Consider the following 230,686-nt stretch of genomic DNA (forward strand, 5'->3'; position numbering starts at 1 on the left):
AGGATATTGCCGACTATGTGCTCGATTATCAGATCGATTCCGAGGAGGCGTGGAATACGGCGCGCAACTGTCTGATGGACACCCTCGGTTGCGGCCTGCTGGCGCTGCGTTTTCCTGAGTGCACCAAGCACCTGGGGCCTGTCGTCGAGGGGACATGGGTGCCGAACGGCGCGCGGGTACCGGGGACCCAGTTTCGCCTGGATCCGGTCAAGGCGGCCTGGGATATCGGCTGCATCGTGCGCTGGCTGGATTACAACGACACCTGGCTGGCGGCGGAGTGGGGGCATCCGTCTGACAACCTGGGCGCTATTCTCGCGGTGTGCGATTTCCTGTCGCAAAAGCGTGTGTCCCAGGGCAAAGAACCCCTGCGGATGGGGGATGTACTGGAGGCCATGATCAAGGCGCACGAGATCCAGGGCGTGCTGGCACTGGAAAACAGTTTCAACCGCGTGGGTCTCGATCACGTACTGCTGGTGCGCGTGGCGTCCACGGCGGTGGCCACCAGGTTGAAAGGCGGTAACCGTGAGCAGTTGATGGCCGCATTATCACAGGCCTGGGTGGATGGCAGTGCGCTGCGCACTTATCGCCACGCGCCCAATGCCGGCTCCCGCAAATCCTGGGCGGCCGGCGACGCGACATCGCGCGGCGTGCGTCTGGCGGATATCACGATGCGCGGAGAAATGGGGATTCCCGGTGCACTGACGGCCAAACAGTGGGGCTTTTTTGATGTGTCTTTCAGTAAGACCAATGCCGACCAGCAGTTAAAGCCGGAGGAGGAGCGACAGTTTAGGTTTCCGCAGGGTGTTACACCGCAGTATGGCAGCTACGTGATGGAGAATGTGCTGTTCAAGATCTCCTTCCCGGCGGAGTTCCACAGCCAGACAGCCTGCGAGGCTGCCGTTCGACTACATCCACAGATAAAAAACCGCATCGAAGAGATCGACAGGATCGTAATCACCACCCACGAGTCCGCTATCCGCATCATCTCAAAAGAGGGTCCATTGGCCAACGCCGCTGACCGCGATCACTGTCTGCAGTACATGACGGCGGTGCCATTGCTATTCGGCGATCTGGTGGCGGAATATTATGAGGACAGTTTCCACGCATCCCATTCTGAGATCGATGTGCTGCGCGGCAAGATGGAAATTGTCGAGGACAGGCGCTATTCGAAAGAATACCTGGATCCGGACAAACGTTCGATCGCGAATGCAGTGCAGGTATTTTTCAGTGATGGCACTGCTACAGAAAAAGTAGAGGTAGAGTATCCGATAGGCCATCGCCGGCGGCGGAAAGAGGGCATTCCGCTGCTGGAAGAAAAATTCAAGCGGAATCTCGCTACGCGCTTGCCGGCAACGCGCTGTCGAGAAATATTTGCGCTGTGCAAGGATCAGTCGCGGCTAGAGGAAACACCGGTCAATGAATTTGTCGACCTGTTTGTAATTTGAAAAAATAGGGCAAACAAAAAAGGCGGCCAGAGGCCGCCTTCTTTCTATTAGCAAATGTCCCGTCCTGAAATAGGTTGATAGTCTGAGGACCTATTGATGGATAACTCTACACCACCCCGCCGTAAGCGCACTCAGCGCGATTACACCCTAGGCTTTAAATTGGCCGTCGTCGAAGAGGTGGAAAAAGGCGATCTTACCTACAAACAGGCTCAAGCCAGGTATGGCATCCAGGGGCGAAGCACCGTGCTGGCTTGGCTGCGAAAGCATGGTAAGTTGGACTGGTCTTCCACCAGGAGCAGCTCCATGTCAAAGAAGCCAGAAACACCTGCCCAAACCATCAAGCGGCTGGAGCGACAGCTCAAAGACGCCGAGGATCGCCAGTATCTGATGGAGAAGATGATGGAAATCATCGACAAGGAATACGGAGGCTCACTGCGAAAAAAGTATTTAGCCGAGTTGCCCGACAGGCTCAAGCCGAAAAAATAGTCCCGTTGACGCGTAGCTGCCGCCTGTATGGCATCAGTCCCCAGGCGATCTATCAGCGCCTGCAGCGCCATGCCAAGAGGCAGAAGGCGCAGGCTCCGGTGGAGCATTGGGTGAGAGAAGTACGGCGGCGCCTTCCCCGATTAGGCACCCGCAAGCTTTACCACTTGCTGCAACCGCGCCTGCAGGCTTCCGGTATCAAGCTTGGCCGCGACGGGCTGTTCGACTTCCTGAGAGAGTGCCGGCTGCTGATCCAGCCGAAACGCCGCTATACGAAGACGACGCATAGTCGGCACTGGCTGAGGAAGCATCCCAATCTGCTGGCGGGGCTGTCGGTAGAACAGCCGGAACAGGTGTTTGTCAGTGATATCACCTATGTCGAGAGCTGTGAGGGTGTTCACTACCTATCGTTGGTTACGGACGCCGCCTCGCGGAAGATTATGGGGTACGAGCTGAGTCAGCAGATGCGGGCTGAAGACACGGTAAAGGCCCTGCGGCGGGCAGTGAAAGCACGTTGCACGACCAAGCCACTGATCCACCACTCAGATCGAGGTGTGCAGTATTGCTCGGACCTGTACCAACGGGAGCTCGACAAGAGCGGCATTCAACCATCCATGACCGATGGGTACGATTGCTATCAGAATGCGCTGGCAGAGCGCGTCAACGGCATCCTGAAGCAGGAATTCTTGACCGTCAGATGTCGCACCTTCGCGGAACTGCAGAAGCTACTGGCTGAGTCGGTCTACGCGTATAACCACTTAAGGCCGCACTTGAGCCTAGGCATGGAAACGCCGGAATCTGTGCACAAAAAAGCCAGCTCGATAAGCGAGCTGGCCTAGTTGAAAACCGTAAACCTATTTCAGGACGGGACAAAATTCCAATATCAGAATTTGAGTTCGGTGCCGATACCGAAGTAGCTGCGGTCGTAGTCGTCCGCTGCGGTTTCGTCGGTGTAAAAGCCGAATACCTTGGCCGCGCTGGACAGCTTGTAGTCCAGGCCGAGGCTGTAGGTTTCACCGTCGGTCTTGACGATATCGGACTGGCCGTACTGGGCTTTCGCGGTCCACTGGTTGATCTTGTAGGCTACGGAAGTCATCCAGCCGTCCTGGGTGCTGCCGTCCGCTTTTTCCTGCTCCTCGAACAGAGCGCCGACCTGAACCGGGCCGATGCTGTACTGGGTGACAACCCGCTGTACATCCCACTCGTTGGCCTCTACGTCCTGGTCGTAGGCGTAGGCCAGGTAGAAGCCATTGTTGTCGTATGCGAGGGACACGGAAGTACCGTTGTCGCGCGTGTCGATCAGGTTGCCATCAGCGTCGAGGATCTCTTCATCCTTGTGGCTGATATACGCCGCAGACACCTTGAAGCCGCCGAAAGAGGGCGTGGTGTACTGCAGGTTGTTGGATTCGCGGTTGTCGCTCTTGGTGATGAGGCTCTTGATATCACCTTCCAGATCGTTGAACAGGTCAACCTTCTTCTGGGCGACTTTCAGCGGAGTGTCGAACTTACCGCCGATCACCTGGCCGAAACCGCCTTCCAGGCCGGCGTAAATGTTGCGCTGCTCGAAAGTGTCTTCGGCTTCGCCGTCGATATCCACCTGGTATTCCATCTGGTAGATACCCTTGATGCTGTCGTTCAAGGGCAGCTCACCCTTGACGCCGAGGCGGGAAGCGTTGCTCTTGATATCGGTGTTCGCGCCATCGCCTTCATCTGCGAATTGGAAAGCGACGTTAGCCTTGCCGTAGAAGTCGATTACTTTGGACTCGTCCTGGGCATTGGCCAGCGCAGGAACCATCGCAGCGATGGCCAGGGAAATTGCAGTCTTGTTCATGGTCGTCTCGCACAGTTTATGGTTGTCACGTGGGAGGCCGCGCTTATGGTCCGAATCGTCGCTGCCTCTCGAGTTGGTGCGGATTCTGCGACTCAAATATTACAAACGTGTTAAAGATGTCGGATTTCTTAAATTTTGATGACTGCGCGGTGCCAGGTCGTACAGGAAAAACAGCTCCAGGTGTCCGTGGCACGTGAATCTACACCGCTGGCCACTTTGCAGTGCACCGGTAAATCTGGCGATACTGCGGTTTGAGCACAGGAAGTGGAGTGGGGGAGCTATGGCTGGTTTTCGCGCGGGACACGTTTCCCTGACGGCGATTTTGTGGGCTTATTCCCTGGCGATTATCACGATCGGCACATTGCCGAGAATGCCTACTTTTCAAACGTTGCTGTTGACTGCAGCCGCGCTGCTGGCGAGTGTCCTGCTGTTACCCGCGCGATCGCGACTGCTCCCGCTACTATTGGCAGCGCTGGCGGGCGGTAGCTGGAGCCTTTGGCACAATCAACAGGGGATTTCCCAGCGCCTGCCGCTCAGTGCCCACGGGGCTGATTTCCTGCTCGAGGTCGAGGTCGTCTCGCTGCCGGAGTTGCGCAGGCTCGACAATGTTTTCGGCGGTACCGGCGCCAGCGACAGCCTGCGGTTCAGCGCTCGGGTCATCACAGCCATCCAGCCGGTGGACTCCGGCCAAATCACCGCCGGCCGTCTGCTGGATCTCACCTGGTACCGCATCGACGACGATATGCGCAAGCAATTGCGGGCGGGGAGTCGCTGGATTCTGCCGGTGCGGCTCAAACGCCCGCGCGGCAGTGTCAATCCCCACGGCTTTGACTATGAGGGGTGGTTGTTGCGGCGCGGTGTCTTCGCCACCGGTTATGTGCGGCCGGGGGATTGGCAACCGCGATGGTTGGCCCAGGGCCAGGGGCTGGCAGCGCTGCGACACCGGCTCCGCGATCGGCTGCTGGCCCTGGCGCCGGATCGCGGCGCGTTGCTGTCCGCACTGCTGCTCGGCGACCGGGGTGGACTGAGCGAGGGTGAGCGACTGTTGCTGCGGCAGACGGGTACCTCACATCTGCTGGCCATCTCCGGGCTTCACGTGGGCCTGGTCGCGGGACTCTTTCTACTGCTGGGAAGGCTGTGCGGGCGTACAATCGGCTTGTATTCCGGTGTCACTCCCAGGCTGTTGGCCGTTGTGGTCGCGCTGGTCGCCTCCCTCGCCTACACATTGCTGGCCGGCGCCCCTTTGTCTGCGCAGAGGGCACTGGTAATGACCTGGGTATTGCTGATCGCATGGCAGTGGCGGCGTCGAATTCACGCGGGCTTCGCTTTTAGCCTGTCTTTGGCGCTGGTGCTGACCCTGCAGCCGCTGGCGTTTTTCGGCGCCGGTTTCTGGTTGTCGTTTATTGCCGTTGGTGCGCTATTGCTGGGATTCAGCGGTCGCCAGCGCCTGGGGTGGGCCAGCGATGTACGGGGCGCGAGCTGGGTCGGACACAGTCTGCAGAGTATGAGCGGCCTGTTCCGCGGCCAGTGGTTCATCGCCCTGGCACTTTTCCTGCCCTCGCTGTTGTATTTTTCCGGTGCCAGTCCCGCCGGAGTACTACTGAATCTGGTCGCGATTCCCTGGCTCGGGTGTCTGGTATTGCCCCCTCTGCTATTCGGGGCGCTGATGATTGCCACTCCGATCGGCGTGGGGATGATCGATTTTGCCGCCTGGCAGCTGAACCTGATGATGCGCTTCCTGGAGGTGGGCCAGTCGGTACTACCTTCCTGGCAGACGCTGGGAGCGCCCTCGAGCTGGCTGCTTCTCGCATCGGCAGGTGTCGGCGTTGTACTGCTGTTGCTGCCGGCCGGATTACCCGGGCGCCGCTTGGGGTGGCTTTTCCTGCTGCCGCCGCTGTTGCCGTTTCTGCCCCAGGCAAATCCCGAAGAGGCCGGTTTTCGGGTCACTGCGCTCGATGTGGGTCAGGGGCTGGCCGTGGTACTGCGGACTCCACAGCAGACCCTCGTCTACGACGCCGGCCCTGTGTCCGGTTCCGGCTGGAGTGCCGGCAGCCAGATTGTCGCCCCCTATCTCCTTGGGGAGGGGGTTGCGGAGCTGGATGTGGTGGTTATCAGCCATGGCGACAGCGACCATGCCGGTGGCTTTGCGGGCCTGATGGCAGCCGAACCGCCGGCGCGGGTCATTGCGCCTGGCCTGCTGGCCGACAGACTTGGCCGTGGCTCGTTGCCAGGCGTATCCAGCTGCAGGTCGGGGCGTCGGGAAACTTTCGATGATGTCGAATTGCTGTGGCTCTGGCCGGAGGATGAACAGGTCTCCGGGGAGGAAAATGACCACAGTTGCGTGGCCTTGGTGCAATGGCAGGGTGTGAGAGTCCTGTTGACGGGGGATATTTCCCGGCGGGTCGAGCGGCAGCTCGTGCGGCGATATCCGGGCTTTGCGCCGGTGGATCTGCTGATTGTCCCCCATCACGGTTCCCGCTCTTCTTCCTCTGCGGAGTTTATCCGCTGGGCGCAGCCGGCGAACGTGGTCTTCAGTGCCGGGTTTCGCCATCATTTCGGTCACCCGCATCCTCAGGTTGTCAGTCGCTACCGGGAGGTGGGGGCGAGCCTGTGGAGTACCGCGGCGAGTGGTGCCATTACCTGGCGCTGGCGGGAAGGGCATACGCCGAGTGTCACCGAGGCGCGCACCGCGGGCCCATTCTGGTATCGCTCCTCAGATAATAATGTTCTGGTTAAATTTTGATCGCTCTGTGTGCGGTCAGCGTGGGCCGCGAAACTGGTACTGAGAAGCCGTTCAAGCTTCTGAGTTATTGTCGGTTATCGGAACCAATGATTGCGATTCGTGTCGCAATGTGGGGTCGGGGCTGTGCTAAGGTCTCCGAGAAATCGAAATACAAGAAGTACCAGGTATTTTCTGCATGAATAAAAAAGTACTTTGCAGCGTGATGCTGACAATGGCGGGGGTGATCGCCAGTCCGATGTCGAGCGCGTCGGAGTGGAAGTACACTCTGGGAACTGATATCAGCAGCGGCGACTACGGTGGCAGCGCCGATACCGATATCGTCAGCAACCCCTTTACCGTGAGCTACTCGCCGTCAGCGAGCTGGACTTTCAAGGCTTCCCTGCCGTGGACTCAGATCGAAGGGCCGGGCGATGTCATTCCCAGTGGCGATGGCGGTTTTGTTGTCGGCAATGGCAATGGCCGCGTTAACGGGAACGGCCAGAACGGCGGCGGCTCTACTGAGACTGAGACGTTCAAAGAGTCCGGTATCGGTGATCTGTGGCTTTCCGGTACCTACAGCCTGGAGCCGGTGGCGGAGCGGTGGTTTTTTGATCTGACTGCCAAGTACAAGGTTCCGACTGCGGATGAAGACAAGGGCCTGGGAACCGGCGAGCCGGACTACACGCTGCAGGCGGAAGTCTTTACTGCGGTGGGGGATTTCACTCCGTTCGCGACTGTGGCGCGCAAATTCAAGGGCGACCTGCCGGAAGCGGAAATCAAGGATGTCTGGTACACGTCTGTTGGCAGTGGCTATCGACTGAACGAGCAGAGCAGTGTCGGTGCTTCGCTGGATTACCAGCAGGCGACCACCGACAGCAGTGATCCTTCCACCGAGCTCTTCGGTTATTTCAATCACAGGCTGAATGCCCAGTGGAGCGGCATGGTCTACGCCTACGTGGGGCTCTCGGATGGCAGCCCGGACCAAGGGTTTGGTTTCCAGGTCAGTTACCGGCCCGGCGAATAAGTAGCGGTGAATTTTACAGGAGACAACAGTCATGAATATTCCTTTTAAGAAGCGCTTGGTACCGGCAATGCTCGCCGGTGTACTGGCGGGCACTCTGGCCTGGGCCGACGATGATTTGCCGGATAACGACGCCACAGACACCGAGGTGGTCGAATCGGTCGAAGACATCACCTCTGGAAAATTCGCCGGTTACTTCGGTGATTTTCTCGGGGACGATGCGGAAGCGACCATTGCGGGCCTGCGTGACGGTTCGATCCGCTACCAGGCTCCGGAAGACGCCGAGACCGACGCTGAGGCTGACGCCGCTGAAGATGTGGTCGAGTCCGGGGAACATGCCGAGATCGAGGGTGAGAACGGCGAAGTGACTTCAGGTGTCGGCTACGGCGCCGCGTTTATCACGGTGGCACTGGCAGAACAGATGGCCTTGTCGTCGCCTGTTATCGCGACTGCGGAAGACGGGACCGAGACTGAAATGGATGCCAGCTATTACCTGAACGAAGTGCTCTACAGGCGCGAAGTCCTGGGAATGGGCTATGGCCAGATCGCCAAAGATCTGGGCTTTAAGCTCGGTGAAGTGATCAGTGGTTATCGCTCCAATCGCCCGGATAAAGTGGAAAGTCTGAAAGCAGAGAAAATGGCCAAGACCACTGGTGCTGACATGCGCGCGGAAAAGGCGCAAAAAGTCGACAAGGTAGAGAAAATGGCCAAGCTCGACCGTCCGGAACGCCCGGTGAAGGTTGAGCGCGCTGAAAAACCTGAGCGCCCGGAGAAGCCGGCGCGTCCGGAGCGCCCCGGCCGCTGAGCCTCGCAAGGGTTCCGTGGAAAGCCGCCGCACATATGTGCGGCGGCTTTTTTTTGATGTGGCAAAAATCGCAATTTGTAATGCACTTCACACAGGCGAAAAAGACGCCCCACTTGGTCTTAGCTGGCGACGCCACCTGTGGTAGAGTCACATACCGATTTTCCGCAGTCTGGGAACCAGAAGAGTGTTAGAAATAATAAAATCCGGCGGCTGGCTGATGCTGCCAATTCTGCTTTGTTCCGTCGCCGTTATCGCCATCTGCATTGAGCGTCTCTGGACGCTGAATTCGCGCCGCATTGCGCCGCGCACCCTGCTGGGACAAGTCTGGAGCTGGTTAAAAAACAACCAAATTGATGCTGAAAAGCTGAAAGAGCTGCGCGATTCCAGCCCCCTGGGGCGGATCTTCGCCGCGGGCCTGTCCAATTCCCGCCACGGTCGCGATGTGATGAAGGACAGCATTGAAGAGACCGCCAGTCAGGTAGTTCACGATCTGGAGCGTTTTCTCGGCGCGCTCGGCACCATTGCTGCGGTGGCCCCGCTGATCGGCTTGCTGGGCACCGTGCTGGGCATGATTCAGGTATTTACCGCCATCATGCTCGAAGGCACCGGCAATGCCGGGGTGCTGGCGGGTGGTATCAGCCAGGCGCTGATCACGACCGCTGCCGGCCTGACGGTCGCCATTCCGGCACTGATGGCGCACCGCTATTTCCAGCGCCGCGTGGACAGCATCGTTGTCACCATGGAGCAGGAGGCGGTTAAACTGGTAGACGCACTGCACAGCGATCGCCGTATCGAAGCGGCCTGAGCGGAGTAGCGAACCATGCAATTTCGCCGCCAGGCCAAAGAGCAGGATGGGGTTAACCTGACGCCGCTGATCGACGTCGTCTTCCTGCTGCTGATTTTCTTTATGGTGTCCACCACCTTCACCAAAGAGAGCCACCTTAAACTGAACCTGCCCGAAGCGGCGGGAACCCAGCCAGAGAATCCGCCACGTGCCGTGGAGGTGCTGATCAATGCGGATGGCTCCTATTCGGTGGATGGTCGCCCGCTAATCAATAAAAAACTGACTACCCTGAAATCGGCGCTGTCGGAAGTTTCCGCGGGCGAGTACAATCGCCCCCTCGTGATTACCGCCGACGCCACCGCCCAGCACCAGGCCGTGGTGCGGGCCATGGATGCCGCGGGACAGTTGGGGTTCGTGAATCTCAGTATTACCACGCGGCAGCCGGAAGATAACTAACTCCTCGCGAAGCGCGCCGCGCCTGGATGTCTACAGTGAAATGGCGCCGACAGATGGCAGTTTCACTGCCGTGCTGCCGGCGTTTGTCGACTCTATGGTTTTTGCTCACGGTAGTGTGAGCGCCGGGCTTGCGAGGGGCTCAGTCGATAGTTTGTATGGATAGAGTCAAGACGCCCCCGAGCAGGCCGCAGCGCGGGGCGGAAACCTACCGCCGCCTGCTTTCCTATGCACTGCCTCACTGGCCGATCTTCGCCCTCTCTGTGGCGGGGTTTCTGCTGTTCTCCACCATGGGAGTCAGCCTGATCGCGGTTACCGAGCTGCTGCTCGATGCGGTCGGTGCCGGTATCCAGGAGAGCCGTGGCTTTCTGGCCAAAATAGTCGCCTCTCATTTCCCCGGTGGCGTCATGCCACAGGAGACGGCGCGCTGGCTGATACCGCTGGCGATGCTGCTGATCATCGTGTTGCGTGCCTGCGGTAATTTTATCGGGAGTTACGGCCTGGCCTATGTGGCGCGCTCGGTGATCCACCGACTGCGTACGGAGTTGTTCGAGAAAATCGGCCAGCTGCCCAGTGCCTATTTCGACCGCTATACCAGCGCCTATCTGATCTCCAAGGTTTCCTACAACGTCGAGCAGGTAACGAACTCCATCACCAAGGCGGTGAAGGTGCTGCTGCGTGAATCCTTTACCACCATCGGGCTGCTGATTTACCTGCTGCTGGTGAACTGGAAACTGACACTGACCTTTTTCCTGTTCGCGCCACTGATCGCCTTTATCGTACGCAGTGTCGGCAAACGCTTCCGCAAGCTGAGCCACCGCATCCAGAACACCATGGGTGATGTCACCCACGTTACCCAGGAGGCAATTAACGGCTATCACGTCGTGCGGATGTACGGCGGCCAGGGTTATGAAAACCAGCGATTCGAGACCGCCAGCGACAACAACCGTCAGCAGTTTATGAAACTGGTGGTGGCGGATAATGCCAGCGTATCGGTGATCCAGATCCTCGTCGGCCTCTCCACGGCGACGATTGTCTGGCTGGCGCTGGCGCCCGGCATGGTCGAGTCGATGACTGCGGGGGTCTTCGCGGCTTACATTGGCGCTGCCGCGTCCCTGGCCAAACCGGTGCGCAGCCTGTCGGAGGTGTTCGCGGATATTCAGAAAGGTATCGCCGCCGCCGAGAGTATTTTCGAAGTCATCGATGCACCCAAAGAGCCGCAGGGCGGGGCGTCTCGCTTGCCGGAGCCTGTGCGGGGTGCAGTCACCTTTGAGAATCTCGGGTTCCGTTACGACCAGGCGGCACCGGCAGTGCTAACTGACATAAGCTTTGCGGTGGAGCCGGGGCAAACGGTGGCGCTGGTTGGGGCCTCCGGTTCGGGCAAGAGCACCCTGGTGAGCCTGCTGGCTCGATTCTATGAACCTTCCAATGGCCGTATTCTGATCGATGGGGTGGATATCAGTGGGGTGCCGCTGACAGACCTGCGCCACCACATCAGCATGGTGTCGCAAAATATCGTGCTGTTTAACGATAGCGTGTACCGCAATATCGCCTACGGCGAACTGCAAAATGCCACACCGGAACAGGTGCGACACGCCGTTGAGCTGGCGCACGCCAGCGAATTCGTCAATGAGTTGCCGCAGGGGTTGGATACGGTACTGGGGGATAACGCGCAGATGTTGTCCGGCGGCCAGCGCCAGCGCCTCGCCATTGCCCGTGCCCTGCTGAAAGACGCGCCGATCCTGATTCTCGATGAAGCCACTTCGGCCCTGGATAACGAATCCGAGCGCGCTATCCAATTGGCCCTGGCCGAGGTGATGAAAAATCGCACTACCTTTGTCATAGCCCACCGCCTGAGTACCATCGAGAATGCCGAGCGCATTTTGGTGATGGAGCAGGGGCGAATCGTCGAGAGTGGTAACCACGCCGAGCTGCTCGCCGAGGGCGGTCGCTACGCGACCCTGTTACAACAGCAAACCGCTGGATAAGGCATCACACGCAATGTCACTGGAAGACTGGTTCAACAAGCGCTGGTATCCGGAGGAGCGGCAGGAAAGTACCCTGCCGCTGCTGGCTCCGCTGGAGTCACTGTACGGATTTGTCAGCGGGAACCGCCGTAATGCGAGTCTCAATAATCCGCCGGCAGCGCTGCCGGTACCGGTCATTGTGGTGGGCAATATCACCGTTGGCGGCGCGGGCAAAACGCCGCTGGTGGCCGAGCTGGCACGCTGGCTGCGGGAGCGGGGCAGAAACCCGGGTATCGTCAGCCGCGGCTATGGCGGTCGGGCCAGGCAGTATCCTTACCAGGTGACCGCGCAATCGCATCCCCTGGAGTCCGGTGACGAGCCGTTGATGCTGCATCTGGTAACCGGCCTGCCGGTGATGGTGTCGCCGAACCGGGCCGAGGCGGCGCGGGCCCTGGTGGACTATCACCAGTGCGATGTGATTCTGTCTGACGACGGCCTGCAGCACTATTCGTTGTGGCGCAGCTTCGAAATCTGTGTCGTCGACGGGCACCGCGGGCTCGGCAATGGCCGCCTGTTGCCGCGCGGACCGCTGCGCGAGCCCACCGAGCGGCTTCGCACTGTGGACCTGGTGGTGGTCAACGGTGAGCCCGAGGGCAGGGTAAAACAGCAGTGTGGCGATTTCCTCGAATTCCAGATGACGCTGGAGCCCGCCAGTTGGCACCAGTTCAACCTTGACCAGACTTCGACGCTGAAATTGACCTCGGGCCCCGAGCCGGGTCCCTGTCACGGGGTTGCCGCTATCGGCAATCCGGGTCGCTTTTTCCGCGAGCTGCGGCAACTGGGATTCCGGGTCACGGAACAGGCGTTTGCCGACCACCACCAGTTCACGCAGCAGGAACTTCAGTTCGACGGTGAGACACCGGTGATCATGACGATGAAAGACGCGGTCAAATGCCGTGATTTCTGGCAGAGTCACTGGTGGGCACTGGAAGTGCGGGCCCGTTTACCGGATGTCTTCTACCAGAGAATTCATCATCATCTGCAACAGTTTTCCGACAATGAATAACAGTCCTTCTTTCGATGTGATCATCCCGGCGCGGTTCGGTTCGAGTCGCCTGCCGGGCAAGCCGCTGGCAGATATCGGCGGCAAGCCAATGGTGCAGCACGTCTACCTGCGCGCGCGAGAGAGCAGCGCGGAGCGGGTAATCGTTGCCACCGACGATATGCGTGTGGCGGAGGCCGTGCGCGCATTCGGTGGTGAGGTCTGCATGACATCGGCGGATCACGCCTCTGGCACCGATCGTTTGCAGGAGGTCGCGACCAACCTGGGGCTCTCCGGCGATCGTATTCTGGTAAATGTACAGGGGGACGAGCCACTGATCCCGCCGCAAGTCATCGACCAGGTGGCTGCCAACCTGGCGGCCAATACAAGCGCTGGCGTTGCGACGCTGGCGGAGCCGATTCGCAGCCTGGGAGATTTTCGCAACCCGAATATCGTCAAGGTCGTTGCGGCGGAATCCGGTCTGGCACGTTATTTTTCCCGCGCTCCAGTGCCCTGGCCGCGCGATGCGTTTGCGGTGGATGCCGCCGAGTTGCCAGCCGGCCTGGAGCCGCGTAGGCACATTGGAATCTATGCTTATCGGGTTGCCTTGCTCAATCGCTTTGTATCCTGGCCGGTGGCGCCCCTTGAGCACTTCGAGGCGCTGGAGCAGCTGCGCTTCCTGTATCACGACGAAAATATCCACGTGGCGGATGCTTGTCAGGAAGTTCCCGGCGGTGTAGATACCGAGCAGGACCTGCAGCGTATGCGGGCGTTATTGGGCTAGAGCCGTTCCGTCGATGATTGAGACCGATGTAGATTTACAGCCACTAAACACCCTGGCCATTGCCGCTCGAACGGCATACTTTGCCCGGGTCGAGAATATCGAGGAGCTGCGAGAAGCACTCGCCTTCGCTCGCGCAAAAAAACTATCGATACTTCCCCTGGGCGGTGGCAGCAATATAGTGCTGACCGGGGATTTCCCGGGCCTGGTGATTTTGATTGAAATGGCCGGCCTGACGCTGGAAAAAAATTTGCGTGGCACCAGAGTGAGTGCGGCGGCCGGGGAAAACTGGCATCGGCTCGTCATGCAGACGACGGAGCAGGGGCTGGGCGGCCTGGAGAATCTCGCATTGATTCCCGGGAAAATAGGGGCCGCGCCAATCCAGAATATCGGTGCCTACGGCGTGGAGCTGCGGGATACGTTTACGGATTTGCTGGCTGTGCATATTCCCACTGGTGAGTTGCACGTCTTTTCCAATAAAGACTGCCAGTTCGGCTACCGCGACAGCGCTTTCAAAGGCGCCGCCCGGGATCAGTACATCATCACGCAGGTGAGCCTGCAGCTGCCGGCAGACTGGCAAGCGCGGCTGGACTATCCCGCCCTGCGGCAATTTTTCACCGAGCGTGGGCAGGACACCGCGTCACTTACGCCGGCGGCAGTGGCGGCGGCAGTGATCGATATTCGCAACAGCAAATTGCCTTCTCCGGATGACATTCCCAACGCCGGGAGTTTCTTCAAAAACCCTTTGGTTGACGCGGACTGTTACCGTAGCCTCAAGGCGGCACACCCCGATCTGGTGGCCTTTGCGGCCGGCGACCAATGGAAGCTGGCAGCTGGTTGGCTGATAGACCGGGCAGGGTGGCGCGGGAAGCGGCGCAACTCGGTGGGTGTGCACGATCGCCAGGCGTTGGTGCTGGTGAATCCCGGTCGCGGTAGCGGTGCCGAGGTGACCTGTCTTGCGGAAGAGATCGCGGAGGATATTCGGGCCAAGTTCGGCGTCAACCTGGAGCCGGAGCCCCGTTACTACCCCTGATCGACGGTGGGGACGGCGTGTTTTCGGGTGCGAGGGTAAGGCTTGGTTGTTCGACCGTTGCGCTGTAGATGTCTGGGCCTTCTTTGCTGAGCGGTGTGGTAACACTTGGACGAGCATAGTTTCATCGCTGCCGCCGAGGCGCTGGCAAGTGCGAGTGCGGATTGCGAGTGGCCGGATCTGGCTCCCGGCAGTGCATTGTTGATCCGGAGGTGGCTGTCCCCCGCCGAGTGCGCAGCGTTTTACGAGGCGTGTCTGCAGCGCCTGCAATGGGAACAGCCGCAGGTACGCCTGTTCGGCAAGTCCCACCCTGTACCGCGCCGCCACGCCTTTGTCGGCGACCCTGGTGTGATCTATCGCTGGTCGGGTCTGGAACAGCGACCGCAGTCCTGGATAGAACCGCTGGATATAATCAGGTCGCGACTGGCGGATGCGGGTTTCCGGTTCAATTCGGTACTCGCCAACCATTACCGTGGCGGTGCGGACAGCATGGGTTGGCATGCGGACAACGAAAAAGAGCTGGGGCACTGGCCGGTTGTTGCGACTGTCAGCCTCGGCGAGGAGCGCCGGCTGGCTTTCAAGCGGCGCGACGGGGCGGCGCGCCTGTCGTTGGATCTGCCCGATGGCTCACTGCTGTTGACGTCCGGCAAGGTGCAGCACTACTGGCTGCATGGTGTCACCAAAAGCCGACGTCAGTTGCGGGGGAGAGTCAGCCTGACGTTCCGCCATATAAATGGCCGTTATATGGATAGTAAAAATTGAACGGTTAAAGTCTATTCTGCAGCATTTGAAACGCTAGTCTCGCTTTCCAGCAGCGTATTTGTCTGGTATGTTGCGAGAAGGCTCTGTGGATGGATCTATGCGAGGTGTTGGGCCTCGTGGGCAATAACAAGAACGCAGTTAAAAGAGCGCGTGCGACCGAGGAATTTGCGCAACGCAGCCACTGCATTTATCCGTAGTTGGGGCTAAATTGATCAAAGTCTTAGTGGTGGACGATCACGACCTGGTGCGCATGGGAATATCGCGCATGCTGGGTGATGTCAGTGGCGTACAGGTTGTTGGCGAAGCGAATAGCGGCGAAGAGGCGCTGGCGTTTGTGCGCCAGTCCGAAGTCGATGTCATCCTGATGGACGTCAAGATGCCTGGCATGGGCGGTCTTGAGGCCACTCGCAAGCTACTTTCCCGCTGCCCTGAAGCCAAGGTCATCGCCGTGAGTGCACTGGATGACGACCTGTTTCCGGGGCGGTTGATGCAGGCCGGCGCGATGGGCTATGTGACCAAGGGGGCCGACCTGGAGGAAATGGTCAGAGCTATCCGGACGGTCGTATCCGGTGATGTGTTTATCAGCAGCTCCATGGCCACCAAGATGGCCATGCGCAATGTCAGTGGTAAGTCGGATAAAAATTCGCCATTTGACGATCTGTCCAAGCGCGAGCTGCAAATTGCCGATATGATCGTCAACGGTACCAAGGTGGCGGAAATCGCCGAAAGCCTGTCGGTCAGCCCCAAAACGGTAAACAGCTACCGCTATCGCATATTCGAAAAGATGGGTATTCACAGTGATGTGGAGCTGACGCTGCTGGCGGTGAAATACCAGATGCTGGATCCTGAGGCCGCCGTTTAATCCCGGAATATTTTGCGGGGCGTGGCCCGGCCGGGAGGGCGAATAGATCGCCCTCCATTTCCATTTGACTGCCAGATGTTCGACAGCAAACGTTTCCTATCGACCGTTACCCGCAAGCCCGGCGTTTACCAGATGTTCGACGCCGAAGGCAAAATCCTCTATGTGGGTAAGGCCAAAAACCTGCGCAACCGCCTGGCCAGTTATTTTCGCGCGTCTGGCCTTACCGCCAAGACCATGGCGCTGGTGCAGCGCATCGACAGTATCGAAGTTACTGTCACCCGCAGTGAAACAGAGGCGCTGGTACTCGAGCAGAGCCTGATCAAGTCCCAGCGGCCGCCCTACAACGTCATGCTGAAGGATGACAAGGGCTACCCTTACATTTTCCTGTCGAGCAAAGACACCTTTCCGCGTATCGCCTTTCATCGCGGCGCCAAGCGAAAGAAGGGTCAGTATTTCGGTCCTTTTCCCAACGCATCCTCCGTGCGCGACAGCCTGAACTTCCTGCAGAAGACTTTTCGTATTCGCTCCTGTGAGGACAGTGTGTTCCGCAATCGCTCGCGCCCATGCCTGCAATACCAGATCCAGCGATGTACGGCTCCCTGTGTCGACTTTATCAGCGAAGCGGACTACCGGCAGGACGTCCGTCACGCAGAAATGTTCCTCAGCGGAAAGAGCGACAATATTGTCCGCGAGCTTGCCGACGAAATGGACCAGGCCTCACGGAAATTGGAATTCGAGAGAGCGGCACACCTGCGCGATCAGATTTCCGCCCTGCGGCGACTGCAGGCGGACCAGGTGGCCGAGCGTTCTCACGGCGATGTTGATGTGCTGGGTGTTGCCAGCCAGGGCGGCACTTGTTGTGTGCACATCCTGTTTATCCGCCAGGGTCGCATACTTGGTAGTCGCAGCTATTTCCCGGATGAGCGGCTGGGGCTTTCCAGCGCCGAGTTGTTGTCCGCTTTTATCCCTCAGTTCTATCTCGGCAGCCAGCGCGAAGTGCCCAGGGAAATTTTGATTTCCGAGCCGATTGACGACCTGGAGGCGTTGCAGCAGGTCCTGGGCGAACAGAGCGGTCGCGAGATTTCGATAGTGCACCGCTTAAGGGGCAGTCGTGCCACCTGGGTAACCATGGCACAGCAGGCCGCGGAGCAAAATCTCAACAGTCGCACTGCAGCGCAGCAAAAGCTACAGGATCGTTTCGAGGCTCTGCAGGAAACGCTGCAGCTGGAGCAATTGCCGGAGCGGCTCGAGTGTTTCGATATCAGCCACTCCAGCGGCGAGGCAACGGTCGCATCGTGCGTGGTGTTCGATACCGGTGGGCCGGTCAAATCTGACTACCGGCGTTTCAACATTGAAAACATCCAGGCCGGTGACGACTATGCGGCCATGGCGCAGGCGCTCAAGCGCCGCTATACGCGCCTGTCGAGCGGGGAGGGTAAGTTCCCGAATATCCTGTTGATCGATGGCGGCAAGGGGCAGGTAAGCCAGGCGGTGGAAGCCCTCAACGAACTTGGCGTGGTCGGCGTGCAGATCATTGGCGTCGCCAAAGGCACAACCCGCAAGGCGGGCTTCGAAACTCTGCATGTGGTGGCCAGCGGCAAAGAGCTGGTGCTGGCTGCGGATTCGCCGGCGCTGCACTTAATCCAGCAAGTGCGCGATGAGGCCCACCGATTCGCGATTACCGGTCACCGCCAGCGGCGCGATAAAAAGCGGCGCGAATCACCGTTGGAGGGTATTGCCGGTGTGGGGCCGACGCGACGCCGCGCACTACTGCGCCATTTTGGAGGACTGCAGGAGATACGGCGGGCGTCGGTGGATGAAATCGCCGGGGTGGAGGGAGTCAGTCGCAAGCTGGCTCAAGATATATACTCTGTCCTGCACAATGAATAACCACTCGCGGGTGTTCAAAAAAATTTAACGGAAGGCGTCCTGATGGGCGTTTCAATTTGTGCGATGGCTTGATAAGTTACGCCCACCGTAAGTACAGGGAAAACCATGACACTCGCCAACCAATTGACACTGCTTCGCGTCGCACTGATACCCGTATTCGTGGTGGTTTTCTACCTTCCCTACAAATGGAGCTATATCGCCTCCGCGGTTATTTTTGCCGCTGCCGCTGCAACAGACTGGTTGGATGGCTATATTGCCCGCAAACTCAATCAGAGCACGCCGTTTGGCGCCTTTCTCGATCCTGTTGCCGACAAACTGATGGTGGCCACTGCTCTGGTGCTGCTGGTCGGCCTGCATAAGAATCCCTGGTTTACGATCACCGCCGCGGTGATCATCGGCCGTGAAATCGCTGTTTCCGGGTTGCGAGAATGGATGGCGGAACTCGGCCAGCGCAGTAGCGTTGCGGTCAACTACGTCGGCAAGATAAAGACCACGGCACAGATGGCAGCGATCATTGTGCTGTTGGCATTCGATGTGCGTGATTATCCGATTATGGAAAAGATTGGCTACGTTCTGCTTTACGTGGCCGCGGCGCTGACCTTGTGGACAATGGTGATTTACCTTCGCGCGGCCTGGCCGACGCTTACCAGCGACGAACATAGCGGCGAAAGTTAAGTTGCAATTGTCGAAGAGAGGAAACTCTTCGATGCGTGGTGGCTAGTCGAAGCTCGGCCTGGATGCAGGCGCTGCGTCTTTTCTTGCCTCAACCCGTCGCGCTCAGCTGGAGTCGGTGTCTCCTGGGGGCTATAAGGTCGGGGGGGTGCAGTATTGATTTGGTGCCCGGGGCCGGACTTGAACCGGCACGAACTAACGTTCGGGAGATTTTAAGTCTCCTGTGTCTACCGATTCCACCACCCGGGCAGGGAGGTGTGCGAGAGGGGCATCGATGCCCGCTTGTGGGCATGGGCTTCTCGCAGGTCGCCGTTCTTTACAGGTGAAAGCCGGCGATGGGGAAAATGGAGGCTAGGGTCGGAATCGAACCGGCGTACACGGAGTTGCAGTCCGCTGCATGACCACTCTGCCACCTAGCCATATTTGACTCTGTAGAGGTTCAGTTCGCCGGTTCGAGTCTCACCGGCCCTCTTTATTTCGCCGCTGGCGCGTGGAGTTGCAGTCCGCTGCATGACCACTCTGCCACCTAGCCTTTGGTTTCCGCTGTTTGCGGAAGTGAAAACGCGGCGGATTCTATCGGATTGAAACGAAAAATCCCAGCGTTTTCTTATACTTACGCGCCACCGGGCGAGTAAGAAGGCGCTATTCTAGGGACTGCTCCGGATTAGTCAAGCGCTGTAAGCGCGCTTGGTGATTTGTGCGGCGGAAAAGTCGGATAGTCCGTTTTGTACAGAAGGGCAGGGCGTCTAATAACTTTTTGCACTGCTCTAGCGGAAACTATTTCCTTTTGATCTAAATTTCCCCTGTGGCTCGGCTGGCAATCTGATGCGGTTGTTCAATACTTCTTTTAACTGGCTAACACAACCTCCCCCAAACGTGTTTAGTAATGCCGGTAGGGCGTCCCACTAGGTACTCGCCCGCTGTGTAGTAAGGATGAAATCCTCCAAGTTTCACTCCTAATGGTCTTGGCCCTGACGCTCTCCCCCCCCCCCGTCGTCAGGGCTTTTTTTTGTCTGCAATTTGGCGGCTCAGGGTGATTCGTCACGCAGCTTGTCAGTGGTCAGGGCTTCAACCGGCCTTCCCGCCGCCGCTTCTGCGAGTGCATTAAACCTCTCCAGTGTGACCTCGCCGCGTTTCTCCGCCAGGCCGCGGGCAACATCGTCGATGCTGGCTTTGCCGCCACTGGCTTGTCGTATTTCCTGGTCCAGTGCGCGCATGACGCCCACGGCGCGAGCGGTGACAGGCCCGGAGGAGCGTTTAACCAGTAGGCTGGGCGCCTCCTTTCCCCAATCGGCCAACTTGTCCATAGCCTCTTCATAGCGGCGTTGGCTGATGCCGCCCGAGCGCCGCAATATCTCCAGGGAGTAGAATTCGGCCAGGCCCTCGACAATCCAGTCGCTCTGTTTGTCGCCGCGAATGCCGGTGGCCACGTGCACCAGCTCGTGGATCATGCTGCTGGTGCGGTTGCCGCTGATCAGCGGGCGATCGGCGTGCATGAACAGGGAGCGGGTGCCGGACAGTCCGCCGCGCCACATGGGGTCACCGGCGGTGACGACAAGGAGGTAGTTGGGGAACTTGGGGAATACTTTTTTGATTTCGGGCAGGTTCCAGTTAAGGAAGGCCAGGGTGTCCTGCCGATGGATGTCTTCGCCAAGCGGCCCCGCAATCTTGGTGTCTACACCGGTGATAATGTCCTGGCGGGCGCCGATGCGGCCGACGATCATCCAGCCCTTCGGGCGCACAAAGCGGCGACCGGAATCCTTTAGTCGGTAGTGATTCTCGCCAGTTTCGGGGTAGGGCAGGGCCGACGACCAGCCCTCTGGCAATTCCAGTTGTAATTCGGCCTTGGAGTGTCCCTTGCCGGTAACGGACATTGACGGGATTAACTTGTCGCTGCGCAGTATGGCCCAGTCGTCAGTGATGCGGGAATCGTAACTGCCGCTGCCTTTTCGGTTATTGATGGCGAACTTGTAGCTCAAACTGGAGCTGCTGCCCTCGGGTCGCCAGATTGCCTTGTCTTTGGAGAGTTCCACAAGGTGATCACTCGTGACCTCGGAATAGCGACCGGAGCCCAAATTGAGTGCCAACTGCTTGGGTATGCTCTGGCCGTTCAGCTGGATTTCGACCGCGGCCATACCCGATGCCGGGTCAATCGTGGCTTTGTAGAGCAGGTCGTATGTCTTGCCGAGGGCCGCCGGTGAGGTAACCGCAAGGCACAGGTAGACGAGCGTCGGGAGAATAAATGGGGACAGCCGCTTGAGCATCTTGACCTACTAGTGTTGCCGCGTGAGGGACTTTTGACAGCGAAAGAGGGTACTCGTGCCGTGGATTCCTGATCAAGTCTGGCAGCTTTGATGCTTGAGCTGGGATAAGTCTGGGGGACTTTGGCGGAAGGGGTGGGAGTTTGAGTCCGTGACGGCGTCGGTGGAACTTGTCGGTTATAAACTCTTGTTCCACGTGGATCAGTACGAAATTGCGCCGTCTGGCAAAGGAATCCGGTGGTGTAGAAGTGTGGCTGCTGGTCGGGTCGTGTGCGGTGTAGCCAAAGAATACGTACTGCGAGTTGATCGCCTGCTTGAATGAGTGGCGGCGTCTGCTCTGATTGCTTGATTCTGGCTTGATGCCAAACCCTTTGAGGACCAAAAGGTTAGGAAAATGGTCGGTGAGAGAGGATTCGAACCTCCGACCCCTTCGTCCCGAACGAAGTGCGCTACCAGGCTGCGCTACTCACCGACGTTTGAAGTGCTTCATCAGCGAAGCGGGGCGCATTATAACAGCCAATTCCCCGCTGTAAACCATTGATTTAACTTTTAATTTGCCGAATCAGCCCCTCCTGTGACGTAGACGCGACCAACACGCCCTCGCGGGTGAAAATCTGGCCGCGGCAGAAGCCGCGCGCGCCGCTGGCTGAGGGGCTGTCGGTGACGTACAGCAGCCAGTCATCGGCGCGGAATTCGCGGTGGAACCACATGGCGTGGTCCAGGCTGGCGGGCATCATGTGCGGATCGAACAGTGAAATTGGGTGTGGTTGCAGACTGGTGCCGAGCAGGGCCAGGTCCGATGCGTAACAGAGGGCGCTGCGGTGCTCCAGTGGGTTGTCAGACATCTCCCCTTCGGCGCGCAACCAGAACATGCCGCGTGCTTCGTGCACCTCGGCGCCGAAGTAGCTGTGCGGGTCCACCGGGCGGAAGTCGATCATGTAGCGGCGCTGGTCGTGCTGGGGGCTGACCAGTCCCGCTTCCTGGGCCAGTTGCTGGGTGCTCTTCAGCGTCTCCGGGTCCGGGATGCCGCTGGTGGGCATATCGGCCTGGTGATTGAAACCCGGCTCCTGGATCTGGAAGGAGGCAGACATATTGAAGATGGCGCGGCCCTTCTGCTTGGCCACGACGCGGCGGGTGGTAAAGCTGCCGCCGTCGCGAATCGGGTCCACATCGTAAATTACAGGCAGCTCACTGCTGCCCGGGCGTAAAAAATAGGCGTGCAGGGAGTGCGGCAAGCGGTCTTCAACCGTGCGGCTGGCGGCCATCAGGGCCTGGCCCAGGACCTGTCCACCGAAAAGTACCTTGCGGTAGTTTTCCACGTGATGGCGGCTGCGGAACAGGTTCCGGTCCAGCTCTTCAACATCGAGTAGCTTGCTCAGCTTTTCCAACATGGGCGATACTGCCTGTCATTTCAAAAATTAGATTTCGTTAGGATGGATAAGCGCGGATAGCTTGTCCAGCGGCGGAGATAATAGCAATAGTTGGTGCTATGACCATTACCGAATTTATCAAGTCCGATGTCAAAGCTGTCCTGATGGCGCAGGGCGAATTGCCGTACAAGCTGACGCTGGGCGCGATGTCGGAGCATTATAAAGTCAGCCTGACACCGGTGCGCCACGCCATCGACGAGCTGGTGGACGAGGGCGTGATCAGGCGCAAGGACAACGGCCGTCTGGAGCTGGTGCCTGACGCACTCAAGGGCTGCGAAGTTCAGGCCCCGGCGCCGGCAGCCTACGAGCAGAACCTCGAGGAGCAGGTTCGCAAGGATGTCATTGCGCGCAGCCTGCAGCAGGATACGGAATACCTGCGAGAGCAGGTTACTGCGGAAAAATATGGTGCGGGTCGCACGGTGGTGCGGCAGATTTTTTCCCGCTTGGCGGGGGCCGGGTTGATTGAACATGTGCCGCGTTGTGGCTGGCGGGTGCGCGCATTTAGTGAGCAGGATATGCACGATTATCTTGATATCCGCGAAATGCTCGAGCTGAAGGCGCTGGAACTGGCGCGCAGCAAATTCGATGAAGATGAGCTGCGCGAATTACTCAGGGCCAACCGCCCCGCACGGGGTAGCGACAGATCCCGTCTGGATTTGGATTTGCACGATTACTGGATCGAGCGCTGTGGTAATCGTTATATCCGCGAATTTTTCGCCCGTTACAGCCCTTTCTACAACGCCCTGTTTAACTACGCGGTGATCGATGAAAAGGTAAAAAAGGCAATGGCCAGCGAGCACTGCGAGATCATCGAGCGCCTGCTGGAAAAAGACTGGAAGGGCGCTCGGCAGGCGCTGTCTCACCATATCCGCGAGCAGCGCGAGGCGGTATCGCGCATGATCGACTACCTGAACAGCAAACGATTGGCATCTTAGCCGGGCAACTGCGGTGCCGCCGTGCCGAGCGGCAATTCAACCGTTGATGCCGTGCACAAACGGGTCTTCGGGCTCCAGTACCAGCCTGGTTTCAGCGCTGATATAGGCGCTGCCAGTGATGGTGGGAATGAGCTTGTCGCCATCCACGCGTATCCGCCCTTCAAACACGCTGCCGATGATACTTTCCTGCCGCCACAGCTGGCCCTCCTCGAGGAGGCGGTCGGCATACAGGCAGGCGAGCTTGGCACTGGTGCCGGTGCCGCAGGGGGAGCGGTCGTAGGCCTTGCCGGGACAGAGGACAAAGTTACGGCTGTCTGCTTTGGCAGGATCTGAAGGCGGGCCGAAAAGCTCAATGTGATCAATTTCTCCGCCGTTCTCTCCGCAAACGCCCTCCCTTTCCAGGGCCTGGCGAATACGCCAGCAATAGTCGGTCAATGTGTCGCTGTTGTCCGCATCCAGTACCTGCCTGTGTTCGGACACGAGGAAGAACCAGTTACCACCCCAGGCGATGTCGCCGCGCACTTCTCCGATACCTTCCACATCCACGGCTACTTGTTTGCGGTAGCGGTAGCTGGGCACATTGTCGATGCTTACCCGGTGGTTGTTGTGCAATACAAAAGAGACATCCCCCACCGGCGTTTCCAGCAGGTGCTGACCGGGCGATATCAGCCCGCGGCGGGCCAGGGTGACCGCTAGGCCGATGGTGCCGTGGCCGCACATCCCCAGGTAGCCGACATTATTGAAAAAAATGACACCGGCCGCGGCCGCCGGGTTCACCGGTTCGCAGAGCAGGGCGCCGACCCAGACATCTGAGCCGCGCGGTTCGCGCACCATGGCGGCGCGCAGGTAGTCGTAGTTGTGCCGGAAGTTTTCCAGCCGCTCTGCCATGCTGCCGCTGCCCAGATCCGGGAAGCCGCTGACTATTACCCGCGTAGGTTCGCCGCCAGTGTGTGAATCAATAACCTCAATGCTGTGCACGGTGAATGCCTCCAGTTGATCTTTTTATTGTTCCGTCAATTCACTGTTTTGTCAGCCGCTATTGTCGGCGACTGATCTCGCTAGAGAATACTGCGTTGGCTCCAGCTCCCGTCGATCAGCCGCCAGCCATCGTCGGGATTCTGGTTGCGCAGCAGCGGCGGCAGCCGTTGTTCGCGCACGTTGTCATAGCACTCGAGTTTGGCGAAGCGCCGCAGCGACGCGGGAATGCCCACCGCAGTAAAGCCCGCATGACCGCTGGCCGGATAGGGGCCGCCGTGGTTCATGGCCGGCGAGACCGCCACACCGGTGGGCATCTTGTCGTTCAGCAATCTGCCGACCCTGTCACGCAGAATCGGTTCCAATAGGGAGTACTCGGCTTCATCATCGCGCCGGCTGTGGGAATAGATAGTGCCGGTGAGGTTGCCTTCCAGGCATTCAATGATTGCGCGAGTTTGTTCACTGTCCGCGCTGACGACCACCAGTGCCGCGTTACCGAAAGCCTCGGTTTGCAGTCGTCGACTGTGCTGAAGGAACTGTTCGCCGCTGGTACGCAGCAACGCGTTGGGCAGGGAATAGCGACTGTCGTCAGCCATTCCTGTACCAGTCACCCGTTTGGCGCCGGCGCCACACAAGGTGGCTATAGCCGCGGCCAGGCCGGATTCCACCCCCGCGCCGAGCAGGGTGCCGGCCGGTGCCCGGGAAAACAGTTCCGCAACTCGCGCGATGAACCACTCCGCCTCCTCTCCCGCCGGCAAGATGACGAGTCCCGGATTGGTGCAGAACTGTCCGGTGCCCATCAAGCAGCTGTCGGCAAATTCCCTGGCGATTTCCTTGCCGCGCTCTGCCAGTGCGCCGGGCAGAATCACCACGGGGTTTACGCTGGAGAGTTCCAGGTAAATGGGCTTGCCGGCCTCGTCGGCGGCCTGCTTCAGCGCCAGCCCGGCAGAGCGGGACCCGGTAAACGCACTGGCACCAACGCGTATATCGCTGACCAGGCGCAGCCCATTCTCCCTGGCGGTGGCGTAAATCAACTGGACCGTAGCGGCGGGCAGACCTGTCTCGATCTGCGCAGCGAGGGCGAGTTCGGCCAGGCGTTGGCAAGTCCCGGGATGGGCCGGATGGCCTTTGGCGATCACAGGGTTGCCGGCGGCGATGGCCGCTGCAAAGTCGCCGCCGGCGATACCGTTAAATGCCAGCGGGAAATTATTTGGCCCGAACACGACCACCGGCCCCACGGGCGCCAGTTGCGATCGGATATTGAGCGCCGTGTCGATCGTCGGCTGCGCCCAGGAGCCAGTCCGTGCAGCGGCAGCCGCCTGGCGCAGTTGGCCGGTGGTGCGGGGCAGCTCTACCTCGGCCAGGCGCGGGGTCTTCGGCAGTGCGGTTTCGCGGTTGGCGAGTTCGGCTAGTTCGACCTTGGCGGCATCGATCTTGTCGGCGAAACGCTCGAGGAAGCGAGCTCGCTGTTCCGCGGGCAACTGGCGCAGCTGTCTCGCCGCGATGACGGCGGCGTCGAGCGCTTCGTCGCAGTCACTCCAGTCGGAGATCGGATAATGTTGATCGATCCTGCTGCGCGTGGCGGGATTATCCGGCGAGAAGCGGCCGCTTGCGGCGGCCTCGCGCCAGCGGCCTGCGATCAGTACGGGATGAGTTGTCATCAATCTTCCTGTTATTCGGCTACCAGGTTGGACGTCGCGTTGCGGAAGCCGCTATGCAGGCATTCCGCAGCGCGTGGCCGGACGGATCGCGTCAAGCGATCGCGGGGCGCGTGGCAATCGCCTTGCGAATAATCGCCAGCACTTCCTCGCGCTCTTCGCCAGTTACTGGCAGGCGCGGGTTGCGGCACAGCTCACTGCCATAGCCGCACTCCTGTACCGTCAGTTTGATGTATTGCACCAGCTTGGGTCTGGTATCCAGGTGCAGCAGTGGGGTGTACCAGCGGTAGATCTTGCGCGCTTCTTCGTAATTGCCGCTCGTGGCCAGATCCCACAACAGGCGATTTTCCTGCGGGAAGGCGTTGACTAGTCCGGAGATCCAGCCGTGCGCACCGAGGGCGACACTCTCCAGGGCCAGGTCATCGACACCGCAGAACAGGACGAAGCTTTCGTCGACGAGGTTGGCGATATCGGTCAGGCGCCGCGGGTCATCGGACGATTCCTTTACTGCGACGATATTTGGTACCTGGGCCAGTTCGGCCACGGTTTCCGCCGAAATATCGACGCCGTAACAGGCGGGATTGTTGTAGATCATCACCGGCAGATCCGTCGCGCCGGCAACTGCGCGGATATGGGTCACCACTTCGGCACTGTCTGCCTTGTAGGACATGGGCGGCAGTACCATCAGGCCGTCAACACCGGCTTCCTTGGCGGCGCGGGCGAAGTGACAGGCCTGTGTGGTCGTGTACTCGGCCACTCCGGTGAGCACCGGCACCCGGCCGGCCACCTGCTTAACGCTCGCGCGCAGTACCTCGATCTTCTCTTCAATGCTCAGCGAACAGTTTTCCCCGACGGTTCCCAACATGACCAGGCCGTTGATGCCGGCGTTGAGCATGACTTCCAGATGCTCCATGGTCGCGGGGATGTTCAGGCTCTCGTCGGCGTTGAATTGGGTGGTCGCTGCGGGGAAGACTCCGCTCCAGTCGATTTGCATATCACTTCCTCATCAATGGTATTGCCCGAAATTGTTTGTTCCGGGCGGGGTGCAGAAACTGCTTTATGGTGAATTGTTATTGTGTACAATAAATAACGTTTGCAGAGACTGTCAACAGAAAACTGGTTACGCCACCAAGTGGTGATAGGGAGGGGAAATGAATCTGGACCTGCTTTACCGCGAACATATCGCCGAGCTGTGTGTACGACATGCGCGAGCCCTGGATAACAGTGGCTACGATCAACTGCTGATCCACGCCGGCGCGCCCGGCACCGCATTTATGGACGACAACGACTATCCCTTCCGGGTAAATCCGCATTTCAAACACTGGCTGCCGCTACTGGAGCACCCCTATTCGGTACTGGTAGTGGCTGCCGGCGAGCGACCGCGGCTGATTTACTTTCAGCCAGAGGACTACTGGCACAAGCCGCCGGAGGATCCCGAGGGATCTTGGGTGGAGCACTTCGATGTGGTGCTGGCGAAATCGAAACAAGATATTGTCGCCGCGCTGCCATCCCGCCTGGAACGCACCGCCTATATCGGTGAGCAACCGCAGTTGCTGGGCGATTTCGCCGCCGCGCAGGTTAATCCCCCGCGGCTGATCGCCGAGCTGCACTTCCAGCGTGCCTATAAGACCGAGTACGAGATTGCCTGTCTCGGCTGTGCGAACGTGATTGCCGCCCGGGGTCATAAGGCCGCGCGCGCGGCGTTTTTGGCGGGTGGAACTGAGCTGGATATTCACCACGCCTACCTGCGTGGCGCCGGTGTACTTGAGAGCGAGTTGCCCTATGCGAATATCGTCGCGGTCAATAACCACAGCTCGATACTGCATTACCACGGCGCCGACCGCAGCCCGATGCTGCCGCAGGATATCCACTCGCTGGTAATCGACGCAGGTGCGCAATTCCGCGGTTATGCCAGTGATATCACCCGCAGTTACGCGTTCCACAAGGGCGAATACGCAGAACTGGTGCAGGCCGTGGATCAAGAGCAGCTGGCGCTGGTGGACGAAATCCAAATCGGTATGGACTTTGCCGAGCTGCACTGGCGCGGCCACCTGCGAATGGCACACCTGTTGTCCCGCTTTGAACTGGTGCGCCTCGAGGCCGCAGATATTGTCGAGCTGGGTATCAGTCGTGCATTCTTCCCCTGCGGACTCGGCCACTTTATTGGTTTGCAAGTACACGATGTTGGTGGTTACCTGAAGGCGCCGGACGGCGAGGAATTTGCGCGCGATCCCAAGGCCCCGTTCCTGCGCCTGGTACGCAAAGTGGAACCGCGCCAGGCCTTTACGGTGGAGCCGGGTATCTATTTTTCCGATATGCTGCTGGAGGAGCTGGCGCGCAGCGACAACAGCCGCCATATCAATTGGCAAAAGGTGAACGAGTTCCGTGGCTACGGAGGGGTAAGGGTGGAGGACTGTGTCGTGGTCCACGATAGCGGTGTGGAAAACCAGAGTCGCGATGCCTTCCGCGCGCTGGCCGGGGACGGTGCGCGATGAGCAAGAAAATCGATACGCTGGTGGTCGGTGCCGGCATCGTCGGTACTGCCATCGCCGAGCGACTGCAGAGCCGCGGCCATCAAACCGTGCTGGTCGATCGCGACGCGCCGGGTGACGGGTGTTCGTCCGGCAATGCCGGCCATTTTGCCACCGATGTCGTACTGCCGCTGGCCAATCCCAGCACAATTCTCTCCATTCCCAAATTGCTGTCGGACCCGCTCGGGCCCCTGACGATCCGCTGGTCGTATTTGCCGCGCATGTTGCCCTGGCTGTTGCGCTTTGCCAGGGCCGCGCTGCCATCCAATGCGCGGGCGTCAGCGCAAATGCTGCGCGAACTGAACAGCCGGTCCATCGCTAGTTTCGATCGGCTGCTCGGTCGTACCGGGCTGCAGGCGCTGATGGTGAAACGCGGGGCGCTGACTCTGTATGAAACTGAGAGCGGACGCCAGCGTAACAGAGCCACTGTGGCGTTACTGCGCGAATTCGGCGTGCAGGTCGAGGAGCTGGATTCCGGCCCTTTACGTGAACTGGAGCCGGCAGTCATCAAAGACGTTGCCGGCGGCCTGTATTTTCCCAAGACTGCGCACACGGTAAATCCCCTCAGGCTGGTCCAGGAGTTGGCGAAGTCATTTTGCTCGGGTGGCGGTGAAGTCCAGCGCGCAGAGGTGCATCGTTTGCAGCCGCAGCCAGGTGGCCGCGTGGAGGTCGGCCTGGACAGTGGCAACATTGATGCGCGCAGGGTGGTGGTGGCCGCAGGAGCCTGGTCCGGAACGCTGGTTCAACAGCTGGGCTATCGGGTGCCGCTGGATACTGAGCGCGGCTACCATCTGATGTTGCCGCAGCCGGGCGTGGAGTTGACCCGTCCAATGGTCTCATTCGAACGGTCATTTGTGATGACGCCGATGGAGGAGGGCATGCGTCTCGCCGGCACAGTGGAGCTGGCAGGCCTGCGTGCTGCGCCTAATTACCGCCGTGCGGATATTCTGTTCGACCATGCGCAAAAGATACTGCCGGGACTGCAGCGCGGAGAGGCGACGCGCTGGATGGGTTTCCGCCCGTCGCTGCCAGACTCGCTGCCGGTGATTGGACGAGCGCCGCGGGAGGAAAATATCTATTTTGCGTTTGGCCACCAGCACCTGGGCCTGACGCAAGCGGCGGTAACCGCAGAGATAATCGACGACCTTGTCGCCGGGCGTGAACCGGCAGTGGATGTGCGGCCCTTGGCGGTGGACCGTTTTTGAAATGCGGAATAGCCGGGCTGCGCGTCAGAAAGCGGGCGCCTGCCGGATATGACCGGCGCCCGCACTCTGCCGCGTTCGGAACGCCAGGGAACCAGCTCCCACGACTCGAGTCTTTGGGGGGTTGCGAGTTCGGACGTTTTGCGGTTAGCCGCTGACGCCGGTCACTGTGAGGATTTTTGGCGGCTGGGCACGCCGACTGAGCAAACATCCACATAGTTCGGGCGCGCCACGAACCAGTCTTCCGGGCGGTTGCGCCGCGCGGCGATCAGCTCGGCAAAGCTGGGCGAATCGGTACTGAGCACTTCGATCTGCTGCCGCTCTTTTTGCGGTACGTCCGCGGCCACACGCATGCGCAGTATGCGATTGTTTTGCGGGTTCTCGAGAATTCCGCCGGCTTTGTCACCGCGTTCCAGCTGCTGCAGGACTTCAATTCCCTCGAGGACGCGGCCAAATACCGTCGTGTTGCGGTCGAGGTAGCGCTGGGCTGGGCCGATAACGGCATAGAATTCAGTACCACCGCTATCGATGTCCTGTTCGCGCGCCATGGCAAAGGCGCCGTTACAGTGCACCAGCCAGCTTTCGCCGGTAGCGGGATCGCGCGCCGCGGGAAATCCATCGATAAACCCGCTCTGCGGCGCATAGCCATCCGGGCCGGGAAGGGGAGTAAAGTGCTCTGCCGGAACATTTTTACGCGAAAATTCCGCGGGAATTGTCCGTTTCCCATGCTTAACCGGCTTCGCGCCACTCTGGTCGCCGCCCTGAGCGACAAATCCCTCGATCACCCGGTACACATTGAGTCCATCGTAAAACTGCTCGCGGGCCAGTGCCCTGATATTGGCGGCGTGCGCCGGTGCCATGGCGTCGGCCAATTCGATGACGACACGGCCTCGTTCCAAATCGAGATACAGCATGTTTTCGGTGTCGACGGTCCGCCAGTGTTCCGCGGGTGCCTTGGCAATAATCTGCGACGGGGGGCGGGGATCCGCTGCCTGGGCAAAGGGAACCAACAGCAGGGTGAAGAGGGCGATTGTTCTTTTCATTGTTTCACCTGAATTTTCATCTGCCGCTATGATAGCGGCACTTGCGCGTCGCGGCGATTCTTCGGAATCTGTGCCCCGGGCTTGAGTGCAACCACAGTGAGAGGCTGTGGTCTGATGACGTTTACAGTTCTATCAGCTCACGGCTGAAGTTGTTGAGAAGTTCCGGGCCAGACCCGGTAAGCCGCACATCGTCCTCAATACGCACGCCGCCCCAGCCGGGAATGTAGATACCCGGTTCTACGGTGACCACGTGATCTTCTTCCAGCAGTTCTTCAAAACCTGTGGAGAGATAGGGTTGCTCGTGGGTGTCGAGGCCCAGGCCATGGCCGAGGCTGTCGCCAGCGTACTCCGCGTAAGGACAAGCGGCGAGAAACCGGTTTACCGTTGCGTTCGGTTGGCTGTATGGAATGCCGGTGCGCAGTGATTCCACACCCAGGGCCTGCGCACGACGGACCAGCTCGTAGATTTCCCGCTGTTTGCTGTCGGCTTTGCCGAGGACAAAGGTACGGGTCATATCTGAGCGGTAGCCATCGACTATTGCCCCGAAATCGATGGTGATCAGGTCTCCGCGGCTCAATACTCGATCGCTCGGCATGCCGTGGGGGCGCGACGTCCGCGCACCCGAGGTGAAAATGGTGGGAAAGGCCAGCCCCTCGGACCCGGCGCGTTTCAGGAGGCACTCCAGTTCAACTGCCGCCTCTCTCTCTGTGATTCCCGGTTGCAGCAGACCCAGCAACTGCTCGAGCGCGCGATCACCGATAGCCGCGGCGCGGCGCATGCTCTCCAGCTCGGCGGGCTCTTTGCGCCGGCGCAGCTTTTCCACCAGGCCGCGCAGCGGCTTCACCGCAATCGTATCCAGATCGGCGGCCAGATTCAGCCAGCGGCCGTGGAGAAAGTGGTCGCGCTCGTAGCCGAGCTGTCGAATGTCGCATTGAGCGGCCAGCTCCCGCACTAGCTGGCCCAGTGTCTGGCGGGCCCGGTCGCGCACGATGATCTGTACCTCGCCGCACTGCTCCCGCGCCTGCTCTCCGAAACGGTAATCGGTTAGCAGGAAAGCTTCCGTTGCACCGATCAATACTGTTGCCACATCGCGCTCATCACTGGCGAAACCCGTGAGGTAGCGGATATTGGACATGCTCGATACCAGTAGCCCGTCGATACCTGCGGTGGAAAACTGCTCGCGCAAATTGCGGATACGATGGAGTGTCATGGAAGTACCTCTTCTCGGGCGGCGAGTTGCCGCGCCATTTTTTTGTCGAACCAGTAAAGCCCGGCGGCAGCTACGACACCGGCCAGGGCGAAGCCGCCCCACATCAGGTCTGGCCGGCCCCAGTCTTTGGCCAGGGTGCCGTAGCCCCAGCCGGACAGAAAGCCGGCCAGCAGGAAGCCAAGTGCCATGGAGAGAAAGTAATAGCCCATGAACATTGCCGCCCTATCGCGCGGCATGACTTCTGCCACATATTCCTGACTCTTGGGGGAGGCGATCATCTCGCCGAGTGAGAACAGCAGCACCGCAACGATGACACCGGCCCCGCCAAGCACTGGGCCAAATCCAATCCAGAGAAAACTAACCGAAAGCAGCAGGCTGCCGCCGATCAGCAGCGGCAGCACCGGTCTCCCCTGGCAGCGCTTGCTGATCACTATTTGCAATATCAGGATACTGGCGAAGTTGAACGCAGTGATAAATTCCGGTCCCACCTGACCAGGACTCGCCGAGGACACGGCATCGGCAATAGCCGGCGACCAGCTCTGCAGCCAGCTCAACAGGGGAGCCGTATCGACAAAGTCGCGGATATACAGCGGGAGCGTGATAAAAATTTGGTTGTAGCAGGCCCAGAATCCGGACATCAGCAACAGGTAGATCACAAAGGGGCGGTTGCGCAGTACCGTCGCAATTTCCCGCAGTGGCGAATGACGGCGTGCAGGTGCGGCAGCGTTGTGCCGCGGTTCCCGATAAAAGAGCAGCAGCACGAAGTTGATCCCGACCCAAAGCGCCGCCATCGTGAACACGCGATCCCAGCTGACCCCTCGTACGACACCGGCCACGAGCGGGCCGACAAAGCCGCCAATGTTCACCATCGTATAGAAAATGCCGAAGCCGAGACCGCGGTTCTGGTCGTTGGTGGTTCGACTGACGGTAGCTACTACTAGTGGTTTAAAGATCGCCGCACCCACGGCCACCGCGAGCAGCACGGCGAAGAAGCTCCAGAAGTCGCGCACTTGGCCGAGGAGGTAATAGCCCGGTGTCATGATGATAAAAGCCAGCAGGAACATGCGCCGGTAGCCGACTTTGTCCCCCAGTGCGCCGGTGAACACCGGCAGTAGATAGAGCAGGAAGGGTATGGCGCCCTGCAGGAAGCCGCGCTGGCCCTCGGAAAAACCGAGGCCGCCCTCCGCCAGTGGGGTGCTCATGTAAAGGGATGACAGGGTAAAGAAGCCGTACCACGCCAGGCGCTCGAAGATTTCCATGGCGTTGGCCAGGTAGAAGCTTGGGCTGAAGCCATCCGCATCCGGTCTGCCAGTTGTGCCGAGGCGGCTCGTGGCTGCGCTATTCACCTGTGACATGTCGCGCTCTCTCTGTTTATGCTTATTGATGTTATTGTACGCAATATATTAATCGGTGTCGCGATTCAGGAAATCTTCGAGTGCCGCATTTGAGGTTCTTGTGGCGCCAAAAGCAACGTTTTGGGGTGGTAATGCCGAAGGGAAGGGGCCGGAAATTGGCGTATTAGAGAAGGTTTTTCTCTATTTGCTTTTCCAAGTTGACCGAATTGCCTATCATTCATGAATGGATAGTCAATTTCAGTCTCCAAATTTACGGACGGATAAGGTCGGAAGTATGGACAAGGCAAAAGAGAAGGTGCAGCGGTTTCGCGCGCGTGAACAGCGCATTCTGGACGCGGCTCTGGAGCTTCTGCTTGAGCACGGTGAAGAAAAAGTCACCGTGGAGCAGATTGCCGAACGCGTAGATATCGGTAAGGGCACCATCTACAAGCATTTCATCTCCAAGACAGAGATTTACATGCGCCTGTTGATGGACTATGAGAAATCCCTGACCGAGCGCCTGAAGACGGCGCTGGCCGCGGCTGAACAGGGCGATATTACTGCTCCGGCGCGGGCTTATTTCGAGTCGCGCATGGCCGATCCATCCAAGGATCGCCTGTTCCAGCGCCTGGAAGAGAAAATCATTGCGCTGAATCTGGCGCCGGAAATGATTGCTGAGCTCCACGCCATCCGCAATTCCAACGCGTCGGCCCTGAATCGCGTATTCGAGCGCCGTATGGAGCAGGGCGTACTGAAGAAGGTGCCCGCCTACTACTACTACTCCACCTATTGGGCGCTGGTGCAGGGAGCCGTGGAGCTGTATCACTCCAAGTCCTTCGCCGATGTCATCGAGGATCGCGAGGGCCTTATGGAGTTCATCATGGATGTCGGTGTCCATATCGGTGACATCTCCGGCCGTCGCTCTCTGGAAGAGGGGCGCCCCGGCGGCGAGGCAGCGGGATCATCCATTGGCTGAACCGTTGTTCCAGCAGCTGCAGCAACTGCAGCGGGAGTTTCGGGGGCACCCACCGGTCCACAAATGGAATCCGGACCTGTGTGGCGATATGGAGATGGTGATTCGCCGGGATGGCCGCTGGATACATGAAGGGACCGAGATTCAGCGCCAGCCATTGGTCAACCTGTTCGCCAGTATCCTGAAGCGTGAAGGTGACGAGTACTTTCTCGTCACCCCGGTAGAGAAGATGCGCATCCGCGTCGAGGATGCCCCCTTTATTGCGACCCAGGTTGCGAAGGGGGCAAAGGACGGGCGCGAATGCCTGCTGTTTACCACTAACACCGGTGACGTGGTGTCCCTGGACCGGAACAGCGATTGGCAGCTCAAGCCGTTTGGCGATCCTCCCCAGCCAGTTCCCTACCTCGAAGTTCGCGATGGTCTGCAGGCTCGCGTTTCCCGTGAGGTTTTCTACCAGTTGGTGGATTGGGCGGAAGAGGGCGGACAGGGCGAATCAGCTGGAAAACTCTGGCTGCGCAGTGACGGCAAAGAGTTTTTGCTGGGTTCCTATTAGTTCCCCATTTAATTCCGCATTCCGTTTTAACTAATTCTCCATTTCATTGCCCCGAGCGATTTTGTATCGGGGCCTGCGATTTATTGGTCTGCACTTTTTCTCTTCTAATTGACTGCAATTCGTTCTCTGGGTGAAACCTGTTTGCAATAAAAATGTAATTTACGCGCTGGCGCGAAAAATTATTTCAAATATTCCCGAAAAAGCCCCCTAAAGTAACATTTCCGCAATATTCGCTTCCTACACTCCCTCGCGTCCGAATCGCTAAGGCGAACAAAACAAACACGGTTTCAGGGCATCCTGAAAATCGGTTTTTAAGAAATTCAGGACGCACAGCTGAAGCATAAAAACAGATTTTTAGCTGCCCACAATTACACCTATTTGGCAAAACTTCCGTTAGGGGGAACTATGAAGCAAGTAAACAACAAGCTGCTGCTGGCAGCGGCGATCTCCGCTCTGCTGGCCGGTTGTGACAGCGGCGGTATCAACGTTGAGCCGAAAACTGTCGACAATTCTGTCGACAACTCCACCAGCACACCTGCTCCGGTTGAGACCGAAAACCCCTGTGCTTTCTACGAGAAGGCCGGCAAGACCGTGCAGGGTGAATTCGTTGCTCCGAACTGCCTCTACTCTCCGAGCTTCGTAGACTCCGGCAACAACCTGACGGTTGATCTGTACATTCCGGCTCTGGAAGAAGGCGGCGCTCACGTGTTTGAAGGCAGCCTGTTCGTCGGTGAGAACTTCGATAATGACGCCGATATGGCTGCTGCCGGCATCAGCAAAGGTGGTGACGGCGCTAAGCTGACCGTCGAGGCCGGCGCTACCATTGCGTTCCCGGACAAAACCAAGTTCATGGTTATCAACCGTGGCTCCCAGCTGATCGCCCGCGGCAGCCAGACTGCCCCGATCACCTTCACTTCCCTGACCGATGTAGAAGGCACCGTTGGTCCGGAAGACGTTTCCCAGTGGGGCGGCCTGGTTATCAATGGTTTCGGCGTAACCAACAAGTGTGTGTACACCGGCTCTGTTGCCGGCGGTGACCTGGCTACTGCTGACTGTCACGTTGACGCGGAAGGTTCCGAGGGTGCCGACCAGTCCAACTACGGTGGCGCCAACAATGCGGACAGCTCCGGTGAGCTGCAGTACGTTGTGGTTAAGCACACCGGTGCAGCTGTGGCCAACGGCGACGAGCTGAACGGCATTTCCTGGGGCGCTGTAGGTAGCGGCACCATCGTCAAGAACATCGAAACCTACTCCACTTACGATGATGGTATTGAGTTCTTCGGCGGTGCGGTAAACGTTGAGAACTTCGTTGCCGTATACGTGCGCGACGACTCCATCGATATGGACGAAGGTTACTCCGGCACCATCACCAATGCGCTGGTCGTTCAGAGCGCGACCGACGGCGCCAACTGTATCGAGTCTGACGGTATCGGCAGCTACAGTGCCGGCACTGACTACTCCGGCATCATCGCGGCGGGTATCAACAGCCGCCCGAAAATCGACGGTCTGACCTGCATCATTTCCCCGACCGACAAGGCCGCTGCAACTCACGACTTCGGCGCCGGCTGGCGTTTCCGTGAAGGCATCATGCCGCAAGTGACCAACTCCATGGTTGTGGCTTCCTACAGCGCGGATGCCACTCCTGGAGATAGCAGCAACTACTGTCTGCGTATCGACGATGCGGAGACCCTGCAGGGTGCAGAAGACGGTGACATGGTGCTGAAATCCAACCTCTTTATCTGTGAAGAGCTGGTGAAAGGTAACAATCTGCCCGGCGGGCAGACCATTCAGCAGTGGGCCGAAGCCAACGGCAACCAGTTTGCCACCATCACCGGTGCAACCGATCCGACTGCGACTGCCGATACCGGCCTGCAGGTACTGGAAGGTACTCCGTCTATCTTCTCCATCGCTGCTGCCAGCATGATGGTTGATGGCGCCGCTACTACCGTCGTACCGGATCCGGCTACTCGTGCTTACATCGGTGCGCTGAGCCAGGGCGGTACTGACTGGACACTGGGCTGGACTTACGGCCTGCACGACGGCGCTCGCGGTCAGGCACTGTGGTTCGAAAACTAAGTGTAACGCTTAGTCCCAGGGATTAGATCCCGGTCTGGGGGCGCCGCTTTCGCTACGGGAGTCGGCGCCCTCTTCGATTCCACCGTGTCAATCAGAAACGATAAGAGGCCATGGTTATGGTTAAGAAAGAAAAATTTCAAAGAGCGCCGTTGGTATTGGCTGTGGCCGCGGCCTCGACTCTCGGAACTGGCGCTTTTGCACAGGACGCTGAGCTGATCGAAAATTCTGCAGGCCCAGCGCCTCAGGTGAGCGCTCCCGCGATCGAAGAAGTCATGGTGCAAGGGCGCCTGCGCGATTCTGCCGAGATGCTGATCAATGAGCGTCTCGATGAAGAGGTAGTTACCGACGTTCTCGGTTCAGAAATGATCGGGCGCGTGGGGGACTCCACCGTCGCTGCGGCATTGCGTCGCGTGTCCGGCCTGACATTGGTGAGCGAGAAGTTCGTCTATGTACGCGGCCTGGGTGAGCGCTATTCCAACACCACCCTAAATGGTGCGACGGTTCCCTCGCCGGACCTGACTCGCAATGTGATCCCGCTGGATATCTTTCCCACTTCGGTAGTCGAGTCCCTGGCGGTGCAGAAGACCTATTCCGCTGATCAGGCGGCCACTTTCGGTGGCGGCAATGTCGATATCCGCACCAAAGGCATTCCGGAACAGCTGACTTACTCGCTGGAAATCGGTAGTGGTTTTAACAGTGAAACCAAAGGGGATGTACTGAGTTACAACGGCGGTTCCGATGACGATTTCGGTACCGACGATGGCACTCGCGCAATGTCGCGCGAAATCGATCGCGCTCTCGAGCGCTTCAACGGTAGTCTCGGTGTGCAGAATATCCGCGCTACCCTGATCAAAGAGGGTAACGTATATGGTAGCGCGCATGAAGCTACTGCTGCGGCGGCCGCCCTCAACCGCGAGTTGGCTCTGAACCTCAATCGCGATATCGCGATCGAGGAGGATTCGAGCCAGCCTGACTATGATGTCAAAGGCAGCGTAGGTAATCAGTTTTACTTTGGGGACAATTGGCAGGTTGGCTTCCTCGCCGGTGCCTCCTATAAAAATCAGTTGCGCGAAGAGAACAAGCTGAAGCGCAGCTATGGTTTCCCGGATGAGCGTATTGACACTGAGAATAAGTCCATCTATTCGGTGGATTTGACGGGGAACTTGAACGTCGGTGTGAATTTTGCCGACGAACACGATGTTTCTGCGACAAGTTTGTATCTGCGCAATACCGACGATTCCACTGCTGTTCGCGATTACTTCAACGAGAATGGAGAGGTGTCGAGCGGACATGGATTCCGCGAGTACTCGCTCAAATATGAAGAACGCGACATGGTGGTCAACCAGGTTAAGGGCAGTCACTCCATCGGCCCGGAAAGCAAGCGTCTGCTGCCGCTTGTTGGCTGGGTGCCGGAAGATATCCGCGTAGATTGGTTCTACACCGATGCGCGTGCGGCAACCGATATTCCTAACGAGGTGAATATCTCGGCGATAACCGATGCCGATCCGGTCACCGGTGAAGTGCTGGACTCGCAGGTTTCCGGCGCAGCCGGTCCGTCTGCCAGCTATCGCTTTACCAAGCTTGAAGATGAGGTCATCAACTACGGTTGGTCCGCGACCCTCCCGCTCGAGTTTTCCTCTTCCAGTCTGGAACTGAGCGGCGGCGTGGCGCGCACAGAAAAAGGTCGCAGCTACAAGGAAACGAACCTCGTGCTGGAACAGGATGCCGACAGTTCCATTCTGCAGGGTGCTCTGGACGACGTGTTTTCTGACGAGCACATCAGCGATGCAGAAAACGATTTTGTGCTCGGTGTTGCTGGTAACAACCGTAGCTATCTTGCGGCCACGCTGACCGATGCGGTTTTCGGTAAAGTAGACTGGACACTGAATGAAACCTGGCGTGTTTCCGCGGGTGCCCGTTGGGAAGACTATAACCAGGTTGCAATCAAGTGGAATCCTTACGGAAATACCGTCGACAACCCCCAGGTAAACGTGAACGATCCCGATGCGATTCGCTCGTTCAGTGAGGATAAAATTTATCCGTCACTTTCGCTGACGTATATGGGCAACCTTTGGGCTGAGACGTTCCAGTTGCGTTTGGGTGCCAGTAAGACTGCTGTGCGGCCGGACCTGCGGGAAATTACCGACGCGATCTACATTGACCCGATTACCGGTGAGCGCATCAGCGGAAACCCGAATACTCGCCCGTCGGAAATTACCAACCTGGATGTGCGTGCGGAATGGTTCTTCGATAGCGGGGATAACCTGACCGTATCCCTGTTCAACAAGGATATCCAGGATCCGATCGAGTTCTTCGAAAGGGCGTCCAGTGACACCAACATTTCCCGTGAAATTGTCAATGCCGAGTCCGGTGTGATCCGCGGTATTGAATTTGAGGGATTGAAGTCACTGGGCTTCATGGGTGAAACCATGGATGCTTTCTTCGTACAGGGTAACGTTACCTTGCAGGATTCTGAACTCATTGCCGGTGACGAAGCTGATGCTCCGACCAACCCAGAGCGGGAAATGACCGAAGCCTCTGAATATGTTGTCAACATGCTGGTCGGCTTCGATTCGCCGGACGGCGACCACTCAGCGACGCTGGGTTACAACGTATTTGGGGAGCGTTTGTACATTGCCGGTCGTAATGGTGCGCCCGATGGTTTCGAGCAGCCGTTCCACTCTCTGGACCTGACTTACTCCTGGTATCCGACTCAGGAGATTACTCTCAAGGCGAAAGTCCAGAACCTGCTCGACGAAACCATTGAGATCGAGCGTGCGGGTGTCATCGTCTTCGAAGAGAAGCCGGGGCAGACGTTCGCTTTGAGTGCACAATACAAATTCTAATTGGAATCCCTCAGGATCATTAAGATTTAAACAACAGGGACTCATTGAGGCCGGGCACTGATAGCAGCGTCCGGCTTTTTTCGTTGAGAGCTGCTCAGCTGACGGAGCGCAGGTGTTGCTGCAAATCTTCCACCAGTCCCTTGGTGTCGGCCACCTCACAGAAGCGGCCGTTTAGCCGCTCGATACATTCCAGCTGCAACTGTTCGCTGGCTGTCGCAGTGGCGTCCGCAATCAGAATTGGGCAGTAGCCGTAGTCCGCGGCGGCGCGAATGGTGGATTCCACGGATTCATCGGTGAACACCCCGCAACAATACAGCTGGGAAATACCCAACTGGTGCAGGTGCGCCTGCAGGACGCTGTTGCCGAAAGGGCCCGAGCCGGTCTTGTTGACAATGACTTCATCGCCGTGCGGTGCCACGGAGTCGATAAATTCCGCCTCCTGTGAGCCCGGCGTCGAGTGTAGGTCGCGCTTCTTGTGCCAGTAGGTACGGTCGCGACCGTCGCGGGTTTTGCTGCGCGTACGAATGTGGATGACCTCGATACCCTTGTCGCGGAAAACCGCCTGCAGGCGCTGGATATTCGGCAGCACCGACTGCTCCAGTGTGGTGAAGTAGTAGGTCTGCTCTGACTCATCGAAGGAGCCCAGGCCACCCCCGGTAAAGAAACCACCATCCGGGGAGGCAAACAGGTGCTGGAGGTCGATGCAGAGTAGGGCGGGTTTCATATCCGGTCTTCCGTTGTACTGACCGGAGGAAGCTTAGTCTGCTAAGTCGCTGGCGGCCAAAACAATGGCGCAGCCCTGCGGCACAGACATAAAAAAGGCGCCCGGAGGGCGCCTAAAAAACAAACCGGTTACATATTCGGGTAGTTCGGGCCGCCGCCACCTTCCGGTGCCACCCAGACGATGTTCTGGGTAGGGTCCTTGATATCGCAGGTCTTGCAGTGCACACAGTTCTGCGCGTTGATCTGGAAGCGCAGCTTGCCCGCTTCCTCAACAACCTCGTACACCGCCGCCGGGCAGTAGCGCTGCGCCGGTTCGTCGTAGATCGGCAGGTTGTGATTCAGGGGGATCTCGTCGTCCTTCAGTGTCAGGTGGCAAGGCTGGTCTTCCTCGTGGTTGGTGTTGGAGATGAACACCGAGGAAAGCTTGTCGAAGCTGAGCACGCCATCCGGTTTCGGATAGTCGATCTTCTTGCAGTCCGCTGCGGGTTTCAGCTGGGCGTGATCCGCCTTGGAGTCCCGCAGGGTCCATGGCAGTTTGCCCTGGAAGATGTTGATATCGATAAACGCATAGGCGGAGCCGACAATGTTGCCCCACTTGTGCTGTGCCGGGCCGAAATTGCGCTGCTTGTGCAGCTCTTTCCATGCCCAGCTGTCGCGGTACTTGCTGCTGTAATCGGTCAGCTCGTCATTGGCGCGCTCGGCGGCCAGGGCTTCCGCGACGCTCTCGGCGGCGACCATGCCGGACTTCATCGCGGTGTGATTGCCCTTGATCTTGGCGAAGTTCAATGTGCCGGCGTTGTCGCCGATCAGCAGGCCGCCGGGGAAGGTCATCTTCGGCTGGGACTGCAGGCCGCCCTTGGTGATGGCGCGGGCGCCGTAGGCCACGCGCTGGCCGCCTTCCAGGTACTGCTTGATCACCGGGTGGTGCTTGTAGCGCTGGAACTCGTCGAACGGGCTGACATGCGGGTTGCTGTAGGCCAGATCGGTGATCAGGCCGACGACCACCTGGTTGTCCTCCAGGTGATAGAGGAAGCCGCCGCCGTGGGAGCCGCTCTCGTCCAGCGGCCAGCCGGCGGTGTGTACCACCAGGCCCTGCTGGTGCTTGTCGTCGGCGATCTTCCAGATTTCCTTGATGCCGATGCCGTAATGCTGCGGATCGACGCCTTCGTCCAGCTTGAAGCGCTCGATCAGCTGCTTGCCCAGATGGCCGCGACAGCCTTCTGCAAACAGGGTGTACTTGGCGTGCAGCTCCATGCCGGGCATATAGGAGTCTTTGTGTTCGCCGTTCATGCCCACGCCCATATCGCCGGTGGCGATACCCTTGACGGAGCCGTCCTCGCCGTAGAGCACTTCCGCCGCAGCGAAGCCGGGGAAGATCTCCACGCCGAGATTCTCAGCCTGTTCCGCCAGCCAGCGGCACAGGTTGCCGAGGCTGATGATGTAGTTGCCTTCGTTGTGCATGGTGCTGGGCACAAAGAAGTTGGGGACTTTGCTGGCCTTTTCGGCGCTGCCCATCACGTAGATGTCGTCGCCCTTCACCTCGGTATTCAGTGGCGCACCGCGGTCTTTCCAGTCGGGGAAGAGCTCGTTCAGGGCCGTGGGTTCAAATACCGCGCCGGAGAGGATATGGGCCCCGACTTCGGAACCTTTTTCCACGACACAGACGGAGATGTCTTCATTGAGCTGGCGAATACGGCAGGCCGCTGCCAGACCGGCGGGACCGGCACCAACGATCACTACATCGTATTCCATTGATTCGCGTTCCACGGCGCTCTCCTCAGCTGGTTGCAATCGATTATTGTTGGCCGCAAATGGCCTTATACATTTATATTGGTCGCGGATTATATAGGTGTTTGAGCAACCCTACCAATTGCAGGACTATTCATTTGTCATGGCAAAAGTGCCGTATTTCAAGTACTTAGCCTAGAGATATAGTCAGCTTATATGCCGGGAAATAGATTTGCTGAATGGCAGTTGGCTCGTCTATTTGGCTATTGATTTTGCTCTATAGAAGGGCCACCATACACGCCGTTCAAACACTTGTTTGACTAGAATACCGTACTGGTTCGCGATATGAACTGTCAGTCGCGGCTCCCAAATGGCTTATTTAAGACGGGATTTCCATGAAAGTTCTTGTAGCTGTGAAACGCGTTGTGGATTACAACGTCAAGGTCCGCCCGAAGGCGGATGGTTCTGACGTCGATACTGCCAACGTAAAAATGTCTATCAACCCCTTCTGCGAAATTGCGGTGGAAGAGGCGGTACGCTTGAAGGAGAAAGGCGTTGTCAGCGAGATAGTCGCCGTTTCCATGGGTCCCAAGCAGTGCCAGGAGCAGATCCGCACCGCGCTGGCGCTGGGCGCCGACCGCGGCATCCTGGTAGAGACCGATGCCGATCTGCAGCCGCTGGCGGTGGCCAAGTGCCTGAAGGCGATCGTCGACAAGGAAGAGCCGCAACTGGTGATTATGGGCAAACAGTCCATCGATGGCGATAACAACCAGACTGGTCAGATGCTGGGTGCACTGACTGGCTTGGGGCAGGGCACCTTCGCTTCTGAAGTGACTGTTGAGGGTGAGTCCGTCAAGGTGACCCGCGAGGTAGATGGCGGTCTGCAAACCGTTGAGCTGAAGCTGCCGGCTATCGTTACCACCGACCTGCGCCTGAATGAGCCGCGTTATGCTTCGCTGCCGAACATCATGAAGGCGAAGAAGAAGCCGCTCGATACCACCAACCCGGAAGAGCTGGGTGTGGACATCACTCCGCGTACCAAGACCCTGAAGGTCGAGCCGCCGGCCGAGCGCCAGGCTGGCGTCAAGGTTGCCGATGTGGCGGAACTGGTAGAGAAACTGAAGAATGAGGCGAAGGTAATCTGATGAGCATTCTGGTTATTGCTGAACACGACAACGCCGAACTGAAAGGCGCTACGCTCAATACCGTCGCCGCGGCCAAAGCCATCGGCGGTGATGTTCACGTCCTGGTTGCCGGCGCCGGTTGTGGCCCGGTGGGAGAGGCCGCTGCAAAAATCGACGGTGCGAGCAAAGTGCTGGTGGCCGACAACGCCGCCTATGAGCATCAACTGGCCGAGAATGTGGCCAAGCTGGTTGCGGACCTGGGCAAGGACTACAGCCATATCCTGGCTCCGGCCACGACTACCGGCAAGAACATGCTGCCGCGCGCCGCGGCTCTGCTGGACGTGCAGCCGATCTCCGACATCATTGGTGTTGAGGGTGCGGACACCTTCAAGCGCCCGATTTACGCCGGTAACGTGATCGCGACCGTGCAAAGCAGTGATGCGATCAAGGTCATCACCGTGCGCACCACGGCCTTTGATGCGGTAGCCGCCGAGGGCGGTAGCGCGGCCGTTGAGTCCGTGAGCATCGCGGACGACGCCGGCATTTCCACTTTTGTTGGTGAGGAGCTGGCCGTTTCTGACCGCCCGGAACTGACTGCCGCCCGCGTGGTGATTTCCGGTGGTCGCGGTATGCAGAACGGCGAAAACTTCGAGATGCTGTACAAGCTGGCGGACAAGCTGGGTGCTGCCGTGGGCGCCTCCCGCGCGGCGGTCGACGCCGGTTTCGTGCCCAACGATATGCAGGTTGGCCAGACCGGCAAGATCGTTGCCCCGGATCTGTACATTGCCGTCGGTATCTCCGGTGCGATTCAGCACCTGGCCGGTATGAAGGATTCGAAAGTCATCGTGGCGATCAACAAGGATGAGGAGGCGCCAATCTTCTCTGTTGCTGACTATGGCCTGGTGGCGGATCTTTTTGACGCGATCCCAGAGCTTGAAACAAAGTTGTAATTTTTGATTAATATACTAATCAATATTGGAAAGGGCGGCATTGAGTCGCCCTTTCTTTTATTGGGTTGGTACTGTTTGCCCAACTTGGCGCGTTTTGCGAAGTGTGATTGAAAAGTGTCCACTATACTGCGCCAAGCCCGGAACATTGCCTTTCCCCGGCTGACGAAAGAGAATAGGCGTCAATAATTGATAAATTCAGTCAATTCTTGAACTGATACGCAGGTTTGTACATGTCCCCAGTAAAGCGAGCCGTTGGGTCCATCGGTGCCAGATTCGCACCGCGCGAGGCGCGCAGGTCACTGTCGCGCGGCGCCACGGCCTCTGTTGCGGTAGTCTCGGGGTGGCTGTTTTTTAACCTGCTGGCATATGGGTCGCTGCTGATTCCCGCTGGAGAAGAGGAATCCCTGCTGGCAAAACGCAGCAGTAGCGCACCCCGCGATCAGCGTATCGCCTCCCTGCCCAATACCCCCTTCTTTGGCCGCGCGCCCGTCAAGACCGAAAAGCAGCCAGAGGTGGACCTGACCAATATCCCGATCACCCAGCTTAATCTGGTGCTTTCGGGTGTGCTGGATAACAGCTCCAAGGACAAGGCGAGCGCCTTGGTGGCCGAGAAAGGCAAACCGGCGCAGCGCCTCTACGTTGGCGATACCCTGCCGGGTGGTGCCGAGCTTTACTCTGTCGCGGTCGACCATATTATCCTGCGACGTAACGGCAGGATGGAAAAACTGACCTACCCGGATGAAGATGGCCGCCCGAGCGTGCCGCTACGAAATTTCACCAATTACGCCAGCCAGGCAGCGGCAATCAGTGAGGCCAGCGAGGCGGGCAGGGGAGAGAAGCAGCAATCCATTCGCGAGCGGCTGGAGGAGTTGCGCAAGCTGGCCCGGGAGCGGCGGGCAGAGCATCAAACTAATTAATAAAAATCTGCAAAGACCAATTTTCCATTTTTCTACAAAATTAAAAGAGCCAGACAAATAATGATGAGGATGTTTTATCGGCGGCTGCTGGCCGCCGGGCTGGGATTGCTGTTGTCTACTGCGGTACTGGCTCAGGCTCCGGAAAGAGTCACTCTGTCTCTCGACAACGCCGATATCCGCGATCTGATCAACTGGGCGGCGGATTTCACCGGCAAGAACATCATTGTGCACCCGAATGTGAAAGGTAAGGTCACAGTGGTCGCCGGCGATCCGATGAGCCACGAAGAGGCCTTCGACGTCTTTATGTCGGTGCTGCAGGTCAACGGTTTCAGTTTGGTGGAGCAGGGCGGCACCTGGAAGGTGGTGCCGGATGCGCTCGCCAAACAGCAGGCGATTCCGGTCGTGGGCGATCAAACCCGCGCTCCGGCGGAATCTCTGGTGGTGCGAACGGTACGCGTGGAGAATATTTCTGCGGCTCAGCTGATCGCGATGCTGCGGCCACTTATCCCGCAGACCGGTCACCTGGCGGCCTACGCCGATACCAACACCCTGATCATCGCCGATCGTGCGGCCAATATCGATCAGATTGTCCGTCTGGTGAAGCAGCTGGACCGCGCCGGGGCTATCGATATCGAACTGGTGCCGCTGCAGTTCGCCTCCGCCAAGGACGTCAAGCAGGTCCTGGGTGAGTTGTTGCAGTCCGGCGGCAACAAGGGTGCGGCTGGTAGCGAAGTCCAGCCATTGCGCATCGCCGTGGATGAGCGCTCGAACAGCGTGCTGCTGACCGGCGATCCCGTGACCCGCCAGCAACTCAAGAATGTCATTCGCCGCCTCGACCAGCCGCTATCCGGTGAGGGAAACACCGCGGTGGTGTATGTGCAGTACGCCAACGCCGCCGACCTGAAGCCGATCCTGGAGGGAATGAGCGGCAGCATTCAGAAGACCGAGAAGGACCAGCAGGCCGCCGATGTCGAGGTGAGCATCCAGGTTAACGAGGCTCTCAACTCCCTGGTGTTGACGGCGCCGCCTGCGTTGCTGGAGACCATGAAGGGGGTGATTGCCAAGCTCGATGTGCGCCGCGCGCAGGTATTGATCGAGGCGATTATCGTCGAAGTTACCGAGGGTACCGGTAACGAACTGGGTATCAGCTGGATTGCCGGTGCCAACGAGGAGATAGTCGCGGGCTGGGATAACCGGCCGGCTACCACCGGCATCGATGAAGACGGCAACATCATCGATACCCTGAACCCTTTCTCGCTGCCGCTGACCAGCCTGACGGGACCGGGTGCCCTGCATTTGGGCTACCTGAGTGGCACCGATATTCGCGCGGCAATCAATGCCGTAGCCTCCGAGAGCAACGCCAACATCCTCTCCACGCCGACCATCATGGCACTGGACAACGAAGAGGCGGAAATCCTGGTCGGCCAGAACGTGCCCTTTATCACGGGCGAGCAGTTGCTGTCGGGCAGTAGTCGCGATCCCTTCACGACCATCCAGCGTGAGGACGTGGGCACCACGCTCAAAGTCACTCCGCGCGTGAACAACAACAACTCGGTAACCCTGGAGATCGAGCAGAAGGTCGAGAACGTACTGCCGTTTGCCGAAACTGCGACGGGCGCTTCAGATATCGTCACCAGCAAGCGCGAGATCCGCACCAAGGTGCTGATCGATGACGGTGCCATCCTGGTGCTCGGCGGATTGATCGAGGACAAGGTGACAGAGTCAATATCCAAGGTGCCGCTGCTCGGTGATATTCCGGGGATCGGTCGCCTGTTCCGCAATACCAACAAGGATGTCGACAAGACCAACCTGATGGTCTTCCTGCGCCCGAAGATCCTGAGTACCCAGGTGGCGGGCTACGAGGAGACGCGCAAGCGCTACCTCGATCTACAGGAGAAGCAGATTTATCTGAAAGACCGGACCAGCCTGATCTGGGACTGGCACCGCGGCGACGTGTTGCCGGACCTGCTGCCGCCTACTGGCAGCTATGACGATGGCGGTGTGCCGGTTGAGGTACTCGAGGCAGAAATAACAAAATGACGTCTGAAGCGGTAGAGACAGCTCCGATGACAAGGCGCCTCCCTTACGCCTTTGCCAAGCGCCACCGGGTGTTGCTGGTCGAACTGGACGGTCAGCCGCGCTGCCAGTTTGTGGCGCCGCTGAATCCGACCGTGTTGGCCGAAGTGCAGCGTCTCAGTGGCTGCGTGGTGGATATCGAAGAGGTCGGAGACGAATCCTTCCAGGCTGCCCTGCAGCGCCTTTATGAAAACCGCGAAGGCGGTAACCTGTCCGACGTCGAGGGCCTCGGTGACGAGCTCGACCTGGCCGCGATTGTCGATTCCCTGCCGGAAACCGAAGACCTGCTCGAACAGGAAGACGACGCACCCATCGTCAAGCTGATCAACGCGATTTTTGCCGAGTCGCTGAAGCAGGGTGCCTCGGATATTCATATCGAAACGTTTGAGAAGCGCCTGGTGGTCCGCTTCCGTGTGGACGGCGTGCTGCGCGAAGTTCTGCAGCCGCGCCGCGCCCTGGCGCCGCTGCTCGTGTCCCGTATCAAGGTAATGGCCAAGCTGGACATCGCCGAGAAGAGGGTGCCCCAGGACGGCCGTATCTCCCTGTTGATGGCCGGGCGCGAGGTGGATGTCCGTGTTTCCACCATGCCTTCGTCCGCAGGAGAGCGGGTGGTGATGCGACTGCTGGACAAGCAGGCGGGCAAAATGGACCTGGGCAAGCTCGGTATGTCCGATCGCGACCTGAGGGTGATGAGCGACCTGCTGTCGCGGCCCCACGGCATTCTGCTGGTGACGGGCCCCACGGGTTCCGGTAAGACGACCACTCTCTACGCCGGCCTCGGCAGCATCAACAACCGCGAGAAGAATATCCTCACCGTCGAGGACCCGGTGGAGTACAACCTGGAGGGGATCGGCCAGACCCAGGTCAATACCAAGGCCGATATGACCTTCGCCCGCGGCCTGCGCGCCATTCTGCGCCAGGACCCGGATGTGGTGATGGTCGGTGAGATCCGCGACCTGGAGACCATGCAGATTGCCATCCAGGCCAGTCTGACCGGCCACCTGGTGTTGTCGACACTGCACACCAATACCGCCCTCGGCGCCGTGACGCGACTGGTGGATATGGGCATCGAGCCTTTCCTGCTGTCGTCCAGCCTGATCGGGGTACTGGCCCAGCGCCTGGTGCGCGTACTCTGCTCTGAATGCAAGCAGCCCCACACGGCCGACGCCGGCGAATGTCGCATGCTCGGTATCGACGGGGACCGGGAATCGATCATCTTCCGCCCGAACGGCTGTGAACACTGCAATCACAGTGGCTACGTCGGCCGCGTGGGCATCTACGAACTGGTGCCGGTCAACGAGACGATGCGCCAGCTGATTCACGACCGCGCCTCGGAGAGCAAGCTGGTGGCGGAGGCGCGCAAGGTGGCACCGAGTATCCGCGACGATGGAGTCGCCAAGGTGCTTGCTGGAACGACTTCACTGGAAGAAGTACTGCGCGTCACGCAGGAGTCGTAGGCAATGCGGAATGATGAATTCGGAATGGTGAAAGCGCGTAGGATGGGCAAAGGAGCGCAGCGACGTGCCCATCATCTTAGTACCGATGGGCGCGCTGCGCTTTGCCCATCCTACGGCCCGTGCGTGAAGCGGAAGTCCTGACGTGGCGGCCTTCGAATATACAGCCCTCAACCACGCTGGCCGCAAGAGTCGCGGCACGCTCGAGGCCGACAGCGCCCGCGCTGCGCGCCAACAGCTGCGCGCCAAGGGTATGGTACCCCTGGAGGTGGCCCAGACTACCGAGACTGCCGCCGAGGGCGGTGTGCAGCTGTTTGGCGGTAGCCCGGGCCTCAGTATCAAGCACCTGGCCCTCTTGACCCGCCAGATAGCGACCCTGCTGCGCGCCGGTATTCCGCTGGAAGAAACGCTCGGCGCCATCGCCAACCAGAGCCGCAACCACAAGATACGCCGCATCGTGCTCGCGGTGCGCGGCAAGGTCCTGGAGGGGCACAGCTTCGCCCAGGCGCTGGGCAGTTTCCCGCGCGCCTTTCCGAAACTCTATCGTGCGACGGTGGAAGCCGGCGAACACTCCGGTCACCTGGATGCGGTATTGGAGCGCCTCGGCGACTACACCGAGAACCAGCAGAAATTCCGCCAGAAGGTACAGCTGGCGCTGATCTACCCGATGGTATTGGTGTTTATCTGCATCCTGGTCGTGACTGGGCTGATGGTTTACGTAGTGCCGGATGTGATCGAGGTGTTTACCGGCACCGGCCAGGTGCTGCCGCTGCCGACGCGTATCCTGGTCGCGTTGAGCGACTTTATTTCCGCCTGGGGCTGGCTGGTTCCGCCGGCCCTGGCGGCGTTGATCGCCGGAGCCATCTTCATGCTGCGCCGGCCGGCGATTCGCTATCGCTTCCACCACCGGTTGCTGGAGCTGCCCCTGATCGGCTGGCTGGTGCGCGGTAGCCAGAGCGCCCGCTATGTCGGTACGCTGGCGATCCTGACCGGCAGCAGTGTGCCGCTGGTACAGGCGATGGGTATCGCCAGTGGCGTAATGAGCAATGAATTTCTGAAGGAGCGACTCCTGGCCGCACAAAAATCGGTGCGCGAAGGGGGGAGTCTGCGCCGCGCCCTCGAAGACGTGGAATATTTTCCTCCGATGATGATCTACATGATTGCCAGCGGGGAATCCTCCGGCACATTGGATGAGATGCTTGGTCGCGCGGCCGAGTCCCAGGAGCAGGATCTGCAGGGGGCCGTGACTGCCTTCGTCAGCCTGTTTGAGCCGGCCATGCTGTTGCTGATGGCCAGTATTGTCTTGTTTATCGTGATGGCAATCATGATGCCGATCATGAGCATGAACCAACTCGTGGTATAAGAGCCTGTACGCAGGTGATTGGGAGAGAAACAATGAAAAATCTACGCAAGAGCGGCGGCTTTACGTTGATCGAGATCATGGTGGTTATCGTGATTCTCGGCGTGCTCGGTGCCCTGGTAGTGCCGAATGTGCTCGGCCGTACCGGTGAGGCGCGCATGAAGGCGGCGCAGGTGGATCTGCGCGCAATCGAGACGGCGCTGGACATGTATCGCATGGACAATTTCGTTTACCCGAGCTCGGATCAGGGGTTGCAGGCACTGGTGGCCAAGCCCTCCGGCTTTCCGGAGGCGAAGAACTGGGCCGAGCCCTACCTGAAGAAAGCGCCCAAGGATCCCTGGGGCAATGAGTACCAGTACATCAGCCCCGGCAGTGTCGGTCCCTACGACCTGTTCAGTCTCGGCGCCGATGGCAAGCCGGGCGGTGAGGGCGAAGCGGCCGATATCTTTGTCGCCGAACTCTAATTAATAGTCGTACGGTTATTGCAGATGCGTGCCGCCCTCCGCCAAAGCCGCGGCTTTACCCTGATCGAGGTGCTGGTGGTGATCGTCATCATCGCCACGCTGGCGGGCATGGCGGTACTGTCGCTCGGCAATTCCGGCGCCCGGGCCTGGAGCGGCGAAGTGCAACGACTCGCGGCGCTGTTGCAGCTGGTCGCGGATCGGGCACTGATAGACAAGGCCCACTATGGCGTCGTATTCGAGTCCGACAGATATAGTGTGGTGCGTTTCGATCCAACGGTGATGAAGTGGCAGGCGCTCGACGCTGCCGCAGCCAAGTCGCCGGCAGCGCGTTTCGTCACCCATCAGTTGCCCGGCAATGTGCGCCTGGAAGTCATTGCCGAGGCGCAGTTGCCGGCGTCGGCGCCCGCCGAATTTGCGGCCGAAGCCGATGAGGCTGAGCAGCCGATTCCACAATTCGTTGCGCTTTCCAGCGGCGAGATATTGCCGGTAGAACTGGCCATGTTCCTGCTTCAAGACGGCGACGCCGGTCGCGGTGCGACTATTTCCTATAACAGCCTGCACGGCCTGCAGCTCGAGTGGCAGGCCGATGACTATTGATCTTGTGATCAAATATGTTCCATACATATTTGATCGTCGCCCGCAAAAAGCTGGCGGATGGCCGCCCCGCGCAGCTGCGCGGAGCTGCTGGCATTTTACGGGCTCGCGCCGGCCTTTGCCGGCGGCGGCACATCCCTGTGCCGCATTCTCCCGTTGTTCCCAGCGCGGATTTACTCTGGTCGAAGTACTGGTGGCACTGGTGATTTTCGGTGTCGTGGCGGCCAGTGTGCTGAAGACGATGCAGGACAGCGTCCGCCAGCAGGCGGCCATGGAAGAGCGGTTGGCGGCCAACTGGGTGGCGCAGCAGGTGCTCGCCGAAGTGCGCCTGCGCAGCCCCTGGCCGCCACTGGGCGAGAAGAGCGAGCGCGTGCCCTTCGCCGAGCGCGAATGGCAGGTGACCGCCCGCGTCGAGGCCACCCGCGAAGAGCGCATGCGCCATATCATCATCGAAGTTGCGCGTCCGGATGCGGAAAACCCGACCCTGACCCTCGATGCCTGGGCGGCAAAGGAGTGACGGGAGTGGTGGAAGTGCGGAATGCGGACCAATTGGCAGGACTGCCGATTTGCATCGCCGAAGGCGACCCCGAAGGGGTGAAGTGCAGGGACGCACTTCATGAATGCGGAATGCGGAATGGTGTCCGGGGCGGGGAGACTTTCTGCCAAAGTTCCGCGCGTAGCGGTTTCCAAAGGTCAGTATGCAGTGCGGGAAAGCAGGCGCCAGTTCATTCCGCATTCCGAATTCATCATTCCGCATTAAGAGGCCAGTCCGGCTTTACCCTGATCGAAATTCTCGTGGTGCTGATGCTGGTGGCGATTATCAGCGTCGGTTCCTATGCGCTGTTGGACACCTTCAATAGCACTGACCGCGCGCTGGAGCTGCGTGCGGAGGAATTGCGCCGTTTCTCCATGGCCATGTACCGGATCGATGACGACCTGCGCCAGCTGACCGCGCGCGCCGTCAAAAATGGCTACAGCGGCTATGAACCCGCCCTGCGCGGCGACGAGGATGAGTTGGAGTTTACCCGCCTCGGCGCTGCCAACCTGACGGGTGAGCCGCGCGGAGAGCTGCAGCGCCTGAGTTACAGTATTGGCTACGCGGAAGATGTGCCGGCCGACGTGCCGGATGCGGATAGTGGCGGCCTGCTGGTGCGCAGTCGCTGGCAGGTGCTGGATCGCGCGCCGGATTCGGAGCCGCTGGCGGAACCACTGTTGCTTGGCGTGGACAGCCTGAACCTGCGCTATTTCGATGGGGATACCGAGGCCTGGCTGTCGCAGTGGCCGCCGGTCACTTCACGAACCGATGCGGCCGCCGCCGAGATGCGGCTGCCGCGGGCGGTGGAGATGGTGCTGGTGACCCGCAACGGCGGAGAGCTGCGCCGGGTCTTTTCGTTGCCGGAGGTGTCGGCGACTGCCGGCGGTGGCAATCTGGATTCATCCGGGGATGACGACGATGGGCGGGATGGCAGTGGCGGCGACGGCGGCGACAGCGATCCGGGAGATGCCGAGAGCGGTGAAACCCCCGAGGACGGCGACCAGCGTGGGGGGCGCGACAGTGAATAGCATCGCTCGCCAGCGCGGAGTCGCCCTGATCACGGTATTGCTGGTGATGGTTATTGCCATCGCGGCCGTCACTCACGCGATTACCCGCAATCGGATTGCGGTTTCACGCACCGGTGCACTGCTGGCGAATACCCAGTTGGCAGAGTTCGTTGGTGGGGCAGAGGCCTGGGCGCGGGTTGCGCTGGAGCGGGATTTTGAGGCGGATCGGGAACAGCGGCAATCAGCGGATTCCGCCCTCGAGGCGTGGGCGCAGAAGGCGCTCGCCTTCAATCCGGATAACGGCAAGATTCGCATTAATATCAAAGACTTAAATTCATGTTTTAATGTGAATAATCTCACCGGTGCGGGCGACAAACAGTCGGAGCAGCAAGAGGTGTTCGAGCGCCTGGTGCGCAATGTGAGCGGTAAGGCAGAGCTCGCCAAATCGATCCAGGACTGGATCGACAGCGGCGACACGCCGCTGGCCCCGGGCACCGAGGACGACGGATACCTCGGCCGGGAACTGGCCCATAGAACCCCGGACACCCTGATCAGCGATATCTCAGAACTCTCGGCTGTGCAGGGGATGGAGGCTGAGGACTGGCAGAAGTTGCAGCCTTTCCTGTGTGCGCTGCCGGAGACGGGCACACCTATCAATATCAATTTCGCGCCACTCGAAATGCTGGAGGCACTCGATCCCCAGGCCAAAGCCACCGAGATAGTGCGCTTCCGCGAATCCGATGGGGTGTTCAGCGAGCGCGCGCAGCTGGCGGACTACGGCGTGAGCAAAACCGGCGGGTTGGCATTTCACAGCCAGTACTATCTCGTGCGTATCGCGGTCCAGCTGGGGCCCGATGGGGATTATCGACAGTATTGGGAAAGCACCGTGCAACTGGATGAAAGCAGCGGTCTGGCCAGGGTGGTGCAGCGGCAGCGCCGCACTTTTTCCGGTGCCATGATGCAGGAGCTCCTGGATTATGATCTTCCTGAGGCGAATAACTAAGTTAATAAAATCATATGGTTACGAAGAATTATTCAAGCGCTGAGAAAGGTGTTTCGGCGCCTGCGAAACAGCTGATGCTGCTGCGCCTGCGGGAGGGGACTGGACGCAATGCCCCGCTGCAGCTGCACTGCTGGAGTCGCAGTGGCTGGCAGCGGGTCGCGCTGGACGATGCCTTTGTGCGCGCCTTCAATCCCGACTGCGAGGCGGCGGACAATCCGGACGACGCGATTGCGCTCAAATTCCCGGAGGGGGCGCGCGCATTGCTGTTGTTGCCCGGCAACTGGGTCTGGAGTGGGCTGGAGTCGATTCCCAAGGCGGCGCGCCGCAATCCGAATGCCATTGGCTATATGGTCGAGGACCGCCTGGCGGAGGACGTGGAGGACCTGCATTTCGTTTGCCAGCCGCGCAGTGGCGATTCCTGCAGCGTTTACGCCATAGGTCTGGAAAAGATGGACGCCCTGCTCAGCCAGGTGCGTCGCTTGCATTGGCAGCTGGTCGCGGCGATCCCGGAATACCAGCTGCTCGATCAGCTGGGCGGTGATTCGGCCCTCTGGCTCGACGGCGACCAGGTGCACATTTGGCAGCAGGAGGGGCACGGCCTGTCCCTGCGGCGGCAGTATCTGCAGCCGCTGCTGGCGCCGCTGGCAGCCGAGGGCGACAACGCCGAGCGCAAACTCCAGTTACTCGGCGCCGGTGAGCAGGATTCGCTGGCGGTGGCGGAGCTGGAGTCCCTGTTCGCCGACAGGCTGCAGCGTGTCGATCAACCGGCGGAGGAAGCGCTGCTGGCCCACTACAAGGCGGCCCGTCTGGCTAACCTGCTGACCGGCGAATACCAGTTGGACGATGGCAGCGAGGAGCGGGACTGGTGGCACAAGCCGGTCAAGATCGCCGCAGCCTGTTTTGTCGCCCAGTTGCTGTTGTTTGTCGCTGCCGGAGGCTATTTCCAGTGGCGCGCGAGCGGTGCCGAGGATCAGGCGCGCGCGATGTTCAGTGAACTGTTTCCCCACGACAGGCCCGGCGCAGATATCCGCCGCCAGATCGATGGCTATTTGAAGCGTGCAGGTGGCAGCGGTGGCAACTTCGCCGGCCAGGTGCAGCTGTTGAGCCGGGTCTGGGAGCAGCACAAGGGCGGGGCGCTGAAATTGCAGTCGCTGCGCTTCGACGGTAATCGCGGCGAGATGGTCCTGCAGTTGCAGGCGGCCAACCTCGCCGATCTGGATGCCTTTGTCGGCCGGCTGTCCGCGGGCGAGTTCCGCGCGGACCTGCTCGGCGCCAACGAACTGGAGAAGGGGGTGTCGGGGCGCATACGCTTGCGCTGACACCCGCAGGCCCACTGGGGCGCAGTCCCGATGCGCGTTTGGGCAGGTGAACGAAACGACAGTAGAGAACGATGAAAGAACAAATTGCACAGTGGCAACAGAAGTGGCAAATGCTGCCTCCCAGTGACCAACGCGCGCTGGGCGCGCTGAGCCTGTTTCTCGGCGGCCTGTTTCTCGTCTATGGCCTGTTCCTGCCGGCGAAAAATTACTTTGATGGCGCCCGCTTGCGCGCGGAGGTGTCGGGTGAGCTGGTGCAGTGGATCGAGGATCAGCGCCCCGTGCTGGAGCGGCTGGAGCCCGCCAGCAGCGGTGCACAGGTTGCCGGTACTCTGCTGCAGCGGGTAACCGCTGCCGCCGAGAAGCACCGCATCACGATCAAGCGCTTCGAGCCCGAGGGCGATGGGCGCATTCGTCTGTGGATCGAAGAGGCCCGTTACCAGGATCTGCAGCCGTGGCTGAACAGCCTGATGCAGCAGCAGTTCAGTATCCGCACATTGAATCTCGATGCGATGGCGGAGGAGGGGATGGTTTCCGCGCGGCTTACCCTGGAGGGGTGACGGGCGGGAGCGCTGGGCGCCTGAATTCCGTTCCCGAGCGCTGCTGCAAAAAAAGTGGATGGTTGGATTGCCGTTTGTTTCGTTTTTCTGGGTATATTTCGTCACCTTTGCGCTATCTTTTTTCTGTTTAATCGAAATATTGGGCGCTGAGCCGCTCAGTGCTTTTTTACAGACAGAGCCGGGGCATGGCGGCAAAAGCCCTATACTGTGGTTAGTGAGATGAAACGGGTGCCAAAATGCTGTTCAAAGATACTTCCACCAACCATCTGGTCGAGGTGGCCGATATAGTCACGCTCTCCAATCCATACGAACTGACAGTTGTCGGCCGCTATCTGTGGGGAGAGGAAATGCAGGATCCCGAGGTCTTCGACAAGACACAGCTGTGCTTCCTGTCGGGTGAGTCTCTGCCGCGTTGCTGGCACGATAGTCGCTATCGCGACCGGGAAGTGCGACGCCTGCGTTGCGGTACCCGCGCCGCGGAAGATGGGGACTACTATCAGGGCGCCTGACGGATGGCCGCTGCTGGGTGATGTCGAACGGCTGTGCGCGGCCTGAGGCATCACTTATCAGCGGTTGCCAACCGCTGTACAATGCGCGCCAAATTTTTAGGCGGGCAACTGCATGTCGTTTGAGCAGTTTGAGGAATACTCCCTGTTGCTGGGAGTTGGCGGACTCATCCTATTTATGGCTTTCATCGTCTGGAACCTGGCCAAAGAGTCGAAGGCCGGGCGATTTGGTACCTTTATTCTTTTTATCGCGCTGGGCCTCGGTTTGCTCGGCTTTCTAATAAAAACAGTGCTGGTTGAAGTACTGGGAATAGGCTGAGGTGCCGCCGATGCAAGCGGGAATCCGGCCGGCCAGGGAAGATCTCCATGCCAATATTTGATCGCCCGGAACTCAAGGTACAGAAAGACCGTCGCGTATGCCGTGCGACCGACACGCGTCTGGCGAAGTACAGCCGGCGCGGTATGTTGTTGTCGCTGGCCGCCTTTTTGATCGCCGCGGCGATCGGCGATCTCCGTATCGAAGCGCCGCGACTGGTGCTGGTATTGGGCATAGGCCTGATACTGCTGACCATGCTGCGCGGCTATTACGTTTTCCGCTTTACGTATCTCTACTCCACGGGACCGCACCGCTGGCGCCGTCGCTATTTTCTCGCCTCCACCATCGGCGCCGCCTGGTGGGGTGTGATTCTGTTTTGTCACGTCTGGTTGCTGGGGTTCGCTCCGGAAACGCATTTCCTGTGGCTCTATACGGTCATCTTCTGTTCCAGCGTGACGACAGTTTTTTCACCTTACCACCGCTTCCTCACCTGGTTTATCGCCTTGCCACTGCTGCCAGCGGCGGTTATGGCGATTCTCTCCGGAGAGATTCTCGGCACCATCTACGGTGCGCTGACCTTTGCATTTGTCTGGCTGACCGCCCACCAGGCGCGCCGGGAGTCGGAGAACTATTGGGACCGCCTCGCGGCTATGCAGGAGCTGCAACAGCGCGCCAGCAGTCTGGCCGCCGCACGCAAGCATTCGGAAGCCGCCGTTGAGCTGACCAATGAATTTGTATCCAATATCGGTCAGGAGTTTCGCAGTCAGCTGTCCGACTCACTGGGAGCTCTGGCGCTGCTCGAAGCGGAACCGTTGACGGAGCGCCAGCGCGAATGGGTACGGCTGGCCAAGACCGCCGGCAGCCAGCAACTGAAACTGGTGGACAATGTCGGGCTGTTCACCCGGGTGGCCCGCAAGGACATTCGCCTGCGCCAGGGCAGCTTCAACCTGGTCAAGACGATCGAGAAGTCGTTCAAGTTTGCCGCCCGCGCGGCGCACCGCCAGCGCCTCGAATTCAACTTCCAGATCGATGACAACCTGCCAGTTATGGTGACCGGGGACAATCGCAAGACCGCACAGTTGATCCGCAACCTGGTCGACTCGGCGACGGTGATTGCCCAGGTCGGCGAACTCTGGGGCCAGGTGAGCTTTACACCGGTTACCAGCGGAGAGGGGCAGCTGACCATCAGCCTGAATGACGATGGCCGCGGTGAAATTCTGCCGGATGAGAGCGAACTGTTCGGCGCCTTTTCACGTATGGATACCACCCAGGTCACTACGGGTCTCGGACTTTCCATCGCCAAGGGTTTGGCGGAGGCCATGGGCGGATACCTGCAACTGCACTCGACACCGGAAGGCAACCGTTACCAGGCGGTGATCAAATTCACGATGGAGCCCAACCAGCGGGTATACCTGACTCCCGATCGCCGCCTGCAGGACGTCGAGGTGCTGCTGCTGCACCAGAAAGGCCTGTTTGTCGCCGGTGTGGGGCAGATGCTGCGCTCCTTCGGCATGGAAGTGGGCTCGCTCAAGTGGAAAGACGAAACCCATGAGCAGATGGAGGAGGCGCTGCAGCTGGCGGTAGAGCGCAAACAGCTGGTGATGCTGGCGCCGGCCATGGGCGACAGCGGTCTGCTGACCGCAGTGGCCGGCTTCTTGAGCCGGACGGAAGCGGATACCAGCGAGTGCCCGCTGATTTGCCTGGGCGGCTACGGACACAAGGCCGATTTCACCCAGGTGCTGCAGGTGCTGCCCGGGTCCCAGTACCTCGGGCGCCCCGCAACGCGCAAAGAGCTGCACGATGCCCTGATTACGCGACTCTACGGCGGTATCAAGAAAACCAGCAGGCGTATTGTCACCAGCGGTGGTGACATGCCGCGCCAGCATTCGTTGCTGCTGATCGAGGAATCGCGCCAACACCAGGGTGTCACAGAAGAAATGCTGCAGGCGCTCGGTTACCGGGTCGATGTCGCGGCTTCTGTCGTGGATGCGTTGGAGCAGTTACCGGATGCCGAATACGACCTGGTCCTGGTGGACTGCCAGCAGAATACCGATCACAGCGCGCAGATTATTGAAACCCTGCGTCACTGGGAGGCGGACAATACGCCGGATGACCGGCTGCCGATTATTGCGCTGACCAGTACCACCGAAGAGCAGTTCGAGGGGCGCTGCCTGGCGGCGGGTATGGACGACTTCCTCACCAAGCCTCTGAGCAAGGATGCGCTGCGGGAGACCCTGGAACGCTGGCTCGTTAACGCCTGAGTCGATAGCGCGCTCAGTGAGCCGGGGTGGCCTGTGCCTCGCCTGGCTGCTCAATGGGGCTGTTGGCGATAAACCGATCAGATGCCGCCCGTGTCGGCGTGGTGCTTCGGCAGTAGCGCGGATATCGCGGCAGCCAATAGTAGAAAACCGCTGGAAATCCACAGGCATGCCTGCAGGCCCGCCAGCTGGTAGACCAAACCCGATAGCAGGGTGCCAAGCAGGCGGCCGAGCGCATTGGCCATATAGTAGAAGCCGACATCCATGGAAACGCCATCCTCGCGCGCGTAGCTGACAATCAGGTAGCTGTGCAGTGAAGAGTTGATAGCGAAGACAGCGCCAAAAAGCAGCAGGCCGCCCAATAGACTCACAGCCGGGTGGATGCCTCCGTGTAGGCAGATGGCGATCAGTGCGGGGATGAGCGCCAGCGCTGTTGCCCAGTGAAAGGCGGTGCGTCCGTCGGGCAGCTTGCCAGAATTATTACCGGTTATCTGCGGCGCTACGGATTGCACGATGCCGTAGCCGATAATCCACAGTGCCAGAAATCCGCCCACCTGCCAGTGGTTCCAGTCAAACTGGCTGGCGAGGAATACCGGTAACGCCACCACAAACCAGACATCCCGCGAAGCGAATAGAAACAAGCGCGCAGCTGCCAACACATTGACCGCGCGGCTCTTGGAGAATATGTCGCGGAAACGGCTTTTTGCCTTGGCCCTGCCCAGATCTTTTTTGAGTAGGGCGACGCTCAACAGCCAGACGAATGCCAGCGCAATCGCCGTCAGCAGCACAGCGCCCTTGAAGCCGAATAGCGTCAACAGCGCGCCGCCGACAAAGAAGCCGACACCCTTCAGTGCGTTTTTCGAGCCGGTCAGCAATGCGACCCACTTGTACAATGCCCCCTGAGCTTGTCCCGGTACCAGCAGCTTGATTGCGCTCTTGGCGCTCATCTTGTTCAGGTCCTTGGCGATCCCCGACAGGGCCTGTGCGGCCATGACCCAAGGCACGGTCAGCGCTGCTGTGGGGACCAGCAACATTCCCAGCGCCACCACCTGCAGTGCCAGGCCGATGTTCATCGTGCGATTCAGGCCGAGGCGTGCGCCCAGCCAGCCGCCAACAAGGTTGGTGATAACACCGAACAGCTCGTAGAAGAGAAACAGCATCGCAATCTGCAGGGGGCTGTAGCCGAGGTCGTGGAAGTAGAGCACCACCAGCATGCGCAGCGCGCCGTCGGTCAGGGTGAAGGCCCAGTAATTGCCGGTGACCAGCAGATACTGGCGCACTTGCGGTGGCAGGTTGGAAATCATGTGCATCTGGAAGTGTGATCGCTAAATATTTGGTCTCGCGGAGCGGAGACGGGGCGCAGTCCTGTGTCACCGCCGCGAGTCTCGATCCTATTTTTAGGTTTAAAGGTCCGCGTTACCAACCATTCGCGCCAGCTCAACGGTGCGATTGGCGTAGCCCCACTCGTTGTCATACCAGGCGTAGATTTTGACTTGAGTCCCATTGATGACCATGGTCGACAGCGCGTCGATAACGCTGGAGCGGGGGTCGGTTTTGTAATCGATGGATACCAGCGGGCGCTCCTCGTAGCCGAGAATACCCTTGAGTTCGTTGTCCGCCGCCGCTTTGAAGAGATGGTTTACCTCTTCGACACTGGTGGACCGCTCAACTTCGAAGACGCAATCGGTCAGCGAGGCGTTGGCCAGCGGCACGCGCACCGCGTGACCGTTTAGCTTGCCAATAAGCTCGGGGAAAATGGCCGTGATTGCGGTGGCGGATCCCGTCGTCGTCGGAATCAGGCTCATGCCGCAGGCGCGTGCGCGGCGCAGATCCTTGTGCGGCGCGTCGAGAATGGTCTGGGTATTGGTCAGGTCGTGAATGGTGGTCATTGAGCCGTGCTTGATGCCCAGGTGCTCATGAAGCACTTTGACGACCGGTGCCAGGCAATTGGTGGTACAGGAGGCGGCGGTAACAATACGATGTTTGTCGCTGTCGTACAGTTGATCGTTTACGCCCAGCACAATATTGAGCACGCTCTCCTCTTTAACCGGAGCGGTAACCACGACCCGTTTAACTCCCTGGTCCAGGTAGGCCTGTAGCAGCTCTGTCGACCGCATCTTGCCGGAGGCCTCGATCACCAGATCGCATTGGGACCAGTCGGTGTCGGAGATGGAGCGGTTGGCAGTGCAAGTAACCCGGTGTCCGCCGATCGCAATGCCGCTGTCATCGGCCTTAGCGGTGTGTTGCCAGTGTCCGTGTACTGAATCGAAGTTGAGCAGGTGGGCGAGTGTTTCCGGGTCGGCGGCGGGGTCGTTGATCTGCACAAATTCAAACTCCGGCCAGTCCCAGCTGGCGCGAAGCGCCAGGCGGCCAATCCTACCGAAACCGTTGATACCCAATTTAATTGTCACGGTCGACCTCCCTCATAAGCATCTGTCAGATGTTATTAACTATAGATATATGAAAAAGCACATATATCGGCGTAAATTTTTTCTTCAGCAGCAGAGGCTGGCGCGTTCGGGCCTCGCCCCCATCTTGCACAGCCTGCGCAGATTGCCTTCGATAAATTGCTGGTTCGCACCCAGGGTTTCCAGCATTACCGACTTTGCCCAGGCGGGCAGGGTGGGATTGATGCGATAGAAAACCCACTGTCCCTGCCGCCGGTCCTGTAAAAGGCTGCAGTTGCGGAGCTGCGCCAAATGCCGGGACACCTTCGGCTGGCTTTGCTGCAGCGCCTCGGTCAGCTCGCACACGCAGAGCTCTCCCTCGTGGGCGATCAGCAGCAGGCTGCGCAGCCGGGTTTCATCGGCGAGACATTTGTAAAACTGTACGGGATTCATGCACTGTTCTCCGCTGATGGCCACAACCGATTGGCAGGGTTGCAATACCGGTAGCTAGGGTGGATCCCTCAAGCCGCTGCTGACCGATGGCTAGTATATATGGAAAATCATATATATAAATACAAAAAATTGGCCGCATGCACAGTGCTGCGACCAACTTCAAGCGATGCTTAAATCTTAAATTCGGCCCACACCGGCGCGTGGTCCGACGGGCGCTCCATGGCGCGGATGTCGTAGTCGACCCCGGTATCTACACAGGCGTCGGCCAGGGACTTGCTCGCCAGGATCAGGTCGATACGCAGGCCACGCTTGGGTTCGCGGTCAAAGCCGCGACTGCGGTAATCGAACCAGCTGAAGACATCGTCGGTATCCGGGTTCTGGGCGCGGAAGGTATCCACCAGGCCCCAGTCTTCGATTTTCTGCAGCCACTCGCGCTCTTCCGGCAGGAAGCTGCACTTGCCGTCGCGCAGCCAGCGCTTGCGGTTGGGTTCACCGATGCCGATGTCCAGGTCGGTGGGGGAGATGTTCATGTCGCCAATGACCAGCACGGGCGCATCGGCCTTGCAGGTGGTCTGCAGGTAGTCGTCGAGGTCCGCGTAGTACTTGCGCTTGGCCGGGAACTTGACCGGGTGCTCGCGGTTCTCGCCCTGCGGGAAATAGCCGTTGATAACGGTCAGCGGCTCCTTGCCGCCGATGTCGAACTTGCCGGCCACCATGCGCCGCTGGGCATTTTTATCGTCCCCGGGGAAGCCGTATTCCCGGTCGATAAATGGCAGGCGCGAGAGCAGGGCGACGCCGTAGTGGGTTTTCTGGCCGAAGTAGATAAGCTCATACCCGAGCTCGCGGACTTCATCCACCGGGAAGTCCTCGTCGGTCACCTTGGTTTCCTGCAGGCCGATAATGTCCGGCTGGTGTCCCTCGACCAGTGCGGCCATCTGGTGCAGACGCGCGCGGATGCTGTTGACGTTAAAGGAAACGACTTTCATTTTTCCCCCTGAAAATAAAAAGGTCGGGCGCACCCAACCTGAATTTGCTGCACTTGGCGCAAATTTTGTTCAATCTGGCTATCTATTCTACCTGATACCGCCTCACACATGAATATTAGACGCAGTGAAAAAGCTGGAGGGGAAGGCGCCATCTCAGAACTTCCGAAAGCCAAGAGGTAGCAATATACTGTATGTGTGTACAGTAGTGTCTGGTTGGTAAACAGCCGATGAGAGCGCGAAAGATCTATTTCTATGGTGAGCCCGTACGTATTGCCCGACAACGCTTCTGGGACGGTCGGCCCTATTATCTAGTGCAGCCGATTCGTTACGAAAAGTTCTGCCCCCACTTCGCAGTACCTGCCTACAAGGGCTGGAGAATGAGAGCTTTCACGACGATTCTGTCACTACGTGGAATCGCTAGAGGGCACATTTGGCATGCTCAGAGACAAGAGATGTGAGAGGTTCCTATGGAAACAGGCTAGGTATCCGGCAGTACATATAGTTGCTAATGGAGTTTACACAGTGTCATTTTCAGTTACGACATTATGCCCACCTGGAACGGTGGTTACTACAGGGTCAGACCATAATCCACTATTGTCTGAGTAAACTCTTCTCTCATATTGGTTTTTCGAATCTAATACATAAATAATTTTGCTTCCCTGTTGCCCCTTCAATGGCTGGCTTAGACTGGAGTCGGAATACTTTTTTCCATCTCTCGCGACATAAACGCCGCCCATATATCCGGCCAGTTTCGGTCGATCTGTTGCTGGAACTTTTTGGCAAACAGAATTTGCGAATTTACCTAAGAGTTCAGAGGTTCTTTGGCGTCCGGCTTGATTGTTAGCAAAACAACATACTACGAAATTTATCTTCCTAAGTAGCCCCCCGGGGTGCTTTTGAGCCAATAGGCTTGTAATGTATCCAGTTACATTTGCTGAGATATCGGCATTGCCAGCTGTGCCGTGAAAAAGAAAATAAATGCCAACGCCGTTTCCTACAATAGATACTGGATGGACTGCTCGAAGCTTAGTGAATGGCTCATCGCCTACGCCATTAGCGTACTCACTAAGATTTGCTTTCGCTGCGGCTGTTACGATTCCAGAGTTTGATAATTTATGACCTTTATTTTTTAAAATAAACTGATAGTAAATGGTCCTTTGCTCAATGAATACTGAGACAATATTGTCACCCGTTAGGCCTTTCGATTTATATTTTTGAATTAATCCATCTCTAGCGTTCCTAGTCTCAGTGTCGTCCGATCCATCAAAGCAAATTATATATACAAGACCCACTTTCATTTTACTTTCCGTCCGTTAGATGACTTGTATTAGAGTAATCCAGTGAAACAGTTCTAGTGGTCTATCTTTCACAGCCGCAACTCACACCGATACCAATAGCTAGCGCTACCGTGATTCTAAATCGCTAATCGCGTTTGTCTACGCCCTTAACTCACCGAAAAAAGAAGAAAAAGGCAGGCAGAATAGCAGGTCTAATCGCTTATGAACCATCCGCACACCAATGCGAAAGCAATTAACTTATCACAGTAATCGATCTCTTGAAGGATATTTCACTTACGTGCTATTACAGGATTTATCCGCCAAGTATTCAGCTGAAGTTCAGGTGCACATGCCTACTGTGTGACCTTGCAGTGGTGAAACATAAGTCAACTACGGAAAAAAATAGAAATGTTGGGGATCATAGGGAATTGGGGGGTGAGGACAGTGATAAAGTTCATCCCTTGGGTATTACGTAGACGTTATCCAGAAGAGCGTTTAAGTAGCTTGGTGGATGTGACAGTCAGCAGTGAACACGAAGCTGTAACTATCAACTGCCAAGGTCTGCCCTCGGCAGATGTCTGGATGGAGATTACCAACAGGTCGCCTTTCCCTCTTACGGTGACAGGGATTGAGGTAGACCTCTATTGGATGGGTACAATCGCTAAACTTGTCTCAGTACGTCCGAATGAAATAGAGCCGCATCAAAAGAGTCAACTATTCGTAAAAGGAACAATGAGCGGAAGACAGGCCGAACACGTGTTACAGCATTTGGATGTAGAAAAGGTGAGGGTAATGGCATCCATATACATAAAATCGGATGTACGGCGCTTTGAGAAACGTCATGACCAAGAGACGAGAAGCTACAGGCTCTTGCGCGTAAGGAAACCCGCTGAAGTCTCAGAGCCGGCTTAGGTTGAGACCGAATGCCTCGCAGAAAAGGTAGAGATGTGGCCGCAGAAAGTAGTGAAGACTTAGGTATTCCGCCTCAGAGTAGTACTTATGTTCCTTGGATTTGGCACCATAGTACATTTATTGATTTGGCGTCTCCAAATGCTGATAGACGCCGGGTCAACCTTCTTGAGTGGCCTTAGCTAGCTACAGCTCTATAACGCAGACAGCCAGTAGAAAATTGTTTAGCTTGGGGTTAAGGGTAACTGTCTATGTGGGGAAAGGATAACTACCCCTTATCCCGCATTGAACAAAAGTTACAATTGGCAGGATGGGTCCGCAAGTGCCAACCACTGGTTGCCTATACAGTGCTTGATGCGATATAATTCTCCTGCCCATTCAGAAAGGGTGATCCTTAGAAAGGAGAGCTTGTATTACTCCACAAATATAAAAAGAAATTTGTAGGGGATTACAGGATTCTTCTTTCTGATTGAGGTTAAACATTTAACCTGATACAGGATTGCTTTTATGACCACCATGAAACGTATCCGCGATATAAAAGTCCTTCGCGAAATGTACAACGTCTCCGAAGCCGAGACGATAACCGCAGACAACTATGTAACCCCACTAACTGGTTACGAACTTCCTTCCAGTGATGCTATATGCCAGTTTTTACGGCAGGGCTCTCCGTGTGGCCAGAAGCATCAAAAAGGCTTTGTGGTTCAGATAGATAGCGGTCAAAACGTCTTAATAGGCCATTGCTGCGCGTACAAGCAACTAAGCCTTGAGTGCTCAGGAGTAAAAGAGGATTTAGACCGTCTCTCCAAGCAACAAATGCAATACGAGAAGCAAGAACGCATCAGGGAACTACTGGAAAATAAAGCAGAGCACCAAACCACAATTCGTGATTGTCTAATAACTATTAGAGAGCAGTTGGCAATTCTAAATGACCTTGAAAGGCTATTGCCCTATCAAGTGGTTTCATCCTTGTTCGAAAGGGCAAAGGCAAATAATGCATCAGTCATATGGGAATGTTCGATCTTCAAGAAAGCCAAGGAAAAGGAAGATAACGAAACAATCCGTGTTCCTCATACTGCTGGAAAAATCCTAGGGCTTGAATGCTGGACGGAAGCTCCCAAAATAGAGGAACACAGAAAGTCCTTGCAGGAACTCAGAAAGTCATTATTTTCTGCCTCACTAAGTAAGCGACCGTCAGAGGCTGAGTTAGAGAAGATGAAGGAATTACTAAAAAGAATGACGAGTTTAGTGAGAATTCAACGAGATGTGGATCGCTTTAAATCTGCTGTTAGCAGGTTTATAGAAAAAGATAACCTCATGCTCCTACCGCACTCCATAAGCAACCATAACCATAGAGCCGCTACCCTAAGAGCTATTTCAGATTATTGTGATTTACCGTTAAATAAATCTGAAAAGCATTGTATTGCTGACTTTGATCGATCAATACGCGAGCAGTATGGAGCCTCAGGAATTCGGCTGCGCTCTTAAATTTAGCTATTAGGGGCCAATGTGGCCCCTTTTTTATTTCTACTTTCCCCAAAATAGGGAGGTATTGATTGAATTCTGTATCTCAAATATCCCTATCAGAAATATCATAGGGGGATAATTTTTAGTGAATTTTCTAAAATTTTAAATTCAGAAGTAGCTATCACACCTTTCACTTAGCTAGCGATATATAGAAATATCAGGGGCTTTAATGCATAGCTGTTTAACGTCGGGATACCCATCCTACAGCACTTTTTTCACGACTTTAAAATATCCTAGACATAAGAAAAACCATTCCCAGTTGTAGGGAATAGCTCTCTCAGGGATAGAAGGAGAGTAGATCGTTGTTACATACTCTTCTTCACTTTACCACCTAAATTGGTGCCCGGGTTTAGTAGACCACTACAGGTTGCCGCGTTTGTAGATGTAATTTAGACGCACTTTGGTATGCACTCTCTGTGTAAAAGTTAACCAGAGATGTGCTAAGTGCTTGATTTATTTGGGGCTCAGGACAAGGAAACGACTTTCATTTTTCCCCCTGAAAATAAAAAGGTCGGGCGCACCCAACCTGAATCCAAAATGGTTGAAGGGTGCGCTCGGCGCACCCTTCCTATCACATGTTTATTTAGACGTAATTAACGCGAATTGAAGTCCGCTACCTGCGGCGGGGTCTTGGCGATCTTGTCGGACAAGCCGATAAAGTCCGCCATGATAAAGCCTGCCTCGTTCAGGATCGGGTCCTTCTCCAGCTTGATTTCTACCGGACCGCCGATGGTCGCGACGTCTCCAGACTCGCTTTCTTCGTAGGCCTCGAAGCTCGCGTAGGGCTCGAGTCCCTTGGCGTTGCGACGGCGGTTTTCCATCGTCAGCAGGCGATCATTCAGATTCTTGCGCTCTTCTTCACGGGCGAACTCGTTCAGCGACACGAACTTCTGATCGGCGCGCTCGCTCTCGTACTGGAACTGTTCGCGCAGGAAGATGAAGTCCGGATCCGCTGACGTGCGCTGGTTGTGCTTGCCGATCAGGTCCGGCAGCAGGTCCTTCAGATTGAAGTACTTCGCGTGCGGCACGGCGTGAATCCGATCCCAGGGCAGGGCGGTGTCATAGGCGCTCTCACCGACGCTGTCGGCATCGATCAGCTGCGGCATCGGAATGTCCGGGGTGACGCCGGCGTGCTGGGTGCTGTCACCGGACACGCGGTAGAACTTCGACTGGGTGATCTTCAGTTGTCCCTCTTTCAGCGGCGCCATGGTCTGCACGGTGCCCTTACCGAAGGACTGGTTGCCCACCACCAGGCCGCGGTTGTAGTCCTGGATGGCACCGGCAAAGATTTCCGATGCGGAGGCGGACAGGCGGTTGATCAGTACCATCAATGGGCCGCGGTACATGGCCCGCGAGCGCGAGCGGTTGTGCCGCGAGATCTGCTCATTGGCGTGGCGGATCTGCACCACCGGGCCCTGATCGATAAACAGGTCGGTGAGCATGGTGGCTTCCTGCAGGGAGCCGCCGCCGTTGTTGCGCAGATCCAGGATCACGCCGTCAACCTTTTCCTCTTTCAGCTCGGCGAGCAGTTTGGCCACGTCGCGGGTGGTGCTCTTGTAGTTCGGATCGCGGCGGCGGTAGGCCTCGAAATCGATATAGAAGGTCGGCAGGTTGATCACGCCGATCTTGTAGGTCTTCTCGCCATCGGAGAATTCGAAGGTGGCCTTCTTGGCCGCCTGGTCTTCCAGCTTGACCTTGCTGCGCTGGATCAGGATGGTTCTGTGGCTGCCGTCGCCGCCGGTGGGGATGGTTTCCAGGCGCACGAAGCTACCGGCCGGACCACGAATCAGGTCCACCACATCGTCCAGGCGCCAGCCGACCACGTCGACCATTTCGCCTTCCTTGTCCTGGCCGACGGCCACGATCTTGTCGTTGGGTTTGACTTTGCCGGTGCGGTCGGCCGGGCCGCCCGCTACCAGGCGCGCAACCTTGGTGTATTCCTCATCCGCCTGCAATACGGCGCCGATACCCTCCAGGGACAGCGACATGCTCATATTGAAGTTTTCCAATGAGCGCGGTGACAGGTAGTTGCTGTGCGGGTCGTACAGGCGGGTCAGCGAGTTCATGTACAGCTCGAAGACATCGTCACTGTTCTGTTGCTCGACGCGCTTCAGCTGGCCCTTGTAGCGGCGTACCAGCAGGTCGCGGATTTCCTCATCTTTCTTGCCAGTCAGGCGCAGGTTGAGCACGCTGCTCTTCAGGCGCTTGCGCCACAACTCGTCAGCGGCGCTGATGGACACCGGCCACTGGCTCTCTTCGCGGTCGAGTTCCAGGGATTCATCGCGAGAGAAGTCGAATGCGGGCAGTCCCTTGTCCATCTGCGACAGGATGTTGTTCAGCCGATCGGTCACCCGCAGGCGATAGCGGTTGTAGATCTCGAAACCCGCCTTGACGTCGCCGGCACGGAGCTGGTCGTCCAGCTTGGTGCGCCACTCGCGGAACTCGCTGATGTCAGAGGCGAGGAAGTAGCTTTTGGTCGGGTCCAGGGCTTCGACATACTCGTCCCACAGGGTTTCGGACATCTCGTCGCCGACTTTAAGCTTGTTGTAGTGCAGCATCTCCAGCTTGCCGACGATCTCTCGGGCCGTACTGCCCTGGTCCTGCTCGGGCTGCAGGGTATTGATCTCGGCCTGGGAAGTTGCGGACAACAGGGTGGCAAACAAGAAGCCGGAACACAGAACGGCAATCCGATTGATAAGCATAGGGAGTCTCTTTATACGTCCTACTTCATAGGCTGCCGACGTCCCGTGGACACCGGCGACCTATAGCTTAGGACAAGTATAAAGGCTGAAAGCTCCGAAGGGCATGAAATGCTTCCGATCCGAGACAGTTGGTGCCTGCCACAGGCCAAACGGGGAAAATGATTGCGGCACTTGGCGTAAATTTTGTCATTTCGTACCATTTTCCGCTCGAGGGGCTCTCAGAAATTGGTTAAAAAGTGACAGTTTTTACATTAATTAACATTCCTAAGTCTCTGATATGGCTGGATTTGACGTTGCGGTCGACGTGGTTTCAGCAGAGGTGAGATAGCGGTGCTGGTACCACCCGGTCACAGGTCGAGTCCCGGCTCAGTATGCGTTGGCCCCGGGCCGCATTGGCGGCCGCGGGGCATGCCATCACGGGTCAGATTCGCGAAAAGCGGCGGTAGAGCACCGGCAAGACGAACAGCGTCAGCAGGGTTGCGCTGACCAGCCCGCCGACGATCACCGTCGCCAGTGGCTTTTGAATCTCCGCGCCGACACCGGAGGACAGTAGCATCGGTATCAGGCCCAGTGCCGACGTAATTGCGGTCATCAATACCGGGCGCAGCCGGGATACTGCGCCGTCGAAGATCGCCTGGTGCCCGTCCATGCCCGCCGTGCGGCGGCGATTGATGCTGTCCACCATCACAACACCATTGAGTACGGCGACACCGAACAGGGTGATAAATCCCACTGAACTGGGCACCGACAGGTACTGCCCGGAGGCCCACAGGGCAAAAACGCCCCCGACCACCGCAAGGGGAACATTGGTCAGAATCAGCAGGGCCTGGCCAATGGAGTGGAAGGCGAAATAGAGCAGCAGGGCGATCAGCGCAAGTGACAGCGGAACGACCAACATCAATCGCCGCTGTGCGCGTTGCTGGTTTTCGTATTGTCCGCCGATTGCGACGGCGTAGCCCGGCGGGAGATCCACCCGTTCGGCGATAGTCGCGCGTATATCGCCGACCACGCTGCCCATATCGCGCCCCTGCACGTTGGCCTGTACCACGACCCGGCGCTGCACGTCGTCCCGGCGTACCTGCGGCGGACCGGATTCGACCGACACTTCGGCAACGTCGCCGAGTCGCACCCAGGCACCGGATGGCGACTGTAGACGCAGTTCGGCGATGGCTGCGCGATCACTGCGGAAGCGGTCCGCCAGGCGCACATAGATATCGTAGCGTTCGTTGCCGTTGATGATCTGGCCGGCGCTGCTGCCGCCGAGGCCATCGCGTACCAGTGACATCAGGTCGCCAACCGAAAGGCCATAGCGGGACAATTGGCGGCGTTTCGGTTTGATGACGAGTTGGGCCTCGCCGGTGATCTGCTCGAGTGCCACGTCCCGGGTGCCGGCGACAGACCGCACGGCATTTTCTATTTCCGCCCCTTTGCGGGCCAGCATATCGAGATCCGGCCCAAACAGTTTAATCGCCAGCTGCGCCTTGACGCCGGACAGCAGTTCGTCGACCCGAGTCGCAATGGGTTGTGAGAAGTTGAACTGCAGTCCGGGATGCTGCTCGAGTTTCTGTTCCATCAGTTGCTGCAGTTGCTGCCGGCTTTCGGCGTTGCGCCACTCCGCCCTTGGCTTTAGGTCGATGTAGATTTCGATGTTGTTGACCGGCTCCGGATCGCCGCCGATCTCGGCGCGGCCGATCCGCGAGAGCGCGTAGTCGACCTCGGGAAATTCCAGCAGCATGGCCTCGAGTCGCGGCGCCACTTCCAGTGCAGTAGCCAGGCTGGAGGAGGGCGCCAGGGTCACCCGCAGGTTGATGGTGCCTTCCTCCAGTTCCGGTACGAACTCTGTGCCGATGCGCGGCAGTAACAACAGGGCCACAGCGAACAGGGCTAGCGCAGCGGCCACCACCAGCCGGCTATGGCGCATTGCCAGTGGCAGGGCGCGGCGGTAAAGACGCTCCCATGGCCCGAGTAGCGGACTTGGAAGCGATGTAATGCCGCGGCGGAACAGAAAACCGGCCATTGCCGGCACAACGACGAGCGCGACGGCCACTGCGGCGATGATGGCCAGCATGATGCTGATCGCCATCGGCTGGAACAGTCGCGCTTCGACCCCTTCAAAGCTGAACAGCGGCGTGAAGACCACCAGAATGATGGCTGCGGCGAAGAAAATGGGTCTCGCCACTTCGCCCCCGGCCTGGCGGAGTCGCAGCGGAATGTTCGCGCGCTCCCCGGCAGGCGCTGTGCCCAGGTGCCTGAACATGTTCTCTACCATTACCACCGAGCCATCCACCAGCATGCCGATGGCTACGGCGAGGCCACCGAGCGACATCAGGTTGGCGGATATGCCGGACACGGCCATGACCAGCAGGGCGATACCAATGGAAATGGGGATGGACATCAGCACCAGCAGCGTTGCGCGCAGGTTCATCAGGAAGAGGGCGAGTACCGCGACGATAAAGACGAACGCCAGTAGCAGTGCCACGACCACAGTGCGCACCGCCTGGCTGATCAGATCCGCCTGATCGTAAAAGACCTCGAAACGCACGCCCGCGGGTAGCGCCTGCCGAATCAATTCAACGCGCTGGTTGATGCCGTCGATGGTTGCCTTGGTGTTGGCCCCCATACGCTTCAGCACAATGCCCGAAACGACTTCGCCGTGGCTCTCGGGTTCGCCGACCAGGTTTCGTCGGGTCATGGTGACCGCGCCCTGACGAATTTCGCTGTCCGTGGTCACGCTGGCGACATCCGCTATCGTCACGACGGTGCCGTTGACACTCTTCAACGGTACCTGGCGAATCTGCTGCAGGCCCTGTTCGCCGTAGTCGAGCCAGCCGGTACCGCGAATGACCAGCTGCTCCTGGCCGCGATTCATATACCAGCCACCAACATTGGTGTTATTGGCCTGCAGCGCACCGGTCACATCCTGCTGACGCAATTGATGCGCCAGCAGCCGCGATGGATCCAGGTTCACCTGGTACTGCCGGACCTCACCGCCGTAGGAGAGCACTTCGGTGACGCCGTCAACCGGCATCAACAGCAGCTTTACCACCCAGTCGTTGAGGCTGCGCAGTTGCATGGTGCTGTAGCCGGAATCTTTATCGGCGAGCAACAGGTATTGATACACCTGCCCGAGCCCGGAGGTGTTGGGCCCCATCTCCGGTGTGCCGACGCCGGCAGGAATCAGTTCCCGCGCGGCCTGCAAGCGCTCGAACACCAACTGTCGGGCAAAATAGATATCGGTGTCCTCGCGAAATACGACCGTGACACTGGACAAGCCGGTCTTTGAAATCGAGCGCACCTCTTCCACATCCGGCAGTGCGTACATGACTGCTTCGATTGGATAAGTAATCAGCTGCTCCACTTCTTCCGCCGCCAGGCCCGGTGCTTCCGTATTGACTGCCACCTGTACATTGGTGACATCGGGGAATGCGTCCAGGTTGAGCCGCGGAATCGTCAGATAAAACGCAACGATGAGTGTCGTCAGGGCCAGCACCACCAGCAAACGGTTGGCGACTGCCCAATCGACGATGCCATTAAATGCACGACTGAACATATCGTTTCTTACCTCTACTGCTAGTGATTGTGCGGATCAAATCCGCCCTTGGAAATTTGCGCGGCGACAAAAAATGCCCCCTGCATGACGACGCGCGTACCCTCGGCTACGCCGCTGACCAGCCGCCAGTCGCCGAGCGTCGCACCGACTTCCACTTCCGTAGCCTGAAACCGATTGGGTTCCGTCTCCACGAACAGGATCCAGTCGCCGTCGTCACCGCGTAACAGCGCGCTTTCGGGCACGGCAATTACCGGTTGCCGGGTGTTCAGTTGAAAGTAGACATCGGCGAACATGCCCGGGTGCAGGCGGTGGGCTTGGTTGTCGACGGTCAGGCGAACCACGCGCGTGCGCGTCTCCCGGTCGATCGCGTGCGCTTCCTGGGCAACGCGTGCGGGAAATTCGCTGTCCGCTGCAGCGACAAACGCCGGTGATTCGGCCGGTAGGGGCAGGGTGTTGTCTGCGGGCAAGCGCGCCTCTACCCACAGTTCATTTTCACTGGCCACTTGCAGCAGGCTGTCGCCGGCGCTGACGGCCTGGCCCTGGTGAAAGTTGTCGGCGAGCACCACGCCGCCGATCGCTGCGGTCAGGGTGTATTCTCCCGCAGCCTGCAATTTCCCTTCGGCTGCGCCGGCGATGGCACTGTCTGTCAGTCCGAGCGCCTGTAACTTGCCGCGGGCACTGCGGTATCGGCTCTGTGCCAGAACGAAGCGCTTCTCGCCGACAAATTCCCGCCCGAGCTTTTCGACCCGGCGCCACTCATCGGCGCTGCTGTGCAGGGCCTCCTGCGCCGTTGCAATGGCCTCGCTGGTGAGCGTGACCAGTGGTTGGCCTTTCTGGACGTGCTGGCCCAGCACCGCGTGGCGCTCGACGACAACGGAGTCCACCCGCGGCGACAACAGGTAGCTGCGGTAGCCGTTGGCCACAACTTCGCCGGGCGCGTAGTAGCGGTAGTTGATAATTTGTGCGCGCAGCGGCTCGACACGGATCTCTGCCGTCGCCATCTGTGCGTCATTCAATACAATTCGGTCCCGGCCGATTGTGCCGCTCTCGCTGGCGCCAGCACTCTGATTGTGGGCTTCCAGCGGCGGGTGATCGGCTTGCTCCGCTTGCCGGCAAGCTGCCAACGTTGCGACGAGGGCGATCAATAAAAATCGATAAATCATGTATTCCAGCTCTTTCTGATGAGCGCAGCTTTCCGCAACGCGGTTGGCGACCGGAGTCGTGGTGCCAGTGCACGAGATCAACAATCGGCAGTGCATTAACGGACGGCGCGATTCCACTCGCTGGCTCGGAAGGCGACCGCGCAGGCGTGCGCGGACACACCGACAAGATGGCGAGCAGCTAGTTAACGGATAGACGCTTACGCGATTGGCGGCTGGAGATCGGGTGGAGAATTAAGGGAAGGGAAATTCGGGGAATATCGGTCTGGACTGTCTGGCTGATCAATTGATGCAATTGGGCCCAATGTACCAACGACGTAACATTGCGTTGGGTTGTGGCAGTGACAACAGTGATCGCAATCCTGTTTCAGCGTCTTCTCGGACTGGTGCTGGTCCTCAGGTGTATCGATGTGATCTATCGCGTCGATGTGGTCTGTAGGCACATGGGTGACGATACTCTGCAGTTCCCGGTGGCTGTCATTGAAAGCCGTCACCGATTGGGCGACCAACAGCACAATAAGTAAAAAGCAGAGACGAGTGGCGTTCATGAAAATTGGAACAGCAGAGTCGGTACCACTGAATTTAGCAGAGTCTGCAGAGCCTTACCAACATTGGCTGGTTCTGCGTCAGCATCTGGAAAGCTGCATTTGCACCCGCAGACCGCCGCCATTGATATTTTCCAGCGACAGTTCGCCGCCGTGGGCCTGCACGGTGTTGCCGGCGATGGACAGGCCGAGGCCGACGCCGCCGGTCTTACTGTTGCGGGATTTCTCCAGGCGATAAAAAGGTTGCAGTACCGCCTCCAGCTCATGCATTGGGATACCCGGTCCGCAATCTTCCACCACGATGCGGATGCTCTCCGCAGTGCCTTCGACGCTGACTTTTGCCTCGCTACCGTACTTGATGGCGTTGTCGATAATGTTGTGCAGGCTGCGTCGCAGCGCAACCGGTCGGCATTCGGTTACGCAGTCTGCGCCGCCGCTGCGAAACTGAACCGGATAGCCTTCCTCCTTGAGGTCGTCGCAGAGACTCTCTGCCAGAGCGCTCAAATCGATTCTGCGCGGCGTCTCACTGGGATCCAGCCCGCGGGCAAAATCCAGCACCGACTGGATCATGGTTTTCATGTCGTCGACCACCCGCTGCAGTCCCTCCCGCTCCTGGCGATCCTGCAGTAATTCCGCGCGCAACTGCAGGCGTGTGACGGCGGAGCGCAGATCGTGGGAGATAGCCGCCAGCATTTCTGTCTGGCCGTGTACCAGGCGGGCGAGGCGTTGCTGCATGCGATTGAAGGCGCGGGCGGCGGCCGCCACTTCGGCGGGTCCATTTTCCGGCAGTGGCGGTGTGTCAATATTGGTGCCGATGCTGTCTGCGGCCTTGGCCAGCTGGCCGAGTGGCGCCACGGTTTTGCGAATCAGGTATCCGGCCAGCAGCAGCGCAATCAGACCGGAGAACAACAGGTACACCAGCACGGCATCGTGTATCAGCGACTCGCCTTCCGGCAGGATCGCGTGAAACACCGCGCGCTCGTTATCGGGAAAATTGACTGCAACCAGCACGTCGAAGCCGTGTAGCGGCTCGTTTCTGGCGAGCAGCGGAGCGGGTTTCAGCCGGCGCAGGCAGACCTGCGCATGGAAGCCGGGGACATCGGCGAAGGCGCCGCCGAGCGATTCCGTCACACGGCGGGAAAAGTCGTTGTCGCGGCAGCGCTCGTCGTCGAGATTGCCGGGCTCGGGAAACATGGTCAGGAACTGGGTTTCCGCCGCGGCGAGAATGCGCTGGCGGTCCCGTTCCGGAAAGCTGCGGGCCAGCTCAACCACGCCAATAATGCGATCCGCCAGGTCCGTGGCCTCGGTCAGCAGGATCGTCTTGTCGCGATTGATTTCGTAAATCGCCAGGCTGATCGTGTGCGACAGCAGGAAGGCGCAGAAGAGCACCAGGATCGTGCGCGAACGGATCGTGTGTGGCAGCCGGAATCTCACCCCGCGTTCACTCCGCCTCGACCGGATAGGTGAACATATAGCCGGTGCCCCAGGCGGTCTTGATGATCTCCGGCTTCTTCGCGTCGTCGCCGAGCTTGCGCCGCAGGCGGCTGACGTGGGAATCGATGCTGCGGTCGAAGGGGAAGCTGTCGCGGCCCTTGGTCAGATCCAGCAGGCGGTCGCGGGACAGTGGTACCTGGGGATTCTGCACGAAGGCGAGCAGCAGTTCGGTTTCGCTGGTGGAGAGCGGAATCGCGGTAGTGTCGACATCGTACAACTCCATCTGCGCCGGGTAGAAGCGCCAGCCGGAGAAGCGATAGACGCCGCGCTTGCCGCTGACCGCCGGTTGCCGCGCGCGGCGCAGCACCGCCTTGATCCGCGCGAGCAGCTCGCGGCCGCTGAATGGCTTGACGATGTAGTCGTCGGCGCCCAGTTCCAGCCCCACGACCCGGTCGATCTCGTCGTCCTTGGCGGTGACCATGATCACCGGCGGCATCTCCGCGTCACTGTGCAACTGGCGGCACAGTTCGAAGCCGTCCTGGCCCGGCAGCATCACGTCGAGCAGCACCAGATCCACCGGCCGCTGGGCCATCTGGTGAAACATCTCCTCGCCGTCTTGCGCCGTCGCGACTGTGTAGCCTTCGGTGGTCAGCAGGCGGGCGATCAGGTCGCGGATATCGCAGTCGTCATCGACCACCAGAACACAGGCTTTGGGCACTGCCATCGGAATCACTTCGAATTATTGTCAGTTGTTACAGCTGCTGTAATTGCGTGCCGGTGCGGCGCGCTATGCCCCGACTTTAGCAGAGCCCCCGTAGCGCGCCAACTCGCGCGCCAGGCCGGAGCAGGGTTGTTAGCGCGCTGTGCTGACAAACGCAGCCACACTTTTTCACAATTCCGACAATATTCCGCACAGCAAAAATGCCAAAGTGATCGCAACAAGAAAACCGATAAACCGCAGGCATTTATGGCGATAACAATGCGAATAGGGATAGGAATCGGAGCGCCACTGGCGCTGATTTTCAGCCAGTCGCTGGCCGCACTGGAGCCGATGAATGCGACCGCACTGGTGTCCGCGTGCAAGTCCTACCAGAGCGACAGCCAGTCGGCGGCCGCGTCCAGCTGTCGGGCGTTCATACAGGGCTACCTGTCGGCCAGCAACGAGATCGTTGCTGCCGGCAATCGACCGTCCGAGTTTGTCGCCCGCGCCATACGCACCCGCGCCAGCCGCCTTTCCGATGCCGCGGAACAGCGACTCAACAGCCGCTACTGCCTGCCCGAGGGAGAGACCCTGGAGAAGCTGATCGCCAAGGTCGCCGCCGAGGACAAGCAGTTTGCACTGGATGCCGAAGCAGCGGTCGTGATGCGCCGGGTGTTCGACGGCCATTACCTTTGCGACGCGGCGATCCAGAGCTGATGTTGCAGTATTGCCGGCAATAACGGCTGAGTCCGTGCGAGTTGAGTATGCGCTACACCCTCTCCCTGATCGGGATACTGGCCTTTATCTGGCTGGCCAATTCCGGCCTCTACACACCGCTACTGCTGACGTTCGGCCTGCTGTCGATCGCCCTGGTGCTATTGCTGGCCCGGCGAATGCAGCTGGTAGATCGCGAGTCCCAACCACTGCATCTTGCCACGGCGTTGCCGGGCTACTACTGGTGGCTGTTCCGCAAGATCGTGCAGAGCAATCTGCAAGTGGTCTCCTGCGTCTGGCGCAGTCTCTTCGGTAACCGCGATGCGGCCATCTCTCCCATTCATATGCGCGTCAGGACCAACCTGCGAACTGATTTGGCGAAAGTGCTCTACGCAAATTCGATCACCCTGACCCCGGGTACCGTGGCAGTGGAATTGGATGGTGACGAAATCCTGGTGCACGCACTGGCCGCTGACGGAATAGAGGAGTTGCGCCGGGGTGAAATGGAAAGGCGGGTAGGAGCACTGGAAGAATAATGCTGGCCGCAACGATTATCGCACTGCTGGTGGTTATGGCGATGGCGCTGATAAGGGCATTGCTGGGACCGAGTGTCTACGACCGCATTCTCGCCGTGAACGTATTCGGTACCAAGACGGTACTGTTGATTGCGGTGATCTGCTTCACTTTCGGCAAGCCCGAATTTCTCGATATTGCCCTGGTGTACGCGCTGATCAACTTTGTCAGCGTGATCGGCGTGCTGCGCTATTTCGAGTTCCGCTCCGGCAGCGGCGGCGAGGTGATGGATGATTGAGCAAGTTGTGTGGCTGCTCAGCGGTTGTGCGCTCGCCCTGGGGTGCTTCTTCATGCTGTCCGGTGCCGTCGGCCTGCTGCGCTTTCCCGATTTTTACACGCGCATGCACGCCGCCGGTGTCACCGACACTCTGGCGACCTTCCTGATTCTCGGCGGCTTGATGCTGCTCGCCGGCTGGAGCCTGGCGCTGTTCAAGCTCGGCATGATTCTGCTGTTCCTGTTCTTTACCGGTCCCGTCGCGAGTCACGCGCTGGCCAGGGCCGCCCAGCACAGCGAGTGGAAGTTACCCGCCTTAAAAACCCGTGGCGAACAGGGCGGGGCAACAGAGCCTCCGACCGCTGCCGCGGACGTCGCGGAAGCGGACGCGCTCAATACGGATCGGGTCTAGGCAGCGGAGATGCAAAGCTGATGGAACTGTTACTGAATATTTCACTGCTCGCACTGCTGCTGACCACCGCCGTGGCGATCGCGTGGACCAGAGACCTGTTCGCGGCGGCGATGCTTGCCGGTATTTACGGCCTGCTTTCCGCGAGCTTCTTTATGGCGATGGGGGCCGTGGACGTGGCCTTTACCGAGGCGGCAGTCGGCGCGGGTATCGCACCGCTGTTGATCCTGTTGACGCTGGCGCTGTGCGGCCGCCGGCAGCGCTCGGACAAAACCCGGGCGGTACTGGCCCTGATACTGGTTGCCGCCGTCGGGACTCTGCTGCTGGCTGCCACCTTGGACATGCCGGCGTTTGGCGCCGCCGATGCGCCGGCACACGGGCACGTGGCGCCGCGCTACATCGGCGAGTCGATGGCGGAAATCGGTATTCCCAATATCGTTACCTCGGTACTGGCCAGCTACCGGGCCTTCGATACCCTGGGCGAAGTGGTGGTGATATTTACTGCGGGACTCGGTGTGCTGGCGCTGCTGCTCGGTGGCAGCGACAGCAGGTCTGCCGTGCCGTCACCGGCATTGCAGTCGGGCGGACAGTCGCGGGATCTGGTGCTGCGCGTGGTAGCCAAAATCCTGATCGCGCCGATCATGCTGTTTGCCCTCTATGTGCAGTTTCACGGCGAGTATGGCCCCGGTGGTGGCTTTCAGGCGGGGGTCATTTTTGCGGTGGGCTTTATTCTCTACGGCTTGGTGTTCGGGCTCGATGCGGTGCAGCGGGTCGCCGGCAATGGGCTGGTGCAGCTGCTGGCCGCAGTTGGTGTAATGATCTATGGGGCCGTCGGCCTGCTGGGTCTGGCCACGGGCAAAAACTTTCTCGACTACAGTGCGCTCGCCGGCGATCCGGTCAGCGGCCAGCATGTTGGCATCATCGCCATCGAACTGGGTGTGGGCATTACCGTAGCTGCGGTAATGATATTGATTTTCTACGCCTTCTCCGCGCAGTTGCGGCGCGACGGGCAGCCGGCGATGCAAGTAGAAGAGACTATCGACGAGATGATCGAGCGGAGGGTTGGATAAAGTGTTGCTGACGTCGCTCTACAACTACTGGGTGGTGATTGCCCTGATGATGATCGGGCTCTATATGGTCATCGCCCAGGGCAACCTGATCAAGAAGGTCATCGGGCTGAATATCTTCCAGACCTCGGTGTTTATCTTCTACATCAGCGCCGGCAAGGTCGATGGCGGCGGCGCGCCGATTCTGGTGCAGGGTGAAAACCTCTATTCGAATCCGTTGCCGCACGTGCTGATACTCACCGCGATCGTCGTCGGCATTGCCACCACGGCGCTGGCACTGGCGCTGGTGATCCGCATCAAGCGCGCCTACGGCAGTGTGGAGGAGCGGGATATTCAGGCCGCCGAAGAATTTCAGGCTGCGGGGCAAGATGCGGGAGAACATAAGCCGTGCTGAGCCATCTTCCGATACTGCAGGTCATTCTGCCGCTGGTTGCAGCACCGTCCTGTCTGCTTATTCGCAGGGCCACGCTAGTGTGGCTGTTTACGCTGGGCGTCAGCCTGGCGGCGCTCGCCGTCAGTGTCTTGCTGTTGCAGCAGGTCTACTCTACGGGTCCAATCAGTTACGCCCTCGGCGGCTGGGATGCACCCTGGGGCATCGAGTACCGCATAGACTTGCTGAATGCCTGGGTATTGCTGATCGTGTCCGGCCTCAGTGCGGCCGTCATCGCCGCGGCGCGGAGCAGTATCGCACGAGAACTGGCCGCCGGCCGGCAGATACTCTTCTACACCCTCTACCTGCTGTGCTTCGCAGGGCTGCTGGGGATCGTTGCCACCGGTGACGTCTTCAACGTGTTCGTGTTTCTGGAGATCTCGTCGCTGGCCAGCTACGCACTGCTCGCCCTGGGCCGTGACCGCCGCGCGCTGTGGGCGTCTTTCCAGTACCTGATCATGGGCACCATCGGCGCGACTTTTATCCTGATCGGGATCGGTTTTCTGTACATGATGACCGGTACCCTGAACATGGCCGACCTGGCGGCGCGCCTGCCGGCGCTGGGCGGTAGTACCACGGTACTCGCCGCTTTCGCGTTTATTTTCGTCGGCATCTGTCTGAAGCTCGCACTGTTTCCGCTGCACCTGTGGCTGCCGAACGCCTACAGTTATGCGCCGTCAATCGTTACCGCGTTTCTCGCTGCTACCGCCACCAAGGTGGCGCTCTACCTGCTGTTGCGCTTTACCGTCACTGTATTCGGGGTGGAGTTCGCCCTCGCCAGTCTGCCGCTGGAGCTGCTGTTGATCGGTCTGGGACTCGCGGGCGTGTTCGCAGCGTCCGCAGTGGCGATCTACCAGACGGATATCAAGCGCATGTTCGCCTATTCGAGTGTCGCGCAGGTCGGCTACATGGTGGTGGGTATCGGTATCGGCACCGCGACGGCGCTGCAGGCGACGCTGTTGCACCTGTTCAATCACGCGTTGATGAAGGGCGGGCTATTCCTGGCGCTGGCGGGGCTGGTCTATCAGGTCGGCGGCTGCCGCATCGACAGCTTTCGCGGACTCGGCCGCACCATGCCCTGGACCATGGCGGCCATTGCGATCGGCGGTATCAGCCTGATCGGCATGCCGCTGACCGTGGGCTTTGTCAGCAAGTGGTACCTGGTTACGGCGGCGATCGATGCCGGTTTCTGGTGGGTGGCGATTCTGGTGGTAGTGGGGTCGCTGCTGGCGGTGCTCTATGTCTGGCGGCTGGTGGAAGCCGGTTACCTGCAGTCGCCACCAGAGGCCCTGGCGATGATCCGCCGCGAGGCACCCCCCGGACTGTTGTTGCCCACCTGGCTGTTGATCGCTGCCAACCTGTATTTCGGGGTTGATACTCGCCTGCCGGTGGCGGTGACGGCTGCGGCTTCGCAATTCCTGCTTGGAGGCGCTGCACCGTGAACGATTCGACTCTGGTGCAACTGGCACTGTTGATTCCGTTGCTGGCGCTGGCCGGTATCCAGCTGACCGCCCGGAGCGCCAACCTGCGTGAAGCCGTATCGATCATTGCCGGCACGGCATTGTTTGCCGTAGTGGCATCGATGTACGGCCCGGTTATCGAAGGAAAGGCAATCGCGGTGCACTGGCTGGAGGTCCTGCCCGGCATGGCATTGGCGTTTCGCGTCGAGCCGCTGGGGCTGCTGTTCGCGCTGGTGGCAAGCTTCCTGTGGATCGTGACCACCCTGTACGCGATCGGCTATATGCGCGGCCACGGCGAGGAAAACCAGACGCGCTTTTTCAGCCTGTTTGCGCTGTCGATCGCCGCAGTGATGGGCATCGCGTTTGCGGAAAACCTGTTTACATTATTTGTCTTCTACGAGCTGCTGACCCTGTGCACCTATCCGCTGGTAACGCACGCCGGGACCGACAAGGCGCGCCAGGGGGGCAGGGTGTACCTCAGCGTGCTGCTCGGCACCTCTATCGGCTTTTTCCTGCTGGCAATCATCGCCACCTGGCTGCTCGCCGGCACACTGTCTTTTAAATCCGGTGGGGTGTTTGCGCCCGGCACTTCCGTGGCACTGCTGTCGGTGCTGTTGGTGCTCTATGTGTTCGGTGTCGGCAAGGCGGCGATCATGCCGTTTCACCGCTGGTTGCCGGCGGCCATGGTGGCACCGACACCGGTGAGTGCACTGCTGCATGCGGTGGCGGTGGTCAAGGCCGGGGTCTTTGTGCTGCTGAAAGTCTGCCTGATGATTTTCGGGCTGGAGACATTGCGGAGCATTCCCGCCACCGAATGGCTGCTGTACCTGGCGGGCGTGTCGATTCTGCTCGCGTCCATTGTCGCGTTGCGCCAGCAGAACCTGAAAAAACGCCTCGCCTATTCCACGGTCAGCCAGCTCGGCTATATCACCCTGGGTGCGCTGCTCGCGACCAGCGCCGGCGCCACCGGCAGTGCGCTGCATATCGTGATGCACGCCTTCGGCAAGATTACGCTGTTCTTCTGCGCGGGCGCGATCCTGGTAGCCGCACACAAGACCGAGATCGGCGAGCTGCGCGGTATCGGCCGGCAGATGCCGGTCACGATGACCGCCTTCCTGGTGGCCAGCCTGTGCATTATCGGCATTCCGCCGACAGGCGGCACCTGGAGCAAGTGGTACCTGATGCTGGGCACTTTCGAGGCGCAGCAGTGGTTGTTGATGGCGCTGTTGATGGCGAGTTCGCTGCTCAGTATCGCCTACCTGCTGCCGATTCCGCTGCGCGCTTTTTTCGGCAGCAATGGTGTGGGCCAGCAACCGCTGGCGGAGCAGGACGAAGCGGTGGCGATACGGGAAGCGCCGCTACTGTCGCTGATTGCACTCGGCATCACCGCCATCGGCTGTGTCTGTCTGTTGCTGTACCCGGATGTCTTCTATCTGCTGATCAAGGCTGGAATCTAGAGCGCGTATGAGTGGCGATAAATCGGATTTTTTTGATAAGCCGGACAACGTCCGCCGGTTGTTGCGAATTTTCTACGGTATCTGCGCGCTGCTGGTGGCGCTGGATTTTGTCGTGCACCGCCATACCGAGTTCCGCTGGGAGGGGTTGCCGGCGTTCTATCCGCTGTACGGCTTCGTCGGCTGCGTCCTGCTGGTTATCGTCGCCAAGTGGATGCGCAGATTCCTGATGCGCCCCGAGGACTACTACGACCGGGCCGAACTCGTAGATAGTGATTCGCAGGGAGGCCGCGGCGATGTTTGAAGTGGCGCCGTTTATTCCGTTCTTTGTCGCGGCGCTGATCGCTTTGTTTGTGCGCGGCTGGCCGCGAGCGCTGTTGATGATCGCCGTGCCGGTGCTGGGGCTCGCGAATCTGTGGCTGCTCGGCCCCGGAAGTTTCGGCGCCTATTCGGTGCTGGATTTTGATCTGCTGCTGTTCCGCGCCGACCGCCTGAGCCTGCTGTTCGGTTATCTGTTCCATATCGCCGCACTGATTGCCATTATCTACTCGCTGCACCTGCGCGACACGATGCAGCAGGTCGCGAGCCTGCTGTATGCCGGCAGCGCGCTGGGCGCAGTCTTTGCCGGCGACCTGCTGACGCTGTTCATCTTCTGGGAACTGCTGGCCTTGACGTCGGTATTTCTGGTCTGGGCGCGTCGCACCGGCCGCGCCTATTTGGCGGGGCTGCGCTATTTCACGCTGCAGATATTGTCCGGATTGTTGTTACTGGGCGGTATTATCTTTTACGCGCAGACGCAGGGTTCGCTGGAGTTCGGACACATTGGGCTGGGGCAGGGCGCCCAGGCTTCGATGGGGCAGTGGATGATCTTCCTCGCCTTCGGTATCAAGTGCGCCTTCCCGTTCTTCCACAACTGGCTGACCGACGCCTACCCGGAATCGACACCCACCGGCACCGTATTCCTGAGCGCGTTCACCACCAAGGTCGCCGTTTACGCGCTGGCGCGCGCCTATCCGGGTACCGAGTTACTGGTCTACATCGGCGCGACCATGGCCTGTTTCCCGATCTTCTATGCGGTGATCGAAAACGACCTGCGCCGCGTGCTGGCCTACAGCCTGATCAACCAGCTCGGATTTATGGTGGTGGGGATTGGTATCGGCACCTCGCTGGCGATCAACGGTGCCGTGGCGCACGCGTTCAACGACGTGATCTTCAAGGGGCTGCTGTTTATGTCCATGGGCGCGGTGCTGCAGATGACCGGGCGCATCAACGGTTCAGAGCTGGGCGGCCTCTACAAGACGATGCCGAAGACCACCGTGCTGTGCATTATCGGCGCCGCCTCGATCTCCGCCTTCCCGCTGTTCAGCGGTTTCGTCAGCAAGTCGATGATCATGAGCGCGGCGATCAAAAACGGCCACGACTGGGTGTGGCTGATCCTGCTGTTTGCCTCGGCCGGTGTATTCCATCACGCGGGCATCAAGATCCCTTACTTCGCCTTCTTCGCTCACGATTCTGGTCTTCGCGCTAAGGAGCCGCCGACCAATATGCTGGTGGCCATGAGTATCGCCGCAGCGCTGTGTCTGGCCGTGGGGATATACCCGCAGGCACTGTACCGCCTGCTGCCATTTGAGATGGCGTATTCGCCCTATGACATCACCCACGTACTGACGCAGCTGCAGCTGCTGTTCTTCTCGGCGCTGGCGTTCGTCTGGCTGAATCTGCGGCGGCTCTACCCGCCGGAGTTGCCCTCGGTCAACCTGGATGCCGAGTGGCTCTACCGGCGATTGCTGCCGACAGCCGCACGCGGCTTTGTCACGGGCGTTTTCCGCCTGGATGAGAGGCTGCGCAAGAGCGCGTTGCGTATGATCGAGCGGCTGTTAACAGCAATGACCAGCCACTATAAGCCGGACGGGGTCATGGCGCGCAGCTGGTTGACCGGCAGTATGGTGGCAGGCGTCGTGCTGGTACTGGGCGTATATCTATTGCTTGGTTTCAGCCGTTAGTCTCGGAAAGCCGAGTATCAATGGAGCGCGACCGCGCTGTATTCGTGCCGCAAGGTCGCAGAGAAGCGCACCATATCGATCAGCGAATCGATATAGCGTTCGCCCAGTTCCGCCAGGTCACCGACTTGCGGATCGAGCAGCCATTCCTGCAGTAAACCGATCAGTGAGCCGTGCAGCATCGGCACCGCCACGCCGATGTTGAGATCCGCGGGCAGCTGCCCCTGCGCTACGGCGGCGCAGACCAACTCGCGCATCCGCTCAATACCTTCCGCTCGCCCCTGCATCATGCGCTGCTGAATCTCACCGCTCTCGGTGACCAGCTCGCAGCGATGAAAGATGATTTCCAGGATCAGCTGCCACTCGCGGTTGCAGGCGACTTCCTCGAACAGCCACAGCCAGCGCGTGCGCAACAAGCCCAGCGGATCCCTCTTCAGCTCTTCGCCGGCGGATTCACACAGCTTTTCACCGGGCAGTTTGATGCGCTCTGCCAATGTGTTGAGCAGGTCCGCCTTGTTGCGGAAATGGCCGTAGACGGCACCGCGAGTGACGCCGGCGAGTTCGGCAACTTCGGTGAGGGAAGGGCGGGCGACACCGTGCTTGTGGAAGACGGTGATGGCGGCGTCGAGGATGCGCTCGCGCGTTTCCTGGGCTTCCTCTTTTCTGCGTTTGGCCATGGATCGGGGTACTGCCGTTAAAAAGTCACAAATTTCATTTGAGCCCACATGGCGTGCAATTGAACGCAGTTCGATTGATCTGTGTCGATTTGCTGCGGTTAATGGCGACCACTTAGAGGCGGCCGGTCTTCGCGATGCCACCCCGGTGCCCGGGCTGGCCGGCAGTTTAATTCATATTCATGCATGAATGAATACTTGATATGCATTCGTGCATGAACATAAAATGCCACGCTTCGACAGGACTAACCTGTCTGATCGCACAATTGATCCTATTTTTGCGGCAGCGCCCGGAAGGCGCGCCGTTATCGAGGTAGTAATGCTGAACAAGAAAGCGCTCGTCAGTCTGTTTATCGCATCTGCGCTGCTCACCGCCTGTGGCGAAAAGTCCGCGGCGCCGCAACAGATGGCGCCACAGGTCACGGTGGTCACGCTGAAGACCGAGCCGGTGACATTGACCCGGGAACTGCCCGGTCGCACCGCGCCCTACAAGGTGGCCGAGGTCCGGCCGCAGGTGAACGGTATTGTGAAGCAGCAACTGTTCCGTGAGGGCGGCCTGGTCGATGCCAACCAGCCGCTGTATCAGCTGGACGACGCCACCTACCGTGCCGATGTCGACAGTGCCAAGGCCAGCCTGCAAAGGGCCGAGGCCGCCGCAAATGTGGCGCGCCTGAATGCCGCCCGCACCGCAGATCTGGTCAAGACAGGGGCGGTCAGCAAGCAGGAAAACGACACCGCCCAGGCGGGTCTGCAGCAGGCACGCGCGGATGTCGCCGCGGCCCGGGCCGCGCTGCAGCGCGCGCAGATTCAGCTGGACTATGCCCGCATCACGGCGCCGATCGGCGGTCGTATCGGCAAGTCGGCCGTGACTCAGGGTGCGCTGGTGACCGCGAACCAGTCTTCCGCGCTGGCCACGGTGCAGCAGCTTGATCCGATCTATGTCGACCTGACGCAATCTACCGCCGAAATCCTGCGGCTGCGCAAGGCATTGGATGCCGGCACCCTCGAGCAGACCGGCGATCTGCCGGTCACCATTCTGCTGGAGGACGGCACTGTCTATGAGCGTCGGGGCAAACTGGAATTTGCCGAGGCCAGCGTCGATCCGACCACGGGCAGCGTGCTGCTGCGCGTAGTGGTGCCGAATCCGGACAATATGCTACTGCCGGGCATGTATGTACGCGCGGAGATCGGTCGCGGTATCCGCGAAAATGCGATTCTGGTGCCACAGCAGGGCATTGCCCGCGATCCCAAAGGCAGCACCTCGGCAATGGTGGTGACCGATGAGGGCGTCGTGGCCCAGCGCTCGGTGCAGGTGAGCCGCACCATCGGCAGCAAGTGGCTGGTCGAAGAGGGTCTCCAGGCCGGGGATCGGGTCGTGATCGCCGGCCTGCAAAAAATACGCCCGGGCGCGCCGGTACAGGCGGCCGAAGCGGAAGCCGAACCGGTACCGGTAACTGGTGAAAACGCGGCCAGCAAAGCAGAAGCCGCAGAAGTAAAAGCGCCTGCCGCGCACGAGTCGTAAGGGAGTTCGGCAATGGCAAGTTTCTTTATCAACCGCCCGATTTTTGCCTGGGTGCTGGCGATCATCACCATGCTCGGTGGTGGTATGGCGATCACCCAGCTGGCGGTGGAGCGCTATCCGAATATTGCGCCGCCGGCGGTAAATATCTCCGCCAACTATCCCGGTGCGTCCGCCAAGGTGGTGGAGGATTCGGTGACGCAGATCATCGAGCAGAGCATGAAGGGCCTGGACGGCCTGCTGTATATGTCTGCCACCAGCGAGTCGACCGGCAGCGCCTCGATCAGCCTCACTTTCGAGAACGGTACCGATCCGGATACCGCGCAGGTGCAGGTACAGAACAAGCTGCAGCTGGCGATGCCGCTGCTGCCGCAGGAGGTACAGCGCCAGGGTGTGAACGTCAGCAAGTCCCGCAGCGGCTTCCTGATGGTGGCCGGCTTCGTGTCCGAAGACGGCAGCATGAGCCGCAACGACATTGCCGATTACATCAATTCGACGCTGGTGGACCCGATCAGCCGCGTGCCCGGCGTCGGCAGCCTGCAGGTATTCGGTTCCAAATACGCGATGCGTATCTGGCTCGATCCGAACAAGCTGGAAACCTACAAGCTGACGCCGAGCGATGTGACCGCGGCGGTGCGCGCGCAAAACGCGCAGGTGGCGGTCGGCAGTCTCGGCGGTGCGCCGGCGGTGCCGGGCCAGCAGCTCAATGCGGCCATCACCTCGCAGGAGCGCCTGCAGACGCCGGAGCAGTTTCGCGACATCGTCATCCGCGCCAACGAAGACGGCTCGGTGCTGCGTCTCGGTGATATAGCCCGAGTAGAGTTGGGTGCGGAAAATTACGAGTTTATTTCCCGCTACAACCGCCAGCCGGCCACCGGTATTGCCATCAGTCTGGCCACCGGTGCCAACGCGCTGGAAACCGCGGCCGCGGTGAAGGCGAAGCTGAAGGAGCTTGAGGAGTTCTTCCCGGTGGGCCTGAAGGCGGTTGTGCCCTTCGATACCACGCCGTTTGTCGAGGTGTCGATCAAGGGGGTAATCCAGACCCTGGTCGAGGCGGTGATCCTGGTATTCCTGGTGATGTACCTGTTCCTGCAGAACTTCCGCGCGACGCTGATCCCGACGATTGCCGTGCCGGTGGTGCTGCTCGGCACCTTTGGCGTGCTGGCCGCGCTCGGTTTCTCCATCAACATGCTGACGATGTTTGCGATGGTGCTCGCGATCGGCCTGTTGGTGGACGACGCCATCGTCGTGGTGGAGAACGTCGAGCGGGTCATGAGCGAAGAGGGCCTGTCGCCGAAGGAAGCCACAAAAAAATCCATGAAGCAGATTACCGGCGCGCTGGTCGGAATCGGCGTGGTGCTGTCGGCGGTCTTCGTGCCGATGGCGTTTATGAGCGGTGCCACCGGGGTTATTTACCGGCAGTTCTCCGCCACGATTGTCGCCGCCATGGCGCTGTCGGTACTGGTGGCAATCGTACTGACCCCGGCGCTGTGCGCGACGCTTCTGAAGCCGCTGAAGAAAGGCGAACACCACGGCCAGAAGGGATTCTTCGGCTGGTTTAACCGCAACTTCGAGCGCGGCAGCAACAAGTATCAGGGCGGTGTGCGTGGCATTCTCGCCCGCGGTGGCCGTTTTATGGCGGTCTTTGTCGGCCTGTCGCTGGTGATGGCGCTGTTGTTTGTACGCCTGCCCAGCTCCTTCCTGCCGCAGGAAGACCAGGGTGTGCTGTTCTCGATGATCCAGGCTCCGGTTGGTGCGACCCAGGAGCGCACCATGGAATCTATCTACAAGGTCGAGGACCATTTCCTGAACAATGAGCAGGACACCGTGGAATCGGTATTCTCGGTGCAGGGCTTCAGCTTTGCCGGCAGCGGCCAGAACAACGGCATCGCCTTTATCAAGCTGAAGGACTGGGGCGAGCGCGAAGAGGCGTCCGAGGGCGCTGGCCCTGTCGCCATGCGCGGCATGGGGGCGCTGATGCAGATCAAGGATGCGATCGCCTACGCCTTCTCGCCGCCGGCACTGCCGGAGCTGGGCACTTCAGGCGGTTTCAACTTCTACGTGAAAGACAATGCCAACCTCGGCCACGAAGCGCTGACCGCGGCGCGCAACCAGTTCCTCGGCATGGCCGGGCAGAGCCCGTTGTTGGCCAACGTGCGCCCCAACGGCCAGGAAGACACGCCGCAATTCCGCGTGAATATCGATACCGCCAAGGCCACTTCGCTGGGCCTGTCGATTGCCGATATCAACGCGACCCTGAGCGCGGCCTGGGGTGGTTCCTATATCGATGACTTTATCGATCGCGGCCGTATCAAGCGCGTCTACATGCAGTCCGATGCGCCTTTCCGCATGGTGCCGGAAGACTTCCAGCGCTGGTCGGTGCGCAACGGCAAGGGCGAAATGGTGCCGCTGTCCTCCTTCGCCAGCTTCGGCTGGGAATACGGCTCGCCGCGGCTGGAGCGCTACAACGGCGTGCCGGCGATGCAGGTCAATGGCGAGGCCGCGCCGGGCATCAGTTCCGGTGAGGCCATGGCGGAAGTGGAAAAGCTGGTGGCACAGCTGCCCGCCGGTATCGGCATGGAGTGGAGCGGTCTGTCGTATCAAGAGCGCGCGGCCGGCGCACAGACACCGCTGCTGTATACGCTGTCGCTGCTGATTGTGTTCCTGTGTCTGGCCGCACTGTATGAGAGCTGGACGGTGCCGACCGCGGTACTGCTGATGGCGCCGCTGGGTATTCTCGGCGCGGTGCTGGCGAACACGATGCGCGGCATGGAACGGGATATCTACTTCCAGGTGGCCATGCTCACTACTGTGGGCCTGACCAGCAAGAACGCGATTCTGATTGTCGAGTTCGCCAAGCAGAACCTGGAGAGCGGCATGGAGCTGATCGATGCCACCATGCGCGCCGTGCGCGATCGCCTGCGGCCGATCCTGATGACCTCACTGGCGTTTGGTCTCGGCGTATTGCCGCTGGCGATTGCCTCCGGCGCCGGCTCCGGCGCCCAGCGGGCCATCGGCACCGGGGTGCTCGGCGGCATGCTGGTAGGTACTCTGCTGGGGATCTTCTTTATTCCGCTGTTCTTTGTCGTGGTGCAGAAGCTGTTTGGCAGTAAAAGGCGTCAGCAAGCAGATGCGACGACGGCCGTGGAGGCAAAGGACGTCCGACGAGAGACCGAAGCTGCGGAAGCACTGTAACCAACGCAAAAAAACAACGCCGGAAAATGCCGGCGTTCAGGTTGCTGACAAAGTTACGCAGTCAAAATTTAAGGCGAAGTGCTAGGACGAGTATTTCGAACCGTCGGCGACAGGACGTCGCCGCCGGAGCGTACAGGGAGGTATTCACAGCGTTTCGAAATGCTCGTCCTAGTACTTGGCCGCCACCGCACCAGCTCAGAACGGAATGCGGGGTTTATCAACAGTCTGAACGCCGGCAAATGCAGGCGTTGTTTTTTATGGTATCAGGTGACAGTGAAAACTGTGGTCGCCGTTCACTTCAGGCGGGCAGGGCGTGATTCAATTTCCTGCCGGGAGGACAGGCCCGGTTGCCAGGCGCTGTCCGGATAGCCAGGGCTTAGAGCTGCATAATCACCGATTTGGTTTCGAGGAAGTATTCCAGTTGTTCCTTGCCCATGTCCTTGCCGATACCCGATTGCTTGTAGCCGCCGAAGGGCAGGGCCACATCGATGGCATCGTGGGTGTTGACGGATATTGATCCCGCTTCCAGCGCCCTGACCACGCGCATGGCCCGGCTGAGATCCTTGGTGAATACCGAGCCTGCCAGGCCATAGATGTTGTCGTTGGCCAGGCGAATCGCTTCCTCTTCGGTCTCGAACGGTATTACCACCAGCACCGGACCGAAAATTTCTTCCTGCACGATACGCATGGTGTTGGTGCAGTCGGCAAACAGGGTCGGTTCGACGAAGTAGCCTTCCCGATCCACCGCCTTGCCGCCGTAAACGAGGCGCGCACCTTCCTCTTGACCGATCTGGATGTAATTCAGAACAGAATCAAGCTGGCCCTTGGAAATCTGTGGCCCCTGGGTAGTGGCCGGATCCAGCGGGTCGCCGATTACCGTCTCTTGCAGGGCGTTTGTCAGGGCTTTCAGGGTATCCTCGTAAATGTCCCTGTGGACATAGAGGCGGGAACCCGCCGAGCAGACCTGGCCGGAATTGAAGAATACCGACTGCTGGGTGCCGGCGACGATGTCGTCGATATTCGCGTCTTCAAACGCCACCATCGCTGACTTGCCACCCAGCTCCAGGGTCAGGTGGGTCATGTTTTCCAGCGCGGCCTTGCCGACGAGCTTGCCCACCGGCGTAGAGCCGGTGAAGCTGATTTTGTTGATGCCGGGGTGGCCCGCCAGATGATTGCCGACGACGGAACCCTTGCCGGTGACGACATTGACCACACCGTCCGGTAGTCCGGCATCCTTCCAGATCTTCATCAGGTAGAGCATGCTCATCGGTGTGATTTCGGCCGGCTTCAGCACCACGGTACAGCCGACGGTCAGCGGTGCAGCGAGCTTCCACATGGACATGTTCAGCGGCCAGTTCCACGGCACGATTGCGCCGACAACACCGACGGGCTCTTTCAGTGTGAAGCCGAAGCTGTCCCCGGGCCAGGAGATGTCGCGGGTATTGCCTTCAATCTTGGTCGCCCAGCCGGCCATATAGCGCAGAAAATCGATGGATCCCTGAATATCCACGGGCATACATCCGTTGATGGCCTTGCCTGCGTCGATGGATTCCAGTTCGGCCAGCGTCTGCGCGTGCTCTTCCATGGCGTCAGCCAGCTTCAACAGCAGGTGCTGGCGCTCGATGGGTTTCATTTCTGCCCAGCGGCCAGTGCGAAAAGCAAGCTTGGCCGCATCCACCGCGCGGTCGACATCACCGGTTGTCGCCGAGGGGACAGTGATTACCGGTGCGCCGTTGGAGGGGTCCTCGACGATTGACGTGGCTCCATTTTCCGCATCGACAAACTCGCCGCTGATGAACATTTTCTGGTGGCCGGTTTCAATAAACTCCCGCGTTTTATCCGTGACCTGATACTTGTCCAGCGTTGCCTGCAATATTTCGTTCATCGATTACACCTCCCAGGAGTTTTTAGCTTTTTAATTCGGTTGTCTTCACAACGGTATCGTAGTTTTTCCGTGACAATATCCCGCAGGTTCTTGCTGAGGAGTTCGTCGGGCCGGTTAGTTTTTTTGCAATTGATATTTAGAAAAACTAACCGAAGAATCTTCTTGTGGCATTTTTACCGGTTTTTCCCTTGGCGATCTGTCCCTTTGTGGGTGTATTCGCCAACTCGTTGTTCTCCATCAAGTCCGGAGTTTTCGCTGCGAGAATATAGCGCAGAAAATCATTCGAAACGATAGCTCAAAGGGTTACTTGACAGCGTCTGATTGATTTCACTGGCACCCTGGCGCAACAGGCGCGCAACCTCCGGGATTGTTAAGCGGGACAGCAAGCGCTCTTTAAAACACACCACGGCAAGGCTGTAGATGACGCCGGCAGTGTCGGAATGAATCGGCACACCCATGGCGAACACATTCTCATCGAGTTCATCGTCGATCACTGCATAGCCCTGTTTTTTAACTCTGTCGAATTCTTCCTTTAGCGCCTTTCTGTCGGTAATAGTGTTGGGACGAAATTGCTCGAGCTCATCGGAACCTAGCATTTCCTTTTGTACGGCCGGTTCCTGGTAGGCGCAAAGCACTTTGCCCGAGGCGGAGGCGTGTACCGGGAAAAAATCGCCCGGCATGATAACGGTGCGCGCCTTTTCCGAGCGCGGAAATTCGGCACAGATCGGGCGGATGGACAGGCCCGCCAGCGTGTTGAAATAGACCACTTCATCAAACTGATCGCACAGGTGGCGCAGCGTGGGTCTGACCAGTTCAACCAGGTTCCGAGTGGCGACCGAGCTGTGGTACTGGCGCAGGAAGCGGCGCCCCAGGCGATAGCGACTATGGCGGCCGCCGCCCTGCAGGTATTCCTCATCCACCAGGTTTTTTACCAGCCGGTAAATCGAAGAAATGGGGATATCCAATTGTTCCACCATTTCCGCCATGGTGGCGCCGGACGGGTGGGCGGAAACCACATCCATAATCCGCAGCATTCGGCTGAAGGGCTTGTCACTACCGCTCATATAGTATTCTCAATTATTGAAAGGTGTGTCCGCGGCAAGTTGGATAAGGATTGCCTGCAACAGGTAAAATTATATCTTTACTGGCGAGATCTGCAGTCTATTGCACGTTTATAGTGTTATCAATATTCAGGAATTTGTTGAGGGTGAGCTGATGTCAGAGTTTAACCAGCCCATCGATTCGTCGCGCTTTAGCCGTGAATCGCAGGTGGCCACCATGATGCGCAACGTACTGGCCGGCCCGGAGCAGTACGATGAGCTGGAAATCGGCCTGTGGGGTTGCCCGTTTGACCTGGGTCTGGGTGCCCGTAACGGTGTCCGCATGGGGCCTGCCGCCATCCGTGAGGCGTCCCGCTACATCCGCAAGGTAAACCCCACCACCGCCATCAATCCGTACAAGCTGGCCAACATCGCTGACATCGGCGACCCGGAAATGAACATGATGATCCAGTCTCAGGCACTGGAGGATATCGAGAGGTTCGTCGCCGAGTTTACCGGCAAGGGCATTGTGCCTATCTGTGCCGGTGGCGACCACACGATTCCCCTGCCGATCCTGCGCGGCATGAAGAAGGGCGGTTACATTGACGGCGGCATTTCCGTACTGCACATCGATGCCCACGCGGACACCCTGGACACCCTCGGTGATGAAAAAATCTGTAACGCCACGCCTTTCCGCCGTGCGGTAGAGGAGGGGCTTATCGACCCCACCAAGAGCATCCAGATCGGCCTGCGCGGTACCCGCTTTGCCGAAGACGACATTCAGGGCTCTTACGACCTCGGCTACAACGTTATCACCATGGACGAATATGAAGAGATGGGCCGTGCCGGGGTGATCGATCGGATCAAGCGGGCCATTGGTGACAATCCCTGTTACATCACCATTGACGTAGACGGCCTGGATCCAATCTGCTGCCCCGGCACCGGCGCACCAGAGCCCGGCGGCATCATGATGCGCGACATGCAGATGATCCTGCGCAACATCCGCCAGCTGGATGTGATCGGTGGCGATGTGTGTGAGGTGATGCCGCACCGCGACCCGACCGGTATGACCCAGTTGAACGCCGCCAACCTGATTTTCGAAATCACCTGTCTGGCTGCAGAAAACATCGCGCGCAAGAAGGGGCGTATTTAACCCTCATCTGGTGAGGGGCCGGATTTCCGGCCATCTATCTGAAATGCATTGGAAGGGGAGGCGGCATGAATCATCTTCGCCCCATTGCTATCGTGACTGGGTCTGGCACCGGAGTCGGTGCCGCCATCGCGCACAAGCTGGCCGATAGCGGTTGGAATCTGGTCGTCAACTATACCCGCTCCATCGATGCCGCCCGGCAAACCGCTGAAGAGTTACAGGGCAGGGGCGCCGAGGTACTGCTGGTGCAGGCGGACATCGCCATAGATGCCGATTGTCGCAGGTTGGCAGCAGAGGCCGAGGACAAATGGGGCCGTATCGATGGGTTGGTCAACAATGCCGGCGTTACCCGGTTCTGCCCCGCAGCCGATCTGGATGGCCTGGAAGCGCAGGACTTCCAGCGAGTCATGGGCGTCAACGTGGTTGGCACCTATCAGATGACCCGCGCCTGCGTGCCGGCACTGAGAAAATCTGATTGCGGTTCGGTGCTGAATATTTCCTCTCAGGCGGGCTTCAGTGGGCTTGGCAGTTCGATCGCCTACGCCGCCTCCAAGGCCGCGATCAACAATATGACGCTGGCCCTGGCGCGGGCCCTGGCTCCGGAGATTCGTGTCAATGCACTATGCCCGGGATTCGTGAATACGCGCTGGGTCAAAGGCGGCATGGATGATGCGACCTACGAGCGTTTCCAGAAGCACATCAATGAGATGACACCGCTCGGGCGCATGACCGAGGCGGAGGAGGTGGCCGAGACCGCGCATTTCCTGCTGACCACCCGTGCACCGATTACCGGTGAGTTATTGGGTATTGATGGTGGCAACCATCTGACGGTCAACGCGCCGAATTTTGAGCCCTGACTTTCATTTTACGCTCCGATGCAGGCCGGGCGAGCGTTGGTAATTTTTTTGGAAATACGTCGGCACTGTCCAGGCTGACGGCTCCGGTTGTTGAAATTTGTGAGGTAAGCCAGCATGAGTGAAATTAACTTGGGTGGTCCGCAGGATCTCTTTTACTCGAAGAGCAACTTCGTGCCCCTGCCGTTGATCGTCAAGACCGAAGGTATCTGGATGGAAGACGATCAGGGCAACCGTTATATCGATGTGTCCTCCGGCCCTGTGGTCAGCAATATCGGCCACGGCAACGAGAAAGTGGCCAGGGCCATGTACGATCAGGCCGTGACGATGGACTTCGCCTATTCAAGGGTTTCCCGCCACCAGCCGAATATCGACTTGACCAGAAAAATTGCCGAGCTCGCCGGTGGTGGCTACCAGCGTGTTGCGCTGGCCTCCGGCGGTTCCGAGGCCATGGAAATTGCGCTGAAGTTCCTGCGTCAATATGTGGTAGCGAAAGGCCAGTTGCAGAAGCGCAAGATTATTACGCTGTCGCCTTCCTATCACGGCGGCACCATCGCCACCCTGGCTATCACCGGTGACGATGCCCTGGATCCCTTTATCGACGGCTTCGCCATGAAGTCCGAGCGTATCCCGGCGCCTTTCCAGTACCGTGTACCCGAAGGCCACAGCCGCGAAAGTTATCGCATGGAATGCGCCGATGCGCTGGAGGCGAAAATTCAGGAACTGGGTGCCGACAATGTTCTCGCGTTTGTGATTGAGCCGATTGGCGGCCTCGCCACCGGTGCGCAAATGCTGAGTGAGGATTACGCCAACCGTGTGCGCGAGATCTGCGACCGGCACGGTATCTACCTGGTTTACGATGAGATCCTGTGTGGTGCCGGCCGTTCCGGTAAGTTCCTGGCTTCCAGCCACTGGCCAAAGGCCAAGGGCGATCTGGTGGTTCTGGCCAAAGGTCTGGCCGCCGGTTATGCGCCACTGGGTGCGGTGCTGATGCCCGGCGACATGGTCGATGAACTGGCGGGCCTGACTGGCTTCAACTTCTCCCACACCTACAACGCGAATCCGATCACCTGTGCGACCGGCGTTGCAGTACTGGAAGTGCTGGAAGAGCAGGGGTTGGTCGCCAAGGCCGGACTCCGCGGTGACTACCTACGTGGCAAACTGGAACTGCTGGCAGAGAAGCACGCCTGCATCGGTGATATCCGCGGCAAGGGACTGCTGATGGCGGTCGAGCTGGTCGCCGATCGCAAAACCAAGCAAGGCTACCCGGCCAGCTTTCCGCCCACCGAGCACATCCGCATCATCGGTCTGCAGCACGGCCTGATTATCTACTCCCGTCGCACCGCCAACGGCAAACACGGCGACTGGTTTATGGTCGCGCCCCCGCTGACCATCACCGAAGCCGAGTGCGACGACCTTATCGAGCGGCTGGATGCGGTGCTGGGCGATTTCGAGACGGCTGCAGTGGCGCATATGGGCAGTCAGTGACAGCCGGGCTGTCTCTATATTCAGGACCGTGACCGAGTGTAGTTTGCAAGGTGTTCCCGAATAACTGATGGCAGTCTCTCGCTTCCCTTCTGGGCTCTGAGCCAGGGGGTGACCCGATACCGGCTTCCGTATGCCGACTTATCGATGCACCCCTTCGTCAGCTGTAGCGCCAATCCCGCGCAGCCTGCCTGAACAGCGATCGGTAACCATAACGTGCTCTTGATTCAAAGTTACAGCTACTGTACGTTGCGAGGGTCATTGGAATGGATGAGGGGGGCGCACGAGCCGCCGCGCCCCAATCGAGCCAATCAAAACACCAGCCGGTGTTTACAGGATATGACGTTGTCAGCCCATCCAGTCAATATGCGGCGGGTCGAGGTTTGGACCGGATCTCGCTCTATTGCGACAACTCAAGAGGTCGCGACTGGAATGTTCTGCAATAACCACTGGGCGGTTGAGTTGCGCAATGAAGAAATCGTGTAGATGTTTGCTTGTCGCCAAGAAAAGAGTGCTTCAATGACTGCGGAGAAAAACCGGGATCCCATTACGGGTCCAGTTAGTAAAGTGTTTTTCCACTACAGCATCCCGGTCACCATGGGGATGTTGTGCACGACTTCTGCGACCCTGATCGACGGTTTGTTTGTTGGCAATTTTGTGGGTGCCGAAGCGCTGGCGGCAATCAACTTTGTCAGCCCCGTTATGTTATTGATATACGGCCTGGTTTTTATGTTGGATACCGGGGCCTCGGTGATTGCTGGGAAGTATATCGGCGAGGGAAAGTTGCAGCTCGCCAGTGAATCTTACTCTGCGGCACTGATAGGCATTGTGCTGTTGATTCTGCTTGTCGTGGTTCCGTCACTGGTGTTTATGCCCGAGTTGCTTTTTGTTCTCGGTATACAGGGGCACCCACTCATCACCACCTTGGCGAGCGAGTATCTCAGTACATTCCTGTTGTTTGTACCGTTCATCTGCATGGGCCCCGCGTTCATGATGCTGCTGCAGACGGATAATCACCCTCGCTTGGCATCCGCTGCCATGGTATTGACCGCCGCGAGTAATGTGGCCCTGAACTGGCTGCTTGTGGACAAGCTCGATATGGGAATGACCGGTGCGGCGGTGGCTACCGGGCTCGCCGCGCTGCCTATGTGGCTGGCGCTACTGGTCTATATCCGCTCGCCCAAACGCAGTTTAACCTTCACGCGGCCCCAACAGATCTGGCCGTACTGCAAAAAAGCGAGTATTAACGGTGTTTCCGAGCTGGGCAGCGAAGCTTCCTATTCGGTAACCACGGTGATATTTAACTGGGCCATTATGGCGACTATCGGCGCTCAGGGCGTCACTGCTTTTACCATTATCAATTACGTATTGCTGCTGGGCCTGATGGCGGCCTTTGGCATCAGTGATTCCATTCGGCCGGTCTTGAGCAAAAACCTTGGGGCGCGCCAGCCGGAGCGTATCTACCAGTTCGCCAAACTGAGTGTTACTTCGGCATTGGCAATTGGTTTATTGATTATATTGAGTCTGTTCCTGTTTCCGCGCGCCATTATCACCCTGTTTGTGGCCGCCGATGAGCACACACTGGTGCAATTGACCCAGGACTTCATCGGTTTTCTTTGGCCGGCCTTTCTGTTTTTGGGCATTAATGTGGTTGCTACTGCCTATCAAACGGCGATGCATAGACCCCTGGAGTCGTTTATTATTTCTTTTGTCAGAACTTTGCTGTTCCCGGTGGTATTGGTGCTGTCGCTGCCGCTATGGTTCGGTGACAAGGGTATATTCCTGGCGTTGCCGATCGCGGAAGTGCTGTGCTTTTTGATCGCCATCTACTATTTCCGCGTTAATCGCCCGACAAAAATCGTGCAGGCAATAAATTTGTCGGCATAGATGTTGCCGATTTCTCCGGCCTGGCCAGAATTCCCGGTCATATGTCGATACCGGCATGGGCTTTCCGCCACCGCGGTACATCGTTCTCGATAACGGGCCAGGTTATCTCTTGTCTGCGAATGGGCGCTATTGATGGCGCGCGACTGTGAATATTTTTGATTTCCTGGTCGAGCTTTCCGCTTGTCAAAGAACAGGCTGAAACGACGGTTTTCGCTCTCGCCTTGTTGCTTCTCTTTTTTATCTTCTTCTGATTTTGCGGCCGGGTACGCAGGCCTTTTTCTGCGGCCTTGAAATGGGCTGCGGCATGTTGCCGGCCGCGAGGAGGCTCGCGGGTGGTTGCCGCGCCCGCAATGGTTCACGGCCGGGTTGGGTGCCACCGTTTATTGGCAATTTAATTCTCAAATATCGCAAGTATATGTCGGATAGAAAGGTGTTTGCCGGAGTTCATATTGCACTGAACCTACTGTGTATTTAGATTGCAGTCAGGCAGAGGGCTAGATAATAGCAATCGCCAATTTGTGAAAATTGAGATTAGATCCGCGTGTGGCGCAAAGCCGCTGCTATTGAATGAGGTTGAGTCGTGGCTAAAAATCCCAAGTACGATCCTACAGATCCGGCAATCGTTCCCCGCTTCTCCGACATCGCTACCCTGTTGCGCACCAAACGTCTGGAAGCGACCGAGGAAGTCGATATCGGCCTCTGTGGTGTGCCTTTTGATCTGGCGGTGAATTATCGCGCTGGCCAGCGTTCCGGCCCGGCTGCAGTGCGTGAGGCCTCCCGCCTGATTCGTCGCTGCCACCCGACTTCCGGTATTGCGCCGTTCGACATCGCCAATATCTGTGATATCGGCGATTGCCTGATTAATCCGATGAACAAAGAAAAATCCATCGACCAGATCGAAGCCTACTTCGACGGCCTGATGGAAAAAGGTATCACGCCGATCGCCATTGGCGGTGATCACACCATTCCGCTGCCGATCCTGCGCGCACTGAAGAAGAAATACGGCAAGATGGGCATTCTGCATGTGGACGCCCACGCCGACGTGCTGGATACCATCTGTGGTGACAAGATCAACCACGCCACCTTTATGCGTCGCGCCATGGAAGAGGGGATTCTTGACCCCGAGCGCGTCATTCAGATCGGCATGCGCGGCTCCCGCTTTGAGCCTGAAGACTTCACTTACAGCCTCGAGTCCGGCTACACCGTTATCACCATGGACGATTACGAAGAGATGGGCCGCAAGGCGGCGATCGAGAAAATCGTAACGACCCTGGGCGACGGCCCCATCTATATATCCATCGATATCGACGGCCTGGATCCGGCCTATATGCCCGGTACCGGCGTGCCCGAGCTGGGCGGCATTATCCCGCGGGATATGCAGGTGATCCTGCGTGCGCTGCAAGGTAAGGAAATTGTCGGCGCCGATATCTGCGAGTACGCGCCGGCGCTGGATCCGACGGGCATTACCGGTGTCGGTATCGCCAACCTGGCCTTTGAAATCCTCTGCATCACCGCAGACTCCCTGCAGAAGTACGGCAGGCTGTAATCCATTAAACCGACGGTCGGACAGCACCCGGCCGCTGCTTGTCGCTGGGTCACTGCCGTGAGCCGGCGGGCCACAATGTCCTATCGGGAAAAGTAAATGCTGTTACAAGTCAACCAAGAACGCCTTTGGCAAAGTATTGAAGATATCAACCAGTTCGGCGCGACTGCGGAAGGTGGTGTCTGTCGGCTGGAGTTTTCGCGGGAAAACAAACAGGCCCGCGACCTGTTTGTACGTTGGTGTGAGGAGGCCGGCTGTACCGTGCGCGTGGACAAGTTCGGCAATATCTTTGCCCGCCGCCCCGGCAGGAACCCGGACGGTGCCGCCGTGGTTACCGGCTCGCACCTGGATACGCAGACCTCCGGTGGTCGCTTCGACGGTATCTACGGCGTACTGGCCGGCCTGGAAGTGGTGCGCACGTTAAACGACAACAATATCGAGACGGAAAACCCGATCGAAGTCGCCGTGTGGACCAACGAAGAGGGCGAGTTGTTCCTGCCGATGATCGGCTCGGCGGTGTGGCTGGGCATGAACGATCTGGAGGAAACCCTGGACCTGCAGGAGTCCGATGGCCTGACCATTCGCCAGGGGTTGCAGAATATGGGCTACCTGGGGGACATGGAAGTAAATTCCTATCCGGTGAAATGCTACTTCGAGGCCCATATCGAGCAGGGACCGGTACTGGAAGAAAACGGTGAAGTTCTGGGTGTGGTGAACTGCGCCCAGAAACAGTACTGGTACAACCTGAAAGTGGTCGGCCAGGAAGCCCACGCCGGCCCGACGCCCATGGCGAGTCGCAAAGACGCCATGGTGGCCGTCAGCCGCATGGTGCTGGAATTCGATCGTATCGGTCGCGCCTACGACAACGCCCGCTCCACCTGCGGCCACTTCGAGGTGTATCCCAACTCCCGCAACACGGTGCCCGGAGAAGTGCGTTTCACCGGTGACCTGCGCAATCCCGATCCCGCAGTACTGGAAAAAATGGATATCGAAATGCGCGAATCGCTGGCGAAGATTGCCGACCAAATGCGCGTCGAACTGAATATTGAGCTACACACGACCATCGACTACGTACCTTTCAATGAAACCCTGGTGAACTGGGTGCGCGAAGCCACCATCGAAACCGGTTTGCCCTGGCGTGAGATGTACACCGGTGCCGGCCACGACTGCGTCAACATCGCCCAGCGCTACCCGGCGACGATGATCTTTGTGCCCTGTAAAGACGGCATCAGCCACAACCCGGCCGAAGATGCCAAGCCGGTAGACCTGGCTGCCGGTGCGACCGTACTGGCGAATGCCATGGTGAAAGCGGCCAATTATGGAGGTGAACTCTAATGACGTTGAATTTGAACGATCCCACATTGCTGAAAACCCAGTGCTTCGTTGGCGGTGAATGGGTAAGCGGCAGTGGTCAGTTGGAGGTATTCAATCCCGCGACCGGCAAACTGCTGGCTACGGTTGAAACGGTGGGTTCGGCAGAAACCGAGCAGGCGATTGAGGCGGCCGACAGGGCCATGAAAGCGTGGCAGAAAACTTCCGCCAAAGAGCGTGCGGTGTTGCTGCGCAACTGGTACGACCTCATTATGGAAAACCAGGAAGACCTGGCTACCATCCTGACTGCCGAGCAGGGCAAGTCCCTGGCCGAGTCCCGCGGCGAAGTCGCTTACTCCGCGTCCTATGCCGAGTGGTTCGCGGAAGAGGCTCGGCGCAATTACGGCGATACCCTCGCCATGCCGCAGACGGACCGGCGCGGCCTGATCGTGCGTCAGCCCGTGGGCGTTGTGGCGGCCATGATTCCGTGGAACTTCCCCAGCCTGATTACCCGCAAGATCTGTCCGGCCCTGGCCGCCGGCTGTGGTGTGGTGCTGAAACCGTCGGAGGAAACGCCGCTATCTGCCCTGGCGATGATTGAACTGGGCCGCCGCGCGGGTATTCCGGCCGGTCTGGTGAGTGTGGTCGTCGCCGACAATCCGGCAGATATCGGCGATGTGCTGACGGCCAGCGAAACCGTGAAGAAACTGACCTTCACCGGCTCCACCGCCGTGGGCAAGATGCTGGCCGCCCAGTGTGCCGGTACGGTCAAGAAGCTGACCCTGGAGCTGGGGGGCAATGCACCCTTTATCGTGTTTGACGACGCCGACCTGGAAGCGGCGGCGCAAAACGCGGCGCTGTCCAAGTTCCGCAACGCCGGTCAGGTATGTGTATGTGCCCAGCGTATCTTCGTGCAGGAAGGCATCTACGATAAGTTCGTTGCCCGCCTGAAGGAAATCGTCCAGGACTACAGGGTGGGCAACTGCATTGACGAGTCCAATACCCACGGCCCGCAAATTCACGAGCGATCTGTGCTGAGCATCGAAGAGAAAGTCCAGGATGCGATTGCCAAAGGGGCCAAGGTGGTGCTCGGGGGCAAGCGCGGCGAGCAGGGTCCCAACTTCTACCAGCCGACGATCCTGACCAATGTGGACGATTCCATGCGCGTGTTCAAAGAGGAAATCTTTGGGCCGGTGGCTGCGATCTACAAGTTCAAGACCGAAGAGGAAGCGATCCAGCGCGGTAACGATACCGAATACGGTCTGGCGGCTTACTTCTACACCCGTGACCTGGCGCGTGCCTGGCGCGTATCCGAGGCGCTCGACTTCGGCATGGTGGGCGTCAACGAAACCGTGATCACCGCAGATATCATCCCCTTCGGCGGCATGAAGCAGAGCGGGATAGGGCGCGAAGGTTCCAGGTATGGCCTGGAAGAATTCACCGAAATGAAATTTATCTGTATGGGCGGTTTGGATCAGTAATCCTGCCCAGTTTGAACATCGCCTGCGATCTGCGGATGGCAGGCAAACTCCGAGAAATAGATTATGACCTCACATCTGATTTATCCCTCCACCAATCTCAATGCCATCGAGCAGCTGGAAATCGTTGGTGGCGAAGGTATCTACGTAGTTGACAGCAATGGCAAGCAGTACATCGAAGGGCTGTCCGGTCTGTGGTGCACCGGTCTCGGCTACGGCAACGAGGAACTGGTGGAAACTGCGGCGCGCGCGATGAAGCAGGCCTCCTTCAGCCATCTTTTGCCGGCAAGTTCCACCGCCCGGCGGTTGAGTTGGCGGAAAAACTGCACGAACTGATGCCGGTGAACAATGCCAGTGTCTTCTTCGGCAACTCCGGCTCCGATGGTAACGACACCCTGGTCAAGCTGATCAACTACTATGCCGATGCCACCGGTCAGCCCCAGCGCCGCAAGATCATCGCGCGCGAGCGCTCCTACCACGGTATCACCGTTGCCGCAGCCTCGCTGACCGGCTTGCCCGCCAACCAGAAGCACTTCGGTCTGCCCGTCGACGCACTGGGAATCCTGCGCACCCACGCACCGCACTATTACCGCGGGCAGCAGGGCAGCGAAACCGAAGACCAGTTTGTCGATCGTATCCTGGCCGATTTGGAAGCACAGATCCTGTCTGAGGGGCCCGAAACGATTGCGGCCTTTATCGCCGAACCTATCACCGGCGCTTCCGGCGTGATCGTAGCCCCGGAAAGTTACTACCCAAAACTGACTGCGCTGCTGAAACAATATGACATCTGGTTCTGGTCTGACGAAGTCATCACCGGTTTTGGTCGTACCGGCAACGTGTTCGGCTGCACTACGATGGGCGCGCCGGAGCCCGACCTGATGACCACCGCCAAGCAGCTCACTTCCGCCTACTTCCCGCTGTCTGCCGTCGCTGTGCGGGGTGATATCCACGCAGCGATGCTGGAGCAATGTGGCCAGGTGGGTATCTTCGGGCACGGTTACACCTACTCCGGTCACTCCACCGCCTGTGCCGTTGGTTTGAAAACGCTGGAAATTTACGAGCGCGACGGAATCTATCAAAATGCCGCCGATCGCGGTGTGAAACTGCAGGCGGAACTGGCCAAGTTTGCCGATCACCCCCTGGTGGGTGAAGTGCGCGGCAAGGGCCTGATCGCCGCCGTCGAGGTGGTGGCGAACAAGGAAACCCGAGCCGAGTTTGCAGGCGGTGCGGGTGCCAACCGGGTGCTCAAGCACGCGCAAGACAATGGCTTGCTGTTGCGCAATACCGGTGGCTCTGCGCTGGCTTTCTGTCCGCCGATGATTGTTACCGACGAACAGATCGATGACATCGTCGGTAAATTCGGCGATGCCCTGGATAAGTCTTTCGCTGAACTGACGGCCGAGGGCCTGATCGACAGGGATCGCGCGCAGGAAGCATTACCCGCATAGATCGTCGTGATGCAGCCCCGCGGCTGCTTTGTGTGCGGCGAGGAGCCTGCGGATAACAGCTAGGTCCTCGTTGTCGAGTACACCGAAGAGGCCGGCATTCACGCCCTGACAATTCGGTGTGAATGCCATTTCCCACGCAGAATTTTCCATCTCCGCCCCGGCCATTCTGTAACTATCGCCGTTGCAGGCAATCGATAACCTTTGTGAGGTGTAGGGCGGTCAGGCGCGAGCCACAGCGCTGTTCGGCATGTCCCGATCAGCGAATAGTCAGGCCGAGATCAATGAGCCGCGCTCAGGTGTCCGCGGCGCATTGGGCGGTCAGTGATAGGCCCGCCCGGCGACACTTGTCGATCCACACGATGAATCTATTTTTCGGTAGCGACAGCCATTTTCTGGTGCGAACGGGCACGTTTTATGCGTTTCTCCGCCTCGCTGATCAGAATCACCACCTCGCCGATGGCCAGGGCGACTACTACGCCGATGATGACCGACCACTGTGGACCCTCACCGGGAACGTAGGAAAACAGGAATGCGGTCAAGCTGAGGATGGCAATGGTGATAACGGTCAGCACGTAGGCCACTGGCTGGCCACCGGGAATCTTGAAGGGACGCTTCAGGTGTTTTTCAACACGGCGCATTTTCAGGAATGCAAGGGCCAGACCGATATACGGCAGCATAAAGATTACTGCGCTGAATGACATCAGTGACCAGAACAGATCTGCGCTGCTTTGCGCCACTTGACCATAGAGCAGCAGGGCGGTGGAACACACAATTCCCATCGCCACCGCGGCGCCTACCGGGCCGCCATGCTTGGGATGGGTCCAGCCAAACAGGCTGGGTAGCTCGCCCTCTTTGCCGGCTTGGCCCGCAGTGCGGTTACAGCCCATTGTCCAGGTGGCGCCGTTAGAGAAAAAGGTGAAGATCGCTGCGAGGCCCAGGGCCATAACAATCGTTTCGCCACCGGGAATATCGGCCAGGAACAGGGTGAGGGTATCGATCAGGCCCTCAACGATGTCCACCTCGCCGGCCGGAATGACAACGAGGATGCCGGCGGTGGCAAGAATATACATAAGCAATACGCAGAAGGCGGACAGGAACACCGCGCGGGGTATATTGCGCTGGGGATTGCGAATTTCGCCACCGGCGCCGGATACCAATTCGAAACCGAGCATGCCGTACATCACTACCGGCAGATATTTGAGCCCCTCGTCCCAGGAAGGCGTCATCTGCTCCAGCGTGAACTCATTGGCGAGTTCGTGATTCATCCCATATTGCAGACCGCCAAAAATCAATATGGTGAACAGCACCATCTTCAGGATGGCCCCGACATTCGGTACCCACTTGCCGATTTTAAGGCCAATGACATCCAGTAAAACCGTCAGCCAGCAAAGCGTGAGGCCGATGGTGATCTGCTGGCCGATACTCAGTTCAATATTAAACAGGCGCGCGACAAAGCCGTTGAGCATGACATACAGGGACGGCAGCCAGATGGCGGTATTCACCCAGTAAGCCCAGACAGCTCTCGCTGCCCAGCGGTTGCCAAACACTCGACGTATCCATACATAGATCCCACCTTCTTCCGGCAGGGCGGTGCCCACCTCGGCGGTGATCAGGGCGATAGGGATCAGGAAGGTAATTCCGAAAAACACCCAGAAGAAAATGGCGGATGGCCCCATGGAGGCCGCCGATCCCAGCGTCTCCAGTAGCACGATGGCAGACACCGTGAACAGGACAAGATCCCGCATGCCGAGCGTCTTGGGTAGACTGTCTTTTTTATTATGTGTCATTTTTTTAAATCCCCGAATAAGGGCCTGTGTAAATTGTGCTGAACGTGGGCAAGTACCGATGTTTTATCGGTGCAGGCAAACCAACAGCACAAGCGGACGATGCATAATTATTGTCTTTCCGTTTCGATATTTTCTGGCATTGGGCTAGACCCTCGTGGACTTGGCTGTGTCATTCCCGGTCGCACAGAAAATTCTTTCCGTCAAACCGCTAGTCTGGGTTAGCGGCGAGTCGCCAACTAGTAGCTTCCTATTCCGAAATCCGGTCATAGCCGGAAGAATCGACACTGCGTGCCGATTTCAACCTCGCTATCGCCGGAAAAGCGCAGCGATTCGGCTTTCTTGAGTCCAGCAGTTCCTTACCGAATGGCCGTCAGACTCTGATCCAATGCATGGATGAAGAAGTCCACTTCCTCTTTACCCCAGGCCAACGAGGGGCGCAGCTTCAGAATGCCGGGCGTACCTTTACCGATCATTACTCTGCGCTTCAGCATCTCGCGGATAACCTGTTCGGTTTCTTCTACCGCCGGTGAGCGAGCCTCGCGATCGGTGACAAACTCCAGGCCAACGAGCATGCCGCGCCCGCGCACATCGCCGATCAGCGGGTGTTGGTCGGCCAGGCGGCGCAGCTCGGCGCGGAAGTAGTCGCCGATTTCGTTGGATTTCTGCAGCAGGTTTTCCCGCTCAATGACGTCGAGAACTGCCATACCCGCAGCACAGGCGACGGTGTTGCCGCCGAACGTGCTGAACAGCAGCGGATGGGTACCGCCGAGGAACTCCTTCATGATCTTGCTGGATAAAATGATCACCCCCAGCGGGTGGGCATTCGCCACGGGTTTGCCCATGGTGATGAAGTCGACGTTCTCCGCTTTCATGCCGGTGGCCATAAAGCCCCAGAAAGTTCCCATGCGGCCGAGGCCGGGCTGCACTTCGTCCGCAATCACGAATCCGCCGGCAGCGCGGGTCTTCTCTGCGACCAGGTTGAAATACTCACCGGGTGGCGTGATCAGCCCGTGTGCACACATGGCAGTGTCGACCATAAAGCTGGCAGGCTTGTGGCCGCGCTCGGCCAGGGCGGCAATCGCGCGGTCGGCGTCGGCGGCGTACTTACTTGCCGCCTCCGGGTCGCCGGCGTAAGGGCCGTTGTAAGTGTCGGGCTCGATCAGGCACTCGATCTGCTCCGGGTGCTGTGCCTCGGGCAGGTGCTGCCAGGATTCGGGCGAGTACCTGGTCGTGAGCTCGGTACAGCCGTGGTAGGCGTTTTCGATGACGAGTCCGCCCCGGTTGCCGCTCAGCGACTGGGCGATCTGCACTGCCAGGTCATTGGCCTCGGAACCGGAATTCACGAAGATGCAGGTGTCCAGGTGATCGGGCAGGTCCTTGGTCAGCCGTTCGGCGTAGTCCGCGACGATATCGCACATGTAGCGCGTGTTGGTGTTCAGCGCCTTGGCCTGGCGGGCAATGGCCTTAACGATGTGCGGGTGGCTGTGGCCCATTTGCGGCACGTTGTTGTAGGCATCGAGGTAGGCGGTGCCGTCCGCGGTGTACATCCAGCCGCCCTGCGCGCGGGTGATGTTCAGTGGGCGGTCGTAGAAGTGCCAGATCTTACCGAGATATTTTTCCCGGCGTTGCTCAAGCTCATCCTGGTGGTCGGCAAACACCGGGCCATCGGTATCGATCGGGCTGTAGACCGGAAAGCGCAGCGCCTCGCGCAGGCGGCGGGTAACGGTTTCGCGGCCCATGTCCACCAGTTTCAGCAGCATGCGCGAGTAGTTGCGATCCGCCACATGCACCTCGTCTTCCTGATCGTGCAGGGCGCGGTAGTTGCAGATGGTGGAGGCGACGGCCAGGCGCAGGCGCAGGGCGTCGAACAGCAGGTCCACCTCCTGTTCGGTGAGCGGGTTGGTGGTGTCGTAACCCTGGGCCACGTTGATCAGCGGGCGGATCGGGTCCTGCTCGTCGTCACTGTAGGCTTCGGCCGCAACGACGATTTCCGCAAGAATGCTGTTGTGGCCCATGTCGCCGAAGTCGAGCAGCGCCGCGACCCGGGTGTGGTCATCGTGGCGCACCATCACGTTGCCGTCGTGGCCATCCTGATGGACGATCTGGCAACGGGTTTTCTTCAGGCGGCCGAGCGTGCTTTGCTCGGCTTCATCAAAGATACCGGTCAGCAGATCGGGCAGCTCGCCGGCGGGCAGGTCGGGCAGCATGGCGCGCAACTGCAGGCAGCGACCGATGTCCCACAGGTGTTCGTTGCTGCCGGCATAGGGGTGAAAAAAACTTTGCAGAGCGTTGTCCACACGGCCCAGTAACGTCCCGATATTGAAATAGTATTCGTCGCAGTAGGCCTCAGGGGTATCTTCCACGGTGCGGCCATCCATGAAGCTGATCAAGCGAATCATGTGACGGGCACCGCTAAAATGAGAGGTTATCCACTCATAGGGCTTGCCGTTCCTGGTCGGGATGACTGGCGGGACATTGAGTTCCGGGTCCTGCTCCAGGATGTGTTCCACCGCTTTGACCTGCAGGTCCACGACCCCTTCGGGCTCCAGGCTATTGGAAATCTTGATGACTCCCTGTGGACCAGACTCATTGCCGATGAGCCAGGTAAGATCACGTTCGCTGTTAAGCGCCCGGTAATCGCCGTCCAGACCGTAGAGATCTTTTACCAATTCCTTGACTTGATTGAGTTCAATTTTCGGCAAGTTGCGATTAATGGGGGGATTGTTGCTCATAGTCTGGCTTCAGTGTTACCAAATTTTCCGGGCGAGTGGGCGAGCTGATTTGCCGTTAGTCGGACGGTTAGCTCTGCTGTTTTCAAAGTTCACATCAGCGTACGTCAAAGTTACAGGAACTGTAAAGTTGAGCTAATGCCCTATTTGGGGTAATCGGTCACGGTTTATGCCGAACTGTCGTGTGCTCGCGGGTGCAAACCGGTCGTACTTTCATGTCCTTCAGGCGGGTTAGGGCATCGCGGGTGGCGTCGAATCACGTAGAGTGGGGCGTGTACATTCCCGTACAATGCGCGCCATCGAAGTCAAATAAAGAGGGCGAGGGAATGCGTCTCGTAGTCATATCGCTGTGTTTTTTTTGCAGTATTGCTATCGCTGCTGAAACGCCGCGTCTCGAAACGCTGGTGGTCACCGCCAGCCGCCTGGAGCAACCACTGGCGGATCACGCCGGCAGTCTCTCCTTGCTCGATAGCCAAGCACTGCAATTGGTCGGCCACAACCATATTCAGCAGAGCCTGCTGCGCATTCCCGGGGCGAACTTTGCGCGCGGCGAGGGCCAGGAATATCTGCCGTCGTTGCGCTCGCCAGTGCTTACTGGCGCCGGGGCATGCGGCAGTTTGCTGGTCATGGAAAATGGTATTCCGCTGCGCGCGGCGGGCTTCTGTAACGTCAATGAACTTTTCGAGTCCCACACCGAACTGGCCCAGCGTATCGAGGTAGTACGCGGCCCGGCAGGCAGCCTGTACGGCTCCAATGCGATGCACGGCGTGGTCAATGTGATCGGTGCGAAGGTGGGCACAGAGGCCGGCGGTTCTATCAGCATTGAAGCCGGGCCAAACCAGTATGCGCGCTCGAATATCTCCGTCGACACCGGCAAGCACGGGAACAGTGGCGTACGTGCGGATTTGTCCCTGAGCCATGACGGCGGCTACAGGGCCGACTCCGGTTACGCCCAGCAAAAACTCAGCCTGGTCCACGAGTCTGCGCTCGGTGCCGTAGCACTGCGCAACCGTTTCGCCGTCACCAACCTGAACCAGGAGACCGCCGGATATATAGAGGGCGAAAAGGCCTATCAAGATCGCCAACTGAGCCGCACAAATCCGAATCCCGAGGCCTTTCGCGATGCGCGCGCATTGCGCTTGTCTTCAGAGATGGATTTTGGTGCTGTCGGTGGCGGGCAGCTGCTGGTCACGCCGTACCTACGCAAAACCGACATGATATTCCGGCAGCATTATCTGCCGGGACAGGCGTTGGAAGAGAACGGCCAGCGGGGCGTGGGCTTGCGTACCATCTACCAGGCCGAACTCGCGCCGGCGTGGCAGATCAGCGCGGGGGTAGATGCGGAGTACGCCCGTGGTTTTCTGCGTGAAACTCAGGATGCCGCCACGGCGGGCTCGGAATTTCTGCAGGAAACCATTCCCGTCGGCAGTCACTACGATTATCGCGTGGATGCGCGACTGCTGGCGCCCTTCGTCCACGCCAGTTGGCAGTCTCTAGAGAATCTGACTTTGCAGGCCGGTCTGCGCTACGAATTCACGGGTTATGACTATGACAACCGCATTCTGGCTGGCCGCACCCGGGCCGATGGCACCGCCTGTGGATTCGGCGGCTGCCGCTTTAACCGGCCGGCAGATCGCTCGGACGAGTTTCACAATCTTTCGCCCAGTTTCGGCGCAGTTTTCCAGCTGAACCCCGCTGCGCAGCTGTTTGCAAATCTGGCGCAGGGATTCCGGGTGCCGCAGGCAACCGAGTTGTACCGGCTGCAGCGGGAACAGACAGTAGCCGATCTGGAATCGGAGGAGCTCCGCAGCCTGGAGCTGGGTGTCAGAGGCGAGAGTGATCGTCTCGGCTATGAGCTGGTGGCTTATGCGATGGATAAGGAGAACGTGATTTTCCGCGATGCGGATTATTTCAACCAGTCCGGTGCCGAAACGACACATAAGGGACTGGAGTTCGCCCTCGACTACGAGCTGGCCTATGATTTGCGCCTGCAGATGTCCGCGAGCTACGCCGAACACCGCTACCGCGACGAGCGCTTACTGGAAGGGGAGTCGATCGAAGGGAATCTGATCGACTCGGCGCCGCGGCATTTCGGCAGCGGTCGTCTGCTGTGGCAACCGGACGCGGCGCTGAGCTGGGAACTGGAATGGGTGCACCAGGGGCGTTATTACACGGATCCGGAGAATCGTCACCGCTATCCCGGTCACGATTTGCTCAATCTGCGTGCGCGGTGGCAAGTGCAGAGCGACTGGGAATTGGCTGTCAGGGCCCTAAACCTGATGGACGAAGCCTACGCAGAGCGTGCAGACTTCAGCAGTTTTTCCGGCGATCGCTATTTTCCCGGTGGACGGCGTTCGCTCTATCTCGCTGTCTCGACAGTTTGGTGAGTGCGGAAGAGTCAGCTACTGCACCGCGCGCATCGACCCGGCGTGGGAGCGTGTGACTAAACCGCGGCTCGTCGATTGAACATTACCGACAGCATACTGATTGTTCCCAGTTCTATGCCATCGGTGGGAAAAGTCACGGTGTCTTCTTCGCTGCTGGCTCCGGCGACGTACAGCAGGGGCAGAAAGTGTTCCGGTGTCGGCACCGCGAGCCGCGCGTCGTGGCCGGCGAGTGGATAGTGGATAAGGCTCTGGTGATCACCGCGCGCCAGCGCGTCTTTTACCAGGGTATTGAAATTATCCGCCCAAGCGGGTGCTGCTATTCGCTCGCCCCAGGTCATCTGTGCGAGGTTGTGTACCACATTGCCGCTGGCGAGGATCAGCACACCCCGATCCCGTAACGGCCGCAACTGCCGCCCCAGCTCGTAGTGAAACTCCGCCGGCTTGGTGGCATCGATGCTCAGCTGCAGGGTCGGTATCTCGGCCTGTGGATACATGTGCATCAGTATCGACCAGGTACCGTGATCGAGCCCCCAGTCTTCGTCCATGCCAACCTTCAATGGCTGCAACAGCTCGCGGATCTCTCCGGCAAGTTCCGGCGCGCCGGGTGCGGGGTATTCGCATTCGTACAGTGCAGGTGGAAAACCGTGAAAGTCGTGCAGCGTGGCGGGCCTATCCGTCACGGCAATTTGCGTGCCGCGGCTAAACCAGTGCGCGGAGATCGCGAGAATCGCGCGGGGTTTCGGCAACTGTTCGCGAAGCTTGCGCCAGGCGCGCGTGTGCGGGTTGTCTTCCAGTGCATTCATCGGACTGCCGTGTCCGATAAACAAGGTGGGCATCGGCGGCTGACTCATTCGATTTTTCCATCAGTAAAAGCTGCGCTATTTACGCAACAGACCCTCGGACCAGCTTAGTAACTTTGGTGTGTAGCAAATAAAAAAGGCGGCGGAGAACCGCCGCCCAAACACTAAGCGCGTTTACAGGGGGGTTACAGAAGTCAGGCGAGTTCGGCGATGCGCGCCTGCGCCGCGTTCAGCGCATGGTCCTTGGCTTCGTCGCTGACTGCCAGGCCTTCGGCGTGCACAACTTCCACATCGGTGATACCGATAAAGCCGAGGAACTGGCGCACGAATGCAGTCTGGGAGTGATCCTCGCCGTAGTAGCCACCGCGGGTGATAAACACCACGGCCTTTTTGCCTTTCAGCAGACCTTCCGGACCTTCCGGGGTGTACTGGAAGGTGACGCCGGCGCGGGCGATATGGTCGAAGTAGGCGCGCAGGGTGGAGGGCACGCTGAAGTTGTACATCGGGATGCCGAGTACCAGAACGTCGGCGCTGGCGATTTCCTCGATCAGGGCATCGGAGTAGCTGACGACCGCCTTCTGTTCCGCGGTGCGCTCTTCCGCCGCGGTGATAAAGGACTGGAAGCGGCCCAGGTCCAGGTGCGGCACCGGCTCAGCGGCCAGATCGCGGCTGATCACCTGGCCGTCCGGGTTGCGGGCCTGCCAGTTTTTTGTGTACTGCTCCGCCAGCTGTGATGACTGGCCGTCGTTCTGGAACATGCTGGTCTGAATCTTGAGTAGCTTTGCCATGGGTGGTTACCTCCAACAGGGGTTATTTCCAAGATGGACGCATTGAATCATTGAATGATTCGATAAAAAATCATAAAAATACGCTCCTACCTATCGAATGAATCGATCATATGGCGAAAGAAATGACCTCGGAGTCGAACCTGACCCCACGCATTAGCCTGGAACAGTGGCGCTGCCTGATTGCGGTGGTGGAGCAGGGCGGCTACGCGCAGGCGGCGGAACGGCTGCACAAGAGCCAGTCGTCGGTCAGCTACGCGGTACAGAAGCTGGAGTCGGTGCTGGATATCAAGGCCTTTGCCATCGAGGGACGACGGGCGGTACTGACGACTGCGGGCGAGATGCTGTACCGCCGCGCCAAGCTGTTGCTCGAGGACGCCGCCGGTCTGGAACTGGCTGCGCGCAAGGCCTCGGCTGGCTGGGAGTCGGAAATCGCTATCGCGGTGGAGGTGTTGTTTCCGACCTGGCTGCTGCTGGACTGCCTGAACCAGTTTGGCGCCGAGAGCCCGCAGACCCGCATCGAACTCTACGAGACCGTGATCGGCGGCGGACCTGAGGCCCTGCAGCAGGGGCGGGTCGACTTGGCGATCACGCCGCATATTCCCAAGGGCTTTAACGGAGAACCGCTGCCGCGTCCGGCGCGGGTTATTCCGGTGGCGCACCCGGAACACCCCTTGCACCAGTTGGGGCGCGAATTGACCCTGCGCGATCTGCGCCAGCACCGCCACCTGGTGGTGCGCGATTCCGGTTCGCAGCGCACCAGCCGCACCACAACGGTGGAAGTGGTACAGCGCTGGACCGTGACAAACATGGCCACGTCTATCGGTGCCGCCTGTCGCGGCTACGGTTTTGCCTGGCTGCCGGAGGAGAAGATTCGCACGGAACTGGACGAGGGGAGCCTGAAGCCGTTACCGCTGCGCGGCGGCAGCGAGCGCGCTGTTCCCATGTACCTGATTTTCGCCGACCGCGAGTCGCCCGGCCCCGGGGCCTCGCGTCTGGCGGAGATAATTCGCAGCCGGCTGGAGGACAGTTGCCGGACCACATGACCCTAGTGCGAGTAAGTCGCTATATTGCGGTGACCTCGAACCTTCCCCGTATCGTTTGAGGTCCAGAGAATGTCGACTAATCTCTGTAGATTGTGGGCCCCGCGCGGGGGCCGACAGCAGGCGCGGCATTTCATTGGACATGGCAGTTTAAGTGCTTGTTGTTGCGCACTGCACGGATTTACCTGTCGGCACTTGCGGCGTGAGTGTCAATTGGCTTTGTGGAGTTCTTGGGTAGAAGGAGAAAGGAGAAAGGTAGCCATGCATCTGCGCATATTGTCGGTGATCCTCGCGCTTCTTGTCGCCCCGGTGGCAAAGGCGGCGGAATTCTCGCCATTGGTCGATACGGATGGGCAAATTCAATATCCGCGAAACTTCCGCACGGAAATGGTTCACCTGGGATCCTGGTTTGTTCCCGCGGGAGAAGCCAGTGGGTTTCACGACGTCTACACCGAAAGGGCGTCGGTTGAAGCTTTTCGCAAGACCGGCAAGTTTCCCGATGGCGCAACCCTGGTCAAGGAGCTTCGCCACAGCAAGTCGGGAACCTATACCACGGGTGAAAACGTGAGTCATGCGACCGGTGAGATTAAACAGGTCTTCGTCATGATTAAAGATGCGCAGGGGCGTTTCGCGGACAACCCCCTCTGGGCCGAAGGCTGGGGTTGGGCCCTGTTCAAACCGGACAATCTATCGAAAAACGTCGCCAAGAGTTTCAAAGCAGATTGTTATGCATGCCACTTGCCGGCCAAGAACAACGACTGGGTCTATATCGAAGGTTATCCGACCCTGATCGCCGAACCCTGACCGCGCGCGATTGCTGTACTCCATTTAGCCGTCGCTAGGTTCCTCTTTTGCGGCGGTTTCCGCACTGTTGTACCAGAAGTTGTAATAGTCCTCGGTCACCAGCTGCTCGAGGTTGGTCGCTTCTTCCCGGGGGCAGAAAATGGTGACGGTCAGCACATCGTGCCCCAGTTCGTTGGTGGTGATGGCGACCTTGGCATCCGGCCCGGAAAGCTCGACACCCATGCGATGTTCAATGAACTTGCAGTAGCGCTCGGCCACTTCGCGGAACGAGTCCGAATACTCGCGCACCCGCTCGGCGATAAATTTCTTGGCTTCAAACGGGTTGACCCCCTTGCTCTCGCGGACGATCGAGAAGGTGTGCTCGATATAGCGGCGCATGAAGTTAAGGTTCTTCACCGGCTTGGTGAAGAACACGCTGTTGGGGATATACAGTGTCGTGCCGGTGTAGCCGTTGCCGAGACCGTGAGGGTCAATTTCCAGCAGCGTGGTGCTCAGCCAGTCGCTGTCGATGACTTCGCCGAACTGGTCGCCGACCTTGACCCAGTCCCCCACGGTAAAGGAGCGCATGCCCGCCTGGAAGACACCGCCGACAAAGCACTGCACAAACTCCCGTAGTGCGATCACGATCGCCACGGAGAAGGCGGCAATCGACAGCGCAAACTCGCGCAGCTCGGCGACCCAGATGGCGATAAGCGCGATCACCAGGAACAGGTTGCCGTAATTGTGCACGGTGTTGATGCGGCGGCGCTTATCCGCCTTCAACCAGTTGCTGCGGGCAATGGCCAGGGATATCAGCCAGCGCAGCAAAAGGATTATCGCGACAACGCAGAGGGTAAGGATGAGTTTGTTGTCGAGGATCTGCTCCAGAACTTCAGATCCAGTACTAAAGGAAAATTGCATTGTTGTTACTACGAATAAATGTCGCTGTGCGATAACCAAGCTTAGCCGACTGGGATTGGCGCGCCGCGGACAGTCGGCGAGTGGGATTGCGCGCCCGAAAACGCGGGCCACACTGTAGCGTTTCACATCGGGAAATGTAAGAGGCGTGCGCGCTAGTGGCGAAAAAATAGTAGCGCTATAGTTAACCCCCAACATCTGGAAGGCTTCCGGAAGCAATCATGAGTAACGTGACCAAAGAGGTCGAACAGGAATGTTTCGTTCTTGAGGGTTGTGGAGCCCTGCAGGAGATAGTGCGGCCAAGGGAAAAGGAACTCGGGGGCTTTTCCGTTAGGCGCTGTCTGCCCAGCCGCGAACGGCAGATGGTTGGCCCCTGGATCTTTTTCGACCATATGGGCCCCGCGGATTTCCCGGCGGGCCAGGGCATAGACGTGCGCCCACACCCACATATCGGCATTGCCACGGTGACGTATCTGTTCGAGGGTGAGATCCTGCACCGGGATTCACTCGGAAGCCTGCAGCAGATTCGTCCCGGGGATATCAACCTGATGGCGGCGGGGCGTGGCATCGTCCATTCCGAGCGGGAGCGCCCGGAAGTGCGCGATATCGACCACCGCCTGCACGGGCTGCAGCTGTGGCTGGCACTGCCAGAAGCTAACGAGGAAATGGCGCCTGAATTCCACCACTACCCATCGGCAGATATTCCAGCACTGAACGTCGATGGCGTCCCCATCCGCGTCATTATGGGTACCGCCTACGGTGTCACGTCTCCCGTCAAGACCTTCGCCGAAACCCTCTACGTTGAAGCCCACCTACGAGCCGGGCAGAAAATCACGCTACCGGAAGCCCAGGAGAGAGCCGTCTACGTGGCCGGCGGCAACCTGACAGCGCGGGATTCCGAGATTCCGGAATTTTCGCTGGCAATGTTTGCCAAGCAACCCGGTGTGGTGCTGGAGGCCACCGAAGAAAGCCGCATCGCCATCATTGGCGGCGAGCCGTTAGGTAAGCGCTGCATCGTCTGGAATTTTGTCTCCAGTCGCGCGGAGCGCATCGATCAGGCCGTACAGCAGTGGAAGGACGGCGGTTTTCCACGAGTGCCCGGTGACGAGACTGAATTCATTCCGTTTCCGGACAAATAACTCCAATGCGCGGGGTCTATTGGACTCTTTCGTCTAGCACCCGCAATTCAGCGACATGTTTGAGGCCATGATCGCAGTAGTTAGAGATGGTGATGGTCTGTTGACCCGGACGCAGGGCGCGCACAATCGACTCGGAACCCCGTACATCGACAACGTCGGAAGAACCCGATATCGATATCACCAGCGGAACCGACGCCACAAACCGGTTATTCGCGTCATAGGCCCGCACGACCAGTTTATCGGGGTGCCAGCTTTCCCCCGGGTGCAAGGTGACAACCTTCGGTTCAATTTCGAAGCGAACCGGCTTTCCGGCACTGGCGCAGGCTTCTGCACTGGTATCAATGGTGAACATGCGCCAGCCGGCCTCGATGGATTCATGCGGCGTCAGCGAGCTTTTCCCTTCGGCGATGACGCCGGCAATTGCCGCAAGCGGCAACAGTGCGAACATCAACAGCGGCGTGCGCATCGGGACAATAGGCCTCTAGAAGTTCTGGTGGGAGCAGTCGCGGGCACTGAGTCCGTAAATAAACCAGGTCATGATTTTCCAGTCGCCATTCAGTTTGGCCAGGGAGAGTATGTTGCAGAAATCTTTCAGCCTGGGGTCCGGTGCGGACGGCCGTCGGAATGCAACCAGCACCGCTGCCGAGCCGTCGGCGCCCACCGCCTGATTTTCTATATCGAAGGCAGTAAACGGATGGGAATCCACACAAAATTGTTCTCGATAGATTTCCACCATTTTCGCGCCCAACTCCGGACTGGTGTCGAAGCCGGGCATCTGGCCGATATAGAAGACCGGCGTGGCGGCAAAGTGGGCACCAGCGACATCGGCAGCGCTCTTGGAATGATCGGGAAAGTCCTTGAGGAAGCGCTGGGTAAAATTCCACAGTTCTCGCGATTCGTCGGCGCAGGCCGCGCTCGATAACAAGACAAAAGCAGACAGAAATACGAACTTCATGGTGGCCGGGCAATTTTGACAGAGGGCGTATCAGATAGTGGCTGGCTTCATTTTCAAAAACCAGTAATCCGGAATTTTTGTCGTGGGAGTTGGCCTCGGCTCGAGTTCGCTCACTAAATCTCGCGCTCTTTCAGGGTTGTGCCGTCTTCGATACGCTCACTGGGATGTAGCACGACTTTTTCCCCGGGAGTGATGCCTTCGAGAATCTCGGCCATTTGTCCGTTGTTGTGACCCACTTTTACAGTCGTGCGGACAGCGCGATCATCCACCACCTTGAACAGGGCCCATTGCCCCTTGTGGCGAAACAGGGCGCCGGTTGGCACCTGCACCACTTCATCGGCACGCCATATCTCGATTGCGGCGTCGACACGATAGCCGTGGCCGAGGCGCGACCAGACTTCTTTTGGGTCGACAAAATCGATAATGACATTGACCCGCTGCTCCTCGATACCGAGGGCGGAGATCTTGGTAAAGCCGAAGGGTTCCACCAGGCGCACCCGGCCATTGAGCGGCTGGTCGCCACCCCAACTGGTGATCTGCACCGGCGCGCGCCTTTCGACCCTGACGGCATCGCGGGACAGCAGGTCGACGACAATTTCCAGATTCCCCGGATCGCCGATTTCCAGCAGCGGTGTCCCCGCGGGGACTACTCTCTCACTCTCCTGGGAAATGCGCAGTACGCTGCCACTGACCGGCGAGGTGACCCGCACCAGGTCCTCTTCATTGATTTCCATTTCGCCGGGTTCAATCAGCGCGGCGCGGGCGTTCTCCAGCTCTCCCTCGCGCATACGCTCCGCGGCGTGGGCGGTATCGAGTGAGGCTTCGGCACTGTCGAGCGCTAGTTCGAAGCGGTCCAGTTCCACCTCGGAAATATGCCCCTTCTTGACCAGTTTGCGCGCCCGTTTGGCATCGGACTGGGCGAATGCAAGCTTGGCTTCGGCATCGCGGCGCTCGGCAGCCGCCAGTTTGAGCGCTGCCTCGGCACTGCGGATTGCGGCCTCGGCCTGGCTGCGACTGCGTACGTCGAGGAACTGTGGCTGGGTCGGCAGCAGATCGGCGAGGTGGGTTTTGTTGGCAACCACTAGATCGCCGACTTCGCTTTCGATACGCAGGAGGTAACCCGTGAGAGGTGCAGAGACCACATAGACATCGTGTACCCGGGTGTAACCCTCGTCGCTCACCGATACCTGCATGGGGCCGCGCCGCACCTCGTCCATATCCACCGGCACCGGCTCCGGCATAAAGGCGAAGACCAAAAAGATCAGCAGACCGGCAAGCAGTGCCAGGGCGATGAGGCGCTTGATCAGTTTCCTGCTCATTTCACTCCCGGGTTTTCAGCACGGCGATCAGGTCCAGTTGATTGATCCGGCGCCGCACCAGTAGTCCGGACGCCAGCGCCGCAACCACCACCACCAGGACCGCATACCCATAGGTTGACGATGACACCAGCAACGGAATGCGAAACAGCTCGGTGTTGAAGGATTGCACCAGCGTCCAGGCCAGCAGGTAGCCGAGCAGCGCGCCGAGCGGCAGTGCGGCGAGTGTCAGTAATGCGAGCTCGCCCAGGAGAATATAAGACACCTCGCCGCGGGTGAGCCCGAGCACACGCAGGCTGGCCAGCTCACGGGCGCGCTCGGACAGGGAGATACGCGCACTGTTGTACACGACCCCCACAGCGATCAGGCCGGCAAACAGCGTATTGAAAAATACGAAGGTGCCGAGGCTCTCCTGCAGTGTCTCGTAGAACGCATTCTGTGCCTGCTCCTGCAGGCTGACGCCGGCCACCACCGGGGTACTCTTTAACTCTGCGTAGAGCGCATCGGTCTGGTCCGGGTCCACCAGCAGATAGGCACCGGAGATGGCGATATCCTCCTTCAGCAGGCGGTTGAGACTTTCCAGGTCCATGTAAGCCTGAGTCCCCATAAAGGTTTTTACGATGCCCGCCACGGTGATCTCCAGTTCCGGGCGCCGCCCGGTGCGCACCTCAACGCGCAGTGATTCGCCGGCGCCGATCGCGAGTAACTCTGCCAGTTTGTCCGACAGGACCAGACCATGGCGGGGCAGGGGCACCGGGTGCAGATCAGTATCGACCAGTCGCCCGAGATCGGCGCTGGGGGTCAGGCCGATGATCGCCTCGCGCCGGCTGCGCTGCCCGTTGCGCAGAACCACCGGCACGGCCCGAAACGGCTCGGCGGCCAACACGCCGGGTGCGTGTAATACGTCCTGCACGGCCCGCACATTGCGCGGTTCGACAAAATTGACCGTGACATCCTGGCGATCGATCACATTAAACGAGATATCAACCATATAAATCATCGCATCCAACGAAAAACTCGAACCGATCAGCAACCCCATGGACATGGCAATTCCGATACTGGTCATGGCTGCGCGTTTGGGCCAGCGGTACAGGTGGCGCAGGATCATGCGCGAGGGCTGATCGATCCAGCGCGCAAGCTTTTCCAGCCAGCGCGCCGAGCGGCTGTAATCTGGCGGGGGTGGCGGCACCATGGCCACCGCTGGTTCCAGGCGCAGGACTTTCAATACCGACGACGAGGTGCCCACCGCGGCGACGACCAGGCTGAAACCAATCGACAACAAATACACATCCGCCGGCGCGCGAAACAGCAGGAATGGGAATCTGAAGTAGTCCTGATACATACGCGCCAGGCCGTGGCCAAGCCACAGCCCGAGGATTACGCCAATCAGTATTCCGATTAATGTGATGGCGCCGATCATCTTCAGGTAGTGCAGTGCGACCGCCCTGTCGCAGTAGCCGAATGCCTTCAACAGGCCGATCTGCTCGCGCTCGGTATCGATCAGGCGACCCACCACCACATTCAGCAGGAAGGTGGCCACCAGCAAAAATATCGGCGGCAGCAATCTGCCCATGGTTTCCAGCTGCTGGATTTCATTGGTCAGAAACTGGTCGGAAATCTGCTGTGATCGCCCGTAGGCACCGGTGGCACCGTAGCGCTTCAGCAGGCGGTCGAGCCGCTCGAGCAGGGCGTCCTCACTGGATCCGGCCGAGGTCAGAATCACCGCTTCGTTGAATGCGCCGTCCAGATCGAAGGCATTCGCCAACGCCTCGCGGTTCATCCACAGCACGCCGAAGCGTTTTTTATCGGGGACGATTTCGCCCGGCGAAATCGCGTACACATATTCCGGCGACTGCACTATGCCGGTAACCGTCAGTTTCTTCTTGGTGCCGTTTAGAATCGCATACAAGTGCGCGCCGGGTTCCAGCCGGTGCGCCTCGGCAAAGGCGTCCAGCGCCAGCACTTCCTCTTCGTGAATCGGGTCGGGATAGCGCCCGCGCCGCAAAACGATGTCATTGATATGGGGCCCGGCAATTCTGGCTAGCGACTGTATCTCGCCGGTGATTGGCGCGGCTGCGCCCTCCACATCGAGGATGACACCGGCGCGGATACGCGTCTCGGCGCGGCGCACGTCGGGCAGGTCGTTGATCTGCTGGAGCAGCGCGTCGGGCGCGCGCTTCACCGGGGCCCAGACGTCGGCAAAGCGATAGCGCTCATAGTAGGCGGCGCGGGTTTCGGCCAGTGAGATCAGCATGCCCTTGGACATGATATACATACCCACACCGCAACCGATGACTACGGCGATGGCGAGCGCCTGGCCCTTGATCGCCCAGAGATCCCGGATCAGTTTGCGATCCAGCGGCCTGAGTAATTCGATCAGCATCGCTACCAACTCAGCTCGTGCGGATCGCAGGGGTGACTGTTGACTTCCATCTGCTGAATCTGTCCATCGGCCATGTGCAAAACGCGGTCGGCCATGGCGGCGATGGCGGCATTGTGGGTGATCACCATGGCGGTGGTACCGAGTTCGCGATTGACTCGCGCTATGGCCTCCAGCACCACGATTCCGGTTTTGCTGTCGAGTGCTCCGGTGGGCTCATCGCAGAACAGCACGCGCGGTTGCTTGGCAATGGCGCGTGCTATGGCGACGCGCTGTTGTTCGCCACCGGACAATTGCGCGGGGAAGTGATCCATACGTTTGCCGAGGCCCACCAGTTCCAGCGCCCGCTCCGGTGCCATCGGGTTTTCCGCGATTTCGGTGACCAGTGCCACATTCTCCCGCGCGGTCAGACTCGGAATCAGGTTGTAGAACTGAAAGACGAAACCGACATACTCCCGCCGGAATTTGGTCAGGTGCCAGTCGTCGAACGCGGTGAGCTCCCAGCTGTCGAAATAGACCCGTCCCTCGGTCGGTGAATCGAGCCCGCCGAGAATATTCAGCAGGGTCGACTTGCCGCTACCGGAAGGCCCCAGCAACACCACCATCTCGCCGCGCGGCACTTCCAGGTCCACACCGCGCAGCGCATATACGCGGGATTCACCGCTGCCGTAGAACTTGGTCAGCTGCTCGGCGCGAAAGGCGGGGTGGTCGTCTCTATTCATGTTTATTGGCGTTTCCATGGCCCTTATGGGCGCAACCCGCATAGTTTAGTAATTACCGTCGGGCTGTGTGCCCGCCAGCGCGGGAACAAACGCGGCTGCGGCAGATCACATCTCAGTAGCCGATGCCGGCGGCGAGGCAGGAACAGGTTCGCTGTGCCGGGATTCTGGCGGGCATGCGCTCTCGTTGGCCGGATGTCGCTGGGTAAAGCGCGCAGCGTGCCTCTATCCTTCTGCACAGCAAATCCAATTGGCAGTGCAGAGGGTGCGCGACTGGAATGCGGGCCTCCGCAATACGCTGCCACGCAGGGCGACTGTTTCCATGACCAATCCGGTAGCCGACAAGAAACCGGCCGAACCAGCCCTGGCGCCGATCGGCACCATCGCAGAGGTCCACGGACCAGTGGTGGTGATTCGCTGCGAGCGACTGCCGCCACTGCGCCAGGCGCTGCAGACCCAGCTTGACAGCGAGACTTATCTGTTTGAAGTGCACCAGCACCTCGATCAGCGTCACGTGCGTGCCATTACATTGCACCGCACCGCCGGCTTGCGCCGCGGCATGCCGGTGTACGACACCGGTGCCCCTCTCCATGTACCGGTAACGCCGGAATGTGTCGGGCGGTTGCTGAATATTTTTGGTGAGCCAATGGACGGCGGGGATCCGCTGGTCGCGCGTGAATACCGCAATATTCACGCGACACCCGCTGCGCTGTGGGAGGCGGTGGGCGCCGGTGCCATCCTGGAGACCGGCATCAAGGTCATCGACCTGCTGTGCCCGTTTGTGCGCGGTGGCAAGACCGGGCTGTTCGGCGGTGCCGGCGTCGGCAAGACGGTGCTGGTGATGGAATTCATGCACGCGGTGGCGGCGCTGCACCGCGGTGTTTCGGTCTTTGCCGGAGTCGGTGAGCGTATCCGCGAAGGTCACGAACTGTGGCACGAGATGCGCGAGGCCGGTGTCATGGAGCAGACGCTGATGTCCTTCGGGCAAATGGACGAATCGCCCGGTGTGCGCTTTCGCGTCGGACTCTCCGCGCTGACCTATGCGGAGTACCTGCGCGACACGCTGCAAAAGGAAGTCCTGTTCGTGATGGACAATATTTTCCGTTTCGTGCAGGCGGGCAGTGAGATCTCCAGTCTGCTCGGGCGCATGCCGGCGACCGTTGGCTACCAGCCGACGCTGATCAGCGAGGTGGCCGAGTTGCAGGACCGCATACTTTCCACCCGTGCCGGCGCAATTACCGCTGTGCAGGCGGTCTATGTCCCCGCCGATGACATGACCGACCCGGCGGTGAGTGCCATTTTCAGTCACCTGGATTCATCGGTAGTGCTTTCCCGCGCCCAGGCGGGCAAGGGCATCTATCCGGCGGTGGAACCACTGATGTCCAGCAGCCGCATGATGGACCGGCGCACGCTCGGCGACCGTCACTACGCCGTCGCTGAGGGAGTGCGTGAGCAGCTGGCCCGCTACCACGAGCTGGAAGACATTATCGCCATGCTCGGTATTGAAGAACTGTCCGAGAGGGACCGCCGCATCGTGATGCGTGCGCGCAAGTTGCAGCGCTACCTGACCCAGCCTTTTATGGTAACCGCCTCGCATACGGGCATTGCCGGTGTTTCCGTCCCCCTGGAGCAAACACTGGCCGACTGCGAGGCTTTCCTGCGCGGCGAGTTCGACGCGCTGTCCGAGGAGGACTGTTACATGCGCGGTGCCATGCGCGACAGCCGGTGATGGACAGTTTCACCCTGCGGCTGTATTCGGCCATGGAGCAGCGGGAATTCGCCGGGGTCACTTCCTTTGTTGGCGAAGATCTGTCGGGCAGCTTCGGCATCCTCGCCGGGCATCAGCGTTGCATGACGTCGCTGGTGTTCGGCTTGGCCCGATTTCGCTGCGGTGGTGACGACTGGCAATATCTGGCGCTGCCTGGCGGGCTGCTCTATTTTCTCGACAATCACTTGCAGATTTATAGCCGCAGTTACCTGGTCGCCAGCGACTACGAGAGGATCTCGGCCCTGTTGCGACAGCAGTTACTGGCCGAGGAACAGAGCCTCCACGAGATGAAAGAAAGTTTGCGGCGCATGGAGGAATCAATACTGCGCCGGCTGTGGGAAGTCGGTCGCCGCAAGGCGCAGGAATAGGCGCAGGAATAGGTGCGGCCATGGTCGACAACGGCGATAAGAAATTGCGCGACCGCGTTGAGCGCCAGGCGCGACGCATGAAACAGGCGGAACGCGACCGGCCCACGCTCATCGCACAGACGATCTATATCGGCACCCTGGGCCTGGTGTTCGTATTGCCCGTCATCGGTGGTGCCTACCTGGGTCACTGGCTGGATAGTCTGATCGAGGGCTATTCCACCCGTTGGACGTTGAGCCTGATTGTGGCCGGCGTTGTAGTCGGTGGTATCAATGTCTATCTGCTGATTCGGGAGTAGGGCATGGAGGCTGGTCAACTCTTTCCGTCAGCGCTGTTCCGGGTCGGTCCGCTGCAGATCACCAGTACCGTAGTGACGACCTGGGGGATCATCGCCGCCATCTGGCTCGGCTGCTGGCTGCTGTCGCGCCGCCTGCAAACACGCCCCGGTGCCGCGCAGACGCTGGCGGAAGGTGTTATGACGGCCATCGAGGAAGCGATACGTGCGGTGGCGCCGGATCACGTACAAATGTTGCTGCCATTTATCGCCAGCCTGTGGATCTTTCTGGTGATCGCCAATCTGTGTGGACTGATTCCGGGCATACATTCGCCCACACGGGACCTGTCGGCCACGGCGGCGCTGGCGATTCTGGTGTTTCTGTCCGTACACTGGTTTGGTATTCGCAGCCAGGGACTGCGGCGCTACCTGCACCACTACCTGACGCCAACACCAATACTGCTGCCATTCCACCTGATCTCCGAAGTCACCCGCACTGTCGCACTGGCCGTGCGGCTGTTCGGCAATATCATGAGCCTGGAAATGGCGGCGCTGCTGATTCTGCTGGTCGCCGGTTTCCTGGCACCGATTCCTATACTGATGCTGCACATTATCGAAGCGCTGGTACAAGCCTATATTTTCGGCATGCTGGCACTTATCTATGTGGCTGGCGGCCTGCAGTCACAGATGCTGAGGGAACAGCGCAAGGAAAACGAGGATGGGGAAGGTCAACAACGATGAATGACATAAGCTGGTTTGCGCTCGGTTCCACGGTGGTTGTCGCCCTGGCCATCGGCATCGGCGTCGTGGGGCCCGCCTTCGCCATGGGCCGCGCCATCAGCAGCGCCCTGGAAGCGCTGGCGCGCCAGCCGGAGGCTGAGCGCTCGATTATGCGCACGCTGTTTATCGGTCTGGCGATGATCGAATCCCTGGCGATCTACGTGCTGGTGATCGCCCTGATCATCCTGTTCCGCAATCCGTTGCTGGAATATCTGTTGAAGAGTTAGGGCTCCTCTGAATAAGTCCGTTAGCTCCGGAGAACATCGTGGAACTTAGCTGGTCGACATTCCTGCTGGAAATCATCAACTTCCTGGTGCTGGTATGGATACTGAAGCGGTTTTTCTATCGCCCGGTGCAGAGCGTGATCGCGCGTCGCCAGCAGGGTATCGAGCAGCGTCTGGCCAAGGCGGCGGAAATGGAGAGCTCAGCACAGGAACTGCAGCAAAAGTATCAGGGCCGACTCGAGCAGTGGCGCGGCGAGCGTGAGCAGGCCCGCGAATCCCTCGATATTGAGCTCAACGCCGAGCGCGAAAAGCGGCAAGCGGCCTTACAGCGGGAACTGGCGCAGCAGCGCGAAAAAGCCGCCGCCATGGAGCGCCGCCAACAGCAGGATCAGCAGCGCAAACTGGAACTGCAGGCACTGGAGCAGGGCAGCGAATTCGCCGCGCGGCTGCTGGAGCAGGCGGCGGGGCCGGAGCTGGAACAGCGCTTGGGAGATATGCTGGTCGACGCCCTGGAGGATCTCGATGATGTCCGGCTACAGCAGCTGCGCGCGCAGCTTTCCGAGCGGGATATGGTTGCGGAAGTGGCCAGCGCGTTTCCGCTGGCCGCGGAACTGCGGCAGAGGATCGCGGAACTGTTACGCGAACTATTGCAGCGCGAGGTGCAGTGTCATTACGTCGAGGATCCGGAACTGCTGGCCGGACTGCGTATCGGCATCGGGGGCTGGGAACTGGATGCCAATCTCCGCGACGAATTGCATGGTTTCGCACATTTGGCCCGCGAGCTCGCCGGTGCCTGAGTGGTGACCGGGGAACTGTTGTGCCGCCGCGCACAGTGGCTCAGCGAATATCGGCCGCGATTGCGCATTCGTGAGCGGGGGCGGGTGATCTCCGTCGGCGACGGCATCGCCTGGGTTGCCGGTTTGCCTACTGCAGCGATGGACGATGTCCTGAATTTTGACGACGGCAGCCGCGGCCTAGTATTCGACCTGACCGATGCGCTGGTTGGCGCGGTGCTACTGGCAGAAACCGAAAATCTTACGGCAGGCACTGCGGTGCGCCTGGCAGCCAGGCCGCTGGGTATCGTCGTGGGCGACTCATTGATCGGGCGGGTTGTCGATCCACTCGGCAATCCACTCGACGGCGGCGCGCCGCCGGATTGCCCCGACTGGCAGCGGCTGGAAAGTGCCTCGCCGACAATCGTCGAGCGGGACTTCGTGCAGCAGCCGCTCTACACCGGCAGCAAGGTGCTGGATACGCTGATTCCAATTGGCCGCGGCCAGCGCCAGCTACTGATCGGCGACGAGGGCCTGGGGCGCAGTTCCCTGGCCCTGGATACCGTGCTCAATCAGCGCGACCAGGATGTGCTCTGCGTCTATGTGCTCGTCGGCCAGAAGCGTTCGTCGGTGGTATCGACTATCGCACTGCTGCGCGATTCCGGAGCGCTCGATTACACGGTGGTGGTCGTGGCCGAGGCGAGTGCACTGCCGGGGCTGCAGCACCTGGCGCCTTTTGCCGGCTGCACTATCGCCGAGTACTGGATGCGTCGGGGCCGCCACACGCTGGTGGTCTTCGACGATCTCTCCACCCATGCCAAAACCTACCGCGAGCTGTCGCTGCTGCTGCGGCGGCCGCCGGGGCGCGAGGCTTTTCCCGGCGATATCTTTTCCGTACACGCACGGTTGCTGGAGCGCGCGACCTGTCTCAATGCGGCAGGCGGTGGCGGCAGCATGACCGCGCTGCCGATCGTCGAAACCAAACTGGGAGAAATTGCCGCATACATTCCCACCAATCTGATTTCCATCACCGATGGCCAGGTCTATCTGGATCGGGATCTGTTTGCCGGAGGATTTCGCCCGGCGATCGATATCGGCAAGTCGGTGTCGCGTATCGGCGGGCGCGCCCAGCATGCGGCGATCAAGCGCGAGGCCGGACGCATGAAACTGGACTATCTGCAGTTTCTCGAGTTGGAGATGTTCACCCGTTTCGGCGCCAAACTGGAAGCCGGTATGGAAAGGGCTATTCGCCGCGGCCGGCTGCTGCGTGAGATTCTCAAGCAGGAGCGCTTTTCCCCCCTGCCGATTGGCTTCCAGTTGGCGTGGATGGTCGCCTTTAACGACGGACTGCTGGACGAAGTCGATGTGGGATCACTGCCCGGACTGCTGCAGCAACTGCGGACGAAAGTGGACGCTTGCAGCCTGGCCCTGGAGAGCGAGCGCGATCAGTGGAGCGCGCTGGCGAAAGACTGGTTGCACCGGGCAGTGGAGGCGGCACCTTGAGCCACCGACAGGAGTTGCAGCACCACCGCCAGCAGCTGGCGGAAGCGCGCCAGATCATCAGCGCGATGCAGTCACTGGCGTTTATCGAAGTTCGGCGCCTGCGGCGCGTGAGCGAAATTCAGCAACAGGTGGTGGGTGGAATCCAGGCTATCGCTGCTGATTTTCTCAGTTTCCATCCACGGTTGTTGCCCGAATCCCCGTCGCTGCCGGGAATCGTCCTGCTGATCGGCTCGGAACGCGGTTTCTGCGGCAATTTAAATGAGGTATTGCTCGAGCAATTAGCGCAATTTCTCGAAACCTATACGGGTGAAAGACCGGGCGTGGTCGCCTGTGGTCGCAAACTCTGTGAGCGCCTGCGCGGGCAGCACAGACTGCTCGCGACAGTTGATGGGGCGGCGGTGCTCGACGAGGTGGATGTTACCCTAAGTCGCCTGATCGCGCGTGTCAGGGAGCTGGACGTGGGCGGTGGGGCTTTGGCACTGACGGCAATTTATTGGGATCCGCAACAGGAAACTCCACAGGTTCAGCAGCTGCTGCCGCCATTTAAAGACCTGCGCGACGCTACACCGGAATTCGCCTACGCGCCGCAACTGAACCTGGAGCCGCGGCAGCTGTTGCTGGAACTGGCGGACCAGTACTTGTTTGCGGCACTGCATGAAATTCTCTACGTTTCGCTGACAGCGGAAAACCTGCGGCGCATGCAGCACCTCGAGGGAGCGGTACGGCACCTGGACAACAACCTCGAGACGCTGCAGCACCGGGAGAACCAGTTGCGCCAGGAAGAGATTATCGAAGAGATCGAGGTGATTCTTCTCAGCGTGGACAGCGCAACTCTGGCGCCGGCGGGAAAATAGAAGGCTGATGGCGCATGCGGCCGCAGTGGCAAGCCACTTCATCGGCCGCGCTTTTTCAGTTCCGCTACCACTTCGATAAGAGTCAGGATTCTGCGCGCTAACTCCCGGGAAAGGTTGATCAGCAGCACGCCAAAGTCCAGCGGTTGCTCACAGTGCAGGGCGTAAAAAAGATCCGTTGTCACTTCCAGCACGTAACTGTCGCTGGCGGCTATCGCCGTTCCGGGCCAGGGCGTTAACGCGATCATACTCACGAAGCCGATCGCTTCGCCAAAGTGGAAGTCGTAAATATGTTCTCTGTGCTTGTTTGATGCCTGATAATAGGCAATCGAGCCTTTCAGGACGATGAAGAAGGAGCCTGACGGATCCCCAGTCTTTACTACTGTGTCGCCTTTGTGCAGGACGTGTACACGCCCATTTTTTAACAGATAGGCGATCGCCTTGTCGGACAGGGCGCCGAATACCGCGGCATCTTTCAAATGATCTATGCCGAGCTCGTCCAGTAAAAGCGCGCCGTCTAGCAGTCGCATCGCCATCTCCCCGATCGGAGGCCCGCAGGCTGTTCGACTTTAAGTATGGGCCAATGGCGGCAGGTTTGTTTTTTTGGTGGACCAAGTCCGCGGCGAGGGCACTGCAACACTGGCGGCGCCAGAGCATTTTTCGACTAGTGTTGCATATTCATTGACACAGACAGTCGTGTAACTCGAAAGATATGACCGATTCCGACAGCTCGCGCCAGTGGCATTGCCTGCCGTTGCCGGAACTGCAGCGGCGGCTCGACAGCGGCGAAGGGGGACTAACCACAGCCGAAGCCGGTCGGCGCCTGGCGATGTACGGCACCAATTCACTGCCACAACCGCGCCCCCCCGGGTTTTCGCGCCTCTTCCTGCGCCAGTTTATCAGCCCGCTGATCTATGTATTGCTGGCGGCGATGCTGGTTTCGGTCCTCGTCGGCAAGTTGGCGGACGCGACATTTATCGGCCTGATTCTGCTGCTCAACGCGGTGATCGGTGCGCTGCAGGAATACCACGCCCACCGCAGCGCACTGGCGCTGCGCAGACTGATGGTCAGCAGGGCGCGGGTGATTCGCGATGGCCAGACGGTAGAAGTAGCGACCGGCGAACTGGTGCCGGGGGACCTTGTATTGCTTGCGTCCGGCGATCGGGTACCGGCGGACCTGCGATTGCTCGAGGCGACGGGTCTCGAGGTGGACGAATCCGTGCTTACCGGTGAGTCCCTGCCGGTACACAAGGACAGCAATGCCCTGTGCGAGGTCGGCACCCCCGTGGCGGAGCGCCTGAATCAATGCTTCGCCGGCAGTCTGATTGCAGCCGGACGGGCGCACGGACTCGTCATCGCGACCGGTCTGCACACCGAAATGGGCAGGCTGAGTCTCAGTCTGGAGACAGCGGAGGCCGTGCAGCCGCCATTGTTCCAGCGCATCGAACGTTTCAGCAAGAAACTCACCATCGGCCTGCTCGCTACCGTGGCACTGCTAGCCGTATTGGAACTGGCCCGCGACACGCCGCCACTGGTGATTTTCATGACGGCCGTGGCCCTGGCGGTGTCGGCGATTCCCGAAGGGCTGCCGATGGCTCTAACCGTGGTGCTGTCGATCGGTACGCGGCGTATGGTCAAGAGGCATGTGATCGTACGCAAGCTGGTAGCGGTAGAAAGTCTCGGCTCCTGTACCGTTATCGGCGCCGACAAGACTGGAACCCTGACACGCAACCAGCTGACCGCCAGCGAGGTGGCGACCTGTGACGGTGACCGGTTTCCGCTCGCTAGCGAAAGCCGACCGCCAGCCGCAGATCCGCCCGTGACAGACGGTGATGCGGTGGCGCGAATCGTGCGTGTCGCCGCACTGTGCAACGAGGCCGAACTTCATACCCTCGAGAATGGGGACTGCCAGAGCAGCGGCGACGCCGTGGACCAGGCGCTGCTGATGATGGCTTACAGGGCGGGGCAGACGCGCCAGCAACTGCTCGCGGCACATCCGCTGCTGGCGCAGATTCACTACGAACCGGTACTCGGCTTTGCCGCCACGCTACACAGTGACGGCGAACGCCGCCTCGTCTGTGTCAAGGGTGCGCTGGAAAAGCTGCTGCCCATGTGCAATCGCATGGCCACCGCGCACGGCGACCAGCCCCTGGACGATGAACGTGCGCTCGCGACCATGCACCAGCTGGCGGAAACCGGCGCGCGGGTGCTGGCCATGGCGGACGGTAACTGGCTGGGCGATGAAGATTTTACCGCGGAAAAGTTTACCGCCCGTTTACAGGATCTGTGTCTGCTGGGACTGGTGGCTATGGTCGATCCACTGCGTCCCGAAGCCGCGGCGGCGGTGCGGGCCTGTCGCGGTGCCGGTATCCGCGTGTGCATGCTGACCGGGGACCACCCGCGCACGGCCCTGAGCATCGCGCGAGAACTGGGATTGGCAGACGGCGATGAAGGTGCGGTGACGGGTGTCGAACTCGCACTGGCGGAAAAAACCGGAGCGGATGCGATAGACGCACTGACCGCCAGGACACGGGTTTACGCCCGTGTCTCGCCGGAACAGAAACTGACTATCGTGCGGTCGCTGCAACGCCAGGGTGAATTTGTCGCGGTCACCGGCGACGGGGTCAATGACGCGCCGGCGCTATTGAGCGCGCACGTGGGTGTGGCCATGGGACAGCGCGGTACCGAGGTGGCCAAGGAGTCTGCGGATCTGCTGCTGACCGATGACAATTTTGCCTCGGTGGTTTCCGGCGTCGAAGAGGGGCGCATCGCCTACCAGAATATTCGCAAGGTCATTTTCTTCCTCATCTCCACCGGAGCCGCCGAAGTGGTGCTGTTCGTACTCAGTACCGCCCTCGGCCTGTCACTGCCGTTGACGCCGGTGCAACTGTTGTGGCTCAACCTGGTCACCAACAGCGTGCAGAGTATCGGCCTGGCACTGGAACCGGGGGAGGGCGACGAGATGCAGAAGCCGCCGCGGCCGCCGCGGGAATCCCTGTTCAATCCGCTGATGCTGCGCCGTGTTATTACTTCCGGCCTAGTGATGGGCGGCCTCGGTTTTATCTGTTTCTATGCGCTGTTGCAGCAGGGCTGGTCAGTGGACGCGGCGCGCAACAGCCTGCTGTTACTGATGGTGTTGTTCGAGAATGTGCAGGTATTCAACAGCCGCTCGGAAACCCACTCGATATTCCAGCAGCGTTTTTTCAGCAACCCGATATTGCTGCTGGGCACCCTGGCGGCGCAGGGCATACATATACTGTCGATGTATTCACCGCTGATGCGGGAGGTGTTGGGCGTAAGTCCGGTAGGCGCGGCGCACTGGGCGGCACTGCTGGCAGTGGCGCTACTGCAGCTGCTGGCTATGGAATTGTTGTTGCGGATATCGGCGCGGAGGGCGCCGGGTCCGGTGCTGACGGAAACGCGCCCCTAGCGCCGGGACTCTATTTCCACCACTTTCTCTATGGTGCGCAGCAGGGCATCCGGACTCAGGCTGATGGAATCGATTCCCAGCTCCACCAGGTACTGTGCTATTTCCGGGTAGTTCGACGGCGCTTCGCCGCAGATACCCGCCGGTATCTTGTTGCGTTTGGCGCCCTCTACGGCCAGGCGGATCATCTGCAATACACCGGGATCCCGTTCGTCGAAATCGAAGGCGACGATATCTGAATCGCGGTCCACACCCAGGACCAGCTGGGTCAGGTCATTGGAGCCGATGGACATACCATCGAACAGCTGGCTGAATGCATCGACTTGCACGACGTTATTCGGAATTTCGCACATCACGTACACCTCGAGACCGTTGCCGCCGGGTGCCAGTCCGTGTTCTGTCATGGCCTGCAGAACCCGTTCGGCCTCGGGGATACGGCGACAGAAAGGGATCATCACCTTGATATTGTCGAGACCCATATCTTCGCGCGCGCGTTTCAACGCGGCGCATTCCAGGGCAAAGCCGGCTGCGTAGGCCTCGTGTGCATAGCGCGCGGCGCCACGAAAGCCAAGCATCGGGTTTTCCTCGCGCGGCTCAAAGGCGGTGCCACCGATCAGGCGGGCGTATTCGTTGGTCTTGAAATCCGATGTCCGGACGATGACCGGGCGCGGATAGAAAGCCGCGGCGATAGTGCCGATACCTTCCGAGAGCTTTTCGATAAAGAAATCGGCACCGCTGACGTGATTGGCGGTCAGTTCGTCCAGTTGTTTTCGGTCGTCCTCATTCTCAACTCGGTCGGGGCAGGCCAGTGCCATCGGGTGCGCCTGGATATGTTCGGTAACGATAAATTCCATACGGGCCAGCCCCACACCGTCACAGGGCAGGGCGCTCAGGCGGAACGCCTGCTCGGGACTGCCGAGGTTGATCATCATGCGGGTCTTGGGGCGTGGCACATCGTCCAGCTCCGTGGTTTCGACCTTGAAGGGGATTTCACCCCGATAAATTTTCCCCACGTCGCCCTCGGCACAGGACAGGGTCACGGTGTCACCGGCCGTCAGCTGGCCGCTTTCCTCGCCGATGCCCACCACCGCCGGAATGCCGAATTCCCGTGCGACAATGGCCGCGTGGCAGGTGCGCCCGCCGCGTTCAGTCACCAGTCCGGCGGCGCGACGCATTGCCGGGCCCCAGTCGGGACTGGTGCTCTCCGCGAACAGCACCTCGCCGTCCTTGAAATCTCCCAGCTGCTCGACGCCGGCGATTCTACGCAGCTTGCCACTGGCAACGGCCGTGCCTATGGCGCGGCCCTGGGCGAGTAGTGCATTCTTCTCGGGCTTTTGTTGCAGCCGGTAACGCTGCAGCTGGTTGCGCGGCTTTTGCGAGGCGACGGTCTCCGGTCGGGCCTGCAGCAGATAGAGCTGGCCGTCGTCGCCATCCTTGGCCCACTCGATATCCATCGGACAGTCTTCACCGCGGCGCTCGCTGTAGTGTTTCTCGGTCTTGATGGCGTAATCGGTCAGCGTCAGGACGTCCTCATCAGAAAGGCTGAAATGTCGCCGGCGCGCATCGGGGGTTTCGATATTGTGCAGCTCCTGGCTGTTCATATCCTCGTCGCAAACCAGGGTGAGCTGCTTGGCACCGAGCTGGCGGCGCAGCACGCAGCGACAGCCGCGCTCGAAAGTCGGTTTGTGCACATAGAACTCGTCCGGATCCACCGCGCCCTGGACGATGTTTTCGCCGAGACCGAAAGCCGAATTGATAAACACCACGTCCCTGAAGCCACTGTCGGTATCCAGGGTGAACATCACGCCACTGGAGGCCAGGTCTGCGCGCACCATTTTCATCACGGCAATAGCGAGTGAAACCTTGAAGTGGTCGAAGCCGTTGCGCTCCCGGTAACTGATCGCGCGCTCGGTAAAGAGCGAGGCAAAGCAGCGCCGGCAGGCCTCCAATAGTCCGTCCTTGTCGCCAATATTCAGAAAGCTGTCGTGCTGTCCGGCAAAACTGGCGGTCGGCAGGTCTTCGGCGGTAGCGGAACTGCGCACGGCGAGACGCAACTGGGGGCCGTACTGTTCACATAGATCGACGTAGGCAGCGGTGATGTCGTGCACCAGGTCGTCGGGCATGCCAGCTTCATAGACGACCCCGCGCGCCTGCGCGGCTAGCTGCGCCAGCTGCTGGGTATCGTCGGTGGCATGCTGCTGAAACAGTTTCTGCAGCGACGCCCGCGCATCGCCCTGGTCCAGCACCGCCTGGTAAGCGGCTGCGGTAATCGCAAACCCATTCGGGACCCTGATTCCCTGGGGTGTCAATGTTCGGTACATCTCTCCCAGCGACGCCGTTTTCCCGCCGACGTCGGCTATGTCTTCGAGACCGATTGCGTCAAACCAGCGGACAAAGTGATCTTTGGGCATCGTGCATTCCCTTGCAGTGACTGAGCCACCAACCCGCATTAAATGTGTATTTCGCAGTTTTGACCATAGACAAACCTGCACGCTTCGGGCGGGACATTCGTGGTGAACCCGGGCTCAGAAAGCAGCGCAGAAAGTTACAGCTGCTAAACTCAAGATTCTACTGGGAATCGTTGTATCCCGTCCGCAGATGGCCCGCAAATACAATGAAGATAGCGGCACCAGATAGCACTGGAACGGCGTCACGCGGCTCTCTCGAAAACCTCCATCAATCCAGAAAATTACCCACTGCCCAATCCGAGCAGAGGAAACTGGCATGTTGTTTAAACAAATTCTACTGCCGCTCGATGGCTCTTCCGTCGCCGAGGAAGCCATCGGCCACGCGGTGCTGGTGGCGCGTAACTGCGGAGCTGCAATCCACCTGCTGCATGTACAGCGCACTGCAGCCCATTCGGATGAGCACAGTATCGATCCGGTGCACTGGCGCCTGCGCAGGGCTGAATTGCAGAGCTATTTGAATCGGCTAGCCGAATTTATATCCGACAAAGAAATCTCCGTTACCGTTTCGGTACGTGAGGGTCGGCCCGCCGAGCAGATCGTCGAATACTGCGAAGAGGCGGAAATTGATCTCATCGTTTTCACCGCCTATGGCAAGGGCGGTATCAGCCGTTTCCACTTTGGCAGCACCGCACAGAAAGTATTCAGCGGTGCCGGCCGCTCCTTCATGATCGTGCGCCCGGGCGTAACAGCGCCGAGTCAAGATCAGTTGGCGTATGGGCGTATTCTGATCTCGGTGGATGGCTCGCCACATTCCGAATGGATGGCGTGTCAGGTGGCCGCGATGATGCGCGGGCAGCCGGTCGAGCTGATATTGCTACAGGTCATTGCGGTGCCGGAAATGCCCAGGCGAATGCCGATTACCCGCGAGGAGCACGCCACACGCGAAAAATTTGTCGAAAACAATCGCCGTGCAGCGCAGTCCTATCTCGATGAAATGGCCCAGCAGCTGGAAAACGGCATTAAGGTGAGTTTCCGCTTGGTGATCGCGGAGAATATGGCGGATTCCATTTGTGCGACGGCGGCCGAGGAAGCGGTTGACCTGATCGCCATGAGTGCGCATGACTGGCAGAGTGGCGGTCAGCGTGTCATGGGCAACATCTGTCAAACGGTGATGTGTCACAGTCCCATTCCCGTCCTGGTTCTACAGGACCGACCCGAGATCCGCCAGTCGGGCGAGGCGGAAGATGAGGGTTTCTGCCGGATACGCCAGGAATTCTATTCAGAAAACGGCGCCGGCTGATCATGAAGTCGCGTCGCAAACTCAATTGGGGTAGCCGCGCCGGGCGTAAATTCCTTTCCGGGCTGAAATCGTCGCGCAAGGCGAAACTAACTCCGCGCGCCGGAGGTAGCTCAGCGGCGAAACGGCAGCGCGATAAGGACCGCCAACTGGAAGTGGATATCGACGCGCTTGCCAGGCGTCACAAACAGCGGGCCGGTGGCGCACGTGACTATTCCCTCAGGTCCCACCTGCGCAGAATCGAAAATCATTTCCGGGAAATATACCGTCACCTGGCCAGGCGAGTGGAAGCCGGCGATAGGGGGTCCCGCGGGGAGGAGTGGCTACTGGACAATCGCCACATAGTGCAGGAAGCCCTCGAGCTTGTGCGTGAGTCCCTGCCACGCCACTTTCTCCGGCAGCTACCGACAATCCAGGATGAAGGAGACCGTTCCGACCTGCGTGCGCGTGCGCTGGCCAAGGCGCTGGTATCTGATATGGCGCAACCCCTGGATATGGATTTGGTTAGCGAACTCGTCGACCGCTACCAAGGCGAAGTCGTCATGACCACTGGTGAGCTGTGGGCGCTCCCGGCATTTTTGCGTCTTGGTCTGCTGGATCAACTGGTGCAGTTCGCCGATGACACTTTAGCCGCCGAAGAGGAGCAAACCGCTGACGATGAGTCCAACGTCAGCGATGTGGGCATTGCCAGTGTCATTATCAGCCTGCGCGAACTGCGTAGCCATGACTGGCGCGAGTTTGTCGAGTCCCTGAGCCGCGTAGAGGCGACTCTGCGGCGGGATCCGGCGGCCGCCTATGCCGAGATGGATTTTGACTCGCGCAATATCTATCGCGATGTGATCGAGGAGCTGGCGCGGAGCAGTGACAGAGACGAACTCGAGGTGGCCCGGCTGGCCGTCGAACGGGCATCTTCCCAGTCCGCCGGCGATCGGCGCAGACATGTCGGCTACTACCTGATAGAGGAGGGGCGCCAACAGCTGGAGGCTGCGCTCGTGTGCAAGCCAACGGTCAGGCGCCGCTTGTATCGGGCAGTGTCAGAAAGAGCAGTCGCCATCTATTTTTCTGCACTGGCACTGTTTTCCGTACCGCTCATCATCGCACTGGGAATTTACCTTCTGGCCAGTGGCCTGCCATTCATACAGACACTGTTGGTGTTAATTATTGTCACGGTGCCGCTATTGGGGATGGCCCTGGCACTCGTCAATGGGCTCATTACCCACACTCTGCCGCCGCGCAAACTCGCCAAACTGGACTACGAACTCGGCCTGCCGGACGACCGTCGTACAGCGGTGGTGATGCCGGTACTGCTGACCGATCTCGAAGACCTGCAGCGCAATCTCGAATGCCTGGAAGTCAATTTTCTCAATAATGACGACCCCAACCTGGTGTTCGCGATCCTGAGCGATTTCGCCGACACACCCACAAAAGATGAGGAGGGGGATGCGCAACTGCTGGTGGACGCCGACGAGCAACTGCGCCAGCTGAACCAGCGCTACCTCGAAAACGAGGGTCGCTCGCCGTTTCTTTTGCTACACCGCAGGCGATGCTGGAATCCGAAAGAATCCTGCTGGATGGGGTGGGAGCGCAAACGCGGTAAGTTGATTGAGTTCAATCGCCTGCTGCGCGGTGAGGATACAGACTTCGCTACCTGTTTCGGCGATCGCGCACTGCTAGGCGATATTCGCTATGTGATTACCCTGGATGCGGATACCCACATGCCACCGGGCAGCGCGCGGCGTCTCGTGGGAGCTCTGGCACACCCGTTGAACCAGGCGCTGGTAGACAGCGGGCAGCGGAGAGTAGTGGCGGGCTTCGGATTCTTGCAGCCGCGCCTGGAAACAGACCCGACCAGCTCCGCCGATACGATTTTTACCGACGTATTTTCCGGCGATCGCACCGTGGATATTTACACCCATGCGGTTTCCGATGCCTACCAGGACCTCTTCGGCGAAGCCATATTCACCGGCAAAGGCATTTACGACCCCAGGATTTTCAATGAGACCCTGGTGGGGAGCCTGCCGGAGAATGCCGTGCTCAGTCACGACCTGCTGGAAGGTGCGATTGGTGGCACGGCCCTGATGTCGGACAGTGTGTTCTACGAGCAGTATCCGCCCAACATCTTTGCGTTACTGCGCCGCTCCCACCGCTGGATACGCGGTGACTGGCAACTGCTGCCCTGGCTGCGGCGGAAGGTGCGCACAGCATCCGGCGACAAGGTCGCGAATCCTCTGCCGCCAATCCATCGCTGGAAAATCGTCGATAACCTGCGCCGCAGCCTCGAGGCACCGAGCCTGCTGACTCTGTTCCTGCTGGCGTGGAGCGGGTGGCTGCCGGGCAGTGCGTGGCTGTGGACACTCGGCCTGCTGTTGGTGGCCGCGACACCGGTCTGGGTGGAGCTATTGTCGCTTCTGTGGCGGACGGTAGCCGCGCCGCTGTACATCCACCGACATTGGCGCGGCAGTCCCACCCTGCTGCAGCAGCGCTTCGTGCATTGGGGGCTTTCACTGGCGCTGCTGCCGCGCTACGCATTCAATGCACTGGATGCCATAGTGCGCACGCTCTACCGGCTCGGCATTTCCCGCCATCGCCTGCTGGAGTGGACTTCGGCGGCCCACGTGAACCGCTTGGTGGGTGCGAGTGCAAAGGCACAGGAGACCTGGCGGCAACTGTGGGTTTGCCCGGCATTCGCGCTGATCGTTACGGCGCTGTTGCTGTGGTGGGGCCCAGCCAATCTACTCGCCGCTGCACCGCTGTTGCTGGCATGGCTGTTCGCGCCGCAGCTGATTTACCGTATCGATCGGCCTCACCGCGTGACAGCGCCGTCAATCAGTGAGGCCGACCGCCGCGAACTTCGCCTGGTGAGCCGGCGCACGTGGCATTTCTTTGAGCAGTTCATGGGGCCCGACGATCACTGGCTGCCGCCGGACAACTACCAGGAGGAGCCGCTTGCCGTACTGGCGCGGCGCACGTCGCCGACCAATATTGGACTTGGCCTGTTAAGTATCCTGAGCGCCTATGACTTTGGCTATCTGGACCTGTCACAGCTGCTGGCGCGGTTGGGTAACAGCTTCGACCGCATGGCTGGTCTCGAACGTTACCGCGGCCACTTCCTGAACTGGTATGAAACGCGGGAGCTGCGCCCCCTGCAGCCGCGTTACGTCTCCTCCGTGGACAGTGGCAACCTGGCAGCGAGCCTGCTGACCGTGGCTCAGGGGCTGGAGGAACTGCTGCTGCGGCCGTTCGATGGTCGCCAGCTTGTACTGGGCATTGCGGATACGCTCGGCGTTGTCGAGGAAACGCTCCAGCCGGATGAAAGTGCCGACAGTATGACCGCGGTGCAGACGGTAATCGGTGAAATTCGCGAGCTGCGCGAACGCCTGGAACAGCGGGCCGCTGATCGACACTGGTGGCGGACCATTGATGAGATCTACGAGCGGGAGGTGCCTGCACTCCAAGAGCGCGTAATCGCAGTTATCGAGAGTGACGATCGCAATTTCAGTGCCGAGGCTCTGTCGCGACTGCGGCAGTGGCTCGATGAATTGCATCACCAGGCGGTCGGTGCGCGACGCTATCAGGAAACATTCGAACCCTGGCAGCGCCTGCTCGAGTCGCCGCCGGAACTCTATCGCCAGGAATCCGCGGGGCAGGGCGACGAGTCGCCGCAGGCGAAGTTTCGTGCACTGTCCAATTTGCTCACTGGCCCCGTATCGATGGCCAGCCTGCCGGCGATCCGCCCCGATGCACTGAAGCTTATCGACGCACTGGACAGTGTGCTCGATGGTACAACCGCAGAACAGAAAGAAGAGGCCGCCGCATGGAATCAAAGGCTGCGTGCGGTGCTGCAGACGGCAGCCGATAACACCAATATCTATTGTGCCGAGCTGTACGGGCTGGTCGACCGGGCGCGGCGCTGGGTGGCGGAAATGGATTTCGCCTTTCTCTACGACAGCGAGCGCCATCTTTTTCACATCGGCTACAACGTTACCGATGCCAAGCTGGATCCAAATTATTACGATCTGCTGGCATCGGAGTCGCGCCTCACCGGTTTCCTGGCGATTGCCAAGGGCGATGTGCCGGCGCGGCACTGGCGTCACCTGGAACGGCCATTCCGGCAGCTGCATCGCAAGGTGGTGCTGATGTCCTGGAGTGCCACGCTGTTTGAATACCTGATGCCGCGCCTGCTGATGGAAACGCCGGACCGGAGCCTGCTGTGGCGTGCCTGCCGCAATGCGATCGACGCGCACCGCCAGTTTACCGGGCGCCTGGGGCTGCCCTGGGGTATTTCCGAGTCGGGCTATTACGAACTGGACAGCCATCTGCACTACCAGTACCACGCCTTCGGTGTGCCGGGCATCGGTTTCCGCCGCGACCTCGGCGAGCGCATCGTGGTATCGCCGTATTCCTCGATGATGGCGTTGCCGTTTGGTGCGGACGAAGTGATGGAGAACTTGCGAGCACTGCGGGCGCACGGCGGCAGTGGACAATACGGCCTCTACGAAGCGATCGATTTCGGTCGCACCGCCAAGCCGGCTCCCCGGCGTGCGCGTGTCGTTCGCTCCTACATGAGCCATCACCAGGGCATGATCCTGCTTGCCCTGAACAACTTTTTCCACGATGACATCATGCTGCGCCGCTTCCACGGAGATGTGCGCATTGGCGGGCTCACCGCACTGTTGCACGAGCGCATACCCAGCGCACCGCCGGCGCCACGACCCTGGAAGCGCCCCGGGGTCATGCGAAGTTTTCACCCGGAGGTGGCACTGGAGAGTTGGTGGGCATCGCCCCAACGTCCCTATGCCCAGTACAACCTGCTTTCCAACGGCCACCTTAGCGTGGTGCAGTCTGCGGATGGCGGTGGCGGTAGCTATTGGCACAATATCGCGGTTACCCGGTGGCAGCCGGATCCGACACGGCATCAGTGGGGACAGTGGTGTTATGTGCGCGATCTCGATAACAGTCATTTGTTTTCCGTCGGCCTTGCACCCTGTGGCGGTGATGGGGACAACTGCTCTGCACATTTTTCCCCCCAGAGCATCGAGTTTCAGCGCCGCGAGGCCGAGCTTTTTTGCCGGCTGCAGGTGGCGTTGAGTTCCCAGCACGATATCGAAGTACGCCGGCTGATTATTAAAAACGAGAGTGGTCGCGCTCGCCGGTTGTTGCTGGCGAACTATGCCGAAGTGGTGCTGGCGCCGGAAAATGAGGACCTGCGCCACCCGGCCTTCGCCAAGCTTTTTGTCGAGAGTCAGTATCTCCCGGAAGAGCGCACGATGCTCTACCGGCGCCGGCCGCGCAGCAGCGCGGAGAAACCGATCTACCTGGCCCATGGCGTATTGGTTCCGGCAGGCCTCAAGCATCAATTGGCCTGGGAAACGGACCGCCAGCGTTTTCTCGGCCGCGGCGGTTCGCCCGCGTATCCGCAAGCGGTGGCCGCCGGACTCGACGGCTTTACCGGTACCACCGGCCCGGTACTGGATGCCGTGATCGCCTCAGGGCAGGAAGTAGTGGTGCCGGCGCAGGCCGAGATCGAGGTGATATATCTCACTGGTGTCAGCAAGTCGCGGCGGGAACTGCTGTCGGTACTCCATTCGTACCGCTCGCAGCCGAAAGCGCGCTGGATCTTTGATCTCGCGCGCATGCAGTCGGAGCAGGAACTGCGCCACCTGCATATCGCCGCTATCGACTTGCCCTGGATGATGGACCTGCTGTCGGCGGTGCTGGCGCCCGGCGGCGGCCTGCGCGCGTCTTCCCAGGTACTCAGTCAAAGCGCCCATATCCAGCCATGCCTGTGGAGCCGCGGAATATCCGGTGACAACCCGATACTGCTGGTACAGATTCGCAATGAACAGGATATCGGTTTTGCCGAATCGATCATCCAGGCACACACCTACTGGTCTGGTCGCGGTATCGGCGTCGACCTGGTACTTATCGACGAGGAGTCCGCCGGTTATGCCCAGCAGACCCGCGATCGGTTGCAGCAACTCATTATCGATATCCGCGGGCGCACAATGCGCAAACTCAACGGCTCGGTGGTGATAGTGCCGGGTATGGAGCTGCCGGCCGCGGAGCGGGTGCGATTGCTGGGCGCCGCCAGGACGTTGCTGGATTCGGCCGCCGGGTCCGTAGCCGCGCAGCTGGAAGCCGCCGGCGCGAAATTGCAGGCGCAGCTGCAGCCGCTGCCGCCGTTTGTGCCTGTACACTCTGCCGACTACGCGCCGGAGCCAACGCCGGTGCTCGAGCGTCCCGACGACCTGCAGTTCGACAATGGTATCGGTGGCTTCAGCGCCGACGGGCGCGAGTATGTCCTGCACCTGAAGGCGGGCCAGCGCCCGCCGGCACCCTGGGTCAATGTGATCGCCAATCCGGACTTCGGCTGTCTGGTATCGGAGAGCGGCTCCTGCTGTACCTGGAGTGGCAACAGCGGCGAGCACCGGCTGACTGCCTGGAACAATGACCCGGTTCGCGACCCCAGCGGCGAGGCCCTGTACCTGCGCGACGAGGAGACCGCCGAAGTCTGGTCCCCAACGCCGGCACCGCGGGCCGCCAAGGGCGATTACCAGGTTTATCACGGCGCCGGCTACAGTGAATACCGCCACAACAGTCACGGCCTGAAACAGGCCTGGCGAGTATTCGTCGACCGCACGGCACCGGTAAAAATAGGGCGCCTGACCCTGACAAACTGCTGGCAGCGGCCGCGGCGTCTGACGGTTACCTACTATCTGGAATGGGTGCAGGGCCTGACGCGCGCCAACAGCTGGCCGCACCTGGTCAGTGAATTTGTCGCCGACAGCCACGCGCTGCTGGCCCGCAACGCCTTCGTGCCCGATCCCCAGCCCGGCGTCGGATTCCTGACCGCGAGCCTGCCGCCCCACGGACTGACGACCGACCGGCACGAATTCGTCGGCACCGGCGGAGACCTGGCGGCACCCGAGGCCATGTTTCGTATCGGCCTGTCGGGGCGGGTGCAGTGCGGCGGCGACCCCTGCGCGGCTTACCAGGTGCATGTGGATCTCGCCCCCGGCGACACCCAACAGGTTTATTTCGTGCTCGGCGAAGGTGCGGACCGCGCGGAGGCGCTGTCACTGGCGGCGGAGTTCCGCCAGCCGGAAAGGGCAGAGCGGGCGCGCACCGAGTTCGAACAGTTCTGGGAGGACTTCCTCGGCAGCGTGCAGATCCAGGTGCCCGATCGCGCCACCGAGCTGTTGGTCAATCGCTGGTTGCCGTACCAGACCCTGGCCTGTCGCCTGTGGGGCCGCAGCGGCTTTTACCAGTCGAGCGGAGCCTTCGGTTTTCGCGACCAATTGCAGGATGTGCAGGCGTTGCTGTGGACCCACCCCGAGTGGACACGTGGCCATATCCTGCGCGCCGCGTCACGACAGTTTCAGGAGGGCGATGTCCTGCACTGGTGGCATGAAAAACCGTTGCGCGGCGTGCGCACACGCTGCTCCGACGACCTGCTGTGGCTGCCGTTTGTCACCGCACAGTACATCCGCACCACCGGCAACTACGACATATTGCACCAGTCGGTCTCCTATCTGCAGGGGCCGCCGCTGGAAAAGGACGAGAACGAGCGCTACGCCGAGTATGCAACCAGCGATGAGTCGGGTTCGCTCTATGAACACTGCTGTCGCGCGATAGAGCGGGCCGGTGCCGTCGGCCCCCACGGGCTGCCGGTCATCGGCAACGGCGACTGGAATGACGGCTTCAACCGTATCAGCACCACCGGCCGCGGCGAAAGTGTCTGGATGGGCTGGTTCCTGCTGCGGGTCTGCCGCGATATGGCGCCGCTGTGCGAATACATCGGCGATACCGCACTGGCCGAACACTACCGCCAGCTCGGCGATAACCTGTACCAGCAAGTGGAGGAGAGCGGCTGGGACGGCGCCTGGTATCGGCGCGCCTACTATGACGACGGCACGCCGGTGGGATCCGCGCAGAGTGACGAGTGCAGAATCGATCTGATTGCGCAGACCTGGTCGGTGCTGGCGCCAGCCGAACCCGCCGCGCGCGCCGCTGAAGCAATGGAATCCGCCTATCGCTACCTGGTGCAGGAGGACGCCCGGCAGATATTGCTGCTGGCGCCCGCGTTCGATCGCACCAAGAAGGATCCCGGCTATATCAAGGGCTACCCGCCGGGTATTCGCGAAAACGGCGGCCAGTACACGCACGCGGCCACCTGGGCGGTCTGGGCGGCGGCCGGTCTCGGCCACAGCGAGCGCGCCCACCACCTGTTCAGCCTGCTCAATCCGATTACCCATACGGCTAACGCCGACGGGGTGCAGCGCTATCGCACCGAGCCCTATGTTCTCGCCGGTGATGTCTACGGGGTAGCACCCCATGTGGGACGCGGCGGCTGGACCTGGTATTCCGGCGCCTCCGGCTGGCTATACCGCGGCGCGCTGGAGGCACTCTTGGGCGCGCGTATCTGCGATGGCAACAGTCTCGAGATCAGGCCCTGCCTGCCCGGTGATTGGAAACAGTTCCAGCTGTCTCTGCGCTTTGGCAGCAGCCGCTATGAGATCGAGGTGGAAAACTGCGGCGGCTGTCCGCGCAAGATTTGGGAACTCACCATAGATGGCGTTCGCGCCACTGGCGAGCGTATCCCCCTCGCAGACGATGGCGGTGAGCACCGCGTCAGAGTCATTTTTGTGCCGCCGGAGAATAACTCTGAATAATGACTGCTCGCGGGCAATTTTGTCGCAGGCAGATCAGAAGTTACCGCTGACGGTCGTGGGGCCCTAAGCCCCGGTCAGATCGAGGCTGTAAATCACCTGAGTGGGGTCTTTCGGATCCGAGTGACATTCCCAACCCCACTTCCGCGCGATTTCATTCAGTATGTGATTATCCGCCGCCTCTATCGAATAGAGGCGCTCAATGCCGCGGGCGCGCGCCGACTCTATCAGCCGACTGATCAATAGAATGCCGAGTCCGTGTTGTTGCCACTCATCGCCGACCACGACTGCGCACTCTGCCGCCTTGCCATCCGGATCCAGAGCATAGCGGGATGCGCCGATTTCCTTTTCTCCCGCATCTTTTGGGATCACTGCAATAAAGGCCTCACGTTGCTCGTGATCAATATCAGTCAGCTGCTCGAGCAGTTTCTGGGTTGGTTTGCCGATACCGCCGTGAAAACGAAAACGCCTGGCATCCGGGGAAAGGCTGGTGAGAAACTCCCGCTCCAGCTCAATGTCGCTTCTATCCATCGGGCGGATGGTTACCACCTGCCCATCTTGCAATTTTTCCGTGACGGCAGTGGATAGCACTTTCTGGGGTTGTTCACTGGACATTGTCATCTGCCTCCTCTCAAGCCATTCCGCAGGTCTCTACAATCTGTCTCAATAATAGATCTCTGAAAATATTCCCGGGCCGCCAAATGAAATTATTTAAACGCTGCAGAGACCGGGACGGGCCCTTGGCAAGATGCAAGACTTTGTTCTGTTAGCTGCGAATCTGGATCGACTGATTCAGGCCTTACGCGCGGCGGGCTACCAGGTAATGGGCCCGACGCTGCGCGATGGGGCCATTGTCTACGACGAGATTCATGCTGTTGGGGATCTACCGCAAGGTTGGGGTGATGATCAAGAGAAAGGACGATATCGGCTAAAGCGACGCCAGGACGGCGCCTACTTCGGCTATGCGGCCGGGCCCCACTCGTGGAAGAAATTCCTGCAGCTGCCGCGTCGACCGGTATGGCAGGCGCAGAAGACCGGGCACTCCATGCAGATAACTGCCGCGGTGGAAACCGTGCCGGCAATGGCGTTTCTCGGTGTGCGCAGCTGCGAATTGCACGCCATCGCCGCGCAGGATCGCGTTTTCGTTACCGACCAGTATCGCAACGACAGCTACAGCCAGCGCCGGGCAAAACTCTTTACCGTGGCGGTGAACTGTACCTCCGCCGCTGCGACCTGTTTCTGTACCTCGATGCAGACCGGCCCCGGAGTCACACTGCCCTGTGATCTCGAGATGACTGAGGTTATTGACGGCGCCGAGCATTTTTTCCTGCTGCGCGGCGGTTCCGCGGACGGCGAAGAGATACTGCGGCAATTGCCGCTGTCCCCGGCCACCGAGCGACACCATAGGCTGGCACAGGATGCGGTGCGCCGGACCGCCGAGCAGATGGCGCAGGGGCCGCGGCACTTCGACAGTGCCGACCTGCAAGCGCTGCTGTATCGCAATTACGACAGCCCCAGTTGGGATCAGGTGGCCGATCGCTGCCTGTCCTGTGCCAATTGCACCATGGCGTGCCCCACCTGTTTCTGTTCGACGGTGGAGGACACCACCGATCTCTCCGGCGACCACGCCGAGCGCTGGGAGCGCTGGGACTCCTGCTTTACCGGGGATTTCAGCTATATCAGTGGCGGCGCCGTGCGCGCGGACACCCGTTCCCGCTACCGCCAGTGGATGACCCACAAGCTGGCTACCTGGTACGACCAGTTCGGCTCCTCGGGTTGCGTCGGTTGCGGGCGCTGTATTGCCTGGTGCCCGGTAGGTATCGATATCACCGAGGAAGTCCAGCGAATCCGGGAGGCCGAATCAGGGTGAGGGGTATCCAGCAGTTGTTGCAGCAGCACGCGCTTTTTCAGGATCTGCCCGAGGCAGATCTGACACTCATCGGCGGTTGTGGCGAAAACTGTGTCTATAACGCTGGCGAATACATTGCGCGGGAAAACGCCCCGGCGGATTTCTTCTACGTTATTCGAGAGGGGCGCGTGGCGGTGGAAACCTATATGCCCAACCACGGCGCCCTCTGCCTGCAGACATTGCACGACGGCGATATTTTCGGTTGGTCCTGGCTGTTTCCTCCCTATCGCTGGACCTTCGATGCCCGCGCCCTGGAAAAAGTCCGCGCCGTGCGCCTGGACGGCAAGTGCTTGCGGCAGAAATGTGAGGAGGATCCACGGCTCGGGTTTGAACTGATGAAACGCTTCGCGCGGATAGTGACCGAGCGACTGCAGGCCACGCGTCTGCAACTGCTGGACGTCTACAGCAGCGAGCGTCCGCGGACGGCTGAAACCCGGCAATGACCCCGGCGATCTACCGTATCGACAGCAGGGTGGAGGAATTTCCGGGAACCTGCACCGTGAGGATTTCGCCGGAGTCCGCAGGGGGCGCGCGCCGCTGTTCTGCCGGCCAGTTCAATATGTTGTACGCCTTCGGCGCCGGCGAAGTGCCGATCTCCATGAGCGGGCTGCAAGGGGATGGCAGCTACGTCCACACGATCCGCATTCAGGGCCTGGTGACGCGTGCGCTGCACCGCCTGAACGAGGGTGATTCACTCGGTGTGCGCGGCCCTTTCGGTTGCGGCTGGCCTATGGACAAGGTGGCCGGCCGCCAGCTGCTGGTTGTCGCCGGCGGCCTGGGTATGGCGCCTTTGCGGCCGATCGTCCAGGCGCTGATGGCGGGCAGTGCCCGGCCAGCTTCGGTACAGCTCTTCTACGGCGCGCGGCGGCCGCAGGAAATGCTCTACGCAGCGGAAGTAGAGCAGTGGAGTCGAGCGCTGAAAGTTGTCACTACCGTCGATCACGCGGATACCGGGTGGCCGGGACAGATCGGCGTCATTACCAAGCCGCTGGGTGCGGCGTCGGTGGATATAGAAAATGCCCTGGTATTTCTCTGCGGCCCGGAAGTGATGATGCGTTTTTGCATTCAGGTACTGCTGGCTAAAGGGGTTGCAACAGAAGCCATCTATCTTTCGATGGAACGCAATATGAAGTGCGCCATTGGGCACTGTGGCCACTGCCAGTGGGGACCGAACTTTGTCTGTAAAGACGGTCCGGTCTTTTGCTATCGGGACATTCGCCCATGGTTTGATATTCGCGCGCTTTAAGATAAAGAAAACATTCACGGAATAATGCATTGAGTAAGACTCAGGGAAGGCCCAAGCTGGCGGTATGGAAATTTGCCTCCTGTGATGGCTGCCAGCTCAGTCTGCTGGACTGCGAGGATGAATTACTGCAGCTGGCGGATGCCGTTGATATCGCCTATTTCATGGAAGCCAGCAGCGAGCAGGTGCGAGGTCCCTACGACTTGTCACTGGTCGAGGGGTCGATCACCACCGAGGCGGACGAGCGGCGCATACGGGAGGTCCGCGAGCAGTCCAAAGCGCTGGTCACAATCGGTGCCTGCGCCACGGCCGGCGGTATCCAGGCGCTGCGCAATTTTGCCGATGTGCAGGAATTTACCGCGGCTGTCTACGCTCATCCCGAATATATCGCCACGCTGAAAACCTCGACGCCGATCAGCACCCATGTGCCGGTGGATTTCGAACTGCAAGGCTGCCCGATCAACAAGAAACAGCTGCTGGAAGTGATCAGCGCCTTCCTGCACCGGCGCCCGCCGCAGGTGCCACCGCACTCGGTCTGTGTCGAGTGCAAGCTGCGGGGAAATGTCTGCGTGTGGGTCGCCCACGGCACGCCCTGCATGGGGCCGGTGACGCATGCGGGGTGCGGCGCTATCTGCCCCGCCTATAGCCGCGGCTGCTACGGCTGCTACGGTCCCAAGGAGAATCCGAATACCTCGTCCCTCTGTCATTGGTGGCAACAGGAGCTGGACGCCGACCGCGCCACCGTTGTCGAGAACCTGCGCAACTTCAACGCCGCCGCGCCGGCGTTCGAGCGCGAGAGTCGCCGTCAGGAGCAACGCCATGGCGAAGAGTAAAACCATCAAGGTCGACTACCTGGCGCGGGTCGAGGGTGAGGGGGCGCTGTATATCCGTTACGACGACGGTGGTGTGCAGGATGTGAAACTGAAAATTTTCGAGCCGCCGCGCTTCTTTGAAGCCTTTATGCGTGGGCGCGACTATCTCGAGGCACCGGATATCACCGCGCGTATCTGCGGTATCTGCCCGGTGGCCTATCAGATGAGCGCCGTGCATGCGATGGAAAATGCGCTGGCCCTGCAGCCGCCGCCGGAACTGCGCGCACTGCGCCGGCTTATCTATTGCGGCGAGTGGATCGAGAGCCATGTACTGCATATCTACATGTTGCACGCGCCGGATTTTCTCGGCTATCCGAGTGCCGTGGCGATGGCCAAGGATCACCCCAAAATCGTTCAGGACGGGCTGCAGATCAAAAAAGCCGGTAACGCGCTGGTGCGGCTGCTCGGGGGCAGGGAAGTGCACCCGATCAATGTCCGCGTTGGAGGCTTTTACCGGGTGCCGGCGCCGCCGGAGCTGGAGGCGTTGCGCGAACAACTGGCCGAGGCGCGGACATTGGCGGAGGAAACGGTGCGCTGGACGGCCTCATTGCCTTTTCCCAAGTTTGAGCGGGCGGCCGCCGACCAGTACGAATTTGTCGCGCTGTCGCACCCGCGCGAGTACCCGATGAACGAGGGTCGAATTGTCTCGACCCGTGGCCTCGACATAGATCCCGGTGAATTCGAACAACACTTTCGCGAAGAGCATGTCAGTTACAGCCATGCGCTGCACAGTGTCCTCGCAGCGCGCGGTGCCTACATGGTTGGGCCCATGGCCCGCTACAACCTGAACAGCGATCGCCTGTCGGCGCGGGTGCTGCAACTTGCCGACGACATCGGCTTCCCGCCGTTCTGCGCAAATCCGTTTCAGAGCATTGTGGTGCGCAGTCTCGAGGTTTTGCACGCGTTTGACGAGGCATTGCGCATTATCGACGGCTACCGTCAACCTGAATCGCCTTATACGAGCTGTGAGGTGCGTGCGTCCACCGGCTGTGCTGCCACCGAGGCACCGCGGGGACTGCTCTACCACCGCTACGGTATCGATGACGCCGGCAAGATCACCGCCGCCAGGATAGTGCCGCCCACCTCACAGAACCAGAAAACCATCGAAAGCGACCTGCGCCTGATGCTGCCGCAGTTTATGCACCTGCCGGAAGATGAGCTGCGCAACCGCTGTGAACAGGCGATCCGCAATTACGATCCCTGTATTTCCTGCTCGACGCATTTTCTGCGCATGCATCTGGAGCAGGGTGCCGGAGAGTTGTGCCGATGAACTGGGCAATCATCAGCCTCGGCAACCGTTTTCGCGGTGACGACGGTATCGGTCCGCTGGTGTTGGATAAATTGCGTGAACGCTTCGGCCGGGCACTGGACTGTATTGAGAATGGCGGTGACATGACGCAACTACTGGAGGACTGGCGCGAGCGCCACGTCTGCGTGGTGGATGCAGTTGTACTCCCGGGGCGGGCTGCCGGCGACATCATCCGTCTCGACGGTCTGGCGGACCCGCCGCTGGAAACTGTACGCACGACCTCAAGCCACGGACTGGACCTGGCCGAGGCAATCGAGCTCGGCCGGGCCCTGGGCGCCTTGCCACTGCGAATGGATATTTATGCAATCTGCGGCGAAAACTTTGCCACCGGCGCAGCGCTCACCGCGGACGTCGCGGCGGCAGCTGGCCGCGTGGCGAGGTCAATCGCCGAAACTCTCGTTCAACAGACAGGAGGTCCGTTTTGCACGAGCAATCCCTGATCAACGATCTGGTGGAGAAAATCCACCGCATTGCCAGCGGCGAAGACGGCAGGCTGGTGGCGGCCAATCTCCGTCTCGGCGCGCTGGCTCATATTTCCGCCGAACACCTGCGCGAACACTTCGAGCGCGCAACGGTCGGTACCAGCCTGGAAGGCCTGCAGCTGCAGATCGAGGCGCTGCCGGATATCCACCATGCCGAGGCACAGCAGATAGTTCTCGACAGCCTCGAATTCGAATACGGCCATGACCACTGAACGGCTTCACATAGCAATCGGTGGTCTGGTCCAGGGGGTTGGCTTTCGCCCCTTCGTCTACCGTTTGGCCAGAGACTGCGACCTGAGTGGCTGGGTCGCGAATGACAGCGGCGGCGTGCAAATAGAAATACAGGGGGAAGGCGCCAGGATCCGGGAATTCCTGCGGAGACTGCCGATTGAAAAGCCCCGGTACGCCACTATCGACAGTCTTACCACGGAAGCCAGGCCACTGTGCCGCGAGGTCGGTTTCATTGTCCGGCAGAGTGACAGCACTGCGGCGCCGGCCGCCGTCATCCTGCCGGACCTGGCGCCCTGTTCGGACTGCCTGCGGGAAATGTCCGACCCTGACGATCGCCGTTACCGCTACCCATTTACCAACTGCACGCTGTGCGGCCCCCGTTTCAGTATCGTTGCGCGCCTGCCGTACGATCGGGTCAATACGTCGATGAGTGCTTTTCCACTGTGCGAGCCCTGTCGGGAGGAATACGAAAATCCACTGGACCGCCGCTTCCACGCCGAACCCGTCGCCTGTCCCGCGTGCGGTCCGCAACTGCAACTATGTGACGCGAGCGGTACCCAGATCGCCGTGAGGGAGGCGGCGCTGCAGCTGGCTGCGGAGGCCATCGCAGAGGGCCGCATCGTCGCGCTGAAAAGTGTCGGCGGATTCCAGTTACTGGTGGACGCGGCGAACAGTGCTGCCGTCGCGCGGTTGCGAGATCGCAAACGGCGCCCGCACAAGACCCTGGCACTGCTCTATCCGGATATCGAATCGGTCATGCGGGACTGCCGGATCTCCGCGCTGGAAAAGGCGCAGCTGGAGTCGCCGCAGCGGCCCATCGTACTGCTCGCCGCCCGCGCCAGCGCAGGTGCGCGTATCGCCACGGCGGTGGCTCCACACAATCCCAACCTGGGTGTGATGCTGCCGGCTTCACCGTTGCACCAACTGCTGGTCGACGCGCTGCAACGGCCGCTGGTGGCCACCAGCGGCAATCTGTCCGCTGAACCCATCTGTTACGACAACGACGATGCTATCCGCCGACTGGGTGCAATTGCCGATCTGTTTCTGCTGCACGATCGCGAGATACAGCGACCCCTGGACGACTCGGTCGTGCGAGAGATGGATGGGCAGACGGTCATGTTGCGGCGCGCCCGCGGTTACGCACCAATGCCAATCGAATTTCCCGCGGTGTCGGGGGCACAACCCAGCGATTTTCTCGCGGTCGGCGCGGACCTGAAAAGTGTTGCGGGTCTTGCACGGGGCAGTGCGGCCTTCCTGACGCAGTATCTCGGCGATCTGGACAACCGCGCGGCGCGCGAGATGTTCGAGCAGTCCGTCTCCGATCTGAAAAATCTCTATCAGGCCGCGCCTGAATCGGTGATCGCCGATCAGCACCCGGCGTATATATCCAGCCGCTGGGCGCGCAGGCAGCAGTCCGCGTTTATCGGCGTTCAGCACCATGTTGCCCATTTCTTTTCTTGCCTGGCGGAGCATGGCCATCGCGACCGCGCCTTGGGCATTTGTTGGGATGGCACCGGCTGGAGCGCGGACAACACCATTCGTGGCGGTGAGTTCTTGCGCTGGGATGGCGACCTGGAGGTCTCGCATATCGCCGGGTTGAGCCCGTTCCCACTGCCAGGGGGGGAGGCTGCCATCCGCAATCCCCGTCGCCAGGCGGCGGGGCTTCTGTATGCCGCGTTGGGTCGAGGAGCCTTCGCAGACGAATTCTTCAGGGACAACTTCGAACCAGCCGAACAACAGAATCTCGCCATCATGTTGGAGCGCGGCATCTACTCGCCGGTGTGCACCAGCGCGGGACGACTGTTTGACGCGGTCGCGGCTCTTCTGGGCCTCGTGGGCGAAGTGAGCTTCGAAGGCCAGGCGGCAATGGCTGTGGAGTTTGCGGCGCAGCAATCCGATACGCGGCGCAGTTATCCATTTGCCCTTAAACAACAAGGCAGTTACCGGTTGCTCGACTGGGAGCCTTTGGCCGCTGGGCTGCTTGAAGATGGCCGGCGCGGAGTTCCCGCCGCTGAGCGGGCCAGGGCCTTCCACAATACCCTCGCACAGATGATGCATGCGGTGGCCGTGCGGGCCGGCGAGGAACACATATTTCTGTCCGGTGGTGTTTTCCAGAACCGGTTGCTGACGGAGTCAGCCGCGCGGCTGTTGCGGCAAGACGGCTTTCGCGTGCACTGCCACAGTCGCGTACCGCCCAATGACGGCGGTATCGCACTGGGGCAAATCTACTTCGCCCGGTGCGGGGCAAGCTACCGCACACTGAGCAAGGAGGGATACGAACAATGTGTCTAGGAATTCCCGGCAGGGTGGAAGAACTGTTGAACGAATCACCGCTGGAACGCAGCGCCCGCGTCAATTTCGGTGGCATCTGCAAGGAAATCAATCTGGCCTATGTACCGGAGGCGCGCGAAGGTGACTATGTGATCGTTCATGTGGGCTTCGCGATCAGCCGCGTCCGCGAACAGGAGGCGCACAGGATATTCCGCTATCTGGAGCGGATCGGCGAACTTGGGGAATTGCAATAGGACTGCGAAATGAAATTCCTGCACGAATACCGCCAGCGTGAGGCGGTGGAGAAAATTGCGGCCGAGATTCACAGGGTCGTCACCCGGCCCTGGACCATCATGGAGGTCTGCGGCGGTCAGACCCACGCGATCGTCAAATTCGGCCTGCAGCAATTATTGCCCCCACAGATCGAGCTGGTGCACGGTCCCGGCTGCCCCGTTTGTGTCACCTCGCTGGAGATCATTGACCAGGCGATCGCAATCGCGTCGCGACCCGATGTGATTTTCTGTTCTTTCGGCGACATGTTGCGGGTACCCGGCTCCAACGGGGATCTGCTCACCGTAAAAGCCGCCGGTGGTGATATCCGTACGGTCTATTCACCGCTGCAAGCGCTGAAAGTGGCCGAGGACAATCCGCACAAAGAGGTCGTGTTCTTCGCCATCGGCTTTGAGACCACCGCACCGGCGCATGCGATGGCTGTGGTGCTGGCGACAAAGAAGCGCCTGCGCAATTTTTCCCTGCTGGTCTCCCACTTTCTGGTGCCACCGGCAATCGAGGCCATCTGCTCGGCGCCCGGTTCACGTGTACAGGGATTTCTGGCCGCCGGCCACGTCTGCGCGATCATGGGTTACGAGCAGTACCGGCCGCTGGCGCGGGAGTATCGTGTACCCATAGTGGTTACCGGTTTCGAACCACTGGATATCCTTGAGGGTGTGCTGCTGTGTGTCCGTCAACTGGAGCAGGGCATCTGTCTGGTCCTCAATCAGTATGCGCGCGCCGTGGATCGCAACGGCAATCTCAATGCACAGGAAATACTCGAACTGGTCTTCGATATCGACGACCAGGCCTGGCGCGGCGTCGGCTCGATAGCGGCCAGCGGCCTGCGCCTGCGAGCGGAATTCGCCCGTTTCGATGCGGGCAGGAGATTTGGCATGGCGCACAGTTCCGGGCCGGACCGCAGTGGCTGTATCAGCGGTCGCATCATGCAGGGTTTGCAGAAGCCGTGCGACTGTCCGCACTTCGGCGGCCGCTGCCGTCCGGAGCAACCGCTGGGCGCTCCGATGGTGTCTTCCGAGGGTGCCTGCGCGGCCTATTATCGCTATCGCAACCGGAGCACCGCCGATGCACACTGAATGCCCGATACCTGTCAGCGCGGATGAAACCGTACGGCTCGGCCACGGCAGCGGCGGTGAACTCAGCCAGCGGCTGCTGCGCGAATACATCTATCCGCATTTCGACAACGCCTGGACGGTCCAGGCCCACGACAGCGCGACACTGCCGCGAATCGGCGGCCGCACGGTATTCACCACCGATTCATTCGTCGTCTCGCCGTTGTTTTTTCCCGGCGGCAATATCGGCGAACTAGCCGTTTACGGCACGGTAAACGATCTGGCCATGAGCGGCGCGCGCCCGCTGTACCTCAGTTGCAGCCTGATACTGGAAGAGGGGTTGCCAATGAAAACCCTCGCTGCCGTCATGGCATCGATGGGGCGGGCCGCGGCGGCGACCGGTGTGCAACTGGTCACCGGCGATACCAAGGTCGTGGAAAAAGGCAAGGGTGACGGCCTGTTTATCAACACCGCCGGCATCGGCTCGCTGGAACATGTGCTGTCGATTGCGCCCGACCGGATCCAGCCCGGCGACTCGATTCTGCTCTCCGGGGATATCGGTCGCCACGGTATGGCGGTAATGGCGCGGCGCGAGGGGTTGGAGTTCGATGGCCCGTTGCTGAGCGACTGCGCACCGCTGCACGAACCCGTACTGGCGTTACTGGAGGCCGGGATAAACGTGCACTGTCTGCGCGACCTGACTCGCGGCGGCTTGGCCACTGCGCTGGTGGAGCTGGCCGAGGGCAGCCGCCGGCAGTTTTCCCTGCGGGAAAATGACATTGCCATAACCGAGCCGGTCCTCGGCGCCTGCGAGATGCTCGGCCTGGACCCGCTGTATGTGGCGAATGAAGGGCGTTTCGTCGCTTTTGTTCCCCCGCACCAAGCGCAACAGGCGCTGGCGATACTGCAAAAGTGCCCGGTATCGGCGGATTCGCGAGCGATTGGCACCGTTTCCGCGAGTGAGGCGGCGGAGGTGATTCTGCGAAACTCAATCGGCTGCGAGCGCCTGCTGGACCGGTTGCCCGGAGAGCAGTTGCCGCGAATTTGCTGACCTCTACTGTCCGATCCAAGCCGTTTCAAGGATTGCCCGGTGTCCTATGTTTAACAGATCAGCCCAACTACCAGCAGGGAGACCCCCATGAGGGATGTCGCCATTATCGGCTACTGCCGTACCGCCATCGCCAAGGCGCTGCGCGGTGCCTTTAACCAGACCCACGGCATAGCCATGGGCGCGCATGTGCTCAAGGAAGTTGTGCGCAGGGCGGGCGTGGCGGCGGACGAGATCGAGGACGTGGTAATGGGCTGCGGCCTGCCCGAGGGCGCCACCGGTCACAATATCGCCCGCAATGCCGGTCTCTATGCGGGCTTCGGTAAGGATATGCCGGGCGTCACGATCAACCGTTACTGCGGTTCGGGACTGACTGCGGCCTCCATGGTCGCCAATCGCATTGCGGCCGGTGAAATAAAAACGGCGATCGCCGGCGGCTTGGAGAGTATCAGCCTCGTACAGTTCAATATGAATCTTCACCACTTAATCTATGAACCGTTGCAGCAGGAGATCCCCGCGGTGTGGTGGACGATGATCGAGACCGCCGATTATGTCGCGAAAAAATTCGGCATCAGTCGCGAGGCCCAGGATGAGTATGTGGTGAAGAGCCAGCGGCGGGTAGCAGAAGCGCTTGCCGCGGGGAAATTTGCCGAAGAAATCGTGCCGATGAAAACGACCATGCTGGTGAAAGACAGGGACAGCGGCGAGACCAGCGAGCGAGAGGTGACACTCGAGCAGGATGAGGGCCCGCGACCGGATACCACACTGGAGGGACTGGCGGGCCTCGAACCGGTGAATGCGGGCGGCACCATCACCGCCGGCAATGCATCGCAGCTTTCCGACGGCGCGGCGGCACTAGTAATGATGGACGCGGCCCTGGCCGCTCAACGCGGCCTGCCAATCCTCGGCTTGTTTCGCGGCATGCAGCTGTCGGCGGTGGCGCCCGCGGAGATGAGTATCGCGATTGCACCGGCAGTACAGAAACTGATGCGGCATCACGGCCTGGGTGCCGGCCAGATTGATTTATGGGAACTGCACGAGGCCTTCGCAGTCACCACGCTGTATAACCAGCGCGAACTGGAAACGCCCTGGGAAACCACCAATGTGAATGGCGGTGCAATTGCGCTCGGGCATCCCTATGGTATGTCGGGGGTACGCTACCTCGGATCGACATTACTCGAGCTGGAGCGGCGCATGGCCCAGCGGGCGATTATCGGTGTTTGCGCCGCAGGTGGTATGGCGACAGCCGCTTTTCTGGAACGCTAACCTCGATCATCAACTCCGGTTTAATCGCACTGAACAGCAGCGAGGTAGCTGCCGCTACCTGCGAAGCGGCGGCAGCTATTCAGAGGCCTATTTCGCTTAAGCCGGGATGTCCTTCCGGCCGCGGCCCGAGCGGCCAGTAAAACAGACGGTTGGATTCGTCGATGGGCAGGTCATTAATGCTGGCATGGCGTCTATGCATCAGCCCGTCTGCGCGAAATTCCCAGTTTTCATTTCCGTACGCGCGGTACCACTGGTTTTCGGCATCGCGAAACTCATAGGCAAAGCGGACCGCGATTCTGTTGTCGTGAAACGCCCACAGTTCTTTAATCAGCCGGTAGTCCAGCTCCCTTTCCCACTTGCGGGCCAGGAATGCCTCGACCTCGCTTCGACCGCGGGGAAATTCTGATCGATTCCGCCAGATGGTGTCTTCGGTGTAGGCCAGTGCGACACCCGCCGCGTTGCGAGTGTTCCAGGCATTTTCGGCGGCGCGTACCTTGGTAAGCGCGGTTTCCCTGGTGAAAGGGGGCAGGGGAGGTCTGCTAGTCATATCGATACCTCGTATTGCGGTCGGTGATGAGGCGGCCGCAGGGGCCGCCCCGGCTCAGATCAGGCGGTCAGGGTCTCTGCCTCCGGGAAGTCCACCTCGGTCTTCAGCGCCACGTTGATGTAATTGGTCAGAACGTTGAGCGCAACGAGTGCGATGATCTCGACCACTGCGCCGTCGGAGTAACCGGCAGCCTTTACCGCGGCGATGTCACCTTCGGTCACCCGGCCGCGATTACTCGCGACTCTGTGGGCAAAGTGCACTGCGGCTGCCGCCTTCGCATTCGGCGAACTGCCGGCCCTGCTGGCAGCGATATCCTCTGCTGACAGCTTTGCCACATTGGCGCCGATGTAGGAGTGCGCGGCGAGGCAGTAGTCGCAGCTGTTTACCTGGGCCACCGTGAGCGCAATGCGCTCCCGTGTCGCCAGGTCGACAGTGCTCTTCTCGAGCGCGCCACCGAACGAGAGATAGGCCTCCAGCGCCGCGGGACTATTGCCGATCAGGCGGAACATATTCGGCACCGAACCGAGTTTGGCGTTGACGGCGTTCAACAGTCCCTGCGATTCGACCGGGGACTTCTCGATGGTTACGGGGGTTGGGATACGGGACATAACAGCCTCCTTCAAGTCATTGACCGGATGAATTGCTCCGGTGCCAGCTAAGATAATTCTGCTCTTAAGCTGGAACAATATTGTAAAATTGCAATTCACAATTTTGCTTTACGGAATAATCTAGTGGACAAGTTGAAAGCGATGCGCGTCTTTGTGGAAGTCTGCCGGGCCGGCGGATTTGCCGAAGCGGGCCGGCGCCTCGGCCTGAGTCCGCCCAGTGTCACGCGCGTCGTCAACGAACTGGAAAGCGAGTTGGGTGTGGCCCTTTTGCATCGCACAACGCGCGCGCTGCGCGTTACCGAGTCCGGGCGCATATTTCGCGAGCAGGCCGAGCCATTAATAGATGCCTGTGAGGAAGTGTTCGATGTGGCGAGAGGTGCCCGCACGACGCCCCGGGGAAAGGTAAGGCTGACGGCCCCGGTACTCTTCGGCTGCTTGTACGTATCCCCGGTGCTCACCCGGTTCCTGAGTAAATACCGTGAAGTCGAGATAGAGTCCGTATATGTCGACCGGCCGGTCCAGCTGGTGGAAGAGGGCTTCGATATTGGCGTTCGCATTGGCCACTTACCGGATTCGAACCTGCTCGCCCGTGAAGTCGGCAGCATCCGTCGCGTAGTATGTGCGAGCCCGGACTATTTGACACGGCATGGCAGACCCCGGCAACCCGATGATCTGGCAGCGGCGGACACCGTTCGCGCCTCGCCCATCACACCAACATCACATTGGAAGTTCACCAATGGTATTTCGGTAGAAATTAACTCCCGCCGGGTGACGACTTCCATGGCAGATGCGATCGCAATTTGCAGGGCCGGCGGGGGCCTCACCCAGGTCCTGAGTTACCAGATCGGTCCCGACCTCGCAGCCGGCACTCTCGAAGTGGTGCTGCAGGAGTACGAGGCGGACCCGATACCGGTTCACGTACTGCATACGGAAGGCCGGACCAGCGCAGCGAAGGTGCGCCTGCTGGTCGAGGACCTGACCGAGGATTTGCGTAGCAGCCTGCGGACTTTGGAGCGTGCGGATCGCAAGTAGGGAGTGCGGTGGCGTGTTACGGCAGTTGAGTTTGAGAAATCGACGCGGTGCACTTTGCACTGCATCCGGTGCTGAACGGAGCGCGTATTTCTTGCAGGGGATCTCCCGGCTTTCCGACGCGGATACGCCGACTATTTCGGCGTAACCGCATCAGGTTATTGCTAGTTGGCAATTTTCAATTGCTGCATCTCTGCGCAATCCAGGTAGTAGGACATATATTTGTGCATAGCCTGGAAGGCCTCGAGGTTGCCGTCCATCGCGCGTTCGAATTCCCAGTGACAGGCAATAATTTCTGCCATGCCAAGATGGTGATCCGGACCTGAATGATCGCGTAGAGATTCCGCGGCGATCTTCGCCATTTGATCGGCGTTGTCCGCAGGTGTGCCGTGCTCTATGAGCGCCTTGCGAAAAGTTGTCTTGAAGTGTCCGAAGTGTGGCTCTTCGGCGCCGAAAAGCTCAATGGCGTGATAAATTTTTTGTGCAGTCGTCATGGTCGTTCCCCCGTTAAATCGAGCGAGGCATACTACCGGAAGGGCGTGTACGGCCAAATAGATTCACCGCTTGACTGCATGAAATTGGTGACAATATTTTTTTGATGGGAGTGATACGCGCCATTGGCGCTGTAATAAATCGACTTCCTGTACTACCGGGCCTATGTCGCGGATATTCCGCGATACTGGACAAGGGAATTTACTGTTTGATGTCGAGGGATTGTCTATGGAAGGCCGCGAACACCGGCTGAGCATGAGCGTGCTGATGACACCCGATATGGTCAACTTTACCGGTAAGGTGCACGGTGGCGAGCTTTTGTCCTACCTCGACAAGGTTGCCTATGCGTGTGCCAGTCGCTACGCCGGCGCCTATGTGGTGACCTTGTCGGCTGACAGGGTCATGTTCCGTCAGCCCATCAACGTTGGTGAGCTGGTGACATTTCTGGCGACGGTCAATTACACCGGCAACACCTCTATGGAGGTCGGTATCAAGGTGATTGCCGAGGATATTCGCAAGAAGATCGTGCGGCACACCAACAGTTGCTACTTCACCATGGTGGCGGTCGACGACAACGGCAAGCCGACCCCGGTACCGAAACTGGTGCCGCAGACTGATATTGAAAGGGAGCGCTTCGAGGCCGCGGTATTGCGTCGCAAACTGCTGCAGGAGCAGGAGGCGGCGCACGAAGACATCAAGAAAAAAGTGCGCGGCCGCAAGCAGTGAGGTGGCTCCGCGCACTGTTTTCTCCTTCTAGAAAGAGCGGTTCAGAAAAGTCGTTTGCTTGGCGACGGCGATCGATGGTGCGCTGAAATTAAATGTCAGCTCCGCCATTGGCTGCTTAAGATCGCGAGTGCAGACTCGATAGGGCAGCCAGCTTGCGCTGTTTTCTGTCAGGTCAATCTGCGCTGGACCGAACAATTCATAAGATCCATCCCCGGAAACGGCAACGTCGACCAACTGTTGCTCGCTCACAAATCCCTCGACCTTTACACGGTAATTGTTGCACACCGTATGGTCATCCAGCCGCATAAACAGCGCGCCACGATCACGCCTTATTTCGATCAGTAAATCCGTGGTGCCGGTGAAGCCATAGAGCACGGCGCTGAAGGCGCCAATCATGACTACGCCGTAGCCGGCAAGGCGGGGGCGAAGGAAACGGCTGTCCTTGCCTTGCAGTTGGGCTTCCGAAGCAAAGCGAATAAGGCCCCTTGGTCGCTCAACCTTGGCCATGACGCTGTCACAGGCATCGATACAGGCAGCGCAATCGATACAGGCGGCCTGCAGCCCATCTCTGATATCGATTCCCACTGGACATACCTGCACGCACAGCCCGCAATCGATACAGTCGCCGCTGGCGGCATCGCCTTTGCGGCGGTTTGCACGGGGCTCGCCCCTGCCAGCGTCGTAGCTGACGGTCTGGGTGTCGGCGTCGAACATGACGCTCTGGAAGCGTGCGTAGGGGCAGGCGTGCAGGCAGATCTTTTCGCGGACCAGCCCGGCGTCGATGTAGGTCAGGGCGGCCATCATCAGCAGCCACCCGGTCACCGCTGGCGACAGCTGTATCTGTATCGCGGCCGCTACGAGCTCGCGAATCGGGACGAAGTAGCCGGTAAAGGTCGTCGCGGTAGCGACGGCGAGCAGTATCCACAACAGGTGCTTGATTACCCGGCGCAGTAGTTTTCTTCCGGTGAGCGGCAGGCCGGCCTCGCGGGCGCGTTTACTGGCCCTGCCTTCGGTGAAATCCTCGATGCGGATAAACAGCCAGGTCCAGATACTTTGCGGGCACGCGAAGCCGCACCAGACCCGCCCCCAGGCAACCGCCAGAAAGAACAGCAGGCAGGCGCCGGCGATCAGCAGACCCGCCAGCAGTGACAGGTCATGCCACGACAGGGCACTGCCAAAGAGGATGATGCGGCGCTGCTCGAATGAAAAGAGCAGCCAGGGTTGGCCGTCGAACTGCACCCAAACCAGGCCGAAGAAAAGGCCCAGCAGCGGCCAGCTCACCAGACGCCGCAGGTTCTGGAAGCGACCGCTCGTGAGCCGCACGTGAAACTTGCCGTCCTTAGCCAAAGTCGGCGTGAAGTCTTCAACAACAGGGATTTTTTCCATTGGCACTTGCTTGCTCGCTGTCTGATGGCGCGCAGACTACCCGTGTGCGGTCGATAGGGTCAGGTATAAAAAAATTAAATATAATAGGTACAGATGGATATTTGGAGGTAGATCAGTGGCAGAGGGGTTTCGTTACCAGCAGCTGGAAGCCTGGCTGTTACAGGGCATTGCGGACCGGCGCTGGCGCCAGGGGGAGCGTCTGCCGTCCATTCGGACTCTGTGCCGGGAGCAGGCTGTTTCGAAAGCGACGGTGCAGCACGCGCTACAACGGCTGGAGGCCCGCGGGCTGGTGGAGGCGCGCCCCAAGGCCGGTTATTTCGTCGCCCCCCAACCGGTCGCGGTACAGCAGCCGCTGGCCAGGGCGCGCATCGAGGCGCCCCGACCGGTCACGGCCAGCGACCTGTTGCTGGATATCATGGGCCGAAGCGCTGCCTTCGATCTGTTGCCCGATCACCAGGGCGGGGAGATCCCGCCCGGGATCGTCGCCCTGAACCGCTCGATCGGCCGCTCGCTGCGGCGGCAGTCCGGCGACGATTTCCAGTACTACGACCAACCAGCCGGTGATAATGGATTGCGGGAGCAACTGGCTCTTCACGTTTCCCGGCGCGGCTGGAAGGTCGATCCGGATCAGCTGTGCGTCACTTCCGGCTGTCAGCATGCGCTGTTCCTGGCGTTGATGGCCTGTTGCCGGCGCGGCGATGTGGTCGCCGTCGAGTCCCCCGGCTTTTACGGTGTGATGCAGCTGATCGAGCAGCTCGACCTGCAGATCGTCGAGGTTCCGGCCTCCAGCGACAAGGGTATGGATATCGATGCGCTGGAAGAGGTGCTGCAACGCTGGGAGGTGACGGCGTGTGTTGTCTCACCGGCATTTGCCACACCCAGCGGCGCAATGATGCCCGACACCGCGAAAAAGCGGCTGTTGGACTTGGCTGAGCAGTACGACCTGGCGGTGATCGAAGACGATATCTACGCCGACACCGCTTTCGAGGCGGTACCGGATCCACTGAAAGCCCTGGACGCGGACAACCGCGTGATTCTCTGCAGCTCTTTCTCCAAGTGCCTTTCCCGCGATCTTCGACTCGGATGGGTTTCGGGCGCGCGCTGGCACGCGCGCATTCTGCATCTCAAGCTGGTGACGCAGTTGGCCAGCAGCCGCTACCTTCAGCAGGGGGTGGCCGATTTCATGGAGGATGGCAGCTTCGCTGCGCACCTGCGCCGTCAGCGCAATCAACTGCGGGAACGACGGGACCGATTGCTGGCGCTGTTGCAGGCCTGGCCCGAGGTGGTCAGGGCGAGCGACCCGCGAGGCGGCCTGGCGGTGTGGGTCGAGTTACCGGAACACGTGGACACCCTGGCCATCTATTCTGACGCGCTGGAGCAGGGCGTGGTGATCACGCCAGGGCCGCTGTTCTCGGCTTCGGGGCAGTTCAGGAACTGTCTGCGCATCAGTTTCGCCCACCCGTGGGAGAAAGCGCGGGTAGGCGCCCTCAATCGTCTGCCGGCGCTGTTGTTCGGCAGCTGAGATCCGGGTCGGCGTATATGTCGGTCTGGCAGTATCGGGCTGGAGAATTACAGTTATAACTGTGGAAGCCGGACCTATCAGTTCGTAAGCTTTTAGCCGTCAAAGCAGCTATCTGACTTTTCCGATCTATTTGCGTATTCGAGCCCGCCGATTTCAGGAGAAAGGTAAATGAAGGCATCTGATTTATTTGTTCGAGCCCTGGAGGCGGAAGGCGTCGAATACGTGTTTGCAATCCCGGGGGAAGAGAACCTTGACCTGCTGGAGTCCCTGCGCGGCTCGAAGATCAAGCTCGTCATTACGCGCCACGAGCAGGCAGCCGGCTTTATGGCCGCTACCTATGGCCGACTCACCGGCAATTCCGGCGTCTGTATGTCGACCCTGGGGCCCGGCGCGACCAACCTGGTGACGGCGGCTGCCTACGCCCAGCTCGGCGGTATGCCGATGGTCATGGTTACCGGGCAGAAGCCGATCAAGAGTTCCAAGCAGGGTCAGTTTCAGATCATCGATATCGTCGACATGATGCAGCCGCTGACCAAGTTCACGAAGACCATCGTCAGCGGCGACAATATTCCCGCGCATATCCGCGAGGCCTTCCGCCAGGCCGAGGAGGAGCGGCCCGGCGCGACGCACCTGGAACTGCCGGAGGATATTGCCCATGAGCATTCCACCATGCCTGTGCTCGAGCCGAGCTATACCCGCAGGCCGATTGCCGAAGAAAAAGCCATTCGGCAGGCGGTTGAAGCTATTTCCGGTGCGCGCAAGCCGCTACTGCTGGTCGGTGCCGGCGCCAATCGCAAGCTGACGGCAAAAATGCTGCGTGAATTTGTCGCCAAGCTCGGCATACCGACGGTTACCACGCAGATGGGTAAAGGCGTTATCGACGAGTCCGGGCCGCATTTTATCGGCAACACGGCCCTGTCCGACGGTGATTTCGTGCACCGTGCCATCGATCAGGCGGACCTGATCATCAATGTCGGCCACGATGTGGTGGAGAAACCGCCTTTCTTCATGCGCCCCGGCGGCCCGGAAGTCGTGCATGTCAATTTCAATTCGGCCCAGGTGGACCCGGTCTACTTTCCGCAGATAGAAGTGGTCGGCGACATCGCCAACAGCCTGTGGCAGCTGAAGGAGCAACTCGAGCCTCAGGAGCACTGGAGCTTTGCCGACGCGCACCGCATACGCGATGCGCTGCAGAAGCACATTCACGAAGGGTGTGGTGACGACAGCTTTCCGATGCGCCCCCAGCGACTGGTGAAGGACGTGCGCGATGTGATGCCGGAGGACGGCATCATTGCGCTCGACAACGGCATGTACAAGATCTGGTTTGCGCGTAACTACCCGGCCTACGCACCCAATACCGTGCTGCTGGATAACGCGCTGGCGACTATGGGAGCAGGCCTGCCATCGGCAATGGCGGCCAAGCTGGTGTACCCGGAACGCAGGGTGGTGGCTGTCTGTGGCGACGGCGGTTTTATGATGAACTCCCAGGAGCTGGAAACTGCCGTGCGCCTGAAACAGGACCTGATCATCCTGGTCTTGCGCGACGACGGCTACGGCATGATCAAGTGGAAGCAGTCGCACATGGATTTCCACGATTTCGGCCTCGACTTCGGCAACCCGGATTTTGTTGCCTATGCGGAATCGTACGGCGCCCGCGGGCACCGGGTCAGTGCTGCTGCCGAGTTGCAACCATTGATCAAGAAGTGCTGTGAGGAGGGCGGTGTACACCTGATCGATGTACCGGTCGATTACAGTGACAACGACCGTATTCTCAACCGGGAAATACGCGAGCTGTCGCGCAAGTTATAGCCCGTTTCCAAACGGCTATGGCCGAGAGTACCGGCCAGCCACAGCGACAATGATGGTCCGCCAGGGAGAAGAAAATCGTGCTTCGAGAAAGCTATCCTTACTATCTCGCCAACGAGGCGGTATTCGCCAACACCGATCTGGAAGTCACGGACAAGTATTCCGGCAGCGTCGCCACGCGGGTGGCCATGGCAGATACCGAAACCATCGACCGGGCCATCGACTGGGCAGTGAAGGCAGAAAAGCCAATGGCCGCCATGCCGCCCTACGAGCGCCAGGCAGTGCTCAATCACTGCGTCAGGCGCTTTCAGGAACGCTACGACGAACTGGCGGAGGCGCTGTGCATCGAAGCGGGCAAGCCGATCAAGGATTCCCGTGGCGAAGTCAGTCGACTGATCGATACATTCCGGGTCGCCGCCGAGGAGTCGGTGCGAATAGATGGCGAAGTCATCAATCTGGAAATTTCCGCGCGCGCCAGGGGCTATCGTGGTTTCGTCAAGCGCGTGCCGATAGGGGCCTGCTCGTTTATCTCGCCTTTCAATTTTCCCCTGAACCTGGCGGCCCACAAGGTGGCACCCGCGATCGCCGCCGGCTGCCCATTTGTGCTCAAACCCGCAAGCCGTACGCCGATCGGCGCGCTGATAATCGCCGAGGTGCTGGCCGAAACCGATCTGCCCAAGGGCGCTTTCTCTGTGCTTCCCTGTCACCGTGAGGGTGCGGATCTCTTTACCGTCGACGATCGCTTCAAGTTACTCAGCTTTACCGGCTCACCGGCGGTGGGTTGGGACCTGAAAGCGCGTGCCGGGCGCAAAAAGGTCGTGCTGGAACTCGGCGGAAATGCGGCCTGTGTGGTGGACGAGGATACCGATCTGGATGACGCGGTGGAGCGCATCATCTTTGGTGCCTTTTACCAGTCCGGCCAGAGCTGTATCGGCGTGCAGCGCATTTACGGCCATGCCGCTATTTATGGCGAACTCAAACGACGGCTCGTCGAGCGCACCCGCGAATTGAAAAAGGGCGATCCAAAACAGGAAGACACCTTCATCGGTCCGATGATATCCGAGGGCGAAGCCACCCGCTTGCACGGTTGGATTCAGGAGGGCGTGGCGAAGGGCGCTACGCTGCTGTGCGGTGGCGACCGCGATGGCGCCATGCTCGAGCCGACGCTGCTGGAAAAGGTACCGAAAGGTTGCGCCGTCGTTGAACAGGAGGCCTTTGGGCCGGTGGCGGTACTGGAACCTTTTGACGATTTCGATGCTGTACTGTCACGGGTCAATGACAGCGTCTTCGGCCTGCAGGCCGGCGTATTTACCCGCGATTTGTACCGGGCGCAGAAGGCCTGGGACGATTTGGAAGTGGGCGGCGTGGTAATCGGTGATGTACCGAGCTGGCGCGTGGACAATATGCCTTATGGCGGTGTGAAGGACTCGGGCCTTGGTCGCGAGGGCGTCCGCTGGGCGATTGCCGACATGACGGAAGAGCGACTGCTGGTTATCCGCACGCCGCAATAGCAGATTGTGGTGGTTTATCCGCTTGGGCGAAGGTGATTCACGTATGCTGGCCGGCGCTTTGCTGGTTCGCAATGCACGAGTTCACCCGCAGGGCCCTGCCGAGACAGGTAAAGTACTCGCTAAAGGCCGCATTGATGCGCTGCCGGTGTTCTCCCGTCGGGTAGAGGCCCATGCGCGCTTCTTCCGTGGCCTTGGTGCCGGCGACGAGAAAGTTGTTGCTGATACTGGCGTCCTGCACAAACGCCTCAAACGCACGGGCGCACAGCTCCGCGGGGTCACTGTAATACACACAGCCGTTGGCTTTGTCAGCCCGGCAGGATATTCGGAAGAGCTCACTCGGATTTCCACCTTCCTCGTCGAGCATAATGCTCTTGAAGCAGTCGAACAGGCGATCATTGAGCGGGTGGGGCACCGGGGTTGCGTCGCGCAGCCAGGCCTCCGACGCGTACATGGTCCCGGATGTATCGCTGAAGGCTTTGTCTGCGAGATAGTGATCGAGTGCGTGAAACCATTCATGCGCGATCGATCCGGGGCCGGCATTTTTCGCCAGGGAAAATGTCCTGCTCGCGGGCTCATAGAACGCCAGCATCCCCGGGCGCCCGCCGATCCCGTACTGAAACGATAGGGTTTCCCGCAGTGAGATCAGTGTCTCCGGCCCCTGCAGTATCGACATCAGGTCGGCTAGGGCATCGTAAAACAGCCCGGCGGCGCGGTCGCGCTCCGCCAGCGTGACCCAGCGGCCGATGCTGATCGACCTGAAGCCAAACTTTCTTCTGACGTCGCTAAAGGTGACCGGGTGCTGATCCCGTTGATTGGGGCCGCGGCGATAAAACTGTCGGGATGACACCATAACCAGGGTTGTATGCGGGAAACTAGTTCGGATGCTGGACTGTATATTAATACAGCTGGATGGCGCAACCGGGTGACACGCCTGGCAGTGGCAGATTCGCTCGGGAGAATTTCGTCAGGTGTTCTGCTCGACTTCCCAGAACTGGCTGAGTCCCGTCGACAGCGCTTCGCCGCTGTTGCAGATTTGTAGTTGCCAGTGGTCGGGGTACAGGGCCCGGTAAAACGGATCGGCGAAACGGTAGTCCGCCAGGATCACCACACCGCGGTCGGCCTCGGTGCGGATGACGCGCCCGGCGGTCTGCAACACCCGGGTCAGGCCGGGGTAGCGATAGGCGATATCGAAGCCGTTGCCGGCGGAATGCGCACCGCCGGAATCGCAGCTCTGCCGCAACAGCTCCTGTTCCTCGTTGACCTGCGGCAGGCCGACACCTACCACTATAGTGCCCACCAACTGTTCACCTACATAATCGACCCCCTCGCCGAACACGCCGCCCATGATGGCAAAACCCAGGCTCTGGTGGCCCACGCTGAAGTGCTCAAGGAAAGCGGCACGCGCGCGGTCGCTGCTGCCGGGTTGCTGCCGGACCAGCGCAATATCCGGAAAACGCTCGACGAAGCATTGCGCCACCTGCTGCAGGAAGCGGTAGGACGGAAAGAACACCAGGTAATTGCCGGGCCGGCTCTGGTAAACGCGGTAGACCATATCCACCAGTGCATCGGTCGCCCGGTGCCTGGCCTGGTAACGGGTATCCACATAGGGGCACAGGTAGACGCCCAGCTGTTCGGACTGGAACGGCGATGGCAGCGCCAGGTAGGGCGCCTGCGCCTCCAGTCCCAGCTGCTCATAGACATAGGCCGCCGGTCGCAGCGTGGCCGAGAATACAATGACAGCGTGAAACTGTCGGTAACTCTGCTGCAGGTAATCGGCCGCGTTCAGGCACAGCAAATTCAGTTCTTGCTCCTGCCAGGCTCCGCTGCGGCTTTCTGCCCTGGTCAGGCAGCGATGCTGTTCTGCCAGTAACTGCTCGATCGTTAAGTAGCGGTAGAGCGCCGACAGCCAGTCCGCGATCACTTCGGGCGGCGATTGGGACTGCTCCCATAACTGGCTGACAACGGCCATTACTTTCTGCGCCGCACGGCTGATTGCGGTCGGGCGGTCGTCCGCGTCTGACAGCGGCGTAACCCAGGTTTCACTGTCCCGGCTCGGCCGTGTCGCCGTGTCGTGTTGCCGGCGCTCCGCGATCCATTTATCGAGCGCCTTTACCAGAGTCAGAATTGCCCGGCGCAATTGCGGATGTGATTCTTTACAGGCCGCCGCCGCGCGACGACTGTCACTGCGACTGAGGGCGGCGCTGTGCATTGCCCGCCCGCGGTCGATCAGGTTGTGGGCTTCGTCTACCAGCAGCGCGCGTCGCTGGCGCTGGTCCTGCAGGGCTGCCATGTGTACCAGTGGATCAAACACATAATTGAAATCGCACACGACCAGGTCGATCCAGGGCAACATCTGCAGCGATAACTCGAACGGGCACAGCTGCAACCGGTCCGCCACCTGTGCCACCACGGCGGGGGTTAACAGGGGTTCGCCGAGCAGTTCGCGGCGCGCTTCGGGCAGGCGATCAAAGAATCCCCGGGTGCGCGGACAGATGCCATCGGCATCGCGGCTGCACAGACCCTGGCGGCAGGCACAGGTCTTGTCTCGCGCCTGGATTTCCAGCACCGAGAGGCGCAGTCCTTGTTCGTGCAGCCGCGTCGCTGTTTCCCGTACCACCTGGCGGCCGGAGTTTTTCGCGGTCAGGTATACGAGTTGCTCTACCTGGGCTTCACCGATGGCTTTGATGGCCGGGAACAGGGTGCTGACGGTCTTGCCGATACCTGTGGGCGCCTCCACCACCAGCTCGCCGCCGTCGCGCAGACAGCGGTAGGCCGCCACCGCCAGTTCCCGCTGACCGGGGCGGTAATCGGGGAATGGGAAGGGCAGCGCGCGGGCTGAATCGCGCACCTGCTGGCGATGCCGCTGCCAGCTTCGGTGCCACTGGATATATTCACTTACCGCCGCACGGGAAAAAGATTCCAGTTCCGCCCAGTCGAATTCGCGCAACTCCGGATACGTCTTTTTTTCCTTGAGGTTGTGCCACAGCATCTGCAGCGCGACACGGTCGTCAGCCGCGGCCGAGCGCTCCGCATCCGTCCGTTGCTGCAGTAGGTAACAGAAGCCGTAGACTTTTAGCTGGGCCCAGTGCAGCTGCCGTGTTGACTCGGGTAATTTATCGGGCGGGCAGTAGGTGGTCTTGATTTCGTCGAGTTGTACCGGCCGGTGCAAATCTGTCTGCGGGTGCAGGATATCCACGCGACCGTTAAGGGTTAGCGTCTGTCCCTCGCACAGCCATTCTACCTCCAACCGGTGCTCGGCCTCGCTGCCCGCCGGGCGCTGCTTCTGCAGTTTCTGGTGCGCGCGAATGCCCTCCTGCGCGGTAGGCCCCGCGGGGCCATCGCCGACCAGATCGCCGCGTCGGCAAGCGAAGGCCACCAGCTCGCCCACCGACAACTGCAGGGTGGGGGGGATGGCAGGTTGGGCTGTCTCTTGACTCTCGACTGTCGTTACCCCGGTTAAGGCTGCTTTGATTCCGCTCATACCGCTTAGGGCTGTTGCCACTCCACGTGCAATACCCGGTGGGGGATCTGGTGTCGGGCGAAATAGGCCAGCCAGCGCTGCTGGTTCTGCTGTAGTCGATCGCCGGGGCCTTTCACTTCTACCAACTCGTAACCGCCTGATGATGGAAACAGGATCAGGTCAGGAAGGCCGTTGCGGTGATGGCCGATGTCGCTGAGCAGTCGCCGGAACAGCCGGTGCCAGTGATCGGCGGGAATGCGCTCGAGCGCCAGTTGCAGCAGCGGCTCCGGCAGGGCCTCCCATGCAACCAGGGGGTTGGCGACGCCGTACTTCTGGCGATAGTGCCGCCATACCCGCCGGGCCAGGTGTTCGACGTCTAATTCGGCTAGGCGCTGTTCGAACGCTACGCGGCGTTGCAGAAAGAAGTCGCCCGTGCGGAAGTCGCTCGGCGCAACCTGAAATGGGTTGAAGAAGGCCCCTGGCACCGGGCTGAACAGGATGTCCCACACGTAGAGCCCGAGCACGCCATTGAACAGCGTGTTTTCCACGTAGAAGCATTGGTGAGGAAATGGATCAGGCTCTGCACTGGGCGACCCTAGTTCCAGATACGCAGCCGCCAACAGTTCCACCCGATCGGGTGCCGGTGGCAGTACCACGGTTTCCGTCGGCGGCTTGCACCGCTCCGGTGGTTGCCAGCCGCCCAATTGTTTGGCCTTTTTCGCTGTACGGTAGCCGAAGCTCTCCGCGAACACCTGCTCGGCTTCATTGTGGGGTGCGGCGAGAATTTCCCCGCACAGCGCCAGCCCCGTGTCGATATCGCCGCGCGTCACGGCAATCCGCGCGCGGCGCTCGCGGGCCGGTGGCCGGGCGCAGGCCCGATAGAGTCGGTCGGCGGCATCCAGGGCCTCCAGCCGTTCCAGCTGCCGGGCCAGCGTCAGGCGCAGGCGGTCCAGGCGCCGGTGCAGGGTGGCATCACCGTCGCTAACCTCGGGCAGCTGCTCCGCCAGCGCCAGTATTTCCTCGGGCCCCGCTTCCAGCGCGCCGTCCAACAGCTCCAGGCAGTCGTAATAGCGCAGGTGCCGGTCGATTTGTGCCCGGCTCTGGAACGGCAGGTTCTTGCGGTCCAGCGGGTAATTTTCGTAGCGGTACATCCCCAGGTCGCGCAGGACATAGTCAGTCAGGTCCTGGTTCAGGTTGCCGAAGAAACACAGCTTGAAGGTCTCGAAGTGCTCGGCCGCCTGAACCGCCAGCAGGGTTTCCCCGGCCGCTAAGGCATTCCGCAGTGCCGGCGCTTCGTCGTGCAGCTCCAGCAGCGCCAGCTCCAGTGCCGGGCGTTTCAGTGCCTTGGGCAGGGGGACGGGGCTGCAGGCCTGTAGCTCCGCCTTGCTGAATAGCGGCAACATTTCCTCAAGCGCCAGGGCGGGGTCGCGCTGCAGCAGGTCCGCCGTTACCAGCTGCTCCGCTGCCAAGGGAAGGTTTTCGATTTCGACATAATTCAACTTGCCCAACCGGAACAGAGCGCCCCTGGAGGATGGTACGCCCTTGCGGGACAGCAGCCGCACATAAAGTCGCTGGCTGTTGAGTTCCAGTGCGCGAAAGTCATGGTAAAAACGCCGCTCGCGATCTGACAGCAGCCCCTCATAGCGGGCGACCACAAAATCCACCAGTGCGCGGAAGTTGCTCAGGTAATAGTCGGGTGCCAGTTCAACGGGTTCGCCCATCGGGTGTCGTCGGGTACTTCAGTCGTCACGGATTGCCTGGGAAGCGGGCTGTCCCGCCAGAGTGCTGTATGGTTATACAGGATGTGGCGCATCCGAACAAACTCTGGTGCAACTGTCGGTCGCCAGGGCGTATCTGCTACCGCGGGACTACGCTATTTCGGCGCCTTAGGCATCCGTAGGGGCTCGTGCACCGATCGTGCGACTGACGCCGGAAAATGGGCGTTTATTCTTACTGCGCTCAACAATAAAGGCGCGGATTCTTCCTATACTCTGGCTGCGTCCGACACAGTGACCGGGACAGAAAATCGCGGTCATGCGCTGCCGGACTCACCAACATAAAGAGCCATCGGAAAATCGCGGCCGTCGCCATTACTAACAGGGAAGTGTTAGCAATCGATCTGTGCGGACCTGGCACTGTCTACAGGCAAGTAATTTATGGTGTTGCCAGCCTATGGCCTTCGCGGCCTGACGTGTTGGCGGTGTCTTATCGGTTACGCCAGACGGATGCAGCTGGGTGCGGACCTGCGGGCCCTTGAGGAGTGACTCATGCTACCGGCAGCAGAAGCCAGGGAAGAGATACAGACCGCCGGCGAGGGTGCCGACGCGCACCCGATAGCCTGCTCGAGCGTCGAGGTGCTGATCGGTGAGGCGGCCCACCGACAGTTGATGGACAGCGCTTTCATTGAGGCGTGGCGGGATCTATACGATGCCTGCCCGTGGGGCACTGCCGGCCAGCGACCCGAATTCGTGCAGACTTGGTGCCGCGTCTACAGGGAACAAGAGGAACCAATCCTGCTGCTGGAGCGGGCCGGTTCGAAGCTGACCGGATGCCTGCCCCTGACTCGTCCCATTGGAGAGGATGCCGATGGGGCTCCACTGCGCCAGGCCGGTTACACCGACTGCGAGTACCAGGTTTGGCTCGCCACTCCCGATAGGGCAGACGCCTTCTTCCCCCGCGCGGTAGCATGCCTGGAGCGAGAGATCGGGCCGCAGACACTGGACCTCGGCCAGTTGCCCCCCGCCATGCCGCGGGGCTGGCTGTCGCGGGACAAGCTGCGATTCCGCTGCCAGCTGGGGCAGACCGAACGCCGCATCGTGCACGTTTCGGATCGCGACGAGGTCGAGCGATACGTGCGCGGCAAGAAGCGCCTGCGCACGACGATGAACAAGCTCAAGCGCAGCGGACAGGTGCGCGTTCGGCGCCTGCGTGAACCCGATGAGATTCTCGCGTTTTTCCCGCGCTTTCAGGCGATGTTCGAGTTCCGCAAGGGCGCCGTTTACAACGTGCTGCCGTTTCGTGACTCGCCGTTGCGCCGCCGCTTCCTGGAAGAGCAGGCGAGGGTGCCGGGCCTGCTTCATGTCACCGTACTCGAGCGCGACGGTGAACTGTTGGCCGCCCATGTGGGCACTGCCGGCAAGCGCGAGTTGTCCGTCGCCGGCATCGTGCATTCCGAATTCGAATCTCACCACTCACCCGGCTCGCTACTGCTGTTAGAACTCACCCGCATCTTGTGTGAGGAAGGTTTCAAAATCCTCGATATGACCCCCGGCGGCGATGCTTACAAGGCCCGCATGTCCAAAATCGTGGAGCCAGTCTTTGAGCTGATCGTCCACCGCAGTATCGCGCACGCGATGGCGGTGCTGGGCAGGCGCAGGCTCAAGGCGATTGGGCGTGCAGCACTGCAGCGATTGCCGGAGTCAGTGCGCGCGCGCTTGTCGGGACTTGGATTCCGATCCCGATCGCAGCCGCTGGCGGAAGATGCCGGCCGGGGGGCGGACGTGGTGTCTGATGTCCATTTTCTGTATCCGCTGGCGCACGACGAAGCGGCAGCGGAAAGCACTATCGAGACAACCGCTTCCTGGGTGCACAATGACATCAGCGCACTACAGGCGGTAGTCGCGGATCGATCTGGCTACTTGGACCTGCTTAAGCGTGCCCATGCGCACGTGTGTGTCGGGGGACAGTTGTTCTGTCGCTATTCAGGCGACAGTGAAAGTGTGGAGGCGATCGCTTTCGTGACCCCGGCCGCTGCGCTGAATGTCCCCTTTCCGTTGCCTGAGGGAGCGCGCCTGATCGTCGAGCTGGACTACCTGGAGGACTGTCCGCGCGCGCTCGCCGACTGGGTGCGGGAACTTTCGCAAGTTGTCGGCCCAACTCCAGAGTCTCCGGTGTTTGTAGCGCTGCGGAGTGCGGTTGCTGCGGAATGCCTACCTGCTGCGGGTAGTGCGTGTATCGCGTGAACCTATTTTCCTTATTAGTACGACGTTGATGCATTCAGACCGGATGAAATATTAAACATCTGTTCCATTTTTGTTCAAACAGCCAGAGGATTTGACAATGGCATTACGCATAAATGACCAAGCACCGAACTTCCAGGCAGACACCACCCAGGGAAAAATCGATTTCCATGAGTGGATTGGCGATGGCTGGGCGGTATTGTTTTCACACCCCAAAGATTTCACGCCGGTTTGTACGACGGAACTGGGCTATATGGCCAAGATCCAGCCGGAATTTGAGAAGCGGAATACAAAAATCATTGGGTTGAGTATTGATTCATCTGGCGATCACGAAAAGTGGCTCAAGGATGTCGAAGAAGTTGGCGGTGCAGCGGTTAATTATCCAGTCATAGCGGATACAAACCTGGAAGTGGCCAAGCTATACAATATGTTCCCTGCGGACGAAACGGGCACTGCCGAAGGCCGTACCGCGGCGACAAATGCAACTGTGCGTTCGGTGTTCGTGATTGGCCCGGATAAAAATATAAAGCTTATGATGACCTACCCAATGACGACGGGCCGAAATTTTGATGAGATCCTTCGCGCGATTGATTCAATGCAGCTTACTGCCAAGCACCAGGTGGCCACCCCGGTAAACTGGAAGCAAGGTGAAGAGGTCATTATCGTGCCTACAGTAACCGATGAAGAGGCAAAGAAAATCTATCCCGATGGTTGGAAGACTGTAAAACCTTACCTCAGAAAGGTTAAACAGCCAGTCTGAAGGGCCACTTGGACTTTCTCGGGACAAATCTGACAACGCATCCTTAACGGAAGGAGGGTGCCGGTTTTGATGAGGTTTCCTGGCCGGTGCCCCAGAAAAAATGCAGCCATCATTCAAGTCGGCCCCTAGCCGGCGCCTGTCTCCGGCTCTTGGGAATCTCGCCACGAACACTTCGAATACTCTGCTTTAAAACAATTGGATTGAGCCCATACGCCAAATAGGCGCCAGGCGTATTTGGACTTCGATATTCGCTACTCCACAGCCAAAAACGGGAACAAAGGGTACAGAGAGAGCCTGTGCGCCTTTACCCTTACCTTTACCTCTGCTTCTCGCTTTCGCGATTGATCGTATAGCCGCTTGCGCGTCCTCGCCAGGGCTGCACAAGCATCCGGTCCAACCAAAGGTCACGCCGGGTACGGAACTGTTTGATTCCAATGGTCATGCCTTGGTGGCCGTCCCTCGGCTGTGCGCGATAGGTTCCCAGCAGGCGATCCCACCAGGGCAGATTGAAGCCAAAGTTGCTATTGGTTTCAGAGGGGTGCACCGAGTGGTGAACGCGGTGCATATCCGGTGTAACCACAAGCCAGCGCAGCACCCGGTCTGTGCCGGGCGGAATGCGGATATTGCTGTGATTGAACATTGTGGTGCCGTTCAAGAGGATTTCGAACGCGAGCACCGCGATGGCAGGCGGACCGAGCGCCAAGATCAGGGCCAGTTTGATTCCCATCGACAAAAGCACCTCGATCGGGTGAAAGCGCAGCCCGGTGGTCACGTCAAACTCCAGATCTGCGTGATGCATACGGTGCAGGCGCCAAAGGACCGGCACCGCATGGAACATCACATGCTGCAGGTAGATTGCGAAATCAAGAATGAGCAGGGAAGCTGTAACCGCGAGCCACCGGGGGGCCGCGACGATATTGAACAACCCCCAGCCGCGCTCCTCAGCCACGAGCGCAAGCCCCACAGGAATAAGTGGGATTGCCAAACGAAGAATTGCCGTATTGGCGACGACGATACCGAGATTGTTGGGCCAGCGGAGGAGGCGGGGAATTTCTTGGTTACGTCGCGGCTTCATTGCCTCCCAGGTAGCCATAACGGCGAAGACGCCCAGGAAGAAGGCGAGGCGGATAGCCGGCTCATAGATTAACAGCGTCTCTTTCATATGATCGACAAGGCAAATACCGTCACCGTTGACCAGCTAAGTTTTACGATGGGCCACCCGGTCAAAGATTGTGGAGAGCCGCGCATGCCTCTAATCCCATACATGGATCTCCACGGAATAGTTACACGCCCTAACATCCGGCAACCTATTGATTTTAAGCTAATCAGTAGTCCCCGGTTTCAACTAAAGAGGCAGATACGGTTACTTACTGGCGTGGATTAGCGCCTCTAGACACTGTTCAAGCAATACAGGAGAGGCGGTGGATCCAGTGCAATCCTACTCGCCACGCCTTTATCAGGGCCGTCGGAGTGGATATGCAGAGTCTCAACCTATGGTGGCCGCTGCTCAAGAGGGAGATAGGGTAGTAACTCATGCGTTATATCTAGCACAGTTAGGTTGTCAAAAGTCTGTGAATAAGGCGGCTATTACATCGGGATTTCTTCTTTTGGTTTTCTTCCTTCTTCCTGACGTCAAAGGTGATTTATGGGGATTATCGGCAATAAGTGCTATCCAAGAGGGCTATCTGGCACTTTGGGGCACAATTGCAAGATATAAGGCGTAATGCGAACATATGTCTAGCTACAGGGTCATTGATGGAACGAGTTTCTGATTATTCGATTATATAACCCATTGATATGAGTTTATCACTCCCCCATCTTTCACTCCCTATAGGCTTGGTTCTGGAATTCTAGGCAAGGATTCTGAAATATCCTGATAACGGTAGGAACCTCCCCCCATGCAAAATGCAATGGCTCGAAAGGATCTTATTGATCTCGCTGAGACCCGGAATGTCGAGGAAGCAGTGGGACGGCCAAGGACGGCAGCAAACGCAGTTTTCTGAAGGATCGTGAAGGCGCATTAACTGAGAGGTTTCTACCATGTTAAAGCGTATTGTTTTCGCAGTCGCGATGGTTTTTGTTACCGCACTGGCATTTAGCAGCCCTGTTGTGCCTGAGCCGGCCCTGGAATCAGAGTTCTACACCAGTAATCTGTAAAGCCGATCGGTTTTGTCTCATGCTGTGGTTCGGATACACGGTCGGCAATGCGGCATTCTATTATTCAGATGTGGTGCCATAGTAAATTTTTCAGGCGTACCCCCGCTTCGCCAACAAAGTGCAGTTTCTACTTCGGGGGGCGCAAAACCAGGCGCGCAATTATGCTGGATCGGATCCTGATCGGCCGGTGCGATCGATAGCAATGCTCAGAAACACGGATCAGCGATACGGCGCCGTCGCCATTGTGCTTCATTGGCTCATGGCGGTCTTGCTCATTGCGCTGATCGTGCAGGGCCTCTACATGACCGGCCTGCCCGACGTCGGGTTCAACAAGCAAAAAATCCTGCATATTTTAGCTCACAAGGAATACGGCATGCTGGCCCTGGGGCTGGCGGCGATACGACTTGCTTGGCGTCTTGGCAATGTGCTACCGGTTCTGGTCGAAAATCTTCCCGACTGGCAGAAGGTGGCTGCGCGGTTCGTCCATCTCTCTTTTTACGGCTTGATGTTCGCCCTGCCGATCAGCGGATGGCTGATGTCTTCCGCCGTGGGTATCCCGGTGTACGTCTTCGGGTACAGGCTGCCGGATTTGATCGCACACGATGAGCGCCTGTTTCAGCTGTTCATCGACCTTCACAAGTGGCTGAGTTATGCATTGATCGGCCTTATCATCGTGCACGCCGGAGCGGCGTTAAGGCACCATTTCTTTGGCCGGGATGACACCTTGAAGAAAATTCTACCTGCCGAGCGTGCTTAACCTGCACTCACTGCACCGTCTCAAGCGCAAATCCGGCCACCTGCTGCAGGGCCTTCGCAGTGGCATCGTTCGCCGCCACGACTCCGGCGTAAGGCGTATTCTGCAACATGGGTTCGCGAAGCGATATCGCCCTGGTGGCGATGATGCGTTTCGATGCGCCATCGGTGATCTGCACCCGCAGGGAAAGACGCAGGGTTGCCGGATCCGAGGTGAAGTCCTGCGTGAGCTCGAGAATCTCCGTCCGCAGCGCATAACTGTATGGGCCGAAGTAGGGCGGCGTGATTACTGCGCCAAAGTAATGGGTACTCTCCATCGTCTGCACCAGTAAGGGCAGGAGCATCTCTCGAGGCGATGCACCCCATTCGTACTGACTGAAATAGTCGACCTGGTACGGCCGGACCCTGTAGGCCATTCGCACGGTGTCGTAGACGGGGTTGATGGAAGGCGGTAGCACCACTAGTGTCGCCGCACGGGTATCCCGCTGGGGGATGGCGAGCGGCAGTTTGTCTATCACTCCCACCCGGATTTCATTGTCCACCGGAGCGAACAGTGTGCAGCTGGAAATCAGCGCTGCGGAGAGGGCGGCGAGGAGGAATCTGACTAACCTATCGTGGCCGCTTGCTCTCACTTTGTTTCGCCAGGACCGAGAGGTGGAGGGGTACTGCCGCGGACGAGGATTGATGGATCGCGATTGATCTTGACCGTAAAGCGGTCCATCGAGTTGGCCAGCTTATTCAGGTTGGCCATCGTCCGATATGCCTCCGGCAGGACCTGGAGCTGAAGTGCATTGATAGTTTGGCTACTCGATTCCAGTAGGGGGCCGAGTTGGCCGCTCGCTCGCTCGGTGTTCGCTATGATCGAGCTTAAATGCTCTTGTTTCTGGGCGAGCATGCGGCTGACACGCTCCAGCCCCTTCATGGTGTTGTTGCTCGAATCCAGCAGCGGCCCGAGTCGCTCGCTCGCCTGTCCGGTGTTCGCGATGATCGCGCTGAGGCTCTCCTGGTTCTCGGCGAGCATGCGGCTGACCTGCTGCAAATTGTCTACTGCATTCCTGAGGGACGCGATGGTCTTATCGTCCAGCAGTGCGCGCGCCATTTCCGTCAGCACCTGCACATTCTGATTGACCTGCATGATCGCCGTGTCCAGGCTCACGTAGCGGGACGGCGTGCTCGGAATCCGCGGATAGCGCTCTCCCCTAGCGGCCGTAAGCGCGTGCTCGTCCGTCCCGGTATCTTCCAGCAGGATGTATACGTAGCCGGTGAACCCCCGGGTGGCGAGACCGCGGGCGGTGATAGTGGCGACAGTCGCCCTTGTGATAGGTGCGTCTTTCTCGACATCCAGCAGAATGCGGACGGTGCGGGGGCCGGTGAGCTCAACCTGGTTAACCGTTCCGACATCCACCCCATGGAATTCGACGGGAGCACCGGGAATCAGCCCGGATACGGAATCCTGCGTAACAATCTGGTAGGTCGTGAAGCGGCCAGATACCAGGCTGTGCCAGATCAACCACACTGCGAGACCGAGCAGCACCGTGCCCGCAAATGCCAATCTTGCCCGGTTCTCTATGCTGAAGTTCATCGAGCGTTTCTCCGCCGGTGAAGCTGGTCCTAAATTTAGTCGGTCCAAGTTTAGATCATTACGCAGCCGAATAAATGGATATGCCGACAGCAGGGGCCTGTTCGATGAGGGGATCAGATGGGGATTCCGGGATCTATTCTCCCTCTATTACGCTATTTCAGCCAGTAAGGTGGCCACCCATTTTATGGTAAGCACCACAGGGCGACAGCACGGAAACCGGGCGCTCACATGAAGAAGCTCACGCTGATACGACACGCGAAATCCAGCTGGGACAATCCCTCCCTGGATGATTTCGGCCGCCCGCTCAACAAGCGCGGCATAAGAGACCTGCCGGCCATGGCGCAGAGAGTGCGCGACTCCGGCCTGGTGCCGGACCGGCTGTTGACGAGTGGCGCGGTCCGGGCGCTCACCACTGCAGAAGCCTTGGTCGTTTCGCTGGAGCTGAACAGCGACCAGGTGCTGGTGCAGCCGGAACTTTACGCGGCCAGCCACCAGTCTCTTCTGCGCCATCTGCAGTTGCAGGATGACCACTGGCATCACTTGATGGTAGTGGGGCACAACCCGGGGCTCGAAAACCTCGGTTACTACCTGACCCACGAAAGGCTGCCCAAGTTTCCCACCGCCGCGGTCCTGCATATATGCCTGAAGATTCCTCACTGGTGTGAGCTGGCCGAATCCTCCGGGACTGTCGAGCTGTTCGACTACCCGAAACTGCACAGATAGCCCCTATTTTCGCCAGAATTCCAAAGGCAGAGTATTGCCTGCACCGTTAGTCGGCGCTCGAAAAATAGGCTGTAAATTGTGCCGCGTCGACTTCCAGTGTGAATTTCATCGATGTCGCGCGCACTGGGCGCCGAGGGGCGCACGCCACTCCGAAAAAAGCGGGGGGGCGGTCGGCCGGGCAGGAAGCGCTCACACATAAATATTTATGTGTGTCGAGGACATAAATAATTATGTGCCAATTACATAAGCATTTATGTGCGGCTTGCGCGATCATTATTGGGTGCGCCGCGCCATAAATAATTATGTGTGCATCAGAAATACTTCTGTATAGTCCACATAAACAGTTATGTGCAGCTCGCACAGGTAATCATGTGAGGATGGCGTGGCATCAGTAATTATCGACGGCAAGAACGCGGACTCCACTCGAGTCTCGATCAGCTTGGATGAATTTTTGTGGAAGTTGGTTTCGGCAGACTTCAAGTCCGAGGCCGACGCGCGCAGCTGGATTCGAAGCTACATCTCTACGCTGCACACCACCAAAGGGCTGACCGCGATCGTTCGCGATCACTGCCTGCATCGTATCGTAAAGCCCTCACTGATTCGTCGCATTCAGGGTTTGGATGCGCAGATGGATATAGAGGAGGCATAACTATTTATGCCGCAGGTGCAAGCCTTGATCGGCCACTCTATTGGGTGGCGCGTCAACACCAATCCTACATCGGGAATCCGCCGATATAATCGGCAGATTCAGCCTATTCGTTTTGCACGGCGTTGTTCCTTTTTCGTCGGCAAGCGACTTGGCAAATTTGTTGCAGGTTGAAAAGGGCCATAAATGAAAGGCGGGGCAGGGAATAGCGCGTTCTTATAGAGGCCTGTTCCCCAATTTACGCGCTTATCCCGACTTGCCCCTCCGTGGCAAGGAATCTCGAATTACTCAGGAGTCCTGCTTGAGCGCCTTTGCCAGGGTCCGCGCCAGCTCCGCTGCGGATTGCGGGTTTTGACCGGTAATCAGGCGCCCATCCTTGACGACGAAAGATTTGAACTTTTCGCCCTCCTGGTAATTGGCCCCACTGGCAGCAAGCTGATCCTGAAGAAGGTAGGGGGCAACTTCGGTCAATCCAGCAGCCTCTTCCTCTGCATTGCTAAAGCCAGCCACCTTCTTGTTCTGAATGGCTAGTTTGCCATCACTGCCATAGATATTCAGCAACGCCGCCGGCCCGTGGCATACGGCTGCCAGGAAGCCGCCGTTCTCATAGATCGCGGATCCGATCTTGTTTACGGCAGCACTTTTCGGAAAGTCCCAGGCAGTACCATGACCACCTGCGAACAGTATTGTCTGGTATTTCTCCGGGTCCACCTCGGCCAGCTCAATTGTATTATCGAGTAGGCTGCGGGTTTCTAGCGACGCCAGAAATTCGCGGTTGATGGCGTCGTCATCGCTCAGACTGCGCGGATCGATTGGCGCCGCACCGCTCGCAGATGGCGGAAGCCCTTCGGAAGAAGCAGGCAGGCGATCGTTTCGACGTCTTTAGTGCGGGAACGTCTCCCGGGGAAATTGATCCTTTTGCTGTTTCCGCGCTCGAGCGCCTTGGCGTGGACGCGAGCGGCTTGCGTCCAAAGTCTTTGGACACCTTTGCCGGAGAACCCTTCGACTTCGTGATATCGCTATGCGACAAGGCATCTCTGGAGTGTGAACCCCTGGCACTGGGAGAGCGCTTCATGGCCTGGAACTTTGAAGACCCCAAGAGTCGAGGTGGCCCCAATCCGTACAATGTCACACTGAATGAAATCAGCGAGCGCATCAAGTTGTTCTTGCTGGTGATCGATAAAGAGGTGAAGGCTTGATCAGTCTTGTTCAGTTCTTCAAGTGTCTCTCAGATGAGACTCGCTTGAACGCGACACTCCTGATTCAGAAAGAGGGCGAGCTGTGTGTCTGCGAGTTGATGGAAACATTGGGGGAGAGCCAGTCGAAAATCTCCAGGCACCTGGCCCAGCTCCGCAACTGCGGCATCCTTACCGATACGAGGCGAGGCCAATGGGTGTTCTATTCCGTTCAATCCGATCTGCCTGATTGGGGTATTACCATGCTTAAGCAAGCCTGCGAGGCCCATAAGGTCTGTTCTTGACATTGGCGGTTAACTGGCTGCTCAAGCCATTTACGATGGCTGCTTTGGGCTGGCTTTTTTCCGCGTGGTGTTCGCAGACCTCGTCGATCCGCAGACAGCGGCTGAGTATATCGCCGGCATGATTCTGCTTGGTGTTGCACCTTGCACTGCCATGGTATTCGTTTGGAGTCACTTGACCAGGGGAGATGCCAATTACACGTTAGTGCAGGTATCGGTCAATGATCTCATCATGATCTTCGCATTTGCACCAATTGCGGGGTTTCTACTCGGCGTCACCGACGTCACCGTACCCTGGGATACGCTGCTGTTATCAGTCCTGCTTTATGACGTCATTCCCCTGGTTGCCGGCGTGATCACGCGCAAAATACTGGACAGGCCCACCAATCACGCCCGCCTGAGCCACTTTATCCATAAACTGAAGCCGATCTCGGTAGCCGGGCTATTGGCGACCGTGGTGCTGCTTTTCGGCTTCCAGGCGGAGACCATTCTGGCGCACCCCCTGGCAATAGTGCTCATCGCAATTCCGCTATTGATACAGACCTACGGAATTTTTGCTATTGCCTACGGCGCGGCCAGGGCACTGAAGTTACCGCACAACGTTGCCGCACCCGCGTGCATGATTTGGACGTCTAATTTTTTCGAGCTGGCTGTCGCTGTTGCCATCTCGCTTTTTGGTCTTCATTCAGGCGCGGCGCTGGCTACCGTTGTGGGCGTATTGGTGGAAGTCCCCGTTATGCTCAGTTTGGTGGCATTCGCCAACCGCACCCGTCACTGCTTTGATGGCGTACAAGTTGAAGTGCAGTGAATCAAGAAGATTTGCCCAATGCCGCGAAGGACTGATTGCAGCCCACCGATCGGCAGCGTTTACCTGACATAACAGGGGGGCGGACCAAGTCGCCAATCGTATGCCTGGACGGCACACTGCGGCCTTGCCATTTCAGCGGTCTGCCAGCGAAGAGGCAGCCAGAGTTCCGCAGGCTTCCGGAGCGGAGACCTGGACCATCAATTCGACCCGGCGCAATCACAGGCATGACGGGAGCTATACAGGACTAAATAAACAATATTCAGTCCTGCATATATGCGGTGCCAGGAAAGTATCCCTACCTCTTGGGTAAGCTATCGTCGATACTGACTACGCGACGATCGTAGAAAAAGTGGGCGTTGGATGCTAACGATTGGGGCAAAATGTCGTTGTTACATCTTTTGAACAACAGTTGCGATACAATTTTCCAACCCATGCCATTAGTGTTGTACAAAACATCCCCGCAATGCTTGCAGAATATTCTCTTCATCCGCTTGGTTGGATGCTGGAATTCCACAATGTCGTCAGCGCCCCTGGTGATTTGCAGTTGGTCGGGATCCCATGCCAGTACAGAGTGGTAGGGAACCTGGAGCAGATCCCGGCAGTCTTCGCAGTGACAATAGGCGTGCACTTTCGGGGCCCCAGTCATGGTCGCTTCCACGGCGTTGCAGTCGCAGTGCACTTTGTAGGTTTCGCTCATTGTTTTCTCCGAAATTACAAGTTAGGAAGCCGCAGCGGCTGCGTGAGGTGCTTCCAGGTAGTTGTCTACGTCGACGGCGAGGATACGTTTGAATGTCAGGTAAACGTAAACCAGCATGCCGAGTGTCATACCGATTAGCGAGTATTCAATTCGGGACAGGAACGAGCTGCCGACAGTTATGCCAATACAGATGAACGTATTCGATACAATAGCGCGTCGCCAGATGGGAAACGCGTACCAATATGGTATCTGCTTGCCAAGGTAAAAGAATACCAAACCGGTAATCGCCAGCAAGGCAAAAGTCGGGCGGTCAAGATCACCAAGAATGGCGTGCCTGATCATATTGGCGAGGATCAACAGGCCCATGCACAACAGCAGGTGGGTAAATATCAGGATGTTTCCACTCGTCAGGCGCTTTGCCCGCTCAAGGGTTGGGAAGCTATCGAAATAGATCCACCATATGGCGCCAATCAACAAAAACCCGGTGATTGAAGAGGCCGTGCTGTACAGATCCCACTGCTCATGATCTAGTGACCCCACCATGGCGATCAGGGACTCGCCCAGAATGATAATAACCAATAGACCAATACGTTCTACCAGGTGAACCTTGTCCACAGGCTTGCTATTTAGCTTGTGTCTGAGGAGGATTTGTAAGCCGGCGTCGATAATGATGCCGAGGTAGAATACGACGAACTTCGCCGGCCCGGAAATCAGGGCTGCACTCATGCTCACCAGCGCGCCTACGGCAATTGCCGTGCCGACATCCTTGGCAAAATGGACGTACTGCTCCTTGCTGCGGTGGATAGTCCAGTACAGGTAGGCCAGCATCAGGCGTATCGCGCCGTATAAAAGGGCAAAAAGTGCAAAGCCCTGTTCCAGGCTGCTCTCGACAAAGAGTGACAGAACAACCAGTAGTGCCATGAGACACAGGCTAAACAAGCGGTGCTCGCGGCTGTCCTTGTCGAAGCGGTTGGAATACAGGGTGTGCGTCATCCAGATCCACCACACCGGGATAAATACCAGCGGAAAGCGTAACAATTGCTCCGCGCCAATATGTCCGTTGTGTGTATGGGCCAGGTCGTGCGTGACAACGCCGATTACCGCAACGAATACCAGGTCGAAAAACAGCTCGAGCCAGGTAGCGTGGCGGCCGGTAGAGCGGTAAAGGCTGACTACTGACATCATATCCTCCGGGAATCAGCGTTTGTTGGGGTGAGTCCAGGCGAATGGCTGCATCGCCGCATCGACTTCCGTGTGCGCCAGTGCGTTGGTGAAGTTGGAGATCAACTTGGCCGAGAGCCCGGTCAGGACCTCCAGTGCCTGGCGCTTGCTGAATCCCGCACTCAGGAAATTATCGAGCTTTTCATCGCCGATATGGCCGCGCTGGTCGAGGAGACTCTTGGTAAAATCGTGCAACGCCTGCAGCCTGGCATCGGGCAGGGGAGTGCCATCGCGCAATGCCTGGATTACGTCTTCGGGCATCTTGGCCGACTTCATCATCCACGTATGCCCAGGCACGCAATAATGACAGTCATTTTCGAAGTTTGCCGTCATGAACACCACCTGTTGCTCGAGTGGCGTGAGCGTTGTGTTCTTCATGAACAGGGAAATGGTTGTATTGTAAGCTTCATAGGTTGCCGGGGCTTCTGCCAGTACTTTGTGCAGGTTCGGGATCATGCGGAATGCCTGCAGTGATTCCTCCATCAATGGCTTTGATTCCTCGGGCGCATTCTCAATATCGTAATAGGTAAACATTGGATCTCTCCTGGATTTTTTCATCGTGAGTTCAAAGGGTCTGAAGCGCGTGCAGGTAGGTCGCAGTCTCCTGGGCACCCGACAGTAACTCCTTGCCGCCGATTACGATCGCGGGAACGCCGCGGAAACCCTGGGAAAGCCAGCGCTGTTCGGCCTGCTCCAGCGCCGTTACATGCGCCGGGTCCTGCAACACTTCCGCCGCCGCCAGCGGATCCAGCCCGACAACCTCCACCAGCTTTAACAATGTGGCGCTGTCGGAAATGTCCTGGCGTTTCGAGAAGTAGGCGGCAAACAGTGCCTCTGCCAACGCGTTCTGTCTTCCCAGCGGCGCGGCCCACTGCAGCAATAGGTGTGCCTCTCTGGTGTTGAACATCTTCATTTCGTCGAAGTAATCGAACGAAAAGCCAACCTCTTTGCCCAGCTGCGCAATTCTCTTCCTGGCTTCAATGCTGCCGTTCAGTGTTGTGCCGTACTTGCCAGCCAGGTGCTGGCGAAGGTTTTCACCCGCGGCCGGCATCTGCGGATTCAGCTCGAACGGGTGCCAACGGATGACCGTGTCATCCTCGAGTTCCGCCTGCCGGATTGCCAGCGACAGACGCTTGTAGGCGATCGCACACCAGGGGCAAACGACATCGGATAGTATGTCGATCGCTATGCTGCGAGTTTCCATTGCGATTAACGCTTCTCTTCGACAATGATGGCGATGACTTTCGTATCGCCGGTGTTTGTGACCTGGTGGGACCAGGCCTGGTGCCACATCACATGGCCGTCGGGAATGTCGGACTCGAACGATTTGCCGTCGCTTTCGCTGATGGTTATCTTGCCGCCTTTTTCGAAGTAAACGGTTTCGTTGCGATGGCTATGCACGATGTCCGCTTCACCGGGATTCAGAACCATTTTCAGAACCAGCACCCTGTCGTTCTCCAAGAGCAGTTCATATTGGTCGGGTGAGGCAATATGTGCTGCCTGGTATTCATTCGCCAGTGCCGCGGAAGAAGACAGGGCAAGCGCGGTAATAAAGGGCGTAAATATGCTTAGCGTCTTTCTCATGGGTAAATAACCTCGTATATCGACTCTAACCGCGGGCCATCGACTGGCCCACGGTATGGTGGCCATCCTGTGATGAGTGCTAGAAAGTGCGAATGAGCTTCTGGTTGACGAACTCCATAATGCCCAGGTGGCCAAGCTCGCGACCGTAACCGGACTTTTTCACACCGCCCATGGGCATGCTCGAATAGGTCCAGGAGATGTGGTTGACGAACGCCGTTCCGGATTCAATCTGTTCGGCAACCCGGACTCCGCGGGCTTCATCGGTTGTGTATACGGAACCGCCGAGGCCAAACTGGCTGTCATTGGCGAGCGCAATCGCTTCCGCTTCATCTTTTACAATGAATACGCAGGCCACAGGTCCGAAGATCTCTTCATCAAAGGCCGGTGTGCCGCGGCCGATGTTGGTGAGGATCGTCGGCTCGATAAAGGCACCATCTCGCTTGCCGCCTACGGTCACCGTGGCTCCGGAGGCGACAGAACGGTTTATCTGGTCTTCCACCTCTATTGCGGCTTTCTCCGTGCACAGCGGGCCATAACCCGTGCTTTCATCAAGTGGATCTCCAGCCTTCAGCTCCTGGAAGCGCTTCGTGACACGAGTCAGGAACTCATCGGCAATGGACTCGACCAAGATGATCCGTTTGGCGGCAATACAGATCTGGCCGCTACAGCTCAATTTGCCTTCCAGGAATCGTTCCACGGTTACGTCCATATCTGCATCATCGAGAACGATGAAGGGATCGACACCGCCGAGTTCCATCACGGTTTTCTTCACATTCCGACCGGCCTGTTCGGCCACCTTGGCACCACCCGCATTGCTGCCGGTGAATGAAACACCCTGAACACGGTCATCATCAATTACCACACCCGCGCCGCGAGCGGAAACAACCAGGTTCGTGTAGGTTCCCTCCGGTGCGCCGGCATCCCGCATAAGCTGCTCAAACGCTTTTGCGCACTGGGGAACATTGGAGGCATGCTTGGTGATAACAACATTGCCGGCGATCAGGTTCGGTGCGGTACAACGAGATGGCTGGTAGAAGGGGAAGTTCCACGGTTGAATACCGTAGATGATGCCAACCGGCTGGTTGATCATGGTTCCTTCGCCGTCTCTCGTTGAGATTTTCTGTGGCGCCAGGAGTTTCTCACCTTCGTCCGCATAAAAATCATATATTTCCGCACACAGTTCGATTTCGCCACGTCCATCGGCAAGTTTTTTTCCCATCTCCATGGCCATCAGCTGTGCCAGCTCTTCCTTGCGCTCGCGAAACAGCTCAGCCGCCCGACGCAATACCGATGCACGCTCGGAAAAGCTCTTGTCTTTCCACACCTTAAATGCTTCATCGGCTTTGCCGATGGCTGCATCAATTTCTTCGGGCGACATTTCCTCGTAAGTAGCCAGAAGTTCGTTGTTGTATGGGTTGACGGATCGTAAAGTCATATCAAAATCTCCGGTACATCTGGCTAGAGTTAGAAAGTTTCTTCGATATGGGCGCTGAAGCGCGAAAAATCGCTTTCAACATCCGCATTCTTCATCACGTCGTAGCACGCAAAGGTCTTCAGCGGCTCCATGCCGAAGAAGCGGAAGTTCATATGCATCGGGAAAAACAGATCGTCGACACTCTTGCCCTGGAACAGGTATTCGTTTTCGTCGTTGAACGATTCTTCCGGGGCATTGAAGGTCAGGGACAACATGTACTTCTTGCCGTTCAGCGTGCCGCCGGCACCGTAGTTTTTCTTCGGGGCGTCCGCGTGGCGACCGTCGCCATTACAAAGCTGACCGCCCATTCCCGCGGTGTAGACTTCGTCCATGTACTTCTTGAAGGTCCAGGGCACACCCATCCAGTTCACCGGGCTCTGCAGCAGCACTACGTCGGCCCATTGATGGTTTTCCAGTTCCCGGGCAACATCCCACTCGTTATCGATATTGACGACACGAGTCGTGTGACCCTTGGCTGTGATCAGTTCATCTGCCATCTGTACCAGGGCGCCGTTCAGGCGGCCTTCGGAGAAGGGGTAGTGGTGGTGGGCGTTGATGATCAGTACGTTGCTCATAGCGATTCCTCTGGTGTGTGACTCTAGGTGAACTTTGTACACCAGGGATACTATGGTAACCTTGTCGGCGTGTTCAATTAGTATACTTTTGGTAACCACCCCGGTTGTGCGAGGTGAATCGTGGAAAGCTATGTAAAGACCGATGAGAAGGGCCGCAAAAGCGTGTACAACGCCTGCATGGAGCCCTGTGCGGTCGAAAAGGGTATGCGCTTGATCGGCGGGAAGTGGACCGGCTCCATTATCTATCACCTGAAGGATGGACCCGTCCGTTTCAACGACCTGACGCGGATGTTGGGGGGCGCGAGCAAGAAGATGATTGACCAGCGGCTGAAGGAGCTCGAATCCAATGGCATGGTCATTCGAACGGTGATTAGTGACCGGCCGCTCGCGGTGACTTACGAACTGACCGAGTTCGGTTGCTCCGCGCTCGACTTCCTCGAGCAGCTGCGAAAGTGGTCTGAGCACAACGCGCTTTGACGGGGGCGCCAACAATGAGGCCTATGGGTCGGCCTATAGCGCCTGCTGTTCCATGTGTATTTGCTTATAAATATTATTTATAAGCTGTAGTTTGCGTTTGCATGGCGCCGCCAATCGCCGATGGGCCGGGAGGCATTCTCCGGCCCGTGGCAATGCTTCTTAAAATGTTTCTTCAATTACTCGGGAATCCCGCTTCAGCGCCGGCGCAAGAGTTCGGGCCAGCGCCGCTGCGGATCTTGGTCCGCAATCGGGCGCCCATCTCTGTCGACGACAGATTTGCACGCTTCTCGCGCTTGGTGTTTGGGCCCACTGTCAGACAGTCGGTCCTGAAAATGGGAAAGAGGCAACGCCGGTCGGTCTATATAGTCGAGCAGGGCGGATGAGCGCCGAGCAAAACGACGAGCAGCAGCGGCGGGATGAGGTTGCTGCATCAGGGGCGCTATCACCAGTCCCTGAACCGAGACGTGCTCCTCCCCCATTCTTATTCCGATATCTTCGCTTGATATAAGTCGCTGATCTTAGCCGACGAGCCGTCGCGCGACTTGCAGAATCGAGCAACTATTGCCCAGATTTGAGATAACCGAAATCCTGCTTCCGCCCCCAAAATCCCTTCCAATGAGTACTGCCGGGTGAGCTGACAGTGCCCTTAGTGCGACCACTTCCAGCTCCGCAACGACGAAGAAATCCCTCTGCCCCGAATAATACGGATATGACAGGGCGAACTTTTGAAGATGAGAACAGATATGAGCGATCTCTTTACTCCGCTAAAACTCGGTGCCGTTTCCGTGGCCAACCGCGTCCTTATGGCTCCGTTGACGCGCTGCCGTGCCGATGCAGACCATGTGCCGACCGAGCTGATGGCTGAACACTATGGCCAGCGCGCTTCTGCGGGCCTGATCATTGCGGAGGCCACCATGGCGATGGAAGGCGCTTCGGCATTCTGGCGGGAGCCGGGCATCTACTCAGAAGCCCAGGTGGTCGGTTGGCGAAAAATTACCGATGCCGTGCACGCGAAAGGTGGAAAAATCTTCCTGCAGATCTGGCACGGCGGTCGCGCCTGCCATCCACTGTTGAACGACGGCCGTGAGCCGGTCGCCCCAAGTGCGCTGCCGATTACCAACGACGAAGTTCATACGCCGGAGGGCAAAAAACCCTATACCGTTCCACGCGCGCTGCGTGATGACGAGATCCCGGCAATTGTCGAGGGCTTTGCGATAGCCGCGGAGAACGCCAAGCGCGCCGGGTTCGATGGCGTCGAGGTTCACAGCGCTAACGGCTATCTGCTGGACGAGTTCCTGCGCGATGGCGCGAATCGCCGGGAAGGGCCCTATGGCGGGCCGATTGAAAATCGCGCGCGCCTGCTACTGGAAGTGTTGGATGCCGTCTGCGAAGTATGGGGCGGGGACCGCGTTGGGGTCCGCCTGTCGCCACTGAACAGCTTTAACAGCATGAAAGACAGCGATCCCGTCGGCCTGGTCACCTGGCTGGCCCAGCGCCTGAATGATTACGGTCTCGCTTATCTGCACCTGATGCGCAGCGACCTGCTGGACGAACAGCAGGCGGATGTGATTTCACCCGTACGACAACACTACCGCGGCAAGCTGATTTTGAACATCGGGTACAGTGGCGAGGAGGCCAATGCCGTCATAGCCGCCGGTCAGGCGGATGCCATCGCATTTGGTGTACCTTTTATTGCCAACCAGGACCTTCCTCGTCGCCTGCGTGAAGGGGCGGATCTCAACGAAGCGGATCCATCGACTTTCTATTCGCAGGGTGCGGAAGGCTATATCGACTATCCCTCACTGGCAGAACTGGTTGAAGCTTGAATAAGTTTGCGGGAGAGGAGTCTCTCCCGCCGTCCTTAGGATTTTACTTATGATTTATCTTGTCGCCACGATCAAGACAAAGCCGGGCTGCAGGGACAAGGTGCTGTCAGAGCTCTTGCGCGTGCAACCCACGGTGAAGAAGGAAGAGGGCTGTTTGCAATATGAGCCCCTGGTAGATGAAGTGAAACTGGTGCCCAGGCAGGCGGACTATCGGGAAGATGTCGTTACGGTCGTGGAACAGTGGGCCTCGGTTGCGCATTTGGAAGCGCATTTTGCCACCGCCCATATGCAGGAATATGGGCAAGTTGTGGAGCCATGGGTGGCGGACGTCAGCCTCCAATTGTTGCGCGAAAATATTGATTAATTTCATTTCCAAAAAATGTCCCCACTGTAATGCTGTGGAGATAGGGCAGCCTTAAGCTCGGTGCTGCGGCGCGACCTGGAGGTGCATACTACATGGTAGGCCGACGAACCGCGGCCTCATCAGGATGACTTCTTCAAGAAACATGGTGGTGCGCAAGCGCACGCCGCGTAATTCGACAAGCAGATGAGGGTCGCCCGCTCATCGCGGGGCGGTCCAACCTTTGCGGCCCGAGGCGCCGAAAATGCCTCTCACATTACTCCCCACGACAAACTGATTAAGTTCACTTAGAACGTCTATTTGGCAGACCTTTTCCGCTAGTCTCATTGTGTGACCGTTCCTTCCAGGGTTGAGGAACCGAGCTGTTAACAGCGCAGAAACATGAATCTACCATGGAGCACAGCGAGTGATTAAGTGTGCGAAGTCCGATTTGTTTCGCAACATGTGTTTCTACCTAAAATCCTGGAAAAACTATCGCGGAGCAAATTTCTATCCAGGCGTAGGTTGCCCCGCCTTGTTTAAACGAATACCAGGAGATCGATAAAGTGCGCACCGTAAAAGCCTATGCAGCCACCAAAGCCAAAGGGGAGTTCGAGCCGTTTGAGTTTGAGCTCGGTGACATCGAACCGGACGAAGTCGACATCTCGGTCGAATCCTGTGGTATCTGTCACAGTGACCTGAGCATGCTGGATGATGAGTGGGGCATGGCGCAATACCCACTGGTTCCCGGACATGAAGTGATAGGAACAGTTTCGGCTATCGGCGACCATGTGACGCACCTGAAGGTCGGGGATCGGGTCGGATTGGGGTGGCACGCCGGCTATTGCATGGTGTGCGACCAGTGCATGGGGGGTGATCACAACCTCTGTGCCAGCGCGCAGCCCACTATTGCCGCCCGGCATGGTGGTTTTGCCGACACCGTGAGGGCAAAGGCGCCGAGCGTGGTGAAAATTCCGGACGGTCTGGACCCCGCTGAGGCCGGACCGCTGCTATGTGGCGGGATTGCAGTCTTTAATCCCCTGGTGCAATTCGATGTGTCTCCCACTGCCAATGTCGCCGTCATCGGCATCGGAGGACTCGGTCATCTGGGCCTGAAGTTTGCCAATGCCTGGGGCTGCCACGTGACTGCATTTACGTCACCATCCAAGCAGGAAGAAGCACTTGCGATGGGTGCACATGATACGGTCAACTCGCGGGATCCAGACGCTATCAAGAATGCTTCCGGCCGTTTTGATCTGGTGCTGTCGACGGTCAATGTGCAAATGGACTGGAATGCAATCCTGGCGACGCTCAAGCCGCGCGGGCGGCTGCAAATGCCCGGCGCCGTCAACGAACCTTTGGGTATCAACGTGCTTCCGCACATGATGTTCAACCAGCTCTCGGTGGGGTCTTCACCGGTTGGCGCGCCGGTAGTAATCCGTCGAATGCTGGATTTTGCCGCACGGCACAATGTGACGCCCGTCAATGAACATTTTCCCATGAGCAAGGTTAACGAAGCCTTCGAGCATCTTCGCAGCGGAAAGGCGCGCTATCGCATTGTTCTCGACCGCGACTGAGTGGATCCTGAAAGGAAGAAATCCGATATGAACAGTATTCGCCGCCGCACCGGTATCAAAGTCGAGCTCTAGTGCATTCATACATCTAGGTGCCGATTGGGGAGATATTGAATGTAGAAAGCAGATACTCAATGACGATATCCTCCAAATTTTAGGACGTGCCCGGAAATACGATCGGGTTAAAACCGATACTGTAGTGTAAGTTCCGTAAAGCCGAGATCCTCCGAAGGCGCGGTTTCACGCAGGAATTTCTCTGGCTTGCCAAAAGTATGTATCGCGGTGAATACCAGGCCGCGGCAGAACGTATACTCGGCGGTTAGCGAAAGCGCGGTAGCTGCGAAGTGCGCATCGCTGTCGTCCGGCCCGCGAATTATCTGGCCGGCGGGGCTGTAGAGCCCATCCTCAGTCTCCAGGCGCCAAAAAAAATTCAAGTCCACAGTGAGAGCCAGTGCCTCTATCGGCTGCAGGTAGAGAAACGTGTGGAAGTTGTAAAAGTTGCGGGGGCCGAATACTGCCGCTTCGGAAAAGTAGTTTCCGCGAGGGTAGAGCGGGTTGAATGTACCCAGATCGCTATCGTCCAGATCGTCGTCACCGCTGGCAATATTGATGCTGATCTTCACGGCGGGCTGCCAGTGGATGTCTGCCCACCGATGAGTCGTCTCCGTGGCCAGGGTCCAGGCGTTGATGTCGCCGCTGCCAAAACGGCCGAACTGATATAGGGTCTCCCAGTTCCAGGACCAGTTGCCCGCGTCACCCCAGTAGCGGGCGCCGAAGGAGTGTCGATCTTCATGCTCGGTGCCCTGGACATAAGTCGAATCTTCGTTTTCGTAACCCAGGTAGTAGAGATCAAGATTGCCGCGCAGGTTTCCGAAAGGGGGCAGTGGTTTTTGGAAAACGCTGTAAATGCCCCAGAGCGCCTGGGTGTTGTTGGTCTTGTCGTCGAAGACGCCGCGACGGTCGAGCCGCGGCCGCGCAGCGACGACATCCACTCGCCAGCCCTCGCCAATGACGAAGCCGCGGCCCCCATCGAAGGTGCGCCGCACATTGGGCCCCTCACGGACGTCCACCAGGCGCCCGGAGCCGAGTACTATCTCCTGGCGCCCCAGGCGCAGCGTCGCTTCGCGACCATCCCTTCCGCCCGGGCTCAGGTCGACGAAGGCGTTCTGCCACTCGAGCTTGTCTTCGTCCACGGGGCTGGAGCCTTCCGCGCGTCCGGCCTCGAGCGCACTGGTGAGCTGGCCAAAAAAACGCAGATGGCGGTTCCAGTGCAGATCGCCAAACAGGGAGTAGCGCTGCAGCAAGACGCCACGCTTGTCTTGCGGATCCTGGCCGTAGGTCGGGTTATTGGTGTACTCGTAGCGCTGCCGCACCTCGCCGCCGATGGTCAGGTAGCGGTCGGGGTCGTCGTCGAACGGGATGTACTTCCAGCAATCCGGCCAGCTATATGGCCGCGGCACAGTGCGCAAGTACGAATAGTCTTCGTCAAAGCGCAGCTTCTCGATGGCCGGGGGCTCCCCCTCCTGGGCAATCCCCGGCTCACCGATTAGGAGTGCGATGGCTGCTATCGCAGTAGTTTCGTAGCGCATGGCGTCAGGCGAGATCGAACAGCAGCAGCTCCGCGCCGCGAACGCTGTGCAGTTCCAGCTTGTGCTCGCCGCTGACCGCGGCACCACCACCCGATTCGAGTCGGTGACCGAACTGGGTGATGGTGCCGCAGGTGACCTGCATCCAAGTGTGCCGGCTAGGGCGCATGGTCTAACGCCGGTCCATGTAGTTCACCGGTGACCACTCCGGAAGGGCGCGCAGGGCCGGTTTGCGGTATTGCGGAAAGGCGTCGGAGGCATACTGGATTTCGCCGTTGACCACGGTGAGGTCGGCGCCGGTATCCAGTAGCTCGCGTTCTTGCACCTTGAGGATGTCGCGGTCGAGGATCGCGAAGTCCGCCACCATGCCCGGCGCAATGTCGCCCTTGCTGTTTTCCTCGCCGGAGAACCAGGCGGAACCCTTAGTGAACAGCTCCAGTGCGGTGAGGCGATCGAGGCGGTTGTCCGCGTCATACAGCTCGGTGCCGCCGACGGTGCGTCCGGACACGGCCCAGTAGTAGGTGGCCCAGGGATTGAAGCTGGACACGCGGGTGCCGTCGGTGCCCAGGCCCACGGGAATGCCCATGTCCAGCATCTTGCGCATCGGCGGGGAGCGGCGCGCGGCTTCTTCGCCGTAGCGCTCGATAAAGTATTCACCGGCGAAGGCCATGCGCCCCTGCACCGCGATACCGCCGCCCAGCGCCTTGATCCGCTCGAGGTTCTTGTCGGACACGGTTTCCGCGTGGTCGAAGGCCCAGCGCACCTTGCTCAGCGGCTGGGTCTCGTTGACCTTTTCCAGCACATTGAGCATGCGCCCGATGGACTCGTCGTAGGTGGCGTGGATGCGGAAGGGCCAGCCATTCTTCACGTGCAAGCGGACCACCTCTTCCAGCTCCTCTTCCGCCTGGTCTTTGAGGTCCGGGCGGCCGGAGGTGAAATTCTCGTAGTCGGAGCCGGACCACACCAGCAGCTCACCACCGCCCTCGATCACATAGCCGTTATCGTGGTCGCTGTGAAAGTTCTGGTCGTGGTGGTAGTCGGCCATCCACTCTTCAAACTGCTTGCGCTCCTCGCCCGGCTTCTGCGGGAAAAGGAAAGCGGACACGCGCATCGGCAGCTCGCCGTCCTTCGCCAGCTTTGTCGAGGCTTCGTAGTCCTTGGGGAACTGGTGACCGCCGCCGCCGGCATCCACGGCACTGGTTTCACCCAGGCTCAGCAGGTGGCGGTAGAACTGGATGGAGGAGTTGTACTGCTGCTTCCCGTCCAGCGGCGGCAGGGCACCGATGGTGCGGTAAAGGATCATCGGGTTGGGGTCGGCGATTAGTCGTCCGGTGGGGTTGCCGTCCGCGTCGCGCTCATAGCGGCTGCCTTCCGGCGCCACGCTGTCTCGGTCTATGCCCAGTGCCTCCATGCCGGCCTTGTTGAGCAGACCACCCGAATAGAGGAAGAGTACAAAGACGGGCGTATCCGGCGCGGCCTTGTTGAGTTCCGCAACAGTAGGCATACGCTTTTCCTTGAACTGGTAGGGGGACCAGCCGCCGATTACCCGCACCCACTGGCCCTTGGGTGTGCGCTTGGCCTGTTCGCGGACGAGATTCAGTGCCTCCTCAAGGCTGTCGATACCTTCCCAGCGGGTTTCGCTGTTGTAAAAGCGGCCACCGCGCACCACGTGCAGATGGGAGTCATTGAGTCCGGGAATCACGCGGCGCCCTCCGGCGTCGATGACTTTGGTGTCCTTGTCTTTGTCCGCCAGCAGGCTGGCGGCGTCCTTGCTCACCGCGGTGAAAACGCCGTCTTCCACGGCGAATGCGGTCAGGTTTTCGCCACCCTGAAAACTTGTGACCTTGGCATTGGTGACAATGAGGTCCGGCGCCGCCAGTGCGGAGGTGGCGCAGCTGATGCCGAGGGCAAGAAGGAGGTGGGGTAGGGCTTTCATACAGTTTTCTCCTTTTCGGTAACGAAAACGCCCCGGAGCGGGCCGGGGCGTCTTGGCGATTTACTGGCCTTCTTTGGCGCTGAACATCTCTTTAGCGTAGATGATGCCCAGACCGTAGCCACCGGCGTGTTCCTTGGCGATGTTGGTTACGGCCGCGTACGTTTCGCCACGAGCCCAGTCGCGCTGCAGTTCCAGCAGGTACTGTACCCAGGTGATCGGTTTGGCACCGGCCTGGATCATGCGCTGTACCGCCATGTCGTGGGCTTCTTTGCTGACACCGCCGGATGCGTCGGTGACGAAGTAAACGTCGTAGCCGTCTTCGATTGCGGACAGTACCGGGCCAACACCGCAGACTTCAGTCCACAGGGCGGCAATCACCAGTTTCTTGTTCTTGTGCTTCTTGACCACATTCACGACGCGGTCATCTTCCCAAGTATTCATGGTAGTCCGGTCGATCGGGGTCTGTTTCGGGAAGACCGCCTGCAGCTCCGGGAAGAGGGGACCACTGAAGGACTTGGAGGCCACGGTGGTCAGGATGGTCGGCACATTAAACGCCTTGGCGGACTTGGCCAGGCCAGTCACATTGTTGCGAACGTCCTGCACGCCGTGGGAGCGGGTGGCGAAGGCCATCTGCGGCTGGTGGTCGATCAGGATCACCGTGTGGTTATCCGGAGTCAGAAGGCTCTTGGCCGGCGCAGCGGCCTGTACCTGGACAGAAGCGGAAGCCGCGGTGATCAGGCCGACAGCCGCGATCGCCGCTTTGAATTTCTTGCTGATGATACCCATAGTCGTTTCCTCAAAGGTTGTTCGCTAATAAGCGTTCTGTGTGGTCATCACTGACCGTCGGGGCGCAGATTACTGGCGCTGCGGCGGGGTGAAAATTTGATAAATCCGAGGGTGTGTTTCGAAAATTTAGAAAAAGCCCGGGGCATGGGGCTTCCGCGGCGGTTTGGGCCTGTGAGTGCGAAATGAGAGCCGATAGAGGAGGGGGCGCAGCACAAGCGAACTTCCACCAAAAATGATCTTTCTATTTTGTAGAATCTATCTTTAATTTTTATCTTATTTTTTTCTAATCAATAGAGGTTAGGCTGTCACGATCTGGTTGGAGATGGTCATACAGTCCTTTTCGAGCCCCCAGAGTGACAGGACCTATCATTTCCTACGATTTGAAAAATTCCCAAAGGACTATTCATGCAAAAGACAACCCTGGAACAGTGGCGCATGTTCAAGGCCGTAGTGGATTACGGAGGGTTCAGCCAGGCCGCCCAAGCGGTTCACAAGAGCCAGTCCACGGTGCACCACGCAGTCGGCAAACTGGAAGAGAGCCTCGGCACGCCCCTGTTTAGACTGGAAGGGCGCAAGGCCATCCTCACCGACAATGGCGAATTACTGCTGCGTCGCGGCAGGTTCCTGCTCGAAGAAGTTGAACGCATTGAAACAGTCGCCGAGTCGCTGAGCACAGGTGTGGAGGCGAGCCTGAGTATCGCTGTGGACAGCGCCTTTCCCCAGGAGTTGGTTTTCTGTGTTCTAGAAAGCATTTCCATAAAGTTTCCGCAACTCAAAGTAGAAGTGGTGGAGACAGTCTTGTCTGGTGCCAACGAAGCAATCGCAGAGAGGCGCGCCACATTGGGCATATCACCGATCATGATGGATAGCGGCTTGAATGAAGAAATCTGCCAGGTGGAGTTTGTTGCGGTGGCAAACCAAGGGCACCCATTGCATCTGCTGGGACGCCCACTCACCAATGAAGACTTGAAAACGCACCGTCAGATTGTCGTGCGGGATTCCAGCACAGGAGCCTCAGTAAGCGCGGGCTGGCTTGGCTCGGAGCAACGCTGGACGGTAAGCCATATGCGAACCTCTGTCGATTTGGTGTGTAAGGGACTCGGCTATGCGTGGCTGCCGTTACCTTCTATTCAGCAGTACTTGGATGAGGGCTTGTTGCTGCCGCTTAACCTGGAGCGGGGGAGTCGCCGGACTGTGCCGTTCTATTTGAACTACGCGGATAGTGACAGCCTTGGTCCAGCCGCTCGAGAGCTGCTGGGTGAATTGCGTTACCAGACGATGGATATGCCTACGTAAATTATTTCGGCCAGAGAGCAGCGAACGCATTGCAGCTAACCGCCGCCCGGATTTCGCTGCAATACCAATAGAGGTTTGAGCCAATTCTCACGAGACCAGAAATACTTATGCGTTATTTCATTTTTCTTCTGACTGAATCTTTCTAAACCATCCGGCAAAAATCAGCGAAACTGCAATCGCGATGACCATCGCAGCGTAGGCCTGCGCGCCGTGCCAGTGCAACGATGGCAGGTCTACCAAGATCAGCCTGGTGTTGCCGCCCGGCACTATGGCAACTGCCACGCCCATCATATAGCCACCGACGACTCGACGCAGGGCGGGACGCACTGCAATCGGAACAATCGAGAATCGCTCGGCGGTAACGCCGCCCAAGACGGCGCCGGCAATCAGTAGCACCAGAACCAGCCAGCTGATTGCACCATACCCGCTGATGGGGGTAGTGATTCCCGGCCACTGTCCCGCCAGCATCAAGAGCGAAATGTTGCACAACATCAACGCCCATACAGCGAGCGCCGGATGCCAGACTCCGTGGGACCAGACGTGCGCTCGCCAGGCCCGGAGATGAATCAGCTCGCGCAGGTTCAACAATGCCATCAGGGCCAGTCCGGCTCGCAACAGCCAAGTCGCGGCCGCATTGTCTTGCTGGTTGCTTGATAAAGACGCTATGGGCTGCGTATCCAGCGTGAACTCGAGTGTGCCATAGCCGGCGGCAATTGCTGCGAGGGTGAGGGCGAAGGACAGGTCGCCGCTGCCGAGGCGTGCCACTGTGCCAAAAGCGCAACTGCCATTGATGGTGGCGCCGACGCCGAATAGCGCGCCACCGAATATTGGCAATATCCAATCATGCCCAGGAATTACATTCAGACCGCCAGCCTCGAGTAGCGGATGCGAGTAACCTAAATATTGGAAAGCGCCCAGCAACAGCATGGACCAACCGGAGCAATGCAGAAAACTGTTGAAGCGTGTCCAGCGTTTTTTCTGAATGACTTCTTCAATGGCGGCGACCGCGCACAGTGAGCCGCGTTGTGTCACCAGGCCCGCAAATAGGCTGAGCACGGCCACCAAGGCGAAAAACACAAAGTCGGACAGATTCATCAGCCAGCGGGACCGTAATCGATACAGCACAAGAGCATTTAGAGGCTAGCGCAATTTCGCCAGGGGGGCGCTGCTATGCCGAATCGCGCCTTGGTTGGGCACACATTGGCAGCCACCCTTGCCCATCACTACGTGCGCATAATATAGATTATGTTAAATGTGGTATGGCGGTTACTCTCCTTGGGATATGCTTGTGCGATGCCAGCCGCTGGCTAAACACACCCTTCTCGACAATAAACAACAAGAAATGCCGGCTATGAAACCAATTTCCCTGCCGTTCCTAACGATTTTCACTTATGTTTTGTTGTCATCTAGCCCTGCTCTCGGCCAGCAGGCCCCTGCTATAGCGATAGAAAATGTATCCATCATCGATATTGCGACGGGATCGATTGGCGAGCATCGGCGCGTACTCATTGAGGGCAATAGGATCACGGCGATCTCCAGCGCTGGTAGTGAGCCGCTTTTAGAGGCAACCCAGGTCCTCGACGGTAGCGGCAAATTCCTCATTCCTGGAATGTGGGATATGCACGCGCATATCGGCTCCGATGAGATGAGTCGGAAAAGCATATTGCCAATGTTTATCGCGCATGGTGTCACCGGGCTTCGTATCCTGCAGGGAGACTGTCCCGAACCTTGTGACGCTGTCGATGCGCCAATCGCCCAGATTCGACAGTGGCAAAAGGATATTGAATCAAGCCGGCAGATTGGGCCAAGGATGTTTTCTTCCAGCTACATCGTAGGAAGCTCTCCAGCAGACCCGCGAGAGACCGATCCTTGGCGGCCTTCAACCCCCGATCAGGCTCAAGCATTCGTTCAAATGGAAGCCGCGCGTGGCGTAAATTTTATCAAGGTGCACAATCTGGTTGCTCGAGACGTGTACTTTGCCTTGGCCGCTGAGGCGCAGAAGCAGCAAATTGGGCTCGTTGGGCATGTTCCAGGCGCAATTACTGCCACCGAAGCGTCAAATGCCGGACAAGAATCCATTGAGCATCTATTCGGTGTTATTGAGGAATGCACTGGTGGAGGCAAACAAATCCGCGATGACCTGAGAGTAAAATTGCAAGGCGACGTCGATCTTGCCAATGCAGCTCTACAAGAGATGATCCGTCGGTACGACGCCCGTCGCTGTAAGGGTCTTTTTGCGACTTTCGAAGCTAACGAAACCTGGCACGTTCCGACGTTGATTATTTATAACCATGAGCGCGTCCATACCTGGCCGTTAGACCCGAAGAATCAATATGTATCGGCGAAGCTTCGGGACCAGTGGCTGCAATGGCAGGACTGGGAGCTGGCATTTTTTGGCAAGGATCCCGATTCTTCGAAACTCAGGAACCTGCTGGGCCGCATAGTCTTTGAGATGGAGCAGGCTGGTGTGGGCCTTTTAGCGGGAACCGACGCAAACTGGTGGGGAATCTATCCGGGATACAGTCTCCACGAAGAGCTGGAGCAGTTGGTTGGGGCCGGCTTGACCCCGTTCCAGGCCCTGCGTACAGCCACTCTTAACCCTGCTATTTATCTGAATCTTCAGAATGAGATGGGTACAGTTGAAGTTGGCAAGATTGCTGATCTGGTCCTACTCGAAGGAAATCCCCTTGACGAAATTCGCAACACGCGCCGGATCCATGCGGTAGTGGCCAATGGACGTCTGTTCACAAAAGCGGACATAGAAGTCTTATCGAGTGATGTAGTGAACTACGTTCGCGATTCTGGTTTTAGTGAAGCCTCGGCTCATTGAGGTGCCGGCTAGCAAAGGGGGGCCGGGGAATTGCGGGTAAAGAGGTAGATGAACGAGGTGCCCCCCTCCCCTCCATTAGACTTCGCTGGGGCGAAGAAGCGTCAAGCCTCACGATCCGGGATGAGCGGACGGTAGTTACCGCTTTCACCCTAACAGTGCTGGCATGACGACCTGCTGAACGATCTGGCTACCTTCCGGTGTACTCCAGTCACCCACCAGTTCCGCAATGACTTGATTGGTGCTGGTCAGGACCACGCCGGCCTGTTCCATGCGCCGCAACGCCATATCGTCCGCCATCTTGCTCGGCGATCCGCCTGCGTCGGCGACCACCTGCACATCGTAGCCCTCACTCTCCAGGGTCAACGCCGGGTAAACCGTACAGACATCATTGGTGACGCCGGCAAGGATGAGCTTCTTGCGACCGGTGCCCTTTACGGCTGCGGCAAAATCTTTGTCATCCATAGCGTTAACAATACCGAGGCGCTTGACGCGCGCGGCGAAGGCGTCCGGCAGGATCGATTCCAGCTCACTGAGCAGTGGTCCCTGGGCCTGGTCCTCCATGCTGGAGGTCAGTACGGCGGGCATATCCAGAATGGCTGCGGTCTGCGCCAGCATCAACGCATTGCGCTTCATCTCTTCAAAGGGGATGGACTTGACCCAACCCATGGTGCCGACCTGGTGATCGATCAGCAGTAGCGCGGCGTTCTCGCCGGTGAATCTGTCGAGATGCATTGCGATTCTCCTGCTGCTTGAGGGGCAGCCGCAAGTCAATTTAAGGCTGCCAAGCGGCCACATCAAAATCAAATTGTGCCAAAGTCGCCTCGTTGATAGGCGGCTGTAGCGGCGTCCAGGGCTGCCGTAGACGCCATTGCCATCGGACCCCGCCAGTACACTGGTAGGCGCAGAGGCCGCCCGGCAAAGAGCACCGCCCTAAAGCCGCTTTCGCCAGCCAGTATCCCGATCTCGCTCGCTTCGAGCTTTGCCGGGGAAAGCAATGCGGTGAGGTCATTGCCGCCGAGGTGATGCCCATCTACCACAGCATTGCCATCAATCGGCATAACGAATGCGTTCTGCCCTGCCCCCACTGGCAGCGTGAGTGAGACACCCTCTTCCAGTGAGATATCGAACAAGCTGACATCGGTCGGCGGCGAAATTGGTGAAGCTTTCTCGCCAAAACTGCCGAGCGGATTTCGAATCCTCGCGCCGGACAGGTGCACTTCCGGTACATCCTGTGGGGGCAAATTCATGGTAAAGGGTTCTGCAGACTGCGCTTCACGGGGCAAGTTGATGAAGATCTGCAGCATATGTGCCGCCTTGCCGATTTCGACCGGGACTTCCTCGTGCACCACACCTCGCCCGGCGGCCATCCAATGGAGGCCACCGGGCAGGATCAGGTTCCGGTTTCCGAGGGAATCGCGATTCGCGATGCCAGTTTCTGAATCGGCGAAGACATAGGAAACCGCGGAAAAACCGGCATGCGGATGCGCGGGGAAAGTCGGCGCGCTGATCCGGGCGTGGTCGATGCCGAGGAACGGATCGATAAGTGCTGGATCGGCGCTGCGCAGACTGCGGGCGCGAAAATGATTTCCCCGACTTTCGCGATGCAGGTGAGCAATGGCGTTCACAAAGGTTCCTCAGGCGCTTACAGCCACAGCCAGAGCAGGATAGTCGGTGTAGCCAGTTTCACTGCCACCGAAGTAGGTATTGCGGTCCGCTTCATTCAGCGGAGCATCGACCTTGAGGCGCTCAACAAAATCCGGGTTAGCCAATACCATCTGTCCATAGGCCTCCAAGTCCGCCAGGCCCGACATTAAATCGCTACCAATCTGATCGCGCAGGCGACCGGGGCGGTTAACAATCAGCGGCTGCTGCCACGCTTCGCGGATATGCAGCAACAATGACTCATCGCCCTGATCCATGATGTGCAGGTAGGCCAGCTTTAGTTTGTTCAGCTCTGCCACCAGATAGCGGTAGAGCTGCGGCCCCTCTTCCCCTTCATCGATTCCCCAGAGCATGGTGCCTGGCGAGAGTCGAATCGCGGTTCTGTCTGCACCAATTTCGTCAGCAATGGCCGTCGCGACCTCGATGGCGAAGCGAGCGCGATTCTCGATAGTGCCGCCGTACTCATCGGTGCGGTTATTGGCACTGGGCGCAAAGAACTGCTGCACCAGATAGGCGTTGGCGCCGTGGATCTCCACCCCATCGGCTCCAGCTTCGATCGCCCGCCGCGCGGCAAAACGAAAATCAGCTACGGTCTGGCGCACTTCTTCGGCAGTGAGGGCGCGGGGCTCGGGGATCTCCTGCATGCCTGTGGCCGTGAACATTTCCGCTCCCGGAGCGATGGCGGAAGGCGCAACACCCTGGCGGTGATGCGGCGTATTATCTGGGTGCGACATACGGCCTGCATGCATCAACTGGACAAAGAGATGTCCGCCCTTTTCATGTACGGCATCGCTAATTCTTTTCCAGCCTGCCACGTGGTCATCGGTGTAAATACCGGGCGTGGTCAGGTAACCCTGGCCATCATCGGAGGGCTGGGCCCCCTCGGTGACAATCAGGCCAATGCTGGCGCGCTGCGCGTAGTACTCAGCGGCGAGCTCCCCCGGAGAGCCATCGAACTGGGCGCGAGAGCGCGTCATCGGCGCCATGACTAGGCGATTGGGCAACGTATAGCGTCCAACCTGGACGGAAGTGAATGTCTTGCTCATATCGTACTCCTCACTGGTATGGGTACTCTCGACTTCAGTTGTGCATCATCGAGCAAGTCTGGCGTGGGATAAATGCGCTAAAATGGAAATGATTAGTCCATATATGGAGCAATCTGTTGGAATTGCTGAATGACATGGCGCTGTTTGTAGAGGTTGCCAAAGCCATGAGCTTCCGCGGAGCGGCAGACGCGACGGGTATCCCCAATTCAACCGTGTCGAGGCGGATCAGCGGGCTGGAGAAGGCGATCGGGCTGCGGCTACTGAATCGGACAACGCGTAAAATCGAACTGACCGAGGCTGGCCAGCTGTACTACGAGAGCTGCAAGCGCATTGTCGAAGAGGCACGGCTGGCCCACGAACAGCTCGGCGAGATGCTGGCGCAACCGACCGGTCTCCTGCGGGCCTCTCTGCCGGTGGACTTCGCGACCATATTCCTCGTGCCGCTGATTGTGGAATTTGCCGGGCTCTACCCCGGTATCAACTTCGAATTCGACGTGACACCGCGCAAGATCGACCTGGTCAGTGAACGGTTCGATGTTGCCATCCGCATGGGTGAGCCGCCGGACTCAAACCTGATTGCGCGAAAACTTGCCAACCTGCCGGGTAAGCTCTATGCCTCGCCGGGTTACATCGAGCGCGCCGGTGAGCCCGCGCACCCTTCCGACCTCGATCAGCATGAATGCATTGGTTTTCCGCAAAGTAGATTGTGGACCCTGCACAGCGACACCGAGACGATCGAAGTCGCTGTCGGCGGCCGCTTTGTGCTCAACAATGTAGGGATGACCCGGCGGCTGGCTACGCTCGATATGGGTGTAATTCTTGTACCGGAACAAATCGTCGCCGAGGATCTGGCCAGCGGTCGTTTGTGTCCCTTATTACCGCACTGGCGCGGCACCCCGGTTTCTGTCTACGCCCTCACCGAAACCCGGCTGCTGCCGGCAAAAACACAGCGTTTTATTGAGTTTTTGCGCGAACGCCTGGGGCAGATTGGGTGACGCGCTATCGACGGGTTTCTCTTAGGAAGCAGTGCTGCAGTCGGAGATAGATGTCTTGTCGAGTGACGTGGTGAACTTCGTTCGCGAATTGAACTTTAGTAAAGCCTCGGTTGATCGAGGTCCTCACTGGCGGAGTAGTTAATGCCCGCGAAGCTCGCGGCAAAGCGGTAGATGAGCGAGGGTCTACCCCCTCCTCCATTAACTTCACTCGGGCGAAGAGAACCATCTAGCTTCATGATCCGGGATCAACGGACGGTCGTTACCGCCTTCATCCCAGCAGTCCCGGCATGATGACCTCTTGAATGATCTGGCTACCTTCAGGTGTGCTCCAGTCGCCAGCCAGTTCCGCAATGATTTGGTTGGTACCCGTCAGGACGACCCCGGCCTGCTCCATGCGTCGCAGCGCCATATCGTCAGCCATTTTGCTCGATGATCCGCCGGCGTCGGCGACTACCTGCACATCGTAGCCCTCGCCTTCCAGGGTCAATGCCGGGAAAACTGTGCCGACATCGTTAGTAGCGCCGGCAAGGATGAGCTTCTTGCGTCCAATGCTTTTGACGGACGCGGCAAAATTTTTGTCATCCATCGCGTTGACGACACCGACACGCTTGATGCGCGCAGCGAAAGCGTCCGGCAAGGTCGATTCAAGCTCACTGAGCAGCGAGCCCAGGCCCAGGTCCTCCATACTGGAGGTCAGGACGACAGGCATGTTCAAAGTACTTGCGGTTTGCGCGAGCATCAAAACATTGCGTTTCATTTCTTCAGGGGAAATGGATTTGATCCAGCCCATGGTGACAATCTGATGATCGATCAATAGTAGTGCGGCGTTGCTCGCGGTGAATCTCTCGAAAGGCATCGCGATTCTCCTGGATTCTAAAAGTTAGATTAGTCGTCACAGGGTGCTTCATTCGTAGATCGCTATCTTCAGCACTTGAGCCGGGTCAAGAGACTGCACAAGATCCACAGCTGTAATCGTCCTCTACACTGTTCTTGAAGCCGCCAATCTATTTTTGGCGCTACTCGAGGAGATTTGCCTAAATGATAGTTGTCCGCCCTGCCTGGGTACTGCTTTTCATATTGGTGGTTGCCGGAGCATTCGTTATTGCTCCCGCAAGCGCTCAGCCGCCGGACAAGACTCCTCAGTCGACAGCCGAAAAGAGTGAACCGGCGGTCGACCCGGACTCCGTCACTGCCCTTTCAAGAATGGGCAAATACCTCGCATCGTTGAAGACGCTCGCGTTCGATGCGGATATCTCTACGGATGTAGTGCTGGACAATCAGCAGAAGCTGTTGATTGGCGGTGTGGTGCGCTATCTGGCCGTGCACCCCGGCAAGTTGCGGGTGGAATTGGTGACCGACTCCATGAAGCGGCACTTCTTTCATAACGGCAGGAAATTCACGATGGTCGCGCCGGAGGAAGGCTATTTTGCGGAGCTGGAGGCTTCAATACCCACGCGAGAGTTCCTGGCCACCGCTGCCAGAGAGTATGGTGTGGAAATGCCTTTAGCAGATCTGGTCGAGTGGGGTCATGCGCAGGACTCGTGGAAAGACATTCGCGAAGGCTTTCTCGTCGGCAAACCCAAAGTGAATGGTGAGGAAACCGAACACTGGGCCTTCCGCAGCCCCGACCTGGACTGGGAAATCTGGATAAAGAGCGGTGACAAACCGCTGCCATTGCGGATATCCACGGTGAATACGCGGGACCCGGCTAAGCCGCGCTTCGAGGCCACACTGAAATGGTCCGAGGCCAAGGTAGCGAAAGATGAGATGTTTACGCCCGCTCTGCCGAAAGAGACACAGCGTATTGAGTTCAAGAAAATAGCGCCGAAGAAGGAGGGCAAGCAATGATTGGCTATCGCATTCGGTCAGTGCTTGGTTGCCGGAAAATTTTGCCGGGCTTACTCCTGTTCAGCGCCCTGCTCTCTTTGCTGGCAAGCCTGCCGGCTGGTGCACTGGGGAGGTTTGCCGGTGGCGGTGCGCACTTCAATATCGGCGGTCACTTCAATGCGATCAGGCCCATAGGCGGCGGTGGTTTCCGCCCGGACTTCCGTGGTGGGGATTTCCAGCGGCGCTTCCCCAACGCGCACCCGTTCGAGAACCACCCTCTGCAGCCGTATCGACATCGCTATCCGCGCTACTGGCCCTATGCCGGCCCGGGTTACTGGGCCGGTGCGGCAGCCGGCGCGGCCGCGGTGGCCGGCGCCTGGGTGTACAGCCTGCCGGCGGATTGCACGAGGGTTTCCGTTGGTGGGATCACTTATGAGCACTGCGGGCCGGAATGGTACCGACCCCACTACACCGGCACGCAGATCGCCTATGAGGTGGTGGCGGCGCCGCGCTAGCGAGGCCGCCCGGCCGCGACAGCGGGATCACTTGTCGCGATTGTCGCTGTCTTCTGTTCTGTCGGCTGCGCCATGTGCATAGGAGCGGGCAATTTTTCGCAACGTTCCCAGATGCTTGCCAAAATTTCGACAACCACTGCACATCGCCAGGTGGAACTTCAGGCTCGTGCGCTCGGCAAGCGTCAGTTCCCGCTCTTGGGATTCAGAAAGCAGGCGGGTCACTTCACGGCAGTTTTTCATTTCGCATTAACCCTCCTCGCGCCCAAACCAGTTGTTCTCGAGACACTCCCGCAGTCTCAGGCGGGCCCGGTGCAATGTCACGTTCAGATTGCTGACCGTGATTTCTGCGGCCGCACAGATCTCGTGGCTTTCCAGTTCGATAAACTCGCGCATCATAAACACCTGCGCCTGGCGCGCGGGTAAATAGTTCAGGCAGGACTCGAAGACGCGCCAGAAATGTTTATCGTGAATGGCCGCCTCCGGGTCCTCCCAGTGCGCCGGCCGCTCATCTTTCAACCAATGTCCGCGCCGATCGAACAACTCATCGTGGTCGTGCCCCTCCCTGTCCGCGCCCAAGAGCTGATCTGCGTCCACGAAGCGCTGGCGCTGGCGCAGACTGTCGGCAATCTTGTTTTTCAGGATGGCGAACACCCAGGTCTTCAGCGCCGCACGTCCAGCAAAGGTGCGCACGTTCTTGATCGCACCCACCAATGCCTCCTGCACGGCGTCTTCCGCCAGCTGTGGGTCGCCGAGTTGCAGGCTGGCGAAGCGGTGCATCTGTTGTCGCAGTTCCTGCAGGAATTGCTCGTCGCTGAGGGGGGATCCTTCCAATCCGCTGGTGTGGCCGGCATTCGGGGCCGCATTTTCGCTCAATGCCCTTTCCTCGAAAATCACTGGGTCAGGCAATACTACCCGAAATCGGCGCGTGCTCGCACGACGCGGAATCCGGCCTGTGACAGAACCGCCAGATTGCGCACTTTTGTACTTGGTCGGCGACAATGGCGTTTTTGTTACACAACCCAACAAAACCGCTGTAAGAATCTCTCCCGCGTTGACGACAGATAGCCGGAATTGCGCTTGAATAGCCCCAGGGCCGCACCTACCCTGCGGCGACGCTGATCAATACTCTGCTGAAGGAAAGCTACAGATGCATGAAGCCGTACAGGACTACTACGGACGCCAACTCCAGGGTTCGGCTGACCTGAAAACCGACGCTTGCTGCGACGCCAGCGCCGTGCCCGAGTGGCTGAAGCCGCTGCTGGCCAGGATCCACCCGGAAGTGCTGTCGCGCTACTACGGTTGCGGCCTGGTATGCCCGCCGCTGCTGGAGGGCTGCCGCGTGCTGGATCTGGGCTGTGGCTCCGGGCGCGACGTCTATGCCCTCGCCCAGCTGGTCGGTCCGACCGGCTCTGTGGTGGGCGTGGACATGACTGCTGAACAGTTGGCGGTGGCAGAACAGCACCGCGACTACCACGCAGAGCAATTCGGCTTTGACAATGTGCGCTTCCTGCACGGCTATATCGAACGGCTGGACGAGCTTGATCTGGAGCCCGGCGGTTTTGACGTGATTGTGTCTAACTGCGTGGTGAACCTGTCTACAGACAAGGAAGCTGTGCTGCGGGGAATACACCGGCTGCTGAAGGAAGGCGGCGAGTTTTATTTCTCCGATGTCTATGCCGATCGCCGCGTGCCGGAAGCATTGCGCACAGACCCGGTACTCTATGGCGAGTGCCTGGGCGGCGCACTTTACTGGAACGACTTCCTGAACCTGGCGCGTTCCAGCGGTTTCATCGATGCACGCCTGGTCGAGGACCGGCCGCTGCAGATCACCAATCCGGAACTCCTGGAGCGCTGCGGAAACCTGCGTTTCTTCTCTGCCAGTTACCGCCTGTTCAAGCTCGCACAGCTGGAGAGCGATTGCGAGGACTATGGGCAGGCGGTGGTTTACCGCGGCACTGTACCCAACAGCCCGCACCGATTTGTGCTGGACAAGCACCATCTTATCGAAACCGGCAGGGTCTTCCCGGTTTGTGGCAATACCTGGCGCATGCTGGCGGATACGCGCTTCGCCGAGCATTTCGATTTTATCGGCGATTTCGCCACGCACTACGGCCTGTTCGAAGGCTGTGGTGGGGGGCTGCCGTTCGACCGGGAAACGCGTGCCGAGACTGGCGCGCCATGTTGTTAAAAGTGGCCGATACAGATATCGAGGTGCCGCGCTGGAATATCCTGGTGCTGTGTACCGGCAATTCGGCCCGCAGCATTCTGGCGGAGGCCCTGTTCAGCCATTGTTCCGCCGGCTGGTTCAGGTGTTTCAGTGCCGGCAGTCAACCGACCGGCAAGGTGAACCCTTTCGCATTGCGGGAACTTGTTGCGCAAGGTATCGAGCCAGCCGGCTACCGCAGCAAGAGCTGGCAGGAGTTCACCGGTGGCGGCGCTCCACAGCTGGATGTGCTGTTGACGGTTTGCGATAGCGCGGCGGCGGAGGTTTGTCCGGCGTTCGCGGGCGACTACACGCATGTGCACTGGGGGTTGCCGGACCCCGCGGCGGTGCCCGACGACGAGAAACCTGCGGCCTTCGCCCATTGTTTCGAGACGCTGAAGCAACGGTTCGATGCGCTGCTTCAACTGCCCCTGGCAGAATATACGAGGCAGGACCTGGCGCAGGCAATGCGGCAAATGGCGGGCGCTGACGTGCCTGCGTTGGCGCCAGAGGGCCTCGATTAGCGTCCAGAGTCGAGAAACGCAGGAATACGGGTTTCCAGCCAGTAAGTCGGTCGCCACAGGGAACCACTGATAAAGCCGACGTGACCGCCCTTCTCGCTGATCTGTAACTGTACCTCAGAGCTGACCTCCGCCTTGGCCGGCAGCGCTGAAGGGCAGATAAACGGATCGTCTACCGCATTGATGATCATGGTCGGCACGCGGATATCCTTCAGCAGTGGCTTGCTGGACGCGCGAGTATAGTAGTCGTCGACATCGCGGAAGCCGTGCAGCGGGGCGGTAAAGGCGTCGTCGAAGTGACGGAAGTTGGCGAAATAAGCGCCGTCATCCAGGTCGGGCAATGCCGCAGCCAGGCACGGATCGCTGGCCTTATGCCGCAGGCTTCGTCTCAGGCAGGTCAGCAGGTGGCGCTGGTAGACGCGCGACAGGCCGCTATTGATACGCCGACTGCAGGCGTGCAGGTCGAGCGGTGCCGACACTGCAACCGCCGCCGCAAGCGGACTGTCCTGCCCGTCTTCACCCAGCATCTTCAGCAAGACATTGCCACCCAGCGAGTAGCCGACCGCCATCAGCGGTGTATTCGGGAACTGATTCCTGAATTCGCTCAGTAACCAGCGTGGATCCTCGCTGTCACCGCTGTGGTAGGCGCGCGGCAGCTTGTTCGGGATGCCGCCACAGCCGCGAAAGTGCATCACGGCTACCTGGAAACCGCTTTTGAGCAGGTTTTCCATCAGGCCCTGGGCGTAGGGAGAGGCGACCGAACCTTCTAGGCCGTGCAAAACCAGCACCAGCGGCGCGGCCGGATCGTCCCGCAGCTGTCGAGGCGTGTGAACGGCGAGGCGATCGCCGTCTGGTGTCGCGTACCAGCGGCGATCGGTCTGAATCCAGGCTTCAGAGCGGTGAAAACGGGCAAACACCGTCTGCAGGTGGCAGTTGCCCAGACCTTTAGCGGGCGAGAACTTCTCGGTCATACATCGGATCCAGCTTACTCAGTGCGCACCTTAACGCTTTTCGCGGTGGAACCAAAGAAAGGGGCCTGTGACATCCACTGTCGGCGGCCACCTATGGATTTTAACTAGTCTGTGGGACTCAGCGGGTGAGCGAGTATAGTCTGGCGGGGAAAGTGTGATTTTTGGCGGTTATAGCAAGGGGGTTCTATTGGTCTTCTTCCGGAGGGCTTCTATCGACCTCGGTCCAGCTGTCCGACACGCGCATAAGTGCGGTTGTCGCCGCCACGCAGCAACAGATTGACTCGGGACGGCTTCAGAGATATCAAAGCCGCCCATAGATTCTAACTTTGCTCGCGAAACTGGCTGGATCTACTGCTGGATTTGGCGGCAAAACTCCCGAAATTGGCGCGCAACTTTAAAGGTTTACGGCGGGATTCCGTCCTCGCTAACGCTATTCGGTAATTGGACCGCCGCGATGCCAATACCGCTTTCGCCAGCGACGGTGTACAGAAGATAAGTTCGGCCATCCTCCTCGAAAACATACGGATCGCGCAATTGATTAACATGGCCGTAAGCGACGCTGCGAATCGAAGGCTCCAGCGGTGCATCGGCACCCTCCCAGCTGGAACCTGGGCGCAGCACCTCAACTGGTTCACTCTCTTGCCAGCCGGTCCACGGACCCGATATATCGATATAGCTTAGTAGAATCCGCTCCGGCACGTGACCGACCTGGGTCCAGAACACGTATAGGGTGTTATTGCGTTTGAGCAAACCGGCGTGGCGCATATCCTTGTTAAAGAGCCGCGGCCCGCTCTCGAAATTTCTGATCCCGTCTTCGGAGCGATAAATCTGCCCCGGCATGGCGAGGGCAAATGTTTGTTCCCTATGGGCAAATGTGCGCATATAGGTTTTCCCGAGATCCTCATCGCGCGAGGTAAAACTGATCCCGTCATTGGAAACCGCCACTCTGGTCACCTGCTGGCCCGGCGCCTTCAAGCCGTGGTAGTACATCAATATGCGCCTGTTGTCGTGATCGACATGGACGTCGGGTGAGGCAATATGCGGCGTCGTCAGTTCTTTAAGAGGATCATGGGGGAAACTGTCGACATCGACGCCCATGGCTCTGAATTTTTCTTTCAGCGCATTTAGCTGCGCCGGCGACAGATCTTGTGGCTGTTGCGGGAAACCGGTCTGATATAGCTGTAATGTCCCTGGTGCGTGAATTTTCCACGGGCCGGTCAGCGCATCGGCGTAAGCAAGACGAATATAGGAGCCCTTATGGTCAGCAAAATACAGATAGTATTTTCCCAGCGGTTCCTCAATCCATTCTGGGACACGGATCAGTGATGGCCCCTGGATATTGGGGCCGATGCTGGGATCCAGCTGCGGAGAGATGATCGGTTTACCCAGCAGCCGTTGGACGCGCACCTCCACACTACCCTGCACAGCGTTGCCATCCGCCTTGATTGGGGTGCCGATGAGCAGTGCCACCGCGACACCGATGAAATTCAGTAAATCTATTTTCACGATTCAGTTGTTCTCAGTTGGCGGCAATTCGACCTGTGCGCTGTCTTCGCGTCGACTGGTTGAGAAGCTGGCGACGGGCTCTGCGCTGCGGCGCTGTTCCAGCCAGAAGACGCCATCGAATCGGCCGCTGTTGCCGCGAGTCCCAACCAGGTCTAGGTCACCGTCATTGTCCATATCCCGCGCCAGTAGTTCGTCGTACATGCCCCGGATGCGGCGGGAGATATCGTGGCGCTGCCACTGACGCCCTTCGTGGTCGAGTTTTTTGAACCATGTGAGACGGCCCAACGGTCGGTCGTAGCCGCCGGGCTCGTCCCGGTCACGCCGCCCTTTGCTATAACCGCCGATGGCCACGTCCATGAGGTTGTCGCCGTCCAGGTCAGCAACGTGGATCGCGGCGACGTGGTCCGGGGCTATGCTGCCAAGCGGATGCGCGCGCCAGGCTTCCCCTAGCCTTTCTGGCTGTTCCAGCCAGCCAAACAGATCCAGCTGAAACTGTGTCAGTATGTCGATGCGGCCATCGCCATTGACGTCGCCGAAGGCGAGCGTTTGCCCCGTGAGGAAGGGTATGCCGCCGAAAAAGATGTTTGACCAGCCGTCGATGTCCAGCCACTGACTGCGGAATACCCCTTCGCGGTTTTCGAACCAGATAAGGCCCTGGTGCCCACGGCCGCCGCCGACGATATCCAAGTCTCCATCGCCGTCCAGGTCTATCGGTTCTGCGTTGATTGGAAGCCGTACCTCCGCGAGTATCTGCTCGGACCAGGCTGCGTCGAATTGGCCTCCGGTAACCGGGCGGAAAACTGACAGCGGGCGTGGATCTGCCCACCAGACCGAGAGAAAGTCGAATAGAGTTGGGCGTTTTTTCTTGCCGGCCCCAGCCTGGGCTTCGCCCTTGTTGGCGGCGACAATTTCCGGCCTGCCATCGCCGTCGAAGTCAGCTGCCGCCGCGCGGATAAAGGAGCCGCGGTTGAGGCTATTGACCGGGCGATAGACCTGCCAGTTGCTCGCTATGCGGGCTTCGCTTCCCGGGTTTTGTAGCAGCAACAGCGCACCGCCCTCCACGGCCAATATAATGTCGATATTGCCATCGCCATCCATATCGGCCAGGTCTGCGTCCTCAACCTCCTGCACCATCCCGCCTTCGAGTAAAGTGACCGATTCCCATCTGTCGGGCAAAGCCGAGGCAAAGGCGATGCGCACATGATTGCTGTCCTCGTGCACGCTGACGATGTCTTCGTGACCGTCATTGTCGAGATCCGCCATTACCAGGCCGTCGGCTCCCCGCAGGGGAATGCCATTCACCTGCTCACCGTCAATCAGGTGCTCACGCCAACTGATGTATTCGTCCGCGGGAGATAGGGCCGTGCTGTTTTGCTGAGCGAGTGGTAGCGCATCTACCGCTTCCGCCAGCAGCGCGCTCATTGCGACAGGGATAAGGAACCCCAATCTGAATAGATACATCAGTCAGCCTCCCACATTACAGGGAACTGAGCAGCGCTCGGTAGACCGCCACTGCTTCTTCCTTGGTCCTTGTCCCGTAGTCGGGATCCGCCGCAGTCTGCGCGACCACTGCATTCGCACTTGGGTTGACGTAGATAATTTGCCCGGCAAACCCTACTGACATAAATTCTCCGGCGTCGCCGTGTGGAATCCACCACTGGTAACCGTAGTCAGTGCTCTTGTGGTGCGGTAGGTTGCGTACCGCGGTGTTATCGGCGGTCGTGGATTCCCGCAACCAGTCCCCGGAAACGATTTGATGGCCGTTGAACTTGCCCTCGTTAGCGACCATCAGGCCGATGCGTCCCAGGTCGTGTAGACTGGCAACAAGCCCCATCCAGCCATGCTCCATCGCATCCTCGTCGGTGCGGCGATCGACCAGCCAATAGGCTGGCTGTTCGGTGCCCAGCTTTGTCCAAAGCTTCTCCTGGGCGAATTCGGCTACGGTGGTGCCGGCGACCCGCTCTAAAAGCACGGTAAGCACCTGGGAGTTGGTGTTCAGGTATTCCCAGGCTTCGCCGTGCTCTGCCCCCGGTTTGTGCTGAGCAGTTTTTGGCTGCTGGCGCATACCACCGTTGCCGAAGGCCAGGCTCCTGACGGTGGCGCCGCGAATATCGCGCCCCTCCCCCGCTGCTGCCGCACTTTCGCCTTCGAAGTACAGCGCGGTCGTCATTTGCAGCACATTTTTGATGCTGGCTCCGTCAAATCCGCTTCCTTTCAGTTCTGGCAGATACTTTACAAGCGGTTCATTTACGTTGTTGATCAATCCCTCGTCGATGGCGATACCGACCAGCAAACTGACAATGGATTTAGTAGTGGAGAACAGGATGCGGCTGCTTGCGGCTTCGTAGCCAAAGTAATTGCTCTCGTGAACGATTTTTCCGTCCTTGATCACGAGTAGGCCGGTGAGACGTCTGTTGTCGATATAGTCGCCGATGATTGATTCTTTGCCATCGAAGTCGTAACGGATATCCGCTACTTTCAACTGTTTTCTTGTTACAGGAAGCGACGATACCGCCTCACTATTAGCGATTTTCCTGCTCGGGTAGAGCGTGTGCAGCTGGCGAAAATGGATGGGGGCGGCATCGTTTTTGTGACTGAAGTTCGCCGCTACTTGGCGCACCGGCCAATTGATTTCGGTCGCAGGCTCCGCGTTGGCAATCGGTGCCAACATCGTGAGTGACAGTACGAGTGACTTAAGAGGCAGGCTTTCAGCGGACAGCATAGTAATTCTCGTATTGTTGGAGCCACTTCCTGTTTCGTCAGTGGCTGGCAATTTCGAAAGAAAAATGAGCCCAAGATTTCGGGCTCCAAACACGATGCGAATAACGGATTAATCGAAGTAGTAGCTGCCGCGTAGACCGAAGGTACGCGGGTCGCCCTGAATACAGCGAATCAAGGTGCCACCGTTAGAGATGGTTCCGAAGGCGCCGCCGGAAGGTTGGTCGTACATACCGGTACAGTAGTTTTCGTCGGCCAGGTTCTCTACGAAGGCGCTCAGGGACCAGATTCCCCCGTCCCCATTCAGGCCTGCCCGTAGGTTGGCGAGGGCGTAGGCGTTTTGAATGGTCTGTGGGTTGTTGTTGGTGGTAGCACCTACGTCGACGTCGTCCGTCCACATCACTTCACCGCGCAGGAACCACTCCATACCGCTGTTGCCGAGGGGCTGGGTCCACTGGCTGGACAGATTCGTCTTGTGTTCCGGTGAGTAGCGGTTGCGTGTGCCACTCAGGTCCTGGGTCCCCGCCACGCCAGGCAGGTTGCTGCCATTGGCAAAAGACAGAAAGGCAGAATCCAGGTAGGCGTAGCCCAGGCTAAACGACAGCTCATCCAGCGGGTGGTACTGCAGATCCAGTTCCAGCCCCTGCTGGCGCAGCTCGCCGGCGTTGGAAATGATAAAGGTTAGATCCTGGAAGGAGCGGTCCTGAAAGTTGTCGATGTCGGTGCGGAACAGGGTCGCGTTGGCCACCATGCTGCCATCGAGCAGCGTGCTCTTGATGCCCAGCTCCCGATTGAAGACCTCTTCCGAATCGAATAGGCGCTGCTCAGCGGAGAGACCGCCCTGGGTCATGACGGAATTGAGGCCGCCAGACTTGTAGCCAGTGGAGACGGTGGCGAAGGCCATGATCTCGTCACTGATAAAGTACTTGGCGTTGGCGAGCCAGGTGATCTGCTCGTCTGAAAATGCCAGGTTGTCGTGGTTCTCCGGACCGGCCAGTAGCGCGGACGCGATCGGGTTGTTGGACATAACGACAAAGTTGCCTGTCTTGTCGTCATCCGAGTAGCGCACGCCGGCGGTCAGGTCAAAATTGTCACTTAAGTGATAGGTACCCTGGAAGAAAACCGCCAAGGACTCCGCGGATTGGCTGAATTCAGACGGCGTTGCATTCTCCTGTGAGAACGCGGCGCACATACTGGCGTATCCCCCCGTGAGCGGACAGAAGGCCGCGCCCAGGTCGATGGTCTGATCTATGTCGTAGTCTTCCCGAAAGTAGTAGAGACCCGCTACATAGTCGAACTTCTCCCCCTCAGGCGATATCAGCTGTATCTCCTGGGAGACAGAATCGCTGTAGAAGCCAGTGATGCGGGTCAGGTCGTCGACCGGCAGGCGGAACAGGGAGTGTTCACTGGTGTCGTTCGCCCAGTCCCGATAGGCACTAATGGAGCGCAGGCTGTGGCCGGCGAAGACCTCTTCCCAGGTCACGTCCAGCTCAGCGCCCCACTGGCGATCGTCCATATCGTCGTCATGGATCTGGTTAACCTCGTGATCCAGGCCGGATATGTCCGGCGCCGCGCCCAGGTAATTCAGAATCGTCATTCTCTCCGGGGTGGCGGATTCCGGCAGCACCTCGATCACCGAGCCGTTGCTCTGCAGCTGCTGATAATCAAGGCGGAGCAGCGCGCTTAGGTTCTCGGTGGGCTCGTACAACAGGGAGGTGCGCATACTCTCGGACTGGCGCGCACCTACATCGTCACTGGCGTCGTAGCGGTTGCTGCCATAACCGTCGACACTGTCGAAGTTAGCCACCAGGCGCGCGGCGCCGTTGTCGCCCAGGCTCTTGTTGGCGACCCAGGTAGTATCGTAGCTGCCGTAGTTGCCGGCACCGGCGTCAATCTTCAGATAATCGGCGCCCACTTCCGGCGCCCTAGTGCGCAAGTTCAGGGCGCCCATGGACGCGTTGCGACCGAACAGTGTGCCCTGGGGGCCGCGCAGCACCTCAGCCACTTCTATGTCCTTCAGGTTGCCTAGCACTGCGCCGGCGCGCGGAATATAGGCGCCGTCAACATAGACCGCGACGCTTGGATCCATCGCATTGTTGGCGGCGGTGCCGACGCCACGAATGGCGATACGCTGGTTGACCGCCTGGCTGGCTTTGGTGACATACAGGTTGGGCGCGATACTGGCGATATCCTCCAGTTCTTCCACACCGGAATTTTCCAGCTGCTCGCCGGAGTAGGCAGAGATGGAAATGGGGACGTCCTGAATACTCTCGGCGCGCTTGGTCGCCGTGACAGTGACTTCCTCGATGGCGCTCTGGGCCTGGGCCAGACTGCCGGGGACACTTGCCGCCATGGCAATGGCTACGGTGAGCGGACTACGCTGCGCGAATCTTTTCATTGTCTCGTCTCCTCTCCCTTCGGGGTCGTTTTTATTATTCCGCGCCATGCTAGACTCGATCATTGATAATTAATAATGATTAATTTAAATCCCATGATGCACATATTGCATCAATTAGCCATGGATCCTCTCCTTCATGCTGACTCTCAAACACCTCCGGCATCTCGATGCCATCATCCAGCAGGGCACCATCCACGGTGCTGCCGAGCGGCTACACCTCAGCCAACCCGCCCTGACCCGCAGTCTCAACACGCTGGAGGAGGCGCTCGGGGTGAAATTGTTCGACCGCTCCAAGAGTGGCATGGCGCCGACAGGCTTTTGCCAGCAGATCGCCGGGCGCTGCAGGGAGCTGTTACTGGATCTCGACGAGATCCAGCGAGAGGCCGACCTCTTTCGCCATATCGAATTTGGGGATTTGCATATATCGGTCGGGCGGGCGATCAAGGAGCTGATTGTCCGCAATACGTTGCCGGAATTTGTGGCCCGCTACCCAGGTGTATCTGTAACAGTTAGCGAAGGAAACCACACTGAATTGGTCGACCGCATAAAGCGGCGCGAGGCGGATATCCTGTTGGCAGGATCAGTCAGTTACCGCAGTGTTGAGGGCCTGCGACACGAACCCCTCAGAGATATTCCACTTTCTATTATTGTTGGACCTGATCATCCACTGAGGGGATGCGCCGAGGTGCAGTTTGATCAGTTGGCGGAATACCCGCTGATCGCCGCCACCAGTGTCAGTCCATCAAATCCACTACTGACGGCAATAGACCGCGCCACATCCAAACCTGCACCTCAAGTGCTTTGTGGTGATCACCCCACCCTGAAGTCGATTCTGCTCCGCACCAATGCCTGGCTGCCGACACCGGAGATTTACTTTAAGAAGGAAATTGAGACTGGAGAGTTGTGCAGGCTGGACCTGCATCACCCGGCGATGAAAATTGAGCTCAGCGTCATTGAGCTTGTTGGTCGATCTCGTTCGCCGGCAGTCGAGAAGTTCCTCGACATCTGTCGGACTTATTTGGAATCAGTGGAACTGTGAATCCGGAATCAATCATCTTCTGGCTTTTCTATCCGGGTATAGAACCGGTAGTCGCCGCCACTCAAAAGCAGGTACACATTGTAGGGCTCGAACTCACCGCCTCTATACATTCCCGGGCTGCCGTCCGGCATGCCCGGTACGGTCAGGCCGAAACTGCCCTCGGGCGGATCGGCGAGAAACTTGTTGATCAGTCGCGCGGGGACGTGACCCTCGAAAACATACTTGCCGTGCCAGACCGCGGTATGGCAACTCGTCATGCCCTCGGGCAGGCCCCACTGTTCCTTCACCTTACTCATGTTGCCCCTATAAGCCACTTGGGCCTGTAAGCCGTTTGCATTGAGGTGCTCTATCCACCGCTTACAGCAGAAACACAGCCGGTGCTTGTAAACCGTCAAGGCATCGTCAGCGGTACCGGTCGCCGGTTCCGCTGCGTAACTTAGCGATATGTTGAGCGAGGCTGCCAGCGCGAATAGGCAGAGCTTCAAATTAACTGATCTGTGCATAGTGGATAGCGTAGTGTTGCTGGGGATCGGACCAGTGGCATACCGGGCTGAAACCGGCCCTCAGCAGCAGTCGGTTAAAGCCGGAAATGGAGTACTTGTGACTGTTTTCCGTATGAATGGTCTCCCCTTCGGCAAACTCGAATTTTCGGCCTGCGACTTGCACGAGGTGGCTTTTCAAGCAGACGAGATGCATTTCCACGCGCTGTCGCAGCGGGTGGTAAAAGGCTCGGTGCGCAAACAGGGAGAGGTCGAAGTTGCCGTTCAACTCACTGTTGATACGGGCAAGGATGTTCTTGTTGAATTCCTCGGTGACATGCTCGCTGTCACAATAGGCCCGCTCTAGTACGACAGAGTCCTTCACCAGGTCGGTCCCAATGAGCAGCCCGTCTCCGCAGCCCAGTTTTGCGGCGAAAAAGCCGAGCAGGTTTTCCGCCTGCACTGGCGTGAAATTGCCGATGGTGGAGCCTGGGAAGAACAACACGCGTTTTTGGGTAGATAAATTCTTTAGACCTTCCCATACATCCGCCTGGGTGAAATCTCCGATCGAGGCGATTACCTCCAGGTTGGGCAGGCGGGCAGTTATCCGTTCCTTTGCCGCCAACAGGATCTCCGGAGATATATCGATGGGATAGTAGCCGCTTGGTGCCTGAAGGTGTTCCAGCAGTGGCTCGACTTTCTCGCAGTTACCCGCACCGGGTTCAATGATCAGCGCACCGGGACCAACCTGGCGTGCCATTGCCGTGATGTGCTGGCGAAAAATGGCCGCTTCAGTGCGGGTAAGATAGTAATCGTCCAGCTCGCAGATCTGCTCAAACAAAAGTGAGCCGGCTTCATCGTAGAGATACTTGCACGGCAGTGTTTTCTGCTCACCCGCCAGGCCCGCCAACACATCTCTAAAGAAATCACTGTCCTGCAATTTTTCATCGCGAATGGACGACACGGCCATATTCACATTCAGTCTCCTGCCAGGCGGATTCCGGTAAACTGCCACGCTTGGTGCGGGTAGAAGAAATTGCGATAACTCATGCGGATATGCTCCGCCGGGGTAACACAGGAGCCACCCCGCAGGACTTTCTGGTTGCACATGAATTTGCCGTTATATTCGCCCACCGCATCGCTGCTCGCCCTGAAGCCGGGGTATGGCAGATAGGCGCTCGAAGTCCACTCCCACAGATCACCGAGGAATTGTGTCTGCCCGCGCTCGGCGGCGAGGGGGCGCAGAGCGCGCTTTTCCAGCAAATTCGCGGTTGCCAACTGATCCGGCCTGCGCAACTGAAACGCTGCTGCTTCCCATTCGAATTCGGTTGGAAGGCGCTTGCCGGTCCAGCTCGCGTAGGCGTCGGCCTCGTAGAAGTTGATGTGGCAGACCGGTTCCGCCGTGGCAACGGGCTGCAGGCCGTGCAGCGTAAATTGATGCCAGCCCTCTTCCCTCTTTTGCCAATAGAGCGGATGGGTGCAGGCATTCTGCTGTACATGCGCCCAGCCATCGGACAACCACAGGCGCGGATCGCGGTAGCCACCGTCCTCGATAAATTCCAGGAACTCGCCATTGGTTACCAGCCGGGAGGCGATGGAAAAATCCTGTAGCAATTGCTGGTGTGCCGGGCTTTCATTGTCGAAATAAAAATGTTCCCCCTCGCTGCCGATTCCGTAGACCCCACCGGCTATCCGCAGCCAGCGCAACTCTTCGGCCTGTCCGGTATCCTCCTCTTCCGGTATGGGATCACTGTAGGCGGGAAAAGTCGGATTGATCGACAGAGCGTGCTTGATATCCGTCAGCAGTAATTCCTGATGTTGCTGCTCGTGATTGAGTCCGAGGGTGATCAGGGTTTCGAGTTCCTGAGTCAATAGGTGCTCGTCCAGCAGCCTCCCGATAAAGTCGTCGACAAAGCGGCGATAGGCGAAAACAGTATCCAGATCGGGGCGCGACAACATGCCCCGCTGTGGGCGCCTAAAGGGTGTGCCGAGGCTGTTGTAGTAAGAGTTGAAGAGCTGGTGAAAGCCCGGGTCGAACTGGCGGTAACCGGGAAAATGTGGGCGCAGGACAAATGTTTCGAAAAACCAGGTGGTGTGGGCCAGGTGCCACTTGGTCGGACTGGCATCGGGCATGGACTGCAGCTGCATGTCTTCCGCCGATAGCGGATCCACTAACTGCTCAGTCTCTCCCCGAACCCGTCTGTAGCGTGAGAGGAGTTGCTGCTGAATTTCCGAATTTACCTCACCCGCCAGTATTGTCATGGCAACAGCCAACTGCGATTTATTTGAATTGCTTGCAAATGATCATACGCAGTTTTAGCGGGATTCCCATGAAATCGCCCGCAAAGAGGATTCATTCGGCGCCACTTTCTGTGACCCAGGCAGGCAAAAATTTGGGGAGCGCACATAAAAAAGGGGCCGGCAAGTGCCGGCCCCCACGCTCATCAGGCTGATTCAGCGACGCGCTTAGAAGCGGACGGTGAAGTCTGCACCGTACATGCGCGGCATGTAGCGCCAGGCAGGGCTGGCACCGATCGCAGCACCGGTACCGCCGTAACCGCCGGCGATTTCCTCGTCGGTGGCATTCTGGACCCACAGGGCCGCAGAGTAGCGGTCAGAGGCGCTGTTCCAACCGGCACGCAGGTTCAGCAGCTGGTAGTCGTCGATGACACGAGTCGGATCGGAAATGGAACCAATGCGCTCGTCAGTCCAGTTGTAGTCAGCGCGCAGTCGCACATCCGCACCGGAAGCCATGTCGATGGTGTATTCCGCCATCAGGTTAAACTTGTTTTCCGGCGTGGAAACACGCGGCTGGCCGATCTTCTCTTCGGCGTCTGCTGCGGTTTCACCGATGGCCTCAATGTAGCCGTACTTGGTGAACTCGGTGTCCAGGTAAGAGTAGTTACCGGCGATAAACAGGTTATCGGTAGCGGCCCACTGTACCTCGACTTCCGCACCGGTACCCTCGGCATCGGAGTTACGCAGGTTGTAGCTGGGGATGGGCACGCCCACCAGATCCAGTTCCTGCAGGTTCTTGTACTCGTAGCTGAATACAGACGCGTTCAGGCGCACGCGGTTGTCGAACAGGCTGCTCTTCACACCGACTTCCAGGTTGACCACATCTTCCTGGTCGAAGGACGGCGCGACATTCGGGCCGAAGTTCAGACTGTTGAAACCACCGGCCTTGAAGCCGTCAGCCAGCGACACGAACGTCATGACGTCGTCGTTCCAGCGGTAGTCCAGCACGATACGACCGGAGATATCGCTCCAGTTGTCGTTCAGCTTGGAATCCAGAATCGGCTGGCCGTTGTTGTAGAAGGCCATGCCGAACGGCTGCGCCGGCAGTTCCAGGGCCGGCAGCGGCAATACGCCGATCACGTTGCCGTTCCCGTCCATCAGCGGCACATTGCCACCGGTCAGCGCGATCGGAATCGCGTTCTGGTAGGCAGTCTGGATGGTGAAGTCTTTCTCGTCGTAGGTGTAACGGGCACCCACGGTCAGATCCAGCTTGTCGGTCAGGCTCCAGGTAAAGTCGCCGTAGATGGCGGTGGAGCGGTAGTCGCCGGTGTTCAGGACATTTTCGTTCCACGCTACATCGCCAGCGACCCAGGGCTGGAAACCGGCCAGCAGCTGCATGGCCATCGCCTGGGAGTTCAGCATGCTGCCGGTAACGCCCGCGGGCGCACCGAAAGCGGCAAGCAACTGGTCAACCTGGCCGGACTGCAGCATCAGGTCGTAGACGAAAGATGCGGCGGCGATACCTTCCAGGCCGAGCTCTTTGTAATACTGGCGCGCCTGGACAGCGGCATCTTCCTGCTGTGTTTGTGTCATCTGATCAAACACGGCCTGGGGAATGCCAAATGTTTCCGGGTTCATCTTGAGACCTTCGTAGACGGCGAAGGACTCCAGCGAGCCGGAGGTGAAGTAGGCTTCGGTCAGGTGCTCCAGTTTCTCCTGGGAGTAGGAAGCGCCGACGGTCCACTTCAGGGTGTCGGTGGCACCGTTCAGGCGGAATTCCTGCGAGAACTGCTCCTGCTCGTCGAAGTTGGCGGAGCCGAACATGTAATCCGGGTTGGCAGTGCCGTCTTCATCCTGCTGCAGGTGCGCGTCGAACTTGCGGAACGCCGTGATGGAAGTCAGGGTAAAGTTGTCGAAATCGCTGGTAACGGTCAGAGAAGTACCGAAAGAGTCGCGATCTTCGATGGTCGGGGTGTCCAGCGCGTAGTCGCCGTAGACGTCGGAACCGCCGTCCAGTGCCTGCAGACTCGGCACGATACTGGAGCGCAGTGCGCTGCCCTGGTCCATTACGCCGTAGTCGGCGCGCCACAGGACTTCGGTATTCGCCGTCGGCTCCCACAGCAGGGAGGCGCGGTAAGTCTGGGTGTCCTGGTCGCCGGCAGAGAATCCACCCGCGATATTATCGGCGAAGGCGTCGCGACGGTTGTTGGACGCGGTGATGCGGCCATACAGGTTATCGCTCAGCTGGCGGTTGATCAGCAGATCGGAAGACTGACGGCCGTAGTTGCCGGCGGTCAGGCTCAGCTCGGTAGTGTCGTCGGCCTGCGGCTTCTTGGAGATGATGTGGATGGCACCACCGGTGGCGTTGCGGCCGAACAGGGTGCCCTGTGGGCCCTTCAGCACTTCCACGCGCTCGATATCCGCCAGCGGCACTTCGGCGCCGGCACCGCGACCGGTGTAGACACCGTCCACGTATACGGCAACGGCCGGGTCGGAACCCACAGTAAAGTCGCCGGTTTGAATACCGCGAATACTGTAGGTTGGCTGCAGCGGGGTGTCGTTATTCATCTCAACGCCCGGGGTGAATTTGCCCAGGTCGGTGAGGTTCTCCACACCCATGTCTTTCATGTTCTCGCCGGTAAAGGCGGAGATTGCAATAGGAACGTCCTGCAGGTTTTCCGCACGTTTCTGCGCGGTTACCACTACTTCCTCGATTTCCGCAGCGTAGGCCGTGCCGCTGATGGCAGTGGCAATGGCAATGGCTCCAGAGAGGATGGACAGGCTGAATTGCCGGGATTTCCCGGTCTGATCGGCATCGTGCATCATCGCGTCCTCGCGTTTGTTGTTATAAAAGCGTGATGTTTTAGGTGTCGTATTTTTGTTATTGGGCGCCATCTTACGATCGAAAAGTCGCTTTTGAAAGCCTGTTATGACTTTTTTCTAGTGACTGGTCAGTTCTGCGTGGCGTGAAAATGAGGATTGGGACTTTACTGGCATTTGATTCCTCAGAAAATCTGCATTTGTGACCAGCATTTGTCCCCGAGTAACTATTTTGACGAGCGCCCCGATTGCTAAAATCGACAGTCAGAGTAGTTACAATAACGCCCTGTTGGAACTCCCATGGCCCCGAGATCTTCGACTTCCCGCCTGTTGCCGCGCGTACTGATCGGCATCTTCGCACTCATCGTCCTGCTGCTACTGTGCGCATGGCTGTGGCTGCGGCAAAGCCTGCCGATCCTGGACGGCACCCTGGAAACCGGCACATTGCGTGTGCCCGCCACCATCTCTCGAGATGCCCAGGGCATTCCGTTGATCGAGTCCGAGGACCGCACTAGCGCCGCGTTTGCGCTTGGCTTCCTGCACGCCCAGGAACGTTTCTTCCAGATGGACCTGTTGCGCCGCAACTCCGCCGGCGAGCTGTCTGAGTTGGTCGGCGCCGCGGCGCTGAAACACGACAGGGAGATTCGCCTGCATCAGTTCCGCAAGCGGGCGGAACGCAACATCGCCGCCCTGCCCGAGGCGCAGCGCCGTCTGCTGGACAGCTACGTGGATGGCGTCAACTTCGGCCTGCAACAGCTCGGCGCCAAGCCGTGGGAATACGCCCTGCTCGGCCAGGAACCACAGCCCTGGTCGACTGCTGACAGTCTCCTGACCATATTCAGCATGTATCTCACCCTACAAAGCCCGATCGGCAAATTCGAACTGCGCGACACCGCGGTTGCAGAGCTTTTGCCGCAGGACCTGTATGAGTTTTACTTTCCCGCCGGCGGCAGTTGGGATGCGCCGCTGATCGGTGATGCCCGCGGGCCCGTGACGTTGCCCGAGACGTCGATTGCCTCCCTGCTCGGCGACGATGATGTCATCGCCTACCAGAAATTTGAGAGCGATGACAAAGTTTACGGCAGCAATAACTGGGTGGTCGGCGGCGCGCTCACCGAGCACGGTGGCGCCATTCTGGCGGACGATATGCACCTCGGCCTGAATGTGCCCAACATCTGGTACCGCGCCGGCTGGAATATCGCCGGCACCGATCGCACCATGCGCGGCGCGACCCTGCCCGGCGGCCCAATTGCAGTGGTCGGCAGCAATGGGCTGGTGGCCTGGGGCTTCACCAACACCTTCGGGGACTGGGGCGACCTGATTCCGCTGGAGCTGAGCGAAGACGGCAAGCAGTACCGCACGCCCGATGGCTGGCGCGACTTCGAGAGTGAGCGCGAAACCATCGCCGTGAAGGGTGGTGAAGCTGAGATTATCGAAGTACGCAAAACCATCTGGGGCCCGGTGGTGGCGGAAGACCATCGCGGCACGCCCCTCGCCTACCGCTGGATCGCGCACGATATCCGCGGCGCCAACCTGAACTTGCTGCGACTGGAAACCGTGACCTCTGCCAGGGAGGCCCTGGACCTGGGGCCGCAGCTCGGCATTCCGCACCAGAACCTGGTAGTGGGCGATAAAGACGGCCATATCGGCTGGACAGTGGGCGGCGCCATTCCCCGCCGTGTGGGTCTCGACGGCAGCCGCTCGCAGTCATGGGCAGACGGCGGCACCTACTGGGATGGTTACCTCGGTGTCGACGAGCAGCCGCGGGTTTTCGATCCGCCTTCGCACCGCATCTGGACCGCCAACGCCCGCACCATGGACAGCGATTTTCTCCGCCTGATGGGCAGTGACGGCTACGCGCTCGGCGCCCGGCAGCAACAGATCCGTGACGATCTTTTTTCCCGTCCACGCTTTGACGAGCAGGCCCTGCTCGACATCCAGCTGGATGATCGCGCCGTATTCCTGCAGCGCTGGCAGGAACACCTGCTTGCGCTGCTGGATGGTCGCGACAATTACGGCGACGTCAGAGAACAGGTGCGCAACTGGGGTGGCCGCGCCGCCGCCGATTCCGTCGGCTACCGCATTGTCCGCAATTACCGACTCAAGTTTATGGAGATCACCACCGCGCCTATTCTGACGTATATGCGCCGCCACCAGCCGGATTTCTCCTTTGGCCCCCTGAAGCGGCAGTTCGAATATGCGCTGTGGGAAATGGTGCAGCAGGAACCCGCACAGCTGCTGAATCCGGAATTTGAATCCTGGTCCGCGCTCAAGCTGTCGGCACTGGATCAGGTGCTCGCGGAGATGGCGGAGGATGGCAAGCCGCTGGCGCAGCAAACCTGGGGTGCGGAGAATACGACGCGTATCCAGCACCCGCTCGGCCGCGCGGTAAGCGCGGTGAACTGGTTTACCGCGATGCCGGCGGATCAGTTGTCCGGCGATACCCATATGCCGCGCTTCCAGTCCCCGACCCACGGCGCCTCACAGCGCATGGTGGTAGCGCCAGGTCGCGAAGACAACGCGATCTTCCATATGGCCACGGGACAGAGCGCCCATCCGCTGTCCCCGTTTTTCGGTAACGGTCATGAGGACTGGGTAGAGGGCAATCCGTCGCCGCTCGGGGAAGGTGAGGTCCGCTATACCCTGCGGCTGCAGTAGACGAAACGATAACGGGTTGGCCCGGCCGCCGAGTGGCGGCCCGCCTTTAACTATTAAATGCGGGCAGGTTTTCGAATTGTCGTCGCACAGCGCCTGCCGTCAGGCGGTTTCGTCCAGGATCGCGAAGGACAGGAAAGACGTGAACAGGCCGATGGCCAGTACGAACGGCAGCAGTGGAAAGCAGAGCATCAGCAGGCAGGTGCCGATCCAGAGGTTTTTTACCCAGCTTCTTTTCAGGCGATAGCGGTGCGTGTAGCGACGGGTGTGGCTGTCCTCACGGTTCGGCACACAGAGTTCGTTTTCCCGCGGCAGGAAGAATCGCACTAAAAGAGTGCATTGGAACCGGATCAACGCCATCAGCATATCGAGCACCCTCGCCAACCTCTCTTGGAGTATAGATGCTCGAATTGAACCGGCTGATGGCGCTCCGTCTACCGACGAGTACAGTGATTACTGCGGGTGATACCAGCGCAGTTTCTCGTGCAGGCTGACAACGCCGCCGATAATTGTCAGTGCCGGCGCTTCCACAGCTTCTGTTTCCGCCAGTTGCGGCAGTGTGCGCAGATCGCCCACGACAACGCGCTGCTCGCTGGTGGTGCCCTTCTCTACCAGCGCTGCCGGCGTGTCCGCCGCCAGGCCGTGCTCCACCAACTGACTGCAGATGGTCTGCAGGCCGGTCAGGCCCATATAGAAGACCAGTGTTTGCCCGGGTGAAGCCAGCTCGCTCCAGGGCAAATCCAGCTCTCCCTCCTTCAGGTGGCCGGTGATAAAGCGCACCGACTGGGCGTGATCCCGGTGGGTTAAGGGAATGCCGGCATAACTGGCGCAGCCAGAGGCGGCGGTAATGCCGGGCACGACCTGAAACGGAATGCCGGCGCCCGCCAGTTTGTCGATCTCCTCGCCGCCGCGGCCAAAAATAAAGGGATCACCACCCTTCAGGCGCAGCACCTTCTTGCCCTGCAGCGCCAGGTCAACCAGCAGCTGGTTGATACCGTCCTGGGCCACCGAGTGAAACTCCTTTTTCTTGCCCACGTAGATGCGCTCCGCGTCGCGACGCACCAGGTCCAGTACGGCCGGTGACACCAGGCGATCGTAGAGCACCACATCGGCCTGCTGCATCAGGCGCAGCGCGCGGAACGTGAGCAGGTCCGGATCACCGGGGCCACCGCCGACCAGATAGACCTCGCCGCCCGGCGCGGGACTGCCCTGCCACTTTTGCAGGGCTTCGAGCAGCTCGTTTTCGCCATCGACAACATTGCCCGCCACTACTTTGTCGGCCACCGGTCCGGAGAACACCCACTGCCAGAAATCCTTGCGGCTCGCTTCGGGCAGGCTCGCTTTAACCCGGTCGCGCATACGTGCCGCCAATTCCGCCAGAGAGGCGATCCCGGGTGCGAGCAGTGCTTCCAGTTGCGCGCGGATCTGCCGCGCCAATACGGGAGCGGCACCGCCGCTGCTGATGCCGATCGACAGCGGTCCCCGCTCGACGATGGCGGGAAAAGTGAAAGTGCAGAGCTCGGGCGCATCCACCACATTGACCGGCAGGCGCCGTGCCCGCGCGTCGGCGGAAACCGCTCTGTTGATGTCGGCATCTGCCGTTGCAGCGATGACCAGCTGCGCCGGCCCGAGCAATTCCTCGCGGTACTGCTCGCGGAAAATCTCGCCACCGCTGGCAGTGGCCAGACGCTGTAGCTCATCGGAAATTTCCGGCGCGACGACCAGCAACCGCGCCTCGGCTTTGATCAGCAAACGCGCCTTGCGTGTAGCTACGGAACCCCCGCCGACGATCAGGCAGGGACAATCTTTGACATCGAAAGCGAGAGGCAGGTAACGCAAGGTAATAATCCGTTATTGCAGGGGAACACAATTTGCGGCAATCGCAGAGCAAAAAAAGGGCGAACACCTCGTTCGCCCTTTCCGGTTTTCTTTACTGGGTTTCCGCGACGATCACTTCCTGGCCGCGCATGTAGGGACGCAGCACTTCCGGCACCTCGATGCTACCGTCCTCGCGCTGATAGTTTTCCAGCACGGCGATCAGCGTGCGCCCTACCGCGAGCCCCGAACCGTTCAGGGTGTGCAGGAGTTCCGGCTTGCCGGTTTCCGGATTGCGCCAGCGAGCCTTCATGCGGCGCGCCTGGAAATCGCCGACCAGTGAGCAGGAGGAAATCTCCCGGTACTTGTCCTGGGACGGAATCCAGACCTCGATATCGTAAGTCTTGCGCGCGGCAAAACCGATATCACCGCCACACAGGACCACGGTGCGATACGGTAGATTCAGTTTCTGCAGGATAGCTTCCGCATTTTCGGTCAGCGTCTCCAGTGCCTGTTCCGACTGGTCCGGGCGGGTGGCCCATACAAGTTCTACTTTTTCAAACTGATGCTGGCGAATCATGCCGCGGGTGTCGCGACCGTGGGAGCCGGCTTCAGAACGGAAGCAGGTCGTGTGCGCAACAAACTTGTGCGGTAATGATTCGGCGTCCTCAACAATGTGATCGCGGTAAAAGTTGGTTACCGGTACCTCCGCGGTCGGAATCAGGTAGAAGCCGCGCTCATCGGTAAGTTTGAACAGGTCTTCCTCGAATTTCGGCAGCTGTGAGGTGCCGTAGAGGGAATCACCGTTGACGATCACCGGCACATTGGCCTCACGATAGCCGTGTTCCTCGATATGGGTATCGAGCATGAATTGTGCGAGGGCGCGATGCAGTTTCGCCACCTGCCCGGTCATCACGGCAAATCGCGAGCCGGTCAGCTTGACCGCCATTTCGAAATCCAGACCGCCAAGCTGTGCGCCCAGGTCCACGTGATCCTTGACTTCAAAGTCGAATTCACGCGGCTGCCCCCAGCGACGCACTTCGACATTGTCTTCTTCGGACACGCCTTCCGGCACGGACTCGTCCAGCAGGTTGGGAATGGCGGACACAATCGCATCCAGTTCGTCCTGCAACTCGGCCAGTGCGTGCTTGGCATCATTCAGCTCACCGCCGAGGGATTCCACTTCTTTCAGCAGTGGTGCGATATCTTCCCCGGCGGCCTTGGCGCGGCCGATGTTCTTGGACTTGCTGTTGCGCTCGTTCTGCAGACTCTCGGTGCGCATCTGCAATTCCTTGCGGCGCTCTTCGAGGCTCTCCAGCTTGTCGGTATCCAGCTCCACGCCGCGCTTCTTCAGTGCTGCGGCCACTTGGTCCATCTGTGTGCGAATGAGTTTGGGATCGAGCATTTTGGTTTTCTTACTGCGTTAGAAATACTTCATGGTAATTGCCATGGCCGCTGCAGTCGCGGCCAGGCAGAGCACCAGGCTGATGAATATATAGGCCAGGGCCGTCAGAGGCTGGCCATTGTGCCACAACAGCAGGGTTTCCAGCGAGAATGTCGAGAAGGTGGTTAGGGCACCGAACAGTCCGGTCATCAGTAGCAGTCGCCACTCCTGGCCCAACAGGCCCCGCTCGACGATCAATACGTAGACGATACCGATCAGGAAGGCACCGGTGACATTGACGATCAGGGTGCCGAGCGGAAAGCGGCCCTCGAAGACCGGGTAGCTCCACAGGCTGATCAGGTGGCGCATCATGGCGCCCACCGCGCCACCAAAGGCGATTGCCAACCACTGCATTGAACTGTCCTTAAAATCTCTACTGCGCTTTGAACTGCCTGAGGCGGCAACGCCGACGGGGTAGTCCGTCTTGCAAGCGTCAGATTTTAACGGAATTTACGCGCGCCGGCAGAGGCGCTGATTCAATCGTCTTCGATCTTGCTATAGCGCTGCTGCGGGCTCTGCCGGTTCAAGCTGCGCAGCTTTTCCAGCTTTTCGCCGATCTTCAACTCCAAACCGCGGGGCACCGGCTGGTAGTAGCTACGGCTGGCGATTTCTTCGGGGAAGTAGTTCTCACCCGCCGCAAAGGCATCGGGTTCGTCGTGCGCGTAGCGATAGTCGGCACCGTGGGCCATGCTCTTGGCCAGCTTGGTAGGAGCATTGCGCAGGTGGACGGGTACGTCGTAGCTGGGATCGCGGCGCACGTCCGCGATGACCCGTTTATAGGCGGTGTAAACGGCATTACTCTTGGCAGCCACTGCCAGGTAGGCAACCGCCTGCGCGATGGCCAGCTCCCCCTCGGGACTGCCGAGGCGCTCCTGTACATCCCAGGCATTCAGCGCCAATTGCAGGGCGCGGGGGTCCGCATTGCCGATATCCTCACTGGCCATGCGCACCACGCGGCGGGCGACATACAGCGGGTCGCAACCGCCATCCAGCATTCTTGCAAACCAGTAGAGTGCCGCGTCGGGATCGGAACCGCGCACGGATTTGTGCATGGCCGAGATCTGGTCGTAGAAGTAGTCGCCGCCCTTGTCGAAGCGGCGCACGTCGGCGCTCAGGACCTCGGTCAACACGCCCTCATCGATTACGAAGCGACCGCCCTCCTCCCGGGCGAGATCACAGGCTATCTCGAGCAGGTTCAGTGCACTGCGGGCATCGCCGTCCGCGGCGAGGGCGATCTTGCGGAGCACTTCTGGCTCGATGGTCACGTCGCGCCGCGCGAGTTCCTCGTCCTCCCGCAGAGCCCGGTTCATCAATCCCAGCAGGTCTTCTTCCGCAATGCTGCGCAACAGGTAAACCCGGCAGCGGGATAGCAATGCGTTGTTGAGCTCAAAGGCGGGGTTTTCGGTGGTCGCGCCGACAAAGGTAACGGTGCCCTCTTCCACATACGGCAGAAAGGCGTCCTGCTGGGCCTTGTTGAAGCGATGCACCTCGTCGACGAACAGAATGGTGCCGCGCCCGTACTGGGCGTGGTGCTGCTCCGCCTCCGCCACCGCCTGGCGTATTTCCTTCACTCCGGCGAGTACCGCCGACAAGGTGGCGAAGCGGGCGTCGCATTCCCGGGCGAGTAGCCGCGCGAAGGTGGTCTTGCCAACCCCGGGCGGACCCCAAAGCACCATCGAGTGCAGCTGGCCCCGCTCCACGGCTTCCCGCAGCGGTTTTCCCGGCCCCAATAAATGCGCC

Annotated in this window: 194 protein-coding genes, 3 tRNA genes and 1 pseudogene (2 of these 198 only partly in view); 115 read left to right on the plus strand and 83 right to left on the minus strand. The window is 59.1% G+C overall.

Annotated features, from left to right (window positions below):
- Together prpD and BUC36_RS18545 are read left to right on the plus strand one after the other, a co-directional pair.
- Positions 1-1,445 carry the 3' portion of a 2-methylcitrate dehydratase gene (prpD, locus tag BUC36_RS00495; protein ID WP_073270394.1) on the plus strand. 52 nt of this gene lie to the left of the window's left edge, so the window shows 1,445 of its 1,497 coding nt (coding positions 53-1,497); the start codon falls outside the window, past its left edge; its stop codon occupies positions 1,443-1,445.
- Positions 1,446-1,541: 96 nt separating this feature from the next.
- Positions 1,542-2,767, plus strand: a protein-coding gene (locus tag BUC36_RS18545; RefSeq protein ID WP_143186836.1) for an IS3 family transposase whose coding sequence is annotated in 2 segments (ribosomal slippage) — positions 1,542-1,902 and positions 1,902-2,767 — 1,227 coding nt in all. Because the reading frame shifts where the segments join, the coding sequence is not laid out codon by codon here.
- A gap of 44 nt (positions 2,768-2,811) precedes the next feature.
- Here BUC36_RS18545 and BUC36_RS00510 read toward each other — a convergent pair.
- A complete protein-coding gene (locus tag BUC36_RS00510; RefSeq protein WP_073270397.1) occupies positions 2,812-3,759 on the minus strand; it encodes a porin in 948 nt (315 codons plus the stop codon).
- 280 nt (positions 3,760-4,039) lie between these two features.
- Here BUC36_RS00510 and BUC36_RS00515 point away from each other — a divergent pair, with 280 nt between their 5' ends.
- From BUC36_RS00515 to pgsA, 13 genes are all read left to right on the plus strand, one after another.
- The gene (locus BUC36_RS00515) at positions 4,040-6,502 is read left to right on the plus strand and encodes a DNA internalization-related competence protein ComEC/Rec2 (protein ID WP_073270399.1); all 2,463 of its coding nucleotides are present in this window, start codon (positions 4,040-4,042) and stop codon (positions 6,500-6,502) included.
- A gap of 175 nt (positions 6,503-6,677) precedes the next feature.
- On the plus strand, positions 6,678-7,505 hold the full coding sequence (locus BUC36_RS00520; RefSeq protein ID WP_073270402.1) for a hypothetical protein: 828 nt from the start codon (positions 6,678-6,680) through the stop codon (positions 7,503-7,505).
- A gap of 31 nt (positions 7,506-7,536) precedes the next feature.
- The gene (locus tag BUC36_RS00525) at positions 7,537-8,307 is read left to right on the plus strand and encodes a hypothetical protein (RefSeq protein WP_073270403.1); all 771 of its coding nucleotides are present in this window, start codon (positions 7,537-7,539) and stop codon (positions 8,305-8,307) included.
- Positions 8,308-8,491: 184 nt separating this feature from the next.
- Complete coding sequence (locus BUC36_RS00530) at positions 8,492-9,112, plus strand: MotA/TolQ/ExbB proton channel family protein (RefSeq protein ID WP_073270405.1); 621 nt, start codon at positions 8,492-8,494, stop codon at positions 9,110-9,112.
- Between the two features lie 15 nt (positions 9,113-9,127).
- A complete protein-coding gene (locus BUC36_RS00535) occupies positions 9,128-9,547 on the plus strand; it encodes an ExbD/TolR family protein (RefSeq protein ID WP_073270407.1) in 420 nt (139 codons plus the stop codon).
- A gap of 155 nt (positions 9,548-9,702) precedes the next feature.
- A complete protein-coding gene (msbA, locus tag BUC36_RS00540; RefSeq protein WP_073270409.1) occupies positions 9,703-11,532 on the plus strand; it encodes a lipid A export permease/ATP-binding protein MsbA in 1,830 nt (609 codons plus the stop codon).
- 13 nt (positions 11,533-11,545) lie between these two features.
- Positions 11,546-12,577 (plus strand): tetraacyldisaccharide 4'-kinase, encoded by a 1,032-nt coding sequence (lpxK, locus tag BUC36_RS00545; RefSeq protein ID WP_073270413.1) that lies wholly within the window; start codon positions 11,546-11,548, stop codon positions 12,575-12,577.
- Positions 12,570-13,337: a 3-deoxy-manno-octulosonate cytidylyltransferase gene (gene kdsB / locus BUC36_RS00550; protein WP_073270415.1), complete on the plus strand. Its 768-nt coding sequence runs from the start codon at positions 12,570-12,572 to the stop codon at positions 13,335-13,337. Before lpxK ends, kdsB begins: the two co-directional genes overlap by 8 nt.
- A gap of 13 nt (positions 13,338-13,350) precedes the next feature.
- Positions 13,351-14,367: a UDP-N-acetylmuramate dehydrogenase gene (murB, locus tag BUC36_RS00555; RefSeq protein WP_073270417.1), complete on the plus strand. Its 1,017-nt coding sequence runs from the start codon at positions 13,351-13,353 to the stop codon at positions 14,365-14,367.
- A gap of 105 nt (positions 14,368-14,472) precedes the next feature.
- A complete protein-coding gene (locus tag BUC36_RS00560) occupies positions 14,473-15,126 on the plus strand; it encodes an alpha-ketoglutarate-dependent dioxygenase AlkB family protein (protein WP_084535415.1) in 654 nt (217 codons plus the stop codon).
- A gap of 208 nt (positions 15,127-15,334) precedes the next feature.
- Positions 15,335-15,988: a UvrY/SirA/GacA family response regulator transcription factor gene (uvrY, locus tag BUC36_RS00565; protein ID WP_073270419.1), complete on the plus strand. Its 654-nt coding sequence runs from the start codon at positions 15,335-15,337 to the stop codon at positions 15,986-15,988.
- 75 nt (positions 15,989-16,063) lie between these two features.
- Positions 16,064-17,878 carry an excinuclease ABC subunit UvrC gene (gene uvrC / locus BUC36_RS00570; RefSeq protein WP_073270421.1) on the plus strand — a complete coding sequence of 605 codons (1,815 nt, stop codon included), beginning with the start codon at positions 16,064-16,066 and terminating at the stop codon, positions 17,876-17,878.
- 105 nt (positions 17,879-17,983) lie between these two features.
- A complete protein-coding gene (gene pgsA / locus BUC36_RS00575; RefSeq protein WP_073270423.1) occupies positions 17,984-18,553 on the plus strand; it encodes a CDP-diacylglycerol--glycerol-3-phosphate 3-phosphatidyltransferase in 570 nt (189 codons plus the stop codon).
- A gap of 159 nt (positions 18,554-18,712) precedes the next feature.
- Here pgsA and BUC36_RS00580 read toward each other — a convergent pair.
- From BUC36_RS00580 to BUC36_RS00600, 5 genes are all read right to left on the minus strand, one after another.
- A tRNA-Leu gene (locus BUC36_RS00580) sits at positions 18,713-18,799 on the minus strand.
- A 96-nt stretch (positions 18,800-18,895) separates the two neighbouring features.
- Positions 18,896-18,969: transfer RNA gene (locus tag BUC36_RS00585), tRNA-Cys, on the minus strand.
- A 609-nt stretch (positions 18,970-19,578) separates the two neighbouring features.
- Positions 19,579-20,814 (minus strand): hypothetical protein, encoded by a 1,236-nt coding sequence (locus BUC36_RS00590; protein WP_073270425.1) that lies wholly within the window; start codon positions 20,812-20,814, stop codon positions 19,579-19,581.
- A 392-nt stretch (positions 20,815-21,206) separates the two neighbouring features.
- Positions 21,207-21,283, minus strand: a tRNA-Pro gene (locus tag BUC36_RS00595).
- Between the two features lie 70 nt (positions 21,284-21,353).
- Positions 21,354-22,202 (minus strand): acyl-CoA thioesterase, encoded by an 849-nt coding sequence (locus tag BUC36_RS00600; RefSeq protein WP_073270427.1) that lies wholly within the window; start codon positions 22,200-22,202, stop codon positions 21,354-21,356.
- Between the two features lie 98 nt (positions 22,203-22,300).
- Between BUC36_RS00600 and BUC36_RS00605 the strand changes: the two genes are divergently transcribed.
- Positions 22,301-23,176, plus strand: a complete 876-nt coding sequence (locus tag BUC36_RS00605) for a GntR family transcriptional regulator (RefSeq protein ID WP_073270429.1) — start codon at positions 22,301-22,303, stop codon at positions 23,174-23,176.
- Positions 23,177-23,212: 36 nt separating this feature from the next.
- On the opposite strand, the gene BUC36_RS00610 is transcribed toward BUC36_RS00605, so the two are convergent.
- The 3 genes from BUC36_RS00610 to BUC36_RS00620 all read right to left on the minus strand — a co-directional run bounded on the left by BUC36_RS00610 (position 23,213) and on the right by BUC36_RS00620 (position 26,803).
- Entirely contained in the window at positions 23,213-24,154 is a 942-nt protein-coding gene (locus BUC36_RS00610; RefSeq protein ID WP_073270431.1) for a 4-hydroxyproline epimerase, read from the minus strand.
- 80 nt (positions 24,155-24,234) lie between these two features.
- On the minus strand, positions 24,235-25,812 hold the full coding sequence (locus tag BUC36_RS00615; RefSeq protein WP_073270433.1) for an aldehyde dehydrogenase (NADP(+)): 1,578 nt from the start codon (positions 25,810-25,812) through the stop codon (positions 24,235-24,237).
- Between the two features lie 91 nt (positions 25,813-25,903).
- On the minus strand, positions 25,904-26,803 hold the full coding sequence (locus BUC36_RS00620) for a dihydrodipicolinate synthase family protein (protein WP_073270435.1): 900 nt from the start codon (positions 26,801-26,803) through the stop codon (positions 25,904-25,906).
- A 157-nt stretch (positions 26,804-26,960) separates the two neighbouring features.
- Between BUC36_RS00620 and pepQ the strand changes: the two genes are divergently transcribed.
- Together pepQ and BUC36_RS00630 are read left to right on the plus strand one after the other, a co-directional pair.
- The gene (gene pepQ / locus BUC36_RS00625) at positions 26,961-28,304 is read left to right on the plus strand and encodes a Xaa-Pro dipeptidase (RefSeq protein ID WP_073270436.1); all 1,344 of its coding nucleotides are present in this window, start codon (positions 26,961-26,963) and stop codon (positions 28,302-28,304) included.
- Positions 28,301-29,545, plus strand: a complete 1,245-nt coding sequence (locus BUC36_RS00630; protein WP_073270438.1) for an NAD(P)/FAD-dependent oxidoreductase — start codon at positions 28,301-28,303, stop codon at positions 29,543-29,545. The genes pepQ and BUC36_RS00630 overlap by 4 nt, the downstream gene beginning before the upstream one ends.
- A gap of 161 nt (positions 29,546-29,706) precedes the next feature.
- On the opposite strand, the gene BUC36_RS00635 is transcribed toward BUC36_RS00630, so the two are convergent.
- From BUC36_RS00635 to BUC36_RS00645, 3 genes are all read right to left on the minus strand, one after another.
- Positions 29,707-30,585 carry a peptidylprolyl isomerase gene (locus BUC36_RS00635; protein WP_073270440.1) on the minus strand — a complete coding sequence of 293 codons (879 nt, stop codon included), beginning with the start codon at positions 30,583-30,585 and terminating at the stop codon, positions 29,707-29,709.
- Between the two features lie 121 nt (positions 30,586-30,706).
- Positions 30,707-31,795 carry a M24 family metallopeptidase gene (locus tag BUC36_RS00640; RefSeq protein ID WP_073270443.1) on the minus strand — a complete coding sequence of 363 codons (1,089 nt, stop codon included), beginning with the start codon at positions 31,793-31,795 and terminating at the stop codon, positions 30,707-30,709.
- The gene (locus tag BUC36_RS00645; RefSeq protein WP_073270445.1) at positions 31,792-33,150 is read right to left on the minus strand and encodes an MFS transporter; all 1,359 of its coding nucleotides are present in this window, start codon (positions 33,148-33,150) and stop codon (positions 31,792-31,794) included. Before BUC36_RS00645 ends, BUC36_RS00640 begins: the two co-directional genes overlap by 4 nt.
- 274 nt (positions 33,151-33,424) lie before the next feature.
- On the opposite strand from BUC36_RS00645, the gene BUC36_RS00650 reads away from it, so the two are divergent.
- The 4 genes from BUC36_RS00650 to BUC36_RS00665 all read left to right on the plus strand — a co-directional run bounded on the left by BUC36_RS00650 (position 33,425) and on the right by BUC36_RS00665 (position 39,577).
- Positions 33,425-34,105, plus strand: coding sequence for a TetR/AcrR family transcriptional regulator (locus BUC36_RS00650; protein ID WP_073270446.1), 681 nt, complete (start codon positions 33,425-33,427; stop codon positions 34,103-34,105).
- Complete coding sequence (locus BUC36_RS00655; RefSeq protein WP_073270448.1) at positions 34,098-34,655, plus strand: DUF1285 domain-containing protein; 558 nt, start codon at positions 34,098-34,100, stop codon at positions 34,653-34,655. Before BUC36_RS00650 ends, BUC36_RS00655 begins: the two co-directional genes overlap by 8 nt.
- Before the next feature lie 405 nt (positions 34,656-35,060).
- Positions 35,061-36,731 (plus strand): serine/threonine protein kinase, encoded by a 1,671-nt coding sequence (locus BUC36_RS00660; protein WP_073270450.1) that lies wholly within the window; start codon positions 35,061-35,063, stop codon positions 36,729-36,731.
- A gap of 245 nt (positions 36,732-36,976) precedes the next feature.
- Positions 36,977-39,577: a TonB-dependent receptor domain-containing protein gene (locus tag BUC36_RS00665; RefSeq protein WP_234994850.1), complete on the plus strand. Its 2,601-nt coding sequence runs from the start codon at positions 36,977-36,979 to the stop codon at positions 39,575-39,577.
- Between the two features lie 94 nt (positions 39,578-39,671).
- Here the strand turns inward: BUC36_RS00665 and BUC36_RS00670 are convergent, their stop codons facing one another.
- A complete protein-coding gene (locus tag BUC36_RS00670) occupies positions 39,672-40,301 on the minus strand; it encodes a cysteine hydrolase family protein (protein ID WP_073270452.1) in 630 nt (209 codons plus the stop codon).
- A 128-nt stretch (positions 40,302-40,429) separates the two neighbouring features.
- A complete protein-coding gene (locus tag BUC36_RS00675) occupies positions 40,430-42,052 on the minus strand; it encodes an electron transfer flavoprotein-ubiquinone oxidoreductase (RefSeq protein ID WP_200797222.1) in 1,623 nt (540 codons plus the stop codon).
- A 371-nt stretch (positions 42,053-42,423) separates the two neighbouring features.
- Between BUC36_RS00675 and BUC36_RS00680 the strand changes: the two genes are divergently transcribed.
- The 16 genes from BUC36_RS00680 (at position 42,424) to BUC36_RS00755 (ending at position 58,471) form a co-directional block, all read left to right on the plus strand.
- Positions 42,424-43,173 (plus strand): electron transfer flavoprotein subunit beta/FixA family protein, encoded by a 750-nt coding sequence (locus BUC36_RS00680; protein WP_073270456.1) that lies wholly within the window; start codon positions 42,424-42,426, stop codon positions 43,171-43,173.
- Positions 43,173-44,102, plus strand: a complete 930-nt coding sequence (locus BUC36_RS00685) for an electron transfer flavoprotein subunit alpha/FixB family protein (RefSeq protein ID WP_073270458.1) — start codon at positions 43,173-43,175, stop codon at positions 44,100-44,102. The genes BUC36_RS00680 and BUC36_RS00685 overlap by 1 nt, the downstream gene beginning before the upstream one ends.
- A 230-nt stretch (positions 44,103-44,332) precedes the next feature.
- Positions 44,333-45,019 (plus strand): type II secretion system protein N, encoded by a 687-nt coding sequence (locus BUC36_RS00690; protein ID WP_073270460.1) that lies wholly within the window; start codon positions 44,333-44,335, stop codon positions 45,017-45,019.
- A 60-nt stretch (positions 45,020-45,079) separates the two neighbouring features.
- Complete coding sequence (gene gspD, locus BUC36_RS00695) at positions 45,080-47,059, plus strand: type II secretion system secretin GspD (RefSeq protein WP_073270461.1); 1,980 nt, start codon at positions 45,080-45,082, stop codon at positions 47,057-47,059.
- Between the two features lie 26 nt (positions 47,060-47,085).
- The gene (gene gspE, locus BUC36_RS00700) at positions 47,086-48,552 is read left to right on the plus strand and encodes a type II secretion system ATPase GspE (RefSeq protein WP_327049678.1); all 1,467 of its coding nucleotides are present in this window, start codon (positions 47,086-47,088) and stop codon (positions 48,550-48,552) included.
- Positions 48,553-48,694: 142 nt separating this feature from the next.
- Positions 48,695-49,912 carry a type II secretion system inner membrane protein GspF gene (gene gspF / locus BUC36_RS00705; protein ID WP_073270465.1) on the plus strand — a complete coding sequence of 406 codons (1,218 nt, stop codon included), beginning with the start codon at positions 48,695-48,697 and terminating at the stop codon, positions 49,910-49,912.
- Between the two features lie 32 nt (positions 49,913-49,944).
- Positions 49,945-50,373: a type II secretion system major pseudopilin GspG gene (gene gspG, locus BUC36_RS00710; RefSeq protein WP_073270467.1), complete on the plus strand. Its 429-nt coding sequence runs from the start codon at positions 49,945-49,947 to the stop codon at positions 50,371-50,373.
- A gap of 24 nt (positions 50,374-50,397) precedes the next feature.
- Positions 50,398-50,970, plus strand: a complete 573-nt coding sequence (locus BUC36_RS00715; protein WP_073270469.1) for a prepilin-type N-terminal cleavage/methylation domain-containing protein — start codon at positions 50,398-50,400, stop codon at positions 50,968-50,970.
- Between the two features lie 115 nt (positions 50,971-51,085).
- On the plus strand, positions 51,086-51,484 hold the full coding sequence (gene gspI, locus BUC36_RS19130; RefSeq protein ID WP_073270471.1) for a type II secretion system minor pseudopilin GspI: 399 nt from the start codon (positions 51,086-51,088) through the stop codon (positions 51,482-51,484).
- 224 nt (positions 51,485-51,708) lie between these two features.
- A complete protein-coding gene (gene gspJ, locus BUC36_RS00725; protein ID WP_407661770.1) occupies positions 51,709-52,530 on the plus strand; it encodes a type II secretion system minor pseudopilin GspJ in 822 nt (273 codons plus the stop codon).
- Positions 52,523-53,512: a type II secretion system minor pseudopilin GspK gene (gene gspK / locus BUC36_RS00730; RefSeq protein WP_234994853.1), complete on the plus strand. Its 990-nt coding sequence runs from the start codon at positions 52,523-52,525 to the stop codon at positions 53,510-53,512. The genes gspJ and gspK overlap by 8 nt, the downstream gene beginning before the upstream one ends.
- A gap of 74 nt (positions 53,513-53,586) precedes the next feature.
- Positions 53,587-54,831, plus strand: coding sequence for a type II secretion system protein GspL (gene gspL / locus BUC36_RS00735; protein ID WP_073270477.1), 1,245 nt, complete (start codon positions 53,587-53,589; stop codon positions 54,829-54,831).
- A gap of 71 nt (positions 54,832-54,902) precedes the next feature.
- On the plus strand, positions 54,903-55,388 hold the full coding sequence (gene gspM, locus BUC36_RS00740) for a type II secretion system protein GspM (protein WP_073270478.1): 486 nt from the start codon (positions 54,903-54,905) through the stop codon (positions 55,386-55,388).
- A gap of 236 nt (positions 55,389-55,624) precedes the next feature.
- Positions 55,625-55,897: an acetyltransferase gene (locus tag BUC36_RS00745; RefSeq protein ID WP_073270480.1), complete on the plus strand. Its 273-nt coding sequence runs from the start codon at positions 55,625-55,627 to the stop codon at positions 55,895-55,897.
- A 112-nt stretch (positions 55,898-56,009) separates the two neighbouring features.
- Positions 56,010-56,213 carry a DUF2788 domain-containing protein gene (locus BUC36_RS00750; RefSeq protein ID WP_073270481.1) on the plus strand — a complete coding sequence of 68 codons (204 nt, stop codon included), beginning with the start codon at positions 56,010-56,012 and terminating at the stop codon, positions 56,211-56,213.
- 47 nt (positions 56,214-56,260) lie between these two features.
- Complete coding sequence (locus BUC36_RS00755; RefSeq protein ID WP_073270483.1) at positions 56,261-58,471, plus strand: hybrid sensor histidine kinase/response regulator; 2,211 nt, start codon at positions 56,261-56,263, stop codon at positions 58,469-58,471.
- A 77-nt stretch (positions 58,472-58,548) separates the two neighbouring features.
- Here BUC36_RS00755 and arsJ read toward each other — a convergent pair whose 3' ends face one another.
- The 5 genes from arsJ to BUC36_RS18665 form a co-directional block, all read right to left on the minus strand.
- On the minus strand, positions 58,549-59,772 hold the full coding sequence (gene arsJ / locus BUC36_RS00760) for an organoarsenical effux MFS transporter ArsJ (RefSeq protein ID WP_456085471.1): 1,224 nt from the start codon (positions 59,770-59,772) through the stop codon (positions 58,549-58,551).
- A gap of 99 nt (positions 59,773-59,871) precedes the next feature.
- Positions 59,872-60,879 (minus strand): ArsJ-associated glyceraldehyde-3-phosphate dehydrogenase, encoded by a 1,008-nt coding sequence (locus BUC36_RS00765; protein WP_073270488.1) that lies wholly within the window; start codon positions 60,877-60,879, stop codon positions 59,872-59,874.
- Positions 60,880-60,963: 84 nt separating this feature from the next.
- Complete coding sequence (locus tag BUC36_RS00770; RefSeq protein WP_073270489.1) at positions 60,964-61,308, minus strand: metalloregulator ArsR/SmtB family transcription factor; 345 nt, start codon at positions 61,306-61,308, stop codon at positions 60,964-60,966.
- Positions 61,309-61,478: 170 nt separating this feature from the next.
- On the minus strand, positions 61,479-62,294 hold the full coding sequence (xthA, locus tag BUC36_RS00775) for an exodeoxyribonuclease III (protein WP_073270491.1): 816 nt from the start codon (positions 62,292-62,294) through the stop codon (positions 61,479-61,481).
- A 515-nt stretch (positions 62,295-62,809) separates the two neighbouring features.
- On the minus strand, positions 62,810-63,592 hold the full coding sequence (locus tag BUC36_RS18665) for a hypothetical protein (protein WP_143186837.1): 783 nt from the start codon (positions 63,590-63,592) through the stop codon (positions 62,810-62,812).
- 1,395 nt (positions 63,593-64,987) lie between these two features.
- On the opposite strand from BUC36_RS18665, the gene BUC36_RS00785 reads away from it, so the two are divergent.
- Positions 64,988-65,965 (plus strand): hypothetical protein, encoded by a 978-nt coding sequence (locus BUC36_RS00785; RefSeq protein ID WP_073270495.1) that lies wholly within the window; start codon positions 64,988-64,990, stop codon positions 65,963-65,965.
- A gap of 632 nt (positions 65,966-66,597) precedes the next feature.
- Here BUC36_RS00785 and BUC36_RS00790 read toward each other — a convergent pair.
- From BUC36_RS00790 to BUC36_RS00800, 3 genes are all read right to left on the minus strand, one after another.
- Positions 66,598-68,706, minus strand: a complete 2,109-nt coding sequence (locus tag BUC36_RS00790) for a carboxy terminal-processing peptidase (RefSeq protein WP_073270497.1) — start codon at positions 68,704-68,706, stop codon at positions 66,598-66,600.
- 421 nt (positions 68,707-69,127) lie between these two features.
- Positions 69,128-72,256 carry an efflux RND transporter permease subunit gene (locus BUC36_RS00795; protein WP_073270499.1) on the minus strand — a complete coding sequence of 1,043 codons (3,129 nt, stop codon included), beginning with the start codon at positions 72,254-72,256 and terminating at the stop codon, positions 69,128-69,130.
- A 20-nt stretch (positions 72,257-72,276) separates the two neighbouring features.
- Positions 72,277-73,419: an efflux RND transporter periplasmic adaptor subunit gene (locus BUC36_RS00800; RefSeq protein ID WP_073270501.1), complete on the minus strand. Its 1,143-nt coding sequence runs from the start codon at positions 73,417-73,419 to the stop codon at positions 72,277-72,279.
- A gap of 338 nt (positions 73,420-73,757) precedes the next feature.
- Between BUC36_RS00800 and BUC36_RS00805 the strand changes: the two genes are divergently transcribed.
- Positions 73,758-73,940, plus strand: coding sequence for a hypothetical protein (locus tag BUC36_RS00805; protein WP_143186839.1), 183 nt, complete (start codon positions 73,758-73,760; stop codon positions 73,938-73,940).
- Between the two features lie 102 nt (positions 73,941-74,042).
- Here the strand turns inward: BUC36_RS00805 and BUC36_RS00810 are convergent, their stop codons facing one another.
- Together BUC36_RS00810 and BUC36_RS00815 are read right to left on the minus strand one after the other, a co-directional pair.
- Positions 74,043-75,395, minus strand: coding sequence for a sensor histidine kinase (locus tag BUC36_RS00810; RefSeq protein WP_084535425.1), 1,353 nt, complete (start codon positions 75,393-75,395; stop codon positions 74,043-74,045).
- A 7-nt stretch (positions 75,396-75,402) separates the two neighbouring features.
- Positions 75,403-76,119, minus strand: a complete 717-nt coding sequence (locus tag BUC36_RS00815) for a response regulator (protein ID WP_073270505.1) — start codon at positions 76,117-76,119, stop codon at positions 75,403-75,405.
- A gap of 255 nt (positions 76,120-76,374) precedes the next feature.
- On the opposite strand from BUC36_RS00815, the gene BUC36_RS00820 reads away from it, so the two are divergent.
- From BUC36_RS00820 to BUC36_RS00865, 10 genes are read left to right on the plus strand one after another with little or no spacing between them, the layout of a single operon-like run.
- Positions 76,375-76,812: a Rap1a/Tai family immunity protein gene (locus BUC36_RS00820; protein ID WP_073270507.1), complete on the plus strand. Its 438-nt coding sequence runs from the start codon at positions 76,375-76,377 to the stop codon at positions 76,810-76,812.
- A 47-nt stretch (positions 76,813-76,859) separates the two neighbouring features.
- The gene (locus BUC36_RS00825; RefSeq protein WP_073270508.1) at positions 76,860-77,345 is read left to right on the plus strand and encodes a Na+/H+ antiporter subunit E; all 486 of its coding nucleotides are present in this window, start codon (positions 76,860-76,862) and stop codon (positions 77,343-77,345) included.
- Positions 77,345-77,620: an MrpF/PhaF family protein gene (locus tag BUC36_RS00830; protein ID WP_073270511.1), complete on the plus strand. Its 276-nt coding sequence runs from the start codon at positions 77,345-77,347 to the stop codon at positions 77,618-77,620. The genes BUC36_RS00825 and BUC36_RS00830 overlap by 1 nt, the downstream gene beginning before the upstream one ends.
- Positions 77,613-78,008, plus strand: a complete 396-nt coding sequence (gene mnhG, locus BUC36_RS00835; protein ID WP_073270512.1) for a monovalent cation/H(+) antiporter subunit G — start codon at positions 77,613-77,615, stop codon at positions 78,006-78,008. The genes BUC36_RS00830 and mnhG overlap by 8 nt, the downstream gene beginning before the upstream one ends.
- Before the next feature lie 20 nt (positions 78,009-78,028).
- Entirely contained in the window at positions 78,029-79,075 is a 1,047-nt protein-coding gene (locus BUC36_RS00840) for a DUF4040 domain-containing protein (RefSeq protein ID WP_073270514.1), read from the plus strand.
- A 1-nt stretch (position 79,076) separates the two neighbouring features.
- Positions 79,077-79,466, plus strand: coding sequence for a cation:proton antiporter subunit C (locus BUC36_RS00845; protein WP_084535795.1), 390 nt, complete (start codon positions 79,077-79,079; stop codon positions 79,464-79,466).
- Positions 79,460-80,944, plus strand: coding sequence for a monovalent cation/H+ antiporter subunit D family protein (locus tag BUC36_RS00850; RefSeq protein WP_073270516.1), 1,485 nt, complete (start codon positions 79,460-79,462; stop codon positions 80,942-80,944). Before BUC36_RS00845 ends, BUC36_RS00850 begins: the two co-directional genes overlap by 7 nt.
- On the plus strand, positions 80,941-82,419 hold the full coding sequence (locus BUC36_RS00855; protein WP_073270518.1) for a proton-conducting transporter transmembrane domain-containing protein: 1,479 nt from the start codon (positions 80,941-80,943) through the stop codon (positions 82,417-82,419). Before BUC36_RS00850 ends, BUC36_RS00855 begins: the two co-directional genes overlap by 4 nt.
- Positions 82,420-82,426: 7 nt before the next feature.
- Positions 82,427-82,720: a hypothetical protein gene (locus tag BUC36_RS00860; RefSeq protein WP_073270519.1), complete on the plus strand. Its 294-nt coding sequence runs from the start codon at positions 82,427-82,429 to the stop codon at positions 82,718-82,720.
- Positions 82,713-84,419, plus strand: a complete 1,707-nt coding sequence (locus BUC36_RS00865) for a Na(+)/H(+) antiporter subunit D (protein WP_073270521.1) — start codon at positions 82,713-82,715, stop codon at positions 84,417-84,419. Before BUC36_RS00860 ends, BUC36_RS00865 begins: the two co-directional genes overlap by 8 nt.
- Before the next feature lie 17 nt (positions 84,420-84,436).
- Here the strand turns inward: BUC36_RS00865 and BUC36_RS00870 are convergent, their stop codons facing one another.
- The gene (locus tag BUC36_RS00870; RefSeq protein WP_073270523.1) at positions 84,437-85,093 is read right to left on the minus strand and encodes a TetR family transcriptional regulator; all 657 of its coding nucleotides are present in this window, start codon (positions 85,091-85,093) and stop codon (positions 84,437-84,439) included.
- A 316-nt stretch (positions 85,094-85,409) separates the two neighbouring features.
- Between BUC36_RS00870 and BUC36_RS00875 the strand changes: the two genes are divergently transcribed.
- Both BUC36_RS00875 and BUC36_RS00880 read left to right on the plus strand, forming a co-directional pair.
- Positions 85,410-86,612, plus strand: a complete 1,203-nt coding sequence (locus BUC36_RS00875) for an efflux RND transporter periplasmic adaptor subunit (protein WP_073270526.1) — start codon at positions 85,410-85,412, stop codon at positions 86,610-86,612.
- Between the two features lie 12 nt (positions 86,613-86,624).
- Entirely contained in the window at positions 86,625-89,804 is a 3,180-nt protein-coding gene (locus tag BUC36_RS00880) for an efflux RND transporter permease subunit (protein ID WP_073270528.1), read from the plus strand.
- A gap of 376 nt (positions 89,805-90,180) precedes the next feature.
- Here BUC36_RS00880 and BUC36_RS00885 read toward each other — a convergent pair whose 3' ends face one another.
- Together BUC36_RS00885 and BUC36_RS00890 are read right to left on the minus strand one after the other, a co-directional pair.
- Entirely contained in the window at positions 90,181-91,689 is a 1,509-nt protein-coding gene (locus BUC36_RS00885) for an aldehyde dehydrogenase family protein (protein ID WP_073270530.1), read from the minus strand.
- A 278-nt stretch (positions 91,690-91,967) separates the two neighbouring features.
- The gene (locus BUC36_RS00890; protein WP_073270532.1) at positions 91,968-92,753 is read right to left on the minus strand and encodes an IclR family transcriptional regulator; all 786 of its coding nucleotides are present in this window, start codon (positions 92,751-92,753) and stop codon (positions 91,968-91,970) included.
- A gap of 151 nt (positions 92,754-92,904) precedes the next feature.
- Here BUC36_RS00890 and BUC36_RS00895 point away from each other — a divergent pair, with 151 nt between their 5' ends.
- The 9 genes from BUC36_RS00895 (at position 92,905) to BUC36_RS00930 (ending at position 103,885) form a co-directional block, all read left to right on the plus strand.
- Positions 92,905-93,882 (plus strand): arginase family protein, encoded by a 978-nt coding sequence (locus BUC36_RS00895; protein ID WP_073274390.1) that lies wholly within the window; start codon positions 92,905-92,907, stop codon positions 93,880-93,882.
- A 65-nt stretch (positions 93,883-93,947) separates the two neighbouring features.
- Positions 93,948-94,736 carry an SDR family NAD(P)-dependent oxidoreductase gene (locus BUC36_RS00900; RefSeq protein ID WP_073270534.1) on the plus strand — a complete coding sequence of 263 codons (789 nt, stop codon included), beginning with the start codon at positions 93,948-93,950 and terminating at the stop codon, positions 94,734-94,736.
- A 114-nt stretch (positions 94,737-94,850) separates the two neighbouring features.
- The gene (locus tag BUC36_RS00905; protein WP_073270536.1) at positions 94,851-96,221 is read left to right on the plus strand and encodes an aminotransferase family protein; all 1,371 of its coding nucleotides are present in this window, start codon (positions 94,851-94,853) and stop codon (positions 96,219-96,221) included.
- Between the two features lie 516 nt (positions 96,222-96,737).
- Entirely contained in the window at positions 96,738-98,105 is a 1,368-nt protein-coding gene (locus BUC36_RS00910; RefSeq protein ID WP_159435959.1) for an MATE family efflux transporter, read from the plus strand.
- A gap of 580 nt (positions 98,106-98,685) precedes the next feature.
- Positions 98,686-99,651: an agmatinase gene (speB, locus tag BUC36_RS00915; protein ID WP_073270540.1), complete on the plus strand. Its 966-nt coding sequence runs from the start codon at positions 98,686-98,688 to the stop codon at positions 99,649-99,651.
- A gap of 96 nt (positions 99,652-99,747) precedes the next feature.
- Complete coding sequence (locus BUC36_RS00920) at positions 99,748-100,983, plus strand: M20 family metallo-hydrolase (protein WP_073270542.1); 1,236 nt, start codon at positions 99,748-99,750, stop codon at positions 100,981-100,983.
- Complete coding sequence (locus BUC36_RS00925; RefSeq protein WP_073270545.1) at positions 100,983-102,440, plus strand: NAD-dependent succinate-semialdehyde dehydrogenase; 1,458 nt, start codon at positions 100,983-100,985, stop codon at positions 102,438-102,440. Before BUC36_RS00920 ends, BUC36_RS00925 begins: the two co-directional genes overlap by 1 nt.
- A gap of 63 nt (positions 102,441-102,503) precedes the next feature.
- Positions 102,504-102,773, plus strand: coding sequence for a hypothetical protein (locus BUC36_RS19350; protein ID WP_327049679.1), 270 nt, complete (start codon positions 102,504-102,506; stop codon positions 102,771-102,773).
- The gene (locus BUC36_RS00930; RefSeq protein WP_327049680.1) at positions 102,749-103,885 is read left to right on the plus strand and encodes an aminotransferase class III-fold pyridoxal phosphate-dependent enzyme; all 1,137 of its coding nucleotides are present in this window, start codon (positions 102,749-102,751) and stop codon (positions 103,883-103,885) included. The genes BUC36_RS19350 and BUC36_RS00930 overlap by 25 nt, the downstream gene beginning before the upstream one ends.
- Positions 103,886-104,250: 365 nt before the next feature.
- On the opposite strand, the gene BUC36_RS00935 is transcribed toward BUC36_RS00930, so the two are convergent.
- On the minus strand, positions 104,251-105,672 hold the full coding sequence (locus BUC36_RS00935; RefSeq protein ID WP_073270547.1) for an APC family permease: 1,422 nt from the start codon (positions 105,670-105,672) through the stop codon (positions 104,251-104,253).
- Between the two features lie 356 nt (positions 105,673-106,028).
- The gene (locus tag BUC36_RS00940; protein WP_073270549.1) at positions 106,029-108,404 is read right to left on the minus strand and encodes an aminotransferase class III-fold pyridoxal phosphate-dependent enzyme; all 2,376 of its coding nucleotides are present in this window, start codon (positions 108,402-108,404) and stop codon (positions 106,029-106,031) included.
- A gap of 323 nt (positions 108,405-108,727) precedes the next feature.
- Between BUC36_RS00940 and BUC36_RS00945 the strand changes: the two genes are divergently transcribed.
- Positions 108,728-110,788, plus strand: coding sequence for a TonB-dependent receptor (locus tag BUC36_RS00945; protein ID WP_073270550.1), 2,061 nt, complete (start codon positions 108,728-108,730; stop codon positions 110,786-110,788).
- Positions 110,789-110,844: 56 nt separating this feature from the next.
- Here BUC36_RS00945 and ygiD read toward each other — a convergent pair whose 3' ends face one another.
- Positions 110,845-111,639 (minus strand): 4,5-DOPA-extradiol-dioxygenase, encoded by a 795-nt coding sequence (gene ygiD / locus BUC36_RS00950; RefSeq protein ID WP_073270552.1) that lies wholly within the window; start codon positions 111,637-111,639, stop codon positions 110,845-110,847.
- A gap of 143 nt (positions 111,640-111,782) precedes the next feature.
- A complete protein-coding gene (locus BUC36_RS00955; RefSeq protein WP_073270555.1) occupies positions 111,783-112,376 on the minus strand; it encodes an FMN-dependent NADH-azoreductase in 594 nt (197 codons plus the stop codon).
- A 110-nt stretch (positions 112,377-112,486) separates the two neighbouring features.
- Here BUC36_RS00955 and BUC36_RS00960 point away from each other — a divergent pair, with 110 nt between their 5' ends.
- Both BUC36_RS00960 and BUC36_RS00965 read left to right on the plus strand, forming a co-directional pair.
- The gene (locus tag BUC36_RS00960; protein ID WP_234994854.1) at positions 112,487-113,419 is read left to right on the plus strand and encodes a LysR family transcriptional regulator; all 933 of its coding nucleotides are present in this window, start codon (positions 112,487-112,489) and stop codon (positions 113,417-113,419) included.
- 258 nt (positions 113,420-113,677) lie between these two features.
- Positions 113,678-114,220 carry a cytochrome P460 family protein gene (locus BUC36_RS00965; RefSeq protein WP_073270557.1) on the plus strand — a complete coding sequence of 181 codons (543 nt, stop codon included), beginning with the start codon at positions 113,678-113,680 and terminating at the stop codon, positions 114,218-114,220.
- A gap of 24 nt (positions 114,221-114,244) precedes the next feature.
- On the opposite strand, the gene BUC36_RS00970 is transcribed toward BUC36_RS00965, so the two are convergent.
- Positions 114,245-115,120, minus strand: coding sequence for a mechanosensitive ion channel family protein (locus BUC36_RS00970; protein WP_073270558.1), 876 nt, complete (start codon positions 115,118-115,120; stop codon positions 114,245-114,247).
- 218 nt (positions 115,121-115,338) lie between these two features.
- On the opposite strand from BUC36_RS00970, the gene BUC36_RS00975 reads away from it, so the two are divergent.
- Complete coding sequence (locus BUC36_RS00975) at positions 115,339-116,256, plus strand: pirin family protein (RefSeq protein WP_073270560.1); 918 nt, start codon at positions 115,339-115,341, stop codon at positions 116,254-116,256.
- Between the two features lie 16 nt (positions 116,257-116,272).
- Here the strand turns inward: BUC36_RS00975 and BUC36_RS00980 are convergent, their stop codons facing one another.
- From BUC36_RS00980 to BUC36_RS01000, 5 genes are all read right to left on the minus strand, one after another.
- Entirely contained in the window at positions 116,273-116,722 is a 450-nt protein-coding gene (locus tag BUC36_RS00980) for a hypothetical protein (RefSeq protein WP_073270561.1), read from the minus strand.
- A 15-nt stretch (positions 116,723-116,737) separates the two neighbouring features.
- Positions 116,738-117,211: a hypothetical protein gene (locus tag BUC36_RS00985; protein ID WP_073270563.1), complete on the minus strand. Its 474-nt coding sequence runs from the start codon at positions 117,209-117,211 to the stop codon at positions 116,738-116,740.
- Positions 117,212-117,324: 113 nt separating this feature from the next.
- Positions 117,325-118,530, minus strand: a complete 1,206-nt coding sequence (locus BUC36_RS00990; protein WP_073270565.1) for an efflux RND transporter periplasmic adaptor subunit — start codon at positions 118,528-118,530, stop codon at positions 117,325-117,327.
- 1 nt (position 118,531) lies between these two features.
- Positions 118,532-120,910: an ABC transporter permease gene (locus BUC36_RS00995; RefSeq protein WP_073270567.1), complete on the minus strand. Its 2,379-nt coding sequence runs from the start codon at positions 120,908-120,910 to the stop codon at positions 118,532-118,534.
- 2 nt (positions 120,911-120,912) lie between these two features.
- The gene (locus BUC36_RS01000) at positions 120,913-121,629 is read right to left on the minus strand and encodes an ABC transporter ATP-binding protein (protein WP_200797166.1); all 717 of its coding nucleotides are present in this window, start codon (positions 121,627-121,629) and stop codon (positions 120,913-120,915) included.
- Between the two features lie 319 nt (positions 121,630-121,948).
- On the opposite strand from BUC36_RS01000, the gene atpD reads away from it, so the two are divergent.
- Genes atpD through BUC36_RS01040 form a run of 8 tightly spaced genes read left to right on the plus strand, consistent with a single transcriptional unit; the run spans position 121,949 to position 128,168 of the window.
- Positions 121,949-123,355, plus strand: a complete 1,407-nt coding sequence (gene atpD, locus BUC36_RS01005) for a F0F1 ATP synthase subunit beta (protein WP_073270570.1) — start codon at positions 121,949-121,951, stop codon at positions 123,353-123,355.
- Entirely contained in the window at positions 123,355-123,762 is a 408-nt protein-coding gene (locus BUC36_RS01010; RefSeq protein ID WP_073270572.1) for a F0F1 ATP synthase subunit delta/epsilon, read from the plus strand. The genes atpD and BUC36_RS01010 overlap by 1 nt, the downstream gene beginning before the upstream one ends.
- Positions 123,763-123,782: 20 nt before the next feature.
- Positions 123,783-124,058 carry an AtpZ/AtpI family protein gene (locus BUC36_RS01015; RefSeq protein WP_073270574.1) on the plus strand — a complete coding sequence of 92 codons (276 nt, stop codon included), beginning with the start codon at positions 123,783-123,785 and terminating at the stop codon, positions 124,056-124,058.
- Positions 124,059-124,061: 3 nt separating this feature from the next.
- On the plus strand, positions 124,062-124,775 hold the full coding sequence (locus BUC36_RS01020) for a F0F1 ATP synthase subunit A (RefSeq protein ID WP_073270577.1): 714 nt from the start codon (positions 124,062-124,064) through the stop codon (positions 124,773-124,775).
- Positions 124,772-125,041 carry an ATP synthase F0 subunit C gene (gene atpE, locus BUC36_RS01025; RefSeq protein ID WP_073270579.1) on the plus strand — a complete coding sequence of 90 codons (270 nt, stop codon included), beginning with the start codon at positions 124,772-124,774 and terminating at the stop codon, positions 125,039-125,041. The genes BUC36_RS01020 and atpE overlap by 4 nt, the downstream gene beginning before the upstream one ends.
- A gap of 38 nt (positions 125,042-125,079) precedes the next feature.
- Positions 125,080-125,835 carry a F0F1 ATP synthase subunit delta gene (locus BUC36_RS01030; protein WP_073270581.1) on the plus strand — a complete coding sequence of 252 codons (756 nt, stop codon included), beginning with the start codon at positions 125,080-125,082 and terminating at the stop codon, positions 125,833-125,835.
- Positions 125,836-127,314 carry a F0F1 ATP synthase subunit alpha gene (locus tag BUC36_RS01035; protein WP_073270583.1) on the plus strand — a complete coding sequence of 493 codons (1,479 nt, stop codon included), beginning with the start codon at positions 125,836-125,838 and terminating at the stop codon, positions 127,312-127,314. It begins immediately after the preceding gene.
- Positions 127,311-128,168 (plus strand): F0F1 ATP synthase subunit gamma, encoded by an 858-nt coding sequence (locus BUC36_RS01040; RefSeq protein WP_073270586.1) that lies wholly within the window; start codon positions 127,311-127,313, stop codon positions 128,166-128,168. The genes BUC36_RS01035 and BUC36_RS01040 overlap by 4 nt, the downstream gene beginning before the upstream one ends.
- Before the next feature lie 38 nt (positions 128,169-128,206).
- Here BUC36_RS01040 and BUC36_RS01045 read toward each other — a convergent pair whose 3' ends face one another.
- Positions 128,207-128,695, minus strand: coding sequence for a Crp/Fnr family transcriptional regulator (locus tag BUC36_RS01045; protein ID WP_073270588.1), 489 nt, complete (start codon positions 128,693-128,695; stop codon positions 128,207-128,209).
- Positions 128,696-128,877: 182 nt separating this feature from the next.
- On the opposite strand from BUC36_RS01045, the gene BUC36_RS01050 reads away from it, so the two are divergent.
- The gene (locus BUC36_RS01050; protein ID WP_073270590.1) at positions 128,878-131,595 is read left to right on the plus strand and encodes a cation-translocating P-type ATPase; all 2,718 of its coding nucleotides are present in this window, start codon (positions 128,878-128,880) and stop codon (positions 131,593-131,595) included.
- On the opposite strand, the gene ppsA is transcribed toward BUC36_RS01050, so the two are convergent.
- Positions 131,592-134,003, minus strand: coding sequence for a phosphoenolpyruvate synthase (gene ppsA / locus BUC36_RS01055; protein ID WP_073270592.1), 2,412 nt, complete (start codon positions 134,001-134,003; stop codon positions 131,592-131,594). The two genes, BUC36_RS01050 and ppsA, sit on opposite strands and share 4 nt — an antisense overlap.
- Positions 134,004-134,316: 313 nt before the next feature.
- On the opposite strand from ppsA, the gene BUC36_RS01060 reads away from it, so the two are divergent.
- Together BUC36_RS01060 and BUC36_RS01065 are read left to right on the plus strand one after the other, a co-directional pair.
- On the plus strand, positions 134,317-135,300 hold the full coding sequence (locus tag BUC36_RS01060; protein ID WP_073270595.1) for a universal stress protein: 984 nt from the start codon (positions 134,317-134,319) through the stop codon (positions 135,298-135,300).
- Positions 135,301-135,302: 2 nt separating this feature from the next.
- A complete protein-coding gene (locus BUC36_RS01065) occupies positions 135,303-143,969 on the plus strand; it encodes a GH36-type glycosyl hydrolase domain-containing protein (protein WP_073270597.1) in 8,667 nt (2,888 codons plus the stop codon).
- Between the two features lie 63 nt (positions 143,970-144,032).
- On the opposite strand, the gene BUC36_RS01070 is transcribed toward BUC36_RS01065, so the two are convergent.
- Positions 144,033-144,581: a GNAT family N-acetyltransferase gene (locus tag BUC36_RS01070; protein WP_073270599.1), complete on the minus strand. Its 549-nt coding sequence runs from the start codon at positions 144,579-144,581 to the stop codon at positions 144,033-144,035.
- Positions 144,582-144,714: 133 nt separating this feature from the next.
- On the opposite strand from BUC36_RS01070, the gene BUC36_RS01075 reads away from it, so the two are divergent.
- From BUC36_RS01075 to BUC36_RS01130, 12 genes are all read left to right on the plus strand, one after another.
- Positions 144,715-145,836, plus strand: a complete 1,122-nt coding sequence (locus BUC36_RS01075; RefSeq protein ID WP_073270601.1) for a 4Fe-4S dicluster domain-containing protein — start codon at positions 144,715-144,717, stop codon at positions 145,834-145,836.
- Positions 145,833-146,318 carry a cyclic nucleotide-binding domain-containing protein gene (locus BUC36_RS01080; RefSeq protein WP_073270604.1) on the plus strand — a complete coding sequence of 162 codons (486 nt, stop codon included), beginning with the start codon at positions 145,833-145,835 and terminating at the stop codon, positions 146,316-146,318. The genes BUC36_RS01075 and BUC36_RS01080 overlap by 4 nt, the downstream gene beginning before the upstream one ends.
- The gene (locus tag BUC36_RS01085; protein WP_073270606.1) at positions 146,315-147,121 is read left to right on the plus strand and encodes an FAD/NAD(P)-binding protein; all 807 of its coding nucleotides are present in this window, start codon (positions 146,315-146,317) and stop codon (positions 147,119-147,121) included. Before BUC36_RS01080 ends, BUC36_RS01085 begins: the two co-directional genes overlap by 4 nt.
- A 29-nt stretch (positions 147,122-147,150) precedes the next feature.
- Entirely contained in the window at positions 147,151-147,951 is an 801-nt protein-coding gene (locus tag BUC36_RS01090) for an NADH-quinone oxidoreductase subunit B family protein (protein WP_073270608.1), read from the plus strand.
- A complete protein-coding gene (locus BUC36_RS01095) occupies positions 147,938-149,260 on the plus strand; it encodes a Ni/Fe hydrogenase subunit alpha (protein WP_073270610.1) in 1,323 nt (440 codons plus the stop codon). The genes BUC36_RS01090 and BUC36_RS01095 overlap by 14 nt, the downstream gene beginning before the upstream one ends.
- Positions 149,257-149,739: a hydrogenase maturation protease gene (locus tag BUC36_RS01100; protein ID WP_073270613.1), complete on the plus strand. Its 483-nt coding sequence runs from the start codon at positions 149,257-149,259 to the stop codon at positions 149,737-149,739. Before BUC36_RS01095 ends, BUC36_RS01100 begins: the two co-directional genes overlap by 4 nt.
- Positions 149,721-149,993, plus strand: a complete 273-nt coding sequence (locus tag BUC36_RS01105; RefSeq protein WP_073270615.1) for a hydrogenase/urease maturation nickel metallochaperone HypA — start codon at positions 149,721-149,723, stop codon at positions 149,991-149,993. The genes BUC36_RS01100 and BUC36_RS01105 overlap by 19 nt, the downstream gene beginning before the upstream one ends.
- On the plus strand, positions 149,983-152,304 hold the full coding sequence (hypF, locus tag BUC36_RS01110; RefSeq protein ID WP_073270621.1) for a carbamoyltransferase HypF: 2,322 nt from the start codon (positions 149,983-149,985) through the stop codon (positions 152,302-152,304). Before BUC36_RS01105 ends, hypF begins: the two co-directional genes overlap by 11 nt.
- On the plus strand, positions 152,295-152,537 hold the full coding sequence (locus tag BUC36_RS01115) for a HypC/HybG/HupF family hydrogenase formation chaperone (RefSeq protein ID WP_073270623.1): 243 nt from the start codon (positions 152,295-152,297) through the stop codon (positions 152,535-152,537). The genes hypF and BUC36_RS01115 overlap by 10 nt, the downstream gene beginning before the upstream one ends.
- A 9-nt stretch (positions 152,538-152,546) precedes the next feature.
- Positions 152,547-153,650: a hydrogenase formation protein HypD gene (gene hypD, locus BUC36_RS01120; protein ID WP_073270624.1), complete on the plus strand. Its 1,104-nt coding sequence runs from the start codon at positions 152,547-152,549 to the stop codon at positions 153,648-153,650.
- A complete protein-coding gene (gene hypE, locus BUC36_RS01125; protein ID WP_073270626.1) occupies positions 153,640-154,677 on the plus strand; it encodes a hydrogenase expression/formation protein HypE in 1,038 nt (345 codons plus the stop codon). Before hypD ends, hypE begins: the two co-directional genes overlap by 11 nt.
- An 87-nt stretch (positions 154,678-154,764) precedes the next feature.
- The gene (locus BUC36_RS01130; RefSeq protein WP_073270628.1) at positions 154,765-155,940 is read left to right on the plus strand and encodes a thiolase family protein; all 1,176 of its coding nucleotides are present in this window, start codon (positions 154,765-154,767) and stop codon (positions 155,938-155,940) included.
- A 79-nt stretch (positions 155,941-156,019) separates the two neighbouring features.
- Here BUC36_RS01130 and BUC36_RS01135 read toward each other — a convergent pair whose 3' ends face one another.
- Positions 156,020-156,487, minus strand: coding sequence for a nuclear transport factor 2 family protein (locus BUC36_RS01135; protein ID WP_073270630.1), 468 nt, complete (start codon positions 156,485-156,487; stop codon positions 156,020-156,022).
- Positions 156,488-156,546: 59 nt separating this feature from the next.
- Positions 156,547-157,095, minus strand: coding sequence for a carboxymuconolactone decarboxylase family protein (locus BUC36_RS01140; RefSeq protein WP_073270632.1), 549 nt, complete (start codon positions 157,093-157,095; stop codon positions 156,547-156,549).
- A 123-nt stretch (positions 157,096-157,218) separates the two neighbouring features.
- Here BUC36_RS01140 and BUC36_RS01145 point away from each other — a divergent pair, with 123 nt between their 5' ends.
- A complete protein-coding gene (locus BUC36_RS01145) occupies positions 157,219-158,127 on the plus strand; it encodes a LysR family transcriptional regulator (protein WP_073270634.1) in 909 nt (302 codons plus the stop codon).
- Positions 158,128-158,288: 161 nt separating this feature from the next.
- On the opposite strand, the gene BUC36_RS01150 is transcribed toward BUC36_RS01145, so the two are convergent.
- Positions 158,289-158,618, minus strand: coding sequence for a hypothetical protein (locus BUC36_RS01150; protein ID WP_073270636.1), 330 nt, complete (start codon positions 158,616-158,618; stop codon positions 158,289-158,291).
- 226 nt (positions 158,619-158,844) lie between these two features.
- Here BUC36_RS01150 and BUC36_RS01155 point away from each other — a divergent pair, with 226 nt between their 5' ends.
- Positions 158,845-159,342, plus strand: a complete 498-nt coding sequence (locus BUC36_RS01155; protein ID WP_073270638.1) for an acyl-CoA thioesterase — start codon at positions 158,845-158,847, stop codon at positions 159,340-159,342.
- Positions 159,343-159,369: 27 nt separating this feature from the next.
- On the opposite strand, the gene ccoG is transcribed toward BUC36_RS01155, so the two are convergent.
- Positions 159,370-160,728, minus strand: a complete 1,359-nt coding sequence (gene ccoG, locus BUC36_RS01160) for a cytochrome c oxidase accessory protein CcoG (RefSeq protein WP_073270640.1) — start codon at positions 160,726-160,728, stop codon at positions 159,370-159,372.
- A 115-nt stretch (positions 160,729-160,843) separates the two neighbouring features.
- Here ccoG and BUC36_RS01165 point away from each other — a divergent pair, with 115 nt between their 5' ends.
- From BUC36_RS01165 to BUC36_RS01175, 3 genes are all read left to right on the plus strand, one after another.
- On the plus strand, positions 160,844-162,250 hold the full coding sequence (locus BUC36_RS01165) for an aminotransferase-like domain-containing protein (RefSeq protein ID WP_084535436.1): 1,407 nt from the start codon (positions 160,844-160,846) through the stop codon (positions 162,248-162,250).
- Between the two features lie 168 nt (positions 162,251-162,418).
- The gene (locus tag BUC36_RS01170; protein ID WP_073270644.1) at positions 162,419-164,059 is read left to right on the plus strand and encodes an acetolactate synthase large subunit; all 1,641 of its coding nucleotides are present in this window, start codon (positions 162,419-162,421) and stop codon (positions 164,057-164,059) included.
- A 77-nt stretch (positions 164,060-164,136) separates the two neighbouring features.
- Positions 164,137-165,567, plus strand: coding sequence for an aldehyde dehydrogenase family protein (locus tag BUC36_RS01175; protein ID WP_073270645.1), 1,431 nt, complete (start codon positions 164,137-164,139; stop codon positions 165,565-165,567).
- A 37-nt stretch (positions 165,568-165,604) separates the two neighbouring features.
- Here BUC36_RS01175 and BUC36_RS01180 read toward each other — a convergent pair whose 3' ends face one another.
- From BUC36_RS01180 to BUC36_RS01190, 3 genes are all read right to left on the minus strand, one after another.
- Positions 165,605-166,417: a CLCA_X family protein gene (locus tag BUC36_RS01180; protein ID WP_073270647.1), complete on the minus strand. Its 813-nt coding sequence runs from the start codon at positions 166,415-166,417 to the stop codon at positions 165,605-165,607.
- A gap of 114 nt (positions 166,418-166,531) precedes the next feature.
- Positions 166,532-169,048, minus strand: coding sequence for an ATP-dependent DNA helicase (locus BUC36_RS01185; RefSeq protein WP_073270649.1), 2,517 nt, complete (start codon positions 169,046-169,048; stop codon positions 166,532-166,534).
- A 5-nt stretch (positions 169,049-169,053) separates the two neighbouring features.
- Entirely contained in the window at positions 169,054-170,748 is a 1,695-nt protein-coding gene (locus tag BUC36_RS01190) for a VRR-NUC domain-containing protein (RefSeq protein WP_073270651.1), read from the minus strand.
- A 546-nt stretch (positions 170,749-171,294) separates the two neighbouring features.
- Here BUC36_RS01190 and BUC36_RS01195 point away from each other — a divergent pair.
- Positions 171,295-172,989, plus strand: coding sequence for a GNAT family N-acetyltransferase (locus BUC36_RS01195; RefSeq protein ID WP_073270653.1), 1,695 nt, complete (start codon positions 171,295-171,297; stop codon positions 172,987-172,989).
- 97 nt (positions 172,990-173,086) lie between these two features.
- Positions 173,087-173,746 carry a peroxiredoxin gene (locus BUC36_RS01200; protein WP_073274394.1) on the plus strand — a complete coding sequence of 220 codons (660 nt, stop codon included), beginning with the start codon at positions 173,087-173,089 and terminating at the stop codon, positions 173,744-173,746.
- A 316-nt stretch (positions 173,747-174,062) separates the two neighbouring features.
- On the opposite strand, the gene BUC36_RS01205 is transcribed toward BUC36_RS01200, so the two are convergent.
- On the minus strand, positions 174,063-174,908 hold the full coding sequence (locus BUC36_RS01205; RefSeq protein ID WP_073270655.1) for a sterol desaturase family protein: 846 nt from the start codon (positions 174,906-174,908) through the stop codon (positions 174,063-174,065).
- A gap of 259 nt (positions 174,909-175,167) precedes the next feature.
- On the opposite strand from BUC36_RS01205, the gene BUC36_RS18670 reads away from it, so the two are divergent.
- Together BUC36_RS18670 and BUC36_RS01215 are read left to right on the plus strand one after the other, a co-directional pair.
- Entirely contained in the window at positions 175,168-175,470 is a 303-nt protein-coding gene (locus BUC36_RS18670) for a hypothetical protein (RefSeq protein WP_143186842.1), read from the plus strand.
- Positions 175,471-176,105: 635 nt separating this feature from the next.
- Entirely contained in the window at positions 176,106-176,660 is a 555-nt protein-coding gene (locus tag BUC36_RS01215) for a cytochrome b (RefSeq protein WP_073270658.1), read from the plus strand.
- A 7-nt stretch (positions 176,661-176,667) separates the two neighbouring features.
- On the opposite strand, the gene BUC36_RS01220 is transcribed toward BUC36_RS01215, so the two are convergent.
- Positions 176,668-177,288, minus strand: coding sequence for an ABC-type transport auxiliary lipoprotein family protein (locus BUC36_RS01220; RefSeq protein ID WP_159435960.1), 621 nt, complete (start codon positions 177,286-177,288; stop codon positions 176,668-176,670).
- Complete coding sequence (locus BUC36_RS01225; RefSeq protein WP_073270661.1) at positions 177,285-178,238, minus strand: MlaD family protein; 954 nt, start codon at positions 178,236-178,238, stop codon at positions 177,285-177,287. Before BUC36_RS01225 ends, BUC36_RS01220 begins: the two co-directional genes overlap by 4 nt.
- 228 nt (positions 178,239-178,466) lie before the next feature.
- On the opposite strand from BUC36_RS01225, the gene BUC36_RS01230 reads away from it, so the two are divergent.
- Together BUC36_RS01230 and BUC36_RS01235 are read left to right on the plus strand one after the other, a co-directional pair.
- On the plus strand, positions 178,467-178,961 hold the full coding sequence (locus tag BUC36_RS01230; RefSeq protein ID WP_073270663.1) for a SixA phosphatase family protein: 495 nt from the start codon (positions 178,467-178,469) through the stop codon (positions 178,959-178,961).
- A 382-nt stretch (positions 178,962-179,343) separates the two neighbouring features.
- Positions 179,344-179,610, plus strand: coding sequence for a hypothetical protein (locus BUC36_RS01235; RefSeq protein WP_073270664.1), 267 nt, complete (start codon positions 179,344-179,346; stop codon positions 179,608-179,610).
- A gap of 285 nt (positions 179,611-179,895) precedes the next feature.
- Here BUC36_RS01235 and BUC36_RS01240 read toward each other — a convergent pair whose 3' ends face one another.
- Positions 179,896-180,471: a type 1 glutamine amidotransferase domain-containing protein gene (locus BUC36_RS01240; RefSeq protein ID WP_084535440.1), complete on the minus strand. Its 576-nt coding sequence runs from the start codon at positions 180,469-180,471 to the stop codon at positions 179,896-179,898.
- Here BUC36_RS01240 and BUC36_RS01245 point away from each other — a divergent pair.
- The 3 genes and pseudogenes from BUC36_RS01245 to arsB form a co-directional block, all read left to right on the plus strand.
- A complete protein-coding gene (locus BUC36_RS01245; protein WP_073270666.1) occupies positions 180,441-180,806 on the plus strand; it encodes an arsenate reductase ArsC in 366 nt (121 codons plus the stop codon). The genes BUC36_RS01240 and BUC36_RS01245 overlap by 31 nt on opposite strands.
- Positions 180,803-181,087, plus strand: coding sequence for a metalloregulator ArsR/SmtB family transcription factor (locus BUC36_RS19135; RefSeq protein ID WP_073270668.1), 285 nt, complete (start codon positions 180,803-180,805; stop codon positions 181,085-181,087). Before BUC36_RS01245 ends, BUC36_RS19135 begins: the two co-directional genes overlap by 4 nt.
- Positions 181,075-181,892: pseudogene (gene arsB / locus BUC36_RS01255) on the plus strand (ACR3 family arsenite efflux transporter); the annotation flags it as partial. The gene BUC36_RS19135 and the pseudogene arsB, both read left to right, overlap by 13 nt.
- 295 nt (positions 181,893-182,187) lie before the next feature.
- On the opposite strand, the gene BUC36_RS01260 reads toward arsB, so the two are convergent.
- The 7 genes from BUC36_RS01260 to BUC36_RS01290 all read right to left on the minus strand — a co-directional run bounded on the left by BUC36_RS01260 (position 182,188) and on the right by BUC36_RS01290 (position 187,443).
- Positions 182,188-182,589 carry a GFA family protein gene (locus BUC36_RS01260; protein WP_073270670.1) on the minus strand — a complete coding sequence of 134 codons (402 nt, stop codon included), beginning with the start codon at positions 182,587-182,589 and terminating at the stop codon, positions 182,188-182,190.
- Between the two features lie 21 nt (positions 182,590-182,610).
- Positions 182,611-183,771 (minus strand): low temperature requirement protein A, encoded by a 1,161-nt coding sequence (locus BUC36_RS01265; protein WP_073270673.1) that lies wholly within the window; start codon positions 183,769-183,771, stop codon positions 182,611-182,613.
- Positions 183,772-183,786: 15 nt separating this feature from the next.
- Complete coding sequence (locus BUC36_RS01270) at positions 183,787-184,344, minus strand: carboxymuconolactone decarboxylase family protein (protein WP_073270675.1); 558 nt, start codon at positions 184,342-184,344, stop codon at positions 183,787-183,789.
- Between the two features lie 31 nt (positions 184,345-184,375).
- Positions 184,376-185,014, minus strand: coding sequence for a DsbA family oxidoreductase (locus tag BUC36_RS01275; protein ID WP_073270677.1), 639 nt, complete (start codon positions 185,012-185,014; stop codon positions 184,376-184,378).
- Positions 185,015-185,019: 5 nt separating this feature from the next.
- On the minus strand, positions 185,020-185,394 hold the full coding sequence (locus BUC36_RS01280; protein WP_073270679.1) for a cupin domain-containing protein: 375 nt from the start codon (positions 185,392-185,394) through the stop codon (positions 185,020-185,022).
- A gap of 79 nt (positions 185,395-185,473) precedes the next feature.
- Positions 185,474-186,829, minus strand: a complete 1,356-nt coding sequence (locus BUC36_RS01285) for an NAD-dependent succinate-semialdehyde dehydrogenase (protein ID WP_073270681.1) — start codon at positions 186,827-186,829, stop codon at positions 185,474-185,476.
- A 29-nt stretch (positions 186,830-186,858) separates the two neighbouring features.
- Complete coding sequence (locus tag BUC36_RS01290) at positions 186,859-187,443, minus strand: NAD(P)H-dependent oxidoreductase (RefSeq protein WP_073270683.1); 585 nt, start codon at positions 187,441-187,443, stop codon at positions 186,859-186,861.
- Between the two features lie 120 nt (positions 187,444-187,563).
- Here BUC36_RS01290 and BUC36_RS01295 point away from each other — a divergent pair, with 120 nt between their 5' ends.
- The 4 genes from BUC36_RS01295 (at position 187,564) to ahr (ending at position 191,663) form a co-directional block, all read left to right on the plus strand.
- The gene (locus tag BUC36_RS01295; RefSeq protein ID WP_073270685.1) at positions 187,564-187,920 is read left to right on the plus strand and encodes a winged helix-turn-helix transcriptional regulator; all 357 of its coding nucleotides are present in this window, start codon (positions 187,564-187,566) and stop codon (positions 187,918-187,920) included.
- A 743-nt stretch (positions 187,921-188,663) separates the two neighbouring features.
- Positions 188,664-189,746, plus strand: a complete 1,083-nt coding sequence (locus BUC36_RS01305) for an alkene reductase (protein ID WP_073270689.1) — start codon at positions 188,664-188,666, stop codon at positions 189,744-189,746.
- Between the two features lie 49 nt (positions 189,747-189,795).
- Complete coding sequence (locus BUC36_RS01310) at positions 189,796-190,110, plus strand: putative quinol monooxygenase (protein ID WP_073270691.1); 315 nt, start codon at positions 189,796-189,798, stop codon at positions 190,108-190,110.
- A 542-nt stretch (positions 190,111-190,652) separates the two neighbouring features.
- Positions 190,653-191,663, plus strand: coding sequence for an NADPH-dependent aldehyde reductase Ahr (ahr, locus tag BUC36_RS01315; RefSeq protein WP_073270693.1), 1,011 nt, complete (start codon positions 190,653-190,655; stop codon positions 191,661-191,663).
- Between the two features lie 179 nt (positions 191,664-191,842).
- On the opposite strand, the gene BUC36_RS01320 is transcribed toward ahr, so the two are convergent.
- Genes BUC36_RS01320 through BUC36_RS01330 form a run of 4 tightly spaced genes read right to left on the minus strand, consistent with a single transcriptional unit; the run spans position 191,843 to position 195,968 of the window.
- Complete coding sequence (locus BUC36_RS01320; protein WP_073270695.1) at positions 191,843-193,249, minus strand: alginate export family protein; 1,407 nt, start codon at positions 193,247-193,249, stop codon at positions 191,843-191,845.
- Positions 193,250-193,253: 4 nt separating this feature from the next.
- Entirely contained in the window at positions 193,254-193,415 is a 162-nt protein-coding gene (locus BUC36_RS18930; RefSeq protein WP_268778185.1) for a pirin family protein, read from the minus strand.
- 3 nt (positions 193,416-193,418) lie between these two features.
- A complete protein-coding gene (locus BUC36_RS01325; RefSeq protein ID WP_073270697.1) occupies positions 193,419-195,182 on the minus strand; it encodes an amidohydrolase in 1,764 nt (587 codons plus the stop codon).
- A 60-nt stretch (positions 195,183-195,242) separates the two neighbouring features.
- Positions 195,243-195,968 carry a hydrolase gene (locus BUC36_RS01330; RefSeq protein ID WP_084535446.1) on the minus strand — a complete coding sequence of 242 codons (726 nt, stop codon included), beginning with the start codon at positions 195,966-195,968 and terminating at the stop codon, positions 195,243-195,245.
- Between the two features lie 405 nt (positions 195,969-196,373).
- On the opposite strand from BUC36_RS01330, the gene BUC36_RS01335 reads away from it, so the two are divergent.
- Positions 196,374-197,264, plus strand: a complete 891-nt coding sequence (locus BUC36_RS01335) for a LysR family transcriptional regulator (RefSeq protein WP_073270699.1) — start codon at positions 196,374-196,376, stop codon at positions 197,262-197,264.
- Positions 197,265-197,381: 117 nt separating this feature from the next.
- On the opposite strand, the gene BUC36_RS01340 is transcribed toward BUC36_RS01335, so the two are convergent.
- Positions 197,382-198,359: a YeeE/YedE thiosulfate transporter family protein gene (locus BUC36_RS01340; protein WP_073270701.1), complete on the minus strand. Its 978-nt coding sequence runs from the start codon at positions 198,357-198,359 to the stop codon at positions 197,382-197,384.
- A gap of 256 nt (positions 198,360-198,615) precedes the next feature.
- On the opposite strand from BUC36_RS01340, the gene BUC36_RS01345 reads away from it, so the two are divergent.
- Entirely contained in the window at positions 198,616-200,094 is a 1,479-nt protein-coding gene (locus BUC36_RS01345) for an amidohydrolase family protein (RefSeq protein ID WP_073270703.1), read from the plus strand.
- A gap of 144 nt (positions 200,095-200,238) precedes the next feature.
- Here the strand turns inward: BUC36_RS01345 and BUC36_RS01350 are convergent, their stop codons facing one another.
- The 3 genes from BUC36_RS01350 to BUC36_RS01360 all read right to left on the minus strand — a co-directional run bounded on the left by BUC36_RS01350 (position 200,239) and on the right by BUC36_RS01360 (position 202,802).
- A complete protein-coding gene (locus tag BUC36_RS01350) occupies positions 200,239-200,826 on the minus strand; it encodes an isochorismatase family protein (protein ID WP_073270705.1) in 588 nt (195 codons plus the stop codon).
- 68 nt (positions 200,827-200,894) lie between these two features.
- The gene (locus BUC36_RS01355) at positions 200,895-201,719 is read right to left on the minus strand and encodes a pirin family protein (RefSeq protein WP_073270707.1); all 825 of its coding nucleotides are present in this window, start codon (positions 201,717-201,719) and stop codon (positions 200,895-200,897) included.
- Between the two features lie 9 nt (positions 201,720-201,728).
- Entirely contained in the window at positions 201,729-202,802 is a 1,074-nt protein-coding gene (locus BUC36_RS01360; protein ID WP_073270708.1) for an alkene reductase, read from the minus strand.
- Between the two features lie 134 nt (positions 202,803-202,936).
- On the opposite strand from BUC36_RS01360, the gene BUC36_RS01365 reads away from it, so the two are divergent.
- Positions 202,937-203,797: a LysR family transcriptional regulator gene (locus BUC36_RS01365; protein ID WP_234994855.1), complete on the plus strand. Its 861-nt coding sequence runs from the start codon at positions 202,937-202,939 to the stop codon at positions 203,795-203,797.
- Between the two features lie 268 nt (positions 203,798-204,065).
- On the opposite strand, the gene BUC36_RS01370 is transcribed toward BUC36_RS01365, so the two are convergent.
- The gene (locus BUC36_RS01370) at positions 204,066-204,653 is read right to left on the minus strand and encodes an isochorismatase family protein (RefSeq protein WP_073270712.1); all 588 of its coding nucleotides are present in this window, start codon (positions 204,651-204,653) and stop codon (positions 204,066-204,068) included.
- A gap of 182 nt (positions 204,654-204,835) precedes the next feature.
- Here BUC36_RS01370 and BUC36_RS01375 point away from each other — a divergent pair, with 182 nt between their 5' ends.
- Positions 204,836-205,645, plus strand: coding sequence for a DUF2092 domain-containing protein (locus BUC36_RS01375; protein WP_084535450.1), 810 nt, complete (start codon positions 204,836-204,838; stop codon positions 205,643-205,645).
- Positions 205,646-205,686: 41 nt separating this feature from the next.
- Positions 205,687-206,139 carry a hypothetical protein gene (locus BUC36_RS01380; RefSeq protein ID WP_073270716.1) on the plus strand — a complete coding sequence of 151 codons (453 nt, stop codon included), beginning with the start codon at positions 205,687-205,689 and terminating at the stop codon, positions 206,137-206,139.
- A 27-nt stretch (positions 206,140-206,166) separates the two neighbouring features.
- Here the strand turns inward: BUC36_RS01380 and BUC36_RS01385 are convergent, their stop codons facing one another.
- Both BUC36_RS01385 and BUC36_RS01390 read right to left on the minus strand, forming a co-directional pair.
- The gene (locus BUC36_RS01385) at positions 206,167-206,379 is read right to left on the minus strand and encodes a zf-HC2 domain-containing protein (protein WP_073270718.1); all 213 of its coding nucleotides are present in this window, start codon (positions 206,377-206,379) and stop codon (positions 206,167-206,169) included.
- Positions 206,380-206,385: 6 nt separating this feature from the next.
- Entirely contained in the window at positions 206,386-207,012 is a 627-nt protein-coding gene (locus BUC36_RS01390; protein ID WP_143186843.1) for an RNA polymerase factor sigma-70, read from the minus strand.
- 274 nt (positions 207,013-207,286) lie between these two features.
- On the opposite strand from BUC36_RS01390, the gene BUC36_RS01395 reads away from it, so the two are divergent.
- Together BUC36_RS01395 and BUC36_RS01400 are read left to right on the plus strand one after the other, a co-directional pair.
- Positions 207,287-208,327, plus strand: a complete 1,041-nt coding sequence (locus BUC36_RS01395; protein WP_073270720.1) for a methyltransferase domain-containing protein — start codon at positions 207,287-207,289, stop codon at positions 208,325-208,327.
- Positions 208,318-208,866, plus strand: coding sequence for an arsenate reductase ArsC (locus BUC36_RS01400; protein ID WP_084535452.1), 549 nt, complete (start codon positions 208,318-208,320; stop codon positions 208,864-208,866). Before BUC36_RS01395 ends, BUC36_RS01400 begins: the two co-directional genes overlap by 10 nt.
- Here BUC36_RS01400 and BUC36_RS01405 read toward each other — a convergent pair.
- From BUC36_RS01405 to BUC36_RS01425, 5 genes are all read right to left on the minus strand, one after another.
- Complete coding sequence (locus BUC36_RS01405) at positions 208,863-209,834, minus strand: hydrolase (protein WP_073270722.1); 972 nt, start codon at positions 209,832-209,834, stop codon at positions 208,863-208,865. The two genes, BUC36_RS01400 and BUC36_RS01405, sit on opposite strands and share 4 nt — an antisense overlap.
- A 402-nt stretch (positions 209,835-210,236) precedes the next feature.
- Positions 210,237-211,340 (minus strand): glycoside hydrolase family protein, encoded by a 1,104-nt coding sequence (locus BUC36_RS19020; RefSeq protein ID WP_073270724.1) that lies wholly within the window; start codon positions 211,338-211,340, stop codon positions 210,237-210,239.
- Between the two features lie 3 nt (positions 211,341-211,343).
- Positions 211,344-212,801 (minus strand): FG-GAP repeat domain-containing protein, encoded by a 1,458-nt coding sequence (locus BUC36_RS01415; RefSeq protein ID WP_073270726.1) that lies wholly within the window; start codon positions 212,799-212,801, stop codon positions 211,344-211,346.
- A 16-nt stretch (positions 212,802-212,817) separates the two neighbouring features.
- A complete protein-coding gene (locus BUC36_RS01420) occupies positions 212,818-214,062 on the minus strand; it encodes a serine hydrolase domain-containing protein (protein ID WP_073270728.1) in 1,245 nt (414 codons plus the stop codon).
- A 108-nt stretch (positions 214,063-214,170) separates the two neighbouring features.
- On the minus strand, positions 214,171-216,456 hold the full coding sequence (locus tag BUC36_RS01425; protein ID WP_073270730.1) for a TonB-dependent receptor: 2,286 nt from the start codon (positions 216,454-216,456) through the stop codon (positions 214,171-214,173).
- Between the two features lie 136 nt (positions 216,457-216,592).
- On the opposite strand from BUC36_RS01425, the gene BUC36_RS01430 reads away from it, so the two are divergent.
- On the plus strand, positions 216,593-217,495 hold the full coding sequence (locus tag BUC36_RS01430) for a LysR family transcriptional regulator (RefSeq protein WP_073270732.1): 903 nt from the start codon (positions 216,593-216,595) through the stop codon (positions 217,493-217,495).
- Between the two features lie 8 nt (positions 217,496-217,503).
- Here BUC36_RS01430 and BUC36_RS19140 read toward each other — a convergent pair whose 3' ends face one another.
- From BUC36_RS19140 to BUC36_RS01450, 4 genes are all read right to left on the minus strand, one after another.
- Entirely contained in the window at positions 217,504-217,791 is a 288-nt protein-coding gene (locus BUC36_RS19140; protein ID WP_234994856.1) for a DUF411 domain-containing protein, read from the minus strand.
- 190 nt (positions 217,792-217,981) lie between these two features.
- Positions 217,982-218,944 carry an L-histidine N(alpha)-methyltransferase gene (gene egtD / locus BUC36_RS01440; RefSeq protein WP_073274404.1) on the minus strand — a complete coding sequence of 321 codons (963 nt, stop codon included), beginning with the start codon at positions 218,942-218,944 and terminating at the stop codon, positions 217,982-217,984.
- 8 nt (positions 218,945-218,952) lie between these two features.
- Positions 218,953-220,236 (minus strand): ergothioneine biosynthesis protein EgtB, encoded by a 1,284-nt coding sequence (gene egtB / locus BUC36_RS01445; RefSeq protein WP_073270736.1) that lies wholly within the window; start codon positions 220,234-220,236, stop codon positions 218,953-218,955.
- Between the two features lie 204 nt (positions 220,237-220,440).
- Entirely contained in the window at positions 220,441-223,035 is a 2,595-nt protein-coding gene (locus tag BUC36_RS01450) for a TonB-dependent receptor (protein WP_234994857.1), read from the minus strand.
- A 297-nt stretch (positions 223,036-223,332) separates the two neighbouring features.
- On the opposite strand from BUC36_RS01450, the gene BUC36_RS01455 reads away from it, so the two are divergent.
- Positions 223,333-225,690, plus strand: coding sequence for a penicillin acylase family protein (locus BUC36_RS01455; RefSeq protein WP_073270737.1), 2,358 nt, complete (start codon positions 223,333-223,335; stop codon positions 225,688-225,690).
- Positions 225,691-225,789: 99 nt separating this feature from the next.
- Here the strand turns inward: BUC36_RS01455 and BUC36_RS01460 are convergent, their stop codons facing one another.
- The 5 genes from BUC36_RS01460 to BUC36_RS01480 form a co-directional block, all read right to left on the minus strand.
- The gene (locus tag BUC36_RS01460) at positions 225,790-226,014 is read right to left on the minus strand and encodes a hypothetical protein (RefSeq protein ID WP_234994858.1); all 225 of its coding nucleotides are present in this window, start codon (positions 226,012-226,014) and stop codon (positions 225,790-225,792) included.
- A 126-nt stretch (positions 226,015-226,140) separates the two neighbouring features.
- Positions 226,141-227,526, minus strand: coding sequence for a siroheme synthase CysG (cysG, locus tag BUC36_RS01465; protein WP_073270739.1), 1,386 nt, complete (start codon positions 227,524-227,526; stop codon positions 226,141-226,143).
- A gap of 91 nt (positions 227,527-227,617) precedes the next feature.
- Entirely contained in the window at positions 227,618-228,907 is a 1,290-nt protein-coding gene (gene serS, locus BUC36_RS01470) for a serine--tRNA ligase (protein ID WP_073270741.1), read from the minus strand.
- An 18-nt stretch (positions 228,908-228,925) separates the two neighbouring features.
- Positions 228,926-229,300 (minus strand): fluoride efflux transporter CrcB, encoded by a 375-nt coding sequence (crcB, locus tag BUC36_RS01475; protein ID WP_073270743.1) that lies wholly within the window; start codon positions 229,298-229,300, stop codon positions 228,926-228,928.
- A gap of 122 nt (positions 229,301-229,422) precedes the next feature.
- Positions 229,423-230,686, minus strand: partial view of a replication-associated recombination protein A gene (locus BUC36_RS01480; protein WP_073270745.1) — the 3' portion only. The gene runs 86 nt beyond the window's last position; 1,264 of the gene's 1,350 nt are visible here — the last part of the coding sequence; its start codon lies off the right edge, out of view — the gene reads right to left on this strand; its stop codon occupies positions 229,423-229,425.

The organism is Microbulbifer donghaiensis (assembly GCF_900129095.1).
GTDB lineage: Bacteria > Pseudomonadota > Gammaproteobacteria > Pseudomonadales > Cellvibrionaceae > Microbulbifer > Microbulbifer donghaiensis.

Coding starts and splice junctions, on each gene's coding strand:
- BUC36_RS01340 (WP_073270701.1), bottom strand. CDS start 198,359: ATGAATCTGTCCGACTTTGTGTTTTTCGCCTTGGTGGCCGTGCTCAGC.
- serS (WP_073270741.1), bottom strand. CDS start 228,907: ATGCTCGATCCCAAACTCATTCGCACACAGATGGACCAAGTGGCCGCA.
- BUC36_RS00525 (WP_073270403.1), top strand. CDS start 7,537: ATGAATATTCCTTTTAAGAAGCGCTTGGTACCGGCAATGCTCGCCGGT.
- atpD (WP_073270570.1), top strand. CDS start 121,949: ATGACCAATCCGGTAGCCGACAAGAAACCGGCCGAACCAGCCCTGGCG.
- BUC36_RS00795 (WP_073270499.1), bottom strand. CDS start 72,256: ATGTTCAGTCGTGCATTTAATGGCATCGTCGATTGGGCAGTCGCCAAC.
- BUC36_RS01365 (WP_234994855.1), top strand. CDS start 202,937: ATGGCGCTGTTTGTAGAGGTTGCCAAAGCCATGAGCTTCCGCGGAGCG.
- BUC36_RS00750 (WP_073270481.1), top strand. CDS start 56,010: ATGTCGTTTGAGCAGTTTGAGGAATACTCCCTGTTGCTGGGAGTTGGC.
- BUC36_RS01065 (WP_073270597.1), top strand. CDS start 135,303: ATGAAGTCGCGTCGCAAACTCAATTGGGGTAGCCGCGCCGGGCGTAAA.
- BUC36_RS01130 (WP_073270628.1), top strand. CDS start 154,765: ATGAGGGATGTCGCCATTATCGGCTACTGCCGTACCGCCATCGCCAAG.
- BUC36_RS00815 (WP_073270505.1), bottom strand. CDS start 76,119: ATGGCAGTGCCCAAAGCCTGTGTTCTGGTGGTCGATGACGACTGCGAT.
- BUC36_RS01085 (WP_073270606.1), top strand. CDS start 146,315: ATGACCCCGGCGATCTACCGTATCGACAGCAGGGTGGAGGAATTTCCG.
- BUC36_RS01370 (WP_073270712.1), bottom strand. CDS start 204,653: ATGCCTTTCGAGAGATTCACCGCGAGCAACGCCGCACTACTATTGATC.
- BUC36_RS01425 (WP_073270730.1), bottom strand. CDS start 216,456: ATGAAAAGATTCGCGCAGCGTAGTCCGCTCACCGTAGCCATTGCCATG.
- BUC36_RS00800 (WP_073270501.1), bottom strand. CDS start 73,419: ATGATTTATCGATTTTTATTGATCGCCCTCGTCGCAACGTTGGCAGCT.
- BUC36_RS00820 (WP_073270507.1), top strand. CDS start 76,375: ATGCGAATAGGGATAGGAATCGGAGCGCCACTGGCGCTGATTTTCAGC.
- BUC36_RS00935 (WP_073270547.1), bottom strand. CDS start 105,672: ATGACACATAATAAAAAAGACAGTCTACCCAAGACGCTCGGCATGCGG.
- BUC36_RS01050 (WP_073270590.1), top strand. CDS start 128,878: ATGACCGATTCCGACAGCTCGCGCCAGTGGCATTGCCTGCCGTTGCCG.
- BUC36_RS00510 (WP_073270397.1), bottom strand. CDS start 3,759: ATGAACAAGACTGCAATTTCCCTGGCCATCGCTGCGATGGTTCCTGCG.
- BUC36_RS00965 (WP_073270557.1), top strand. CDS start 113,678: ATGCATCTGCGCATATTGTCGGTGATCCTCGCGCTTCTTGTCGCCCCG.
- BUC36_RS01285 (WP_073270681.1), bottom strand. CDS start 186,829: ATGACTTTACGATCCGTCAACCCATACAACAACGAACTTCTGGCTACT.
- BUC36_RS00960 (WP_234994854.1), top strand. CDS start 112,487: ATGGCGAAAGAAATGACCTCGGAGTCGAACCTGACCCCACGCATTAGC.
- BUC36_RS01150 (WP_073270636.1), bottom strand. CDS start 158,618: ATGACGACTGCACAAAAAATTTATCACGCCATTGAGCTTTTCGGCGCC.
- uvrC (WP_073270421.1), top strand. CDS start 16,064: ATGTTCGACAGCAAACGTTTCCTATCGACCGTTACCCGCAAGCCCGGC.
- ppsA (WP_073270592.1), bottom strand. CDS start 134,003: ATGCCCAAAGATCACTTTGTCCGCTGGTTTGACGCAATCGGTCTCGAA.
- BUC36_RS00535 (WP_073270407.1), top strand. CDS start 9,128: ATGCAATTTCGCCGCCAGGCCAAAGAGCAGGATGGGGTTAACCTGACG.
- BUC36_RS00520 (WP_073270402.1), top strand. CDS start 6,678: ATGAATAAAAAAGTACTTTGCAGCGTGATGCTGACAATGGCGGGGGTG.
- BUC36_RS01245 (WP_073270666.1), top strand. CDS start 180,441: ATGGCGGAAGCCCTTCGGAAGAAGCAGGCAGGCGATCGTTTCGACGTC.
- BUC36_RS00995 (WP_073270567.1), bottom strand. CDS start 120,910: ATGCTGATCGAATTACTCAGGCCGCTGGATCGCAAACTGATCCGGGAT.
- BUC36_RS01010 (WP_073270572.1), top strand. CDS start 123,355: ATGGACAGTTTCACCCTGCGGCTGTATTCGGCCATGGAGCAGCGGGAA.
- BUC36_RS01215 (WP_073270658.1), top strand. CDS start 176,106: ATGCTCAGAAACACGGATCAGCGATACGGCGCCGTCGCCATTGTGCTT.
- BUC36_RS01335 (WP_073270699.1), top strand. CDS start 196,374: ATGCAAAAGACAACCCTGGAACAGTGGCGCATGTTCAAGGCCGTAGTG.
- BUC36_RS00590 (WP_073270425.1), bottom strand. CDS start 20,814: ATGCTCAAGCGGCTGTCCCCATTTATTCTCCCGACGCTCGTCTACCTG.
- pepQ (WP_073270436.1), top strand. CDS start 26,961: ATGAATCTGGACCTGCTTTACCGCGAACATATCGCCGAGCTGTGTGTA.
- gspE (WP_327049678.1), top strand. CDS start 47,086: ATGACAAGGCGCCTCCCTTACGCCTTTGCCAAGCGCCACCGGGTGTTG.
- BUC36_RS01455 (WP_073270737.1), top strand. CDS start 223,333: ATGGCCCCGAGATCTTCGACTTCCCGCCTGTTGCCGCGCGTACTGATC.
- BUC36_RS00755 (WP_073270483.1), top strand. CDS start 56,261: ATGCCAATATTTGATCGCCCGGAACTCAAGGTACAGAAAGACCGTCGC.
- hypD (WP_073270624.1), top strand. CDS start 152,547: ATGAAATTCCTGCACGAATACCGCCAGCGTGAGGCGGTGGAGAAAATT.
- BUC36_RS00910 (WP_159435959.1), top strand. CDS start 96,738: ATGACTGCGGAGAAAAACCGGGATCCCATTACGGGTCCAGTTAGTAAA.
- BUC36_RS00785 (WP_073270495.1), top strand. CDS start 64,988: ATGACCACCATGAAACGTATCCGCGATATAAAAGTCCTTCGCGAAATG.
- BUC36_RS01225 (WP_073270661.1), bottom strand. CDS start 178,238: ATGAACTTCAGCATAGAGAACCGGGCAAGATTGGCATTTGCGGGCACG.
- BUC36_RS01190 (WP_073270651.1), bottom strand. CDS start 170,748: ATGGGCGAACCCGTTGAACTGGCACCCGACTATTACCTGAGCAACTTC.
- BUC36_RS01375 (WP_084535450.1), top strand. CDS start 204,836: ATGATAGTTGTCCGCCCTGCCTGGGTACTGCTTTTCATATTGGTGGTT.
- gspM (WP_073270478.1), top strand. CDS start 54,903: ATGAAAGAACAAATTGCACAGTGGCAACAGAAGTGGCAAATGCTGCCT.
- BUC36_RS01075 (WP_073270601.1), top strand. CDS start 144,715: ATGCAAGACTTTGTTCTGTTAGCTGCGAATCTGGATCGACTGATTCAG.
- gspG (WP_073270467.1), top strand. CDS start 49,945: ATGAAAAATCTACGCAAGAGCGGCGGCTTTACGTTGATCGAGATCATG.
- BUC36_RS00875 (WP_073270526.1), top strand. CDS start 85,410: ATGCTGAACAAGAAAGCGCTCGTCAGTCTGTTTATCGCATCTGCGCTG.
- BUC36_RS01350 (WP_073270705.1), bottom strand. CDS start 200,826: ATGCATCTCGACAGATTCACCGGCGAGAACGCCGCGCTACTGCTGATC.
- BUC36_RS01155 (WP_073270638.1), top strand. CDS start 158,845: ATGGAAGGCCGCGAACACCGGCTGAGCATGAGCGTGCTGATGACACCC.
- BUC36_RS00940 (WP_073270549.1), bottom strand. CDS start 108,404: ATGAGCAACAATCCCCCCATTAATCGCAACTTGCCGAAAATTGAACTC.
- BUC36_RS01180 (WP_073270647.1), bottom strand. CDS start 166,417: ATGGTGTCATCCCGACAGTTTTATCGCCGCGGCCCCAATCAACGGGAT.
- BUC36_RS01270 (WP_073270675.1), bottom strand. CDS start 184,344: ATGTTTACCTATTACGATATTGAGAATGCGCCCGAGGAATCAAAGCCA.
- BUC36_RS01345 (WP_073270703.1), top strand. CDS start 198,616: ATGAAACCAATTTCCCTGCCGTTCCTAACGATTTTCACTTATGTTTTG.
- BUC36_RS00715 (WP_073270469.1), top strand. CDS start 50,398: ATGCGTGCCGCCCTCCGCCAAAGCCGCGGCTTTACCCTGATCGAGGTG.
- BUC36_RS01275 (WP_073270677.1), bottom strand. CDS start 185,014: ATGGAAACTCGCAGCATAGCGATCGACATACTATCCGATGTCGTTTGC.
- ygiD (WP_073270552.1), bottom strand. CDS start 111,639: ATGAGTCAGCCGCCGATGCCCACCTTGTTTATCGGACACGGCAGTCCG.
- BUC36_RS01405 (WP_073270722.1), bottom strand. CDS start 209,834: ATGACCGAGAAGTTCTCGCCCGCTAAAGGTCTGGGCAACTGCCACCTG.
- ccoG (WP_073270640.1), bottom strand. CDS start 160,728: ATGGAAAAAATCCCTGTTGTTGAAGACTTCACGCCGACTTTGGCTAAG.
- BUC36_RS00825 (WP_073270508.1), top strand. CDS start 76,860: ATGCGCTACACCCTCTCCCTGATCGGGATACTGGCCTTTATCTGGCTG.
- BUC36_RS01415 (WP_073270726.1), bottom strand. CDS start 212,801: ATGTATCTATTCAGATTGGGGTTCCTTATCCCTGTCGCAATGAGCGCG.
- BUC36_RS01430 (WP_073270732.1), top strand. CDS start 216,593: ATGCTGACTCTCAAACACCTCCGGCATCTCGATGCCATCATCCAGCAG.
- BUC36_RS00945 (WP_073270550.1), top strand. CDS start 108,728: ATGCGTCTCGTAGTCATATCGCTGTGTTTTTTTTGCAGTATTGCTATC.
- BUC36_RS00860 (WP_073270519.1), top strand. CDS start 82,427: ATGAGTGGCGATAAATCGGATTTTTTTGATAAGCCGGACAACGTCCGC.
- BUC36_RS00650 (WP_073270446.1), top strand. CDS start 33,425: ATGGACAAGGCAAAAGAGAAGGTGCAGCGGTTTCGCGCGCGTGAACAG.
- BUC36_RS00830 (WP_073270511.1), top strand. CDS start 77,345: ATGCTGGCCGCAACGATTATCGCACTGCTGGTGGTTATGGCGATGGCG.
- BUC36_RS00690 (WP_073270460.1), top strand. CDS start 44,333: ATGTCCCCAGTAAAGCGAGCCGTTGGGTCCATCGGTGCCAGATTCGCA.
- BUC36_RS01070 (WP_073270599.1), bottom strand. CDS start 144,581: ATGTCCAGTGAACAACCCCAGAAAGTGCTATCCACTGCCGTCACGGAA.
- BUC36_RS19350 (WP_327049679.1), top strand. CDS start 102,504: ATGACCTCACATCTGATTTATCCCTCCACCAATCTCAATGCCATCGAG.
- BUC36_RS00920 (WP_073270542.1), top strand. CDS start 99,748: ATGCTGTTACAAGTCAACCAAGAACGCCTTTGGCAAAGTATTGAAGAT.
- BUC36_RS01045 (WP_073270588.1), bottom strand. CDS start 128,695: ATGCGACTGCTAGACGGCGCGCTTTTACTGGACGAGCTCGGCATAGAT.
- BUC36_RS01450 (WP_234994857.1), bottom strand. CDS start 223,035: ATGCACGATGCCGATCAGACCGGGAAATCCCGGCAATTCAGCCTGTCC.
- arsJ (WP_456085471.1), bottom strand. CDS start 59,772: ATGATTTCCAACCTGCCACCGCAAGTGCGCCAGTATCTGCTGGTCACC.
- BUC36_RS18930 (WP_268778185.1), bottom strand. CDS start 193,415: ATGCGCCCTAGCCGGCACACTTGGATGCAGGTCACCTGCGGCACCATC.
- BUC36_RS00515 (WP_073270399.1), top strand. CDS start 4,040: ATGGCTGGTTTTCGCGCGGGACACGTTTCCCTGACGGCGATTTTGTGG.
- egtD (WP_073274404.1), bottom strand. CDS start 218,944: ATGGCCGTGTCGTCCATTCGCGATGAAAAATTGCAGGACAGTGATTTC.
- msbA (WP_073270409.1), top strand. CDS start 9,703: ATGGATAGAGTCAAGACGCCCCCGAGCAGGCCGCAGCGCGGGGCGGAA.
- BUC36_RS00615 (WP_073270433.1), bottom strand. CDS start 25,812: ATGACAACTCATCCCGTACTGATCGCAGGCCGCTGGCGCGAGGCCGCC.
- crcB (WP_073270743.1), bottom strand. CDS start 229,300: ATGCAGTGGTTGGCAATCGCCTTTGGTGGCGCGGTGGGCGCCATGATG.
- BUC36_RS01325 (WP_073270697.1), bottom strand. CDS start 195,182: ATGAAAGCCCTACCCCACCTCCTTCTTGCCCTCGGCATCAGCTGCGCC.
- BUC36_RS01395 (WP_073270720.1), top strand. CDS start 207,287: ATGCATGAAGCCGTACAGGACTACTACGGACGCCAACTCCAGGGTTCG.
- BUC36_RS00670 (WP_073270452.1), bottom strand. CDS start 40,301: ATGAAACCCGCCCTACTCTGCATCGACCTCCAGCACCTGTTTGCCTCC.
- BUC36_RS00680 (WP_073270456.1), top strand. CDS start 42,424: ATGAAAGTTCTTGTAGCTGTGAAACGCGTTGTGGATTACAACGTCAAG.
- BUC36_RS01195 (WP_073270653.1), top strand. CDS start 171,295: ATGCTACCGGCAGCAGAAGCCAGGGAAGAGATACAGACCGCCGGCGAG.
- hypF (WP_073270621.1), top strand. CDS start 149,983: ATGACCACTGAACGGCTTCACATAGCAATCGGTGGTCTGGTCCAGGGG.
- BUC36_RS01200 (WP_073274394.1), top strand. CDS start 173,087: ATGGCATTACGCATAAATGACCAAGCACCGAACTTCCAGGCAGACACC.
- BUC36_RS01400 (WP_084535452.1), top strand. CDS start 208,318: ATGTTGTTAAAAGTGGCCGATACAGATATCGAGGTGCCGCGCTGGAAT.
- kdsB (WP_073270415.1), top strand. CDS start 12,570: ATGAATAACAGTCCTTCTTTCGATGTGATCATCCCGGCGCGGTTCGGT.
- hypE (WP_073270626.1), top strand. CDS start 153,640: ATGCACACTGAATGCCCGATACCTGTCAGCGCGGATGAAACCGTACGG.
- BUC36_RS01015 (WP_073270574.1), top strand. CDS start 123,783: ATGGTCGACAACGGCGATAAGAAATTGCGCGACCGCGTTGAGCGCCAG.
- BUC36_RS00675 (WP_200797222.1), bottom strand. CDS start 42,052: ATGGAATACGATGTAGTGATCGTTGGTGCCGGTCCCGCCGGTCTGGCA.
- BUC36_RS00790 (WP_073270497.1), bottom strand. CDS start 68,706: ATGCTTATCAATCGGATTGCCGTTCTGTGTTCCGGCTTCTTGTTTGCC.
- BUC36_RS00630 (WP_073270438.1), top strand. CDS start 28,301: ATGAGCAAGAAAATCGATACGCTGGTGGTCGGTGCCGGCATCGTCGGT.
- BUC36_RS01000 (WP_200797166.1), bottom strand. CDS start 121,629: ATGAATAGAGACGACCACCCCGCCTTTCGCGCCGAGCAGCTGACCAAG.
- BUC36_RS01230 (WP_073270663.1), top strand. CDS start 178,467: ATGAAGAAGCTCACGCTGATACGACACGCGAAATCCAGCTGGGACAAT.
- BUC36_RS00905 (WP_073270536.1), top strand. CDS start 94,851: ATGAGTGAAATTAACTTGGGTGGTCCGCAGGATCTCTTTTACTCGAAG.
- BUC36_RS00600 (WP_073270427.1), bottom strand. CDS start 22,202: ATGTTGGAAAAGCTGAGCAAGCTACTCGATGTTGAAGAGCTGGACCGG.
- BUC36_RS00970 (WP_073270558.1), bottom strand. CDS start 115,120: ATGCAATTTTCCTTTAGTACTGGATCTGAAGTTCTGGAGCAGATCCTC.
- BUC36_RS01305 (WP_073270689.1), top strand. CDS start 188,664: ATGAGCGATCTCTTTACTCCGCTAAAACTCGGTGCCGTTTCCGTGGCC.
- egtB (WP_073270736.1), bottom strand. CDS start 220,236: ATGACAATACTGGCGGGTGAGGTAAATTCGGAAATTCAGCAGCAACTC.
- BUC36_RS01385 (WP_073270718.1), bottom strand. CDS start 206,379: ATGAAAAACTGCCGTGAAGTGACCCGCCTGCTTTCTGAATCCCAAGAG.
- mnhG (WP_073270512.1), top strand. CDS start 77,613: ATGATTGAGCAAGTTGTGTGGCTGCTCAGCGGTTGTGCGCTCGCCCTG.
- BUC36_RS00955 (WP_073270555.1), bottom strand. CDS start 112,376: ATGGCAAAGCTACTCAAGATTCAGACCAGCATGTTCCAGAACGACGGC.
- BUC36_RS01170 (WP_073270644.1), top strand. CDS start 162,419: ATGAAGGCATCTGATTTATTTGTTCGAGCCCTGGAGGCGGAAGGCGTC.
- BUC36_RS00975 (WP_073270560.1), top strand. CDS start 115,339: ATGAGTAACGTGACCAAAGAGGTCGAACAGGAATGTTTCGTTCTTGAG.
- BUC36_RS00640 (WP_073270443.1), bottom strand. CDS start 31,795: ATGACACTCCATCGTATCCGCAATTTGCGCGAGCAGTTTTCCACCGCA.
- BUC36_RS01095 (WP_073270610.1), top strand. CDS start 147,938: ATGGCGAAGAGTAAAACCATCAAGGTCGACTACCTGGCGCGGGTCGAG.
- BUC36_RS00895 (WP_073274390.1), top strand. CDS start 92,905: ATGTCAGAGTTTAACCAGCCCATCGATTCGTCGCGCTTTAGCCGTGAA.
- BUC36_RS01135 (WP_073270630.1), bottom strand. CDS start 156,487: ATGACTAGCAGACCTCCCCTGCCCCCTTTCACCAGGGAAACCGCGCTT.
- BUC36_RS00770 (WP_073270489.1), bottom strand. CDS start 61,308: ATGAATCCCGTACAGTTTTACAAATGTCTCGCCGATGAAACCCGGCTG.
- BUC36_RS00990 (WP_073270565.1), bottom strand. CDS start 118,530: ATGAGCAGGAAACTGATCAAGCGCCTCATCGCCCTGGCACTGCTTGCC.
- BUC36_RS01265 (WP_073270673.1), bottom strand. CDS start 183,771: ATGTCAGTAGTCAGCCTTTACCGCTCTACCGGCCGCCACGCTACCTGG.
- BUC36_RS00925 (WP_073270545.1), top strand. CDS start 100,983: ATGACGTTGAATTTGAACGATCCCACATTGCTGAAAACCCAGTGCTTC.
- BUC36_RS01360 (WP_073270708.1), bottom strand. CDS start 202,802: ATGAGCAAGACATTCACTTCCGTCCAGGTTGGACGCTATACGTTGCCC.
- BUC36_RS00840 (WP_073270514.1), top strand. CDS start 78,029: ATGGAACTGTTACTGAATATTTCACTGCTCGCACTGCTGCTGACCACC.
- BUC36_RS00885 (WP_073270530.1), bottom strand. CDS start 91,689: ATGAACGAAATATTGCAGGCAACGCTGGACAAGTATCAGGTCACGGAT.
- BUC36_RS00880 (WP_073270528.1), top strand. CDS start 86,625: ATGGCAAGTTTCTTTATCAACCGCCCGATTTTTGCCTGGGTGCTGGCG.
- BUC36_RS01260 (WP_073270670.1), bottom strand. CDS start 182,589: ATGAGCGAAACCTACAAAGTGCACTGCGACTGCAACGCCGTGGAAGCG.
- BUC36_RS00870 (WP_073270523.1), bottom strand. CDS start 85,093: ATGGCCAAACGCAGAAAAGAGGAAGCCCAGGAAACGCGCGAGCGCATC.
- BUC36_RS00745 (WP_073270480.1), top strand. CDS start 55,625: ATGCTGTTCAAAGATACTTCCACCAACCATCTGGTCGAGGTGGCCGAT.
- BUC36_RS00660 (WP_073270450.1), top strand. CDS start 35,061: ATGAAGCAAGTAAACAACAAGCTGCTGCTGGCAGCGGCGATCTCCGCT.
- BUC36_RS00645 (WP_073270445.1), bottom strand. CDS start 33,150: ATGTCACAGGTGAATAGCGCAGCCACGAGCCGCCTCGGCACAACTGGC.
- BUC36_RS01060 (WP_073270595.1), top strand. CDS start 134,317: ATGTTGTTTAAACAAATTCTACTGCCGCTCGATGGCTCTTCCGTCGCC.
- BUC36_RS00605 (WP_073270429.1), top strand. CDS start 22,301: ATGACCATTACCGAATTTATCAAGTCCGATGTCAAAGCTGTCCTGATG.
- BUC36_RS01185 (WP_073270649.1), bottom strand. CDS start 169,048: ATGAGCGGAATCAAAGCAGCCTTAACCGGGGTAACGACAGTCGAGAGT.
- BUC36_RS00985 (WP_073270563.1), bottom strand. CDS start 117,211: ATGAAGTTCGTATTTCTGTCTGCTTTTGTCTTGTTATCGAGCGCGGCC.
- BUC36_RS00635 (WP_073270440.1), bottom strand. CDS start 30,585: ATGAAAAGAACAATCGCCCTCTTCACCCTGCTGTTGGTTCCCTTTGCC.
- BUC36_RS01140 (WP_073270632.1), bottom strand. CDS start 157,095: ATGTCCCGTATCCCAACCCCCGTAACCATCGAGAAGTCCCCGGTCGAA.
- BUC36_RS00865 (WP_073270521.1), top strand. CDS start 82,713: ATGTTTGAAGTGGCGCCGTTTATTCCGTTCTTTGTCGCGGCGCTGATC.
- gspD (WP_073270461.1), top strand. CDS start 45,080: ATGATGAGGATGTTTTATCGGCGGCTGCTGGCCGCCGGGCTGGGATTG.
- BUC36_RS01420 (WP_073270728.1), bottom strand. CDS start 214,062: ATGCTGTCCGCTGAAAGCCTGCCTCTTAAGTCACTCGTACTGTCACTC.
- BUC36_RS00620 (WP_073270435.1), bottom strand. CDS start 26,803: ATGCAAATCGACTGGAGCGGAGTCTTCCCCGCAGCGACCACCCAATTC.
- BUC36_RS01205 (WP_073270655.1), bottom strand. CDS start 174,908: ATGAAAGAGACGCTGTTAATCTATGAGCCGGCTATCCGCCTCGCCTTC.
- BUC36_RS18665 (WP_143186837.1), bottom strand. CDS start 63,592: ATGAAAGTGGGTCTTGTATATATAATTTGCTTTGATGGATCGGACGAC.
- BUC36_RS00890 (WP_073270532.1), bottom strand. CDS start 92,753: ATGAGCGGTAGTGACAAGCCCTTCAGCCGAATGCTGCGGATTATGGAT.
- BUC36_RS19140 (WP_234994856.1), bottom strand. CDS start 217,791: ATGAGTAAGGTGAAGGAACAGTGGGGCCTGCCCGAGGGCATGACGAGT.
- BUC36_RS00685 (WP_073270458.1), top strand. CDS start 43,173: ATGAGCATTCTGGTTATTGCTGAACACGACAACGCCGAACTGAAAGGC.
- BUC36_RS01280 (WP_073270679.1), bottom strand. CDS start 185,394: ATGAGAAAGACGCTAAGCATATTTACGCCCTTTATTACCGCGCTTGCC.
- gspL (WP_073270477.1), top strand. CDS start 53,587: ATGCTGCTGCGCCTGCGGGAGGGGACTGGACGCAATGCCCCGCTGCAG.
- pgsA (WP_073270423.1), top strand. CDS start 17,984: ATGACACTCGCCAACCAATTGACACTGCTTCGCGTCGCACTGATACCC.
- BUC36_RS01320 (WP_073270695.1), bottom strand. CDS start 193,249: ATGCGCTACGAAACTACTGCGATAGCAGCCATCGCACTCCTAATCGGT.
- BUC36_RS01115 (WP_073270623.1), top strand. CDS start 152,295: ATGTGTCTAGGAATTCCCGGCAGGGTGGAAGAACTGTTGAACGAATCA.
- murB (WP_073270417.1), top strand. CDS start 13,351: ATGATTGAGACCGATGTAGATTTACAGCCACTAAACACCCTGGCCATT.
- lpxK (WP_073270413.1), top strand. CDS start 11,546: ATGTCACTGGAAGACTGGTTCAACAAGCGCTGGTATCCGGAGGAGCGG.
- BUC36_RS00980 (WP_073270561.1), bottom strand. CDS start 116,722: ATGCGCACGCCGCTGTTGATGTTCGCACTGTTGCCGCTTGCGGCAATT.
- BUC36_RS01290 (WP_073270683.1), bottom strand. CDS start 187,443: ATGAGCAACGTACTGATCATCAACGCCCACCACCACTACCCCTTCTCC.
- BUC36_RS01310 (WP_073270691.1), top strand. CDS start 189,796: ATGATTTATCTTGTCGCCACGATCAAGACAAAGCCGGGCTGCAGGGAC.
- atpE (WP_073270579.1), top strand. CDS start 124,772: ATGAATGACATAAGCTGGTTTGCGCTCGGTTCCACGGTGGTTGTCGCC.
- xthA (WP_073270491.1), bottom strand. CDS start 62,294: ATGAAAGTCGTTTCCTTTAACGTCAACAGCATCCGCGCGCGTCTGCAC.
- BUC36_RS01100 (WP_073270613.1), top strand. CDS start 149,257: ATGAACTGGGCAATCATCAGCCTCGGCAACCGTTTTCGCGGTGACGAC.
- BUC36_RS00900 (WP_073270534.1), top strand. CDS start 93,948: ATGAATCATCTTCGCCCCATTGCTATCGTGACTGGGTCTGGCACCGGA.
- BUC36_RS01020 (WP_073270577.1), top strand. CDS start 124,062: ATGGAGGCTGGTCAACTCTTTCCGTCAGCGCTGTTCCGGGTCGGTCCG.
- BUC36_RS01330 (WP_084535446.1), bottom strand. CDS start 195,968: ATGGGTATCATCAGCAAGAAATTCAAAGCGGCGATCGCGGCTGTCGGC.